We start from the raw sequence: 230686 nt of genomic DNA on the forward strand, positions 1-230686 counted from the left end.
TATCGCTTTGGACATGGTTACCAAAGTGTCCATGGCCTTCTGGGGATCTTCGCTACTAGGGTCGGTGCTCGGTCAAGATTTCACCTCCGGCATCAGTAGCCAGGCTCTGCAACAGGGGGGTATGGGCTTGATTCTGACCACGCTAATCCTGACTGCACCTCCGATGGCTGCGATGTTCTTCCAGGGCACATTAGGTGCGTTCACTCCATATGCTGCCATGGGTGCTGCTACTGGAGCTTCCGGAGCAGCGAGTCGGCCAGGACCGCAGGGTCAGCCGCCGGGTTCATACGGCTATGCTCCTGCAATGCCGTCCGATAATGGCAGGGAGGATTCGACCGGCGGTACTAGGGTTTCTAGTCCAGGGCCGCGCATTTTAAGTAATCAGAATGAAATGGTGGCCGGCGCGAAGGGAGCCCATCAAGATCGCGTTTGAGCCATTTTAATTTCGTTATCGCAATCGAAATTTCAAATTATTTAAGTTGCTTGAGATTTAAATTGTGAGTTCGGCATTCTTGATTGGAGGTGCGTTATGTGCTTTTTTAATAAAATCATTTTTTTTGTGGTTTTGTTTCTTGTCCCGACTATTGGTGCGTTGGCACAAACTGCATGTCCTATAGGTACAGCTGCCGGCGCTGCGACCTGCGGCCCGTCGCAGGGTGGGGGATATGATGCGGTGCAAGAGGCTCCGCCGCCACGAGCAATCCCAACTGGTGAATGGGAGTCCCAATGGGGCTCAATTTGGTTAGATAAAGTTACATCCGCTGTAGGCACTTCTGAAGGCAGTCCGAGTAAATCCGCTGCTATAGCCAAAGCCAAGAAGATTTGCGCATCTGATGGCTCAAAGGCTTGCAAGGAAATAACAACTTACAGTAATCAGTGCGTTTCCTTAGCTTGGCCTTCAGTTCAGGATAGAGCAATTGCAACTGGACTTGGTGCTTCCGAAGAAGTTGCAATTACTAGATCTATTGAAAATTGTGACAGGCACGGTGGTGAGTGCAGAACCGTTTATTCTGCCTGTAGTAAGCCGTTGTTTCATAAATACTAGTTTTTAGGATTTTTTGTGCCGGCCATGCGGTTGTGAGGTTCTTTATGGCGAAAAGGTGGCAGTAACAAATAAATCCATGCTTTTTTTGGTTATTTGAGTTTTGTTATTTGGATTGTGGATATGGCGTAGGAGAATTTCAGGTGCTAGAAAATTTCTTTTCCTTGATTTTAGCGATTTTGGGTTACGGACTCTAAATCAGTGAGGTTTAACAATGAACGTTTCGAAGTCTTTAATTTTATCGCTTTTTTTTGTCGTTGCACCAGCTTATGCCGAGGACTCTTGCGCTACGTTGATGTGCATGTCTGGCAAGTTAGCAAGGGTCAACACTGGTAAGAGTTGCGCTGAGCCGATGGCGGATTACTTTAAAATAGTCCGTTTTGATCGTCACGGTTACAGTGCGAACAAAACAAAAAATGCTCGTCAATCGTATCTAGACTCTTGCAGCTCCGAGACTAGCGGTGAAGGTAACCGAATCAACGAAAAATTTGGCACTGTGCGCTTGGGTTTCTAAAAGGCTTCCATTTAGGCTCGGTTTCAAAAATTGAAGTTTGCGGCGCAATAGTTTGTAAGAGCATACCGATTTTTACGATTGCGGCTTTGATCGGAATTTGGAGTTTATGCGATCACTGGCGAAAACAAGACGCCTGAAGATCAGGTAGACGAGAGCTTGGGATGGATGCAGGTCGCCTTGTCTAGCATTGACGTTCTTGATGTCGTGCAAGATCCGACGCAGGATTCACAGAAGTCCCGAGCGATGTGGATGGTTGGCGTTGGCACTGGCGGCCCTGCAGTTGTTGCAGGCTCTATGATGCTGCTCTACCGCATCGCGATGGCACTGTTCGTTGGCTTTGGGCCTTTGTTCATTCTGTGTCTGCTATTTGAGCAGACGAAATCACTATTTCAACGCTGGCTGTTCTATGGAATCGGTACTTTCTTCTCCATGTCGGTCCTAGCCGTCATGACATCTATCGCTTTGGACATGGGTCTGCAACCCGAGCTCNTGGATTCACAGAAGTCCCGAGCGATGTGGATGGTTGGCGTTGGCACTGGCGGCCCTGCAGTTGTTGCAGGCTCTATGATGCTGCTCTACCGCATCGCGATGGCACTGTTCGTTGGCTTTGGGCCTTTGTTYATTCTGTGTCTGCTATTTGAGCAGACGAAATCACTATTTCAACGCTGGCTGTTCTATGGAATCGGTACTTTCTTCTCCATGTCGGTCCTAGCCGTCATGACATCTATCGCTTTGGACATGGTTACCAAAGTGTCCATGGCCTTCTGGGGATCTTCGCTACTAGGGTCGGTGCTCGGTCAAGATTTCACCTCCGGCATCAGTAGACAGGCTCTGCAACAGGGGGGTANTATCGCTTTGGACATGGTTACCAAAGTGTCCATGGCCTTCTGGGGATCTTCGCTACTAGGGTCGGTGCTCGGTCAAGATTTCACCTCCGGCATCAGTAGYCAGGCTCTGCAACAGGGGGGTATGGGCTTGATTCTGACCACGCTAATCCTGACTGCACCTCCGATGGCTGCGATGTTCTTCCAGGGCACGCTCGGCGCATTTACACCATATGCGGCAATGGGGGCGGCGACTGGGGCTTCTGGTGCTGCGAGCCGTCCGGGCCCGCAGGGGCAGCCGCCAGGATCTTATGCCCCACAGACTTATTCCCCCCCCCAAATTGCCAGAGATGCTAACTCTGATGTTGTCGTAGGAACCGCTTCACCCACGAGGGTGACACGTGGGTCAGCTGATGCCCCTCAGCAGTCGGAAGGGAAATTTGCTAATGCTCCTTTACCAGAGCGACCTGGAGGTAGGAATGCATAACTCAATTTCGGCGAAACTTGCACTTTCGTGCGTTGCGCTCTTATTAATTTTTCCGATCACTGCAGCATTTGGCCAAACTGCATGTCCGATTGGCACTGCGGCTGGTAGTGCTATGTGTGGTCCTGGGCCTTCAGATAGTCAGGGCTCTAGTTCTGACAGCTATATAACGACGCCTGCACCTAAGCCTAATGGTGAATGGCTAAAAACTTGGGGCGCGGTTGCACAGTCTCCTAATGGAGATACTGGCCTAAGTGCTGGTTTTCTTTCCAAAGGAGATGCCTCTAGAGATGCACTATCTAAATGTGCTACTTGGGGTGCAGCTGATTGTCGTGTAATAGTAACGTATAGAAATCAATGTGTTGCTTCTGTTAACCCAGTTGATGGTGGTGCAGGCGGTGCTATCGCCAATGCTTCCTCTGTGGAAAATGCAACAAAGATCGCCGGTAAAAGCTGCGAAAAGTCTGGTAGGGCTTGTAAAATGACATTCTCAGAGTGCTCAGAGCCTAAGTTTAGGAGTTTCTAGTGTGAGTAAGTGATGAAATTCTAGGTTGTGCAGATTTTAGTACTTTCGGGTGCAATATGTCAGATGATTTATTCTGTATGTTATTATTTTCCGTCAAAGGATATTAATTAATTTAGTGTTACGTATAAAGGGAGTTTGAAAATGAAAACTTTGAAGTCTTTGATTTGGGTGTTTTTGGTTGCCGCGTCACCAGTCTATGCAGGGGACTCCTGCACTACGTTGATGTGCATGTCTGGAAAACTAGCGGGCGCAAGCACAGGTAAAAGTTGCGCTGAGCCTATGGGGGATTATTTTAAAATAGTCCGTTTTGATCGCCATGGGTACAGTGAACGCAAAACCAAAAGTGCTCGTCAATCGTATCTAGACTCTTGCAGCTCCGAGACTAGCGGTGAAGGTAAACGAATCAACGAAAAATTTGGCACTGTGCGCTTGGGTTTCTAAAAGGCTTCCATTTAGGCTTGGTTTCAAAAATTGAAGTTTGCGGCGCGATAGTTTGTAAGAGCATACCGATTTTTACGATTGCGGCTTTGATCGCAATTTAGAGTTTATGCGATCACGGGCGAAAACAAGACGCCAGAAGATCAGGTAGACGAGAGCTTGGGATGGATGCAGGTCGCCTTGTCTAGCATTGACGTACTTGATGTCNTATGCGATCACGGGCGAAAACAAGACGCCAGAAGATCAGGTAGACGAGAGCTTGGGATGGATGCAGGTCGCCTTGTCTAGCATTGACGTACTTGATGTCGTGCAAGATCCGACGCTGGATTCACAGAAGTCCCGAGCGATGTGGATGGTTGGCGTTGGCACTGGCGGCCCTGCAGTTGTTGCAGGCTCTATGATGCTGCTCTACCGCATCGCGANGGATTCACAGAAGTCCCGAGCGATGTGGATGGTTGGCGTTGGCACTGGCGGCCCTGCAGTTGTTGCAGGCTCTATGATGCTGCTCTACCGCATCGCGATGGCACTGTTCGTCGGCTTTGGGCCTTTTTTTCATTCTATGTCTACTATTCGAGCAGACCAAATCACTATTCCAACGCTGGCTGTTTTATGGGATCGGTATTCCGGAGCGGCGAGTCGGCCAGGACCGCAGGGGCAGCCGCCGGGATCTTATTGTTACGTCCCGCCGCAGCCTTCAGACGGTGGCAGAGAAGATCGTAGTATTAATAGCGTCAATTCAGGCGTCACTAATCCAGCGATAAGAGATCAACAGTAATCCAATGAACTAGTCGCCGGGTCATAGGGTGTTTACAACAACAGTGACCAAGCGTAATTTCTATTTGGTTCTGTATGAATTTGGAGGTAAGCGGATGAAGATTTTTCTATCAACGTTGTGTGCGCTAATTTTATCTTTTTTTTATTCTGGGGAAGCCGCTGCACAGACTGCCTGCCCAATCGGTGCAACGGCTGGTTCCGCTGTCTGCGGACCTTCTCCGCAGACTTCCTCAAGTGGTCAGGAAGATGTAGAAGCTCCAAGAGCCACGCCGCTTGGTAAGTGGGAATCTCGATGGGGGGCGATCGCTGTTGACGAAGATACGGCTGATGTAGGTACGGCCTCTGATCTGGCAGACAAGTCCAAGGCGAAAGCTCAAGCCTTAGCTACATGTTCCGAGGCGGGAGCAAAAAGATGTAAGGTGGTGACGACGTACCGTAATCAGTGCGTTGCGCTTGCGTGGCCTACCGTCAAATATAAGCCTGCTTCTACTGGACTGGGGCCAAGCATCGATTTCGCATCTAAGCGGTCCGTTTCCAATTGCGATGAAAACGGGGGAGAATGCCGGGTTGTTTACTCGGCATGTAGTAAGCCAGTTTTTTTTAAATTTTAATTCCATTTAAAGCGGTAGAAATATCCTCTAAAACAGAAGCTTAAAGTGAGGTGCTCGACATTTTTTCAAAGAAAGGCGTGAATTCTTATAAGGTTGCGTTCACCTATGGGAACAAGTGCGTCGCATTTTCTGTTCCGGTCTCGGGTTAAGCTAATAAGTCAATAGATATAAAAAAGTATTGGTGTTGCTTCTCGTGGTGCAAAAAAATGTGGAAGTAGGGCGGGTTCGGATGCGAAATGTCAGATGATTCATTTGACCTGTTCTGAGTATTCTTGAAATATACCAGTTTCTGAACTTAATTTTTTTATTGGATTTTCTGATTAGTATTAAAGATGTTGTGGGATTAAATTGGTGATGCAGGGCATATGGTTTTTAACCCGATTCTTTTGAAAAAAAATTTATTCGGGCTGAGGACTTAGGAGTGCTGCAGTCTGAACAAGATTCAAAATTGGCTAGCGCGAGCCATTTAAGGCTGTTTGATTTGGCTACTTTCTGATCGTCGCTTATCGATGAATACGTATGCACGAATGCGTTTGTGCTGTGCGGCGCAGCTACGCTAGTGCGACTAGCTGGGCGCCCTCTCGCGCCCGCATTGGCCCGGGAGGGGCGTACATGTCGCAGACACCATGGTGGCGCGGGGCCGTCATCTATCAGATCTATCCGCGCAGTTTTCTCGATTCCAATGGCGATGGGGTCGGTGATTTGCCCGGCATCATCGCCAAGCTGGACTACATCGCCGGGTTGGGGGTGGATGCGATCTGGATCTCGCCGTTCTTCAAGTCGCCGATGGCCGATTTTGGTTACGACATCGCGGACTATCGCGCGGTGGATCCCTTGTTCGGGACGCTGGACGATTTTGATCGCTTGCTCGACAAGGCACATGGGCTTGGCTTGAAGGTGATGATCGACCAGGTGCTGAGCCATACGTCGATCGCGCATGCGTGGTTCCAGGAGAGCCGTCAGGACAGGACCAATCCGAAGGCCGATTGGTACGTGTGGGCCGACCCGCGCGAGGATGGAACGCCGCCGAATAACTGGTTGTCGTTGTTCGGTGGCGTGGCCTGGCAGTGGGAGCCACGGCGCGAGCAGTACTACTTGCACAACTTCCTGGTGGACCAGCCCGACCTGAATTTCCACAATGCGGAGGTGCAGCAGGCGACCTTGGACAACGTCCGCTTCTGGCTGGATCGGGGCGTGGATGGCTTCCGGCTGGATGCGATCAACTTCTGTTTCCACGATGCGCAGCTGCGCGACAACCCGGCCAAGCCAGCGGACAAGCGAGTAGGGCGCGGCTTCAGTGCGGACAATCCGTACGCGTATCAGTACCACTACTTCAACAATACGCAGCCGGAGAACCTTGTGTTCCTTGAGCGCTTGCGTGCACTGCTGGACCGCTACCCGAACGCGGTGAGCCTGGGCGAGATATCGTCGGAGGATTCGCTGGCGACCACCGCCGAGTACACCGCCCAGGGCCGCCTGCATATGGGCTACAGCTTCGAGCTATTGGTGCAGGACTACAGCGCCGCGTATATCCGCGAGACGGTGAGCCGGCTCGAGGCCACCATGTTGGAGGGGTGGCCGTGCTGGGCGATTTCCAACCACGATGTGGTGCGTGCGGTAACGCGTTGGGGCGGCGAACATGCGTCGCCGGCGTTTGCGCGGATGGTGGTGGCACTGCTGTGCTCGCTGCGTGGGTCGATCTGCCTGTATCAGGGCGAGGAGCTAGGCCTGGGCGAAGCGGACGTGGCATTTGAGGACCTGCAGGACCCGTATGGCATTACATTCTGGCCGACCTTCAAGGGCCGCGATGGCTGCCGTACGCCGATGCCATGGACCGACGCGCCATCTGCTGGATTCACCAGTGGCAAGCCGTGGTTGCCGCTGGCGGAGCCACATCGTGCCGCTGCGGTGAGTGTGCAGCAGGACAATGCGCATTCTGTGTTGAGCGCAGTACGTGCGTTTCTTGCTTGGCGCAAGGAAATACCGGCGTTGCGTGAGGGATCCATCGCTTTCTACGACACGGCCGAGCCTGTGCTGATGTTTCGGCGCGAGCATGCGGGTCAGGTCGTGCTGTTGGCATTCAATCTGTCTGGCGATCCTGCCTCGCTTCGGTTGCCCCCAGGTGAATGGAAGCAGATCGACGTACCTGGCGTAGAGCGCGGCAACGTTGATCTTAGCGAGCTACAGTTGGCGGCCCATGCGGTTATCTGTGTCGTGGCTTGCGAGTAATAGCTGATTTTGCTGTCAAGCTTAGCCAAGGGTTCGATTGACAAGAAGTGAGATATTCCTTCGGGAATGTCTCATGTCATTGAATGATGCCTCTGAGGATAATTGGAGGTATCTAGCGTGGAGCTCAAGGGCAGTATTTAAAATTTTATCGAGAACGAGCTCTGCTTTACGCATGAGTACGAATAAGGCTGAAAATTTATCGCATGGTTGAGCCCTTCAGGTAGGACACCGTCGATCGAGGTCGGATCAAGGTGTTTATGCGGAATTAGTGTAATCGTCCATCCGATTCTCGATCTTCTGAGGGGTATCATCAGATCGAGGGGCATGCGCGTCTTGACGCATTCATGCTGAAAGGTGTTATTCAATCGCTGCATTCTAGGTGGGTAGCCACTCCAGAATTGGTGATGGGCTCTGTGTCATCCTCAGCCTATCGATCTGCCAAGATCGCGATTAACTCGCTAAAGGAGTCATTTGGATGCGTTGCCGCAACGCATGCCGGTTGGTGTAAGGCATCTCATCGCTGCTGAGGCCCGCTTGCCTTTTACTTTATAGTGTGCCTTGATCGCCAGACTTTACTTGCTGAAGCTGTCCGGTACGGTCAAGTTAATAATCAGCGGCCATCGAATCGAGCATTGGCTCTGAATCTGGACTTCAGATCTACTGGGTACTATCTGCAAGAGGCGCACGCGAGGTACTGCTGTGCTCTGACATGTCATGGAGCATGATTTTCTAATTTATCTGTATACTTAATCGCTGTATTGGGTTGGTCGGGAATGGTATTTGGCGCAACTAGATGATCGTATAAACTTTTTTGTTAGTGCCGTCGGTATCGGGGCGCGAATTGTCGCCGGTGGCTGGAAATCTGCGGATCAAAAATTAAGGTGTAGCAGGAAAATTATGTCTTTGCGTTGGCTTAAATTCTGGGCTTTTATTTTTGGGTTGTCATCAATAAGGTTTTTGTTTTACTTTTCGAGTAGAGTTTACTTTGGATATGAAATTGAGTTGGCCGACTATACGATAATTCTATTTGCCATCATTTGTGCTTGTCTTTGCTTTCAGCTTGTAAGGACCATAAAAAAGAGGCGCGTGGCGTTTAGGAAATAGCTGTTCTCCGGAAATGCTTTACTAGAGCTTTTGCGTAGAGAAGTAGCTCAATTAGTCGGTGTGCTTGCGCAATAAATCGTGGTGTGCCCTTTGTGTGGCGCATTTCAAGACTGGTTGCATTGAATAACAGATCTTTGTAGCCAGCTAAGAAGGCTGGCTTAGGTTGGAAAGTTCAGGGCGAGATAAAATAATCCGACATGGAATAATTAATTTATTGTATTGGTCGATATAAATTTTGAAGGTAACGAAGGTTCGTGATCTTCAGTTGCAGACTTCTCCCTGGATGGGCTTAAGCGCTAACATCGGGGCGATGCATGATTCAGAATGCGCAACGCCTGTAACGTACCCTCACCCCAACCCCTCTCCCGGTGGGAGAGGGGCCTATATTGCTGCTCTTGATCGCTGCGGCTTCGAGCGTCTTGTTCGCCTTCCGATGTGGAAGGCGAACTTGGGGTATCACGCGCCCCGACGTTTCGTAAGCGACTCAGTCCCCTTGTCTCCAGAACGTGGTGATACCAGCCACTCAGAACTTGTAGTTCACGCCCAGCACAAAGGTGCGGCCCCATTCGATGTATTCGAGCGGGCGGTCCTTGGTTTCTGCATAGGTGCGGTACGGGGAGTTGCTGAGGTTGCTGGCTTGCAGCAGCAGGGTGAGGCCATCGAGGGTGCTGCCTTCGGCGAAGTTGTAGCTGATCTGCGCGTCGGTGATGTTTTCGCCGACGACGTAGCGCAGGGTGCGGTTGCCGTTGAAGTTGCCGATCTCGCCGATGAAGTCGGAGCGGCGACGCTGGCTGACGCGTGCTTCGAAGCCCTTGTGCTCGTAGTACGCGGTGAGGTTGTAGACGCGCTCGGACAAGCCGGGCAGGCTGATTTCACCATCGCCGACGCTGGAGGCGCTTTCCGGGTCGCGGATCTTGACGTCGCTGTCGTTGAATGTGGCGCTGGCCTGGATGCCGAAGCCCTCCAGCGGGGCGAACAGCAGATCCAGCGGCAGCGATGCAGTGAGCTCGACGCCGCGCAGCGTGCCGCCCTTGCCGTTGAACGGTGCACTGAAGGTGCCGGTGGTGAGCACCGGGGCCGAGCCCGGTGGCGGCACGTAGCCGGCGACCAGTGCGGAGAAATCGTAGTTGTCGCGGCTCTGGGTGTAGATGTAGCTCTTCAGGTCCTTGTAGAAGAAGGCGGCCGCCACATACGCGCGCTCGGCGAAATATTTTTCGTACGAGAGGTCGATGGCATTCGCGCGCCATGGATCGAGCATCGGGTTGCCGCCGCTGGCGCCGGGCCGGCCGGTCGAGGTATCCACGCCAAACTCCAGCGAGGCACGCAGTTGGTCCACGCGTGGGCGCGCCACCTGCTTGGCCATCGCAAAGCGCAGTGTCTGCTCGTACGGGAACTGGAAAGCCAGGTTCAGGCTGGGCAGCCAGTCGCGATACTTCTTGCCATCGTCGATGGGCCGCACTTCGCTGCCAGGCGGCTGCGAGGCATCCCAGTAATTGGCCTGCGAGGATTGATCGGCGCTCTGCAACTGCACGCCGATATTGCCGCGCACACCGACCTCGCCCCATTCGGTATCGATGTTGGCGCGCAGCCAGGCGGTGGTGATCTTCTCTTCGACCGTCCAGGCCTTGGACACCAGGAACGACGCGTCGTCGCTGGGGTTGAACAGCATGTAGCGCGAGACCGCCGCCGGCACATTCCACGCGGGCAGGGAGCCGAGACCGGCAAAGCCGAGGTTGACAGGTGCGTATTGGAGATCCGCGGCCACCGTGGCCTCGCCCTGCGCGCCCAGCGTGATGTTGCCTTCGGGCTGGGTCTTCTGCTTTTCGCGGTTGGCGTAGTTGACGCCGACATCCAGATCCGAGAACCAGCTCAGCGCTTCGGGCATCGGGAAGCTGGCCTGCAGGCGCGCACCCTTGAGCACGTCTTCCACACGCGGCACCTTGCCGTAACCGGAGCCGTAAATGGTATTGGTAAGGAACAGCTCACTCGGATCGGAATAATTCATGCCCGGCGCCAGCTGCGAGAAGCCGTTGCCGACGACCGACACGCCAACGGTGTCCAACTGTGGCATGGGGGCACGCTGGAGATTGTTCTCCAGGTTCAATTCGTCGCGGGTGGCCTTGGAGTAGTTCAGGTCGGCGATGATCTTGACCGCGCCGGCGGTGATTTCGTTGTTCCAGCCGAACGCTTCGATCTTGTCTTCGCGCTTGTTGTACATGCCGCGCACCAGCGGGTAGACGCCGCTGGCGGTGCCGCCGATGAAGCTGTTGTTGTCGTTGACGCGCACGTCGGTGATGTTCAGGCCCGGCGTGTAGCCGCCGTTGTAGTTGCTCAGGTTGAGCTCGAACTGGTTGGCCGTGTCGATCTGCTCGGCCTTGGTGTGGAAGGCGTCGAGCGTGCTGGTCCAGGCGTTGGACGGGCGATATTGCAGCGTGGCCATGACGCCATCGCGCTTCTGATTACCGGTACGGCGCAGCGCCTTGATGCCGTCGGAAAAATACACGCCATCGGCCACGCCGGGGCGTTGACGCTGTGCGTTGACCTGCTGCCACGGCTCGTACAGGCCCACCTGGTTTTCCTGGATCGGCATGTCGGTGTGGGCGTAGCCGATGGTCAGGCCGATGGTGCGGTCGGCGAACTGGTCGATGTAGCTGACGTTGAAGCGGTTGCCGTAAGGGTCGACGTTGGCGGCCTTGCCCAGCGAGTTGCGCTGATAGCGGCCACCGATGGCGATCACCCGCTCGTTGTAGCTCAGCGGGCGTGCGGTCTGCATGTCCACGGTGCCCGACAGGCCCTGGCCAACCAAACCGGCGTCAGGGGTCTTGTAGACGGTGACGCCGCTGACCAGCTCGGACGGATACTGGTCGAATTCCACGCTGCGGTTATCGCCGGTGCTGACCACTTCGCGGCCATTGAGCAGGGTGGTGGAGAAGTCCGGCGACAGGCCGCGTACGCTGATGACTTGCGCGCGACCGGCCACACGCTGCGCGGCCAGGCCAGGCAGGCGCGCGAGCGATTCGGCGATGCTGACGTCGGGCAGGCGGCCGATGTCTTCGGCCGAAATGGCTTCCACGATCGAGGTGGAGTCGCGTTTGACCGAGATGGCACCTTCGATCGCGCGCCGCAGGCCGGTGACCTGGACCTTGTCCAACTCGGTGACTGCGCCGTTCTGTTGATTGGATGCGGTTTGTTCGGTGGCGGTGGCTTGTGCAGGCGTTGCCGACTGCGCAGCAGCCAGCGTCGGTGCCATGGCAACGGCCAGGGCGATACTCAGCGCAGAGCGCTTGTGCTTCAACATTTTCCCCTCCCAGGTACATGTTGTTCTTTGATTTTTTGATCCGGCAGACGCCTGGATGTCATGCGTCGCACGCCCGGACGGACGTCACGACTGCAACGTATGGTAGACACCGCACCCGCATGCAAACGGGTGCTGCATACGTATTCAACCCGCACAACCGCAATGAAATCGATTCCACGCAAGGCATCCAGCGCACAAAGCTGCTGCTGCAGATCACGCATGGGCGCGATGCACGACCTGTGGCGATGGGGCGCGGTGGTGAGATCCACTCACTGGCGTCGGCGGCACCGCAGCGTGCTGCGATGCATCACTCAACGCTTGCCATCCATCGGGACGAAGCGGATCGCCTGCCCGCCACCGGGTGCCAGGCGCAGTTCGAGGGTGTCGCTGCTGCCGACCTGGCGCTCCTCGCGCACAAAGGCGAACGGGTTGCTCAGGTAATCGGCGCCGTCGCCATCGCGGTAGATCTGGGCGGTGTAGCGCACGCCGGGTTCAAGAAAACCCAGCGGCACCTGCAGCAGGCGGCCGTGTTCGTCGGTGATGCTGCCCAGGAACCATTCGCGGCTATGCCGATCCTTGCGCGCGATGGTCACGTAGTCGCCCACTTCGCCATTCAATGCGCGGGTCTGGTCCCAGTCCACCGCCACGTCTTCGATGAAGCGGAACGCGTCGCGATGCTGCAGATAATGCTCGGGCAGATCGGCGGCCATCTGGATCGGGCTATACAGCGTCACATACAGCGCGAGCTGCCGCGCCAACGTGCTGGGAATGGCTTGGCCGTTGCGACCCTTCAGGCTGACGATGCCCGGCGTGTAGTCCATCGGCCCGGCGAGCAGGCGCGTAAACACCAGGTTGACCTCGTGTTCCGGCGGATTGGGTGGCTGGCCCCAGGCGTTGTATTCCATGCCGCGCGCGCCTTCGCGCGAGATCCAGTTGGGATAGGTGCGACGCAGCCCGGTGTCCTTGATCGGCTCGTGCGCATTGACTGCGATATGCCGCTCGGCCGCCTCGCGCACCACACGCAGATGATGGCGCGCCATCCATTGGCCATCGTGCCACTCGCGCAACGGTGCACCGCCCGCAGGGTTGCGTCGCTCCACCTGGCCGTCGTCGCAGACATAGCCGGTCTTCACCGAGTCCACGCCGAAGCGTGCGTACAGATCCATCGCCTCGGCGATCTGGTCTTCGTAATGGTCCACTGCGCATCCCGTTTCGTGATGGCCGATCAAATGCACGCCTTTGGCCGCGGCGTACGTGCTCAGTGCAGGTAGGTCGAAATCCGGCGTGGATTTTGTGAAATCGAAGCTACCGCCGTTGCCGAACCATTCGCCGTCCCAGCCCGGGTTCCAGCCTTCGACCAGCACGCCGCGAAATCCATGTGCGGCGGCGAAGTCGATATAGCGCTTGGTCGTGGCAGTGGTGGCCGCATGTTTGGGTCCGGTGGCCCAGGTCTGTTGGTTGAGATGCATCGACCACCACACACCGACGTATTTGGACGGCTTGACCCAGTCCACCGCGCCCAGCGCATTGGGTTCGTTGAGGTTGAGGATCAGGTTGGATTCCACCAGGCCGGTGGCCTGATCGGCGATCTGCAGCGTGCGCCACGGCGTATCGAACGGCAGGCTGCGGCGCACCTTCCAGCCTCCGGCGGCTGGCGACAACTGCGCGCGCAGGCGCTGGTCGTCGGTGCGACGTAGCCACATGCCGGCGTAGTCCACCAACGCCGCTTCGTGCAGCGCAATGTGCAGCCCGCTGTCGGTACGCAGCGTCAGTGGCGTGTGCGCCAGTGCGACCTGATTCAACGGCGTGCGCCGATACAGATACTCGTAGTGGGTCGGCTCGCCTGCGGGAATCCACCATGCTTCGGCCGGTTGTGCGATGGCGAATTCGGTGACTTCCTCGTCGATGATCGCTTCACGCAATCCGGCTTGCTGCGGGAAGTGGTAGCGAAATCCCACGCCGTCGTCGTAGACGCGAAAGATCACTTCGAAGCTGCGCTGCGCACCATCGCGTTCGCCCAGGCTGACGCGCAGTTCGTTGTAGTGATTGCGCACCAGACGTGTTTCACCCCAGGGTTGCTCCCAGGTGTCGTCATGGCTCTGGCGTGACTGCGAACGCACCACCAACCCGCGGTCCAGGCGGCCGTCGCGCAAGGTAAAGCCCAGCCGTGAGCGCTGTATGACCGGCTGTCCCAGCCGCTGCACACGGTAGTACGGCGTGCCGCCATCCAGGTCCAGACTCACCTGCAAGACCTTGCCGGGCGACGCCACATCGATGGTGGTGACCTCGGCGTGCGCTAGCGAGGCAAGGCTGCCGAAGCAGGTCAGAACCAGCAGCCGCGCGATCCAGGCGGCGCCGAATGTCGAGCGTGCTCGACGTGAAAACAGCGGCATATCCCCTCCCAAGGCGACCGTTGCAGAAGCGGCGACTATGCAGCGGCACACCGTGCAAGCGCCGTGCTGTGCGCTCGTTGCCGCCATGAATACGTATGCAGTGATGCGTCAGGGCAGGGTGCGCGTCTACCATGGCGTACGGCACCTGGGAGGGTCCGCGACCGTGGCACGCCTGTGCCGCGCACCACAACGCGTGCAACGAGGGAGGAAGGCCGACGGCACCAGCCGTCTCGCCGCTTCGATGCTGAAGATGATCTGCATGGCTGCAACGCTCGGCGTTGCGGCAAGCTCGCCGGTATTGGCCGACGACTTGGAATTTCAGGGGCGCCGCGCACATGCGCAGGCGCTGGACGATGGGAGCTTTGTGTTGCGCTGGCCGCAGGGCGAGCGCCGCATTGCCGCACAGCCGATGCGCACGCACACCGCCAGCCCGATGTTCGATGCCTTGTTTGCGTTGGCGCAGCAGGAGATGGCCGACGACCGTGTCGATGCGATCCGCGATCCGGCCTTCAACGCCGGCAAGCCGGTGCCGTGCAACTGCTTCGAGACCGGCGAACGCTGGCCGTATGTGTGGACGCGCGATGTCAGTTTTGCCGCCGATCTGGCGTTGGCGCGGCTGGAACCGGAGCGCACCCGCAATGCTTTGCGCTTCAAGCTATCGGCCGCACGCGATGGGAAGACCCCTGGTGTGTTCGTGGCGCAGGACACCGGCTCCGGTGGCAGCTGGCCGATCAGTAGCGACCGCGTGGTGTGGTTTCTGGCCGCACGTGGATTGCTGGACGACACACAGTTTGCTGAAGACGTCTGGCAGGCGCTGCAGGCGACGATCGCGCAGGATCGCGATGCGGTATTCGATGCGCAGATCGGCCTCTACCGTGGCGAAACCTCGTTTCTGGATTGGCGCGAGCAAACCTATCCGGACTGGACGCGGGAGAACGTGCGCTTCATCGCCGAGTCGTTCGCGCTATCGACCAACGTGTTGCATTACCAGGCATTGCGCTTGGCCGAGCAGCTGGCACGCCAGCATGGCGACGCACGCGCTGCCGACTACGCACAGTGGGCCGATGCATTGCGTCAGACCATCGATGCACGCTTCTGGGATGCGGGCAGCAGCCAGTATGTGAGTTATCTCGGCACGGCGGCGCATCCGGTGCGCTATGCCAAGGTCGATCTGCTGGGCGTCTCGTTGGGCGTGCTGGCCGATGTGTTCCCCGCAGAGCGCGCACGCACCGCGCTGCGCAACTATCCGGTGGTTGCCGGAGGCAGCCCGGTGGTATGGCCGCAGGAAGCGGCGCAGCCGATCTATCACAATCGCGCCATCTGGCCATTCGTCAGTGCCTACGCCTTGCGCGCCGCACGTGCGCTGGACGATGCGCCGCGCATTGCCTTGGAGCTGCAATCGCTGATGCGCGGTAGCGCGCTGGCCGGCTCCAACATGGAAAACTACGAGATGCAGAGCCTGGCCGTGCATGTGGAAGATGGCGTGCGCAGTGGCCCGGTGGTGAATTCGCCGCGTCAGCTGTGGTCGGTTGCCGGCTATCTTTCTGCGGTGCTGGACGGCGTCTTCGGCGTGTCTGCCGATGGCAGCGTTGCCCCGAAATTGCCGCGCAGCCTGCTGCCGCTGCTGTTCGGCGACCGCCAGCGGATCGTGCTGGAGCAGGGCACTCGTCGGTACGTGTTGTTGCGCCCGACAAATGAAGAGGGCGAGTTACTGGTGGCCGGCCGTGTCACCCAGCAGGGCCAGACCACGCAGGTGCAGTTGGTCGGTCGCAAGGCCGATCTGGCCGCGCCGCCGCAGCCGGTGCAGGTGTTTGCACCGCAAACGCCAGCGATGCCGGTTGCGCAACGGCGGGGCGGCGGTCACCGTATCGCCATTCCCGCTGGCGCGACGCTATACATGGATGGCCGTGCGTTGGACGCCAGTGAACATTGGGATCTTGCCGATGACGGGGTGTTGCATGTGCTCAGCCTGACCCGGCGTGTGGCAGGTCTCGAATCGCTGCACAGTCCTTCGTTGACGCTTGGTCCGGCGCAGGAGCTACGCGGCAGCCAAGCCTGGGCATGGCAGCCGTCGCGTAGCGGCCCGCATCGCGTGTCGCTGCGCTATCGCAACGACAATGGCCCGATCAATACCGGCGTCACTGCCGCAGTGAAACAGCTGGTGCTGGAATGCCCAGGAAAAGCTGCGCAATCGCATGTCATCGTGATGCCGCATAGCGTGGGCGAGCAGGTCTCCACGCAGGCGACTTTCGATGTGGTAGCGGGGCAGGCCTGTGCGTTTCGGCTGGACGATGGTTTCAATATGAGCGCGTTGAAGCACTTTGCGCAGTACAACGGCGGCCGTGGCGGTCGCGATGGGGTGGTCAACACGGCGCAGATCAGCGCGTTGATCGTCGGGCCGGCAGCCATCATGGAGACAGCGCAATGACCGCCAAACCACGCCTGAGCTTCTGGCAGATCTGGAACATGTGCTTCGGCTTTCTCGGCATCCAGTTCGGGTTTGCGCTGCAGAACGCCAATGCCAGCCGCATCTTTCAGACCCTGGGCGCGCAGGTCGACGATGTACCGGGATTGTGGATCGCTGCACCGCTCACCGGGCTGATCGTGCAGCCCATCATCGGCTATCTGTCCGATCGCACCTGGACGCCCTGGGGCCGTCGGCGCCCGTATTTCATGGTGGGCGCGGTGTTTACCACGCTGGCGCTGTTGGTGATGCCGAACGCGCCAGTGCTGTGGATTGCTGCCGGCACGCTGTGGGTGCTGGATGCATCGATCAATATTTCGATGGAGCCATTCCGCGCACTGGTGGGCGATCAGCTGCCACCCGCGCAGCGGCCTACCGGCTATGCGATGCAAAGCTTTTTCATCGGTATTGGTGCGATCGTGGCGAGCTTCCTGCCGTGGCTGCTCACGCGCTGGGGCGTTGCCAATACCGCACCGCCGGGGCAACTGCCCGACAGCGTGCGCTACGCGTTCTACCTGGGTGCGGCGGTGTTGTTCCTGTCGATCGCATGGACCGTGCTACGCACCCGCGAATACAGCCCCGCGCAGCTGGCAAGCTTCGACGACGCGCACCCGCCCGCTGCAACGCAAATGGGCAGCGGTGCGCTGCCGTCGCAGGCATCAAGCGCAGCGTGGTGCGTTGCTGGCGTCGTGCTTGCTGCGGCCATCGCCTGGCAGCACGGTGATCGCATGCTGTATGTGCTGGCCGGCCTGTGTATCGCCTATGGCGCGTTGCTCGCGTTGACGCGTGTACTGCCGGGCACCAGCATGCTGGTCGTCATCGTGCAGGACTTGCGCAGCATGCCGATGACCATGCGACGTCTGGCCTGGGTGCAGTTTTTCTCTTGGTTTGCGCTGTTTGCGATGTGGATCTACACCACCGCAGCGGTGACGCAGGTGCACTTCGGCGCGACCGATACGGTCTCGGCAGCCTATAACGATGGTGCGAACTGGGTGGGTGTGCTGTTTGGCGCCTACAACGGATTTGCAGCGCTGGCAGCGTTGATCATTCCTTTGCTGGTGCGTGCGATTGGCCTGCGCTGGAGCCACCTGTGCAACCTGTGGTTGGGTGCTGCGGGCTTGCTGTCGATGTTGGTGATTCGTGACCCGCAGTGGTTGCTGCTGTCCATGCTGGGCATCGGTTTTGCCTGGGCATCGATTCTGTCGCTGCCGTACGCCTTGCTGTCCGACAGCGTGCCCGCCGCCAAGATGGGCGTGTACATGGGCATCTTCAATTTCTTTATCGTGATTCCGCAGTTGGTCGCTGCCAGCGCGCTGGGCTTTGTGCTCCGCGTCTGGTTGGGCGGCCAGCCAATCTATGCGTTGGCCATTGGCGGGCTCAGCCTGTTGATTGCGGGCGTATGCGTGGTGCGGGTCCCCGTCGCCTCGGGAGGGCAGTGATGCGTAGTGCGATCTATCTGGCATTGACGATGTATGCGGGCGTGGCGCCCGCCGCGCCTGCCTCCAGGGAGTATTACGGCACCCTGGAGCCGTTGGCCGCCGATGCGGTGTATTTCGTGGTCACCGATCGCTTCGTCAACGGCGATACCGGCAACGATCAGCGCGAGCAGGGCGGTGCGCAGCGCACCTTCGATGTGCCCACCCCGTGCGCCGATGGCAGCGACGACAACATCGGCTACCTGGGCGGTGATTTCAAAGGCATCGTCGAGCAGGCCGACTACATTCGCGACCTGGGTTTCGGCGCAGTATGGATCACGCCGATCGTCGACAACCCGGACCAGGCATTTACCGGCGGCAAGCCGATCACCTGCGGCAGCACGCTCAGCGACCACGGCAAGACCGGCTATCACGGTTACTGGGGTGTCAACTTCTACAAGCTGGACGAGCATCTCCCCAGCCCGGGACTGGACTTTGCCGGCTTCACCCGCGCCATGCACGCCAACAAGTTGAAGGTGGTGCTGGATATCGTGGGTAATCACGGCTCGCCGGCCTACACCATGCCGGTGGCGCAGCCCGGTTTCGGCAAGCTCTACGATGCCAGTGGTCGCTTGGTTGCCGATCACCAGAATCTGCCGCCGGCACAGCTGGATCCGCAGCACAATCCATTGCACGCCTTCTACAACACCGGTGGCGGTCTGGCGGAATTGTCCGACCTCAACGAGAACAACCCGGCGGTGCTCGATTACCTGGCCGGCGCGTATCTGCAATGGATGGAGCAGGGTGCCGATGCATTCCGGATCGACACCATCGGTTGGATGCCGGACCGCTTCTGGCATGCCTTCGTTGCGCGCATCCGCGAAAAACGGCCGAGATTTTTCATGTTTGGCGAGGCGTTCGATTACAACGCCGACAAGATTGCCGGCCACACCTGGGCACGTAACGCTGGCGTAAGCGTGCTGGATTTCCCGTTGAAGCAGCAGCTTTCGGCAGTCTTCGGCCACACGCAAGAGGGTTTCGAACAGCTCGCCAAACCGTTGTTTCTGCGTCAGGGGCCGTATGCGAACCCGTACGAGCTGATGAGCTTTTACGACAACCACGACATGGTGCGGCTGGATGCCAGCGACACCGGCTTCATCGATGCGCACAACTGGCTGTTCACCGCGCGCGGCATCCCGGTGATCTATTACGGCTCGGAAATCGGCTTCATGCGTGGGCGGGCGGAGCATGCGGGCAATCGTAATTACTTCGGCGTCGAGCGCATTAAAGCAGCACCGCAAAGCCCGATCTTCGGCCCGCTGAAGCAGATCGCCCGCGTGCGCCGTGAGACGCCCGCGCTGCAGCGCGGCGTGCAGGTCGACGTAATGTTGCGCGGCAACCAGGCGGCATTCTTTCGCGTCTATCAGCATGCAGGAACCAGCCAGACTGCCCTGGTGTTGCTCAACAAGGGCGATGCGGCTGCAAACATCGAAGTGACGCGCTTTCTGCAACCGGGCACGTGGCGTGATGCGATGAGTGGCGAGCAGGTGCCGGTGCAGCGGCACCTGCGGCTTCCGGTGCCGGCGCATGGTCTACGCGTGCTGCTGTCGGATGCGCCGATCACCGACCCTGCGTTACGCAAGCAACTCGACGTCCAGATGGCCGATCAAGCCGTCCGCGACGCCCGCAACAGGTAGGAGCGCGCGCGGGCGCGATGGGAGTTGATCGGTAACGCCTCGTCGCGCCCGGGTGCGCTCCTACGAGGCATCAATGGTCTGCCGCCACTATCGCAGCCCGTCGTGCATGCTCTAACGATTCCCGAATCCCGAATCCCGAATCCCGAATCCTCAACGCGTCCCAGGCACATCAGCGGCTCGCCCACGCCCGCCATCGCCGGTTTCCGCCGCCGCGGCCGGCGACCAGCCCAGCGGTGGCTGCAACCCGCTGCTGCGCGAGGAATCGCGTAATGCCAGCCGCACCGGGATCGTGCGGCTCTGCGCCGCTTCGCCACGGATCAGCGCGACCAGGCTTTCCACCAACAACGCGCCGGCCTGCTTGGTGTCCTGTTGCACGGTAGACAGGGCCGGCGCAACCGATGCGGCCAACGCGATATCGTCGAAGCCGCTGATCGCCACGTCCTGCGGCACGCGTAAACCGCGTTCGCGCAACGCGCGCATCGCACCGATCGCAATCAGGTCGCTGGCCGCACACACCGCATCGAAGGCCTTGCCGCTCTCCAGCAGCGCCAGGCATGCCGCATGCCCGGACGATTCGGTGGTGATCGCATCGAACTGCAGCGCGGCATCGGCGACCAGATCCTGCTGCGCCAGCGCCGCCACGTGGCCCCGGTAGCGCTCTTCGAATTCGGGGTAGTGATTGGACGCGTGGCCAAGAAACGCAATGCGTCGACACCCCTGCGCCAGCAGGTGCTCGGTGATGTCCAGCCCGCCCTGATAATTGTCGCTGCCGATGGAAATGCCCGGCTGGCCCGGCAATGCCGCGCCCCAGCGCACGAAGTGCGTGCCTTGCTCCACCAGCAACTGCAGCCGCTGGCGCGATTCCTGATAATCGCCATAGCCCAGCAAAATAATGCCGTCGGCCTTGTTGCTGTCTTCGTAATCGGCCTGCCAGTCCTTGGACAGCTGCTGGAACGACACCAGCAGGTCGTAGCCCTGCAGCGCGCAGGCGCGCGTGATCGAGCCCAGCATCGAGTGGAAGAACGGGTTGATCAGCGAATCGTCGGCGGTGGGGTCTTCGAAGAACAGCAGCGCCAGCGTGCCGGCGTTGCGCAGCCGCAGCGAGGAGGCATTCTTGTCGACCTTGTAGTTCAGCTCATGCGCGATACGCAGAATCCGCTTGCGCGTTTCCTCATTGACCATCGGGCTGCCGCGCAACGCGCGCGAGACGGTCGGCTGCGACACACCGGCCAGGTAGGCGATATCCAGCGAGGTGGCTTTACCCTTGATGGTCATGGTCGGCAACGGACAGGACAAGTGGCCGGCATCATGCCACGCGCCCGGCGGCGGCGTGCCGCACTGCCCAGTGGCCGCCTGATTGGTTTACCATTCACGGCCAAGACCCCTTGCGAGAAGGTGGCCCGCGCTCCGCGCCGGCCCAGCGTGCGACATGAGCACTATCACCGCCCACCGTTGACCGGACCGGCCCCAGCGCAGTCAGCGCCCGCGTGCCGTTGTCCCGCGCAGCACGTCTCGTACGTTATTTCCGAGCCTGTCCAGCAGTGGGCAGATCTCTCATGGCAGCTCACTGCTGCAGCCAGCCCAGACCTCATTCTTGCCCATGATCAATATCACGCTCCCCGACGGCAGCCGCCGCGAATTCGAATCCCCCGTCTCGGTGATGCAGGTCGCCCAGTCGATCGGCGCCGGGCTGGCCAAGGCCACCATCGCCGGCCAGGTCGACGGCCAGCTGGTCGATGCCAGCGACGTCATCGACCATGACGCCAGCCTGCGTATCATCACCGCCAAGGATGCCGAAGGCGTGGAGATCATCCGCCACTCGTGCGCGCATCTGGTCGGGCATGCGGTCAAGCAGCTGTATCCGGACGTCAAGATGGTAATCGGCCCGGTCATCGCCGAAGGCTTCTACTACGACATCTACAGCGAGCGCCCGTTCACGCCAGACGACATGGCGGCGATCGAGCAGCGCATGCAGGAGCTGATCGCGCAGGATTACGAGGTGATCAAGAAGGTCACCCCGCGCGCGGAAGTGATCGAGGTGTTCGCCCAGCGCGGCGAGGAGTACAAGCTGCGCCTGATCGAGGACATGTCCGACGACATCACCGCGATGGGTCTGTACTACCACCAGGAATACGTGGACATGTGCCGCGGCCCGCATGTGCCCAATACGCGCTTCCTCAAGGCCTTCAAGCTGACCCGCATTTCCGGCGCCTACTGGCGCGGCGATGCCAAGAACGAGCAGTTGCAGCGCATCTACGGCACCGCCTGGGCCGACAAGAAGCAGCTCGACGCCTACATCCTGCGCATGGAAGAAGCCGATAAGCGCGACCATCGCCGCATCGGCAAGGCGCAGGACTTGTTCCATCTGCAGGAAGAGGCCCCCGGCCTGGTGTTTTGGCACCCCAAGGGCTGGTCGCTGTGGCAGGTGGTCGAGCAATACATGCGCAAGGTCTACCGCGACAGCGGCTACGGCGAAGTGCGCTGCCCGCAGATCCTGGACGTATCGCTGTGGCAGAAGTCCGGCCACTGGGACAATTACCAGGACGCGATGTTCTTCACCGAGTCGGAGAAACGCACCTACGCGGTCAAGCCGATGAACTGTCCCGGCCACGTGCAGGTGTTCAACCAGGGCCTGCACAGCTACCGCGACCTGCCGATCCGTTACGGTGAATTCGGCGCCTGCCACCGCAACGAGCCCTCCGGCGCGCTGCACGGCATCCTGCGCGTGCGCGGTTTCACCCAGGACGACGGGCATGTGTTCTGCCTGGAATCGCAGATCGAAGCCGAAGTCACCGCCTTCCATCAGCAGGCACTGGCGGTCTACACCGCGTTCGGCTTCGATGACATCGAGATCAAGATCGCGCTGCGCCCGGAAAAGCGCCTGGGCGACGACATCACCTGGGACAAGGCCGAAGCCGCGCTACGCAGCGCGCTGGGCGTGTGCGGAGTGGAGTGGCAGGAGCTGCCGGGCGAGGGCGCCTTCTACGGCCCCAAGATCGAATACCACCTCAAGGACGCCATCGGCCGCACCTGGCAGCTGGGCACGATGCAGGTCGACTTCATGATGCCGGGCCGCCTCGGCGCCGAGTACGTGGACGAGCACAGCCAGAAAAAGCATCCGGTGATGCTGCACCGGGCCATCGTCGGTTCGATGGAGCGTTTTATCGGCATTTTGATCGAGCATCACGCCGGCGCCTTCCCGTCCTGGCTGGCTCCGGTCCAGGTCGTTGTCGCAAATATCACCGACGCTCAGGCCGAATATGTGGACTCGGTTCGGAAAACCCTTGCAAATCAAGGCTTCCGTGTCAACGCAGATTTGCGTAATGAGAAGATCGGTTATAAGATTCGCGAGCATACGCTGCAACGCGTGCCGTACCTGCTCGTCGTCGGTGACCGCGAGAAGGAAAATGGCGCAGTCGCCGTGCGGACGCGTTCGGGGGAGGACCTTGGGACCATGACGGTCTCTGCCTTCATCGAACGCCTGCAGGCAGAGCAGGCAGCGTGAGCCAACCCCGGCCGGTCTGGATGATCCGGATGCGCCGGTTCGATTCCCCTGGGAGATTGCAATATCAGTACCCCTGACAACAAACAGAACCGCAAGAACCAAGAAATCCGTGTGCCGCGCGTCCGCGTGATCGGCAGTGACGGTGAGATGGTCGGCGTGTTGTCGCGCGACGAAGCGCTCGCCAAGGCCGAGGAAGAAGGCCTGGATCTGGTCGAAATCCAGCCGCAGGCCGATCCGCCGGTCTGCAAGATCATGGATTTCGGCAAGTTCAAGTTCGAGCAGCAGAAAAAGGCCAACGAGGCCAAGAAGAAGACCAAGCAGGTCGAGATCAAGGAACTCAAGTTCCGTCCGGTCACGGACGAGGGCGACTACCAGATCAAGCTGCGCAACATGCGTCGCTTCCTGGAAGAGGGTGACAAGGTCAAGGTCAACATCCGTTTCCGTGGCCGCGAAATGAGCCACCAGGAACTGGGTCGCGAGATGGCGGCACGGATCGAGGCAGACTTGGGCGAAGACATCGTCATCGAGTCCCGTCCGCGCCTGGAAGGGCGTCAGATGGTCATGATGATCGCGCCTAAGAAGAAGATCTGATTCCGCGCCGCGACGGGCCGCGACGGGGTTCGTCAAGGCGGCGAATCCGTCGATTTGCAAGAATTCCCGGCAACGGGTAGACTGCGCGGCCCGGTTTTGCCGGGAGCCGCGCAAGCGGCACAGGACCTGTCCCGATCGTGTTCGATCAAGGACTTACAAGCAGGCAAGGGCAAGGATGGAAAGCGTGGTCGCAAGACTGCCGCCCGTGTCAGTGACAAAACACCATCAAGGACATTGCAATGCCCAAGATCAAGACCAACCGGGCGGCGGCCAAGCGTTTCCGCAAGACCGCCTCCGGCAAGTACAAGTGCGGCCACGCAAACCGTAGCCACATCCTCACGAAGAAAGCGACCAAGCGGAAGCGCAACTTGCGGCAGACGAATCACGTCCGTCCCGAGGACGCAGGCCGTCTCGATCGTATGCTTCCCTATCTCTGAGGACTGAACCATGGCACGAGTAAAGCGTGGTGTGCAGGCGCGCCGCCGCCACAAGAAAATTCTGAATCTGGCGAAGGGCTACTACAACGCCCGTCGTAAGGTCTTCCGCGTTGCAAAGCAGGCGGTCATCAAGGCACAGCAATACGCCTACATTGGCCGTAAGCAGAAGAAGCGCGTGTTCCGTGCGCTTTGGATCACCCGCATCAATGCGGCTGCCCGCATCAATGGTCTGAGCTACAGCCGCTTCATGAATGGCATGCTCAAGGCTGGCATCACCCTGGACCGCAAGGTGCTGGCTGATATCGCCGTGCACGACGCCGCCGGCTTTGCCGCGCTGGCCGAGAAGGCAAAGGGCGCGCTGGCGGCATAAGTGCGAGTCCCTCGCAAGAGCTCGCACAGAGTAGGTGCGAGTCCCTCGCAAGAGCCCGCACATCCATGTGCGGACTTCAAAAGGGGTAGTCATCGCGACATCGGCACATGCGTGTGCAGATGTCGGCGAGGGAACGCAGATATGCAGGGGGAAGGGCGCGAGTCCTTCCCCTTTTGCGTTTTGGGCTGCCGGCTTGGAGTGATGCAAGGGCTGGCAGCAAGTGAGTGGTCATGCATTCCGGTGCATCCGGAAACACCGTTCGGCTGAGTAGTTGAGGCGCGAGTGCAATGAGTGAGATTCAATCCCTGACCGAGCGCGCGCTGGCCGATGTCGCCGCCGCGCAGACACCGGACCAACTGGAAGCCTTGCGGGTCGCCTTGCTGGGCAAGAGTGGCAGTATCACCGCCCAGCTCAAGCAGCTCGGCACGCTGCCGGCCGAGCAGCGCAAGGCTGCGGGCGAGGCGATCAACCAAACCCGAGATACGCTGAGCGCAGCGTTGTCGGAGCGCAAAACGACCCTGGAAACCGCTGCGCTGGATGCACGTCTTGCCGGCGAGCGCATCGATGTCACTCTGCCGGGCCGGCGTGGCGAGCGCGGCGGCCTGCATCCGGTGACGCGCACGCTCGAGCGCATTGTCGAGATTTTTGCGCGGCTGGGTTACGAGTTGTCCGATGGCCCGGAAATCGAGGACGACTGGCACAACTTCGAAGCACTGAATTTTCCGCCGCATCATCCTGCGCGCGCCATGCACGACACGTTTTATTTCGGCGACGGTCGCTTGCTGCGCACGCATACCTCCGGTGTGCAGGTGCGCTACATGGATGCGCACAAACCACCGCTGCGCATGATTGCGGCCGGCAAGGTGTATCGCTCCGATTCGGATCAGACCCACTCGCCGATGTTCCATCAGGTCGAAGGCCTGCTGGTGGACGAGCATTCGAATTTCGCCGATCTCAAGGGCACCTTGTCCGAGTTCGTGCGCGCGTTCTTCGAGCGCGATTTCGAAATGCGGTTTCGCCCCAGCTATTTCCCGTTCGTGGAGCCGGGTGCCGAGGTAGACATCGCCTGGCAGCAGCCCGACGGCAGCACCCGTTGGTTGGAAGTGCTGGGTTGCGGCATGGTGCACCCGAATGTGTTGCGCAGCGTCGGCATCGACCCGGAGCGCTACACCGGCTTTGCGTTCGGTCTGGGCGTGGAGCGTTTTGCGATGCTGCGCTACGGCGTCAACGACCTGCGCGCGTTTTTCGAAAACGACGTGCGCTTTCTCAGGCAGTTTGCTTGACGGCCGGGAATCGGGAATCGGGAGTGGAGAATCGGAGCAGCCAAGCGCGCTCCTAGCCCACCTTCCAAATCTCCGAAGACCTCCCGCTGTTGCGATTCCCGATTCCCTATTCTCCATTCCCGGCTCTCCATGAAATTCTCTGAAAATTGGCTGCGTAGCCACGTTCCGATCCAGGCCTCGCGCGAGGAACTGGCCGCCACGCTGACGGCGATCGGTCTGGAAGTCGAAGACGTCACGCCGTTGGGTGAGGCGCTTGGTCAGGTGGTGGTGGCGCGCATCGTCGAGGCCATGCGTCATCCGGAAGCCGATCGCCTGCAGGTGTGCAGTGTCGATGCGGGGCAGGGCGAGTTGCTGCAGATCGTGTGTGGTGCGCCCAATGCGCGTGCCGGCCTGGTGGCGCCGTTGGCGCTGGTCGGCGCGCAGATCGGCGAGCTGACCATCAAGGCTGCGAAGCTGCGTGGCGTACCGTCCAACGGCATGTTGTGCTCGGCCAAAGAGCTGGGCCTGGATAGCGATGCGTCCGGCCTGTTCGAGTTGCCGGACGATGCGCCGGTGGGTCAAGCCCTTGCGGAGTATCTGGGCTTGCCGGATGCCAGCATCGAAATCAAGCTCACCCCCAATCGCGCCGACTGTTTCAGCGTGCGTGGCATCGCGTTCGACGTGGCTGCAGCATGCGCCAGCGAAGTGGTGGCCTTCGACGCCGTTGCGGTGCCGCCGGTGTCCACGCGGACGCTTGCGGTGGAATTGAATGCCGGCAAGGAGGCGCCGCGCTATTGCGGGCGTGTGATCGAAGGCATCGACCCGTTGGCGAAGACGCCGGTGTGGCTGGCCGAGCGTCTGCGTCGCAGCGGCGTGCGTCCGGTTTCGCTGCTGGTGGATATCACCCAGTACGTGATGCTGGAGCTCGGTCAGCCGATGCATGCCTTCGATCTGGATACCTTGCAGGGGCCGATCGGGGTGCGTCGTTCGCGCAGTGGCGAGCAGCTGGCGCTGCTGGATGGGCGTGAGGTCACGCTGGACGACAGTTTCCTGACCATCACCGATGCCGGCCGCCCGGTGGCGCTGGCAGGGTTGATGGGCGGGCTGGACACGCGCGTCACCGACAAAACGCGCAACGTATTCCTGGAGTCGGCGTATTTCGATCCGGCCGCGATCATGGGCCGTGGCCGCAAGTTCGGCCTGCATACCGATGCGGGCCATCGCTTCGAGCGCGGCGTGGATCCGGCGTTGCCGCCGCAGGCGATCGAAGTAGCCACACGCCTGGTGCTGGAACTGGCAGGCGGTACGCCGGGCCCGGTGGTGCATGCGCAACTGCCGGAGCATCTGCCGCAGCCCGCGCGCATTCTGCTGCGTCGCGCACGCATCGCGCGCGTGCTCGGCATCCACATCGACGACGCGGATGTCGTGCGCATTCTGAGTGCGCTCGGCATGCAGCTCGATGCGGTTTCCGAAGGCTGGCAGGTGGTTGCGCCGAGCCGTCGGTTCGATATCGCCATCGAAGAAGACCTGATCGAAGAGCTGGCGCGCATCCACGGCTACGATCGCGTGCCGACCACGCTGCCGGGCGGTGCCAGCCGGATCGCGATGCGCAGCGAAACCCAGCTGGACGAGCTGACGGTGCGCCGCCAGCTGGTGGCGCGCGAGCTGCAGGAGACCATCAATTACGCGTTCGTCGATGCTGCGTTGCTGCAGCGTTGGCAGTTGACCGACGGCCTGGTGCCGCTGGCCAATCCGCTCAGTGCCGAGCTGGCCATCATGCGTCCGCGCTTGCTGCCGGGCCTGGTCGCGACACTGGGCCGCAACGCCGCCCGTCAGGCCGGGCGGGTGCGGCTGTTCGAGCTGGGCAAGGTGTTTGCGGCTTCCGCGCAGGCGGGCGATGCTCCGCAGGAATCTCAGCATGTCGCCGCCGCGGTGTGTGGCGATGCGCTTGCGTTGCAATGGGGCGAGCCCGCGCGCAAGGTGGATTTTCACGATGTGAAGGGCGATCTGATCGCTCTGGCAGCGGCCAGCGGCGCGGTGCTGGAGTTTCAGCCCTCCGCCCAGCCGTTCGGGCATCCGGGTCGGTCGGCTGATATCTATCGCGATGGCGTGTGCATCGGCTGGATCGGCCAGGTGCATCCGCGCCTGACCAAGGCGTTGGAAATCGACGTCGATGTGATCGCGTTCGAACTACAGCTGGCGCCGCTGGTGCAGCGCGCCTTGCCGCGCGCCGGGGAGCTGTCGCGGTTCCCGTCGGTGCGCCGCGATCTGGCCTTCCTGGTGCCGGAAGAGGTGAGTTGGGCGGCGTTGTCGGCCAGCGTGCAGACCACGGTCGGCCCGTTGCTGCGTGAGGTGCAGCTGTTCGACCGGTACGTTGGGCAGGGGGTCGAGCCAGGTTTCAAGAGTCTGGCTATGGGCTTGATTTTGCAGGATAACTCGCGCACTCTCACCGACCGGGACGTGGATGCGGTCGTTACCGATGTGGTGGCCGTGATCGAGCGCGAGCACCGCGCCCGGATCCGGAGTTGAGGCGGTAACCAGGGGATTGGCATGGCATTGACGAAAGCGGAGATGGCCGAACGTCTGTTCGACGAGGTTGGTCTGAACAAGCGCGAGGCGAAGGAATTTGTCGACGCGTTTTTCGACGTGCTACGCGATGCGCTGGAGCAGGGTCGTCAGGTGAAGCTGTCGGGGTTCGGCAACTTCGATTTGCGGCGCAAGAATCAACGGCCCGGTCGCAATCCCAAGACCGGTGAGGAAATTCCGATCTCGGCCAGGACGGTGGTGACCTTCCGCCCTGGCCAAAAGCTCAAAGAACGGGTGGAGGCTTATGCTGGATCCGGGCAGTAATCGCGAGCTACCGCCGATTCCGGCCAAGCGCTATTTCACCATCGGTGAGGTCAGCGAGCTGTGCGACGTCAAGCCGCATGTGTTGCGGTACTGGGAAACGGAATTTCCGAGCCTGGAGCCGGTCAAGCGACGCGGCAACCGCCGTTACTACCAGCGACACGATGTGCTGATGGTCCGGCAGATCCGTGGCCTGCTCTACGAGCAGGGCTACACCATCGGCGGCGCGCGTCTGCGGCTGGAAGGCGACGGCGCCAAAAGCGAGTCGGCGCTGAGCAACCAGATCATCAAGCAGGTGCGTATGGAACTGGAAGAAGTCCTGCAGCTGCTTCGCCGCTAGGAAAACGTGTCGCAAAGCCGCTATAATCGCAGGCCGTCCTCGCGACGGGATGCAGCATCTTCGGGGTATAGCGCAGCCTGGTAGCGCACTAGTCTGGGGGACTAGTGGTCGTCGGTTCAAATCCGGCTACCCCGACCAAACATCGAGCCCATGTCCTTCCGACATGGGCTTTTTTGTTGCGTCGCAACATTGCATTTTTGTGTCCCTGCAGTGGTCGCTCACTATGTAGATCGGCATATCGCAGTGCAGCATGAACCTCGCGCGAGCGCCCGTTTATTTCGGTCCAGTTCGCTATGGACTTGGGTCACGGAACGATGCTAAGTGTCCGGAAACGTTCCAAATCATTAGCTTGAGATTAGAACGTGGATCACGGTTTTTTAACGTGACAACGACGAACTTGAATCAATAGGCCAACGCCGTCAAAAAAATGGCGTGTCATGCCTTGCGATGCGATCGTTCTGTGCCATAGTGCAGTGCAACACGTTGTACCTTTTCGTGATCCCGATGTTTCTGGGATGAATTTCTCTGTCGTACGTTCGTGCTGGCGCATTGGCCGGTTGAATGCTGCGCGAGCTCCTGTCCCACCCAACCGAGGCAGCCAGCCACACGCATGAAGAAACTGATCGGACGATTCTGCCAAGGTCTCAGCCTGGCGTTGATCTGCTCGATGGCCCTGGGTGCTTGCAGCACCGGGAAGAACATGGCGTCGTCATTGCCGCTTCCCGATCCGCTGGCAATGTCCGCGGTGCAGCCCGAGTATCGACTCTCCCCAGGCGACCTGTTGCTGGTCAAGGTGTTTCAGGTCGACGATCTGGAACGGCAGGTCCGCATCGATCAGAACGGGCACATCTCGCTGCCGCTGATCGGAGACGTCAACGCCGCCGGCATGGGTGTCGGCGAGCTGGAAAAGCTGGTTGCCGATCGCTACCGCGGCGGCTATCTGCAGAATCCGCAGGTGTCGGTGTTCGTGCAGGAATCCAATGGCCGTCGCGTGACCGTGACCGGCGCCGTCACCGAGCCCGGCATCTACCCGGTGATCGGTGCCAATCTGACGCTGCAACAGGCCGTGGCGCAGGCCAAGGGCGTCAGCACTGTGGCAAGCCGCGGCAATGTCATCGTGTTCCGCATGGTCAACGGGCAGAAAATGATCGCGCGTTTCGACCTGACCGAGATCGAGAAGGGCGCCAATCCGGACCCTGAAATCTACGGTGGCGACATCGTCGTGGTGTATCGCTCGGATGCGCGCGTCTGGTTGCGCACCATGCTGGAACTGACCCCCTTAGTGATGGTGTGGCGCGCTTACCGATGAGTATGAATTCCGACAATCGTTCCTCGCCGTCGCAGCGTCATGGGCATCTCGAACTGGCCGACGTCAGCTTGCTCGACTACTGGCGTGCCCTAGTGTCGCAGCGCTGGCTGATCATCCTGATCACGATCGCCGCCGTGCTGCTGGCGCTGGTGATCACCTTCCTGATGCCGGAAAAGTATCGCGCCACCAGTACGCTGCAGATCGAGCGCGATTCGCTCAACGTGGTGAACGTCGACAACCTGATGCCGGTCGAGTCGCCGCAGGATCGCGACTTTTACCAGACCCAGTACCAGCTGCTGCAGAGCCGTTCGCTCGCACGTGCGGTGATTCGCGAAGCCAAGCTCGATCAGGAGCCGGCGTTCAAGCAGCAAGTCGAAGATGCGCTGGAAAAGGCAGCCGCCAAGAATCCGGAAGCGGGCAAGTCGGTGGACTCGCGTCAGGCGATCATCGAGCGCAGCCTCACCGACACCTTGCTGGCAGGTCTGGTGGTCGAGCCGATCCTCAATTCGCGCCTGGTCTACGTTAATTACGATTCGCCGGACCCGGTGCTTGCGGCGAAGATTGCCAACACCTATCCGAAGGTGTTCATCGTGAGCACGCAGGAGCGCCGCATGAAGGCGTCTTCGTTTGCGACCAAGTTTCTTGCCGAGCGCCTGGAGCAGTTGCGCGACAAGGTGGAAGACTCGGAAAAAACGCTGGTTGCGTACTCGACCGATGAGCAGATCGTCTCCGTAGGCGACGACAAGCCGTCGTTGCCGGCGCAGAACCTGACCGACCTCAATGCGTTGCTGGCGTCGGCGCAGGATGCGCGCATCAAGGCCGAGGCCGCCTGGCGTCAGGCCGCCACCGGCGATGCGATGTCGTTGCCGCAGGTGTTGAGCAGCCCGCTGATCCAGACCTTGCGCGGCGAGCAGGTGCGCTTGACCAGTGAGTATCAGCAGAAGCTGTCGACCTTCAAGCCGGATTACCCGGAAATGCAGCGCCTGAAAGCGCAGATCGAAGAGTCGCGCCGTCAGATCAATGGTGAGGTCATCAACGTTCGCCAGTCGCTCAAGGCGACCTATGACGCATCCGTGCATCAGGAGCAATTGCTCAACGAACGCATTGCCGGTCTGCGCACCAACGAACTCGACCTGCAGAGCCGCAGCATCCGCTACAACATGCTCAAGCGCGACGTCGATACCAACCGTCAGCTCTACGATGCGCTCCTGCAGCGCTACAAGGAAATCGGTGTGGCGAGCAATGTCGGCGCCAACAACGTGACCATCGTCGACACTGCAGATGTGCCTACGTCGAAGACTTCGCCGAAACTCAAATTGAACCTCGCGTTAGGCTTCATCTTTGGCGTATTCCTTGGGTTGGCTGTGGCGCTTGTGCGTTACTTCCTGCGGGGCACCGGGCCGGAAACGCGATTGAACTGACATCGTGATGTTGCAAAACAGTGGTTAATTAAAGTGACAACCGATTCAGCGTAGAAAAAGTCGGATCCCGTATGTTTCGGGCTCCCTCGTTTTGAAAGTTTGTCTCTGTTGAAACAAAGGGCTGTCGAGTGATCTGGGGTCGGTAGGTATTACCGCGGTGATCGCTCGGCGGAGATGATTGAAAGCTCGCGTGCGATTCGTATGTTCCCCCGCATGCGCCGTATCGAGTTTGGAGGACATCCCCATGCTTTTGGCAGACTTGAGTAGCGCGACGTACACGACATCCTCGCCGCGATTGTTGTCCAAGTACTCGGCGGCAGCCGATTTGGTGCTGCGCGTGTTCGACCTGACCATGGTGGTCGTGTCGGGCCTGATCGCATACCGCATCGTGTTCGGCTCCTGGGTTCCGGCAGCGCCATATCGTGTCGCAATCGCCACCACGCTGTTGTATTCGGTGATCTGCTTTGCGCTGTTTCCGCTGTATCGCAGCTGGCGCGGTCGCGGATTGTTGAGCGAGCTGATGGTGCTGGGCGGTGCCTTCGGCGGCGTGTTTGCGCTGTTTGCGGTGCATGCGCTGATCGTGCAGGTTGGAGAGCAGGTCTCTCGCGGCTGGATCGGCCTGTGGTTCGTTGGCGGCCTGGCGTCGCTGGTGGCGGCACGTACCTTGTTGCGCGGCTTCCTGAACCACCTGCGTGCGCAGGGCGTTGACGTCCAGCGCGTGGTGGTCGTCGGTCTGCGCCATCCGGTGATGAAGATTAATCATTACCTGAGCCGCAATCCGTGGGTCGGTATGAACCTGGTCGGCTACTTCCGTACGCCTTACGACATCGCCGTGACCGAACAGCGCCAGTCGCTGCCGTGCCTGGGCGAACCGGATGCACTGATCGATTACCTGAAAGAAAATCAAGTCGAGCAGGTGTGGATTTCGCTGCCGCTGGGCGAGCGCGACCATATCAAGCAGCTGCTGCAGCGTCTGGACCGTTATCCGATCAACGTGAAGCTGGTGCCAGATCTGTTCGACTTTGGTCTGTTGAACCAGTCCGGTGAGCAGATCGGCAACACGCCGGTGATCAACCTGCGTCAGGGCGGTGTGGATCGCGACAATTACTTCGTGGTTGCCAAGGCGCTGCAGGACAAGATCCTTGCCGTGATCGCGCTGATGGGCCTGTGGCCGCTGATGGCTGCGATTGCCGTCGGCGTCAAGATGAGCTCGCCGGGTCCGGTGTTCTTCCGCCAGCGTCGTCACGGCTTGGGCGGTCGCGAGTTCTACATGTTCAAGTTCCGCTCGATGCGCGTGCATGACGATCATGGCACCACCATCCAGCAGGCGACCAAGAACGACACCCGCATCACCCGTTTCGGTGCGTTCTTGCGGCGCAGCAGCCTGGATGAGTTGCCGCAGATCTTCAATGTGCTGGGTGGCAGCATGTCGATCGTGGGCCCGCGCCCGCACGCCGCGCAGCACAACACGCACTACGAAAAGCTGATCAACCATTACATGCAGCGCCATTACGTCAAGCCGGGCATCACCGGTTGGGCGCAGGTCAATGGCTTCCGTGGCGAAACCCCGGAGCTGCGGACGATGAAGAAGCGTATCCAGTACGACCTGGACTACATCCGTCGTTGGTCGCTGTGGCTGGATATCCGCATCATCGTGCTGACTGCAGTACGCGTGTTCGGACAGAAGACCGCGTACTGATGATGGCGGGGAGCGTGCGACCTGGCGCATCAGGCGTCGCGGGCGGCTGCAGTGCAGCCGCCCCTCTCAGGCAGGCGTGTGCATGCTGATCCGAATGAGCGAGGAAACCCGCGTTCGCTGGCATAACCTGCTGATCGAACTGACGCTGCTGGTCGGCGTGGGCTACAACCTGGTGCTGGCGCTGATCAACGCGAACGTGTTCACCGTGCGTCCGGTGATCACCTACGCGGTCGAGTTCATGATCTACGCGGCCTGCTTCCTGCTGGGCCTGGGCTCGCTGAGCCGTAAACGCATTGCGCTGATCATCAGCGGGCTTGGATTGATCGTCCTGCTGATGTTCGTGCGGTTCCTGGTGAACTGGCAGATCGATCCGAAATTCTTTCGCGATGCCCTGGTGGTGTTCGCGTTTGTGGTGCTGGGGTCTGCCTATACCGGCTCGGTGCCCAAGTTGTTCATCCGCATGACCATCATCGTCTCGCTGGTTGCCGCGTTCGAGCTGGCAATGCCGAGCGCCTACGGCGACCTGGTCAATCCGAAGAGCTTCTTCGTCAACGCGCGTGGCATGAGCGCCGAAGGGTTCTGGAACGAAGACAGCAACTTGTTCGTCAGCGCCACGCGGCCGGGCGAACGCAACTTCCTGCCGGGTTCCAATCTCCCGCGCGCCTCCTCGATGTTCATCGAGCCGGTGACGATGGGTAACTACATCTGCTTCTTTACCGCCATCGTGCTGGTGTTCTGGCGCTGGATGCGGCCGGCGGCGCTGGTCCTGTCGGTGGGATTGATCGGTTTCATGATCGTCGCCTCGGATGGACGATTGGCGGCGGGCACCTGCGTGCTGATGGTGTTGCTGACGCCGCTATTGAAACGCCTGGATCAGCGATTGGCGTTTCTGGTGTTCTTGCTGGTGATCATGAGTGCGTGGCTGCTGGTGTGGATCACCGGGATCACGGCCTACCAGGACACCACCATGGGCCGGATATTTTTCACCGTTTACTCGATGAACAACCTGTCGTTCGAGTCCTGGCTTGGGCTGGATTTTGCGCAGGCCTACCGTTACTTCGACAGCGGCATTTCGTACTTCATCGCGTCGCAGTCGATCGTCGGGGTGCTGGCATTCCTGTTGTCGTATTCGTTCCTGCTGCTGATGCCGAGCAAGGAAGGCCAGCTGTTCAAGAACCTGGCCATCTTCGCGTTTGCGCTGAGTCTGCTGGTGTCTAACGGCTACTTTTCGATCAAGACCTCGGCTCTGTGGTGGTTCGTGTGCGGCTGCTTGTGGCATATGCGTCCGACCTGGTCTGCGTCGGCGGTCTCCGCTGCTTCGATCAAGGATGATCCAACGGTTGATGGCGAGCAGTTGCCATTGCCTGCGGGAGCGGGGCGATGAGTTCGGCGGCGGCAGCGTCGTCGTCGGTCGCGTCTGATTCCGGCGTGCGGATTGCAGCCGGCGGAAAGGCGCGCGATCCGCGGATCGATGCGGCCAAGGCCATCGCGATCTTGTTGGTGGTGTTCTGCCATGCCAAGGGCGTGCCGCATGACATGACCTTGTTTGCCTACAGCTTCCACGTGCCGCTGTTCTTTTTGGTGTCTGGCTGGTTGGCCGCTGGCTATGCGTCGCGTACCACCAGCATGGCGCAGACGATCACCAAGCAAGCGCGCAGTCTGCTGCTGCCGTATGTCACGTTCTATCTGCTGGGCTACGCGTACTGGCTGCTGACCCGCAATATCGGCGAGAAGGCCGCGCGCTGGGGAAGTCACCCGTGGTGGGAGCCGATTGTGTCGCTGTTTACCGGGATCGGTCCGGATCTGTATGTGCAGCCGCCGCTGTGGTTTTTGCCGGTGATGCTGGTCACTGTGGTGAGCTACGTGTTGCTGCGGCGCGTACTGCCGCCGCTGGCGATTGCGGCGGCGGGATTGGTGCTGGCGTGGTTCTGGATGAACTGGTTCCCTGCGCAGGGAGTGCGGCTTTTTTTCGGGCTCGATGTGCTACCGGTGTCGTTGTGCTTCTACGCGCTGGGCGCGCTGTTGATTTACGTGTCGCCGCGTCTGCCGACCTCGTTGCCGGTCAGTGCGCTGGTGACCGTTGCATTGGCGGTTGCGGTGGCGTGGCTGGCGCAACGTAACGGGCGTATCGACGTCAACATGCTCGGCTTCGGCCGCGACCATGCCGTGTTCCTGCTCAGTGCGGTGCTGGGGTCGTTGATGGTGATCTGCGCGGCGCGGCTGGTGCAGAGCTGGGGCTGGATACAGTGGATCGGCCGCAATACCTTGCTGATCCTGTGCACGCATATGCTGGTGTTCTTCGTGCTGTCCGGCGCTGCTGCGGTGGCGGGTGGATTCGGTGCAGGGCGGCCGGGCCTGGGTTGGGCGGTCTTCGTGACGGTGTTCGCGCTGGTCGCGTGCGTACCGATGCGTTGGCTGTTGATGCGTTTTGCTCCCTGGGCTTTGGGTGCGCGCACGGTGGCGGCATGACCGGCGCCGCGGCATGACGACTGCTCCGTATCCCCCGCAAGCCGGACACGACAAAACCGTGGCAACGCCCGGTCGCGCGCCGGCGCTGGCCCGCGATTGGCAGATCGATGCGGCAAAGGCGCTGGCCATCGTGCTGGTGGTGCTGGGGCACGCGAGCGGCATGCCGCCTGCCTACAAACTGTTCGCCTACAGCTTCCATGTTCCGTTGTTTTTTGTGCTCTCCGGCTGGGTCGGCGAACGTTTCGGGCGTCGCGGGTTGAATGTGTCGACGGTGAAAAAGCTGGCGCGGACGTTGTTGATCCCGTACCTGGCGTTCTTCCTGGTGGCATATGGCCTGTGGCTGCTGACGGGCGTGCTCAATCATGCGTTCCAGCAGCCGGGCGCGCGGGCGTGGTGGGACCCTTTCCTTGGCGTGTTCTGGGCCAACGGCACGCGCCTCTACGTGCTGCCGGCGTTGTGGTTTTTGCCGGCGTTGTTTGTCACAACGCTGACCTACATTGCATTGCGTGCACGTTTGAGCACGACGGTGGTAGCGGCGCTCAGCTTGCCGATCGCCCTGGCATGGGCAGGGTGGTTTCCCTCGTTGCAGCTGCGCTTGCCACTCGCGTTGGACGTGTTGCCGATCGCCTTGTTCTTCATCGCGGTGGGTGGGTGGCTGTCGCGTTTTGCCGATGCGCTGCGCGCGCTTCCGGCATGGGTGTGGGCGTTGGCGCTGCCGGTCGTCGCAACGGCATGGTGGCTGCTGGCCGGAGCGAACGGGCAGGTGGACGTAAACAACCTGCTGTTCGGGCAATCGGCTGCGCTGTTCCTGCTGGTGAGTCTGTTGGGGACTGCGATGACGCTATGCGTCGCGTATTTCGTCCGGCACTGGCAATGGGTGCAGTGGATCGGTACCAACACCTTGTTGATTCTGTGCACGCATACGCTGGTGTTCCTGGTGGTCACCAGTGTGGTTGCGCGCACCGGGATCATCGATCGCGGCCTCATTGGTACGCCGACGTGGGCGATGGGGCTCAGCGCATTTGCGATCGCGTGCGCGGTGCCGATGCGCGCGGTGCTGGTGCGTGCTGCGCCATGGATGTTGGGGTTGAAGAGTCAATGACGAATTTCAAGAATCATCAGTTGTCGCGGCACATGCGTGCGCGTCACTGGCACAGGAGATTGGCGTAATGAAAGTGGTGCATGTCGTCCGCCAATTCCACCCCTCGATCGGGGGCATGGAAGAAGTCGTTCTCAATGTTGCCCGCCAGCATCAGGCCAACAGCGCCGACACGGTGGAAGTAGTGACACTGGATCGCGTGTTCACCGACCCGGGTGCGCAGCTTGCGCCACAGGAAACCTATCAAGGTTTGCCGATCCGCCGGATCGGCTATCGCGGTTCGTCGCGCTATCCGTTGGCGCCATCGGTACTTGGTGCGATTGGATCCGCTGATGTGGTGCATCTGCACGGAATCGATTTTTTCTACGACTATCTGGCAGTGACCAAACTGCTGCACGGCAAGCCGATGGTGGTGTCCACACACGGTGGGTTCTTCCATACCGCGTATGCGTCGCGCATGAAGCAGTTGTGGTTCCAGACACTCACGCGCACCTCGGCGTTGGCGTATTCGCGGGTGATCGCAACCAGCGAAAACGATGGCGATCTGTTTGCCAAGGTGGTATCGCCGGCCCGCTTGCGGGTGATCGAAAACGGCGTGGACGTGGAGAAATATGCGGGGCAGGGTGCGGCCACTCCGGGCCGGACGATGCTGTATTTCGGGCGCTGGTCGGTCAACAAGGGGCTGATCGAAACGCTGGAGTTGCTGAAGGCGATGCTTGCGCGCGATCCGCACTGGCAGCTGATCATCGCCGGCCGCGAATACGATCTGAATGAAGCCGACTTGCGCAAGGCGATTGCCGAGCGCGGTTTGCAGGATAAGGTGCAGCTGAGCATGTCGCCGTCGCAGGAACAGCTGCGCGCATTGATGCAGCAGGCGCAGTTCTTCGTCTGCCTGTCGCGCCACGAAGGGTTTGGCATTGCCGCGGTGGAAGCGATGAGCGCGGGCCTGATTCCCATCCTCAGCGATATTCCGCCGTTTGTGCGGCTGGCCAGCGAGTCGGGGCAGGGCGTGATCGTCAACCGCGACAGGATCGAAGCGGCAGCCGACCAAGTGCAGGCGCTCGCACTGACGGCCGATGGCGACTTCGCAACGCGTCGTGCGGCATCGATGGCCTATGTGAGCCGCTACGACTGGAAGCATGTGGTGGGGCGCTACATCGACGAGTACCACAGTGCGCTGGGCACGCCGCGCCCGCAGGAGACGCCGCGATGAGCGCGCTTGCATCTGCATCAATGACACGTGCGGCGGCCAAGCCGCAGGTCACGGTGCTGTTCTCCACCGAAAAACCCAATGCCAGCACCAACCCGTATCTGACCCAGCTCTACGACGCGTTGCCCGATGCAGTGCAGCCGCGCTTCTTTTCGATGCGCGATGCCTTGCTGTCGCACTACGACGTGCTGCATCTGCATTGGCCCGAATATCTGCTGCGCCATCCCAGCGCCGTGGGCACGTTGGCCAAGCAGCTTTGCGCGGCGTTGTTGCTGCTGAAGTTGCAGGTCACCGGTACGCCGGTGGTGCGCACTTTGCACAACCTGGCCCCACACGAAGATCGCGGTTGGCGCGAGCGCAGCCTGTTGCGCTGGACCGATCGTCTGACGCGCCGCTGGATACGCATCAATGCCACCACGCCGGTGCGCCCGCCGTTTACCGACACCATCCTGCATGGCCACTACCGCGACTGGTTTGCGACGATGCCGCAAGGCACCACGGTGCCAGGGCGGTTGCTGCACTTCGGTCTGATTCGTCCGTACAAGGGCGTGGAAACGCTGTTGGAGGTCATGCGCGAGGTCAGCGACCCACGCGTGAATCTACGCATCGTTGGTAACCCGGCCACGCCGCAGATGCGCACGCTGGTGGAAGAAGCCAGTGCGCAGGATCCGCGCATCAGCGCATTACTCGCCTATGTCGAAGAGCCGGTGCTGGCACGCGAGGTCAGCGAGGCCGAGCTGGTGGTGTTGCCGTACCGGCAGATGCATAACTCGGGCACGTTGCTGCTCGCATTGTCGCTGGCACGCCCGGTGCTGGCGCCGTGGAGCGAATCCAATGCGGCGATTGCCGAAGAAGTGGGGCCGGGCTGGGTGTTTCTGTACGAAGGCGAGTTCGATGCGGCGCTGTTGACCGGCATGTTGGATACGGTGCGCGCCGCACCGCGCGGGCCGGCACCGGATCTGTCGCAACGCGATTGGCCGCGCATCGGGCAGCTGCATTACCGCACCTACCTCGAAGCGCTAGGCAAGGATGGAGACGCCGCGCTGTGACCGCAGAAACCCCCACGACGTCCTCTCCCACACCGCCGCCGCAACGCAGCCTGGGCTCGCGCGCTGCCGGCGGCGCGGCGGTGACCATGCTGGGCCAGTCGGCCAAGATGGTCGTGCAGTTCGGCGGCATCATCCTGCTGGCGCGGTTGCTGACACCCTACGACTATGGGTTGATGGCGATGGTCACCGCGATTGTCGGTGCAGCCGAGATCCTGCGCGATTTCGGCTTGTCTGCGGCCGCTGTGCAGGCCAAACATGTCAGCCGCGAACAACGCGACAACCTGTTCTGGATCAATAGCGGTATCGGTCTGGTGCTGTCGGTGGTGGTGTTCGCTTCGGCGCATGTGATCGCCAATTTCTACAAAGAGCCGGCGCTGGTCACGATCTCGCAAGCGCTTGCAGTGACGTTCCTGATCAACGGCATGACCACGCAATACCGCGCGCATCTGAGCCGTGGGTTGCGCTTCGGGCAGGTGGCGCTGAGCGATGTGGGATCGCAAGTGCTGGGGTTGGGCGCGGCCGTTGCCGCTGCGCTGCTGGGCTGGGGCTATTGGGCATTGGTGGTACAGCAGGTGGTGCAGGCGGTGGTCAACCTGGTGATCGCGGGCAGCTGCGCACGTTGGCTGCCCGGTGGCTATCGGCGCGACGCGCCGATGCGCGATTTCATGAATTTCGGCTGGAACCTGATGGCCGCGCAGTTGCTGGGCTACGCCAGCCGCAATGTGGGGCAGGTGATCATCGGCTGGCGCACCGGGCCCGATGCGTTGGGTCTGTACAACCGCGCGTTTCAGCTGCTGATGATGCCGTTGAACCAGATCAATGCACCGGCGACCAGCGTGGCGTTGCCGGTGCTGTCGCAGCTGCAGGACGACCGCGAGCGTTTCAGCGCGTTTCTGCTGCGCGGGCAGACGGTGATGGTGCATCTGATCGTGGCGCTGTTCTCGTTCGCCTGTGCGGTGGCAATGCCGTTGATTGTGCTGGTGCTTGGCGAACAATGGCGCGAGGCAGTGCCGTTGTTCCAGGTGCTCGCACTGGGCGGTATTTTTCAGACCGCGTCCTACGCCACGTATTGGGTGTTTCTGGCGCGCGGTTTGATGCGCGAGCAGTTGCTGTTCTCGCTGGTCAGCCGCGTTGTGCTGATCGCCTGCATCTTCGTCGGTTCGCGTTGGGGCGCGATGGGGGTCGCGGTCGGCTACTCGTTCGGGCTGCTGGTGACCTGGCCGATGTCGCTGATCTGGGTCGGCAAGATTTCCGATACGCCGGTGGGCGTGCTGTTCACCAACGCGGTACGCGCGATGGTGGCGTATGGCGTTGCCGGCGGCTGCGCGTATTACGCATCGATCACCGTTGGCGGCCCGCTATGGCAGCAATTGGCCGCAGGCGCAGCGGCGATGGCTGCAGTGTGCCTGCTGATGCTGGGCATCTGGCCGTCGTTCCGTCGCGATGTGATCTCCATCGTCAACATCCGCAAGTTGCTGACTCAAGCCAAGGCGCGTCGATGAGATCGACATCGTCTTCGCCTGCATTCGGGCATGCTTTCTTCCACTCATTCATAGGACACGGCCCATGAGCGACACACCCGCCGCCGCTGCTTCCGGCATTCGCCGGCCTTGCTATCTGGTCTTGTCCGCACACGATTACCGCACACCGCGCCGCGCCAACATCCACTTCATTACCGATCAGCTTGCGCTACGCGGGACGACGCGATTTTTCTCGCTGCGTTACAGCCGCCTGTCGCGGATGAAGGGCGATATGCGGCTGCCGCTGGATGACACTGCCAATACCGTGGTGTCGCACAAGGGTGTGGAGTGCTATCTCTGGCGCACCACGGTGCATCCGTTCAATACGCGCCGGGCTTGGCTGCAGTCTGTGGAAGATGCGATGTTTCGCTGGTATGCCGCACATCCGCCGAAGCAGTTGCTGGACTGGATGCGTGAGGCAGATGTCATCGTGTTCGAAAGCGGCATTGCCGTGGCCTTTATCGAGCTCGCCAAGCGCATCAATCCGACCGCCAAGCTGGTGTATCGCGCCTCCGATGGATTGAGCACGATCAACGTCGCCTCCTATATCGAACGCGAGTTCGACCGGGTTGCGCCCACCCTGGACGTCATCGCGCTGGTGTCGCCGGCCATGGCCGAAGAAGTTGCAAGCCGCGATAATGTCTATCACGTCGGGCATGGCGTGGATCACAACCTGGATCAGCTGGGTGACCCGTCGCCGTATGGCGAAGGTATCCATGCGGTGGCGGTGGGGTCGATGTTGTTCGATCCGGAATTCTTCGTCGTTGCCAGCAAGGCGTTTCCGCAGGTCACGTTTCATGTGATCGGGTCTGGCATGGGCCGCCACCCGGGCTATGGCGATAACGTCGTCGTTTATGGTGAAATGAAGCACGTCGAGACGATCGGCTACATCAAGCACGCGCGGTTCGGCATCGCGCCGTACGCCTCGGAACAGGTGCCGGTGTATCTGGCCGATAGCTCGATGAAGCTGTTGCAGTACGACTTTTTCGGCTTGCCTGCGGTGTGTCCGAATGCGGTGGTCGGGCCGTACCAGCAGTCGCGCTTTGGTTACACGCCCGGCAATGCCGATTCGATCGTCGCCGCGATCGGGCAGGCGCTGGACGCGCCGCATGTACGTTACCGCCAATGTTTGAACTGGTCCGACACCACCGACCGTGTGCTGGATCCAGCCGCGTATCCGGAAACCCGTTTGTATCCGCAGCACACCGGCGCCGCCGCGCGTGCTTCCTCGGAGGCCGCGCTCTCGCATTGATGCAGCGCACCTCACCCGTTTGAGACAGGAGACCCCTCTTTATGGCCAACGCTTTGCTGCAGAAGTGGATAGAACACGCAGAACGTCGCGCATTGTTCTGGTGGCAGCCGAAAAACGCTGGCGTCAACATGGGGGATCACTTGTCCAAGGTGATCGTGTCCTGCGCGCTCTCCTTGCAGGACAAGACCCTGATCGAGAAGCGCGATCTCAGCAAGAAGCTCATCGCGATCGGCTCGGTGCTGCATTTTGCCAAAGACGGCGACACCGTCTGGGGCAGCGGCATCAACGGCAAGATTCCGGCCGAGCGCAATACCTTCAGCACGCTCGACGTGCGTGCGGTGCGCGGTCCCAAGACCCGTCAATTCCTGCTGGACCGTGGCATCGCGGTGCCGGAGGTCTATGGCGACCCGGGTTTGCTGACGCCGATGTTCTTCCCGGCCGAGGCATTGGGCGCGGTGGAAAAGCGTCCGTTCGCGATCGTTCCGCATTTCAACGAGCCGGTCGAAAAGTACAGCGCTTACGCAGACCACCTGGTGTTCCCCAACGTCAAGCCGGCAACGTTCATGAGCCAGCTGCTGGGTGCCGAACTGGTGGTCAGCAGTTCGCTGCACGGCCTGATTCTTGCCGAGGCCTATGGCATTCCAGCGGTGTATCTGGACTGGGGCAATGGCGAAGACCGCTTCAAGTACGACGATTACTACTACGGCACCGGACGCACGCAGTGGCACTCGGGCAACAACGTCGAAGAGTGTCTGAAACTGGGCGGCAACGGCGCGTTCGATCTGGAAAAACTGCAGGCCGGTTTGCTGGCTGCATTCCCCTACGACCTTTGGTGATTCGATGATGCAGGGCCAGCGGGTGGACAGTGACACAACGACCGTTGCCGCCGTCGCCACGCCGCCAGGCGTGGTGATTCCACTGGGCGGGTTTCCGGTGTTGTCCACCACGCAGGAGGCATTTGCGCTGGATCTGTTCCATGCAGTGGCCGCGCAACAGCCACGCCGTGTGTTTTTCGCCAACACCAATTTTGTGGTGCAGTGCCAGGCGTTACGGATGCGCATGCGTGAGCCCAGTGTGCGGATCGTCAACGACGGTATCGGGATGGATCTGGCGGCGCGGCTGATTCATGGCCGCCGCTTTGCCGGCAACCTCAATGGCACCGATCTGATTCCGTATCTGTGTCGCGAGGCTGCGCACCCGCTCAAGTTTTTCCTGTTGGGTGGACGCCCTGGCGTGGGCAAGACTGCGGCGGCGACCTTGACCGATAGGTTGGGTCAGCAGGTGGTCGGCATGTGCGATGGCTACGGCGAATTTGCCGCTGCGGGCGAAGGTCTGGCCGAGCGCATCAACCGTTCCGGCGCCGATGTGCTGCTGGTCGCGTTCGGAAATCCGCTGCAGGAGCGCTGGATTCTCGATCACAGCCAGGCGCTGCGCGTGCCACTGGTGTTCGGCGTCGGTGCGCTGCTCGACTTTTTATCCGGCAACGCCAAGCGTGCGCCCCATTGGGTGCAGCGTCTGCATCTGGAATGGATGTACCGGTTGCTCCACGAGCCGCGCCGTCTGCTCAAGCGCTATAGCTGGGACCTGCTGGTGTTCTTCCGCACCTGTCTGCGCGCGGGCAAGCACCTGCCCTGATGCATGGCGGCGGTGTCTGGGCTTAGCATGCACGCATGCATCCGACCGCCGCCGCCCTGATCCGCTCGCTCGACCTGTCGCCGCATCCGGAAGGCGGGCACTTTCGCCGCGTGTATGCCTCCGAGCGTCAGGTCAGCGACAACGGCCGGTCCCGCCCTGCGCTGACCGCGATCCGTTTTTTGCTCGCTGCCGGCGAATGCAGTGCCTGGCACCGTGTCGATGCCGAGGAAAGCTGGCATTGGCAACAAGGCGATGCGCTGGAATTGCTGATTTACGACGAAGCCAGCGGGCAGCTGCAGCGCTTGATTCTGGACGCCGCCGACCGTGGCGAACCGATGCAGGTGGTTCCCGCAGGGCAGTGGCAGGCGGCACGTTCGCTGGGCGACTTCACCCTGGTGGGTTGCACGGTGTCGCCGGGATTCGTGTGGGAGGGATTTGCGCTGCTCGACGCCACTTCGCCATTGGCCACCCACCTGGCCACACTCACCCCACGCTGATCGATCACGGTGCCGCGTGCGGCCGAACGCTTCCCTAACGCGGCGCGCTCGGGCTTGGCGTACTGTCCGCCTCAAACAGGGGCGACATGTGATGCGATACAGGGCAACGTTATGGGGCGCCGGCGTGATGCTGGCATCGATGCTGGCGACGGCCAGCGAGACCGCGGCGCAAACAGCGGCCGCGCCACCGCCGGTGGTCGACCTGGAGGCGATGGTGGTGCGCGGCGTGCAGCCCGGCCCGGGCTTGTGGAAGGTCAGCAAGGGCGATCACGTGTTGTGGATCCTGGGCACCTTGTCGCCATTGCCGAAACGGCTGCAATGGCAGTCGGCCGAGGTGGAAACCATCATCGGCCAGTCCCAGCAGGTACTGATGGCGCCAACCGTGCAGGTCGATGCGGACATGGGCTTCTTCGGCAAGCTGACCTTGCTGCCATCGGCGATGAAGGCGATGAAGAACGAAGACGACCGCGAACTGCGCGATGTGTTGCCTGCCGATCTCTATGCGCGGTGGACTGTGGCCAAGGCGCGCTACATCGGCAGCGATCGTGGCGTGGAGCGCAAACGCCCGATGCTGGCGGCCGGCGAGTTGTATCAGGCGGCGATCAAGCGCTCCGGCCTGGCCCGTTCGCCGGTGATCTGGTCGGTGGTGGAACGTGCGGCCAAGCGCGCAGGCATCAAGCCCACGCCAACCGCGCTGGACTACAAGATCAAGGACCCGCGTCAGGCGCTCAAGGAGTTCCGTGCCGGCGGCATGGACGACACCGCCTGTTTTCGCAGCATCCTGGTGACGGTGGAGCGCGATCTGCCGACCATGGTCGAGCGCGCCAACGCCTGGTCGGTGGGCGATATCGAGGCCTTGCGTCAATTGCCGCGCGAAGATCCGCAAGCGGCCTGCATGAGCGCGATGGCCAGCTCCGGCGCCGCCAGAAAACGCGGCATCGACGATCTGGAGCGGCGCATGCGCGAACATTGGCTCGGCATCGCCACCACCGCGCTGCAACGCAATCGCAGCACCTTCGCGGTACTGCCGATCAGCCGCATGACCACGCCGGATGGTTATCTGGCGCGCTTGCAGGCGCTGGGGTACGAGGTGGAAGCGCCTTGAGCGACCGCCATCGCGCATGAGCTCGTCGTAGAGCTGCCGGCGGGGCGAGGGGGCAATCAGGATTGCGACGTGCGGCGCTGGTCGCAGTGCACCGGCTCGTCAGCTGCAGCCGGGCGGCAGTTGAGTGGCCGCTGTTTCGGTCATCGTTCGTTCGTGCGCACCGCCACGTTGTCGCTGTCACCTCGGGTTAGGCCAGCCTAGCCAGCCACGGTATGCTGCGCGCCTTGTTCACTGAGAGCTCCGCGTTGAACGCACTGCCGCTGCGCATCCTCGGTACCGGGCGCCACCTCCCGGCCAGGGAAGTCACTTCGCACGCGCTGGACGCGCGCTGGCAGTTGCCGGCCGGTACCACCTTTGCGCGCCTGGGAGTTGCCACGCGCCATTACGTCGGCGAGGGCGAGACCGCATCGTCGATGGGGGCCGCCGCCGCGCAGCAGGCATTGGCCAACGCGGGCATCGACAGCAGCCAGATCGATTGCCTGATCTCTGCCTGCAGCGTGATGGAGCAGCCCATCCCCTGCCAGGCGGTGTTGATCCAGCGCGCACTGGGGCTGGGCGATTCCGGCATCCCTGCCTTCGACGTCAATGCAACCTGCCTGAGCTTTGTGGTTGCGCTGGACATGGCCGCCAATGCGCTGGCGCTGGGCCGCTACCAACGCGTGCTGATCGTCTCCAGTGAAGTGGCATCGGCCGGTCTGGACGAGGCAGTACCTGCCACCGCCGGTCTGTTCGGCGATGGTGCTGCGGCCGTGGTGGTCGGGCGTAGCAGCGCTGACGATGGCTCTGCCTTGCTGTCCAGTCGCCTGTCCAGTTACGGCAGCGGCGCAGATGTGTGCCGCATTCGCGGTGGCGGTACCCGCGCACCGCATGACCAAGACAGCGCGCCGGATACGTCGCGCGCGTTCTGGATGGATGGGCGTAGCGCCTACCGCTTTGCGGCGCGGCATCTGCCGGCGTTCTGGGAACAGTTGTTGCACGATGCCGGCATCACCGCGGCGCAGCTGCGCTATCTGGTGCCGCATCAGGCCTCCGGTGGCGGCCTGGATCACGTGGTGCGCGCGCTGGGGCTACGCAGCGATCAGGTCGTGCGCATCCTGCACGCCACCGGCAACCAGGTGGCCGCTTCGCTCCCGCATGCCTTGCATCACGCCTGCGTCGATGGGCAACTGCAGCGCGGCGACGTGTTCGCGCTACTCGGTACCGGCGCCGGTCTGGCGATCGGCGGCATGGTGTTGCGCTACTGATGCGCGTGCGCGTTTCTCTCGAACTCTTGCGCGTCGGCCACTGCCGGCATTGCGAGCGCATGGTGCGTGCAGACGGCCATTGGCATGCGGTGGAATTTCCCGCGTTGAGTGTGTTGATCCGGCACCCGCAGCGTGGAGCGATGCTCTACGACACCGGCTACGCCACGCATTTTTTCCAGGCCACCGATCCCTGGCCGGAGCGCCTGTATCGCTTGACCACCCCGGTGACCCTGCCCACGCACGAAACCCTGCGCGCGCAGCTGGCACGTCGCGACGTGCAGCTGGACGATATTGCCTGGTGCCTGATTTCGCATTTTCATGCCGACCACGTAGGCGGTTTGCGCGATCTGCCGAACGCGCGCTTCCTCTGTCTGCGTGCGGACTACCAGCAACTGCGCAGTTGCTCGCGCCTGGGAGGATTGCGCCGTGCTTTGCTGCCGCAGCTACTGCCGTCGGATTTCGATCAACGCTTGCAGTTTGCCGAGCAGGCGCCGCAGCGCGAGCTGAGCGGCGCCTGGAAGGGCCTGGGCACCGCATACGATCTGTTCGAAGACGGCAGCGTGCTTGCCGTGCCGCTGCCCGGCCACGTACCCGGGCAAATGGGCCTGTGGCTACGCGACCAGCATGATCGCGAGGTGCTGCTCTGCGCAGATGCGGTGTGGTCGTCGGCCACCTGGGCAACATTGCAGTGGCCGGCGTGGCCCACGCGTTTGCTGATGCACGATTGGAACGCGTTCCGGCGTACCGTGCAGCACTTGCATGGGTTGTCGCAGGTGCATCCGGAGCTGGCGATCCTGCCCTCGCACTGCCAACCCAGTCTTGACCGTTACCAACCGGAGTGGCGATGAGCCTGCGTATTCTCGTGACCGGCGCATCCGGTTTTGTCGGCGGCTCCTTCATGCGCCGTTTCCAGGGACAACCCGGTGTGGAGATTCACGGCATCGGGCGTCGTGCCAGCGAATTACCCAACTATCACCGCATCGATCTGAGCCAACCGTTCTCGCTGGACTGGCAGCCGGATGTGGTGATCCACGCCGCGGCACTGGCATCCCCGTGGGGGACTCGCGCGCAGTTCCAACTGCACAACGTGCAGGCCACCGCCAATGTCGTCGATTTCTGCATGCGCAACGGCTGTCCACGCTTGCTGTACGTGTCCTCCAGCTCGGTGTTTTACCGCGAGGCGCATCAATACGATCTGGATGAAAACAGCCCCATCGGCCCGCACTTCGTCAACACCTACGCCCACACCAAATACCTCGGCGAAACCTTGCTGGAGCGCTATCCGGGGCAGGCATCGGTGTTGCGCCCGCGCGCGGTATTCGGACCGGGCGACACGGTGTTGTTCCCGCGTGTGATCGCCGCTGCGCGCAAAGGTGCGTTGCTGCGCTTTGTCGGCCAGACCCAACCGGTGATCGGCGATCTGATCTATATCGATACGCTCTGCGACTACCTCTACCGCGCGGCCACGGCACCGCAGCTGCAGAGCGCCTACAACCTTACCAACGCACAGCCGGTGGATCTGCAGCAAACGGTGCTGGATGTGCTGGCGCGCCTGCAACTGCCGTTGCCGCACCGCGAAGTGCGCATCGGCACCGCGCTGCGCATGGCCAGCGTGGTGGAAGGTCTTTATCGCGTGCTGCGGTTGCGCGGCGAGCCGCCGATCACGCGGTTTGGCGTCGGTGCGTTTGCCTACTCCAAGACCTTCAATCCGCAACGCACGCTTGCCGATCTGGGGGCGCCCAGCGTGGGCGTGGAAGAGGGCATCGAGGCGTTCGTGCGTTGGCAGGCGGCGCAGTGGGTGTAGCCGTGCTCGCATTGGCCGCGCTGTATCTGAGCCTGCTGGTGGTGAAGACGGGCGCGGCGCTGTGGGTCATGCGTGACGCGCGCGCACGGCCAGCACGCGGTCTTGCCGGTACCCAGGCAGAGGTGGCGATCCTGCAGCCGATTCTGGGCGGTGACGCGCATTTGCAGAGTGTGCTGGCGGCCAATCTGCAGGCGCTGCCAGCCGCGCATTTTTTTTGGCTGATGGACGCGGACGATGCGGCCGGAAACACGGTCGCAGATGCGCTGATCATGCAGTACCCGAAGGTGCGCATTACCCGGATGCTGGTGCCCGCGGCGCCAGCCAGCATCAATCCCAAGGCGTGGAAGCTCGAATACGTGCTTGCCCAGGTGCAGGCGCCGATCTGCCTGATCCTGGACGACGATGCGCAGCTGAGCGAAGCCGCACTGGTGCAGCTATTGCAGGATCTAAGCAACGCCGACGTGGTGACTGCGTTGCCGTATTACTGCGATAGCGAGACGTTGGCAGGCCGCCTGCTGTCGCAGTTCGTCAACAACAATGCCGTGCTTACCTATCTGGGCTGGCTGCCATTCGCGGCGCCGTTGACCATCAACGGCATGTGCTACGCCGCGCGCACGGCGCAACTGCGTGCCTGGGGCGGTTTTGCCACGTTGCTGGAGCAACTGACCGACGATCTGGCGGTTGCCACGCTGGTCCGCGCACGCGGTGGGCGGCTGTGGCAATCCACTGCGCCGGTGGCGATGCGCACCGCGATGCCGGATCTGCACAGCTACGCGCGGCAGATGCATCGCTGGATGTTGTTCGCCTTGATCCTGCTTCGGCAACAACGTGCGCGCACGCGTAGCGCCATCGGCATCTTGCAGGGCTTGCCGCCGTTGTTGCTGGTTGCCATGTCGATCGGCGCCTGCGTGTGGCCTTCGTGGCCGGTGGGGGCAGGCGTGGTCGTCACGTTATTGCTGCGCGCAGTGCTGCTCTGCGCTGTGCAACGGCGTGCAACCGGTGCGGTGCGCCATCGCCCGCTGTTATCGCTCTGCGCCGAGTGTCTGCAACCGCTGCATCTGCTGCATGCCGCGTTGGTGCGCACCATTCGCTGGCGCACCCGCCGATACCGTGTGTTGTCGAACGGGTGCTTCCGTGCGCAGTGACGCCGCGCTGCTGCAGATCGCCTTCCTGACCGGGCAAAGCGACCCGGCACGTTGCGCCTTGAGTGCAGAACAACACGAATTTCTGCACGCGCTGCAGGGCGCGCGCCGACGACTGATCGCGTGCAATTACCCGTACTGGCCGGACAGTGCTCCACACCGGCGCACGCCGCTATGGCGTGCGAGTCTGTCCAATGCGCGCCACTATCTGCAGGCGCGTGCCGGTCGCGTTGTAGAGGCTGATCGCGCGCGGGTCAGTGCACTACTGCAGCAGACGCCGATGACGGTGCTGCTAGCCGGAAGTTGCGGGCTGCAGTTGCTGACCGCACTGCAGTTGCCGCAGGCACTACGCGCGCGGCTGGCCGTGTTTGCGTACGGCCCGGTCTGTCGGACGCCTGCTGCATTCGGTCACGTGCGCGTAGTGCAAGGGCAGGGCGATCGGATCTCGCGTGCGCTGTTCGATGGTGCGGTTGAGCTGACGCCGGCCTGCGGTCATATGGAGTATTTGCGCGATGCAGCGGTGCTTGCCAGCTGCCAGGCCTTTGTTGCCGAGGTCGAGCAGCATGTGCAGAGCGGTGCAGATGCGGATTGATCTGATCGCGCCGCCGTACAGCGGCCATCTGCATCCGATTCTGGCCATTGCGCGTCAGCTCGCGGCCCGGCATGACGTCCACGTCATCAGCACGCCGGCGGCGCAGGCACGTATCGCTGCCTGCGGGGTGTACGCGGCAAGCGTGCTGGACGCGCAGGCCGATCGCGTCTTGACGCAGATCGCCAACCCGCCACACGCCGTGGGCCATCACCCGTTGCGTCTACGCCGACAGCTGCACGATGCGCTCGGCCTGATGGCACGTGTGGGCACTGCATTGCAGCAGCGCTGGAGCGAGCGACGGCCGGATCTGGTCATCGTCGATTTCACCCTGCCCAGCGCCGGGCTGACAGCGCAGGCCATGGGAATTGCGTGGTGGACCAGCATGCCGTCGCCCTGCGTGATCGAAACCCATGATGGCCCGCCCGCCTATTTCGGTGGGTTGCTGCCTGCAACCAGCATGCGGCAGCGTGTCTGGCATGGGTTGGCACGGCGGCTCACGCGCGGATTCAAGCGCAGCTTGCATGCCTGCTATCGTCACCAGATGCGTGCCTGCGGCTTGCCGGCGCTCTACCGCAGCGATCGCAGCGAGGCGGTGTATTCGCCGCAGTGCATTCTGGCGTTGGGGCTGCCGTCGTTCGAATTCGCGCAGCGCTGGCCGGCGGCGCTGCGCTTCGTCGGGCCGCAGTTGTGCACGCCGCCATCGACCGTGGCGGCTCCCGAATTCGTCCCTGGTCATCGCCATGTGCTGATCACGTTGGGCACGCATCTGCAATGGGTCAAGCAGCGCATGGATGGCGTGCTGCGCGCGCTGGCGCCGCAGTTTCCCGAGGTGATCTTTCACTTCAGCGACGGCGATGCGACCGCGCCGCACCAGCATGCGCAGGGCAATTATCGGCGCCTGCCGTATGTGGATTACGCGCAGCATCTGCATCGCTATGATCTGGTCGTGCACCACGGTGGTGCCGGCATTCTGTATGCCTGCCTGGCCGCGGGATTGCCGTCGATCGTGTATCCGCTGGACTACGACCAGTTCGATCACGCTGCGCGTCTGCAGGTGGCAGGTGCCGCAACGTGGCTGCGCGAGCTGAGTGCATTGCCGCAGGTGCTGGGCGCGGCGCTGGCGGCTGCTGGTCCACGCTCCGGCGTGCTGCGTTTGCAGACGGAGTTGCAGCAGATCGCGGCGCAAGCGCGCATCGTGCGGCTGGTGGAGGCCTTCGCGCAGACGGGAACTGTGCCGAGCGACGACGGCATCGACGGCATTGCAGCCCAGGTGTAATGCATCGCGTGCGTTGATCTTGCAGGTGCACTGCGCAGTGGTGCAGCTGCTGATGAAAGCGATGCTTCCCTTCAATGCGTAAGCCTCAGCGCTGTCGCTGCGGATGCCGGTGACCGAGTCGCGCAGGGTCTGCAAGCGGCCTTGCGCCTGCATAGCGAACCGGGGCGATATATCCGTTGTCGCGCAGGCGTCGCATCGAGATCATCCATCGCACGCTGGACACAGCACAGACAGAACGCATCGCGCGCCTTGGCGTGGCTAACACACTGATGCGAGCAATCGTCGTTTGGCCAAAATCAGCGCGAGCAGGTCGCGCACAAACCAAGTCGCGCACAAACGGGTCACCTGAAATCGCAACTATCAACGTATCCACACGACCGGCGAATCCAGTCGTGTGGATAGCGCAGCGCAGTGCTTAACCCGCCGCGGCGTTTCGCGGTGGTGTGCTGCTGGCCATCAGCTGCGGCCAACGCTTGAGCACCGCGGCGCGGATGCCGGCCTGGTCGATGCAGGCTTCGGCCAGCAGGTCTTCGCGGCTGGCGTGGTGCTGGAAGCTGTCCGGCAGGCCCAGGTGCAGCATGGGCATGGTGATGGCTTCGGCATTGAGCAGCTCGGCTACGCCCGAGCCGGCGCCACCGGCGACGACGTTGTCTTCGATGGTGACGAAGCCGTCGTGGGTCTTGGCCAGCTCCAGCAGCATCGCCTTGTCGAGCGGTTTGACGAAGCGCATGTTGACCACGGTCAGCCCCAGTTCGCGGCCGACTGCTTCGGCTGCTTCCACGGTCACGCCGAAGCCCAGCAGCGCGATGCGCGTGCCGCTGTGTCGCAACTGCGCCTTGCCGATCGGCAAAGTAGCCAGCGATGCATCAAGCGCCACGCCGGGGCCGGTGCCGCGCGGGTAGCGCACCGCCGCCGGGCCTTCGTAACGCACACCGGTACTCAGCATCTGGCGGCACTCGGCTTCGTCGGCCGGTGCCATCACCACCATGTACGGCACGCAGCGCAGGAAGCTCAGATCCAGGTTTCCGGCATGGGTGGCGCCATCGGGGCCGACCACGCCGCCGCGGTCGATTGCGAACAGCACATCCAGCTGCTGGACCGCCACGTCGTGCACCAATTGGTCGTAACCGCGTTGCAGGAAGGTGGAGTAGATCGCCACCACGGGCTTGGCGCCCTGAGTCGCCATGCCTGCGGCTAACGTCACTGCGTGCTGCTCGGCAATCGCGACATCGAAGTAGCGCTGCGGATACTCCTTGCTGAAACGCACCAGGCCCGAGCCTTCGCGCATCGCCGGGGTGATCACCAGCAGCTTCGGCTCGGCCGCAGCCATGTCGCAGACCCAGTCGCTGAAGACATCGGTATAGGTCGGCTTCTTGGCACCGGTCTTGGCCACCAGACCCTTGCTTGGATCGAACGGGCCGACCGCGTGATAGCCGATCTGGTCGCCTTCGGCCAGCTCGTAGCCCTTGCCCTTGGTGGTGATGACATGCAGCAGCTGCGGGCCCTTGAGCGTCTTCAGGGTCTTCAGCGCGCCGACCAGGCTGGGCAGGTCGTGGCCATCGATCGGGCCGGTGTAATGGAAGCCCATTTCTTCGAACAGCGTGGACGGCACGAACATACCTTTCCAGTGTTCTTCCCAGCGCCGCACGAAGCGCGCAGTCGGGTTGTTCTTCTTGTCGCCGAGGATCTTCTTGCCGCCTTCGCGGATGGCGTTGAGCGTGCGGCTGCCGCTGGCGCGGCCCAGCATCTTGGTCAGCCCGCCCACCGCTTCGGAGATCGACATGCGGTTGTCGTTGAGGATCACCAGCAGGTTCGGTTCCGGGTTCATGCCACCGGCGTGGTTGAGCGCCTCGTAGACCATGCCGGCGGTCATCGCGCCATCGCCGATCACCGCCACGACCTTGCGGTCGTCGCCATTGCGCTGCGCCGCAATCGCCATGCCGAGCGCGGCCGAGATCGAGGTGGACGAATGGCCCACACCGAAGGTGTCGTAGATGCTCTCTTCGCGCTTGGGAAACGGCGCCACGCCGTCCTTCTGTTTGACCGTATGGATCTGGTCGCGACGGCCGGTGAGGATCTTGTGCGGGTAGGTCTGATGCCCCACGTCCCACACCAGCTGATCGACCGGGGTCTGATACAGGTAGTGCAGGGCGACGGTGAGTTCGATCACGCCCAGGCCGGCCGCGAAGTGCCCGCCGCTCTTGCCCACCGACTCGATGAGGTAGGAACGCAGTTCTTCCGCGATCGCCGTGAGCTCGGTCTCGTCGAAGCTACGCAGATCGTCGGGGGTCTGGATGCGCGACAGGCGCGGATAGCGGGTTGAATCGATCATCGTCGTGTCAATGTTCTGAAGCCATATTGTCCTCCCCATGCGAAGGCCCGGCAAGCAAACCGGTTCAGCTGTCAGCGGGCGGTGATGGTCCGGCGCGCCGTTGCTACTGGTGTGTGCGGTCCTTGCTGGCGCCTGCGGCAATCTGCCGCACCCGGGAGGCGGGGCGTCGTGGTGTTTATCGCACCTCGCACCAATCACTAAGCAGGCGGCGCATCGCGGCCTTTGTGGGTGCCGCTGTTGGTGTGTCGCGCGCTGTTTGGGTGGGCAGTTGCGGGCGCGTGCTGTCGGTCGGAGCTGCGGCTCCAGCCGTGTGCCGTAATCCGCGAAGGCAACGCAGCGTGGACTGAAAAGCAAGCCGGGTCAGGCGAGTCTTTGCTGGATGACCACCGTCGTTACCGGCACGCAAGCCGCTTTCTCGATCACGCTGCCATCAGCTGCCGCGGTTGGCATTGCGGGCGTCGTTCAGCGCGTTGTTGCGGGTGCTCGCACCCAGCAGCCTTACAGCGACAGCTTCGAACGCTTGGGCAGCTGCGCGCGCAGGAAGGCCATCTGATCGGACAGGATGTTGCGGTTGGACAGGATCAGATGCTCGATCCAACTCGGCCGATACGGCACCGCCAGCAGCGGCATGTGCGCCTGCTGTGGCGTGCGGTTGGCCTTGCGCGAGTTGCACTGGAAGCAAGCGGTGACCACGTTCTCCCAGCTGTCGCGCCCGCCCTTGGAGACCGGCATGACGTGATCGCGGGTCAGATGCGGGCGGCTGAAGTGCTGGCCGCAGTACATGCACAGCTGCGAATCGCGTGCGAACAGCGCGGTGTTGCTCAAGGTCGGGGTGGGGTCCAGCGCACGCGAGCGGGCATGGCCGCGCGCAGCGATGATCGGGTGCAGCTCCAGCGTACTGCGCTCGCCGGTCAGCCGCGAAATGCCGCCGTGGATCTGCATGCAGGGCTCGCCCAGCGTCCAGGACACCGCACCGCGGGCGTACAGGCAGGCGGCGTCTTGCCAGTTGATCCAGTCCAGCACGCGGCCGTGCGCATCGAGGGAAAGCAGGCGCAAGGTGGGAAGTTGCCGGATCGCAGCGACAGCGCTGCCCGCGACCGGGGCAAGGATGCCTCCGGGGACGATCACATCACGAACGTGCGTGTCTGTCTCCATCGGGAAAACAGCTTATACCCGATCGTTGACAGTTTGTGTATCGCAGCGAACGGCCTTGGCGCGTGTCTTGCAACGAATGGCGCAGGGTGTGCCGGCGTGTCTGCAACGCTCTCTCGCGGCGGAGCCGACCTGAAATCAATCGGTACTACCTCGTCGCGGCCAGGTCCGCTCCTACGACAGCGACAGAATCCTGCGATGTTTACCTGTAGGAGCGCACCTGGGCGCGACGTCTTTGTCGATCGGTACCGCCTCATCGCGGCCAGGTCCGCTCCTACGACAGCAGCGGAATCCCGCGCTGTTTACCCGTAGGAGCGCACCCGGGTGCGACGTCTTTTCGATCGGTACCGCCTCATCGCGGCCAGGTCCGTTCCTACGACAGCAGCGGAATCCCGCGCTGTTTACTCGTAGGAGCGCGCCCGGGCGCGACGTCTTGTCGATCGGTACCGCCTCATCGCGGCCAGGTCCGCTCCTACGACAGCATCAAAATCCCGCGCTGTTTACCTGTAGGAGCGCACCCGGGCGCGACGCCTTGTCGATCGGTACCGCCTCGTCGCGGCCAGGTCCGCTCCTACGACAGCGGCAGAATCCCGTGATGTTTACTCGTAGGAGCGCACCTGGGCGCGACGTCTTGTCGATCGGTACCGCCTCGTCGCGGCCAGGTCCGCTCCTACGACAGCGGCAGCTCGCGATGCGGCGTGGCTGCTCAGGCTTCGCCGAACAGCTCCGCTTCCAGCGTCATCAGCGGGGCGGCACCGCTGCGAATGGTGGCGGCATGGGTCAATGTGCGCGGCAGGATGCGGGCGAAGTAGAACCGCGCTGTCTCGCGCTTGGCACGCTTGAAAGCGTCGCTGTGTGCGGACGCATCGGCCGCCGCAACGCTGCGGGTCCACCAGTACGCCAGCACCACGTAGCCGGAATAGAACAGATAGTCGTAGCTGGCGGCGCCCAGTTCGTCCGGATCACGTGCGGCGCGGTCCAGCACATCGCGGGTCAGCATGGCCCACTCGCTGCACTTGTCGCGCAAGGGCTTGATGAACTCGGCCAGTGCGGCATTGCCTTCCTGCGCATTGGCGAAGGTTTCCACATCGGCCAGGAACAGCTTGAGCCCGGCGGCCTGGCTGGTGGCGGTCTTGCGGCCGATCAGATCCAGCGCCTGGATGCCGGTAGTGCCTTCGTAGATGGTGGTGATGCGCGCGTCGCGGGCCAGCTGCTCCATGCCGTATTCGCGGATATAGCCGTGGCCGCCGAAGCACTGCAGCGCGTGGTATGTATTTTCGATCGACCATTCGGTCTGGCAGGCCTTGGAGATCGGGGTGAGGAAGCTCACCAGGGTCTCGGCATCGGCGCGTTCCTGGTCGCTGCCGCCGCGGTGCGACACATCGACCAGGCTGGCCGCATGCAGCGCCAGCAGGCGGCTGCCTTCGGTCAGCGACTTGATGGTCAGCAGCATGCGCCGCACGTCCGGGTGCACGATGATCGGGTCGGCCGGCTTGTCGGGAAATTTGGCGCCACTGAGCGCGCGCGACTGCAGGCGCTCGCGGGTGTAGCGCAGGGCGTTCTGATAGGCGCGCTCGGACAGGCCGATGCCTTGCAGGCCCACGCTCAGGCGCGCAGTGTTCATCATCGTAAACATGGCCTGCAGGCCCTTGTGCGGCTGGCCGACGAGATATCCCTGCGCCCCTTCGAAGTTCATCACGCAGGTCACCGACCCCTTGATGCCCATCTTGTGTTCGATCGAGCCGCAATGCAGCGCATTACGCTCGCCCACGGTGCCGTCGCGGTCCACCTTGAACTTGGGGGTGACGAACAGCGAGATGCCCTTGGCACCGGGCGGGGCGTCGGGCAGTTTGGCCAGCACCAAGTGCACGATGTTGTCGGTGAGGTCGTGCTCGCCGGCGGTGATGAAGATCTTGGTGCCGGTGATGGCGTAGCTGCCATCGGCATTGGGCTCGGCGCGGGTCTTGAGCAGGCCCAGGTCGGTGCCGCAATGCGGCTCGGTCAGGCACATGGTGCCGGTCCAGCGGCCATCGATCAGCGGCTTGAGGAACACCTCCTGCTGCCAGGCTTCGCCATGCTGGCGCAGCGCCTCGGTAGCGCCGTGCGAGAGCAGCGGGAAGTTGCCCCAGGCCAGGTTGGCAGCGTTGATCATTTCGCTCAGCGGCACGCCCAGGGTGTGCGGCATGCCCTGGCCACCGAACTCCGGCTCGGCAGTCAGGCCGTTCCAGCCGCCTGCCACGAACTGGTCGTAGGCCGCGCGGAAGCCGGGCGGGGTGGTGACGGCGTGGGTACTCTTGTCGAACGCGCAGCCGATTTCATCGCCCACGCTGTTGAGCGGCGCCAGCACTTGGGTGGTGAAGCGGCCGGCTTCTTCGAGCACCGCGTCGATGATGTCGGCGCTGGCGTCGCCATAGCCAAGCCGGGCGAACAAGGCTTCCGCACCGAGCACGTCGTGCAGGGCGAAGCGGAAATCGGTCAGTGGGGCGTTGTAGCTGCTCATGCGGGATCCTTCGAAGCGGATGCGGGAGGCGTGCGCGTCAGCGCAGCACGCCGTTGAGGCCGGGGGCCGGGCTGAGCGTGTTGCGCGATTCGACCGCGAACTCGCGTTGTTTCTTGTCCTGCGGGGTGGCCCACACAGTGCCCTTGAGCGAGTACGGCAGCGAGCGGCCGCCGGCGAGCACATCGGCCACGGTGATGCGGCCCAGGGAGGTGGGCTGCAGGGTGACGGTCACCACGTCGGCGGTCTCCGGACCGATCGAGATCCCCACGGTCTGGTCGAGCTTGCCTGCGACCTGGTCGCTGGCGGAAATTTCCAGCGCCACGCGCTCAAACTGCATCGGGATGCTGCTGTAGTTCTGCAGGCGCAGATCCACCGACCAGGAGCCGTCGGCACGCACGGTCAGCTGCTGGATGCTGGCCGCCGGCTCGGACACGCGGCGGACCGCGCCACCGCAGGCGCTCAGCAGCAGGCCGCAGGCCAGCGACACGATCAGAAGGCGATAGGCACGCATGTAAGTGGGTCCTTGGCGGGTGTAAGGCGGCGCCAAGAATACTACGCAGTACGGACGCTGCCTTGCGGCAGGCGTGGACGCTGCGCCGTCGGTCAGCCGGCGCGCCAGCTCACAGCAAGCCAGCTCATAGCAAGCCAGCTCATAGCAAGCCAGCTCACAGCAATGGCGCGGCAACGATCAGTGGCGACAGGTCGTAGCCCATCTGCGTGGCCTGCACCTTGAGCTGCTCGAATTGCGCGCGCGGCATCTGTGGCGAGCGCGACAGGATCCACAGGTATTTGCGATCCGGCTCGCCGACCACCGCCCATTGATAGTCCGGGTCGAGCGCGATCACCCAATAGTCCGCCCATACCAGCGGCAACCAGCTCAACCATTCGGGCGCAAAGCGCACCTGCAATTGTCCGGCGTGGCCGTCGACCGGCTTGGCTACGCCGTCGGCCTGGGTCAGGCTGCCATCGGAGGTACGGCAGCCATTGCGCACGCCGATCAGGCCGTCGTCGCGCAAGGTGTAGCTGGCGGTGATGTCGCTGCGGCACTTCTTCTGGAACGACACCGGCAGGTGCGCGATTTCATGCCATTGCCCGGCATAGCGCGAGATATCCAGCTGCGCCACTGCACGCACCGGTTGTTGCGCAACCGCAGTCAGTGGCAGCAGGACGAGCAACGACAACAGCAGGCGGGGCAGGCGCATGACGATCTCCGGTTGACGCGCGCAGGCTAGGCCATCGCCCCCGCCGCGCGGCGTGAACCGGCGCAAGAAACGTAGCGCCCCACGCAGCGCTGCAACAAAGTTCGTCACAACGCTTGCCCAAACTGCGGCTGCTCGCTATGATGCGCGTCCTCGCAACGCTGGCAGCAGCGTTGGGTTAGTGGCCGAGTAGCTCAGTTGGTAGAGCAGGGGATTGAAAATCCCCGTGTCGGCGGTTCGATTCCGTCCTCGGCCACCATTTCTTCAGTCTCGCAGCGCAAGTGGGTTGTTCCTTCGCGCTGCTGGCGACTCAAACGCCTTCCCTTCGATGTGATCCTGTTTGCGCCGCGTGCCAACGGTCTGCCGTGTTGCTGTGTCGGTCGCCAACTGCTCCGGCGCTTTGCGAGCGAATATCGACATGGGTTGTTGACGTCTTTTTGTGCCTAGTACAGCGGTGTTGCGTTGGGCCCTTATCCAGCTGGCAGCGAATTTTTTCCACGTCATCTTCAACTCTGTGTGGCGATACTGCGCGCATGACGCACAAGACACTTCGACGCACCTTGATCCATGGGTATTGCGGTGAATTCCGCGTGGAGACGATGGAAAGCCAGGCGCCCGGCGAGACGCTGTGGCGGTCGACCGCATTCGTCTATCACCGCGACCGTGCGGCACCGATCGCCACCATCGAAGCGGCGGGCGAGGGCGACTATCGCGGCGATGCGCGCGAGCAGGCGTTGCGGGTGGGGTCCTGTCTGGCGGATTTTCTCGATCCGAAGGAGTACCGCGCCTGCGATGTGGAGCTCACCAACGCGCCTTCAACCGGAGCAGGTTGATCCTGCCCAGTACCTGCAGCGCCCCGTCGCGTGACTGCCAGCTAGAGCAGTGCCACGCAACGCAACGAATATGCGTTCTCAGCCCTTTGCGCAGAACCAGGGGCAGCTATCGTGGTCAAATTCGCCGGGCGCCGCCTTACAGGTTCGTGCGGCCTCCAGTGAGGCGGTGCTGCTCGGGTAGTGCCACTGCCGCAGCACATGAAACTGGGTCAGGTGCGCGGCGTGTTGCTTCAGTGCAACCGTCTCTGGAGTGGCCACGCCGCCTGTTCGAGATACTGAAGCGCCGCGCGCTGACGTTCTGTGTGATGGCGACGGCATGCATTCGGGTGCAAGTCATGTGGCCGCCGATTGATGGGTGCGTGCGCTTATGCCTGTCTCCCGTGCAACACGCCCGTTTGCTTGTACGCGATCCCAGTGTCGCCAGGACGTCGTCAAGAACGCAGGCAGCGAAGCGTTGGCAGTGGTTGGGCATCGTAGCCGCCGGTGGAGCATCCGCGGTTGCGTTGCTGCAGCCAGTTCACTGGCAGCCTACCGCGATCGATTCAACGCTGCATCATCGTTATCAGCGGTTATGTGCTTACCGGCGTGTATGAAAGAGGCAGGAAATCACTTGGTGACTCCGGCGGCCACCAGGCCGCGCCGTAATAGACCATGGCCGCCATCGCTCAAGTCTGCCGCATCGATCGCAAGCGGCACATCTGGCACCACGCCGATGGACTGGGTTGCGAAGGGATGTGTTCGGCTTGGGTGAAAACCGTCTGCCGCCACGCGATCGACGAGCGTGGCTTCGTCCATCTCGCCAGCGCGCAGGGTTTCCGTCGGATCGAAGATGTAGAAATTTTCGCTGACAAGCGCGCGATATCCGGAATCGCCCAACGCAACACCCTCACTCTGCGAATCCCGGCCACCGCCGGCGCCGATGGTGCGCTCGCCCATGATCCTGGCGCCGCTGGCCCACATGTATGTGGCCAGCAATTCGCCGGCCGATCGGGTGCCTGCATCCACCAGTACAAGGAGCGGCTTGTGCGACGCGACGCTGCCGCAGCTGGCATCGTCCTGCAGCGCTTCAAGACGCACGATTTCCGGCGTTCCCGACGCGCTCATCTCGTAGGTCTTCACTGGCTTGCGTCCGGTGAGTGCCCAGGCGAATCCGCGCACTTCGCGTGCGAATCCGCCCATGTTGCCGCGCAAGTCGATGAGCATGACATCCGAGCGCGCTGCAATGGCATCGTAGCGACCGATCAACTCCCGGGTCACCGCACAAAACCCCGCCAACATGGGCGCGTCCGGGTCGTTTGTCTCTGCAGTTGCAGCCTCCCTGGCTTCTGCCGCCGCAGTGAACGTAGCGTTGTACTGCGGCGCAAACGCACCCAGACGAATGCTTCCCACCCGGGTGCTTCCGACCTGCGCAACCTCGGGCAGATCAGGCGCATCGACTGCGGATGCCAGCGTGCGCGCCAGCTCCTGGGTCATGGGCTGATAGGGCAGTGCGACCTGGCGCGGCGCCTGCGCGGACCTCTGCACGCGCAGGGTAACTGTCTTGCCGGCACCGGCCACCTGATGCGCCGCCGGTGTGCCGAGTGCGAGCGACAGCGCAGCTTCCGCTTGTCGCGCGCGCGCGTTGCCGCCGAACGTCAGCTCTGCTGCGTTTTTCAGCCATGCCGACGTGGGTGTTCCGTCGATTTGCAGCACCTTGTCGCCTTGCGCAAGGCCGGTGATGCGCGCATCCAGGATGCGCCACACGATCATGTGACCATCGCTTGAGGTTCTGAACAGAACGCCCAAGGTCTCTGTCTTACCGGCCTTCGCCCCGGTGAGCGCGACGTGCTGATCCGCGAGGCCGACAAGCCGTCGCGAAACATCGCTGGCTGTCGTTTCCGGCGCAAGTCTGGCGCTTGCCGCCCATGCGTCAGCGCTGCCCTGCACATCTTCGGGATACGTGGCGCGGTAGCGCTCGACGTACTTCAACGACGGGTAGTGGGCACGCAGATACGCATCGAGTTCTTCGGCCGACGCTGCGGCGCAAAGCAAGCAGGTCGAGAGTGCGAGACAGGCGATGAGTCGTTTCATGGAGTTCCTGAAGTGCGGTGCACGGCTGCTGCCGGTGGAGGTGAAACCCGCTTTGCACGCCTGCAGCCCGGCTTCGCCTGCGTCGATGATAAGGCGCTGATGCGTGGTGGAGGGGTGCTGTCCGGCACTGTGACGTCTGACGCGCGATGTCGGAGGCATCCACGCAGCAAAGCCTTGCAATAATGCGGCTGAGCGCTGTCGTGCGGGAGTTGTGGCTCTCGGTGGCGTGGTAGGTCGGCGTGACTGTCGGTCCTGCGCGGTATCGAGGTCGGCATCGTCATTGAGCGTGTGCTCGCACCGTATGCCATCGCGCGGCTGCAAGGATTGCCGGCTATGCTTGCGCGCTCGATGCAGACCAGAGGAGGGAACGGCCATGACAACCCGATGCTGGTGGTGGATGGCGGCAATGGCAATGACAATAGCGATGCCAGCTGGCGCCGCCACGCTGCCCGCAGGTGCTGCCAAATTGGTGCCTGCCGGGCAGGTGGTCATTGCTGTGGCCAGTGCGGATCTGACTGGCGATGGGCAACAGGACTACGTGGTTGCCTTACGCGCCGCGACCGAAGATGCAACGCGCTCTGGCGATCGCGCCGCGCCGTCGCGCACGTTGCTGGTGCTGGTGGCGACCGCTAGCGGCTTTGTGGAGGCCGGGCGCAACACGCGTGTGATTTTCAAGGCCGACGAGGGCGGGCAGTGCGATCCCTTCCTGGATGCGGAAGATGGGTTGGTGGCGACCGGCAGATTTTTCACCGTGCAGAACGGCGTGTCGTGCGGGCAGCATTGGACCGACTACATCACCTTCCGCTACGACCGCACACGCCGTGCATTTCTGTTTCACAAGCGCGTGATCGAAGCCTGGGAATTGAATACCGACGACGCGCCCGACGCCGATGCGCTGCGCCTGAGCGAGCACAAGGAGATCAAAGCCGATCCGCGCAAGCCGGTGCTGTTGTCCGACTACACACCTGCGCCGTGACGGTGCGCTGCCCTCACGCGTCTGCCGGCCACCAGTTGTCCATATTGCGGCGATAGACGAACAGACGCGGCGCCTTGGCTACCTGCGCCGACGCTTGGCGTTCGCCGGCGATCAGCGAGAACCCGATATCTGCCAGCATGCGCGAGAGCGCGTTGGCATTGCCGCGGCCAGGGTCGCTGATCACGATCTCGCAGGACGGCTTGGCCAGCCCCGGGATCAATTTGGCCAGCATGGTGGCGTGGCGGGTTTCGTAGAGCACGTCGCTGGCGATGATCATGTCGAATTGGCCCATGTTCGCTGCGCCCGCGTCCCAATCTAGCCGGCGATAGGGCACCGATTCCAGCGCGTTGAGCGCTGCGTTGTACGCCAGAAATACTTCTGCCAGTGGGTGGTGATCGCTGGCCACCACGTCTGCGCCGCGTTTGCGCAACACCAGGCTCGCCAGGCCCAGGCCGCAGCCGAGTTCCAGAATGCGCTTGCCTTCCACCGGGCGCGTGGCCATCGCTTCGGCCAGCAACTGTCCTGCTGGCCACACCTGGCCGAACAGGCTCCACTGCGCCGAAGAAATGCCGGCGTCGGCGGCAGCGTCGTCGGGGTCGGCAAATTGTTGCTTGTCCGCCAATGCGCGGATGACGTATGTCTGCTGCCCGAAGGTCAACTCGTGAATCTGGGTCTGATAGCCCGGCATGGTGGCGTCGCATGATCGCCAGGCGTGCGCACCGGCGTGGGAGTAGGCGCGCGCGACGCAACCGACACGGCGGGACGACGGCGCAAGAGCTGCAAACTGCCCGGGCATGCTACGGCAAAACAGCGCGGGCGCGTGCCCGTCTTGGCCGACACCGGCGTGCTGCGTTAAGCGGCTGCGTTGCCCGTGATGCCCGCCTACGCAGGGCCACTGCATTTGGTTGCATCGACGAGCGCAGCCGTACCGGAAAGGCTCATCGATGTGAGGGATTAGCTCACTGCGCCCAACTAAACTGTGCGCCGGGAATGGCCCCGCGGAGACCATCACTTGAACGATACCCGTCACGGAGAGCTACGGGCGCCTCATATCAGCGAATCTCGCAGCCTGCCTGTAGAGAAGCATCGCTCGGATATCTTTTTTGCCGCCGTGGAAACCACGCGGATGCCGATGACGGTCACCGACCCGCATTTGCCTGACAATCCGATCGTGTTCGCCAACCGGGCGTTCCTGGAAATGACCGGGTATTCGGCCGAGGAGATCATCGGCAGCAACTGCCGCTTTCTGCAGGGCCCGGAGACCGATCCGGCCAGCGTGCAGGACGTGCGCGAGTCCATCCAGCACCGCCGCGAACTCGCCACCGAGGTGCTGAATTACCGCAAGGATGGTTCGTCGTTCTGGAACGCGTTGTTCGTCTCGCCGGTGTTCGACGACAAGGGCAACCTGGTGTATTTCTTCGGCTCGCAGCTGGACGTGAGCCGTCGCCGCGACGCCGAGGACGCCTTGCGCCAGGCGCAGAAGATGGAAGCGCTGGGGCAGTTGACCGGCGGCATCGCGCACGATTTCAACAACCTGCTGCAGGTGATGTCCGGACATCTGGAAGTGATCCAGATGATGGCATCCAAAGCGGGCGCCAACGCCGAGCGCATCGCCTTCAGTGCCGAACATGCCGCGATCGCAGCGTCCAAGGCAGCCACGTTGACCCAGCAATTGCTGGCGTTTTCGCGCAAGCAGAAACTGCGTGGCCGGGTGGTCAATCTCAATGGGCTGGTGTCGGGCATGAACAACATGGCGGAGCGCGCGCTGGGTGGCGGCATCAGCCTGCGGCAGTCGCTCGAAGACGGGCTGTGGAATTGCCAGATCGACACCACGCAGGCCGAAGTGGCTTTGTTGAACGTGTTGATCAATGCGCGCGATGCGATGGCGCAGTCCGAGCGCAAAGAAGTGACCGTGCAGACCCAGAACGTGGAGGTCACCAGCCACGATCTGGCCATGCATCACCAGTTGGCGCCGGGCCGCTATGTGAGCATCGCCGTCAGCGACACCGGTGCGGGCATGCCGCCTGACGTGGCCAGCCGCGTCATGGAACCATTTTTCACCACCAAGGACGAGGGGCAGGGCACGGGGCTGGGGTTGTCGACGGTGTACGGCTTCGTCAAACAGTCCGGCGGCACGGTGCGCATCTACAGCGAAGTCGGCGAAGGCACCACGGTGCGGCTGTATTTCCCGGCATCCAGCGAGTTCGAGAACGACCTGCAGTCAGTCAAGAGCCGTGCCATCGACAAAGGCGGCAACGAGACCATCCTGGTGGTGGAAGACAAGCAGGACGTGGCGGTGGTGGCCAAAATGTTTCTGGAAAATGCCGGTTATCGCATTCTGTCCGCCTCGAGCGGGCGCGAGGCGATCGAGTTGCTGGAACAGCACCCGGATGTGGATGCGCTGTTTACCGACCTGATCATGCCCGGTGGCATGAACGGTGTAGTGCTCGCACGCGAAGCGCGCCGCATGCTGCCCAAGGTCAAGGTGCTGCTCACTACGGGCTATGCCGATGCCAGCATTCAGCGCACCGATGTCGGCGGCGCAGAATTCGACGTGGTCAACAAGCCGTACACCCAGAAGGAATTGCTTAAGCGCATCCGCATGTTGCTGGATGGGCCGACTGGCGTGGGCTGAGCGCGTTGTCGTATCGGGTGGCGCTGCCGTTCCGCGGTGGCCTCACCGATGCGCGATTGGGATTGCCGATTGGCTGCTGCTGGAAGGCCGCGATGCTCTGGCAGCGTCACCGTGAAAACTTTGCGGACGCCAATAAGAGCGGCTAACAAAACGTAGCGAGCAGTCGTCAGGTGGGTGTGGACGGCGCGGAGGAACCGGAGTGTACGGGTGGTACATGCCGATTCCGAGCACCACAGTAGTTTTGTTAGCTGCTCTAAGCGTGCCTTGAATCGCGGGCGCCAATGCACGCAAGCGTGGGCAGTGGTTTGCACCGCGGATGGCCGGCGATACAGCCGCAGCGGCGAGCGGTGCGATCAGCGATGCAGATCAGGCTCGGCGTGCCGTCGATAGAGCAGGTGCATGCGCATGCCGATCAGCATCGCCAGCACGAACACTAGGCTGGACGGCTGTAATGCAGCCGCGCCGAGCAGTGCGGGCGCCGGGCAGAGCCCGACCAGCCCCCAGCCGATGCCAAACAGCGCGCTGCCCCACAGTAGTGGGGCGTCGATCTGCCGCTGGGCGGGCAACTGCAGCGATGCCCCGCGCAGTGTTCGACCACGCCGACGCGCCCACCAGAACGCAGGTGCCGCGACACCGATGGCGCCGAGCATCACCAGCGCAAGCGATGGGTCCCAACGACCGGCGACATCGAGAAAGCCCAGCACCTTGTCCGGATTGGCCATGCCTGAGAGCAACAGACCGATCCCGAAGATCAACCCGGCGATCGCGCTGCTGACAACCCGATTCACCAAACGCCCCGCAACGTGGCGAGCAAGGCATGCGTGGCGATCGCCACGCCCATGAACACGGAGGTGGCGACCAGCGAGCGGCGGGCGCCACGGGCGATGCCGCACACCCCGTGCCCGCTGGTACAGCCGCCGCCAAGACGCGCACCGAACCCCACCAACAAACCTGCGCCGAGCAACAGCCACCATGCCGCCTGCGGCTGCATGGAAGGCAGCGGCCGCACGATGGCCCACAGCGGCACAGCACTCAGCAACCCGAGCACGAAGGCGCCGCGCCAGCTGCGTTCGCTGCGGTTCTGGCGTTGCAGCAGGCCGCCGACAATGCCGCTGACCCCGGCGATGCGTCCTTCGAATAGCATCAGCCACGCAGCAGCCAGGCCGATCAAGCCGCCGCCGGCCAATGCACTCAACGGGGTGAAGTTGCTCCAATCGACGACCATGTCAGTTTGGCTCCGCGGCGCCGCAGACGCTGGCATACAGGGCCTGCATCACCGCCAGCACGTCGGTGCTGGCGAGGTGGTAGTAGATGTATTTGCCGGCGCGACGGGTACTGACCAGGCCTTCATCGCGCAACACGCCCAATTGCTGCGAAAGCGTGGGCTGCACGATGGCAGTGGCCGCGTGCAGCTCGCCGACATTGCGTTCGCCCTGGGCCAGTTGGCAGAGCAACAGCAGGCGATCTTCGTTGGCCATGGCCTTGAGCAAGGTGCAGGCGCGCCCGGCCGACGCGCGCAGGCGCTGCATGCTGGCGGGATCGGCGCGGAAGCGTGGTAGTGCGGGCGTGGCGTGATTCGGCATGTCTGACAATCTATGTAAAAATAGAATGTCTGGCAATAGAGTGTGAGGGTCTAACGGCGTCGCAGGCCGCGTTCCAGAGTCCCGAAACCCAGTGGTACCGGACCAGCAGCGGTCGGCAATGCACGCAGGCCGCGCCTACACCGCCAGTTGGCACGCGCGCGGCGCAACGGGCGAACGACCTTTGCGGCACCTCGTCTTGGGGACTTGGAGCGGCTCACAAAACGTCGCGGGCAGTCGTCAGGTGGGTGTGGACGACGCGCAAGAGCTGCGGTGGACGCGTGGGACATGACGCATCGTGCACTGGGTGCGCCCGCTTGGCGGTGAGCGCAGGCGTGCTGCTAGCTACTCTTGGATACCTGAAACAGCGCACTACACGACGCATTGCCTAACGCGGACGCCTCAGCGTACGTGCGGCGAATGCGCGGCAAGGCGCACCTCGCTATGTCGCCAGTCTGTGATATCGCCCGCAGCCTCAAGCCGACCGCTGCGAACAAGGCGGGCAATGCGCTGCGCAACGTGGTCGGCCGCGTCCTCGACATCGGCCAGCTTCAACTGCGCGTCTGTGAGCGCTCTGGCAATGATCATCGCGACCTTCTGCCACTGCGTGTCGACAGCGTCGGTGACAAAGGCATCGATTGCGTGCAGCTCAATGCCGGATGGGCCAGTGCGTGTCATCGCGAATCACCGCTGTAGATGTCCGGAGCATCGCCGCAGGATGCGTGATCACGCATTCCTGTGATCGACTCCCGACATCAGTGCCAGTCTCCAATCCCAAATTCCCAATCTCGGAACCAACTACTCCTCGCCAAGCGGCGCCACATACCCTTCGGGCTTGTCGGCATTGCGCTCGAACAGGAACTTCTGCAGCTCGGTTTCGAGAAAGGCGCGATGCTTTGGATCGCGCGGCGATAGCCGGTTTTCGTTGATCAGCATGGTCTGGTGCGCCAGCCATGCCTGCCACGCGGTCTTGCCGATCTGCGCGAAGATGCGCTGGCCGAGTTCGCCGGGATACGGCACAAAATCCAGGCCGTCGGTGTCGCATTGCTGGTACTGGCAGAACACGGTGCGGGACATGCGAATTCCTTTGAGGCGTGCTTAAAGCGTGTCGAGCAACTTGCGGATCGGCGCCGGCAAGCCCAGCGAGCCGAGATCGGTGCGGGCGACCCAACGCAGATCGTCATTGTCGCGCACCGCCGCGCGCAGTGCGACCTTGCGCAAGCGCAACGGCTGCAGATGCAGGCGGTAATGGCTGAAGGTGTGCACGATTGGCGCCATCTCGTTGGCGCGTTCGTAGTCGCCATCCAGATGCGTGGCGAACCAGGCGCGCATGCCGCTGTCGGTCTCGGCCTGCGGCAGCGTCCACAGCGAGGCCCAGATGCCGGTGGGCGGGCGACGCTGCAGCAGGATCTCGCCGTGCGCGTTTTCCAGCAGCAGGGCGGTCGCTTCGCGCTCGGGCAGCAGCTTGCCCGGTTTGGGCGTGGGCAGCGCCTCCACCAGACCCTCGCGGCGGGCAACGCAGGCATCCTGCAACGGGCACAACACGCAGGCCGGTTTGGCACGCGTGCACAGCGTGGCGCCGAAGTCCATCTGCGCCTGCGTGTAGTCGGCCAGGCGGCCGTCGGGGACCTGCGCAACATGCGTTGTCGCCAGCTGCCACAGCTGCTTTTCGACCGCCGGCAGGCCGGGGTAGCCGGCAATGCCATGGAAGCGCGTCATGACGCGTTTGACGTTGCCATCCATGATGGGAAAGCGGTCGTTCCACGCCTGACTCAGGATCGCACCGGCGGTGCTGCGGCCGATGCCGGGCAGCGCAAGCAGTGCATCGAAGTCGCGCGGCAGCTCGCCAGCGTGCAAGGCGACGCACTGTTTGGCGGCGGCATGCAGATTGCGCGCCCGTGCGTAGTAGCCCAGCCCGGCCCAGTGCGCCATGACCGTGTCGTTGTCGGCTGCGGCCAGATCGGCAAGGGTTGGAAAACGTGCAACGAACTTCTGGAAATACGGAATGACCACCGCAACCTGGGTCTGCTGCAACATGATTTCCGACAACCACACGCGATACGGCGCGCGTGGATGTTGCCAGGGCAGATCGTGGCGCCCGTGGCCGTCGAACCAGTGCAGCAACGGGGCGACGAAAGCGTCAGCGGATGAAGCGGCAAGGTCTGCGGGCATGAGGTCTGCTGGCAAAGGGAGGCGATGAACGGCAATGGTGTCAGCACGGACACCGGGACGACCGTACGCTGTGGTGGGGCCCGATCACTGCAGCGGGAATGCAAGTCCGACCAGGCATTGCTCGCAGAAGAAGCCTTCATCGCCAGGCCAGTGCGGTTCTGCTGGTGCATGGTAAGCAACCACTGGTGCATCGACGCGGCCCTGTGCGCGTAACGTCGCAGGCAAGGGCTGGGCGAACTCCAGCACCTGTTTGGCGCGCGACCAGCCGTGCGACACCTGCTGCACCGTGCAACCTGCCTGCAGTGCCTGTGCGCACAGTGCTTGCAGATGCGGGCAGGGGTCTTCCAACTCAGCTGCCCAGCGCTTCCGGCAGTAAGGCATCGACGAAGGCGACCGGGTCGAACACGCGCAGATCTTCCGGGCGTTCGCCGATGCCGGCAAAACGGATCGGAATATTGAACTCGCGCGCCAGCGCGAACACCACGCCACCCTTGGCGGTGCCATCGAGCTTGGTCACCACCAGGCCGGTGACGCCGACTGCCGCATGGAACTGACGCAGCTGCGAGATGGCGTTCTGGCCGGTGGTGCCGTCGATCACCATCAGCACTTCGTGCGGCGCGGCGGCGTCGATCTTGCCGAGGACGCGGCGGATCTTGCCCAGCTCGTTCATCAGGCCGGTCTGGGTGTGCAGGCGGCCGGCGGTGTCGGCGATCAAGACATCGGTGCCGCGTGCCTTGGCGGCCTGCAGGGCGTCGAACGCCACCGAGGCGGCATCGGCGTTTTGCCCCTGCGCAATCACTGCCACGCCATTGCGATCGCCCCAGGCCTGCAACTGCGCCACGGCGGCGGCGCGGAAGGTGTCGCCGGCGGCCAGCATCAGGCTGTTGCCTTCGTCCTTGAAACGCTTGGCCAGCTTGCCGATGGTGGTGGTCTTGCCAACGCCGTTGACGCCGACGGTGAGCACCACGAACGGTTTGACCGAACGGTCGATCACCAGCGGTTTGGACACCGGCTGCAGCAACGCGATGAGGTCGGCGCGCAGGGCCTTGAACATGGCCTGGGCATCGGCAAATTCGCGCGACTTCATGCGCTTGCGCAGGCCTTCGATCAAGGCGGTGGTGGCGCCGATGCCGACATCGGCGGTGATCAGCGCGGTTTCGATCTCGTCGAGCAGATCGTCATCGAGCTTGGGATTGCGCGAAAACAGGCCGCCGAAGCTGCGTGCGAAGGTGCTGTTGCGCAGCCGCTCGCGCCAACCCGGCTTGCCAGCCGGTGCGGCAGGCAGTGCGTCGTGCTGGCCGACGATGCTGTCGCTGTCCTGCGTCGCTGGCGCCGGGCTGCTGACGATGACTGGTGCGGTCACCAGCGGTGTGGCGCTTGCAGCAGGAGTTGCGGCGGGCGGCGTGGACGCAGTGGGTGTTGCGGCGGGCGGCACGACCACGGGCGGCGCCGCGACCGGCGGGGCGGCAGCGGGTATCGCAACAACAGGAGCCGCAACAACCGGTGCTGAGACCGAGGGTGTGGCACTCGGCGACAGCGTCGCAGGTTGCGCCGGGGCAGCGACAGGCGGCGTTGGTGCAGACTGCGGTGGCACAACGACAGGCACCACTACCACCGGGGTCGGCGCGGCGGGCGCGGTAGCCGGTGCCGGGTCTGGCAACGCCTGCAGGGCGGACGGCACAGGAGGCGTGGGCGCGGCGGGCGCGCTCGGCACAGCGGCAATGCTCTGCGCCTGGCCGGTGCGGGCGGCGATATCGCGTGCGAGCGCCTCAGCCGGTGTCGCTGGCGCGGTGGTTTCGGCTATCGGTGCAGGCGCGACAGGCGCGGCGGCGGTAGGCACTGTGCCGGACTGCGCAGGCGGCATGGCCTCGACCGGCGATGCAGGCGTGGCGGCCGATGGTGCAGTGGGGAATGCGGCTGCCAGTTCTTCCAGGCTATAGCGCGAGGTCCGCGAGCTGTCGGGCGTGGTGGGCTTGTTGCGGCGGAAAAAGCTGGCCATTGGCAACGCAGTAGGGGAAACCCGGAATTCTATCATCCGGGTCCCGGCTCACCTTGACGCGCCCTTCAGCGCCGCCCTGTTTCAAGGAAGCCAAAATGCGCTGCGGCGGGGCGCTCAATCCTGCCGAATTCTGCATTTGTGCCAGCTGTGTGTCAGCACCCGATTGCAGCCTGCAACCGGCGCTCTTACAACTGGCCCTTTAACGCGCGGTAATCGCGCGGGGTCATGCCGACGGTGGCCTTGAACTGGCGGGCGAATGCGCTCTGGTCGGCAAATCCGCAGCGCTGGCCGATGCTGGCGATGCTGTCGTCGCCGTACAGCAGGCGCATGGCCGATTCGATGCGCAGCTTGGTCAGCAGTTGCTGCGGGGTGACCTGGAACACGCGACGGAAGTGCCGTTCCAGCTGCGCCACCGAGAGCCCGGCCAGATCGGCCAGCGCCTGCACGCGCAGGTTGTCGCCGAAGTTGGCCTGCATGTGTTCCATCACCTGGCTCAGGCGCTCGTAGGCCGAATGCCGGCTATCGGGCTGGCCCAGATCGCGCGAAATCCCCACCACGCCAATCACTTCGTTGGCCTCGCACAGCGGGCGTTTGAAGGTCAGGCACCAGCCGGGCAAGCGGTTGGGATACAGATGCACTTCGAGCTGGTTGTCGATCAGCTCGCCCAGCAGCACGCGACGGTCCTGCATCATGTAACTGCCGCCCAGCGGCAACGGAAACACTTCCAGCGGCGAACGGCCGATGATCTCGCTGCGCAGCTTGCGCCCGAGCCGGCGCACCAGGGTGAGGTTGCAATGGGTGTAGCGGCCCTCGCTGTCCTTGATGAAGAACACCACGTCCGGCAGTGCATCGAACAGCGTCTGCATTTCCAGCGCGGGAAGGTTGAGGTCCATCAGGGTCATGATAGCGGTCACGATTTGACGGCTGCACGGTGGTGCAACCCATGCTTGATCCTAGCGTAAACGCATGGCTGTGAATCAGGTTGGCGATTGTGCAGATTTCCGCATTTTCACTTCGCATTGAACGCTAGTCGTCGAAGGGCCGGCAATGGGAGCATGAGCCATGCACACCATCGACGTCATCGACTCCCATACCGCCGGCGAACCCACCCGCGTGGTCCTGGCCGGCTTCCCCGATCTGGGCGATGGCGACCTGGCGCAGTGCCGCGAGCGCTTCCGCCACGACTTCGACCACTGGCGCAGCGCGATCGCCTGCGAGCCGCGCGGTTCGGACACCATGGTGGGCGCGTTGCTGCTGCCGGCGCGCGACCCTGCCGCCTGCACCGGAGTGATCTTCTTCAACAACGTTGGCTATCTGGGCATGTGCGGCCACGGCACCATCGGGGTGGTACGCACGCTGGCCGAGCTGGGGCGTATTGCGCCGGGCCAGCACCGCATCGAAACACCGGTGGGCACCGTGGGCGTGGAACTGGCCGAAGACGGCACGGTGTCGGTGGACAACGTCGAGAGTTATCGCGCCGCCGCCGGTGTGGAAGTGGACGTGCCGGGCCATGGCCGGGTGCGTGGCGATGTGGCCTGGGGCGGTAACTGGTTTTTCATCACCGAGCAGGCGCCGTGCGCGCTCGATCTGGCGCACCAGCGCGAGCTCACCGCCTACACCGAGGCGATCCGGCTGGCGCTGGAAGCGGCCGGGATTACTGGTGAGGCGGGTGGTGACATCGACCATATCGAAGTCAATGGCGCCGCCCCCGATGGCAGCGGCGTGGCGCGCAACTTCGTGCTGTGCCCCGGGCTGGCCTATGACCGCTCGCCTTGCGGCACCGGCACCAGCGCCAAGCTGGCCTGCCTGGCCGCAGACGGCAAGCTGGGCGAAGGCGAGCGCTGGGTGCAGCAAGGCATTCTGGGCAGCGCGTTCGAGGGCAGTTATCGCCTGAGCGGGCGCGGCATTGCGCCGCGCATCAGCGGGCAGGCGTTCATCACCGCGCGGTCGCAGTTGATCATCGATCCGGCCGATCCGTTCGCCTGGGGCATCGTGGCCTGATGCAGGTGTCGCCGCCCGCGCCGGATGCTGCGTTGGCTGCGCCGTCGAGCGGTTCGGCTGCAGCGTTGCTGCATGGCGAAGCCAATGGGGATGTCAGCCCATCTGCCGCCTCCACGCGGCGTAGCTACGACCTGATCGTGATCGGTGCCGGCATCGTTGGTGCCGCCTGTGCGGAAGCTGCGGCAGCCGAGGGCTTGCGGGTGGCGATCATCGAGCCAGGGCCGATCGGCGGTGGTTCGACCGCAGCGGCGATGGGGCACCTGGTGGCGATGGACGACGACCCGGCCGAGCTGGCGTTATCGGCGTATTCGCTGCGCTTGTGGGAGCGCTTCGCGCAATTGAGTGAGGCCGAGTTCAGTCGCTGCGGCACGCTGTGGGTGGCACGCGATGCGCGCGAACTGGCGGCGGTGCCGGCCAAGATCGCGCGGCTGGCGGCGGCCGATCTGCACGCAGACGCCATCGATGCGCAACAGTTGTATGCCCTGGAACCGCAGCTGGTGCCCGGGCTGGCCGGTGGCATGCGGGTGCCTAATGAAGCGGTGGTGTATCCGCCGCGGGTGGCGCGGCACCTGGTGAGCCTGGCCTGCAAGGCCGGTGCGCAGCTGTTTGCCGGCCGTCAGGTAACCCAATTGCAAACGCAGGGCGTGCGTCTGGACGATGGCCAGCTGCTGTCCGGGCCGGTGCTGGTCGCCAGTGGTGTTGCCCTGCCGCAGTTGCTGCCCGAGCTGGCGCTGCGTCCGCGCAAGGGCCATCTGGTCATCACCGACCGACACCCTGGTTTGATTCGGCATCAACTGCTGGAGTTGGGTTATGCCGATTCGGCGCATGGCGCCGACGACATCAGCGTGGCCTTCAATGTGCAGCCGCGGCCGACCGGGCAGATTCTGATCGGCTCGTCGCGGCAGTTCGGCGAAAACGACCGCGCGCTGTCGATGCCGGTGCTGCAGCGGATGTTGCAACGTGCATTTGCGTATCTGCCGGTGTTGCGCGAGCTGCAGGCGATCCGGGTATGGACCGGCCTGCGTCCGGCCACCCCGGACGGGCGCCCGTATCTTGGGGCGGTGCCCGGCCGGGCCGATGTGTGGGTGGCGGCGGGGCATGAAGGGCTGGGGGTCACCACGGCGCTGGGGAGCGCACGGGTGATCGTGGACAGCCTGCTCGGGCGCACGCCGGCCATCGACCCGGCGCCGTACGCACCGGCGCGCGCAGTGCAGGGCGCCGCGGCATGAGCGCCACGGTTCGCCTGTATGTGGATGCGCAACCGGTGGACGTGCCGGCCGGCGCCAGCGTGGCGGCAGCGGTGGCGCAGGCCACGCTGCAGTTTCGCCAGTCCAGCAGTGGCCAGCCGCGGGCACCGTTATGCGGCATGGGCGTGTGTTTCGAATGCCGCGTGCGCATCGACGGCATTGCGCAGCAACGCGCATGCCTGGTGGATGCGCAAGAAGGCATGCAGGTGCGCACCGATGGCTGAGCGCGTGCTGCATTTCGATGTGCTGGTGATCGGTGCCGGCCCGGCCGGATTGGCTGCCGCGCAGGCGGCCGCTGGCCATGGCGCACGCGTGGGCGTGGTGGACATGCAGCCGCGTGCGGGCGGGCAAGTGTGGCGCAGCGACGTGCACCACGGTGCGCCGGCCGATGCACGCGCGCTGTTGCGGCAGGTGCAGGGCAATGCCGCAATCAGCCTGCTGACGCGCACGCAGATCGTGCTGGCCCAGCCGGGCTGGTTGTTGGCCGATGGTCCGGACGGCACGCTGCAACTGCATTACGCCGCGCTGGTACTGGCCACTGGCGCGCGCGAATTGCTATTGCCGTTTCCGGGCTGGACCTTGCCCGGCGTCACCGGCGCAGGCGCGGCGCAGGCGCTGGCCAAACAAGGCTGGCCGGTGCGCGGCAAGCGCGTACTGGTGGCCGGCAGCGGGCCGTTGCTGCTGGCCAGTGCGGCCACCTTGCAGCGCCATGGCGCGCAGGTGCTCGGCATCCACGAACAAACCAGTGCTGCGGCGTTGCGCACCTTCGCCGCGCAGTTATGGCGCTGGCCGGGCAAGGCCTCGCAGGCGGTGGCGCTGCGGCTGCAATTGCATCGCGTCGCCTATCGCGCCGGCAGCGTGGTGGTGGCCGCGTATGGCGATACGCAGCTGCGCGAAGTGGAACTCGATGGCCCGCGTGGCCGCACCCGCGTGGCTTGCGACCAACTCGCCGTGGGCTACGGCCTGGTGCCCAATACCGAGCTGGCGCAGTTGCTGGGTTGCCAACTGGAACCCTGTGGCGCGCATCGACAGATTCAGGTCGATGCCTTGCTGCGCACCAGCGTCGTGCAGATCTTCGCGGCTGGCGAAGCCTGCGGCATCGGCGGGCGCGATTGCGCGTTGGTCGAAGGTGCGATGGCCGGGCATATGGCTGCCGGCGCACCCGATCACGCACTGCAGCTGCAGCCGCTTCGGCGGGCCGCACGCGCGTTTGCGCAGCTGTTGCAACAGCAATTCGCACTACATCCGCGCATCCGCACGCTGGCGCAACCAGACACGTTGGTCTGCCGCTGCGAAGACGTGCCACTGGGCGCGCTGGACGACTTCGACGATGCACGCGACGCCAAGCTGGCCTCGCGCTGCGGCATGGGCGCCTGCCAGGGCCGCATCTGCGGCAGCGCACTGGCCGAACTGGGCCGTTGCCCGCCCGATCTTTCCACCGACGCCGGCCGCCGGCCGCCGTTGTTCCCGGTCCGCCTCGCGGCGCTGGCCGACTCGTTCACTTCCGACTCGCAAGGGAATCATCCATGAGCATTGCTGCGTTCTGGCACGGCGTGTTGCCGGCCATCACCACCCCGTTCACCGCCTCCGGTGAGATCGACCACGACTTCCTCGGCAAGCACGCCAACCAGCTGGTGGATGCCGGCTGCACCGCGATCGTGCCGCTGGGCTCGTTGGGCGAAGCGGCCACCTTGAGCGTGGACGACAAGCTGGCGGTTCTGCGCACCCTGGTCACTGCCTTGAACGGCCGCGTGCCGGTGGTGCCGGGCATCGCCAGCCTGGCGACCGGCGAAGCGGTGGCGCTGGCCAAGGCGGCCAAGGAGATCGGATGTGGTGGCCTGATGGTGCTGCCACCGTATGTCTATTCCACCGACTGGCGCGAGATGGGCGCGCATGTGCGCGCGGTGATTGGTGCGACCGATCTGCCGGTGATCCTGTACAACAATCCGGTGGCCTACAAGACCGATTTCGGCCCGGCGCAGATCGCCGAGCTGGCTGCCGAATTCCCCAACCTGCAGGCAGTGAAGGAATCTTCCGGCGATGTGCGCCGCTTCGCCGCGCTGCAGGAATTGCTGGGCGATCGCCTGGCGCTGCTGGTGGGTATGGACGATGCAATCGTCGAAGGCTTGAGCATGGGCGCCAAGGGCTGGATCGCCGGCCTGGTCAATGCCTATCCGAAGGAATCGGTGCGCCTGTTCGAACTGGCGCGCGATGGCGGTTATCCGGCTGCCAAGGAGTTGTACAACTGGTTCCTGCCGCTGCTGCGCCTGGATACCGTGCCCACCTTCGTGCAGCTGATCAAACTGGTGCAGGCAAAGGTTGGCCTGGGCAGCGAGCATGTGCGTGCGCCACGGCTGGTCGTGGCCGGCGCCGAGCGCGAAGCGGCGCTGAAGGTGATCGATCATGCGATTGCCACCGCACCTAAGCTGTCCTGATGACGCAGGCACCGTGACGCTGCGCAACACGCCGATCTGTCAGCGTGTTGCGCAATCACGTCGCCGTGTGCGCAGCGACGTGTGCTGATCGATGCGGATGTCGCGTTTGATACGGCATCCGCATCGGCCCCTTGGTCGGCCGCTGCCGCACGCTGCGCACAGGTCGATTCCATGCAATTGAAGGTGCCGCAATGAACGAGACGATCCAACCCATCCTGCTGGCCGGCCAATGGCAGCCCAGTCACGCGGCGACGGGCAGTTTCCGCGCCGCCAACCCCGCCACGGGCGAGGCGATCGGGCCGCTGTTTCCGGTCAGCAGTGCCGACGATATCGAAACCGCGCTTAGCGCCGCGCACGCGGTCGCCGCCGAGCTGGCCGCCGCGCCGGCTGAGCGGATTGCCGCATTTCTGGACGCATACGCCGCTGCGCTGGATGCCGACGCCGACACCCTGGTCGCACTCGCGCATGCAGAAACCGCATTGCCGGCGCCCACGCGTTTACGTGGCAATGAGCTGCCGCGCACCAGCGGCCAGTTGCGCCAAGCCGCAAACGCGGTGCGCAGCTACAGCTGGACCAACCCCATCATCGATAGCGCCGCCGATCTGCGCTCGCATCTGGCGCCCCTGGGCAAGCCGGTGCTGGTGTTTGGCCCCAACAATTTCCCGTTTGCGTTCAATGCGATTGCCGGCAGCGATTTCGCCTCTGCCATTGCTGCGCGCAACCCGGTGATCGCCAAGGCGCACCCGCTGCATCCGGCCACCAGCCAGCGCATGGCGCAACTCGCGCATCAGGCACTGGTGGGCGCGGGTCTGCCGGCGGCGGCGGTGCAGTTGCTGTATCACTTCGACAACACCGTCGGTGTGCGGTTGGCCGGCGATACGCGCCTGGGCGCGATCGGGTTTACCGGTAGCCGCGCGGGCGGGCTGGCGTTGAAGGCCGCGGCCGATGCGGCCGGCGTGCCGTTCTATGCCGAGCTGTCCAGCGTCAACCCGGTGTTTCTGTTGCCGGGCGCGCTGGCCGAGCGCGGCGATGCGCTGGCGCAGGAATTCTTTGCCTCGTGCACCTTGGGCAGCGGCCAGTTCTGTACCAATCCCGGTGTGGTGGTGGTGCCGCACGGCGCGGCGGGCGATGCATTCGTTGCGGCCACCAAGGCGCATTTCGACGCGGCCATGCCGATGGTGCTGTTCTCGGCTGCAGGGGTCGATGGCGTGCAACGTGGGGTGGCGAGCCTGCGCGCCGCCGGCGCCGCGGTGCTGGCGGGCGGCCACACCGGTGAGGACGGCTACCGTTATGCGCCGACCCTGTTGAGCGTGGAGGCATCGGCATTTCTCGCCAACCCGCATGCGCTGCAGACCGAGGCATTCGGCCCGGTGAGTCTGCTGGTGCGTGCGCAGGACAGTGCGCAGATGGCGCAGCTGGCCGCCGCATTCGAAGGCAACCTGACCGGCACGCTGTATCGCGCTGTCGATGGCAGCGACGATGCGGCATGGCAGGAAATCGCACCGGTGCTGCGTGCGCGGGTTGGCCGGTTGATCAACAGCAAGATGCCGACCGGCGTGGCGGTCAGCGCCGCGCAAAACCACGGTGGCCCGTTCCCGAGTACCGGACATCCGGGCTTCACTGCGGTGGGCATGCCTGGCGCGATTCGCCGCTTTGCCGCCTTGCACAGTTACGACGCTGTGCCCGATGCCTTGCTGCCGCCGGAACTGCGCCAGCACAATCCGGGCGGTGTCGCGCGGCTGGTCGATGGGCAGTGGAGCACCGCCGATCTGGGGGCAGGCACATGAGCACGCAGATCGGCGGCTTGTCGCTGGAACAGGCGCGCGCACAACTGGCGCCCTGGGCGCAGCGTGCCGCGCCGATCGCCGTAGACGAGTACGCGCAGCGCATCGAACGCGCACGCGGGCTGATGCGCGCACATGGTGTGGACGCCTTGTTGATCGGTGCCGGCACGTCCTTGCGCTATTTCACCGGCGTGCCGTGGGGCGCCAGCGAACGGCTGGTCGCCGCGTTGCTGACCCTGGACGGCGATCCGGTGTTGCTCTGTCCGGCGTTCGAGGAGGGCTCGCTGGACGCGGTGCTGCAGGTTCCGGTCGCCAGATATCTGTGGGAAGAACACGAAGACCCGTACGCGCTGGCGGTGCAGGCGATGGACGACCGCCATGCGCACGCGCTGGCGCTGGACCCGGGCATCGCCTTCGCCGTGCACACCGGCTTGCGCGCGCACTTGGGCACGGCCATCCGCGATGCCAGCGCCATCATCGACGGCTGCCGCATGTGCAAGTCGCCGGCCGAGCTGGCGCTGATGCAGCAGGCCTGCGACATGACGCTGCTGGTGCAGCGGCTGGCCGCGGGCATCGCGCACGAGGGCATCGGTACCGATCAGCTGGTGCGCTTCATCGACGAGGCGCATCGGGCGCTGGGCGCGGACAACGGCTCGACCTTCTGCATCGTGCAGTTCGGGCATGCCACGGCGTTTCCGCACGGCATTCCCGGCGTGCAGCACTTACGCGAAGGCGAACTGGCGCTGATCGACACCGGTTGCACCGTGCAGGGCTACCACTCCGATATCACCCGCACCTGGAGTTACGGCACGCCCAGCGATGCGCAACGGCGCATCTGGGACCTAGAGCAGGCTGCGCAGGCGGCGGCATTTGTGGCGATCCGCCCGGGCGTTGCCTGCGAGGCGGTGGATCAGGCTGCGCGCACCGTGCTGGAAGCGGCCGGGCTGGGACCGGATTACCGGCTGCCGGGGTTGCCGCATCGCACCGGCCATGGCTGCGGTCTGGCAATTCACGAGGCGCCGTATCTGGTGCGCGGCAACGCGCTGCCGCTACAGCCGGGCATGTGCGCCAGCAACGAACCGATGATTGTGGTGCCTGGCCAATTCGGCGTGCGGCTGGAAGACCATTTCTACGTCACCGATGCCGGCGCGCAGTGGTTTACGCCGCCCTCGATCGCAATCGACCAACCGTTTGCCTGAGCCCGTACGTGCTCACGCACTCGTAGGAGCGCACCCGGGCGCGACGGGTATTCCCGAGACAGCCAGTCGCGCCCGGGTGCGCTCCTACCGCCGTTCCTGCATCTTGGAGTCACTGCATGAAGCACCTGCGTCCTGTCGCCATCGGCCTGCTTGCAGCCGCGTTGTTTACCGCCTGCAAACCGGCGCCTTCCACGCCGGATCGTCCGGCCGCCACTGCGGCAGCCGTACCTGGCGAACAGGCAGCCAAGGTCTTCGATGCGCTGCTGGACAAACAGTGGCAATACCAGCTGCAGCACAGCCCCGAGTTCGCCAGCATCATCGGCGACAAACGCTATAACGACCGCTGGAGCGACTACTCGCTGGAGGCCGTACAGGCCGACCGCAGCGCCACCGCCGCGCTGCTCACGCAATTCGAAGCGGTGGATGCCAAGGCGCTGGATGAGCAACGTCAGCTCAGCCTGCAGATGATGCTCGGCCAGTTGCGCGACAAGCTCGAAGGCATCGACCTGAAGACCTATGCGATGCCGCTGGAGCCGATCGGCGGCATCCAGCTGGCGCTGGCCGGCTATGGCGATGCGTTTTCGTTCGAAAACGCCAAGGATTACCAGGATTACATCACCCGGCTGCAGGCGATCCCGACCGTGGTCGATCAGGTCATCGCGGTATCGCGGCAGGGCGCCAAAGAGGGCCTGGTGCAGCCGAAATATCTGCTGGAGCGCCTGCCCGAGCAGATCGACAAGATCGCGGCGCTGACCGGCGAGCAGAGCCCGTTCGCCTCGCCGCTGAAAAAGCTCGACGCCGCGGTGCCGGGCGATCAGCGCGCTGCGCTGCGCACGCAACTGCTTGCGGCGATCGATCAACAGGTGCGTCCGGCCTACGGCAAGCTGGCAGCATTCGTGCGCGACGAATACGCCGCACAGGGCCGCAGCTCCGAAGGCATCTGGTCGCTGCCCGATGGCGAGCGCCGTTATCGCTACGCCATCCATACCCAGACCACCACCGACATGGCGCCGGAGGAGATCCATCAGATCGGCTTGAAGGAAGTGGCGCGCATCGAAGGCGACATGGCGGTGATCGCCAAGGCGCAGGGTTTTGCCGATCTGGCCAGCTTCCGCAAGGCGGTGGAGACCGACAAGCGCCACTTCGCCACCTCCGGCGAGCAGATCCTGCAGCAGTACCGCCAGTACATCGCCGCGATGGAGCCGGAGCTGCCCAAGTTGTTTGGGCACCTGCCAAAGACCGCGCTGGAGGTGCAGGCGATGCCAGCCTTCCGCCGCGCTGCGCCGGGCGCCGAATATTGGCAAAGCAATCCGGAAGGCACCAAGCCGGCCATCGTGAAGGTCAACACCAGCGACTTCGCCAGCCGCACGTTGATCAACATCGAAACCACCGCCTATCACGAAGGCGTGCCCGGCCATCACCTGCAGATTTCGCTTGCGCAGACGCTGCCATTGCCGCCGTTCCGTCAGCAGGCCGGCTACAACGCCTATATCGAAGGCTGGGCGCTGTATGCCGAGCGCCTGGGCAAGGAGATCGGTTTCTTCAAGGACCCGTACAACGACTACGGCCGCCTTTCCGGCGAGTTGCTGCGCGCCAACCGCCTGGTGCTGGATACCGGGGTGCATTACAAGCGCTGGAATCGCCAGCAGATGGTGGATTTTTTCCACGCCCATCCGTCCGATGACGAGCCCAGCATTCAGTCCGAAACCGACCGCTACATCGTGTGGCCGGGGCAGGCGCTGGGCTACAAACTCGGGCAGCTGCAGATCCTGGCGCTGCGTGCCGAAGCGGAAAAAACACTCGGCGACCGCTTCGATGTGCGCGCCTTCCACGATGCGGTGCTCGGTGGCGGCGCAATGCCGTTGGCGATGTTGCAGCAACGCGTGCGGCAGTGGATTGCGCAGGCCAAGGCAGCGCCGGAGGCACGCCGATGACGACCAGCACCGTGTGGCGCGCCAGCGCATTGAGTGTCTTGATTGCAGCCAGTGTGGGTGGCACCGCATTGCAGGCGCAGGCCGCAGCACCCGCAGCACCCGCAGCGCCCGCATCAACCGCATCAACCACGCAAGACAGTGCAGCAGCGCGCTTCAAAGCGCTGTACACGCGCGAATGGCGCTGGCGCCAGGCGCAGCTGTCCGGCGCGGTGGATGAAGATAACCAGGCCACGCAAGACAAGCAGTCCGATCATCTGCCCAAGGTCGATGTGGCCACGCAAAACCTGCGCACGGCGTACTGGCAACAGGCGTTGAAAGAGCTGGATGCGATTCCGCAGGCGCAGCTGTCTGCTGAAGATCAGGTGAGCTACCAGGTGTATCGGCAGCAGCTGCAGGTGCTGCTGGACCAGCAACGGTTTCGCGCCTGGGAAATGCCGTTCAACAGCGACTCGGCGTTCTGGAGCGACCTGGGCTTCAGCGCGCAGGCCACGCTGCGCACGCGCGAGGACTATCAGCGTTATCTGAAAATGCTTGCCGATATCCCGCGCTATTTCGCCGAGCACACCGACAATATGCGCGCCGGCCTTGCGCGGGGCTTCAGCCAGCCCAAGGTCACGTTGACCGGGCGCGATCAGTCCATCGCCGATGTGGTGCAGGCCAGGAGCGAGGCCAATCCGTTCTACGCACCGTTCAAAACGATGCCGGCCACGCTGTCGGCAGACGTGCAGGCGCAACTGCGTGCGCAGGCAGTGGCAACCATCAACGCACAGGTGGTGCCGGCGTATGCAACGTTGCTGGATTTCATCCGCACCGAGTACCAGCCGCGTGCGCGCACGACGCTGGCCGGGGAAGCCTTGCCGGATGGCCAGGCCTACTACCGCGCGCAGATTCGCGAGTTCACCACGCTGGAGCTAAGCCCGGACCAGATCCATCAGATCGGTTTGCAGGAAGTCGCCAAGTTGCGCAAGCAGATGGATGCCACCATTGCCGAGAGCGGCTTCAAGCCACCGGCCGGGCAGGCGGTGTTCCCGGCGTTTCTGCACTTTCTGCGTACCGACCCGCAGTTTTATGCCAAGACGCCGGAAGAACTGCTCAAGCAGGCGGCATGGATCGCCAAGCGCGTGGATGCCAAGGTGGGCGATTACGTCGGCCGGCTGCCGCGCCGCCGCTTCGCGATCGAACCGGTACCGCCGGAGTTGGCGCCGTTCTACACCGGTGGCCGCGGCGGTCCCGGCATTTACCTGGTCAATACCTACAACCTGCCATCGCGGCCGCTGTACAACCTGACCGCATTGACGCTGCACGAGTCCTCGCCCGGCCATGCCTTGCAGATGCCGCTGGCCGCAGAAGCGCAGGGGCTGCCGGCGTTTCGCCGCTATAGCTATATCTCGGCGTATGGCGAAGGCTGGGCACTGTATTCGGAGTACCTGGGCCAGGAAATGGGCATGTACGACACGCCCTATGATCGCTTCGGCTATCTCACCTATCAAATGTGGCGCGCCTGCCGGCTGGTGATCGACACCGGGATCCACCACAAGGGCTGGACGCGGCAACAGGCGCAGGCCTACCTGCGCGACAACACCGCGCTGAGCGAGCACGAAGTCACCACCGAGGTGGATCGCTACATCGCCTGGCCCGGGCAGGCGCTGTCGTATTACCTGGGCGAGCTGAAGATCCTGGAGCTGCGCCGCAAGGCCGAAGCCGCACTGGGCGAAAAATTCGACCTGCGCCATTTCCACGATGCGGTGCTGCAGACCGGCTCGGTGCCGCTGCCGGTACTGGAAGCGCGCGTCGCGCGTTTCATTGCCGACGGTGGCGTGTCGCCGTATCCGGACGACAGCGCCGCCGAGGCCTCGGCAAGCGATGCGTCGGCGGCAGCCGATAATTGATGTATGACCACCACGCGTGCGGCATTGCCGCAGTAACTGCGCTTTCCACTCTTCGGGGCGACGTATGACAACACACGGTGCGACCACGCAAGGCAAGTTCCACAAGCGACTGAGCCTGACCGACCTGACCTTTATCGGCCTGGGTTCCATCTTCGGCTCGGGGTGGTTGTTTTCCGCAAGCCATGTGTCTTCGATCGCCGGGCCGGCCGGCATCCTGTCATGGATTCTCGGCGGCATTGCGGTGTTGCTGCTGGGGCTGGTGTATTGCGAGCTCGGCGCCGCACTGCCGCGCGCCGGCGGGGTGGTGCGTTACCCGGAGTATTCGCACGGCGCCTTGCTGGGCTCGTTGACCGGCTTCATCACCTTGATTGCGTTTTCCAGCCTGATTGCGATCGAGGTGGAAGCCGCGCGGCAATATGCGGCAGCGTGGTTTCCGTGGCTGAGTCAGCCAGGCAGCAGCCATCCCAGCGTGTGGGGCTGGTTGGTGCAGCTGGCATTGCTGCTGCTGTTCTTCGTGCTCAACTACTTCAGCGTCAAGACCTTTGCGCTGGCCAACAATATCGTCAGCATCTTCAAGTTTCTGGTGCCGATCCTGGTGATCGTGCTGCTGATGAAGCACTTCAACGCAGACAACCTGAGCGTGCATGGATTCGCCCCGTCGGGCATGGCCGGGGTGGAGGCGGCGATCTCGGCCGGCGGCATCATCTTTGCGTATCTGGGGCTCACCCCCATCGTGTCGGTGGCCAGCGAAGTGCGCGACCCGCAGCGCAATATTCCCATTGCCTTGATCCTGTCGGTGGCGCTGTCCACGGTGATCTATGTGCTGTTGCAACTCGCCTTTCTCGGCAGTATTCCGGCGGCACAACTGGCGCAGGGCTGGAGCGGCATCGACAAGGCATTTTCGTTGCCGTATCACGACATCGCGCTGGCCTTGGGCATGGCATGGCTGGCGGCGCTGGTGATTTGCGATGCGATGGTCTCGCCCAGCGGCACCGGCAATATCTACATGAATGCCACGCCGCGCGTGGTGTATGGCTGGGCACGCAGCGGTGGATTTCTGCCGGTGCTGACGCGGATCGACCCGGCGTCGGGGATCCCGCGTCCGGCGTTGTGGTTGAGCCTGGGCCTGTCGATCTTCTGGACGCTGCCGTTTCCGTCGTGGGAGACGCTGATCGGCGTGGTGTCGGCGGCCTTGGTGCTGAGCTATGCGGTGGCGCCGGTGACGGTGGCCGCATTGCGGCGCAGTGCGCCGGACTTGCCGCGGCCGTTCTACGTGCGCGGTTTGACGGTGTTGGGGCCGGTGTCGTTCATGGTGGCGGCGTTGATCGTGTACTGGTCCACCTGGCCCACCTTGTCATGGCTGCTTGGCCTGCAAGTGCTCGCCTTTGTCCTGTACGTGCTGTACCGGTTGCCATCGCGCGAGGGCAGGGCGCGCTTGCTGCGTCAGGTGCGTGCGTCGCTGTGGTTGATCGTGTTTTTCGTGCTGGTGATGGCGGTGTCGTGGGCCGGCACGTTTGGCGGCCACGGCTGGATCGCGCATCCGTTCGATACGCTGAGCGTGGCGGTGATCGCGTTCTTCATCTATCACTGGGGCGCACGCAGCGGCTTGCGCAGCGACGAACTGGCATTGGAAGAAGACGATGGCGAATGACGCCTGGCGTCATGCATGGATAACGCGGACCTCGCGCGTCATCGCCGCCTGCATGCTGTTGCTTGCGGCCACTGCGCAGGCCGCGCCAAGTGTGGCCGATTACCAACGCTCGCTCGGCCTGCGCGCGCGCTGGAGCACGTTGACCGAGAACGTTGCCTGGCCAGCGCAATGGCAGGACGACGGCACGTTCTACTACCGTAAGACCGTGCCTGGCGGGTTCGCTTTCATCCGCGTGGACGTTGCCACCTTGCACAAGCAGCCGGCCTTCGACCAGGCGCGCGTGGCGCAGGCGCTGCAAGCTGCCACTGGCGTCGCCTATACGGCGTTGGCGCTGCCGTTCGAGCAGTTTGTGTACTCGCAGGAAGGCACGCGTGCAGACGGCGCGATCGTGTTCGCCATTGAGGACGCTGCGTGGCGCTGCACCTTGACCACCTATCAGTGCGCGCCCGACGCCCCCAGCCTGCAGCCGCAGTTGCAGCAGCGGCCGCGCGGCTTTGGCGTGGTGCGCGACCCGGACGTAGCGGCCGATACCACGCCGCGCCGCTCGCCCGACGGGCAGTGGGAGGCGCTGGCCGATGGCTGGAATCTGGTCGTGCGTCGGGTGGCCGATGGTCACCTCGTGCAGCGTACCGACGATGGTCGCGCCGAGGATTACTTCGATCCGGAAAGTATTGCCTGGTCGCCCGATTCGCAGCAGCTGGCGGTGTATCGGGTGCGGCCGGGTACTGCACGCCGGGTCACCCGTGTGGAGGCCGCGCCGGCCGGACGTCTTGAGCCGGTGGTGCACACCCAGCTGTATCCCAAGCCGGGCGATGCGGTGGATGTGGAACGGCCGGTGCTGCTGGCGGTGGATGGCACACGGCGCGTGGTGGACAACGCGTTGTTCCCCACACCGTATTCGTTGTCGCCGCTGCAGTGGCGGGCGGATGGGCGCAGTGTGAGCTTTGAGTACGTGCAACGCGGGTTTCAGCGTATGCGCGTGATTGCGATCGATGCCGCCACAGGGCAGGCGCATGTGGCAGTGGGCGAGGACGCACGCACGTTCGTCTATGCCGACCGCAGCTTTCGCCATGAGGTGGATGCGCATGGCGACCAGATTCTGTGGATCTCCGAGCGCGACGGTTGGCGACATCTGTATCTGTACGACGGCCACAACAGCACCATCATCGAGCAGGTCACCCAGGGGCCCTGGGTGGTGCGCGATGTACTGAAGGTCGACGATGCGCAGCGCCGCATCTGGTTCACTGCCAGCGGTATGGATGCCGGCAAGGACCCGTATGACCGCCAGCTCTACAGCGTGGATTTCGATGGGCGCAACTTGACGCGATTGACCACCGCCGATGCCGATCACGACGTGGCGATTGCAGACGATGGCCGGCACTACGTCGATGTCTACTCGCGCCCGGATCTGCCGCCGGTGATGGAGCTGCATGCCATCGATGGCCGGCTGTTGCAGCAAGTGGAACACGGCAACATCGATCGGTTGCTTGCCGCAGGCTGGCGTGCGCCGGAAACTTTCGTCGCCAAGGGCCGCGATGGTCGCACCGACATCTGGGGCATGGTGGTGCGGCCGCGCGATTACGACCCGCACAAAAAATACCCGGTGATCGAAAACATCTACGCCGGCCCGCACGACTCGTTCGTGCCCAAGACGTTCTGGCCGTTCGGCTATCACTCCGGCGGCGACAAGCAGATCGGCATGCAGGCGCAGGCGGATCTGGGCTTCATCGTGGTGATGATCGACGGCATGGGCACCGCCAACCGCTCCAAGGCATTTCATGATGTGGCGTGGAAGAATCTGGGCGATTCCGGATTCCCAGATCGCATCGCCTGGCATCGTGCACTGGCGGCCAAAGATCCTTCTTACGACATCAGTCGCGTCGGTATTTACGGCGCTTCTGCCGGTGGGCAGAGTACCTTGGGCGCTCTTGAACGTCACCCGGATTTCTACAAGGTGGGCGTGGCGTTCGCCGGTTGCTACGACAACCGCATGGACAAGATCAGCTGGAACGAGCAGTGGATGGGGTGGCCGGTGGATGCCAGCTATGCCGCTGCCTCGGGCGTGGCCAATGCGGCCAAGTTGCAGGGCGACCTGCTGCTGATCGTGGGCGAGCAGGACAGCAATGTAGATCCTGCCTCCACCGCACAGGTGGTGGATGCCTTGATCAAGGCCGGCAAGGACTTCGACCTGCTCAACGTGCCGGGCGGCGAGCATTCGGTGGGCCGCTCCAGCGGGCCGATCGACTATGTGCAACGTCGCCAGTACGACTTCTTCGTGCGCCACCTGCTCGGGCAGCCCACGCCGCACTGGAATTCATCCACCCCGGAGGCTCGCTGATGCTGTTTGCCCGTCTATCCGCCATGCGCCGGCGTGGCCGCGCGGTTGTCTGCCTGTGTGTGCTGTCGTTGCTGGCAGGTGCGACGACACCGGCAGCGTGCGCTGAAGAAATGCCACGTTTTGTCAGCCAGAACGGCCGTCATGCGGTCTTTGTCGATGGTGCGCCGTATACGATGTTGGCTGCGCAATTGCACAATTCCAGCGCGTGGCTGGCGGTGTTGCCGCAGGCACTGGACGACGTGGTCGCGCTGCACGCCAACACCGTGGAAGCGCCAGTGTACTGGGAACAGTTCGAGCCGGCGCCGGGCCGCTTCGACACCACCAATGTGGATGCGTTGATCGCCGGCGCGCGCAAGCGCGGCCTGCGCGTTGCACTGCTGTGGTTCGGCAGCTGGAAGAACGGCCAGATGCATTACGTGCCGGAGTGGATCAAGCGCGACGAGACCACGTATCCGCGCATGCGCGATGCCAATGGCACGCCGGTGGATGTACTGTCGCCGCATGTGGATGCCAATGTGCAGGCCGATGCGCGTGCGTTCACTGCGTTGATGCAGCATCTGCGCAAGGTCGATGGCGACCGCCACACGGTGATTCTGGTGCAGGTGGAAAACGAACCCGGTGCCATCGGCACGGTGCGCGACCACGGCCCGGCCGGCGAGGCGGCGTTTGCGCAGCCGGTGCCGGCGGCAATCGCACAGGCGTTGGGCAAGCCGCAGGGCAGCTGGCAACAACTGTTTGGTGCCGATGCAGCGGAAGCCTTCAATGCGCATGCCACTGCCGCGTACATCGAGCAAGTGGCCGCTGCCGGCAAGCGTGCGTATCCGCTGCCGCTCTACGTCAACACCTGGCTGCGCTACAAGGGCAAGCGCTACCCAGGCATGGATTACCCGTCCGGCGGCGCCACGGTGAATGTGTTCGCACTCTGGCGCGCGGCCACGCCGTCGATCGACTTCATCGGTACCGACATCTACACCAGCGATTACAACGAATACACCAAGGTCATCGGCCAGTACGCGCGGCCGGATAATCCGGCCTGGGTGTCGGAGACCGGCTTCGAAGCGGCGACGGCGCCGTACCTGTTTCATGTGCTGGGGCAGGGCGGGATCGGGTTTTCGGTGTTCGGCATGGACGGCAACCCGGATAGCGACGCCAATCGCGCTGCCGTCGCTGCGCATGCGGCCAATTTCAAGTTGTTGGCGCCGCTGCAACGCGTGCTGGCGCAGGCCGCCTTCGACGGACGGCTGCAAGGGATTGCCGAGCAGCCCGGTATGCCGCAACGCACCCTGCGTTTTGGCGATTGGCAGGCCAAGGTGTCGTTCGGCGCGCCGTTGTGGGGCGATGCGCCGGCGATCCTGCCGGGTAACGACGATCACGGCGGGCGGCTGCTGGTGGCACAGCTGGGGCCGGAAGAGTTCTTGGTCACCGGCATGGCCGCGCGCATTGAATTTTTCCGCGAAGCGGCCGATAACCGTCATGGACAACTGTTGCGGGTAGAGCAGGGGCGGTATGTCGACGGGCGCTGGCAGGTGGAAAAGCAGCTCAACGGCGACCAGACCGACTACGGGCTCAACTTCGGCCGCGGGGGTCCAACCAGCCAGGAACCGGTCGTGCTGCGGGTGCGCGTCGGTTCTTACTGAGCCTTGCTGATCGTGTCGTTGCCGCCCTTCGCATGCTGTCTGCAACGCGTGGGGCCTTGTTTGCATCCACTCACCGCCACACCGGAGCCACCATGAGCATCAGCAGCATCGCCAGTTCCGGAATGCAGGTCGCCGCGCTGCGTCAGCAGGTGGCCGCCAGCAATGTGGCCCGCCAGCCGGTAGAGGGCAGCCCGCGTCAGTCGGTTGCGGCCAGCACGCAGGCCGGTGGCGGCGTGTCGGCCAGCGTGGTCGATGCGTCGTCCGATCCGTCGGCTCCGGTCACTGATCTGGTCGACGGGCTATCGGCACGCAACGACTTCCAGGCCAATGCCGCTGCGCTACGTCGCTCCGACGAGATGTTGGGTAGCTTGTTGGACGTATTGAGCTGAGAGCTCGGAGTGAACGACGGCCGTTGTCGATCTAATGCACGGCTGCCCGTTTGATTCCGTGCTTGGTGACACTTGCCTGCCACTTCGCTGCAGGGCCCTTGCCCRCCCACCATCACRGGACACGCCGCAAGTACGYCCCTGTAGGCKCTTACGCGGCATCCATGCCGCGTAAGGTCCCGCGACGGTGGGCGGGCAAGGACCAATCAAGAGTGTCGGTGTGCATGGTGCAAGCAAGGCATGACGCCTGCGTTCGGATAACGGCGCGTTTTGTCATCCTTCCAACGCAAGCAGATCAACGGCCAAGTTTGTAAGAACGCAACCTGTTAACTCTGCTTGCAAGAAAGCAACCGATTCACTCTCTGGTGCGGTGTTCTCACCGATTGCGGGACCGTGTGGCGGCATGGATGCGGCCACCAAGCCTACATGGAGGTACTTGCGGCGTGTCCCGCGAGCGGTGAGGGCACCGCGCCCTCGACTGACTAGGCTCCTGACCTGGAGCTTCATGTTGAAGTCGTTTTACTCACTTCTCGTCACCGCCCGTCAGTGCCCAACACCTGCGCTGCATCGACGATCTCCACGCCCTGTAGCTGTCCCAGGAAATTATCGAACCAGGGCTTGTGCGTGGCGCCCACCACCGCCAGCACACGTGCACCTGGTTGGTCGGCAAAGCTGGCGCGCACATTGGACACCATGCGCAGGTTGCGGATTTCCCAACCGGACACGTAGCGATAGCCGTAGTGTTGCGGCGACTTCTCGCTCAACGCCGCGCGGAAGTCCACATCGATCGACAACTGCTGGTTGGCCGGCAGGTTGATCGCGCGGTATAGCTCCAACAGCTTGCCTCGCTGCGCCAGCTGTTTTTTCTGCGCGAGCATGGTGCTGGCGCGCGGGGCGGCTTTTTCCCAGGCCCCTTGGACGGCAGTGCCGTAAGCCTCCGGGTTGTCCACCTGCACGTTGTCGCCGGTGTGATCGTCGACCGGATAGACGCGCTGCAGTCCCAGCCGTACCGCCAGCGGCACGGAGATCAGGCTACTCTCGTCCTGGCGCTGTTCCGCAGCGCGCAGCCGCGCGACGAGCGCTGTATCCAACCCATCGCCAGCGCGCTGCTCGGCCTGCGCAAGCTGCAACCACTGCACCAAGGCAGACGACGGGTCACCCGATGCCAGAAACACTGCAGCCAGCTGCCGTCGCTGCGCCGGCGTCGGTGCGTTGGGCCAGCTCTTAAGCGTTGCACGCACCTTGCCGATGGCGGCCGGCACATCCAGGCCGGTCGCACGTGCTGCGTCGTCGACCTTGGGACAATAGGCCGCACTGTCTTCCGGCAGATACACCGTGGGATGCCGCCGCATCAGATCGCAGGTTTCGCCTGACAGATCCTCCGTCGTGATGATGGTCGGCTTATAGGCCGCCAACCGGTCCAGCAATGGTTGCAGCCGTGCTGCACTGATGTCGCTGCCTTCGGGCAACTGCGACAGGTGCACGCTGCCAAGCACCAGCACCTGGGTGCGTGGCGCGGCCATGTCCGCATCCAGTTGCGACAGGTCCACTTGTGCCTGCGCGATGCCCGGTGCGATGAGCGTCAGCAACGCGATGCACAGCCGGCGGGGGTGGAGCAGGGTGGTCAAGACGGGTGCTGCGACGGAACGCGACGCTACTGCGTCGACGCCGTTCGAGGTGCAAGGTACTGGTGGCTGCATGACGGTCCTTGTACGTAATCGCATCCGCGCTGCGGCAAGCGCACCCTGCGGCAGTAGACGTGCCGCGAGTATGGCCGATACCGCAGGCATCCAGCCCGGCCGGAAAGTCACGCCGCCAAATGGCAGGGTTCCTGCGGGCATGCACTGCGTCATGCTTGCTCGATGCCGGAGCATCGACCGCAGGTCGCTTCAAACGCCGCGTGCAAAACTCGATGGTCACGTCTGGCAAGTCTTGACGACATGCGCTGAGAGTGGCTACCAAAACGTCGCGAGCAGTCGTCAGGTGGGTGTGGACGGCGCGCTCAGAGCCGGAAGGTACGGAGTGGTACATGCCGCACCGAGCACCGGTTGCGCCCGCCTGGCGGTGAGCACAGTCGTTTTGTTAGCTGCCCTAAGCTGCGTGTCGACTGCTAGCGCTTCGTGCACATCGCCTGCGCAAGAACCGCACCGCGACACCGGCAGTTTGCGGTGATCGATGTGGTTTATCCATCGTCGGCATACATGATCGATTGCGATGTAACGCAGCCGGAACGCATCGGCTATGCGGCATGCAAGATGCCAGGGAGCCAAGCAACGCAGCCAGTCCGCCGGCGCCAATGCATGCCTCAGATCCTGCAAGGGCCCAGTGTTGCGCGCATGCCGTAAGGCCGCAGCAGGCACCACCGCGCACATGCCAGTGAATCGGTCTGTATGCAGATTTCCGCACCCGCGTCGGACCACTGCCACAAGACGTGGCGGGTGCATGCGCGCAGGATGCGGTTACGACCACCCAAGGGCACGACGATGGACCGGAGAACCTTTCTGCGGCAAGGCATGGCAGCGACCGCGGCCGTGGGGGCCGGCGCTGCGCTGGCGGGTCACGCGGTGTCGACCAGCGCGGCGGCGCCGCCTGCAGCATTACGGCCGCGCCTGGAGGCGCTGCCTTCAGCCGCGCAGGTGGGCAGCAAGCTGTGCAGTTTTGAGCACCTGCAGCAACAGTGGACCGTCTACGAGCAGCTCGACGACCCGCAGGGCCAGCTCACGCTGTGGACCGACAGCGGCATGCTGCGCCTGGACAAACGCACCGAAGCTGCCTACCCGGCGGCAGGGGCGCCGTACTTCGGCATGCCGCTGGCGCAGGTCGCCATGGCCGACGCCGACCTGCTTGCCGATCGCTTGCTGCGTGAGGGCGACCCGGACGAGGCGCAGGTGCGCGATGTCGCGCCACCGCCGGCGTCGTTGCTGGACCCCAAGGACAACGGTGGGCGCTGGCCGTGGACCACGTTTGTTGGCACGCGCGAAGCGCTGGACACCATGCCGATCTTGCCCAACGGCCGCAGCCGGACCTCGCGGCCGGAACATGCCTTCACCGAACTGGGCGAGGAGGCGCTGATCAAACGGCGGGAAGAAGGCATGCTCGGTGGCTGGATGCCGGCGGTGCGCAAGGTGATGCGCCGCGAGGGCGAGGCCGACGCCTGGTACGACGTGCTGGTATTCGCCGATGTATGCGCGCCCGACCGCTTTGTGGTGCAGACCTGGCACCGCACCATGCAGGTCCGCGGCGGGCAGATCGTGGCGGTGCACTACACGCACAGCTATCCCGAATTCGGCACGCTGCGCACGCCGGCCACCGCGGAGCAGTTTTATGCGGCGCTGATCGATTTCGCGGCGTACTGGCAACAGGCATTGGACGGCACGGTGCAGGCGCAACTGCCCGATGCCAGCTGGAATGACATGGCGCAATTCGCGTTCGCGCGCGAGCTGGTGGTGCGCCCGGGTGGCGACTACCCGAAGTACGGCGCGGTGGAGCGCGACTACTACGGTAACGAGTACGACGGCTTTCAGGACACCTTTACCAGTTCGCTCTACGCCAATCTGGAATGGGGCCGCTTTGCTCAGGCTGCTGCGGTACTCGACAATTACTTCGATGCGTTCGTGCAGGACGATGGCCTGCCGAACATGCGCGGGCCGGAGGTGGGGCAGTTCGGTCTGACCTTGTCGTTGCTGGCGCGCTATCTGCGCTATACCGGCGATGCGCTGCGCTTGCGCCGATTGCTTCCCAAGATTGCGGCCACCGCGCAGGTGTTGTGCGCGTTGCACGATCAGGCATTGGCATTACCGCGCAACGCGTCCGGGCACGGCCTGCTGCATGGCTGGAACGAATCGGATGCGTGCCTGTTTCCCGATCCATCGCTGTGGTGGAAGCCGTATTACGCCAACAGCGCGCTGACCGTTCGCGGGTGGGAGGACATCGCGCAGGTCTGGAGCACGCTCGGTGGCGATGCGGCACAGGCAAGCCAATGGCAGCGCCGCGCGAAGCAGTTGCGCACACGGCTGGAAGCCAGCCTGCGTGCCAATGTGCGCCGCGATTTGTCGCCGCCGTATGTCGGCCCGCTGCCGGGCACCACGCTGACCTTTCGGCAATCGCTGCTGCAGGAAAAACCCAGCGAGCAGCAGTGGCCGCATCGCGCCTACGCCGAGTTGCTGCAGGCCGATGTGTTGCCGGACGACCTCGCCCATCTGGTGATCGACTGCCTGCGCGGCCACGGCGGCACCAGCATCGGCGTGGTGGCCAACATCGCGCCACCGGAGCCGGGTAGCCGCGATCTGCTGGGGTTTATTTCCTACGGGTATGCGCAACAGCTGCTGCGGCTGGATCGCATCGAAGAGTATCTGTTGTTCGTCTACGCGCACCGCTATCAGGTGCACACGCGTGGCAGCTGGACGGCGGGCGAAGTCAGTGGCATTACCGGCGGCATGCCGTTGTTCTGCATGCCGGCGCAGATGACCATCCCGCTGTTGTTGCGCTGGATGCTGGTCAGCGACGACAGCGCGGGCGAGCAGTTGTTTCTGGCGCGTGCAGTGCCGCGTGCATGGTTGGCCAGCGGCGAGGCGGTCGGTATTGCTGCGGCGCCGACACGTTGGGGCACGGTCACACTGACCTTGCGGACCGACACCGCTGCACGCCGTATCGATGCACAGGTGCAACTGCCCGAGCGCGCTCCCAAGCGCACCTGGCTCACGCTGCGTGCGCCAACCGGCACGCGATTGCAACGCGTACTGGTCGATGGACAACCGGCGCGTCTGCAAGGCCCGCATGCGGATCGGGTGGCGGTGTCGCACGGCGTCGCAGCGGTGCAGGTACAGGCCTGGTACGTGTGACGCACGTCGCTGCAATGCCGTCATCGACACGCGGCGCGATCTGAGCGCGGCGATCGGCACCGATCGCCGTCTACAACGCTAGCGGCAACAAGGTTACTTTTGAGGGCGTGTGCAGTGGTCTTGCCATCACGCTGGGCGTGAAGCGAGCAATCCCGCGACCGCGTAGCCATCAGGCGCGTGCATGCGATCCGGCATGTATCAGGTGTACGCGATAACCGCTTGCCATGTGTCACCGTGCTTTGTGTCGAAATTATGGCAAAAGCATGTGAATTTCCGCACGAGTGCCGGATAAATTCGTCAAGACGCGAGCGCGGCATTGTCGCAAGCTTTTTTTGCGTGGCCTGCAATTCTTGGTCGCGTGCTCTCAGGGGGAGAGCAGCAACGTCGCCGTCCTGTCTGGCCAGTGCCGTTTCGTACGGCAGTTCGCTGGTGTCGTCTTTGTCGTGATCGATCTCTCATCTTGCGCTGTTGCAGTGCGGCTTGGCCGTGCGCGCAGGTTGGCCGTTGTCCCCATGAAAGCACAAGGAATTCCGATGTCGCCCAGCTGCTCCGCCATGCTGTCGCAGTGCCTCGTTTCCAGACGTCACCCGCTGGTCAAGGCGATCGTCCTGGGTTTGTCCATCGTCGCCGTGCCGGCGCTCGCACAGCAGCGTAGTGCCGACGACGATGTCACCCAGACCCTGGGTCAGATCAACGTCACCGGCACCCATCTGCGCCGCGTGGATGCCGAGACTGCCAGCCCGGTCATTGTGGTCGATCGGCAGCGCATCGAAGATAGCGGCAAGAGCACGCTCGGCCAGTTGCTGCAACAACTCCCGGCCATGTCCGGCTTCATGCCGGGCCCTGCGCTCAACTCCGGTTTCAGTCATGGCCGTGCGCTGGTGTCGCTGCGCAATCTGGGACCCGAGCGCACGCTGGTGCTCGTCAACGGCCACCGCGTGGCCGGACCGGCCAGCAGCGTGGCGTCGGCACCGGGCGTGGACGTCAACGCCATTCCGGCCTCGATGGTGGAGCGGGTGGAAGTGCTCACCGACGGTGCCTCGTCGGTGTATGGCTCCGATGCGATCGGCGGGGTGGTCAACATCATCCTCAAGGACAAGTACGACGGCTTTGCCGCCACGGTCGATTACGCCCAGAGCACGCATGGCGATGCCAATAGCCGCACGCTGGGCCTGGAGTGGGGCAAGACCTGGGACCGCGGTGGGGTGATCCTTGGGCTCAGCCGCAATTCGATGAATCCGGTGTTCAACCGCGATCGCAGCTATGCCGCCAGGGCGGTGGAGTTTCTCGACGGGCAGGTCAGTGAGATCCGTGGCGGCAACACGCGCGCATTCCTGAGCGATGGACGCAGGCTGACCCCGGCCGACGGTGTGCCGCCCGGACCGGTCGACGCTACTGCATTCCGTCCTTACCAGCCTGCGACAGACAGCTACAACGTTTACGACGCGCAATACCTGATCACCCCGATAGAACGCACCAACGCATCGCTGCACGGCAGTTTCGAATTCACTCCGAACGTGCAGGGGTATATGGACGTGTTCTGGACGCGCAGCAAGACCACCTCGCGGCTGGATGCGTTCGGCATGGAGATGCAGGATGCGGCCAGCAATTACTACAACCCGTTCGGCGATCAGCTGGACCGTTATCTGTTGCGCTCCACCCAGGCCAATACGCGCGTCTATACCGCGACGATGTTCCAGACCAATATCGTGGCCGGCCTGCGCGGGCGCGTGGAAGGCACCAGTTGGCAATGGGATGCGGCGGCAGGCTACGCACGCTACAAGGACACGTTGGTACGCACGGGCTTCTCCATCACCTCGGCGCTGAACAACGCCACCGGCGCCTCGTTTCTGGACAGCGACGGTGTGGTCAAGTGCGGGGCGCCCGGTGCGGTGATCGCCGGCTGTACGCCGATCAATATCTTCAACCCCAGCGATCCGGCCACCATCGCGGCGCTACGCGGCACCCAGCGGCCGGTGGATCTGATCGACGAGAGCCGGATGCGTTTTGTCGACATCAGCGCCAACGGCGATCTGTTCAAACTCCCCGCCGGTGCTGTGCAGGCAGCGGTGGGTCTGGTCTATCGCACCAATAAATTCGCGCAGGGCACCACCAGCGAGGTGGCCGCCGCCGATGCCGACGGCAATTGCGATTACAACGATGGCTGCATCCTCCGGCAGGGCCGCGACGAATCGGTGCGCGAGGCCTATGCCGAGTTGCTGGTGCCGTTGCTCAAGGACGTGCCGTTTGCCAGCAGCCTGAATCTCAATCTGGGCTCGCGTTATTCCAAATACGATGCCTGGGGCAACACGACCAACAGCAAGGTTGCCATCGAATGGCGGCCGATCGCCAATTTGCTGGTGCGCGCCACCGGCTCCCAGGTGTTCCGCGCGCCCGCGCTGGGCGATCTGTATGGCTCGCCCTATAACGCGGTAATCGACACCACCGGCGATTTCGAGGACCCATGCAATGGCTATGCCGGCGCCGCGCCCAATCCGGCCTGCGCCAATGTGCCCAACGATGGCAGCTTCACCAATACCGCGCAGTTCAACGTGGTGACCTCCGGCGCCAACAATCTCGGTTTCCAGCTGAAGCCGGAGCGTGGCCGCTCCTACAACATCGGCGTGGTGTACGACCCCGACCAGTTGCGCGGCCTGTCGCTCAACGTGGACAGCTGGCGCGTGGTGCTCGACGACATGCTCTCTGGCGTTGGCCAGCAGCAAGTGGTCAACGATTGCTTCGATGGAAGCGAAGCAGCGTTCTGCCCGCTGATCCAGCGCGACGCAGCCGGGCAGCTGACGCGCGTGTCGGTACCGTTCGCCTACAACAGCGGCAAGGTGGATATCCGCGGCTACGATGCGGGCATCCACTACACGCTGGCCGATACCGCGTGGGGTAATTTTTCTGCCGGTCTGGATGCGACCTTCTTTTCCGATTTTCGCTTCGCTGGCGAAACGCACAACTACGTCGGCGAAAATTCCAGCTGGGGCAATATGCCGCGCTGGCGCGCCGTGGCCAATCTGGCCTGGGACAAGGGCCCATGGCATGCGAGCTGGAACACCCGTTACCTGGGCCGCACCGTCAACGGCAGCCAGTACGACAACTTCTGTGCCGACACCAACGCCGATGGCAGCTGCCTCTATTTCCCGATCGGCTCGGTGGTCTATCACGACGTTTCGCTGAGCCGCAAGCTGGCGTCCTTGCATAGCACGCTCGCCTTGGGCGTGGACAATCTGGGCAATCGCACACCACCGCAGTTTTACAGCTACTCCAACGCAGCCAATACAGATGCGACCACCTACGACACCCTGGGTCGCTTCTTCTGGAGCCGGTTGCGTGTGGAATTTTGAGCGCGACACGCGGCGCCAGTATCACGGTGGAGCATTCCCGCCGCCGATGGCGGGCGCCGTGCAGCACGCCTGCACTAATCACGCGAGGTTCGTATGGCCGCGCCACGCTTCGCATTCTTGCGACATGTTCTGTCGCAGGCGCCTATGCTGATCGGCTGCCAACACGTCGAGAGAGCTGCCGCGCAGTGGAGGCGCTGCCGAGGCGTGCAGCGGTGAACGAGATGTGGCGAGCGGTCTTCAGCAAAGCGTGCACAGTGCGGAGGAGCCGGCGTTTTCTGGTGGTCCATCTGCACCGAGCATCGTGCGCGCTTACCTGGCGGTGAGCGCAGTCGCTGGGGTGGTCGCTCTTCTTTCAGCGCATGGTGGTCGCAGCAGCAGCGGTGTGGTGCGTGCCGCTGGTCGCAGACAGACCATTCCGATGCCCCGCACCTTGCAGAGAGCTGCTCCATGCGTCGTTCCTTTTTGATGACATTTGTGTGCCGGCATAGACGCTGGTTGCGCGCCGCTCTGCGAACCGGTGCGGCCGCCGCGTTCTGCGCGGGTGCAGTCGTGGGCATGCCCGTGGGCATCGCCAAGGACATACAGGAGGCGCCGGTGGCCTTGGCCAATGCGGCGATTGGCGATCCGCGTTTTCATGGGCTGGAGCATCCGCTGCCCGACAGCGGCGTGGCCTTCGCACCTGGTGGGCAGCTGGCGCGGATTTACGCGGCCGATCGCGCGCGCGGAGCAGGGCAGGTTGCGGGCAACGATTTCTGGATCGATCGCATGCTGGTGCGCGAAGGCACCGGTGGCGGCTTCGATGACGAGAACGATTGGCTGTTTACGCGTGGGCGCGCGGCGTTTTTGGCCACGCATCACCCTGAAATTCCAGGCTTCGTCGGCCAGGTGGCGTACTGGCATACCACCGACTACGACGCGTTGTTGCGCATCCTTTCCACGCAAGGCGAGCGTGCGGTGCAGTGGACCGAGCGCTCGCAACAGCGTCGCCAGACGCCCAGCTATTTCAGTACCGTGTTCGAGGATGCCAACGCGGGCGTGCGGATGCGCCTGGTCAAGTACATCACCGAGCAGAATGTGGCGGTGGCCAGCATCGTGCTGTCCAGCCTGGACGGTGCGGCGCATACGTTGTCGGTGCAGGCGCTGTCGCCGTTGGCGCAGCATGCCGATGGCGCTGCGTTGACCGGCGCCTTCGAAGCCTACAACGCGATCACCACGGTATTTCCGCGCCTGTGCGGCGATGGCTTTCGGGTGGACGGCAACCAGCTGGTGCGCGAGGTGGCGGTGCCGGCCAGCGGCGAGACACCAGCGCTGAAACTGCAACTGGGCCTGCTCACGCACGAGCTGCCGCAGGCGCAGGCCGAGTACGCCCGCATCGTTACGCAGTCGCCGCAACAGGCCTACCAGGAGCACGTTGCCAGCTATAACCGCTGGTGGGTGGATAACGTGCCGTATCTGGATACACCGGACGAGAACATCACCAAGAGCCTGTTCTATCGCTGGTGGACGCTGCGCTTCAATTTTCTCGACGCCAACGTGCCGGGCAACGATTACCAGTTTCCGGTCGCCATTGAGGGCGTGCTGGGCTACAACAACGCCATCGTGCTGACCACCGGCATGTTCCTGGACGATCTGAAATATCTGCGCGACCCGAGCTACGCGTACGGCAGCTGGCTCAGCGCAGGCGAGACCGCGGGCGGTGGCAAGTACACCGACAATCCCGGCTCGCCGGAAAACTGGTCCAACTCGTACGCGCAATACATCACCGCCGCCGCATGGCGCGCGATGCAGCTGCATGGCGGCCCGCCGGCACTGGCCGCAAAGCTGGCCCGCTACGGCAGCGGCGATGTGGACGGCGTGCTGGCTGCCTACGATCTCAACCACAATGGCCTGATCGAATACGACTGGGCGGCGATGACCGGTAACGATGCCGATGCGGTGTCGTTCGACTGGGCGGCCAAGCACGGCGAAATCCGCATGGATCGCACCGAGAGCGCTTACGTCTATGCCAACGCGCAGGCAGCGGCGCAGGCGGCGCAACTGGCCGGCGACAGCGCAACCGCGCAACGCATGCAGGCCACCGCGCAACGCATTCGCAAGGCGGTGCTGGAGGTGTTGTGGCAGGACCATAGCGACAGCGCCGATTCGGTGGGCCTGCACGGAGAGCTGCTCAAACATCGCCAGGCCAAGGGGCCGCGCCTGCCGGTGGACTGGAAGGAAACCAACAATTACTACCCCTTCAGCGTGGGGCTGATGCCCAAGCAGGGCGATGCCGATCACGACCCCAAATATGCGCGCGCCTTGCGCTTGTTTGCCGATGCAGCGCAATACCCGCTGTTTCCCTTCTACACCGCCAATCAGGTCGATCTGCAGGCGCGCAGCAGTGGCGCCGATGCGGGCAGCAATAATTTTTCCACCATCAACGCGACGGTTGCATTCCGCCTGCTCGGCGAGGCGCTGCGCGATTACCCCAGCCTGTTTTTGAGCGCGCAGAGCTACCGCACGCTGCTGTACTGGAACGCATGGGCGTCCTACATCGACGGCGACAACCGCTATCCGGATCAGAACGAATTCTGGGCCAAGGGCAGTGCCAGCAATGGCGGCAAGATCGCGTACCGCTCGTGGATTCACCACACCCAGCTGGGTGCGACCAATTTCACCATGATCGAAGATGCGATGGGCCTGCGTCCGCGCAACGACGACAAGATCGAGCTGTATCCCATCGACATCGGCTGGGACCGTTTTGCCGCCGACAACCTGCGCTACCGCGATCGCAATCTGAGCATCGTCTGGGACCGCGATGGGCGCCATTACGCGGGCAGGGCACCGCAGGGCTACAGCGTGTATCTGGATGGCACGCTGGCGTTTCGCGTGGACCGGCTTGCGCATGTGATCTACGACCCGGCCAGCGGGCAGGTCAGTGCGGCGCCCGATGCGGTCAATGGCAACGGCACGGTGCAGGTGCTGGAGGCGCACCCGGCGCAGCTGGCGTCGATGGCGCAGGTGCCGATCGCTGCGGATGCGCACATCGCCGAACTGCTGAGCAAGGCCGGCGTGGATGTGACGCTGCCGGCCACTGCCAACCACAATCTTGCACAAGGCGCACAGGTCACTGCCAGTTTTGCTGCGCCAGGGTTTGCCGCCGCTGCGGCGGTGGACGGCAGCACGGCGAGTACGCCGTTTTGGGGCACTGCCGGCTCGCCGTCTGCCAGTGACTGGATCGCCCTGGATCTGGGCCGGCCCCGGCAAGTGGATCAGGTGGTGCTGTATTTCTATCGAAGCTCCTCGCCTGGCGGCCAGCAGCATGGCTTTGCGTCCGGCACCTATCCCGGCTATGCCGCGCCGTGGATCTACGTCGTGCAGTACCAGGATGGTGCCGGCAACTGGAAGACCGTTCCCGGGCAGGTGCGCGATGCGGCGATCGCCGTAGGCAACCGCAACCGGGTGCGCTTTCCGGCGCTGCGTACGCAGGCGCTGCGCGTGCTGGTGACCCATGCCGGCAGCGTCCGCACCGGCATCAAGGAGGTCCAGGTCTTCGACAGCGGACTGGCAGCGCCTGCGTTTGCCGGCAACGCGCCGCCGCAGGTGCAAGCGTGGCAGCTGGACGATGCCGGTGCGGGTGCCGACGGCGCGGCGATGGTGAACGGCCGGGTCGGCGATGACGGCTTGCCCAACGTAGCGTTGCAGGTGCGCTGGCAGATGCTGCAAGGCCCGGAAGGGGGCGATGCGGTATTCGCCGATCCTGCCGCGCTGCAGACCGCAGTGCGCTTTACGCGCCCGGGTGCGTACACGGTGCGGTTGGCGGCCAACGACGGCGCGTTGGACGGTCATGCCGATGTGCAGCTGCTCGCGGTCGCCGCGCCGGTGCTGCAGCGCGTGCCATTGCACGAACTGGCCACGGTCAGCGCGCAACTTACCGGCGCGCAGTACCGTGTGCAGGCGCTCAACGACGGCGTCATTCCCGCGGCGGGCAGCAGGCCGAAGGGCAGCCGGCGCTGGGGCAGTTACGGCAGCGAGCAACCGGCCACGCTCTGGCTGCAGTACCAGTGGCCGCGGCCGGTGCGCCTGTCGTCCAGCACGCTCTACTTCTGGAACGACCAGCCCCGTGGCGGGGTGGCCGCACCTGCCAGCTGGACGCTGCAGGCATTGCAGGACGGCCACTGGCACGACATCGTCGCCGACGGCGGCTACCCGATTGCCACCGCTGCGATTGGCGCGGCCAGCACGGCCCGCTTTGCGCCGGTCATCACCACCGCCGTGCGTGCGGTGCTCAGCACTCAGTCCGGCGCCGACGGGCGCATGCCCATCGGCGTGGACGAATGGCAGGTGCACGCAGAGGTGCCCACGCGCGTGGAGGCAATCGATCTGCGCACCGCACCCGGCCAGCTGCCGGTGTTGCCGCAGCAGGTCGACGCTTTCTTTGCCGATGGCAGCGTTCTGCCGGTGGCGGTGCAGTGGCCGGATTTGCCGCTGCAGCGGCTGGGCAGCGAAGGTGCGGTGGAGCTGCAGGGGCTGGTGGAGGGCGTGCTTCCGATCAAGGCCACGGTCTGGGTGCGCGCCACGCCGCCAGCGCAGATCAACACCGTGCAGGCTTTGCCCGAAGTAAGTGCTGTGGTGGGGCAGGCGCCCACGCTTCCGAGCGTTGTGAGCGTGCAATACAACGACGGCTCGCGCGAGCGCTTGCCGGTGCAATGGCCGGCGCTGGCGCCCGCGCGTTACGCGCAACCTGGGCAGATCGGCCTGACCGGCACCGCGCAGGGGAGTGCGCCCACCGGGGTGGTGTCGGTTCCGCTCAGCGTGCAGATCAAGGCGGCCAGTACGCCGGCCCAGCGCCAGGAATCGACCCCATGACCGGTAGTGTCGCCCGCATCTTGGCGCTGGCCGCTGTGTTGTCGCTTGCTACGGTTGCCGCGCTGGCGGCCGACGCCGTGCCACCGCAGGGCGTGCAGCTGCATGCACCGGGCAACCCGATCCTCGCCGACGGCAGTACCTATTCGGCCGACCCGGCACCGCTGGTGGCCGACGGCAAGCTGTACATCCTGGCCGGGCGCGACACCGCGCCACCCAACCGCAACGATTTTGTCATGCCTGGTTGGCAGATGTTCGTCAGCAGCGACCCGGCCAGCGGGCAGTGGACGCATTACCGCGACCTGCTACGTCCGCAACAGGTGTTCGCCTGGGCCGACAAGCGCTATGCCTACGCCGCGCAGATCGTGCAGGGGCCCGATGGCCGTTACTACCTGTATGCGCCGGTACAGCAGCGCAACGCGCCCAATCCGGATCCGTTCGCGATCGGCGTGGCGGTTGCCGACAGTCCGCTTGGTCCGTGGACCGATGCCCATCCACAAGGGCCGGTGGTGTCGCAGTCGGTGCCCAACCGCAACGCCATCCAGAACATCGACCCCACCGTGCTGGTCGACGACGATGGCCGGGTGTATCTGTACTGGGGCACGTTCGGCGCGCTGTTCGGGGTGGAGCTGGAGCGTGATATGGTGACCTTCAAGGGCACGCCGGTCGCAGTCGACACGCTCGACGGTTACTTCGAAGCGCCCTGGCTGTTCAAGCGCAACGGCAGCTACTACCTGGCGTATGCGGCCAACAACGCCGGCCGCGATTCGGCATGTACGCCCACGCTGTATCACGCGTGCATCGCCTATGCGAGCGCGCCGACGCCGCTGGGGCCGTGGACCTCTCGCGGCATCGTGCTACCGCCGGTGTCCTCGACCACCTCGCATCCGGGCATCGTCGCCTTCAAGGGGCAGTGGTATCTGATCTATCACACCGCCGATGCGCAGGGCGGCGGGCATTTCCGTCGCAGCGTGGCGATCGATCGGCTGCAGTGGGACGACAGCACCCAGCCGGCCAGCATCCGCACCGTTGTCCCGACCCGGCGCCCGCAGCCGGCGCTGCCGCCACAGCGCAATCAGGCGCCGTCCGCCGTGGCCACCGCGTCCAATGGGCCGCAGATTCCGCTGCAGTACTGGATGGCCGCGCTCAACGATGGTGTGGTCAAGGCTAATCCGCTGCCGCCGCAACTGTGGGGCAGCTGGACGCCAGACAATCCGCCGCAGCAATGGATTCAATACAGCTGGGCGCAGCCGGTCACCCTGGACCGCACCCGCGTGGTGTTTTGGGCCGATCAGCCGCCCGCCGCGCAGATCGGTGTGGCGCCGCCAGCGCGCTGGCACCTGGAATACCGCCAGGGCGGGCAATGGCATCCGGTGCGCACGCGCGACCGCTATGGCACCCACACCGATCGTTTCGAGGCGGTGTCGTTTGCAGCAGTCACCACGCGCTGCGTGCGTCTGGTGATGGAGGCCTCCGGCGGCCCGGACAGTTACGCCGCGCTTGCCGTGCAGGAGTGGGAAGTGCTGGCACCGAAGCCGCAACGTCTGCCGGTCGCCGGCGATGCCGATAGCACCCAGTGCGATACGCAATGAGCACCACCACGCATGATCACTGCACACCGATGAGGCCACCGTTGCATTCCTTATTGCACGTCCGTTTACGCAGCATCGCCGCGCTTTGCCTGGGCATGCTCCTCTGGTCGACGCAGCCAAGCGCAGCGGCCGCATCGATCGCACCCACGCCTGCGCAGTACACGCAGGCGCTCGGCCTGGCCGAACGCTACGCCGCGCTGGTCGACCATCAACCCACCGAACCGATCTGGATCGATGACGGGAGATTCCTGTACCGGCGCGGGGTCGCGCGTGCCGACCAACGGCGGGCCATCGAATACCGCATGGTGGATGCCGCCAGCGGCCGCAACACGCTGGCGTTCGACCATGCACGCCTGGCGGCGGCATTGACCAAGGCCGGCGCGGTCGCTGTGGATGCAGCGGCGCTGACGCTGCAGGCGCCCACCCTGCAGCAGGACCGTCTGGCCTTCCAGCTCGCCGGCGTCGGCTGGCAATGCACGCTGCCGCGCTATGCCTGCGTGCATCTGCACGACCGCGATGCGTCGCCGGAATCGATGGACATGCGGCTTCCGCTCGTGCAGGGCGAACGCAACGTCAAGCTGTCGCCCGATGGACGCTGGCGCGCCTGGATCGAACAGGCCAATGTGGTGATCGCGCCTGTGAGCGGCGGTGAGCGCAGCGTGCTCAGTCGCGATGGCAGTGCCGACGATTACTACGCGCTGGACAGCCTGGCGTGGTCGCCGGATTCGCAGCATCTGGCGGCGTATCGGGTCAAGGCACCGCCACCGCGCATCGTCTATTACATCGAATCGGCGCCCGCCGACCGCGTGCAGCCCAAACTGCACCAGCAGATCTATCCCAAGCCGGGCGATGTGTTGCCGGTGATGCAGCCGGTGCTGTTCGACATCGCCACGCGCGCGGCGCATCCGGTGGCGATGACGCTGCTGCCCAACGCCTTCACCTTGAGCGAGATGGTGTGGTGGAAGGACAGCCGCGGTTTCACCTTCGAGTACAACGCACGCGGGCATCAGCTGTATCGCGTCATCGAGGTGGATGCACGCAGCGCCGCCGCGCGCACGCTGATCGAAGAAACCTCGCCCACCTTCATCGAATACTCCGAGCTCAGCGGCGAGCACGAAGACGGCGGCAAGCATGCGCGCCACGATCTGGCCGATGGCGCGCAGATCGTGTGGGCCTCCGAGCGCGATGGCTGGGAGCATCTGTATCTCTACGATGGCCGCACCGGCGCGGTGATCCGTCAGCTCACCCACGGTGAGTGGGTGGTGCGCAAGCTCGATCGCATCGACGAGGCAGCGGGGCAGCTGTATTTCAGCGCCTCCGGCATGCAACCCGGCGAAGATCCGTATTACCGCCACGCTTATCGTATCGGCCTGGATGGCAGCGGGCTGACCGCGTTGACGCCGCAGCAGGCCGACCATGCCGTGCAGTATTCGCCGGATGGAACGTGGTTGCTGGATCTTTACTCGCGCGTGGATCTGGGACCGGTGCTGGAGCTACGGCGCAGCACCGACGGCAGCGTGGCACGTACCATCGAGCGCACCGATCTGAGCCGCCTGCAGGCGGCCGGCTGGCAGGCGCCGTTGCCGTTCCATACCACCGGGCGCGATGGCAAGACCGAAATCTGGGGCGTGATCCATCGCCCGCAACAGCTGGATCCGCAGCAGCGTTACCGCGTGGTCGAAGACATCTATGCGGGCCCGCAAGGCTCCTTCGTGCCGAAAAGCTTCACCACCCGGGTGCCGCCGCTGACCGCGCTGGGGTTTGCGGTGGCGCAGATCGATGGGATGGGCACCAATAATCGCGCGCGCGCCTTCCACGACGTGGCCTGGCGCAATCTCAAGGACGCCGGTCTGCCGGATCGCATCGCCTGGCACACCGCCGCGGCCGCGCAGTACCCGTGGTACGACATCCGCGGCGGCGTCGGCGTGTACGGCACCTCGGCCGGTGGTCAGAACGCGTTGGGCGCGTTGTTGTTCCATCCCGAGTTCTATGTGGCGGGCGTGGCCAATTCCGGCTGCCACGACAACCGTATGGACAAGATCTGGTGGAACGAGCAATGGATGGGCTGGCCGGTGGGGCCGTGGTATGCCGAATCGTCCAACGTGGAAAACGCCGCGCGCCTGCAAGGACATCTGCTGCTGGTCACCGGCGACATGGATAGGAATGTCGATCCCGCCAGCACCTTCCAGGTGGCCGACCGCCTGATCAAGGCCGGCAAGGATTTCGACCTACTGGTGGTGCCGGGTGGCGACCATGGCGCCGGTGGCAGTTACGGCCGCCGTCGGCTGCTGGATTTTTTCGTGCGCTGGATGCAGCAGGCACCAACGCCTGAGTGGAATCGCACATCGCCCGACACAGCCGTCGCGCCGCCACCCGCGTGATTGCACGCGCATGCCGCGGTCTGCGGAATCGTGTGCATGCGTCGAGCACGCCTATTACCTCAAAGCCAGCCATTCCGGCGTGGCTTGTTGGAGAATGTCATGCAACATCGAACACGCGTCATCGCCAACGCGATCCTGGCAACCGCCTTATCGGCAACGCTACCTGGCATCGCCGCAGCGGCGGAAACAGGGGGGTGTCAATCGCGTTCCAGCGATGCGCCGTGGGGCGCCGCCCAGCCGTTACGCACATGGACGCCGAGCGGCGGTTCGGCCGCATTGAACGCGGTCGGCGCTGCCGAGGGGCCGCCGTTCCAGGCCAGGTTGGTCACTGCGTTCGGCGAAGATTCGGCGGTATCGGTGCGATCGGTGGTACTGGAATATCCCGATGGTTGCCGACGGCGTTATCAGCTGCCGTCCTTCGCAGCGTCGGACCGGCAGTACGTCGCCACCGTTGCCAAGGCGCATCCGGTGCGCGTGGATCGGCGCACCTATGTCACCGCCGCCGAGCCGGACACGATCACCGCCGCGATGCTGGCGAATGGATCTGCGAAAAAATACGAAACCCAACACTTCGCCTTCTGGTACGGGGTGAAGACGGCTGTGGAGAGTTACCGCGATGTGGCCAAGCGCGGCGTCGCGTGGACGACCTTCGTCAACCAGAGCGCTGCCTGGTTCGAAAAGGTCTGGCAAATGAATGCCGATCTGCTGGGCGCACCGATGCCCTATGCCGGAGTAACGACGCCCAAACGCATCAATGTCTACCTGTGCGGCACCGGGCTGCCCTATGCGCAGGGCGGCGATCTCACCGAATGCGGCGCCAGTGCCGGGCAGGCGATCGGGGTCTCGTCGTGGGCGCTTGGATACGGTTCGCACTCGGTAGCGCATGAGTTCGTGCACACCTTGCAGTACTACAGCGGCGGTTACCGCGATCTGCAGGCCGCTGGTTGGTTCTGGGAAACCCACGCCAACTGGAGCGCGTTCCAGACCGGGCGGATGGACGATTCTGCAGTGGCGTACTACCAGTCCAATCTTGAGAACGGGCCGCTGTTTCCGGAGAGCCGCTATGGCGCACATCCGTTGTTGATGTTTCTGGCCGAAACCGATGCAACTCGCTCGCTGGTCTGGGACATGTGGCTGAAAAATCAGCGTAATGCCGCTGGCGATACGTTGGAAATGCCGATGCAGACCGTGGTCCGCCTTGGTCAGCAACAGGGCGTGTTTCCGCAGGGCTTTCGTTCGTTTGCCGATTACATCGGGCGCTACGGTGCGCGGCTTGCCGCATTCGACTTCCTCAGCCAGAAGGCCTTGCTCGACATCAGCAAGGACCGCGCCGCCGCCAAACGCTATGTGCCGTTAAAGGCATTGGCCGCGCGCGGCCGGTATGCATCCTCACCGGAGCGGCCGTTGAACATCTATGGCACCCATGTCATTCCGCTGACACCGCAGACCGGAGCAAAAACGATCAGCGTGAGCTTGCAGGGCAAGACCGCTGCCGACCAGGCGGCGTGGCGTTTTACCCTGGTCAGTGTGGATGCGCAGTCCCGCCCGACCTATGCAGCACTGGCGGCAGTGGAGGCGACGGCAAGCAGCACAGTGAGCTTGGCGCTGCCGGCGGACGCCAAACAGACCTATCTGGTCGTCACGGCCACGCCGTATCGCTACAGCATCGTGCCGACCATCGTCGAACAGTTGGCAGGCAAGAAGCCGGTGCAGTTTCCGTACGAAGTCAGCATCGCCGGTGCCACGCCGCTGTCGGGTTCGGCCAGCACCTGCTCGGCCTATACAGGAACCGATGGGCTGGATCAGAACTGGAACACTAACGGCCATCGTATTGATGAGACGGCATGCAGATGAGGCGCTGATGTTGCAGCGATAAGCGTCCCCGACGGCAGGTCCACGCTCTGGACCTGCCGTCGGAGTATGCCAACACAGCTACTGTCGCGAGCGCGCGTCAGCTGGGTGCGGGCGGCACTACGAAGCTGCCCTGGACGCACGCTATGCAGCACTGCGCATCGTCGCGCTGGTCTGGCGGACGCAGGCGTTGTGGTGGTCGCTCTCGATGTGCGGCAGGCGACACCAGCACGCCGAGGTGGCACAGCGCTGCCTGCACGCACACCAGTGCGCATGGCAACCATGCTGTTTTCCGCATGCACGGTCGACAAATGCGACAAGACGTAGCGCCTGCGCACAGGCACATTGTGACCAGCTGATGAAACTGGAGCGCATGGGCGACTCCATGAACGAACCAACCTCCATCGGATACCACGCGTGGTTGCGCGATCGAACCTGATCGCGCGCGTTGATGGATGTCTGCGTCTGCGGTACGGCCATGGCGAAGGATTTCGTCGCGGTGCCTGTCTTCCATCTGTTCTGACCCGCACTGGCGCATACCGGTACGGGCGTGTGTTGCCCGTCGTTTAGCCGCTTTTCAACTCAGGAGACTTGCATGTCGATGTCGTCGCTGCCCATTCCTCGTCGCACCGTGACCAGGCCGCGCCCGCTGCCCAGCATGCTCGCTACCGCGTTGGTGCTGGCGCTTGCCGCAGGCACGGCGGTTCCTGCACATGCGCAACAGGCCGGCAACGGCGACGCGACGCAGACGCTGGACAGCGTGGTCGTCACCGGGTCGCGGCTGCGCCGTGTGGACACCGAAACCGCAAACCCGGTGGTCACGGTGAGCCAGGAACAGATTGCCGCAACCGGCAAGGCCACAGTGGGCGACCTGCTGCAGGAACTGCCATCGATCGCGGGCAACGCCACCAACCCGTACACCAATAACGGCGGCGGCACCGGTGCGTCGGCGATTTCGCTACGCGGCCTGGGCGATAAGCGCACCTTGGTGTTGGTCAACGGTATCCGGCTTGCGTACAACGACGTCAACGCCATTCCGACCAGCATGATCGAGCGCATCGAGGTGCTCAGCGATGGTGCTTCTGCGGTGTACGGTTCCGACGCCATCGGTGGCGTGGTCAACTTCATTCTGCGCACGCACTTCGACGGCGTGCAGTTCAGCAGCGACTTCGGTACCAGCAGCGAGCGCGATGGCAACCGGCGCAACTTCGCACTCACCGCCGGCAAGACCTGGGAGCGCGGCAGCCTGATCGGCGGGCTGTCGTACCACAACATCGACCCGGTCTCGGCCGGTGCGCGCGACTACTCCAAGGACGCGCTGGCACTGACCGATGGCGTGCCGGTGAAGCAGGGGTCTTCTGCCACACCCACCGGCACGGTCAACTTCAACGATGGCTCCGATCAGTCCAATCAGCTTCGGCAGGCCAATGGCTGCGCGCGGGTCACGCTCAATGGCGGCGTCAGCGGTCGCGCCGGTCCAGGCGATTTCCACTGCTATAACCCCAGTGCCGATTCCTACAACTATCAGCCGTTCAATTTGTTGCAGACCCCGCAAAAGCGCACCAATGCCTTCCTGCTGGGCACATTCCGCTTCAGCGACAGCGTGGAGGGGTACGTCAACACCTGGTTCAGTAAAACCGAATCGGCCTCGATCATTGCGCCGATTCCGATCTTCTCCAACGGCGACAACATCCTGGTGTCGTCGCAGAGTTACTACAACCCGTTCGGCGTCAACTTCGGTACCGACCGCACCACCGGTACCTCGTACAACGACCTCAATACCCGCGCAACGGTACTGGGCAACCGCAGTTATCAATACAACACCTACAACTTCCAGATCAGCCCCGGCGTGCGTGGCCGCTTCGGCGACAGTTCCTGGCAGTGGGATGCAAACTTCAACTATGGCAAGGTCAAGCAGAAGTCGATCAACAATGGCTTTCTCGACTATGCCGCGTTCAATCAAGCCATCGGGCCGTCGTTTCTGGACAGCGACGGCGCAGTCAAATGCGGCAGTGCAGGCGCGGCGATCGCTGGCTGCACACCGCTGAATTTCTTCAACCTCAACGACAGCTCCAACCTGGCCACCTTGCAGGGCATGGTGGTCAACCCGATCGTGACCAGCGTCTACACGGTCAAACAATTCGAAGCCAATGCCAACGGCACGCTGTTCGACCTACCGGCCGGCGCGGCCAGCCTGGCGGCCGGGCTTTCGTATCGCAAGGAGCGCTCCACGACGGCATCCGATGCGCTGTGGACCGGCGACGAAAACGGGTTGTGCGGGGTGATCGAATACTGTTCGTCCACATTGAGCGGCAGCTTCGACGTCAAGGAAGCCTATGCCGAAGCGTTGTTCCCGCTACTCAAGGATCTGCCCGGCATCAACGCGCTCAATATCACCCTGGGCACGCGGTTTTCCGATTACAGCTCGGTGGGTAGCAAGACCAATAGCAAGGTGTCGCTGGAGTATCGCCCGATCGAAAATCTGCTGGTGCGCGGCACCGTCTCGCAGGTGTTTCGTGCGCCCAACATCAACGAGCTGTATGCCGGCGTGGCAGGCGATGCGGCTACCGTCAACGACCCCTGCAACGGCTACACCGGCGGCAATACCGTGGCCTGCGCCAATGTGCCCACCGACGGCAGCTACCAGCAATCGGACGGGCAGGTGTCGGGCAAGGTATCCGGTGCGGCAGTGGCCGGCTATCAACTCAAGCCGGAAACCGGCAAGTCGTACGACGTGGGCCTGGTCTACGACCCGCAGTGGATCGATGGCCTGTCGATCAGCGCCGACTGGTGGCGCATTGATCTGGAAGACACCATCACCACCGTCTCCGCGCAAACGGTGCTCAACCAGTGCTACGCCAACTCGGCAAGCGCGTTCTGCGCGTTGATTCATCGCAATGGCAACGGCACCATCAATTACATCGCCGAGCCCACCGTCAACCTGGGCAAGCTGTGGGCCAAGGGCATGGACTTCAATCTGACCTATCGGCTGCCATCCACGCCGTGGGGCAACCTCACCGCCGGCCTCAACGGCACCTATCTCACCCGCTACGATGTGTTGCCCGATACCACCGACCCCAGCTCGGTCACCATCCATAATGTGGGCCGCTACACCCAGGCATACGGCAATTTCCCACGCTGGCGCGCGCTGGGCACGGTGAGTTGGGCGTTGGACGACTGGAGCGCTACCTGGCGCATCCGCTATGTCGGCAACACCGCCATCGGTAATTCGGATCCGGACCAGAGCCTGTCGGCCGATTCCAGCCAGCCGACGGTGGTGCGCAACATCGGCGCCTACGTCTACAACAACCTGCAGCTCGGCTATAACGTGCAGCCCTGGCATACGCGCTTTGAAGTGGGCGTGGACAATATCGCCAACAAACAGCCGCCGCTGTATTACTCCAACAATGTCGGCAATGCGAACACCGATGTGGCCACCTACGATCTGCTTGGCCGTTTTTATTGGGCGCGTGCGACGGTGAAGTTTTGAGTGCGGCCCCTATCGACTGCGCTGTCTGATCGCACTGCCGCTGCCCGATCCGATCGGGTAGCGGCAGATCATGTTGCCCATATGCTCTACATCGCGATTGCCGCTCTGGCCTGTAACGGCGCGCGCAGTCTGCAAGCAGCGGCAGGAGCTAAGCTGACCTCATGACCAAGCCATCCAACACCGAGCGCACCACCGACCACGCCTTGACCTTGTCGCGGCGGCGTTTTCTGGCCTGGAGCAGCCTGGCAGTGGCTGCGGGCTTCCTGCGCTTCCCTGCCGACGCCAGCGCCGCGCAGCCGGGAAGCATGCGCGCGGTGCCGCTTGCTCAGGTCCGCCTGACGCCCTCGCTGTTTCTGGATGCGCTCAACACCAATCGCCGCTATCTGATGCGGCTGCAGCCGGACCGGCTATTGCACAACTTCGTGCTGTATGCCGGCCTCGACCCCAAGGCGCCTGCCTACGGCGGTTGGGAAGCGGACACCATCGCCGGCCATACGCTCGGCCACTATCTCAGCGCGTTGGCGTTGATGCATGCGCAAACCGGCGATGCGCAATGCGCCACACGCGCGGCGTATCTGGTGAGCGAACTTGCGCGTTGCCAGGCGCATGCAGGCGATGGCTATGTGGCTGGCTTCACCCGCAAGAACGCGGCAGGAAAGATCGAAAGCGGGCGCGCGGTGTTCGAGGAACTCAAGCGCGGCAAGATCGACCCCGCACCGTTTTATCTCAACGGCAGTTGGGCGCCGCTGTATACCTGGCACAAGCTGTTCGCTGGCCTGCTCGATGTGCATGCGCACTGCGGCAATGCAAAGGCGCTGCAGGTGGCGGTGGGGCTCGCCGGTTACCTGCAAGGCATCTTCACCGCGTTGGACGATGCGCAGCTGCAGAAAGTGTTGTCCTGCGAATTCGGCGGCCTCAACGAATCGTTCGTCGAGTTGCATGTGCAAACCGGCGATGCGCAGTGGCTGGCACTGGCGCAGCGGCTGCATCATCACGCCGTACTCGACCCGCTGGTCGCCCAACGCGATGAGCTGGTCCACCAGCATTCCAATACCAATATCCCCAAGCTGATTGGCCTGGCCCGCGAGTACGAGGTCACCGGCGACGCCGCCTCCGGCGCGGCGGCGCGTTTCTTCTGGCACACGGTCACCGACCACCACACCTACGTGATCGGTGGTAACGGCGATCGCGAATACTTCCAGCAGCCGGACAGCATCTCCAAATTTCTCACCGAGCAGACCTGCGAGCACTGCGCCAGCTACAACATGCTCAAGCTCACCCGGCATCTGTATCAATGGGGGCCGCAGGCGGCGTATTTCGATTACTACGAGCGCACGCTGCTCAACCACGTGATGGCGCAGCAACACCCGCGCACCGGCATGTTCACCTACATGACACCGCTGCTGGCTGGTGAAGCGCGTGGTTGGTCCAAACCGTTCGACGATTTCTGGTGTTGCGTCGGCAGCGGCATGGAGGCGCACGCGCAGTTTGGCGACTCGATTTATTGGGAAGACGGGCAGGGCGTCTACGTCAATCTGTATGTGCCCTCCAGCGTGCGCGACGCAGCGGGCTTCGCACTGAGCTTGCGCAGCACGCTTCCCGAGCAAGGCCAGGTGACGCTGCGCATCGACGCCGCGCCGGCAGATGCACGCATGCTCGCCTTGCGCGTGCCCGGTTGGGCCGGCGCGCACACGCTGCAGGTCAACGGCCAGCTGCAAACACTGCAGCCAGTGGAGGGCTACCTGCGTATCGAACGGCTGTGGAAGGCCGGCGACAGCATCTCCCTGCAGCTGGAGATGCCGTTACGCCTGGAACCCACACCCGACGACCCGGCATGGGTGGCCGTCATGCGCGGCCCGCTGGTGTTGGCCGCCGACCTCGGCGATGCCGCAACACCATGGAACAACAAAACGCCGGCGCTGGTCGGTGGAGATGACGTCCTGCAACGTCTGCAGCCGCTGCCGACCCATGGCCACTACGCCTATGCCGATGGCGCCCAGCAATGGCGTTTTTCCCCGTTCTACGCCCAGTTCGATCGCCGCAGCGCCGTCTACCTGGAACATCGCGATACCGCTGCCTGGCAACAACGCCTGGCCGAGCAGACGGCAGCGGACGCAACGCAACGCGCACTCGACGCGCGCGCACTGGATCGTGTCGCCCTGGGCGACGAGGCATCGGAAAAGGCACACGCCCTCACCAGCGACAGCTCCTACGCCCTCAGCTACCGCCGCCGCGCCGGCCGCGACGCCCGCACCGGCGGCTTTATCGCCTTCACCCTGCGCAACACCGCCCAGGCCCGCATCCTGCGCCTACGCTACTGGGGCGACGAAACCCGCCGCCGCTTCCGCATCCTCGCCGACGGCGAACTCATCGCCAACGAACGCCTGGACGGCAATCGCGGCCTGGACTTCATCGATGTGGATTACGCCTTGCCCACCGCAGTGGCCGGCCGCGCCACGTTGCAGATCCGTATCGAACCTGAGACTGGATACTCGGCCGGGCCTGCGTTTGGGTGTTGGGTGTTGGAGTCGGCGTGAGCGCGTACATAGCAGCGACCACGACTTCACTCTATGGTCGATGTCGTCGCCTGCAGCTGATGATAGGTGCCTCTGCCTAAGGGCGACGATGCTAAAAACGAAATGAATCACGTTCTGTAACGGGAGATAACGCTATTGCGCCCAGTCATGGTTGTGTCTGCGATTCGTTATGTAGTCCGCAACATCTGACTCCAAAGTGCTACTGGCATAACTTGATAAATTCGCAATGCTTCCGCGCAAATGATGGGAGCTTCAATGTTGCCAGCTGTTATCCAACTAAAGCCCTTCCTACTGTTTGACTTCGGCTCTTCAAGTGAGGAGACTCTGAACCTATGCATTTAGGAGATGGTGGAGGAGCTAATTGGACAGCGAAACGATTTCTTTAGCGGCGAGGATCCGTGCTGCCAGGATTGGGGCTGGAATGTCCCAGGCCGAGCTGGCGCAAAAATTGGGCGTCAATAGGGCAACCGTTGGGCACTGGGAACGTAATGGATTTTCGCCCAGCCTCGATCACCTCTATGCGATGAGCAGCGTTGTGCAAGGTAGTCTAAATTGAGTGTTTCACGCCTTTACTAACCTTCGCCGCGTTGCTCAGAACAACGGAAGCCTATGACTCCATCGAGCAACTCGCCTTTGGCAGCGGTCATTGGCGCGTACGCAATGCTGCACTAGAAGTCGCTAGCTTGCTCGCACCAGGAGAGAGGGGCGGGCTGTGGCGCAGCGCCGAACACGATGCCGATCCGGCAATCCGTCGTTCGGCGAGGATCTGGCTGGAACGGGAGCAGCGCGAAGTCGAATGATGGGTTTCTTTCGAGATAAGTTAAATACCCGGTTCGTTCGCCGATGGGGTGGGGGTATCCTGTTTGCAACTGCGATCTTGCTCCTGTCAAATCCCGAGTTGCTGTCGGCTGTGCTGTTGGTAAATATGATTGGTGTGGATGTGCTGGTGTTGTTTATCGGAATTCAACTGCGGCAAAATTGGTCGATTATTAGTGCCTTCATTATTGCTCCCTGCTATATTAGGATAAAAAGGCTGTTTAAGTCGAATTGAATTCTGGTCAAGAATTTTGGGTCATAGTTAGATGCCAGTCGTATGAGGTCTTCATGGCGGTCTAAAATTACTGCTGGATAGTAGTCGCTACGGACTGCGTTGAGACTGAATCGATGAATATTCTATGTCAGTAGCGTGGTAAATATCTTCTAGGGCTCATTATCTAGATCTAAATAGATGGCCGGTCTCGTCTGCAGCTACTCCTCTGTGAAGGAATGTAGCCAAAAAAGTGCCGAGGAAGAAAATTGGTCAAGCATTTGCCGGTTTAAATACAACGGCCAGAGTATGCTCCGGCCGTTGTATTTTCAGCTGCTACATCGCAGCTGTTAGGCCGACAACTCCAACAACAACTTATTCAACCGCCGCACATAACCGGCCGGGTCTTTGAGGCTATCGCCCGCCGCCAACGCAGCCTGGTCGAACAACACGCGGCTCAAATCGCCGAAGCGGTCCATGTCCTGTTCCGCATCCAGCTTTTCGATCAGCGGGTGGGCGGGGTTGAACTCGAATACCGGCTTGCTCTCCGGTACGGCCTGGCCGCTGGCTTCCAGCAACTGACGCATCTGCAGGCCCAGGTCGCCCTGGCCGATGGCGAGGATGGCGGGGGAGTCGGTCAGGCGGTGGGAGACGCGTACTTCGGCTACATCGTCGCCCAGCGCTGCCTTGATGCGCGATGCCAGGCCTTCCTTGGACTTGGCGACTTCTTCCTGCGCCTTCTTGTCTTCTTCCGAATCCAATTTGCCCAGATCCAGGTCGCCGCGTGCCACGTCAACGAACGACTTGCCGTCGAATTCGGTGAGGTAGCTCATCAGCCATTCGTCGATGCGGTCGGTGAGCAGCAGCACTTCGATGCCTTTCTTGCGGAAGACTTCCAGGTGCGGGCTGTCCTTGATCTGCGCGTAGCTTTCGCCGGTGAGGTAGTACAGCTTGTCCTGGCCCTCGGCCAAGCGGCTCACATAATCGGCCAGGCCCACGCTCTGAGCGCCGGTGGTGTCATGCGTGGACGAGAAACGTAGCAGGCCGGCGACCTTTTCGCGGTTTGCATAATCCTCGGCCGGGCCTTCCTTCAATGCCTGGCCGAAGTTACGCCAGAAGGTGGCGTAGTCGTCCGGCTTGTCCTTGGCGAGTTTTTCCAGCATGTCCAGCGAGCGCTTGGTCAGCGCGGACTTCATCGAGTCCACCACCGGGCCGGATTGCAGGATTTCGCGCGAGACGTTGAGCGACAGATCCGACGAATCCACCACGCCCTTGATGAAACGCAGGTACAGCGGCAGGAACTGCTCGGCCTGGTCCATGATGAAAACGCGTTGCACGTACAGTTTCAGGCCCTTGGCCGAATCGCGGTGATACAGATCGAACGGGGCGCGGCCGGGCACGAACAGCAGCGAGGTGTATTCCAGCTTGCCTTCGACCTTGTTATGGCTCCACGCCAGCGGGTTGCCCGCATCGTGCGCGACGTGCTTGTAGAACTCCTGATATTCCTCGTCCTTGATCTCGGACTTGGGGCGCGTCCACAACGCGCTGGCGCGGTTGACCGCTTCCCACTCCGGCTCGGCGGGCTTGTCGGCCTCTTCGCCGTAATGCTCCTTGCGCATTTCGATCGGCAGCCCGATGTGGTCGGAATACTTCTTGAGGATGTTGCGCAGGGTCCAGCCATCGGCGAAAGAATCTTCGCCTTCCTTCAGTTGCAGCACGATGCGGGTGCCGCGCTCGGGCTTGTCGATGCTGGCGATTTCGAATTCGCCTTCGCCACGCGAGGACCAATGCACGCCTTCGTCGGCGGGCAGGCCGGCGCGGCGCGAGTACACGTCCACCTGGTCGGCGACGATGAAGGCGCTGTAGAAACCGACGCCGAACTGGCCGATCAGGTTGGCGTCCTTCTTCTGGTCGTCGCTCAGATGCTTGAGGAAGTCGGCGGTGCCGGACTTGGCGATGGTGCCCAGATGCGAGACCGCATCCTCGCGGCTCATGCCGATGCCGTTGTCATCGATGGTGACGGTGCGCGCGTCCTTGTCGTAGTCGACGCGGATGCGCAGCTCGCTGCCGCCTTCCAGCAGCTCGGGCTTGACCAAGGCTTCGAAGCGCAGCTTGTCGGCGGCGTCGGCAGCGTTGGAAACCAGCTCGCGCAGGAAGATTTCCTTGTTCGAGTACAACGAATGGATCATCAGCTGCAGCAGCTGCTTGACCTCGGTCTGGAAGCCCAGCGTCTGCTTGTCGGTGTCAACGGTCATTGGGGTCGTGCTCCATGGTGGTCCGGGCCGCACTGCGGCCGATGGCCTGGGGGATGAGGCCGTCGGCGGTTTTTTTCAAGGCGTGCCTGCGCGAAGGTGTGGCGCATTGGTGGCCCGGGCGGGCGGGGCGGGCATGCCGGCGGCAGCGTTATCATGGACGGCCATCGCCTGCATTCCGACCCATGCCGCCACTTGCGCCACCTGTGTTACGCCGTCGTCCGCCTGCCACAGGCGCGTTGCGATGAGCCGCCCGGCACGGCCGGCGCCGCGTGGCGCCGAAGGCCAGGTGCGCATCGTGGGCGGGCGCTGGCGCAACACGCGGTTGGCGGTGCCGGACCTGCCGGGCCTGCGCCCCAGCAGCGACCGCGTGCGCGAGACCGTGTTCAACTGGCTGATGCCGCGGCTGCGCGGTGCGCGTGTGCTGGATCTGTTTGCCGGCTCCGGCGCGCTGGGGCTGGAGTCGGTCTCGCGCGGGGCCGCGCATGCCACGCTGATCGAGCGCGACCCCGGCCTGGCGCAGCGGCTGCGCGAGCACGTGACCAAGCTGGAGGCGGCCGACCAGGTGCAGGTGCTGCAGGAAGACGCGCTGCGCTGGCTGGAGCGCACGCCTGCGGCCCCGGTCGACATCGTCTTCGTCGACCCGCCGTTCGCGGCCGGTCTGTGGCCGAGTGTGTTCGAACGCCTGCCCGCGCATCTGGCCGCCGAGGCCTGGCTGTATCTGGAAGCACCGGCCGACCTGGCGCTGCAACTGCCGGCCGGCTGGCACCTGCATCGCGAGGGCGGTACCCGGCAAGTGCGCTATGCGCTGTATCGCCGGGCCGCTGCTACACTGAACGGCGATCCGACCCCGGTAGTTTCCGTATGAGCGTGGCCAACAGCCGCACCGCCGTCTATCCCGGTACCTTCGACCCGATCACCAATGGCCATATCGACCTGGTGAACCGTGCCGCTCCGTTGTTCGAGCGCGTGGTGGTGGGCGTGGCGTACAGCCCGTCCAAAGGCCCGGCATTGCCGCTGGAAAAACGCGTCGCGCTGGCACAGGAAGCGCTGGCGGCGCACAAGAATGTGGAAGTGCGCGGTTTCGATACGCTGCTGGCGCACTTTGTGCGCGACATGCATGCCGGGGTGCTGCTGCGCGGCCTGCGTGCGGTGTCCGACTTCGAATACGAATTTCAGATGGCCAGCATGAATCGCCATCTGATCCCGGAAGTGGAAACGCTGTTCCTCACTCCGGCCGAGCAATACAGCTTCATTTCGTCGTCGCTGGTGCGCGAGATCGCGCGGCTGGGCGGCGACGTTTCCGGCTTCGTGCCGGCCTCGGTGGTCGAAGCCTTGCGGCAAGTGCGCGAGTCCCGCGCGCAGGCCTGATCTCATCTGTTGTTCCATCACCACGCTTTTCAAAGGGAGGAGTTTCATGAAACACACCATGCGCGCTCTGGCGCTCGCTTCGATCGCCGCTCTGGCGGTCACCGCCTGCAAGAAAGAAGAGCCGGCGCCGACCGCCGCTGCCGCTCCGGCAGCGCTGAAGGCCCCGGCCAAGGACGACAACGCCGGCTGGAAGAAGTACCTGCAGGAAGTGGTCGGCCAGAACCTGGGCGCCACCACCAACAGCCCGTTCCTGTACTACTTGCCGCCGGAATCCGATGCCGAGTTCGCCGGCAGCTACGAGCGTCAGCTGGAAAGCGTCAAGACCGCGCTGGCGCGTGGCGTGCAGCCGGGCAACATGCTGGCCTTCGGTTCGTCCGCCTCCACCAAGATGGCCGACCTGATCGACGCCGCGTTCAAGGACGTGCAGCCGGATTCGATGAAGGGCGTGCGCGTGCTGTTCATTGGCGACGCCGCCGAGAATGCGCGCGTGCAGACCATCGTCCAGCCCAAGGGCGCGGAATACACCTTCGTTGAAGCCAAGTAATGCCGTATCAGGCCGGATGCGCGGGAGGGCGCACCCGGCCGCGGCGTGGAAACGCACCATGCTGCTGAAGTTGCACTCCCTCGGAGCCGGCCTGTCTGGGCCGGCTTTCGGCAACGCCCCCGGCGTTGTCGTCCGGCTCGCCCGCGCGGTTTGCGCCTGCCTGCTGCAGCGCGCTGCGCCCCGATCTGCGGAGCTGCCATGTCGCTGAAGATCAATGCGCTGTGCGTCAATTGCGACGTCTGCGAACCGGCATGCCCGAATCAGGCGATCTCGATGGGCGAAACCATCTACGTGATCGATCCGGCACGCTGTACCGAATGCGTGGGCCATTTCGACGAAGCGCAATGCGTGGTGGTGTGCCCGGTCGAGTGCATCGACCCGGATCCGGACATTCCGGAAACCCATGATCAATTGCTGGCCAAGCTCATGCAGCTGCAGCGCGATCACCCCGAACTGTACGAACAGGAGCCTCCCGTCCCGTGAGCACTTTCTCCCAACGTTTTTCGACACGCGGCCTGCTGTTGCTGGCCTTGGTGCTGGCACCGCCGGCCTGGTCTGCGGATGGCGCCAAGCCTTCCGCCGGCGCGCCCGCTGCGGTCGCCGCGCATCCGCCCGGTGCGGCGGTGGCCAGCGGCCATGCATTGGCCACCGATGCCGGGCTGCAGATCCTGCGCGAGGGCGGCAACGCGTTCGATGCGGCCATTGCGGTGTCGTCCACGCTGGCGGTGGTCGAGCCGATCAGCTCGGGCCTGGGCGGCGGCGGATTCTTTTTGCTGCACGATGCCAAGACCGGCAAGGACGTGATGCTGGACGCGCGCGAATACGCGCCGGAATCGGCCACGCCGGAAAAGTTCCTCAATAAACAGGGCGAACTGGACCGTGACCGCTCGGTCAACGGGCCGTGGTCGGCCGGCATTCCCGGTCTGCCCGCCGCGCTGGTGGAGCTGGCGTCCAAGCACGGCCGGCTGCCGCTCAAACAATCGCTGGCGCCGGCGATCCGCATCGCCACCGACGGCTTCCCGGTGTATGCGCGCATGGCCAAGGGCTACGCCTCGCGGCGCGAAGTGATGGAGCGCTATCCCGGGACGCGTGAGGTGTATTTGCGCGGCGGGAAACCCATTGCCGAAGGCGACACCTTCAAGCAACCCGAGTTGGCGCACACCTTGAAGCTAATCGGCGACAAGGGCTTTGACGGGTTCTACAAGGGCGAGACCGCCAAGAAGCTGATCGCCGGCGTCAAGCAGGCGGGCGGGCATTGGAATGCGGCGGAGCTGGCCGGTTACACGGTGAAAGAGCGCACGCCGATCCAGTTCGATTATCGCGGCTGGAAGATCACCACCGCGCCGCCGCCGTCCTCGGGCGGTATTGCGCTGGCAGCCATGCTGCAGATTCTGGAAGGCTGGGACTTGAACAAGCTCGATGACGTGCATCGCACGCATCTGGTGGTGGAATCGATGCGTCGTGCCTACCGCGATCGCACGTTCTTTCTGGGCGACCCGGACTTTGTCGACGTGCCGCAGCGCGTGCTGACCAGCAAGGATTATGCGCAAGGCCTGCGTGCCACCATCAATCCGGAAAAAGCCACGCCCAGCGATCTGTTGTCTGGCAACCCCACGCCGCTGGAAGACGACGAGACCACGCACTTTTCCATCATCGATGGCGAAGGCAATCGCGTTGGCGGCACTCAGACCGTCAACCTGCTGTATGGCTCGGGCCTGATCCCCAAGGGCACCGGCGTACTGCTCAACGACGAAATGGACGACTTTGCGCTCAAGCCGGGCACGCCGAACGCCTTTGGCGTGATGGGTTACGCGGCCAACGCGCCCAAGCCGGGCAAGCGCATGCTCAGCTCGATGACGCCCACCTTCATGGAATCGGCCGACAAGGCGATCGTGCTGGGTACTCCGGGCGGCAGCCGCATCATCACCATGGTGCTGCTCGGCATCCTGGGTTACGACGCGGGGCTGGATGCGCAGGCGGTCAGCGCGTTGCCGCGCTATCACCATCAGTGGTTGCCGGACGTCATCGACGCCGAAACCGACGCGTTCTCACCGCAGACCGCCAAGGGCCTGCAGGCGATGGGTCACGCGCTCAAACTGCCCGGCGATACGGCAGAAGGCGGGCGTGGTTCCAGTCACGTGTGGGGCAACCTGCAGACCGTGGAATGGGACAAGCGCAGCAATGTGCTCAGTGGCGGCAGCGACCCGCGTAACCCGGTGGGCAAGGCGGAAGTGCAGTTGGATGCGGCAGCGCGATAACCCGTCAGGTCCCTTGACCAAGCTGCGATGAAGTAGGTTGGGCTGATGTGGCGAGTGCGCTTGTTCGTGCCCCTGACCAGGACTGGCGGCATGCGGTCGTTAGTCACACTTCTGCGAGGTGTTCTGGTCTCCACTTGATGCAATCACCGCATGGTGATTGCAGCAAGCGCGGCCACGGCACTCTTGAACCCAGCAGCAACGCGTAGGCAGGCAGCACCTGACAGCATGTGCCAACGGTTCCTACGCAGCACCTACGCTCAACCGACAACAGCATTTCCTGTGTTGTCGGCTTGCAAGCGCCCACCTGCGGATGAGCAACTCAATTGAGTTTGATGTAGGTCCCTCTGTGCTGCGGGTCGTAGCACAGGGCTCCAGTCAGCGCTTTGCTTGTGGTGTTGCCTGGATCCTGTGGGTAGATGTGACAGGCAGTGTAGGGTGCTTGGGCTCCAGTGAACCTCAAGGTGAAATGCTGGTTGTCATCGGCGGGGCTGGTATGCACCCCGCCATTGGCCAAAATGATGACCTCGCAGACTGCTGCCTGCGCAAGTTCGCATCGACGCAATGTTGCCTGCAACGGCGCTCCGATGGCGGCGTACATGCCAGAGATCCAGTTGTTCTGCACTTGATTGGGGCTGGCATTCCACTGTTTGGATGCCAAGGCGGTCTGGCTTGAGGCTAGTAGCCCGAGCAACAGCGCGATCGGAAGGCGTTTCCAGCGCTGCGGATGCTGCGAGCACTGCGGCCCCGGCACGTTCGGGCTGCGAGGAGTCGACGAAATGGTTGGGTGGCTGGTCATCTGTGGTCCTTGGCAAAGAGAGCCCATGCCATAGCACTCGCAATCACAAGCGTCGGGCAGGGCAGTGCGATGGGAGGTGCGGCATTGCCGCAACGCCAATCTAGGCGCGTGGCAAGATGAAAAATTGGGGGAGATGACGAGGCTTGCGGTTGTTTCTATTGAAATTCGCGTGGGACGCGGCGCAGTTGTTTTTCCGCTACGCCAACTGGGTGCGAACGCCGACAGACTGCGATGCAGGCAGCAGAAAATTCGGGTGAATCGCGAGGGTGTCAGCGCGCAGTCGCGATTGCTGTCATCCGGCGATGTTGGCGATCCGTGCTTTGGAGCGACGACACGCCGGCGATGTCGGTGCGTCGCAAGATCTGTGCAGCTGCCCGCATCTCGCGCGCTCGCCCGGGCTTGTGGCAGCACCGACATCCGGCCACCATTGGGCGATGAACAATCTCAATCTGCTGATGATCACGGCCGCCGTCCTGCTTTCCCCCACTGCCTGTTCGGCACAGATCGCTACGGAAAAGACCGGCGGTTCGATCCACGTCAATCAACTCGGTTATCTGCCGGGCTCGGCCAAGTTGGCGGTGGTCGGCTTACCGCAGGGCGTGGCGCCGGGGGCGGACCGTTTCACGGTCGAAGATGCGCAGGGCCGCACGGTGTTGAAAGGCACGTTGCAACCGCCAGCGCTGTGGTCGCCGGCCGGGCAGCAGGCGCGGGTGGCGGATTTCTCCAGCGTGCGTGCGCCGGGCACCTACCGGTTGAAGATCGATGGGTTGCCGACCTCGGACGCATTTCCGATCAACGCGCATGCGTATCAGCCGGTGGTCGATGCCTCGCTGAAGGCGTTTTATTTCAATCGCGCCAGCACCGCGTTGCCGGCGCAGTTCGCCGGGCGCTATGCGCGTGCGTCTGGGCATCCGGACACGCAGGTACGCATCCATCCATCGGCGGCATCGGCCACGCGTCCGGCCGACAGCGTGATCAGTGCACCCAAGGGCTGGTACGATGCCGGCGATTACAACAAGTACATCGTGAACTCTGGCATCAGCACCTACACCTTGCTGGCGGCCTACGAGCACTACCCGGCGCTGTTCAAGGCGCAGGCCCTGACCATCCCCAACGACTCGCCCGGCGTACCCGGCATCCTGCAGGAAACCTGGTGGAATCTGGAATGGATGCTGGCCATGCAAGACCCGGCCGATGGTGGCGTGTACCACAAGCTCACCGACAAGCAGTTCGACGGTCTGGTAATGCCCGATCAGGCCAAGCAGCAACGCTACGTGGTGATGAAGACCACGGCGGCCACGCTGGATTTTGCAGCGGTAATGGCCGCGGCCAGCCGTGTGTATGCGCCGTTCGAAAAGCAGTATCCGGGTGTATCGGCGCGCATGTTGAAGGCGGCGCGTGATGCCTGGGCGTGGGCGCAGCAGCATCCGGATGTGATCTATCGCCAGCCCGATGACGTGCGGACCGGCGGCTATGACGATGCGCAGGTCGACGACGAATTCGCGTGGGCGGCGGCGGAGTTGTATGTCACCACCCGCGAGGATGGTTTCTACGATGCGATGCTGGCGCGCAATGTGCCGGCCAGCGTTCCGGGCTGGAGCAATGTAGGCGGCTTGGCCTGGATGTCGCTGGCCGCGCACCGCGACACGCTGACCGCGCATGCGGATCGTGCGCGCATCACGGGTGAGATCACCGGTCTGGCGCAGCACTTGACCGATCAATGGCAGGCATCGCCGTGGCGCCTGGCCATGACCGACAAGGATTTCGTCTGGGGCAGTAATTCCGCCGTACTCAACCGCGCGATGATGCTGTTGCAGGGCTATCGCCTGACCAAACAACGGACGACGCTGGATGCCGCGCAATCGCATCTGGATTACATCCTGGGGCGCAATCCGCTGGGGTTGTCGTTTGTCACCGGGGTAGGCCAGCGCACGCCGATGCATATCCATCATCGCCCCTCGGAGGCCGACGGCATTGACGCGCCGGTGCCGGGTTGGTTGGCCGGCGGCCCGCAGCCGGGCCAGCAGGACGCCAAGGACTGCAAGGTGCCGTATCCGTCCACGTTGCCGGCGCTGTCGTATCTGGATAACACCTGCAGTTACGCGAGCAATGAAGTCGCCATCAACTGGAATGCGCCGCTGGTGTATGTGAGTGCGGCCATCGAGGCCTCGACGCGCTGATGGCTGCCTGAGGTGTCTAGCAAGCTGCACGATCAGGCCGCAGCTCTACACTGTATTTAGTGGCTATCTCATGCGCGTGCGCAGGGGGGCTGTCCCTTCTCCCCTCGGGAGAAGGTGGCGCGTAGCGCCGGATGAGCGTACGGCGTCGGCAAGAACACTGGCATACCGTACCCTCACCCCAACCCCTCTCCCAATGGGAGAGGGGCTTGCCAAGCTGGTCTTTGACCAATCAGTCACCCCAACCCCTGCCCCATTGGGAGAGGGGCTTGCCAAGCGGGTCTTTGACCAATCAGTCACCCTAGCGAGTGACTCGTCGTCCCATTTCAGACTCGGTCGATCCTGAGGCTCCCGCTGCGACTCACTCCACCCGCGTTCCGAAAATTCGGTCGCCCGCATCGCCCAGGCCAGGCAGGATGTAGCCCTTTTCGTTGAGGTGGTCATCGATGGCGGCGGTGTAGACCTCCACATCCGGGTGCACGGCTTCCAGCGCTTTCAGACCTTCCGGCGCGGCGACCAGGAAGATGCCCTTGATGCGGCGGGCGCCGGCGCGCTTGAGCATGTCGATGGTGGCGATCAAGGTGCCGCCGGTGGCCAGCATGGGGTCCAGGATCAGCGCGTCGCGTTCTTCCAGGCGGCCGGTCAGGCGTTCGAAGTAGGGCACCGGTTGCAGGGTTTCTTCATCGCGTTGCAGGCCGACCACGCTGACGCGCGCGGCGGGGATCAGTGCCAGCACGCCTGGCAGCATGCCAAGGCCTGCGCGCAGGATCGGCACCAGGGTGATCTTGGCGCCGGCGATGCGCTGCACATCGACCGGGCCAGCCCAGCCCTGCTGCACGTGCGATTCGGTGTCCAGGTTGGCCGTGGCCTCGTAGGCCAGCAGGGTGCCGAGTTCGGTCACGAGTTCACGAAAGCCCTTGGTGCTCAAGGCGGCATCGCGCAGCAGGCCGATTTTGTGCTGGACGAGAGGGTGGCGGACTTCGACGATTTTCATGGGCAGCGACAGACGGGAGAGGCGCACAGTGTGCCGCAGCCATGCGTGGCGCTGCCACACATCGGGTGTGATCGCGCTTGCATATGTCATGTCGGTGAAACGTCGCAGACATAGTGTGTGCACCCATTCTTAACCGATTGGGGAAGCACTCGTGTTGAACAAGACTCCGCTCTGCCTGGCGATCACGCTGACGCTGGCAACCGCCGGCTGGGGCCCGCAGGCACAGGCGGCAGAGGCTGCTGCTGCCTCCGGCGCAGCCAGCGGTGCGGCGGCCATCGATCTGGAGCGGCTGGAAGTGCGCCCGCAGCTGGAAGCGCAGGAGCGCGCAGTCGATCTCAAGCGCGCGTCCGATGCGATCCAGGATGCAGTGGCCTCCGATGCGATGGGCCGTTACCCCGACAAGAATGTTGCAGAATCCTTGCAGCGCCTGCCCGGCGTCAGCGTTACCCGCGATCAGGGCGAAGGCCGCTTTGTGGTGATCCGCGGCCTGGATTCGTCGCTCAACAGCGTGACCATCGACGGCATGAGCATGGGCACGCCCGAAGACGGCACGCGCTCGGCGCCGCTGGACGTGATTCCGTCCGATTCCACCGAGCGCTTGAAAGTGGTGAAGTCGCCCACGCCGGACATGCCGGGCGATTCGATCGGCGGCGCGATCCAGGTGGAATCCACCTCCGCGTTCGATCGCGACGGGCGCACCCTGCGCGGTTCGATCGAAGGCAGCCATCAGTCGCTGTCGGGCAAGACCAGCCCCAAGGGCGCGTTCAATTACAGCGACATCTACAACGGCACCTTCGGTGTGGCGGTGGGTGTGAACTATCAGGACCGCGAGTTCGAATCGGACAACACCGAAGTGGCCTACGACGCCTTCGCCGGTGGCGCTGCCGATGACCTGTTCGCCGGCGAAGTGCAACGCCGCAAGTACTTCATCGAGCGCACCCGCATGGGTGCCAACCTCAATCTGGACTGGCGCCCGGATGCCGACAACCGCTACTACCTGCGCTCGCTGTACAGCCGTTTCGACGATGCCGAAACGCGCCAGCGCACCATCTTTGGCCTGGCCGATGGGCAGGTAAGCGCCAACGGCGATGGCACCTACAACGTGGCCGATCTGCCGGCAGACAGCATTGCCAAGCGTGTGCGCTACCGCACCAAGAAGGAAGACAACACGGCGATCAGTTTCGGCGGCGAAAACCGCCTGAGCAGCGCCACGCTCGATTACAAGGTGGGCTACACCAAGACCACCGAGCGGGTGAACGATGAGATGGAAGCGCGCTTCGACTACGACGGCGACGACCTGTCGGCCACCGTGGATCAGCGCAGTGGCATCCCGCGGCTGGGTTTCTCCGATAACGGATGGCAGAGCAACCAGGACTTCGTGTTCGACCGCTTCGTGCTGGCGCCCAAAACGGTGGACGACAGCGAGCACAGTGCGCAGGTCAATGTGCGCTTCGACGGCGAACATTCCAGCCTGAAGATGGGGGTGCTCGGTCGCTGGCGCGAACGCGATGTGGACGTCAACGAACAGGAACTGCGGCGTGGCCCGGCGATCGATCTGAGCAGCTGGACTACCGCCGCGCCGGAGCACCGTGGCGGCACCTTGGGCGAAAGCATCGGTTCGGACGGCATGCGCCGCTACTGGCGTGCGTCGGGTGGTCTGTACAGCGCACGTCCGCAGGAAGTGGGCGGCAATGTGCAGACCTCTCTGCAGGACGACTACACCGCAACCGAAGACGTGTTCGCCACGTATGCGATGGGCACCTGGGATATTGGGGCGTTGCGCATGATTGCCGGCGTCCGCGTGGAGAATACCCAGTTCAACGCCACCGGTAACCAGGTGGACGTTGCCGAAAACGGCCGCACCGCCACGGTAACGCCGCGCCAAGCCTCCAGCAGCTACACCAATGTGTTGCCGGGCCTGCATCTGCGTTACGACAGCGGCAACGATTGGGTGTTGCGGTTTGCAGCCAACAAGACCTTGTCGCGCCCGTCGTTCGGCGATGTGTCGCCACGCGTTAGCATCAACCGCGGCGATGAAGAAGTGAGCATCGGCAACCCGGACCTCAACCCGTATCGTTCCACCAATCTGGATCTGTCGTTCGAAAAATACATCGGCAGCACCGGGCTGGTGTCGCTGGGCGTGTTCAACAAGTCGATCGACGATTACATCGTGCAGACCCTCAGCACCACCGATGCCGAATTTCCTGGCCTGCAGGTGACGCGCTCGATCAATGGCGACACCGCCAAGGTGCGCGGCGCCGAGTTCAATTGGCAGCAGACGCTGGACTTCCTGCCCGAAGGCTGGAACGGCGTGTTGGTCGGTGCCAGCGCCACCGCCCTGGACAGCGACTTCGACCCGGGCCTGAGCAATCGCGCCGGCGACGATTTCATGCTGCCGCGCTCGTCCAAGCGCATCTACAGCGGCCATCTGGGCTATGAAAAATACGGCTTCAGCGCACGTGTGGCGGCGGTGTATCGCAGCGAATATCTGGACACCATCGGCCAGAGCCGCGCGTACGATATCTATGTCGCCCCGCACACCCAGCTGGATGTCAGCATGAGTTATCAGTTCAACAGCCACGTCAGCCTGTATCTGGAAGCGCAGAACCTGCTGGATGAGCCATTGGAGCTGTATCAGGGCGTGCCCTCGCGCACGCTGCAGAACGAAGAGTACGGCCGCACCTATGCGCTGGGCCTGAAGGTGGCGCTGTGATGCGGGCTGGCGTATTGCTGCACTCCACACTGCTTGCGAGCGCGTTGCTATTGGCAGGCTGTGCGACCAAGCCGGTCGACCGCGAAGCCGACGAAGCGTTGCTCACCGACCCCATGCTCAGCGAAGCGAAGGTGGCGCATGAAGTGGTGCCGGAAGCCTTCATCACCGCATTGACGCCGTCCGACAATCTGGATTCGCCGGCCAGCTGGATCGCGCCCGATGGCCGCCGCTGGGTGATCGCCACGTCCAAGGCCACGCATGCGCTGGTGGTATTCGATGGCGACAGCGGCAAGCGGCTGCGCGTGGTCGGCGGCAAGGGCAAGGCGCTGGGCAAGCTGGATCGGCCCAATGGGATTTCGGTGGTCGATGATCTGGTATTCGTGGTCGAGCGCGACAACCGCCGCGTGCAGGTGTTTTCGCTGCCGGAGTTCAAGCCGCTGACCACGTTCGGCCAGGACGACTTGCGCGAGCCTTACGGATTGTGGGTGCGCAAGCATGACGGCGGCTACGAGGTGGTGGTCAGCGACAACTACATGTCGCCGGCCAACAAGGACCAACCGCCGCTGCTGGCCGAGCTGGGCCAACGCTTCCGTCGTTATCAGTTGAATGCGGCAGGGCAGGGCTGGCAGTCACGTCTGACGCAGAGTTTTGGCGACACCACCGAAGCCGGTGCGGTGCGCATCGCCGAGTCGGTATTCGGCGATGAGGCCAATGCGCGGCTGCTGATTGCCGAAGAAGATGTGGCGGTGGGCACGCAGTTGCGCGAGTACGGCATGGACGGGCGCTATCGCGGGCGCGACGTGGGCGCCGGGCTGTTCAAGGCGCAGGCCGAGGGGTTGACCTTGCTGCAGTGCGCTGATGGCAGCGGCTACTGGATCGCCACCGATCAGTTCAAGGATCGCAGTGTGTTCCAGGTGTTCGATCGCAAAACACTGGCGCATGTGGGAGCCTTCGCCGGTCGTGTGACCGCCAATACCGATGGCGTGTGGCTGGATCAACGCGGCGATGCGCGCTTCCCAGGCGGCGTGTTCTACGCGCTGCACGACGACCAGGCGGTGGCCGCGTTCGATTGGCGCGACATCGCACGCACCCTGCGCCTGAAGGACTGCGCACCATGAGTGCCGCGCGTACCGCGTGCTACGCAGCGCTTTCGTTGATGGCGTTTGCTGCCAGCCACGCGCTGGCTGGCGAGCGCACCGCCGAGCCGAATACGCAGGTGCCGGCCGGGTCCACCCATTACGTGGCCGACGGCTTCCCGGACCGCATCGTCGCCACGCCCGCACAGGACGCGGCCACCGGCTTCGCGGTCGCCTGGCGCACCGATGCCAGCGTCGATCAGCCGTGGCTGGAACTGGTGATTGCCGGCGATTCGCCGGACGTCGGCACGCCGCGGCGTCTACGTGCCAGCACCGCCAAGCTGAGCAGCGAAAATGGCCGCTCGCACCATCATCGCGCCGACGTCGATGGACTCAAGCCCGACACGCTGTACGCCTACCGCGTGCAGGGCCATGGCACCTGGGGCGCGTGGAATCACTTCCGCACCGCGGCCACGGCGCAGACCCCGCTGACGTTGCTGTATTTCGGCGATACCCAGAACAAGAATCTCAGCCTGGTCTCGCGGGTGATCCGCCAGGCCTGGCGCTCGGCGCCGGATGCGCGGCTGGCGCTGTTTGCCGGCGATCTGGTCAGCGGCAAGGACGGCCAGGGCGACAACGAATGGGCTGAGTGGTTCGAAGCCGGGCGCTGGTTGCTGGAAGGCACCGCAGTGGCGCCGGCACCGGGCAATCACGAGTACCACGAAGAGGGCGACGAGACCCCGCAGGCCACCCGCACCCTGGGCAGCCATTGGCCGGTAACCTTCGCGTTGCCGCGTAACGGGCCGTCGGCCACGGCGCGCACCAGCTATTGGTTCGACTACCAGGGCGTGCGCATTGCCGTGCTCGATGGCACCTCGGTGCTGGACCTGGGCACCGGGCCGGTGCAGGCGCAATGGCTGGACAAGGTGCTCGCCGACAATCCGCACCCGTGGTCGATCGTGCTGATCCATCAGCCGTTCTTTTCGCCGCGCGCCGATCGCGAGAACGAAAAACTGGTCGAGCAGGTCTTGCCGGTGATCCGCCGGCACAAGGTGGATCTGGTGCTGCAAGGGCATGACCACACCTACGGCCGGCGCGGCGACCAGGCCGGGCAGGCCACGCCGGTGTTCGTGGTGTCGGTCGCCGGGCCCAAGCAGTACCGGCTCTCGGACATGGCGCGCAAGACCATGCGCCCGGTGGGCGAAGACACCCAGCTGTATCAGGTACTGCGCATCGACAACCAGCAGTTGGTCTACGAATCGCGCACCGCTACCGGCCGCCTGTACGACGCGTTCGAACTGCGGCGCGACGCAAGCGGTGGCAAGCGGCTTGTCGAGCACGAGCAAGGGCGTATCGCACCGCGCGATTGCCCGCGCACCGCCACGCTCAAGGGCCGCGCGGATCGCTGCTGGGAGTGAGTTGAGCAGGCGCGTAAGCGTGAGCGAGCGTGTGCCCCATGGCGGTGACGCCATCCCGAAGATGGCGACGTGTGCCCTGGCGCGTAAAGCGCCTGCACCGCGCAGCGGCGCACTGCATATTCAACTGAGCGCGACTGCTGCGAGGTCGAGCGGCTAACATCACCACCGCGTTCACCACCAGGCGGGCGCAGTCGGTGCTCGATGTGGCCTATACCAAGTGCATAATCTGCATCGGAGCGCGCCATCCATGCGCATCTGACGACTGCGCGTTGCGTTTTATTGGCCGCTTTAAATATGACAAAACGGCGAAGGTTTCATCGGGCATTCGATGGAGTTTATGCATCGTTTCAAAACTTCGCGGATGCATCGATTCTATCGATGAAAAATGCGATTGTTCATCAGGTAATGTGAATTACATCACATCATTAGTGCGACTACGGTTGGCGCAGCTGAGTCGCCAACCGAGTAGCCGATTCGATGCGGTGCTGCGGTGACGGCTCTGGCTCCCCCAGCCCACCGAGTCGCCCCCCATGATTCCCCAATTGATTCACCTGACCGCACCCACCAAGCACTTGCTGTGGGAGGAGCGCCGAGTTTGCGATCGTTTGCAGCGTTTGTTGCCCGGATGGACCTGTCACGTCTGGGACGATGCCGATAACTCTGAACTGATGCGACGTGCGTTTCCCGAGTTTGCCCAGCGCTACGAGCGCATCCGTTTTGGCGTGATGAAAGCGGACATCGCGCGCTGTGCGTACATGCATGCGCACGGCGGTTTCTACTTCGATACCGACTACAAGCTGCTGCGTCCGCTCGGTGCGGAGGTCCTGTCGCAGCAATGCGTGCTTCCCATTGAAGAAGGCACGCCCGACAACGACGACTTCAAGATCGGTAACGCCGTCTTCGGCTCCGAAGCGGGGCATCCGTTCTGGGGCGCGTTCATCGAGCACATTTTCAATGTGCATGCGCCGGAAACGCTGGAAGACCACCGCGAGATTCCAATGATCTCCGGCCCGCGCGGGCTCACCCGCTTCTACAACGCGCATGCCGGGCAGTTCGCCGGCATCGTGTTCCCGCCGCGCAACGCCTTCCACCCGGATCGCACCTGGTTCGGGCTTGGCCATCGTGGTGGCCAGATCGCCGTTGGCTCGCACTTGTGCTGGGCGTCGTGGCGCGGCAAATCGCCACACCGTGCCGTGACCAATTATCTGCGCCGCAAGTTGAGCGCTGTGCCGATCTGATTGGTGCGTTTGTTGTTGCGACACGGCCATCGGCCTGGGCGAAGGCGGCGCAGGTCGAAGGTGTTTAGCCGATTCGCGAAGCACGTTGCTGGCGATTCATGCAAGCGAAAGCTTGCACGCCAGATTGGCTTCGCATTGCACCTTGCAGTTGTTGTGCGAGGGGCGATGGGCGAGGTGAGAGGCGGGCTTCGCAACAGCCTGGCGTCTGCTTGAACACGGTCGATGCCTTGCGCAACGACCGCCGGTGCCGACCACGCTGCCAAACCAAACAACGCGGCGCAGATGGCAACTCCAACACCCAATCGGGCAACGCACCGGCTGCAGTTGCGCAGCCGATGCATCGCCCGGCGCGGATCAGGCGGCCTCGGCCTGCACCTGGCGCGGGCCTTCCTTCAATGCGCGTGCGATCAGGCCGACCAGCAGATCCAGTTCGTCTTCGTCCATCGCAAAGTGCGGGGTGAAGCGCAGCGAGTTCTCGCCGCCGTGGATCACGTTGACGCCGCGATGGCGCAGCCACTCTTCTGTGGAGCCAGCGCCATAGCACTTGAACTGCGGCGCCAGTTCGCAGGAAAACAGCAGCCCGGTGCCTTGCACCTTGGTGATCAGGCCGCCCAGTTCGGACTGCAGCGCCTGCAGCTTGGCAATCGCCTGTGCGCCGCGGGTGCGGATGTTGTCGCGCACTGCTGGGGTGAACAACGCCAGCGTGGCGCAGGCCACATCGAGCGCGCGCGGGTTGGTGGTCATGGTGTTGCCGTAGGTGCCCTTGCGGTACACCTGCGCGGCGTGCTCGGTCACCGCCAGCACCGACAACGGGTACTGCGCGGCGTTGAGCGCCTTGGAATAGGTTTCTAGATCCGGCGGGTCGAGCTGCTCGAAGCCGGGGTAGTCCACCACCGACAGCACGCCGTGCGCACGCAGGCCGGCCTGGATGGAATCCACCAGCAGCAGGCTGCCGTGCGAGCGGGTGAGCGCGCGTGCGGCGGCGTAGAACTCGGCCGGCAGCGCACGCCCCGGGTCGCCTTCGCCCATCACCGGTTCCAGGAACACCGCTTCGATAAACCAGTGGTTGCGCACGGCTTCTTCGAAGGCGCGCTCCAGGGCGGCCACGTCATAGGGCGCGATCGCAATCACCGAATCTTCGTCGCGGTAGCTGGCCAGATACTTGTTGTAGGTCTTGCGGCTGGAATCCGAATACAGCCCCGGTCGGTCGGTGCGGCCATGGAAGCTGCCCTTGACCACCAGGCGCTTGATGGTGGCCCCGGCATGCCGCGCGCCCGGGTCGGTGTGCAGCTTGGCGTTGGTATCGACGATGCGCGCGGCCAGGCCCACCGCTTCGGAGCCGGAGTTGAGACACATGAAACGGGCGAACGGGCAGCCCCCGCGGGTGTGACCGATCTCGGCGCGCAGGGCGCGGTCCAGCCGGCGCTGCGCCAGGCTGGGGGTCATCACATTGGCCATTACCTGCGGGCGCGCCATCGCCTCCAGCACCGGCTCCGGGGTGTGGCCGAAGCCCAGCATGCCGTAGCCGCCGGCGTCGTAGAGCACCGCGCCCTTGAGCGTGATCACCCAAGGCCCACGCGCAGCCAGCGCCACGTAGGGCGTCACCGCATCGTCGGCGTAGAAGTTGATGAAGCCGTCCTGCACGGCGGCGATCTGGTCGCCTTCGTCCAGATCGAGCAGGTCGGCAGCGTCATCGCGCACCTGCGCGTATTCGGCGCCAGCGGCGTCGATGGCGTGGGCCAGGTCCGGATGGTTGGCGGCCAGACGCACGATGGCGGCATCGTCCAGGCCATCGGTCAGGCGGCGGCCGGCGTGGGCACGCAGCGGGGCGAGCGGGGCGAGGACGGACATGGCGCATCTCCTGCATTGACGTTGTCCTTCCTATTATCGGCAGACGATCGGCGTTTGGCAGCGTGAATTTAGGCGTGATGTACGGTATTTTCGTCGATTCGCCGAACCGGATGCGCATTGTGAAAATCACCCCGTCCGACGAACGCCTGTTGTCGCTGCTGCGCGAGGACGCGCGTGCGTCCACTGCACAGATCGCGCGCCGGCTCGGCTTGTCGCGCACCACGGTGCAAAGCCGCATCGAAAAGCTCGAACGCGATGGCGTGATCAGCGGCTACACCGTGCGCACCCACGACGACTACGAACAGGGCCGCATCCGCGCGCACATCCTGATCACCGTGCTGCCCAAGAAGATGCCGGCCGTGGTCAAGGCCTTGCGCGACATCGCCGAGGTGCGCCTGCTGCACTCGGTCAGCGGCGCCTACGACCTGATCGCGCTGGGCGTGGTCGGCGGCGTCAACGAGATGGACGTGCTCACCGACGCGATCGGCGCGATCGACGGGGTGGAGCGCACTACGACCTCAATCATCCTGTCGACCAAGTTCGAGCGGTGAGGGGCGGGGAGTCGGGAATCCTGAGGGTCATGATTCGCGAGCTAGCAAGCCCCTCTCCCCCCGGGAGAGGGGTTGGGGTGAGGGTACGGGGCGAAGCCTCTGCACTATTTGAGCGCATCAGGCTTCGCTCGCACCCTCATCCGGCGCTGCGCGCCACCTTCTCCCGCCCGGCGGGAGAAGGACAAGCAGTCGAGCTGCCGCTCAAGCCSCTCTCCCCTCGGGAGAGGGGTTGGGGWGAGGGTACGGGGCGAAGCCCATGTGGCATTTCAACTCCATGAGGCTTCGCTCGYACCCTCATCCGRCGCTGCGCGCCACCTTCTCCCGACGGGAAAAGGATCTGCGACCTCCGCGACCTCCGCGGGTCTTGTTTGCTTGGAGGAAAAGGCTGCCAAACCTGCCTGTGCATGTCCCGCTAAACTAGTGCCCCCAAACCGCTGCACCGCCACGCCTTGAAGAAGTCCGATTTCAACTATTCGCTCCCCGACGAGCTGATCGCCCAGGCGCCGCTGGCCGAGCGTGCGGCCAGCCGTCTGCTGGTGGTGCCCAAAGCGCCTGCAGACTTCAGCGACCGCCAGGTGCGCGATCTGCCCGAGCTGTTGCAGCCGGGCGATCTGCTGATCTTCAACGACACCCGCGTCATCCCGGCGCGGCTGTTCGGGCAGAAGGCCAGCGGTGGGCGGGTGGAAATCCTGATCGAGCGCCTGCTGGGCGAACGCGAGGCGCGGGTGCAGATCGGCGCGAGCAAGTCGCCCAAGGCCGGCAGCCTGATCGCGCTCGACGCGGGTGGCCAGGCCGAGGTGCTGGGGCGCGATGGCGAGTTTTATCTGCTGCGCTTCGAGATCCCGTTGCCGCTGGAGCAGTGGCTGCCCGAGGCCGGCCGCCTGCCGCTGCCGCCCTACATCCGCCGTGAGCCGGGGCTGGAAGACCGCGAGCGCTACCAAACCGTGTTTGCGCGCGAGGTCGGTGCGGTCGCCGCGCCCACCGCCGGCCTGCATTTCGACGAGCAGCTACTGGCGCGCTTGCGCGAGCGCGGGGTCGAGTTCGGCCACGTCACGCTGCATGTCGGCGCCGGCACGTTTCAGCCGGTGCGGGTGGATGCGCTCGACCAGCACGTGATGCATAAAGAGTGGCTCAACGTCGGTGCCGCGCTGGTGGAGCAGGTGCGTCGCACGCGTGCCCGTGGCGGCCGCGTCATTGCCGTGGGCACCACGGTGGTGCGCTCGCTGGAAAGCGCCTGGCGCAAGACCGATGCCGCACCCGATGGCGAATTGCTGCCGTTCGCCGGCGAAACCCAGATTTTCATCCTGCCCGGCTACCGCATCCGCAGCGTCGATGCGATGGTCACCAACTTCCATCTGCCCGAAAGCACGCTGCTGATGATGGTCTCCGCCTTCGCCGGCCGCGAGCGCATCTTCGCCGCCTACGCGCACGCCATCGCACAGCGCTATCGCTTTTTTTCTTACGGCGATGCGATGTTGTTGTGGGGTAGGGACTGGGGAATCGGGAATGGGGAATCGTAAGGCGCGTCCGCCGAACGATCAGCCACCTGCCAACCGCTCTTCCCATTCCCGATTCCCGACTCCCCATTCCCGGCCTTTCAATGTCCCGACTTCAGTTCCAGCTCCAGACCACCGACGGCCACGCGCGCCGTGGCCGCCTGACCTTTCCGCGCGGCACGGTGGAAACCCCGGCGTTCATGCCGGTGGGCACCTATGGCTCGGTCAAGGGCATCCTGCCCGAGCAGATCCGCGCGCTGGGGGCGGAGATCATCCTGGGCAACACCTTTCATCTGTATCTGCGCCCGGGACTGGATGTGATCGGCGACCACGGTGGCTTGCACGGGTTTGCGCGCTGGGATGGGCCGATCCTCACCGATTCCGGCGGGTTTCAGGTGTTCTCGCTGGCCCATCGCCGCAAGATCACGGAGCAGGGCGTGACCTTTTCCTCGCCCACCGATGGCGCGCGGGTGTTCCTGGGCCCGGAAGAGAGCATGCAGATTCAGAAGGTGCTCGATTCGGACATCGTGATGATCTTCGACGAGTGCACGCCGTACCCGGCCACCGAGGACGTCGCGCGGCGCTCGATGGAGCTGAGCCTGCGCTGGGCGCAGCGCTCGCGCGATGCGCATGACGGATTGGGCAACGACGCGGCGCTGTTCGGCATCGTGCAGGGCGGGGTGCACCCGGACCTGCGCAGCCGCTCGCTGGAGGGCCTGCACGCCATCGGCTTCGATGGCTACGCCATCGGCGGTTTGGCGGTGGGCGAGCCCGAGCACGAGCGCAACGCCATGCTCGAACACCTGCATCCGCAGCTGCCGGCCGACCGCCCGCGCTATCTGATGGGCGTGGGCCGGCCAGAAGACCTGGTGGAAGGCGTGGCGCGCGGCGTGGACATGTTCGACTGCGTCATGCCCACCCGCAACGCGCGCAACGGCCACTATTTCACCTCGTTCGGCACGGTGCGCATCCGCAACGCCAAATACGAACGCGACCTGGACACCATCGAGCCGGGCTGCGGTTGCCATGCCTGCAGCAGCGGCTACACGCGCTCCTACCTGCGTCACCTGGACCGCTGCAACGAGATGCTGGCCCCGATGCTGGGCACCATGCACAACCTCTGGTACTACGAAAAACTGATGGCAGACATGCGTGCGGCGATCGCGGCGGGAACCTTTGTGCAGTTCCGGCGGTCCTTCTATGCGGCACGCGGCGCCACCACGCCGCCGTTGCCGGGGGAAACCAGCTGAGCCCTTCCGTCCGTGCCCTCGGCGCGGACGGGGTGGAACCCGCGTGGCATAATTCCCGGCTGTTCCGCTCTGGCGGTACCTGAATAGCGAGTGGGCCCGTGGGGCGCGCTGGCACCAAACTAGGATGCACTGAATGAATTTGCTCGATTTCCTGATCCCGGTCGCCCAGGCGCAAGCCACAGGTGGCGCGCCGGCCGCCGGCCCGATGGGGAGCCTGTCCACCTTCGCGCTGCCGATCATCCTGATTGCGGTCATGTATTTTTTGATGATTCGTCCGCAGATGAAGCGTCAGAAGGAGCACAAGTCGCTGCTGGACAAGCTGGCACGCGGCGATGAAGTCATCACCTCCGGCGGCGTCGCTGGCGTGATTGCCGACATCGGCGACAACTTCATCACCGTGGAAGTGGCCGACAACGTCCGCATCCGCGTGCAGAAGAGCGCGGTGGGCCATGTGCTGCCGAAGGGCACGCTGAAGTCCGCCAGCTGAGTCGGGCTATCGGCCTCGGGTACCGTCTGGCGCTGCCGGCCGGTGCTCGAAAACGCCAGGGGCCGCTCGTACACTCCGCTGTCGTCGCGCTGCCGATGCCTGCGTTGGGTTGCTCAAGACGTCGCTGCAATTGAAGGCCTGCAATACCACCGCTGCGCGCACCGTCAGGCGGGCGCAGTCGGTGCACGGAGTCGGAATGCGCCACTCGGCGTTTTCGCTCCGCGCACTGCCCGTATCCACCGGATGACCGCTCGCGACGTTGTATTGGCCGCTTGAAGTCGTTCTCACTGCTAGGCGCGGCGCCGGGATGGTGCTGTGCGGGACTGTCGCAATGCTCGAATTTCCTCGCTGGAAGTATTTCCTGATCCTGCTGGTGCTGGCGGTCAGCGCGTTGTATGCGCTGCCCAACATCTATCAGAAAGACCCGTCCGTGCAGATCACCGCCAGCCGCGGTGCACAGCTCGACGACGCATTGCGCAGCCGCATCGACGGCGAGCTCAAGGGCGCGGGCATCACGCCCAAAGCCGTCACCAAGGAAGGCGACAGCCTGATGGTGCGCCTGTCCTCGTTGCAGGCGCAGACCCGCGCCAACGATGTGCTGCGTCAGCAGCTGGGCGAGAACTACACGGTGGCGCTGAATCTGGCCTCCACCGTGCCGGAGTGGCTGGCCAAGCTGGGCGGCAAGCCGATGGTGCTGGGCCTGGACCTGGTCGGCGGCGTGCACTTCGCCATGCAGGTCGATCAGAAGGCTGCAGTGGAAAAGCGGATCGAAGGCTTTGCCGAAGACATCCGCACCACCTTGCGTGACGGCCGCATCGCGTATCGGGCGGTCGAGCGTCGCGGCGACAACAGCATCCAGATCAGCCTGGGCGAGGGCGCCAGCGCCGATGCGGCGCGCACCGCGCTGGCCAAGGCGCAGCCGTTGCTGACCTACGACGTCAGCGGCCAGAACATCGCAGTGAAGGTGCCGGAGGCCGAGCTCAAGCAGATCGCCAGCGGCGCGATCGAGCAGAACCTCACCACCTTGCGCAATCGCGTCAATGCGCTGGGCGTGTCCGAGCCGACCATCCAGCGCCAGGGCGAAGACCGCATCGTGGTCGAATTGCCCGGTTTGCAGGACACCGCCGAGGCCAAGCGCCTGATCGGCGCCACCGCCTCGCTGGAATTCCGCGCGGTGGTCGACGGCAATGCCGAAGACGCAGTGCGCAGCGGCAGCATCCCGCCGGAAGCCAAGGTTTACCGCGTGCGCGATACCGGCGCGCCGGTGTTGCTCAACAAGCGCGCGCTGGTGACCGGCGACCAGATGGTCAGTGCCAGCGTCAGCAACGACCAGAACGGCATGCCCGCCGTATCGGTGACGCTCAACAACGTCGCCGGCCAGCGCATGCTCGACTACACCAGCGCCAACGTCGGCAAGCTGATGTCGGTGGTGTACATCGAGCGCATCCCCACCGTGACCATGGTCGACGGCAAGGAAGTGCGTAGCGTTCGGGTCAAGGAAGAAGCCTTGTCGCCGACCCGCATTGCCGGCGTGTTCGGCAAGAACTTCCAGACCACCGGTCTGGAGAAGGTGGAAGCCGAGAACCTGGCCAAGCTGCTGAAGTCCGGCTCGCTGGCTGCGCCGATGGATTTTGTCGAGGAATACGTGATCGGCCCGAGTCTGGGTGCGGAAAACGTGGAGCGCGGCGTCACTGCGGTGGTGTACTCGTTCCTGTTCACGCTGGTGTTCTTCACCATCTACTACCGCGTGTTCGGCGCGATCACCTCGGTGGCGCTGCTGTTCAATCTGCTGATCGTGGTGGCGGTGATGTCGCTGTTCGGCGCCACCATGACGCTGCCGGGTTTTGCTGGCCTTGCCCTGTCGGTCGGTCTGTCGGTGGACGCCAACGTGCTGATCAACGAGCGTATCCGCGAAGAGTTGCGGCTGGGCGTGCCGGCCAAGTCGGCGATTGCCGCGGGTTATGAAAAGGCCGGCGGCACCATCCTGGACGCCAACCTCACCGGTTTGATCGTGGCGGTGGCCCTGTATGCGTTCGGCACCGGCCCGTTGAAGGGCTTCGCGCTGACCATGATGATCGGTATTTTCGCCTCGATGTTCACCGCGATCACCGTGTCGCGTGCGCTGGCGGTGCTGATCTACGGCAGCCGCAAGAAGCTGAAGACCGTCGCTATTTGAGATGCGAGTCCGGCCTCGACCCTGCAGCAGAGCTGTAGCGGTCGAGGGATGAATCCCTTCGCAAGCGTTGCGCATCCCGAGGGTGCGTAACGTCTAAACGGAAGATCTTTTCCATGAAATTGTTCCCGCTCCATCTCATTCCCAACGACACCAAGATCGATTTCATGCGCCCGCGCAAGCCGGTGCTGATCCTGATGCTGATCCTGGCAGTCGCTTCGGTCGGCATCATCGTCGGCAAGGGCTTCAATTACGCGCTGGAATTCACCGGCGGCACGCTGGTGCAAACCAGCTTCCAGAAAACGGTGGATGTGGACCAGGTGCGCGAGCAGCTGTCCAAGGCCGGCTTCGAAAACGCACAGGTGCAAAACGCCCGCGGCGGCAACGAGGTGATGATCCGTCTGCAGGCGCGTGAGCAGCACAACAACCGGGACGATGCTGCGCGCACCGTTGCCGAAGAAGTGCGCAAAGCGGTCAGCACCGAGCAGAATCCGGCCACCGTGCAGCCAGGCGAGTTCGTCGGCCCGCAGGTCGGCAAGGACCTGGCCTTGAACGGCGTGTACGCCACGGTGTTCATGCTGGTGGGCTTTTTGATCTACATCGCCTTCCGTTTCGAGTGGAAGTTCGCGGTGGTGGCCAGCGTGACGGCGTTGTTCGACTTGCTGGTGACGGTGGCCTTCGTGTCGCTGACCGGTCGCGAGTTCGATCTGACCGTGCTGGCCGGTCTGTTGTCGGTGATGGGCTTTGCGATCAACGACATCATCGTGGTGTTCGACCGTGTGCGCGAAAACTTCCGCGGGTTGCGTGTGGAACCGCTGGAAGTGTTGAACCGTTCGATCAACCAGACGCTGTCGCGCACGATCATCACCGCGGTGATGTTCTTCCTGTCGGCATTGGCGCTGTACATCTACGGCGGCGAATCGATGGAAGGTCTGGCCGAGACGCACATGATCGGTGCGGTGATCGTGGTGATCTCCTCGGTGATCGTGGCGGTGCCGATGCTGAGCATCGGGCCGTTTGCGGTGACCAAGCAGGATCTGCTGCCCAAGGCCAAGGATGTGGAGGCGCTGGCGCGTCGCCCCTGATTGGTTGAGTGGCAGAGCTTCACGAAAAAACCGCGCATTGCGCGGTTTTTTCGTTTCTGGCGGTGGACGTCGTGACTGCATGGTGTGCACTGTGACGCCACTACTCAAGATTGTGATCACTAGGGATTTCGTCGGACACGTGATGCCGATCGATACGCGGTACGTCGCGGGAGAGAAACAACAGCACCGCCAACGCCCGCTTCTGTGTGCCCCAGACACCTGTGCCTGGATCGCCAAGCAGGTGAGGAACGTCTCGACCTCCACTTGGCCCATCTGCACCAAATAACGCTTGCCGCTGGTCAGGGTGAAGCGCCGTATCCAACTCAGATAGGCCTGCTCGGTGTGCAGGCTGCAGTGCCGTACCCGCGGGCGGTCGCGCACCTGATCCAGCAGCTTCGGCCCCGACCGCGCTGTTACGCCTCCATCTCCCGGGATGTAATTCATACGCCTGCTCAACAGTTGGGTGACATCACCAGCATCGACGTCGGGCTTGGCCCCAGCTATCAGGTAAGCGATTGATATTCATTGGGAAGAGCCTATTCCCTCGCGTCCGCGGATTACGGATACTAGGTGCAGCACCGCGTTTAGGCGGTCCAATAGTAGTTAGTCCCAATGGAAGAGTTGGCGAGCTGAAAATGGAAAGATTTCTTAGAGGGCTTTTCGCAACCATCCTATTTGCTGCTTTGGCTTACCTTCCCTGGTACTACTGGGAAGCCTCACGTCTCGTCATGCGCGGCGAGGCGCCTGCAGGTACGCTGGGGATTGGTTCTCAAAGTGCAGCAGAATCTATCTGGTGGCTCATGGGACTGGGAATGCTCTTATGGATACCGTTGTCTCTGGCGATAGCGGGCATGGCTTCGTTGGCCTTTCTTGCGCTTACTCACACCAAAAACTGAATGGTTGCGCCGCAAGGTTGAAGGCCGCGCGCAAACTGCAAGCCTAACAATTCATTCAAGCCGAACTGGCTTCGCAAGTCGGCTTAATTCAGGCGTTAGGCGGATGATCAGAGATAATCGTAACTGAGACTTTTCATGGACAACTATCAGCTTGTTACATCGCCCCTATGCCGCTCCGTCACGACCGATGGCCGCACTGTTCGCCTAGAGATCTATCGCGGGCCCGACACCGACTGGACTCTTGAGGCTCTTGATGAGTTCAACAACTCCACCGTCTGGGATGCCCTATTCGCAACGGACCAGGCCGCACTCGACGAGGCTTTGCGCACTATTCGGGATGAGTGCATTGACTCCCTCATTGGTCCGCCCAGCGGCGTCCATTAATGGATCAGCCGTCTCACAATTCATTCAATTCGAAATTGCTTCGCAACTCGGCTTAATTCAGGCGTTAGGCCGTGGCGGAGCAAATGCGTTGTTGGTTGCCGCTTCGGTGAGTTCGCAGGCGTGCATGCGGTTGGCTCCGGACAGCAGTCATCACCGTTGCTGGTTGCGGTAAGTTCGGTGCTCGCCTTGGCACGTCGTTCCCGCGCTGCGCTCGGTGCAGTTGGCTTCGGTGGCATCACGCGCCACTGCATCGCCGGGCAAGCTCCCTCCCGCAAGCTGTGGCACACTCGGTCCAGGCGGCAGTGCTGGGGAGCATGGTTGCACCATCCAACCTTTGCGGCCACTCACTGCCTAACAACTCATTCAAGCCGAAGTTGCTTCGCAACTCGGCTTAATTCAAGCGTTAGGTTTCACAACACATGCGCACATCTCCTCTTTACCGTTCCGTCAACACTCGGACTCATGGCGTGAAACACGGCATAGGTGGAGAGTTTCGGCACAGTCGGAACTCGCAGAAGTCGACTAGCAGCGAAGTGGCGCGCGAATCGATGAACGGTCGGCTAAAGCACGGCCGTGACTACACGCCACTCTTTCGCTTTCTACTGTCAAAGGTTGGTGAGCCTTGGGATCAAATATACGCAGAGGCCAAGTCACGGCTAGACACAACTGATCCGATATTTTGGCTTGTCGCACGATGTGAAGAACAGCGGGAGGAGTTCGTGCGCGTCGACGAGAGTAGCTATTTCAGCGGACTATACATTGATGAAGACGGCGTTCTACAACTGGTAAACTCAAACCTGAGATCCAAAGACATGACACCATTCTGCGTGTGTTGCACGCACACACTGAACGGCCTTCGGTTCGGTACGCCAGATTAGAGAAGCACTTAGGCGCAGCCGTTCCAGGAGCAGCCTAACAATTCATTCGAGCCGACGCCGCTTAGCGACGCGGCTTAACTCAGGCGTTAGGCCACATGAGAAAGTTTGCAGCGATCATAGTTCTAGGCCTCGTAGCAGGAGTAGCGTCCGCTCACCAAGATCGCATTCTGCCAATTGGTGCAGATGGCGCTCTGGGTGCTATTCCTGACAGGTATGGGCCCGTTAAAGTGCGTATCTCGCGCGCTGCGGAGAACTCTGGGGCGCTAACGGGAGTTGCTATAACTTCACCGCATTTCAACATCGTCCTTAGTCAATGCATCCTCAGCAAGCTAAAGGGCGTTACTCACATTCAAGCCAGCGGTTCTTGGTACCACACTCGTGGCAGCTTACCGCCTTACGCTTCATTGACCTTCTATAGCGGCGAGTACGATCCACGCAGTCCAGCCAACGAGTACTACTCGGTTACCTTCTCTCTTCTCGATGGACACATTCTGATGGGGCAACGAGCCTGGTACCCCATTATTGGCGACTGGCGTGCGCAAGTCATAGACCCTGCCGACAAATGCTCTTATTGGCAAAAGATCGGCATGTGGCCTAACAATTCATTCAAGCCGAACCTGCTTCGCGGGTCGGCTTAATTCAGGTGTTAGGCCGTGGTGGAGCAAATGCGTTGGTGGTTGCCGCTTCGGTGAGTTCGCAGGCATGCATACGGTTAGCTGCGGACAGTAGTCATCACCGTTGCTGGTTGCGGTAAGTTTGGTACTTCGCCTTGGCAAGTCGTTCCCACGCTGCGTTCGGTGCACTTGGCTTCGATGGCATCACGCGCCGCTGCATCGCTTGGCAAGCTCCCTCCCGCAAGCTGTGGCACACTCGGTCCAGGCGGCAGTGCTGGGGGAGCAGGATTGCACCATCCAACCTTTGCGGCCACTCACTGCCTAACAATTCATTCAAGCCGACGCCGCTTCGCGGCGCGGCTTAATTCAGGCGTTAGGCCGCTCAGGCACATCTATGCAAACGTTCAAGTCTTGGCGTCCGATCGAACACGTCCCTGAATATCTTTCGGGTGTGTTTATCCTCCAGCACTTCGCCGGCTCCATGACTGTTGTGTGTGATGGAGACTTTGGCAATGGTCAGTTGCTTGTCTTGCGCTTCGAGGGTTTCGAGGCCGTGGCAACGCACGAGGAGTTCGCCCATCAGTGGCCTGGCGAATCGGGAGTTCTGAAGCTACCAAAGTCACCCGGCGGCAACTGGACGTTCCCTTTCTTGCAAGTCGAAAACTCGGAGTGGGCGGCGGACTCTGTGCAGGCGGTTACCTTCGGACGGACGCCTTGCCACTACTCCATAGTCTCAGGAAGCGACATCGTCGATATCCTTTCTTTGGAACCACCTGACGTGGCCTGGACTTCTGTTGAGGCAGTAGAATTGGTCATGCAGGCCACAGCCAACCTAGCTGCGGCCTAACAATTCGTCCAAGCCGAAGCCGCTTCGCGGCTCGGCTTAACTCAGGCGTTAGCGCTCAAAGCAATGTCCCTGGCACTCATAAACAAACTGTTGGGGCGCCCTGCGGCAAACGCCAGCACTGCCGCATCTGACGACTACAAAGAACGCATCAAGGCGTTCGAGAGCGTCCTTAGTGACTGCCTCAATGTCTCTCGCAACTGCGCCGGCATCCCACTTCTATGCCAGCGTTCTGTTCACAACGCTATGCGCTCGCGGCGTCAGTTTAGCGATCTTGGCTCCAGGCACGTCATGGTCAAAGAAGGTCACTGACCACTGGGACTACGCCTCACTAGCCGTACTTGTCAGATCCCTGCTCGAGGTAAGGGAGTGTCGCTGGAACATCTTCAATCTCCATGACTGCACGGCAAGGATTCACCTGTTTGAGGAGATGGATCCAAACTCAGCCGACATTCCGGGGTTTCAGACGCAGGCCGCTGAGCTTAGAGATCGACTCAATAGCAATGCATTCTTCTTGGCTCTCCGTGCGTCAGATCAGCGCAAACTCCTTCATGGCAAGAGTGCATATCTCGCGCCGCTGGAGACAATTGCTGCCGCAGCTGGCGTGGAAGTTCAGCAGTTTCGTTGGCTATACAAGTTCCTTTCCAGCCATGTACATGGCCTTCCCTTGTCGTTCTACCGCACCGGCCAGTTCGACGAGCGTGGCCGCGGGGTGCATTGCGAGGTCGAGGATAACTATAGTTGCTTGTGCGTTTCCTTCGCCCTTACGCTACTGGTGTCCGCGCGAGACGAAATGGAGGCACTGTTTGTTCCCCACGTTGAGCGCTAACAATTCATTCAAGCAGAAGCCGCTTCGCGGCTCGGCTTAATTCAGGCGTTCGGCGTCTCAATCATGATCCCCATCTTCGAACAAAGTAGTGGAAACGGTATCGGCCACGGACTTCAGTCCTTCCTTCGGCGCTTCGATGAAATCTGCGTCGCGCATCTCGCTAAAGGCCGTGCCAAGTCGTTCGCATTCATCTTCTACGACTTCACCGATCAAGCCATCCGCGAGGTTCTGAAGAATCAAGGCGTCTTCGCACAGCTTGACCGTCTATCCGGTAAAGAACTGAGCGTCTTCTACTTGCATGCCGGAACAAAGACCGCCGTTGATGCATTTAACGCTCATTTCTTTGACGCACTCGGCATCAAGGACCAAGCGACGCTACCGTGTGTGGTCTTCTTTCGATTGCAAGAAGGAGCAGTTGAGGACGTCGAGATTGCGCAACTTGAAAACGCTGATCTTGTTCATGGGTTTCATGAACTGTATGGCGCAATTCAACAGTATCTTTCGGCAAGCCCCGCAGCTTCAATTGAGCCGTCGCGGGCAATTCGGTGGCTCAAAGGCGGTGCGAAGTTTTTATCAATCGAGGTATTTCGTGCCGCACTCAAGAAGGGCTTCGAGCTTTTCTTTTAGGGCTACGCAAGGACGCCGAACCCATCATTCCAGCGGACCGCCTCCGGCGGCCGCTGAATTCAAACGTTAGGTAGTGATGGGTCATTACGCAGATGCAACGCACCCGCCACTCACTTCAGGCGGTGGTGCCCGCCAAGCATGCGCGCAATGCGCGCAGCTTCTCCACGGGTCACAGATTCCAGTCGATCCGCATGCCCGCAATCAGCGCGTTCTTCAGATCGTTGGTGCGTGTCGGCTCGTTGAACTGGTCCGGGTTGATCACGTAATGCAGGTTCGGCGCGATGCGCAGGCGCTTGGTGACCTGGATGCCGTAGCTGAGCTCCATCATGATCTGGTTGTCGGCCGGGGTGCCGGTGCCGCCGGCCGAGGCGCGGGCCAAACGCAGGTTTTCCAGCGCTTCGTCGCTGTATTTTTGTTGGGTGATCACGAAGGCGATGTTGTCCTGCGGGCGGCTGGCGAAGGTGCCTTTTTGCACCAGGCCCAGTTGCACGAAGTGATCTTCGATGGCCTGGCCGCCGGTGCTTTGCAGAATCGCGCCGAAGACGGTGAGGCCGCGGGTGCCGGACGGGTCGGGATTGGTAACCTGCTGCTCGAAGCGACCGAACAGGCCCGAGCGGCCCTGCTTGTTTTCATAGCCCAGCCCACTGAGCACGGCCGGGTTGCCGTTGCGGTCGCGCAGCGGGTCGGTGTAGTCGGAGTTGTCCTGCCAGCCGCCGAGTTCGTACATCGCGGCCATGCTGCCGTCGCCGCCCCTGTTCTTGTAGCCCACCGCATAGGGCACCACCACGCCGGTGGTGTCGTCGGTGCTCCACTTCAAGCCGTGCTGGCCGTCCTGCGCCTGCACCGGGTTCACTTCATACGCGCCGACATGCACATAGACCTTGGGCGTGACCCAGGCGGTGGCGTGCGCGGCCCAGCTGGAGACCGGCCAATAGGTGAAGTTGCTGGTGCGGAATACGAAGGTGGGGTTGCCGCAGGCCGAGTTGCCCTGGAAGTACTGGCACAGGTCAGAGCCGAGGAAATGGATGTTGGCGACGCTGCGGCCGGCTTCCAGTTCCAGGCGGTCGTTGAAGAGTTTTTGCAGCAGGGTGAAGTTGGCCAGACGCGTGCCCTGGCCGCCGTAGATTTCCTGCACCGAGGTGCTGTTGCCGATGCTGCTGTTGGACAGATTGGTGCCGTGACGATTGGAGACGTAGAGCTTGATTGTGGCGCCGTTCCAGCCGAACAGGCGGTCCATGTCGACATCGGTGCCGACCATCAGCTGGCCGGCGTAGGCATCGCCACTCTTACGGCCGCCGTCGATCATCGAGGCGGCTTCGCCGGTGTAGCCCAGCTTGAGCTTGAAGACATCGGCGGCGTCCTGCGCCTGGGCGAGTGGGGCGATCGCCAGCGCGAGCGACAGGCACAGCAGGCGGGGATGGGCGCGGCGGGAGGGCAGGGCAGTCATGGCAGGACTCCGAACAAAGAGGGCGTGGCCAAGGTGGCGAACGCGACAGCACGTGGGTGGGCAAGCCGCTGGCGGCGCACATCGGTGCGCGGCGCAGCGGTGATCGATCAGGGGTGACGCGCATCCGGCGCGTCGGATGCGGCGGCCATCGGCCGCCGCAGGGGGCTGACGTCAGGCGACGACGTCGGCGACCGGCTTCTTGAGCACACGCAGGGCAATCGCGGTGACTGCCACGCCGGCCAGCAATGCCAGCACATACATCGCCAGATGGGTGACGGCATTGGGAATCAGCAGCACGAAGATGCCGCCATGCGGAGCCTTGAGCTCGGCGCCGACCGACATCGAAATCGCGCCGGCCACGGCCGAGCCGATCATCAGTGCCGGAATGGTGCGCAACGGGTCGCGCGCGGCATACGGGATGGCGCCTTCGGTGACGAAGGCCAGCCCGAGCACGCCGGCGGCGGTGGCCGAGCCGCGTTCTTCGACGGTGAAGCGGTTGCGGAACAGCCAGGTGGCCAGCGCGATGCCCAGCGGCGGTGTCATGCCGGCCACCATGGCGGCGGCCATCGGGGTGTAGACCTGGCTGGCGATCAGGCCGGTGGAAAACGCGTAGGCGGCCTTGTTGACCGGCCCGCCCATGTCGAAGGCCATCATGCCGCCCAGCAACAGGCCCAGCAGCAGCGCGCTGCTGCCTTGCATGCCGCGCAACCAGGCGGTGAGCCAGGCCAGCAGGTCGGCGACCGGTTGGCCGAACACGTACATCATCGCCAGGCCAACCAGCAGGGTGCCCAGCACCGGCAGGATCAATACCGGCTTGAGTCCTTCCAGGTTGCGCGGCAGCTTGATGTAGCGGTTGAGCGCGGCCACGCCGTAGCCGGCGATGAAGCCGGCGATGATGCCGCCGAGAAAACCGGCATTGAGATTGGCCGCGACCAGCCCGCCGATCATGCCGGGCGCGATGCCGGGGCGGTCGGCGATGGAGTAGGCGATGTAACCGGCCAGCGCGGGCACCATCAAGGTAAAGCCGGCCTTGGCGCCGATCTGGAACAGCGACCAGGCCAGCGTGCCCTGGTGCGCGTCGTCGCCGGCATAGATGCCGCCCAGCGCGAACGCCAGCGCGATCAACAGGCCGCCGGCAGTGACGAACGGCAGCATGAACGACACGCCGGTCATCAGGTGTTTGTAGGCGCCAGTGCGACCGTTGCCTTTGTTGTCCGATGTGGCGCTGGCGCCTGCGACCGTGGCTGCGCCGCCCTGCACGCCGGCCTCGGCCAGCGCCTTCTGGATGAGTGCGGGGCCATCGTTGATCGCCGGCTTGGTGCCGCTCTTGAACAGCCGCTTGCCACCGAAACGGGCCAGGTCCACTTCGCGGTCGGCGGCGATGATGACAACGTCGGCCGCGCGGATTTCCTCGTCGGTCAATGCGTCCTGCGCGCCGACCGAGCCCTGCGTTTCCACGCGCATCTGATAGCCGAGCTTCTTTGCGGCCTGCTGCAGGCCTTCGGCGGCCATGAAGGTGTGCGCGATGCCGGTGGGGCAGGAGGTGATCGCAACGATGCGTTTGCCGCCTGCGCCGGATGCGTCGGTCGCTGCCGATGTGCTGGTCGTTGCGGTGGGCACTGCGAGCTGGCTGACGGCGGCGGCCGGGTCGTCCAGCACGGCGCCCAGGCTCAGCCGCAGCAGTTGTGCGTCGCCGAAGCGTGCGGTGTCGGCATCGGCATCGCCGACGATCAGGACCTGCGTGGCACTGCTGGCCAGTTCGGTCGGTAGCGCACCGAGCACGCCCTGGTCGCTGCGGATTTCGATCGTCACGCTGCGCCCGGCGGCGGTGGCCGCGCGGCGCAGCGCCTCGGCCGCCAGAACGGCTTCGGTACTGCGCTCGCCGGCGGCGATGACCACGATGGAAGAGGACATGGCAAAACTCCTGCTGTATTGCGGTCGCCGGTGTGGCCGGCGGGGGGAATTGGGGGCGTTACGCGTGCGGGTGGCGCGTGCCGGGACGACTGCGGTCGGAATAAGCCGCGGACACCTGCGTGCCGGTCGCCGTCTTGTGGAAGGCAGCGTTCACGACAGCGTCTCGATCACGACGTCGGCCGCAGCACGGCGCACGCCGTCGGCGCTGAGCCTGCGCGCGTCGCCGCTTTCCAGCCGACACATCGAAAACGCCGTGGCCAGCCGTGCGCACTGCTCCAGATCGGTGCTCGCATCCAGCAGCGCAGCGGCCAGGCCGGCCACCATCGCATCGCCTGCGCCAACGCTGCTGCCGTGCGCCAGGCGTGGCGGACGCGCGATCAGTCGCTGGTCGCGCTGCACGAACAACGCACCGTCGGTGCCCATCGAAATCACCACCAGCTGGATGCCGCGTGCCAGCAGTTCGTGCGCAGCGGCGCTGAGTGCGGCGCGATCGGTGAGCGGGCGGCCGGTCCAGGCTTCCAGTTCGTGGCGATTCGGCTTGACTGCGTAAGGCAGCGCATCGCGTGCTGCGCTCAGTGCGGCCACCAGCGGTGCGCCGCTGGTATCGAGCAGCACGCGGGCACCGGCGGCGCCGGCCTGCGCCTGCAGCTGCGCCCAGCTGTCGTCGGGCAGGCCGGCAGGCAGGCTGCCGGACAACACCACCGGCAGGCCGGGGCGCAGCAGCGGCGCGAGTTGATCGGCCACGCTTTGCAGATGCGCACTGGTCAGTTGCAGGCCCGGCAGATTGATGTCGGTGGTGTCGTTGCTGCGCGCTTCCACCAGTTTGAGATTGGTGCGGGTTTCGCCGGCCACGCGCTGGCAGTGGTCGACGATGCCGCGCTCGCGGAACAGCGCTTCGAACACGCCGGCATTGCCGCCGCCGAGCACGCCAAGTGCGGCCACATCGGTGCCCCAATCGGCCAGGCACGCAGCCACGTTGATGCCCTTGCCGCCGGCATCGTTGCGCACGCTGCTGGCACGATGCACTGCGCCGGGCTGCAGGCTGTCGAGCCGGATGGTCTGGTCGATCGCCGGATTCAGCGTGACAGTGAGGGCCTGCAAGCTCATGCCATGCCCTCGCGCTTGGCTTCCAAAGCGCGCACTTGCTCGGCGGTTTCGCAATTGAGCGCCTGCTCGGCCAACTGCTGCAATTGGCCGAGCGAAGATGCCCGCAGGCGCGCCTTTACCGCGGGGATGTCGTTAGGCGTCATCGACAGTTCCTGCACGCCCAGGCCGGCCAGCAGGCTGGCGCCGAACGCATCGCCGGCCAGGCCGCCGCACACGCCAACCCAGCGCTCGTACTTGCGCGCGCCTTCGATGGTGCTGCGGATCATGCGCAGCACCGCCGGATGCAGGCTGTCGGCTTCGGCGGCCAGTTCCGGGTTCTGGCGGTCGATCGCCAGCACGTACTGGGTGAGGTCGTTGGTGCCGATCGAGAAGAAATCCGCATGCCGCGCCAGCACGTCGGCCTGCGCGGCGGCGGCGGGCACTTCGATCATGATGCCGATCGGAACCTCTGGCGCATCCAGCTCGGCGCGGATGCGTGCGCAGATTTCGCGCAAGGCGATCAACTCCGGTACCGAGGTGATCATCGGGAACATGATCGACAGCCGCGCCCCGTCCTTGGCCGCGCGGTATAGCGCCCGCAGCTGCGGCTCCAGCAGGTCGGGGCGACGCAGCAGCAGGCGCGCGCCACGCACGCCCAGGAACGGGTTTTCTTCGTGCGGCAGTTCCAGATGCGCCACCTGCTTGTCGCCGCCGATGTCCAGCGCACGCACGATCAGCGGGCGGCCGTCCAAGGCCTGTGCCATGGCGCGATAAGTCGCGTACTGCTCGTCTTCGGTAGGCGTGCTGCCGCTTTCCAGGAACAGGAACTCGGTGCGCATCAGGCCGACGCCTTCGGCACCTTGGGTGAGTGCCATCGCCACCTGGTCGGGCAGGTTGACGTTGGCGCCGATGTCGATGTGGTGGCCGTCGGTGGTTTCGGCCGGCAAGGCGCGCTGTGCGGCTTCGCGCTCGCGGATGGCCTGTTGTTCGGCGATGTGGGTGCGTGCCGCGTCCAGATCCTGCGCGGACGGGTTGATGTACAGGCGCCCGCTGCTGCCGTCGATGATGGCGGTGGCGCCGTCTTCGATCTCCAGCAACTGGCCGCCGGCCGCGACCAGCGCCGGCAGGCCCAGGGTGCGCGACAGGATCGCGGTGTGCGAGGTCGGGCCGCCCTGTGCGGTGGCCAGGCCGAACACGCGTGCGGTGTCCAGGTTGGCGGTGTCCGACGGCGACAGGTCGCTGGCCAGCAGGATGCAGGGCTGGTCGGGTAGGTCGGTGAGGCCGGCGCCCGCTGCAGACGGGTCGAGCTGGGCCAGCACGCGGCGACCGACATCGCGCAGATCGGCCGCGCGGCCGGCCAGCACCGGGTTGCCCAGCGCGGCCAGGCCGGAGGCGATCTGTTCCACTGCCTGGTGCCAGGACCATGCCACGCCATGGCCTTCGACCATCAGCTGGCAGGTGCGGGTGATCAGGTCGGTATCGTTGAGCAGCTCGGCCTGGGCCTTGAAGATGGCCGCGTCCGAGGCGCCGAGACGGCGCTGGGTGTCGTCCTGGATCGCCGCCAGCTGCTGGCGGGTGCGGGTCAGCGCATCGTGCAGCTGTGCGCCGCCATCGCCCAGGCCGACCGGCTGATCGGCCACCTCGGTCTGCGCCGCACGCAGGCGGTACACGATGCCGATCGCCACGCCCGGGCTGGCGCCGATGCCGACGATGGCCGGCTGCGCCTGCGGCGGGGTCCAGCCGACCACCGGTGCGGCGCGGCGTTGCGCGGCACGTTCGGCATCGGCCTTCTCTTGTGCGGTCAGGCTGTCCATCACCGCGCGCAGGCGCTTGAGCAGCGCCGCCGCATCGGTGCCTTCGGCCGAGACGGTGATGCTGTCGCCGGCACGCAGGCCCAGCTGCAGCAGGCCGACCAGGCTCTTGGCATCGGCGGCCTGGTCGCCGGCACGCACCTGCGCACGCGCAGAGAAGCCGCGCGCGGTTTCGGCCCAGCGCGTGGCCGGGCGCGCGTGTAGGCCGCTGGGGTAAGCGATGGTCCACTCGAAGCGTTCGGCCAGATCGGTGGCCGGCGCGGCGCTGGTGTCGGGCGCGCGGTCGCCGGTGAGCGCGGCCACGATCACGCCGGGGTCGTCGGTGGTGAACAGCGCTTCCAGCTGCGCCGGGTCCTGGATCAACCGGGTCAGTCGGCGCAGCAGGGTGATATGGGTGTCGGACTGGGCGGCGATGCCCACCACCAGCCGGGTGATCTGGCCGGGGTTCCATTCCACGCCCTCGGGCAGCTGCAGCACCGCAATCCCGTCGCGGTGCACCAGGTGACGGTCTTCGCCCACCCCGTGCGGGATGGCCAGACCATGGCCCAGGAAGGTATTCGCCAGGCCTTCGCGGCGTCGCATGCTGGCGTCGTAACCGGGTGCCACGCAGCCGGCGGCGACCAGCAGTTGCGCAGCCTGGGCGATGGCATCGTCCTTGTCGCGGGCGTGGGCACGCAGGCGGATGAGCTCGGGAGTGACGGGGGCTGGCGACGGAGAAGACAAGGCGGGCTCCGATGGGGGGATCAGGCTGGGAAGTATAGTGGGAACGTTCCCACGATCCAGGTCAATGTGCAGTGCACAAAATCCTTGTAGTGCTTTCGGGTTAGCATCGAAACTGACATCGCGCCTGGGTCAGGTGCGCAAATGGAGCGGGAACGGTCCCAGTGAGTATCAGCATCAATGACGTGGCCCGGGTGGCCGGTGTGTCCAAGTCCACGGTCTCGCGCGCGCTGGGCACCGGCCCGGTGAGCGAGGAGGTGCGTGCCAAGGTTGAGGCGGCCGTCCGTCAGACCGGTTACCGCCCCAATCTGATGGCGCGGCGATTGCGATCCCAGCAGTCCGGCATCCTCGGCGTGATCGTGGCCGATATCCGCAACCCGTACTTCACGTCCCTCATCCGTGCGGTGGAAGAGGTCGCTTACCGTGCCGGTATGCGCGTCACCCTGTGCAATACCGATGAAGATCCCGAGCGCGAGGCGCTGTATCTGGAGCTGATGCAGGAAGAGCGCATCACCGGGCTGATCTTCGCCCCGACCCGGGTGACGGTGGGGCGCATGCACGAACTGGCCCTGGATTACCCCACGGTGCTGGTGGACCGTGCCGGCGCCGGCAGCCGCTACGACAGCGTGGTACTGGATAACGCCGCGGCGATGGGCGAGTTGGTCACGCATCTACAGGCGCAGGGATACCGACGCATCGGCGGGTTGTTCGGCAGCACCAGCACCACCGCGGCTGAGCGGCGCGACGGCTATCTGGCGGCGATGCGGATGCAAGGACTGATCCCGGACTACCGCGAAGTGGCGCCGACCGCCGAAGCGGCGATTGTCGAATTGGAACAATGGTTGGCGAGCGACAGCCGGCCCGAAGCCATCGTCACCAGTAATAGCCTGCTGCTGATGGGCGCATTGAAAGCCGCGCGCACCGCCGGCCTGCGGCTGCCGCAGGACCTGGCCCTGGCCGGCTTCGACAACGAGCGCTGGACCGACCTGGTCGAGCCGGGCATCACCGTGGTCGAACAGCCGGTCGAAGACATGGGCCGCGCCGCGATGTCGTTGCTGCTGGAACGCCTGAGCAACCCGCAGCTGCCGATCCGCCGCATGGTCATGACCGGGCGTTGCGTGGTGCGCGGTTCGACCGCTGCCCGCGCACCCGATCAGACGTAGCGAGCGATACACCACCGAGCGATACACCACCGTAGGAGCGCACCCGGGCGCGACTCAGCGTTACCGCCAGCCCTGATCGCGATCGATCAAGCCCCATCGCGCCCAGGTGCGCTCCTACAGTGCAGTGCCAGTGCGGATCGCAACAATGCCGTGAGGATCGCAACGCATGTGAGAGTAATGATCTGCACATGACGTGCGCTGGCGTTTCCGAGCATCGCCATCTCGTAGGAGCGCACCTGGGCGCGACGGGCGTTACCGGTAGAGCGTTCGCGCCCGGGTGCGCTCCTACAGTGCAATGCCAGTGCGGGTCGTAACAATGCCAGTGCGGATCGCAGTGCATGTGCGAGTAATGACCTGCGCGTGACGAGCGCTGGCGTTTCCGAGCATCGCCATCTCGTAGGAGCGCACCTGGGCGCGACGAGCGTTACCGATAGAGCGTTCGCGCCCAGGTACGCTCCTACAGTGCAGTGCCAGTGCGGATCGCAACAATGCCAGTGCGGATCGCACTGCATGTGGGAGTAACGACCTGCGCATGACGAGCGCTGCCGTTTCCGATCATCGCCATCTCGTAGGAGCGCACCTGGGCGCGACGGGCGTTACCGGTAGAGCGTTCGCGTCCGGGTGCGCTCCTGCAGTGCAGTGCCAGTGCAGATCGCAACAATGCCAGCGCCGGTCGCACTGCATGTGGGGGGTAACGACCTGCGCGGCAGGTTGCTAGTGCGGGTGCCTGCCGTGTGCTGCCCCATGCCGAGTACAGCACAACAAAAAAGCCCCGGCATTGCCGGGGCTTTTCGTCTTGCGATCAACCGATCGATCAACGATCCGGACGGTGCGTGCCGGAGTCGTTCTGTGCGACCAGATACTCCTTGGACTGCTCGTCCAGCTTGTCGCCCAGCATGCGGCGCACCACCACGAAGAACAGCGGGATGAAGATCACGCCAAGCACGGTGGCGAACACCATGCCGCCGATCACGCCGGTGCCGATGGAGTGACGCGAGTTGGCGCCGGCACCGGTGGAGATCGCCAGCGGCAACACACCCAGGATGAAGGCGAACGAGGTCATCAGGATCGGGCGGAAACGCAGGTGCGCCGCTTCCAGGGTCGCCTCGCGCAGGGTCTTGCCCGCCGCGCGCTGCTCCACCGCAAATTCCACGATCAGGATCGCGTTCTTTGCCGCCAGACCAATCACCGTGATCATGCCGATCTTGAAGTACAGATCGTTCGGCAGACCGCGCAACATCGAGAACACGATCGCACCCAGCACGCCGATCGGCACCACCATCAGCACCGCCACCGGAATCGACCAGCTCTCGTAGAGTGCGGCCAGGCACAGGAACACCACCACCACCGACAATGCCAGCAGCAGCGTCGCCGCGTTACCGGCAATGATTTCCTGATACGACATGCCGCTCCAGTCGAAACCGAAGCCCGGCGGCAGGTCGTTGTTGACGATCTCTTCCATCGCCGTCATCGCCTGACCGGAGCTACCGCCCGGGGCAGGGTTACCCACGATGTTCACCGCCGAATAGCCGTTGTAGCGATTCAGCGCCGGCGAGGCGTACGTCCATTCGGCCTTGACCACGTTGCTCAGCGGAATCATGCCGGGCTGGCCATCGGCACCCACCGCCGTCGTGCTCGGGCTGAAGAAGTTGCGCAGCGACTCGGGGCCGGTACGGAACTGATCGTCGGCACGGATGTTGACGCGCTTGATGCGGCCTTCGGAGAAATAGTCGTTGACGTACACCGGTGCCAGCATCAGCTGGATCGAGCTGTAGATGTCGCTGACTTCCAGGCCCATCGACTGCGCCTGCACGCGGTCCACATGCAACTGCAACTGCGGCGAATTTTCCAGGCCGTTCGGGCGCACGCCCACCATGGTGTCGGCCTTTTGCGCCGCCTTGCCCAGCACGATATTGCGCGCCTGGGTCAAGGCTTCCTGGCCTGCGCCGGAGCGGTCCTGCAGCCACATGTCGAAGCCGCCGAACTGGCCAAGGCCCTGCACGGTCGGCAGGTTGACCACGAAGATCTGCGCGCCCTTGATGCCGTAGAAGGCACCGTTGAGTTGCTGGATCAACTGCTCGGCAGTGACGTCACGCTCGTCCCACGGCTTGAGCCGGATGAAGCCCATGCCGACGTTTTCGCCCGAGCCCAGGAAGCTGAACCCGGCAATCTGCAGCATGCCTTCCACGGCCGGCTGCTTTTCCAGCACCGCACGCATTTGCGCAAACGCTTCGTTGGTGCGGATCTTGGTGGCGCCCGGCGGCAACTGCACGATGGCCACCGCAAAACCCTGGTCTTCTTCCGGCAGGAAGCTGCCCGGCATGCGGGTGAACAGGAAGCCGCACAGCACCACCAGCACCACGAACACGATCATCCACGGCGGCGAGCGCTTCAGCGTGTGACCCACCACGCCGACATAGCGATGCGCTAGCTTGTCGTAGTACTTGTCGAAGGTGCGGTAGACCCAGTTCTTCTTGTCCGAATGGGTGGGCTTGAGGAAGCTGGCGCACAAGGCCGGCGTAAAGGTCAGCGCCAGGAACGCGGAGAAACCCATCGACATGGCGATGGTCAGCGCGAACTGCTTGTAGATCGCGCCGGAGGCGCCGGGCTGCAGCGAGGAGGGGATGAACACCGCCGCCAGCACCACGGTGATGGCCACCACCGCGCCGGTGATCTGGGTCATCGCCTTCTGCGTGGCCGCCTTCGGCTCCAGATGCTCCTCGCTCATGATGCGTTCGACGTTCTCGATCACCACGATCGCATCGTCCACCACGATGCCGATCGCCAGCACCATCGCAAACAGGGTGAGCTGGTTGATGGTGAAGCCGATGGCGTACATGCCGAAGAAGGTGCCCAGCAGTGCCACCGGAATCACCAGGGTCGGGATGACCGTGGCGCGGAAGTTCTGCAGGAACAGCAGCATCACCAGGAACACCAGCACGATGGCTTCCACCAGCGTGTGCACCACTTCCTCGATGGAGATGCGCACGAAGGTGGTCGATTCGTACGGCGCAAACCAGGTCACGCCCTGCGGGAAGGTGGGCTGCAGTTCGTCGAGCTTGGCACCGACCGCCTCGGACACGTTCAGTGCGTTGGCGCCCGGCAGCAACTGGATGCCGAAGGCACCGGTGGGCTTGCCGTTGTACTGGGTATCGAAGCCGTAGTTGCTCGGCCCCACGGTGACCCGCGCGACATCCTTCAGGCGCACCGTTGCACCGTTGTTGTCGGTGCGCAGGATGATGTTCTCGAACTCTTCCGGCGAGCTGAAACGCCCTTCCGCCGACACCGTGGCAGTGAAGCTGATGCCTTGCGGCGTGGGGTCGGCACCGACCGAACCGGCCGCGAACTGCACGTTCTGGTTACGTACCGCGGTCAGCACCTGGGTGGCCGACAGGTTGTAGCCCTGCAGCTTCTCCGGGTTCAACCAGATGTTCATCGCGTACTCGGCGCCAAACTGGTTGGTGCTGCCAACGCCGGGAACGCGCGAAATCTGCTCAAGCACGCGCGAGCCGACGATGTCGTTGAGCGCATCGCGGTTGATCGACGGATTGTCCGACCGCAGCGCCGCCACCATCAGGAAGCCGGCGTTGGCCTTGGCCACCACCACACCCTGCTGGGTGACTTCGGACGGCAGGCGCGGCGTGGCCAACGACACCTTGTTCTGCACCTGCACCTGCGCGATATCCGCGTCGGTGCCGGTTTCGAAGGTCAGGGTGATGGTCACGCGGCCGTTGGAGGCCGACGAGGAGTTGAAGTACAGCAGGTGGTCGATACCGGTGAGCTGCTGCTCGATGACCTGCGTCACCGCTTTTTCGGCGGTATCGGCGCTGGCACCGGGGAAGTTGGCGGTGACGGTGACCTGCGGCGGGGCGATCGTGGGGTACGACTCGATACCCAGATTCAGGATCGAGATCACGCCCGCAAGCGAGATCAGGATCGCCACCACCCAGGCAAAGATCGGGTGTTCGATAAAAAACTTAGGCATGTCCGGGTTCCGTCACTGCTGCTTGGACTGGGAGTCGGCCGGTTGCGCGGCCGCATCCTGCTTGGGCTGTTCCTGCGCTGCCGGTGCCGCGGCATCGGCTGCGTTTGCAGCTGGTGCGGCCTTCGCATCGTCAGCCTGGCCTGCGGCCGGAGCCGCGCCAGGTGCACCGGGCTGCCCCGGCTGGCCACCGGCGGCCGGCTTGTTCGGATCCCACGGCACGCCCTTGGCCGGCTGACCTTCCTTGGCCTTCTGCACGCCATCGACAATGATCTGGTCGCCCGGGGTCACGCCGCCGGTCACGATCCACTGGCCTTTCTGCTGGCCGTCGACAGTGAGGTTCTTGCGCACCACCTTGCCGTCCTTGCCCAGCACCAATGCATAGGCGCCCATCGCATCGCGCTGCAGCGCCTGCTGCGGCAGCAGGTAGGCATTGTTGCGCTGCCCCAGGCTGGCCTTGAAGGTGACGAATGCGCCCGGCAGCAGCGCCAGTTCCGGGTTGGGCAGGGTCGCGCGCAGCGACACCGCACCGGTGCTCGGGTCCACCGTCACTGCCGACACGTCCAGCGTGCCGGGGTGCGGGTACAGGGTGCCGTTGCCCAGCTCCACGTTAATGGTGGACTTGCCGTCGCCGCTGAGCTGCACGTTGCCGCTGCTCTGCGCCTGGCGCAGTGCGGCGAGTTCTTCGCTGCTCATTGCAAAGTTCACGTACAGCGGGTCGATCTGGTCGACCGTGGTCAGCAGGGTGGCTTCACCCGAGCCGACCAGCGCGCCTTCGGTGACCCGCTGAATGCCGGCACGGCCGGTGATCGGCGAGGTGACGCTGGCGAAGCTGAGCTGGATGCGGGCGGACTCGACCAGGCCACGCGCCTGCTGCACGTTGGCCCCGGAGGAGCGCTCGGTGGCTTCGGCGTTGTCGATATCGGCGCGCGAGACGTATTGCTGCGGCGCCAGGCTACGCGCGCGCTTGGCGGCGACCTGGGCGTTGGCGTAGGTCGCCTGCGCGGCTGCCAGCTGGCCCTGCGCCTGCAACAACGTGGCACGCAGCGGCATCGGATCGATCTCGAACAGCGGCTGGCCTTCCTTGACGTCAGTGCCTTCGGTGTACAAGCGCTTGAGCAGCACGCCGTCCACGCGGGCGCGCACGTCGGCCGAGCGGAACGCCGATAGGCGACCCACCAGGTCGCGCTCCAGGGGCAGCGTCTGCGGCTTCATTTCCAGCACCGACACTTCCGGCGGCGGCGGCGCCTGCTGTTGTTCGGGCTTGCTGCATGCAGCGAGCGCCACGGTGATGGCCAAGGCCAGGCCGAAGGTGCGGAGCGGGGCAATCATCAGGAGGAACTCCGTTAGGGTCTTGAAGTGAGAAGAGCAAGCGGGGCCAGCGCAGGCGCGGCGTTGGCCGCGGCAAACGCCCGCAAAAAGGTATCGACGGCGAACTGCGCCCACTGCTGCCTGGCGGCAAGGCCGGCGCGATGGGGAACCTGAAACCGTTGGCGATCGAAATCCAGCCCGACGATCATGCTGAGCAGCAGCTCGGCCATGAAGTGCGGATCGTCATGGCGCAGCTGGCCGGCGGCCATCGCTTGCTCGAAGCGATGCGCCAGGCGTTGCTGCATACCGACGACGCCCTCCTGGAAGATCTGCTGGGATTGATCGGGGAACCGGTGCGACTCGGCTTCCACCAAACGACAGGTCTGTAACACATCCGGGCTGTTCAGACGGTCAAGATGGGCCAGCGCGAAGGCCAGCAGATCTTCGCGCAGATCGCCGGACACCGCGTCCAGCGGTACCGTGGCCAGGTGCACGTGGTCCTGCAGGACATCGCGCAGCAGATTCTCTTTACAACCGTAATAGCTGTAGAGCGTTTGCTTGGAACAGCCGGCGCGCTCGGCCACCGCGTCCATGCTCAGCCGCATGCCGCGCTCGGCAAGCAACGTATGCACGGCAGCATGGATGCGGCGATCGCAGTCCGAACGCCGGGCAGCACGGGGGGAACGAGGAGTCATGGCGGTAGACTATACCGTCCAGTTTAGTTTTTAAACAGCCTTGACGATCGCAGTTTGGTCTGCGCAACGCCTTGTGTGCCAAGCATTCGACCTGACTTTGCCGGATCTGGCGATCCGGCGACCCTCCGGCCGGCCAGGGGTGGAGAAACTACAGAGCCATACGGCTTTTGCGCCACTGCCGCGCCTGCTACGTGCCGCGCATTTGCGCTATGCAGCAAGGCGTTGTCACGGCGCATCGGTACAATTCAGGTTTTCCACCGAGCATCCCAGCTCTCTCATGACAGCCAAGAAAGCCGCTTCGAAATCGTCCACGACGTCGGTCAAACCGGTCGCCGAACGTGCCGTCCCCGTGCTTGCCACCGAACCGCAGGCGGTCACCCTAGAGCCGGTGTTTGCCGCGTTGCGCAAGCGCTACCCGGCGGCCCGACAGTCCGAGGTCCAGTTGTTCGCGGCCGATTTCTATCGGCGCATGGAAGAGGACGAGTTCCCGAACCATCCGCCCGAACAGTGGGCGGCGTTGGCGGCCGACATGCTGGAATTTGCGCGCGTGCGCAAAGCCGGCACGGTCAATGTGCGGGTGTTCAACCCGGCCCTGAAGAGCCACGGCTACGAGTCGCCGCACACGCTGCTGCAGATCGTCAACGACGACATGCCGTTCTTGGTGGACTCGGTCAGCATGACCTTGTCGGACCTGGGCATCGGCGTGCATGTGCTCGGCCACCCGGTGCTGCGCATCGCGCGCGACAAGGCCGGCAAGCTGACCGCGGTGGGCGAGGGCAAGAGCGAATCGTTGATGGTGCTGGAGATCGACCGCCAGCCTGCCGATGAGATGGCCAAGGTGGAAGCGGCGGTGCGCAAGGTGCTGGGCGAAGTGCGCGCCATCGTGCACGACTGGGCCTCGATGCGCGAAAAGATGGTGATGCTGGCCGACGATCTGGCCACCCGCCGCCTGCCGATCGACGACATCAGCCGCCACGAAGCGCAGGAGTTCTTGCGCTGGGCTGCTGCCGACCATTTCACCTTCTTCGGCTACCGCGAGTACCGCGTGGAGAAGCAGGACGGCCAGGAGGTGTTGGCACCGGTGGAGGAAACCGGCCTGGGCCTGATGCGCGGCCACGACACCTCGCCGGCGCGCCCGGTGACCACGCTGGCGGCGCATGGCTTGAATGCATCGTCCAAGCGCAAGGACGCGTTGATCCTGACCAAGACCAATGCACGTTCGCGCGTGCATCGCGTTGGCTACATGGATTACATCGGCATCCTGGAATTCGATGGCAAGGGCCGTATCGTCGGCGAGCAGCGCTTCCTGGGCCTGTTTACCTCCAGCGCCTACAACCGCCGTCCGTGGGAAATTCCGCTGGTGCGTCAGCGCCACGAATACGTGATGAGCAAGTCGGGGCTGACCCCGAGCAGCCATAGCGGCAAGGCGTTGCGGCATATTCTTGAGACGCTGCCGCGCGAAGAGTTGTTCCAGTCCAACGAAGAAGAGCTGTACCGCACTGCGATCGGCATCCTAGGCTTGCAGGAGCGCGTGCGTAGCCGCATGTTCCTGCGCCGCGACAAGTACAGCCGCTTCATTTCTGCACTGGTGTACATCCCGCGCGAGCGCTTCAACACCGATGTGCGGTTGCGTATCGAAGGGCTGTTGAAAGACGCGTTGCACGGCGAATACATCGATTCGTCGGTGGTGCTGGGCGAGTCGCCGCTGGCGCAGCTGCATCTGATCGTGCGGCCCAAAAGCGGCGAAGCGCTGGAGTTCAACACCACCGAACTCGAATCGCGGCTGGCGCATCTGCTGCGCAACTGGCGCGATGCCCTGCGCGAAGCGCTGGTGGCACGTCACGGCGAGGCCAATGGCCTGCGCATGGCGGCCAACTTCGGCCGCGCGCTGCCTGCCGGCTACATCGAAGAGTCGTCGATCGAATCGGCGGTTTCCGATGTCGAACATCTGGCAACCCTGGATGGCCCGGACGATCTGCATCTGAGCCTGCAGGAAATCCGTCGCGACGACGGGGTGCGGCTGGATGCCGGCGAAGGCCTGCGTTTGAAGTTGTACCGTCAGCTCGACGACATCCCGTTGTCGGATGCGATGCCGATGATGGAAAACATGGGCCTGCGCGTGATCTCCGAGCGGCCGTATCGGCTGCAGGTGGGCGAGACGCCGGTCTATATCCAGGATTTCGAAGTCGAATCGACCGCGGGCAAGATCGACGCCGCCCATGCCGATGCCGGTTTCGGCGAAGCCTTCGAGCGTATCTGGAATGGCGATGCCGAAAACGACGGCTTCAACCGGCTGATCCTGGCCGCCGGTCTGCACTGGCGCCAGGTCGCGTTGCTGCGTGGTTACTGCAAGTATCTGCTGCAGACCGCGGTGCCGTTCTCGCAGACCTATGTCGAAGCCACGTTCACCCGCTATCCGCTGCTGGCGCGCCTGTTGGTGGAACTGTTCGAAGCGCGCTTCGACCCGTCCACCGGCAGCGAAACCAAGGCGCAGATCTTTGCCGGCCAGGAACGTCTGCGCGAAGAACTCTCCGCGCTGGCAGGTGGTGATGAGGCCACGCTCAAGGCCCTGGAACCGGTGCTCGCGGCACGCGGCGGCGACCGCGCTGCGCAGCAGGAGGCTACCCGCGCCACCTTGCTCAAGCTGATGGACCGTGTGTCCAGCCTGGACGAAGACCGCATCCTGCGCAGCTTCATCGACGTGATCGATGCCACGCTGCGCACCAACTACTACCAGACCGACAAGCACGGCAAGTACGGCCATTGCATCAGCTTCAAACTGGATTCGGCGATCGTGCCGGATCTGCCCAAGCCGCGTCCGTATCGCGAAATCTTCGTCTACGGCCCGCGCGTGGAAGGCGTGCATCTGCGCTTTGGCGCAGTGGCGCGTGGCGGCCTGCGCTGGTCGGACCGTCGCGAGGATTTCCGCACCGAGGTGCTGGGTCTGGTCAAGGCGCAGATGGTCAAGAACACGGTCATCGTGCCGGTCGGCGCCAAGGGCGGTTTCTACGTCAAGCGCTCGCCGGTCGGTGGCGATCGTGACGCGATCCAGGCCGAAGGCATCGCCTGCTACAAACTGTTCATCCAGGGCCTGCTCGACATCACCGACAACATCGTCGGTGGCAAGATCGTGCCGCCGCCGCAGGTGGTGCGCCACGATCAGGACGACCCGTATCTGGTGGTCGCCGCCGACAAGGGCACGGCGACGTTCTCCGACATCGCCAATGGCCTGGCGCTGGATCACGGCTTCTGGCTGGGCGATGCGTTCGCCTCTGGTGGTTCGGTCGGTTACGACCACAAGGGCATGGGCATCACCGCGCGTGGCGCGTGGGAGTCGGTCAAGCGCCACTTCCGTGCGATGGGCCGCGATTGCCAGAGCCAGGACTTCAGCGTTGCCGGCATCGGCGACATGTCCGGCGACGTGTTCGGCAACGGCATGCTGCTCTCAACGCATATCCGCCTGCTGGCCGCGTTCGATCACCGGCATATCTTCCTCGACCCGTCGCCGGATGCGGCTGCCTCGTTCGCCGAACGCGAGCGCCTGTTCAAGCTGCCGCGTTCCAGCTGGGCCGATTACGACGCCAAGCTGATCAGTGCCGGCGGCGGTATTTATCCGCGCACGTTGAAGTCGATCGACATCAGCGCGCCGGTGCGCGAGGCGCTGGGGCTTGAGGCCAACGTCAAGCAGCTCTCGCCCAACGCGCTAATGAACGCCATCCTCAAGGCGCCGGTGGACCTGTTCTGGAACGGCGGTATCGGCACCTACGTCAAGGCCTCCAGCGAATCGCATGCCGATGTGGGCGATCGCGCCAACAACGGCTTGCGCGTCAATGGCGGCGAGCTGCGCTGCAAGGTGGTGGGCGAGGGCGGCAATCTGGGCCTGACCCAGCTGGGCCGCATCGAAGCGGCGCAGACCGGCGTGTTGCTCAACACCGACTTCATCGACAACTCGGCCGGCGTGGACACCTCCGATCACGAGGTGAACATCAAGATCTTGCTCAACGACATGGTGCAGGCCAAGAAGCTCACCTACGACGCACGCAACAAGCTGCTGGCGTCGATGACCGATGAAGTGGCCGACCTGGTGCTGTGGGATAACTATCGCCAGAATCAGGCGATCAGCTTGATGGAGCGCATGAGCGTCAAGCGCCTGGGCTCCAAGCAGCACTTCATCCGCACGCTGGAATTGCAGGGTCTGCTCGATCGCCAGATCGAATTCCTGCCATCCGATGCAGAACTGTCGGCACGCAAGGCGCGCGGTCAAGGCTTGTCGCGGCCGGAACTGTCGGTGCTGCTGTCGTACTCCAAGCTGGTGGCGTTCCAGCAGCTGCTGGAATCGGATATTCCGGAAGACCCGTATCTGTCCAAGGAATTGCAGCGCTACTTCCCGCAGCCGCTGCAGAAGAAGTACGCCGATGCGATGGAGCGCCATCGCCTCAAGCGCGAAATCATCGCCACTGCGGTCACCAACACCACCATCAACCGCATGGGCGCGACCTTCCTGATGCGCATGCAGGAAGACACCGGCCGCAGCATCGGTGAGGTCGCCAAGGCCTATACCATCAGCCGCGAAACATTGGATGCGCGCGCGCTGTGGACGCAGATCGACGCGCTGGACGGCAAGGTGCCCGAGTCGGTGCAGATCGATGCACTGGAAGTGATCTGGCGCCTGCAGCGCTCGTTCGTGCGTTGGCTGTTGCTGCGTCCGGGCCAGATGCCGGGCATCACCGCAGCGGTGGAGCGTTACCACGGCCCGTTCAACGATATCCGTGTGGCCTCGGGCGTGTTGTCCGACACCCAGCGACCGCTGTACGAAGCCAGCGTGCAGGAATGGCAGGACAAGGGCCTGCCGCCGGCACTGGCACAGCAGCTGTCCGAGTTGCGCTATCTGGAACCGGCGTTCGACATCATCGAAACTGCGCGCACCCGCAAGCTCAAGCCGGTGGAAGTGTCCAAGGTGCATTTCCGTCTGGGCGATGCGTTGCGGCTGCCGTGGTTGTTCGAGCAGATCGACGCGCTGGAGGTCAACGGCCGCTGGCATGCGGTGGCACGTGGCGTGCTGCGCGACGAACTGGCCGCGCATCAGCGTGCGCTGGTGGGTCAGGTGCTGACCATGCCCGGCAGCAGTGCCGAGGACAAGGTGGCCAACTGGATGGCACGTGATGATTCCAGCCTGCGCTTCACCCTGGCGATGTTGAGCGATGTGGCCGAACAGAAGACGCTGGACTACCCGACCGTGTCGGTGGCCGTGCAGCGGCTTGGCCAGTTGGCGGCGCACGGGCTGTAACTAGCGTGCGCGGCATGACGGCAGAGCGATTGCTCCGCCGTCACGCTGCCTGTCATCAGTGGATGAGCTGGTGTTGCCAATGAATAACGCAGAAGGCCGCCCCAGGGCGGCCTTCTGCGTTATTGGATGCGTGCTGGTGACGTAGTGAAGCTGTGCGCGCTTGCGCAGGCACGACACAGCATCGCAGGCCCGCACCGTTCGCCATGCGAGCCATGCGGGCAGAAATGCAGCTCAGCTCGTCAGGTCGTCGGCTGATAGCGCTCGGCAGCGGTCGCCTGTCGGATGTCCGACAGCAAGCCCTGGCGCGCGCCATCCAGTGCGTCCCAGCGTTCGGCCACGTGCAGCGGCGGAATGGTGACCAGTTCGCGGCGATCGAAGCCGACCAGCGCGGCATCGACCAGTTCGTTAACATCCATCAAGTCGCTCAGCGTGTTGATGTCGATACCGGCGCGTTCCCAGATCTCGGTGCGCGTGCCGGCCGGCAAGACGGCCTGCACGTACACGCCCTTGGCGCCAAGCTCCACGTGCAGGCCCTGCGACAGGAATAGCACGAAGGCCTTGGTGGCGCCATAGACGCTCATGGCGAATTCGGGCGCAAACCCCACGACCGATCCAATGTTGACGATCGCACCGCTGCCGGACTGCGCAAAGCGCGGCGCAACGGCGGCGGACAGGCGCGTCAACGCGGTGACATTGAGCGCAATCAGGCGGTCGATCGCCTCGGCGTTTTGCTGCACGATGCCGCCCGATTGCGCCATGCCGGCGTTGTTGACCAGGATGCCGATCTGCGCGTCGTCGCGCAGGCGGGTTTCCACGGCGGTCAGGTCGGTTGGCTGGGTCAGGTCGGCCTGCAGCACATCGACGCTGACGCGATGGGTGTCGCACAGGTGCGCGGCCAGGGCGTCCAGGCGTTCCTTGTCGCGTGCGACCAGCACCAGGTTGTGGCCGCGTTGGGCGAAGCGCTCGGCGTAAACAGCACCGATACCGGTGGAGGCGCCAGTGATGAGGACAGCGGGAAGTGCGGTCATGGAAATTCCTTGAGTGAGAGAGGTGGAAAGGCGCACGACGTGGCCGCAAGCGCCCCGGGCGCCGGCCGACGCCTGCACGGTGACGTGTCACCGGTACCATCGCGATGCGACTGGTTGGCGTCAGGTTGCCCAGGGCAGAGGGAGCGGGCAGCGACGCGTGGGCATTGAGGATGCTCAGAAAGACGGCGGATGCAAAGATTACGAATAAAATCTAAGGTGTCAATACTTTGATGACGCGCAACATCAAAGTATGCTGTCGCTGTCCCCATTCCCCCACGGAGCGTCGCAACGATGAAAGTGACCAAAGCACAGGCACAGGCGAACCGGGCGCATGTCGTCGAGACCGCTTCGGTGCTGTTTCGCGAGCACGGTTATGCAGGGATCGGTATTGCCGATCTGATGGCCGCTGCAGGGTTCACCCACGGTGGTTTCTACAAGCAGTTCGGCTCCAAGGCAGATTTGATGGCCGAATCGGCAGCCTGCGGCTTGGCCAACATCGCGGCACAGTCCGAGCGCGTGGACAAGACCGATTTCGTGAACTTCTATCTGTCGCGCGGACATCGCGACAGCCCGGCCACCGGTTGCACGATGGCTGCGCTGGGCGCCGAGGCCGCGCGTCAGCCGGAGCAAGTGCGCGAAGCGTTTGCGGCCGGGGTCGAAAACCTGTTGGCCGCGCTCGACCGCAGCGGGGCTGCGCCGGGTACTGCCGAGGCAGCAGATGAGCGTGCCAACACGCTGAACATGATGGCGCACGCCATCGGTGCCATCGTGCTGTCGCGGTCGTGTCCCAACGATTCGCCACTGGCCGACGAAGTCATTGCGGTATGTCGTGAGCAGATCCTGTCGTCGTTGCAACCCTCCAACTGACCGAAAGAGCTGCACCTGCGGCCGGCGTGGTCGAGGGATTGGCGGTAGCGCCGCGTGCCAAGAACGGCTAACAAACCGTAGCGAGCAGTTGTCAGGTGCGTGTGGATGGCGCGCTCAGAACCGGAATGTACGCGTGGTGCATGCCGTACCGAGCACCGGCCGCGCCCGCCTGGCGATGAGCAAAGTCGTTTTGTTAGCTGCTTTTAGCGAAATGTTTTAGCGAAATGCGCTTTTACTGACACGCCAGCTCACGCGTGGCCACTACTTGCAGAGGTGCCATGTGCTTGGCGCGACGCCGCTCACCCGCTGTACGACGAGCCGCTGAAGCGACACGCCCACCGAGCAAGCGTTGCAGGCGATCAACGCCGTCCACGTCAGCCCGACTCAAGCGACTTCGTTGCCGCAGCGGAAAGCGTCTTGTGCCGCACGGTGGCAACGCATCACCGGAGATCCCGTACCGTACCGCCATCGCAGTCCCGTAGCGGCGTGATCGTCAACTGGCCGCAGCGTTGTCATTGACTGCAATCAAGGACGCGCTCACCCGCGGCCTCAATCCATCCAATCAGGAGAAGACAATGACCTTCAATGCATTGCTCGCCACGCAAACCGACGAGACGGTGACCACCGAACTCGTGCAGTTCAACGAAGACGACCTCATGCCGGGCGAGGTGACGATTGCTGTCGACTACTCGACCGTCAACTACAAGGATGCGTTGGCGGTCACCGGACGCGGCCCGATCATTCGCCATTTTCCGCTGATTCCCGGCATCGATCTTGCCGGTGTGGTCGAAGCGTCCAGCGATCCCGGCATTGCGGTCGGAGACCGCGTGCTGGCCAATGGCTGGGGCCTGAGCCAGACCCATCATGGCGGCTACGCGCAGAAGGCGCGGGTGCCTGGCGACTGGTTGATCAAGATTCCGGCGGCATTTTCCATCCACGATGCGATGGCGATCGGCACGGCCGGCTACACCGCCATGCTGGCGGTGATGGCACTGGAGCACGGCGGGCTGACCCCCGAACGCGGCGACATCCTGGTGACCGGCGCAAATGGCGGCGCCGGTTCGGTTGCCATCGCCTTGCTGGCAGGTTTGGGGTATCGCGTGGTCGCCTCCACCGGCCGGCTGGAGCAGGCCGCGTATCTGCACAGCCTGGGCGCTGCCGAGGTCATCGACCGCAGCACTCTGTCCGAACCCGGCGCGCCGATCAGCAAGGAGCGCTGGGCAGGCGTGGTGGATGGGGTGGGCAGCCACACGCTGGCAAACGCGCTTGCGCAGACCCAGTATCGCGGCGTGGTGACCTCGTTCGGCATGGCGCAGGGCGTTCAATTGCCGGCCTCGGTGCTGCCCTTCATTTTGCGCAACGTTACGTTGGCCGGTATCGATTCGGTCAACGCGCCGCAGGCGGTCCGCATGCAGGCGTGGTCGCGTCTGGCGCGCGATCTGGAGTTGGGTAAGCTGGCATTGACCACGACGACAGTCGGGCTGGCGGAGGTGCCGCAGATTGCCGCCCAGCTGCTGGATGGCAAGGTGCAGGGGCGTACTGTCGTGGATGTGAACGCATGAGCGCGCCCACTGCATCGCGGGCATTCCGCTACCTGGCCACGCTGTCGGCCCTATTGTTTTTCGCGCTGGGCGCTGTCTGGTTGCTGGCGCCTGCGACCATGCTGGCCAACTGGGGCGTCGCCTTCGACAGCAACGCTTTAGGCGTTGTCGGTCGCCGCGCCGCGCCGATGTATGCGGCCATCGGCGTGATGCTGCTGCTGGTACGCGCGGCACCGCCATCGCCGGGGCGCCGCGCGGTGATTGCCGGCTTTGCCACCGCGTGCCTATCGCTAGCGGTGTTGGGCGTGTCGGAATGGGCTGCCGGGCATGTCAACGCCGGTATTTTCCCGGCGGTCGCCATCGAAATCGGGCTTCCGCTGGCGTTCCTTTTGGTCACGCGTGCAGAGGCGACGCAGCGACGCGCTAACCGCGCGCGTTAATCGATACATGACGGCAGCCTGTTGCGTGCCGTCATGCAACTGAAAGGCTTGGACATGCGGCAAGAGGGCCAACACACTTTCTCGGCCCGGTGCTCCACCGGAATGGCGCGCTCAATAGCCACATTGGACAGCGCCGGCAGGACCAAGGCGACGGTGTCCCGCACTGCATGGGCGCTGATGGTGAAGTGCAGGGGATCCAGCAGTTCAGCGCCTTTGACAAGCCCCAGACCAGTAACGTGGACCCAACACAGGCGCAGGGCTTGTCGATGCAGCAATACGCGGAAAAGATGAAAGTGACCCTTTCATCCCATCGGGTCAGCCACGCGCTGGGAGCAGAGCGCAGCGCCGAGCAGCAACAGGGGATATGCTTCCGCCTTAATCATGATCCAGCTTGAATTACAGCCCTATGCGTATCACTGCAGCCGCCAGTTTGCTTGTCGTGTTACTGACCATGGCGCCTACCGTCTCAGTCTCTGCGGCGGAAACTGACATATTCGGCATCAAATTAGGGGCGCCATTAACGCTGCCCATTTGCCAACTCTCCTTACCCGCTCCAGCTGCACGCCGCAGCAGCACAGGATTAGGGAGTAGGGCGTTCAACAAGCTGACGGCCCCGCCGCCGGAGCCGCTGAAGGCCACTCCACCGGCAACAGGGTTGTGCGTCGCGCCCGGCACGACAAACATGGCCGTGGGCAATACCGAGTTCGGGCCAGGCGAATACGCTTACCTGGTCTTCGCCACGGCTGAGTTCCCGGCGTGGGTCGCGCCCATCGGCATGTCGATCGGCGCGGGCGCAGGTGACGCTTTTTCTCTGGAAGGTGCGGGCGGCCTGGTTTTACTGCAGAACGGGCGTGTGATCGCCTTGCGCTTCAACACCACGGGGTTCGAGGCGCAGCAGCGCGTGATGGAGCTGCTCAAGCGCAAGTTCGGTTCGCCCGGTTCGCAGAAAGCCGTGACCTGGAACAACGATCTGGGTGGCAGCCGCGAATCGATTTCCGCGCAATGGCGCACGCCCGATTTCTTTGCGGATTATTCTTCGGTCGTGCAAACGCAGGCCATGCAAGCACAAGGGCTGTCGGGCGGGATCGGGTTCCTCAACATCGGCAACAATCTGGGGCAGCAAGTGCTTCAACCTGCTAGCAAGGAAGCGGAATTCTAGAGAACTGACGACGTTCTCGCGGCGCCTAGAGCATGTTATGGACGTTGGAGCAGGTTGGCAGCATTCCCCCTGCATCAGGATGCTGAAGACCACGAAGTGGAGCCCTGCCAATGTCTCAGGTAGGCGCTCGTAGTCCCGGGCCAACCGCCTGAAGCGGTTGACCCAGCCGAAGCTGCGTTCGGCCACCCAGCGACGTGGCAGAAGCACGAAACCTTTCTTCGCTTCCTGCAACGTCACCACATGCAGTTCGATGCCCTTTTCGAGCGCAGCAGCAGGATATCTGCCGTATGCCCTTAGAGCAGCTAACAAAACTACTGTGCAGCCGCCAGGCGGGCGCGGCCGGTGCTCGGAATCCTCATGTACCACCCGTACACTCCGGTTCCTCCGCGCTGCTCGCTACGTTTTGTTAGCCGCTCTTAGTCGACAAAGGCCAGTTTCACGGGCTCGCCGTTCACATGCTGGATCTCTTGTGCCAGAGCGCCAACCTGGGCGCGCTGCACGCCCGCCGTTTAAGCAACAGGGGTTTCAGCCGCGCGAAGCCCGATGTCCGCTCATTTCCTGCCCGGCGTTCTTGTCGAAGCGCACATGCCACCAGGTGGCGCTGAGCGAAATCAGGCTGACCACGCAGAACGCCAGCGAAAAATCGCGTTGCGCCGGTTGGGTGTGATCGCCGGCCAGCATCGCCAGTTTGAGAATCATCGCGCCGGCACAGACACCCACCGACAGCATTAGCTGCTGCAAGGTGGTGTAAAGGCTGCTGGCGCGGCTCATACGCACGCTGGGCACGTTTTCGTAGGCGATGGTGTTGTAGGCGGCGAACTGGAACGACATGAAGGCGCCGCAGCACAGCAGCAGGCCGAATATCAGCGCCGGCGGCCAGTCGGGCCGGAACAGCGCGCACACCATGTAGCCCAGGCTGGCCAGTACGCCGTTGCCGATCAGGCTGTTGCGGTAGCCGAAGCGGCGCAGCAATTGCGGGGTGATGGTGCGCATCAGCAACGCACCGAGTGCGGTGGCCAGAATCAGCCGCCCGCTGTGCGCAGCGCAGAAACCGAAGCTGATCTGGAACAGCAGCGGCAACAGGAACGGCTGCGCGCCCTGGGTGATGCGCATCAGCGCACCGCCGATCACCGACAGCCGGAACGAGTCGATGCGCAGCAGGGTCAGGTCCAGCAGCGGTGCCGGGTGGTGGCGCGCATGCCACAGATATCCCACCGACGCGGCCGTGCCGATGGCCAGCAACCAACTGGCCAAGCCGATGCCGTCCTGCTGGCTGACCATTTCCAGGCCGAACAACAAGCAACCCAGCGCCATGCCGCACAACACGAAGCCGCGCAGATCGAAGCGTGCCGGTGCGGTGTCGGTAGGAATTTCCGGGATGAAACGGCGCACCAGCAAAAAGCCGGCAATGCCGATCGGTACGTTGATGTAGAAGATCCAGCGCCAATCCAGATACGACACGAAAAAGCCGCCCAGCGGCGGGCCCAGCATCGGGCCGATGAAGGCGGGGACAAGCGTCCAGGCCATTGCCGACACCAGATGGCGGCGCTCCACGGTGCGCAGCAGGATCAAGCGCCCGAGCGGGGCCATCATCGCGCCGCCGGCGCCTTGCAGTACGCGTGCGGCCACCATGGTGGGCAGGCTGTCGGCTAGCGAACACAGGATCGAGCCGCCCACGAATACCCAGATCGAAGCGCCGAACACGCGGCGCAGGCCGAAGCGGTCGGCGATGGCACCGCTGGCCGGGATCAGTACCGCCAGCGCCAGCAGATAGCTGGTCATGGCGATGCTCATGGCTGGCGCGGCAACGCCGAAGTCGCGCGCCAGCGTCGGCAGTGCGGTCGCCAGCACCGTGGCGTCCATCTGCTCCATGAAGATGGCGCAGGCCAGGATCAGCGAAATGATGCGGTAGTCGGGATAACGCGGCGGCGTGACGCCGGCCTCGGACACGCTGGAAGACATCGGACTCTCGGTTGCCGGGCCGTGTCCACGACGCCTGGAGGCGCCGGATCGGCCCGCGTCGCACGGTGTTGTGCGGCGCAGCATGGGCATTGTCCGCCTGCGTGGCGCACGGTTCAAGCGCGTGGCGGCAACGCTGCGTGCGGTTGGGAGTGTGGCCGGCGTTGGCTGTGCTGGGGGCGAGCTGCTGGGGCAGGGCGCGTGCGGTCGTCTTCAGTGGATGGAGGATGCTCGCCGGAGCGCTGCTTCCTCTCTCGCAGATTGGCCGCGTTCTCGGTCGGAAAGGATGCACCAATGTTCGAGCCGGTCGTGTGGTGGCGCGCGGGATAGCAACGGCACTGCGTGGAGGCGACAGCTGGGGGCGTGGTGGTGATGGCTGCGTCGTACCCTCATCCGGCGCTTTGCGCCACCTTCTCCCGGTGGGAAAAGGGAATGCAGGTTTCCGTGCGGGTGGCGGTGGTTGCTAGGCAGCGACAAAGCGACTGGCATAGCGCGCAAAGCAACGCCCAGGTTCATTGGGTGGCGATGGCTGCGTCGTACCCTCATCCGGCGCTGTGCGCCACCTTCTCCCGGTGGGAGAAGGGAACGTAGGTTTCCGTGCGGGGCGAGGCGGTTGCTAGGCAGCGAGAAAGTGACTGGCATAGCGTGCAAAGCAACGCCCAGGTTCATTGGATGGCGATGGCTCCGTCGTACCCTCATCCGGCGCTGCGCGCCACCTTCTCCCGGTGGGAGAAGGGAAGGTAGATTTCCGTGTGGGGCGGGGCGGTTGCTAGGCAGCGACAAAGCAAATGGCATAGCGCGCAAAGCAACGCCTAGGTTCATTGGATGGCGATGGCTGCGTCGTACCCTCATTCGGCGCTGCGCGCCACCTTCTCCCGGTGGGAGAAGGGAAGTGATATGCATGCCGACCATGCTGCGATGGCCGGCACCAAGCACCAAGCACCAAGTAACAAGCAACAAGCAACAAGCACCAAGTAACAAGTAACAAGTAACAAGCACCAACTAACAAGCACTGTGCAGCCCGCAGCGCTTCCTAAAGTGTGGGATCAGCGCTGTGCGGTCGGGCTGTCCCAGGCCTCCTTGACCTGCAGGATCCGCGCCAGGGACTCGCGAAAATGCTGCACCAGGCGCGGTTCCAGTTGCTTGCCCGACATGCTTTCCAACTTGCGCATCGCGTCTTCCACCGTCCACGGCGCTTTGTAGGCGCGCCGTCCGCACAGCGCGTCGAACACATCGGCTACTGCGACGATGCGTGCCGATTCCGGAATGGCCTCGCCGGCCAGGCCGGTGGGATAGCCGCTGCCGTCCCAGCATTCGTGGTGATGCAATGCGATTTCGGCGGCCATCTGGAAGACCGGTCCGCGGCCGTGCCGTAGCAGGTCGTGTCCGGCCTGCGGGTGCTGCCGCACTACCGAGCGCTCGTGCTCGTCCAGCGTGTCGGGCTTGTGCAGGATGCTGCCGGGCACGGCGATCTTGCCGGCGTCGTGCAGTGGCGCGGCATCCTGCAGCATCTGCGCCTGCTGCGGCGACCAGCCGGCGGTTTCGGCCAGCACCCGGGCATACACCGCCATGCGCCAGATATGCGCGCCGGTGTCCGCGTCCTGGGCTTGGCCGGCGGTGCCCAGCAGATGGATCGCATCGCGGTATTGCTGCGCCAGGCGCGCGCTTTCGGCCAGCCTGAGCTGGGTGTTGATGCGCACCTTGAGCAAGGCCGGCGAGTACGGTTTGCTGACGTAATCGGCCGCGCCCGCTTCCAACCCGGCGCGCTCGTCGTGCTCGCTGTTACGTGAGGTCACGAACAGGATCGGGATGGCATTGCTGGAGGGTTGCTGCTTGAGCGTGCGCGCCACCGCATAGCCATCCATGTCGGGGAGTTCGACATCCAGCAGGATCAACGCAGGCGCGTGGCGCGCCACCGCGTCCAGCGCTTCGCCCCCGGTTTTGGCGAACACCAGCGCAAAGTCCTCACGCAGCAGCTGGCGCAGGGTCGCCAGGTTGCTGGACTCGTCGTCGACACACAGCAGGGGACGGGACGGCATGGGGGAATCCTTGCAGACGGCACGGGAGATCGCCGTCAGCGTGGGTGGGTGGCTTGCCAGTCGTGCAGGGTGGCCTGCGCGCGGCGGAAGTCGAAGTCCTCCACGGCGCGTTGCAGTTCTTCCTGCAACGCAGGCGGCAGGTGCGGTGCGCAGATCAGCAGCGCGTGGTCGATCTTGTCGGCGTCGTCGGTGGAAAGAGCCACCTCCAGGATCTGCAGGCTGCCGGCGTCCAGCGCGACTGCGTCGTCGTTGGCCGCTGCAGTGGTTTCGTCGTCTTGCAAAAAGACGCCAATCGCCTCGGCGGTACGCTGCATCACATCCTTGAGCGAAATCAACGAGGCGGTGATGTCTTGACCATCTTCGATACGCGTTTCCAGATCGCTTGCAGCACCGGCCAGTGCCGGCAGCGCCAGCGAGCCCGCCGCACCACGCAACTTGTGCGCCATTGCGCCGATGGCAGGCAGTTCGTTGCGGCGCAGGTGTTCGGCCGCGACTTCGGCCGGGTCCGGGTTGTCGCGCAGCAGCTTGCTCAGGTAACGCGCGTACGGCTCGCGGTCGCGCCACAGGCTGCGCGCGCGCGCGGCGTCCAGTAGCTCGGGATCGTCGTGCTGCCACTCGGGGCCGGCCGCCAGTTCGGTTTCGTGCGGCAGCGATGGAATGCGCTTCATCCCGGGATGCATGAAGTGACGAATGGCGGTGACCAGTTCCTCGACATTGAAGGGCTTGGCGATAAAACCGTTCATGCCCGCTTCCAGCGCTTTTTCCTGTTGCGGGCGGAATGCGCCAGCGGTCAGCGCGATCACCGGCAGGCTGGCCAGGGCAGGGATCTGCCGCAGCCGGCGAGTAGCTTCGTAGCCGTCCACCACCGGCATCTGCACATCCATCAACACCAGATGAAACAGATCCGGCGCGCGCTTGAGGGTGTTGACCGCCTGCTCGCCATCGTGGGCGACGGTGACCATGGCGCCTTCGCCCTCAAGAATGCGCTGCGCCACCTCGCAGTTGATCTCGCTGTCGTCGACCAGCAACAGGTGCGTGCCCTCCAGCCGCCGTGCCACGAAGGTGGGCGTGACCGGACGTGCACCGGGGCGCTCGTCGACCAGCTGTTCCACCAGACGATGCAATGCCGCGCTGGTCACCGGCTTGGTCATCACCGCGTCCAGATCCTGTTGCTCGGGATGCTGTTCCAGCAGACGTCGCTCGTAGGCGGTGACCATGACGATCACCGGATGCGGACCAGGGGCGGCACGTGCGCGGATTTCGCGCGCGATCGCCACGCCATCGATGTCGGGCATGCGCCAGTCGAGCAGGAAAATGTCGTAGGGCTCGCTGGCCTGTTCGATCGCCTGCAGCGCGGCCTGGCCGCTGGCCACTGCATCCACGCGCCAGCCCAGGTCGGTGGTGATCCGCACCAGATTGCTGAGCGCGGCATCGTGGTCGTCGGCGATCAGCACGCGCGGCATCGCTTCCGGCGGTAGCGCCGGCAGGTCTTGCTGCGCCTTGGGTGGCGCGGCCTTCTCCAGGGTCACCACGAAATAGAACTCGCTGCCGCGGCCGGGCACGCTTTCCACTTCCAGCTCGCCGCCCATCAGTTCGATCAGCCGTCGGCTGATGGTCAGGCCCAGACCGCTGCCGCCATAGCGTCGGCTGGTCGAGGTGTCGGCCTGCAGAAACGGCGAGAAGATCAGGCTCTGCTTTTCCTTGGAAATGCCGATGCCGGTGTCGCGCACGGAGAACAGCAGCTTGACCTTGTTGGGATCGCCGCTGGGGAAGCGCCGCACCGACAGCACCACTTCGCCCTGCTCGGTGAACTTGATCGCGTTGCCGACCAGATTGACCAGCACCTGGTTGATGCGCAGCGCATCGCCCAGCAGCCAGCGGCTGTCGCGCGGCAACGGCTCGACAATCATCTCCACCGGTTTGGCGCTGAGCGAGGAGCGCATCAGGTCGGCGATATTGTCGAACAACTGGTTGAGATCGAACGGCGCGCGTTCCAGGTCGATGCGCCCGGCCTCGATCTTGGAGAAGTCCAGGATGTCGTTGATGATTTCCAGCAAGGTACGTGCGGAGCGATCGATCTTGGTGACCATGTCCTGCGCCGCGCCAGGAAGCTCGCTGCGCTGAAGCAGATACAACATGCCCAGGATGGCATTCATCGGGGTGCGGATTTCGTGGCTCATGTTGGCCAGGAAATCGGACTTGGACTGATTGGCGCTCTTGGCGGCATCCATTGCCAGACGCAGCTGTTTTTCGTGCAGTTTTTGCTCGGTGAGATCCACCGCAACGCCGAGGTAACCGATCACCTGGTCATTGTCGTCGCGCAATGTGCTCAGGGTCAGCAGCACCGGCAGGCGGCGGCCGTCGTAACCGACATAGGTCCACTCGCTGGTATCGCTGCGGCCGAGGCTGGTGAGCGCAGCCACCGCTTCCAGCGTGTGCGCCACCGGCACCCCGGTCTGCTCGGAGAGCAGATGCGCACGGTCCTGCAGTTCTTCCGGTTCGACGAACTGGCTGGCCTTGCGCCGGCCGATCACATCCTCTGCGTTATAGCCGAGCAGCTTTTCTGCGGCGCGATTGAACAGCGTGACAAATCCACTGGAGTCGGTGGCGATGATGGCGTAACCGGCATGCGCCAGAATCGCGCGCTGCAAGACCGAGAACTTCACCAGCTCGCTGGTGCGCTCGGCCACCTGATGTTCGAGCGAGGCATTGAGGTCGACGATGCGTTGATGCGACCGTACCCGCTCTGAGATATCGCGGAAAAAATGCGAGTGACCGCTAAGCGTGCCATCCGGTTCGATGATGGGTGCCTTGCTCGCCAGCACATGCACGTGATGGCCATCGCGGTGGCGCATGCTCTGTGCGGCCGAGGCATTGGTCGGGTACGCTTCATCGGCGTGCTCGATCTGCGGCATCGCATACGGTTGCGGCGACAGCAGCAGCGTCAGGTCCTGGTCGATCGCCTCCTCGGCGGTGTAACCGAACATCGCTTCTGCGGCCGGGTTCCAGTGGGTGATGCGGCCATCCGGAGTTTCGGCCACGATGGCTTCGCTGGAATGGCTGACCAGCGCGGCCAGCTCCATCTGTTTGCGCAACACCTCTTCGCGGCGCAGCCCGTTGCTGAAGTACAGCCCCAGCAGTGCGGCAAACAGGGAGGACGCTGCCATGACCAGGCCGCCCACCAGCCAAGGCGAGGTCTGGTTGAGCGACGCCACAAAGCTGGCCGTGGGGTGGGCGGTGACGATCCAGGTGCGCCCGTAGATGGGCAACAGCTGCACCACCGGCCGCCAGCGCGCGCTGTCGCCGGCCGGAGTGCCGCTGCGATAAAAGTTATGGGTCGGCTCGTTGCGATCGGACAGATCCAGCGCCACATCGTCGCGTTCGCCCAATGCGCTTTTCACCATCTGCTCGACGCTGAAAGGCGCATACACCCAGCCGTTGGTGGCAGCCATGCGTTGCTGTGGCGTTTGCAGCGGCATGCCTTCGCGATACACCGGCAGCAAGACCAGAAAGCCGCTCTCGTTGGGCACGCGATAGCCCGACAGCGAGACCGGTGAGGTCATGATCGGCTCGCCGCTGCGTGCGGCCTGCAATGCGGCGGCGCGACGGCGCGGTTCGGATGCGATATCCAGACCGATGGGGCGATTGCCCGACGACTCGGGTTCGAAGTACAGCACGATGTAACGTTCGCCATCCCACGGCGCCAGCAAGCGGCGGTGGATATCCGGTGCTCCGTCGGCGCGCGCGGTCTGCAAGAACGCGTCCTCGTCGGCAGGCGCGACCCGATGGATGTAGCCGTAGCCCAGCACGCCGGGAAACTCGCGCGCGTAATCGCGCGAGCGGCTGTACAGGGTGAAGCGATCTCGACTGATGACCTCGCTGCCGGCACCAATCACCGCACCGCGCGCGCCGCGCAAGCCGTGCTCGAAGGTGTACATACGTTCGCTGATATTGCGGGCGAGGCTGCGCACGACATACTGAAAGCGTTGCTCGCGCTCGAGCTCGTTATGCCGCTGCAGCCAGACCCCCGTGACGATGGCGGCGATCAAACCTGCGGTAAGGATCAGCAGTGCGCTGATAAAGACGCGGCGCCCGTATTTCCTGCGCAGATCCCAGCGGCCATTCGGCATTTTCGTTCCTTCGCCTTGCCTGTTGCGTGCCCAGTGTCCTGGCCGACGGCAACGTCGACCTCGCGGTACCGCCTGACGATTATCCGGCTGCGTGCAGTCTCCCCAGTTGCTGCACGCTAGCCTGTTGGGCGATCAACGTCATCTCAGTGCATCAGAACGATAGCCAAATCGATAATGCATGAAGCGCAAGGCCGATCAATCCACCGACCAACGTGCCGTTGAAGCGAATGTATTGCAGATCGCGTCCGACACCCAATTCCAATTGTTCGACGAGGTGACGTTCGTCCCAACTTTTCACTGTCGATGCAATGTGCTCGGTGACCGATGCGCGCAGGCGCGTGGTGAGTTTGTCGGCTGCCTGCAGCATATGCTGGTTGAGTGCGTCGCGCAGTGACGGATCTTGCGACAACGCCTGGCCGAGCGATTGCATGGAGCGCTCCATGTGCGCAGCCATCGACGACTCTTCACGCGCCAGATCGTTGCGCAGCGCATCGCGGATCTCGCCCCACAGGCCTTGCACGTATTCCTGCAGCGCGGGATGTTGGATGGCACGTTGCTTGAGTTCTTCTACACGCGCAGCCATTTCCGGTTCGTCACGCAGGCGCGCGATGTAGCCTTGCAGCCACGCTTCATAGTCGAGCCTGATTGGATGCTCGGGCGTCTTGAGAATGTCCTGGAGTTCTTCGATGGCCGCACGCGCCATGCGGTCGGCCAGACTGTCGCCGATCTCTTCGATCGGCTTGATCCAGTTCACTGTGCCGACCAGCTTGGGCCATTCGCGGCGCGCATACCGCACGATCAATGCAGACGCGCGCGTCTTGACCTGTTCCTGGTCCAGCCATTCGCCCAACCGCAGCAGCACTTCGTCGAGCAATTTCTGATGGCGCCCGTCGGTGGTGAGCAGCGCCATCACATCGCCGACGGTCGCGGCAGCATTCCACTTGCGCAGGCGGTCCACCACGAAGCGCTGGATGGCGCTGCGCACGGCAGCTTCGTCTAATAGCTCAAGCGCCTGCAACATCCAGCCGCGTGCCATCTGCGCGAGCATGCGCGACTGCTCGGGTTTGGCCAGCCATTCGCCGAGGCGGCTGGCGGGGTCGAACACGCGCAGCTTTTCCATCAACGCAGCGGGCGCAAGGAACTGATCGCGCACGAATACCGCCAGCCCATCCGCCAGCCGCTCCTTGCCGCGCGGCAGGATGGCGGTGTGCGGGATCGGCAAGCCCATCGGACGGCGAAACAGCGCCACCACCGCAAACCAGTCGGCCAGTGCGCCCACGGTCGCCGCCTCGCAGAAGGCCGACACCCACGCCCAGATGCCTTGCTCGCCCATCAGGTGACTGACGATAAAGCCGGCAAACATCGCCAGCAGCAAGGCCACCGCCAACAGCTTCATGCGCTGTAGCTGGGCACGACGGGGATCGATGGGGCGGGGAGCGCTGAGACTGGGTTCCATCCGCGAAGTGTACCCAGTCGTTTGACCAGGGCATGTCCACGGCAGGTGGGCGACGTCGCGGGCGGCTGCCGGTGGCCGCGCCTTCGGTGCCCGTGCTCCAGCTGCGCTTGCAACTGTGCGACCAAGCGTCTGTTGCCGTCGTAGGAGCGCACCCGGGCGCGACGGGCTTTATCGGGACTGCCCGTCGCGCCCAGGTGCGCTCCTACGGGATGGCTGTTAGTTAGCGGGTGCGTGCTCTCGGCCGCACAGATGCTATGGCTGCTCTTGCAACGGTGCGACCAAGCGTCTGTTGCCGTCGTAGGAGCGCACCCGGGCGCGACAGGCTTTCCTGGGAACGCCCATTGCGCCCAGGTGCGCTCCTACGTGATGGCTGTTGGCGAGTGGATGCGCGGACTCAGCCGCGCAGGCGCTCCAGCTGCGCTTGCAATGCGGTCACCTTGGACTGCAGTGCGACGTTTTCGTTTTCCAGTTCGGTGACGCGGCGCTGCAAGGCCTTGACGTCGCGGCGCTCGGCTTCGCCGCCTTCGGCCTCGTCGGCCTTGGGTTTGCGCTTGGCGTCGCGCACGCGCTTGGCGGCCTGTTTGAGTTCGGCCTTACCGGCCTGCGCGGCGGCGCGTTGTTCGTCTTCCGACAGCGTGGCCACGGCGGCTGCGGCGCTGATCGAGATCTCGCCGGCCTTCACTGCCTGCACCACTTCCGGCGCGGCCTGTTTGTGGATGCGCTCGATCATCACCACCTGATTGCTGCTCAGGCGTGCTTCGCGTGCCAGCTCGGCGCGGCTCACCGGGGTGGAGGTTTCCTCCCACGGCGGGCTGTCGGTGTCGTCGCTCGCGCGGGCTGCGCTGTCGTCGAGGCCGGTATCGGCCTGTGCGTCATCCACCACCGGCGCCTCGGCGGCGGCATCGGCCTCGCGCTGGGTGCGCTGGCGGGCGGCGAGGATCTCGCGCTTGCGCAGCGCCAGCACGCCACGCTGGAAGTCGGACACGCTGCGCCGGCCAAGGTGCTGCTCGATCATCCACAGGTGCACGTCCTGCATCGACTGGAAGCGCGGGTTCTGCACGGTCTGGAACGGCAGGCCGTGCTTCTGGCAGAGGCCGTAGCGGTTGTGGCCGTCCACCAGCACATCGCCCCACAACACCAAGGCATCGCGACAGCCTTCGGCCAGCAGGCTGCGCTCCAGCGCCTCGTGCTCGTCGGGTGTCAGCGGGTCGATGTAGGCCTTGAGTTCTTCTTTGACAACGATGTTCATGGGGCAACTGCGGGGGGAGTGCGGGGCCGGCATTGTAGAGAGCCTGCTCCGGCTTTGCGCGCTTGACGTGGTGCCCGCGCCCGTGACACGCGAGCGCCGTCGTGGAACGGCCACGCGCGCCGTCACCGGCTTTCTTCAGGCGAGCGGCGCGTACGGCGGGAGCCGACGCGATGAAGCCCATGCAGCGCGCGGCCAGGGCCCGCGTGCCTCTGCCTGCAACGCACCCATGCCGCCGGCCGCGCTCAGTCCACCAGGCGCAGGATGCCGGCCAGCGTCTCGACCATCTGCCCGATCTGCTCGGGGGTGACGATCAACGGTGGCGACAGCGCGATGACATCGCCGGTGACGCGCACCAGCAGTCCGCCGTCGTGGAAGCAGCGCTCGAACACCTCGTAGCCGCGTGCACCGGGGGCGCCATCGCGCGGCGCCAGTTCGATGGCACCGATCAGGCCGACGTTGCGGATGTCGATCACGTGCGGCAGCCCACGCAGGCTGTGCAGCGCGTCTTCCCACTGCGGGCCGAGCGTGATCGCACGCGAAAACAGCCCGTCCTCGGCATAGGTGTCCAGGGTCGCAATCGCGGCCGCACAGGCCAGCGGGTGACCGGAGTAGGTATAGCCATGGAACAGTTCGATGGCGTTTTGCGGCCCGTGCATGAACGCGTCATGGATCGCATCGGCCACCAGCACCGCACCCATCGGCACGGTGCCGCTGGTCAGCCCCTTGGCGGCGGTGATGATGTCGGGCGTGACGCCGAAGCGCTGCGCGGCGAACGCGTCGCCGACGCGGCCGAAGCCGGTGATCACCTCGTCGAACACCAGAAGGATGCCGTGGCGGTCGCAGATGGCGCGCAGCCGTTGCAGGTAGCCTTCCGGCGGCAGGATCACCCCGGCCGAGCCGGACACCGGTTCGACGAACACCGCGGCGATGGTGGAGGCGTCGTGCAGGGTGATCAGCCGTTCCAGGTCGTCGGCCAGCTCCGCGCCGTGCGTCGGCAGCCCGCGCGAGTAGGCGTTGCGCTGCAGATCCAGGGTGTGGCGCAGATGATCGGTGCCGGCCAGCAGCGGGCCGAACCACTTGCGGTTGTTGGGCAGCCCGCCGATCGACATGCCGCCGAAGCCGACCCCGTGATACGCCTTCTCGCGGCCGATAAAGCGGGTGCGATGGCCCTCGCCGCGCAGGCGGTGGTAGGCCAGGACGATCTTCATCGCGCTATCCACCGCTTCCGAGCCGGAGTTGGTGAAGAACACATGGCCCAGGCTGGGCGGCGCGATGGCGGCCAGGCGCTGCGCCAGCACGAACGGGAGCGGTGAGCCCATCTGAAAGGTCGGGGCGAAATCCAGCGTGCCGGCCTGCGCGCGGATCGCCGCCACGATGCGTTCGCGCGCGTGTCCTGCATTGCAGCACCACAAGCCTGCGGTGCCATCCAGGATCTGCCGGCCGTCGACATCGCGGTAGTACATGCCGGCGGCCGAGGCGAGCAGGCGAGGGCGCGCCTTGAATTGCCGGTTGGCGGTGAACGGCATCCAGAACGCATCCAGCTGCGCCGGTGTCTGCAGCGCAGGCGCATCGTCGCGCGGAAGTGGGTCGTGCATGGCCGGCTCCGTCACGGGGGTCGCCCGACTGTACCCAGCCATCGCCTCGGGCGTCACCCCGCCGCGGGCAGGAATGGGCGATATGCCCGCGCAGGCCTGGCGGATGCCCATCGATCTAATGCATAAGAACTAGTCAATTAGTCGCAGCGCCGGCCGCTAATCTCAAGGAACGCTTGCGTGGCGTGTGTGTGGCAATGCGTTGGAACGCTGCGAGGCGTCGCCAAGCATTGCAAAGCTGCAAGGATTGCCGATGATGCGCCAGACAACCGCTGGTTGGGCCTGGTCGTCGCCGCTGCTTATATCGCAACACGCTAAACGATCGCAGCCGTCAATCGTCTTTATCGCAGTTCATCGCACTTTATTTTTGGGGAATGGGAATGACGCAAGGGTCCACCGTGGCGACAGCCAGTGGCGCAGACGCCGGTCTGCTATCCAAGGAGCGCATCATTGCGCGTCCGGGGTTCAATCGTTGGCTGGTCCCGCCGGCTGCGCTGGCGATCCATCTGTGCATCGGCATGGCCTACGGCTTCAGCGTGTTCTGGCTGCCGCTGTCCAAGGCGCTGGGGATCACCGAAGCGATTGCCTGCCCGGCCGACATGGGTCTGTTCGCGCGCATGGTGGCGACCACCTGCGACTGGAAGATCAGCGAGCTGCAGTGGATGTACACCCTGTTCTTCGTGCTGCTGGGCTGCTCGGCGGCGATCTGGGGCGGTTGGCTGGAACGTGCCGGCCCGCGCAAGGCCGGTGTGGTTTCGGCGCTGTGCTGGTGTGGCGGCCTGGTGATTTCGGCGGCCGGTATCCACTTCCATCAGATCTGGATGTTGTGGCTGGGTTCGGGCGTGATCGGTGGTATCGGTCTGGGGCTGGGCTACATCTCGCCGGTGTCGACCCTGATCAAATGGTTCCCGGACCGTCGCGGCATGGCGACCGGCATGGCGATCATGGGCTTTGGCGGCGGCGCGATGATCGGCAGCCCGCTGGCCGATGCGCTGATGCGCCACTTCGCCACACCCACCTCGGTGGGCGTGATGGAAACCTTCCTGGTCATGGCCGCGCTGTACTTCGTCTTCATGATGGCCGGCGCCTTCGGGTATCGCGTGCCGCCGAGCGGTTGGACCCCGGCCGGCTGGACCGCGCCGGTGGCCAGCACCAACGCCATGATCACCGCCAACCACGTGCACGTCAGCAAGGTCTGGGGCATTCCGCAGTTCTGGCTGCTGTGGGGCGTGTTGTGCCTGAACGTCTCAGCGGGGATCGGCGTGATCGGCATGTCCTCGCCGATGCTGCAGGAAGTGTTCGGCGGCCGGTTGATCGGCGTGGACATCGGCTTCGGCAGCCTGGATACGGCTCAGCTGGCCAGCATCGCGGCGATCGCGGCAGGCTTCACCGGTCTGCTCAGCCTGTTCAACATCGGTGGCCGCTTCTTCTGGGCCAGCATGTCCGACAAGCTCGGCCGCAAAAACACCTACACGCTGTTCTTCCTGCTGGGCATCTGCCTGTACGCAGCGGCGCCGTCGGCCGGTGGCGTGGGCGGCATCGCGCTGTTCGTGGGCATCTTCTGCATCATCCTGTCGATGTACGGCGGCGGCTTCGCCACCATTCCGGCCTATCTGGCCGACCTGTTCGGTACCCAGATGGTCGGCGCCATCCACGGCCGTCTGCTGACCGCCTGGGCCACCGCCGGCATCCTCGGCCCGGTGGTGGTGGGTTACATGCGCGAGTACCAATTGGCGCACGGCAGCCCGCCGTCACAGGTCTACAACACCACCATGTACATCCTCGCCGGCATGCTCGTGCTCGGCCTGATCTGCAATCTGTTGGTGCGCCCGGTGGCTGCGCGTCACTTCATGACGCCCGACGAACTGGCACGCGAAAAGCAGCTGGCGCACGAGAAGGTCGACCGCAGCGGGCATGCGGTGCTGCCGCCGGAACAGATGGCGCGGATCGGGCATGGCGGCAACCCCGCAGTGGTCGCGTTCGCTTGGTTGGCGGTTGGCATCCCGATGGCGTTCGGTATCTGGGTGACGCTGCAGAAAGCCTTTGTGCTGTTTCATTGAGGTGAGATGACCAGTCCGTCTTCCCGCACAGTGCGCCCCGGTAGTGTGGTGCGCACGGTTGTCCGCCATCGCGGCGGTCGCGGTGCCACGGTGCAAGACATGGTGGCGGCCGAAATGCCGGTTGCCCTGATCTACAACCAGGTGCCGTTCGCGGTGATGATGGCGACGCCGGAGGACCTGGAGGATTTCGCGCTCGGGTTCTCGTTGAGCGAAGGCATCGTCGATCACGCGCAGGACTTGCGCGTGGTTGCGGTGGAGACCTTTCTGGAAGGCGCTTCGCTGCAGATCGAGATCCCGCCCGAGCGCGCGGCCGCGTTGGACCAGCGGCGGCGCAATCTGGATGGACGCAGCGGTTGCGGCGTGTGCGGCAATGAATCGATCGAGGCGGTGCTGCGTGTGCCGCCGCGCGTGCAGTCGACGCTGCAGATCGACGCCGATGCGTTGGCGCGTGCGCTGGATGCGTTGCACGCGCAGCAGCCGATCGCCGCGCAGACCGGCGCGGTGCACGCCGCCGGTTGGGCCGATGCGAACGGAGTGGTGCAGTTGGTTCGCGAAGACGTCGGGCGCCATAACGCGTTGGACAAATTGATCGGTGCATTGGCGCGCGCGCGCATCGATGCATCGCAAGGGTTTGCGGTGGTCACCAGCCGCGCCAGTTATGAAATGGCCATGAAAGCCGCGCAGGCCCGAATTCCGCTGCTGGCAGCGATTTCGGCACCTACCGCGCTGGCGATCAGCCTGGCCGACAGCGCGGGACTGACCCTGATCGGGTTTGCCCGCAATCACGATTGTGTTGTTTACAGCCATCCACAACGCCTGGATCTGGGCGTTGCCGTGGGAGAGCCCGCATGAGCAAGAAAACCATCAAGCAGTACGACAATCCCGCGGGCGGCTGGGGCGCATTGCGCTCGGTGGCCAAGCACCTGATGGAGCAGGACATCGCAGTGCAGGGCGCCAAGACGCTGCTGCATGCGAACCAGCCGGACGGATTTGATTGCCCGGGCTGCGCCTGGCCGGATCGCGACCATACCTCCACCTTCGAATTCTGCGAAAACGGCGCCAAGGCCGTGGCCGCCGAATCCACCGCGCGCCGCGCCGGGCTGGAAGTGTTCGCCTCGCACAGCGTCAGCCTGTTGTCGCAGTACAGCGACTATTGGCTGGAAGGGCAGGGCCGGTTGACCCACCCGATGCGCTACGACGCCGCCACCGACCACTATGTGCCGGTGAGCTGGGACGATGCGTTTGCGCAGATCGCGGGCCATCTCAATGGCCTGGCGACCCCGGATGAGGCGATCTTCTATACCTCAGGGCGCACCAGCAACGAAGCGGCGTTTTTGTATCAGTTGTTCGTCCGCGAGTTCGGCACCAATAACTTCCCGGACTGCTCCAACATGTGTCACGAGCCATCCGGCACCGCGCTGCGTTCGCAGATCGGTGTGGGCAAGGGCACGGTGTCGTTGCACGATTTCGAGCTGGCCGATGCGATCTTCATCTTCGGCCAGAACCCGGGCACCAATCACCCGCGCATGCTGGGCGAGTTACGCCAGGCCTCCAAGCGCGGCGCGGCGATTGCCGCGTTCAATCCGCTGCGCGAGCGCGGGCTGGAAAAGTTCGCCGACCCGCAAGACAAGCTGGAGATGCTGCACAACGGCTCCACGCGCATTGCCTCGGATTATTTCCAACTCAAGATCGGCGGCGACCTGGCGGCGTTGAAGGGCATCATCAAGCATGTGCTGGAGCGCGATGCGCAGGCCCAGCGCGATGGCACGCCGCGCTTGCTGGATCTGGAGTTCATTGCCGAGCACACCGCTAATTTCGACGCATTCGCTGCCGATGTGCATGCGGAAGCCTGGGACACCATTGTCGAAGAATCCGGCCTGGACGAAGCGCAGTTGCGCAAGGCCGGCGAGATCTACCTGAAGGCCGAGCGCGTGATCGCGTGCTGGGGCATGGGCATTACCCAGCACAAGCACTCGGTGGCCACCATCCACATGATCACCAACCTGCTGCTACTGCGCGGCCACCTGGGCCGTCCCGGCGCAGGCGTGTGCCCGGTGCGCGGGCATAGCAACGTGCAGGGCGACCGCACGATGATGATCTACGAAAAACCGCCGGCCGCGTTTCTGGACAAGCTGCAGTCGGTGTTCGGGTTTGCGCCGCCGCGCGAAGACGGCTTCGACACCGTCGGTGCGATCGAGGCGATGCTGGATGGGCGCGGCAAGGTGTTCTTCGCGATGGGCGGCAACTTCGCCGCCGCCACGCCGGATACCGATGCCACGCACCGCGCGCTGCGCAACTGCGAACTCACCGTGCACGTCACCACCAAGCTCAATCGCAGCCACCTGGTGCATGGGCGCGATGCGTTGATCCTGCCATGCCTGGGGCGTACCGAAATCGATATCCAGGACGCCGGCTCGCAAGGCGTGACGGTGGAGGATTCGATGAGCATGGTGCACCTGTCGGCCGGCATCAATCCGCCGGCCTCGCCGGATCTGCTGTCCGAGCCGGCGATCGTGGCGCGCATGGCCGAAGCCACGTTGGGCGCGCGCAGCGCGATCCGCTGGCGTTGGCTGGTGGGCGATTACGACCGCGTGCGCGAGCTGATTGCGCAGGTGTTTCCGGACTTTGCCGACTTCAATCAGCGCGTGCGCACGCCGGGCGGCTTCCGCCTGTCCAACACCGCGCGCGACCGTAACTGGGTCACGCCCGAGCAGCGTGCGGTGTTCAAAGCGCACGCGGTGCCCACCGACAACCCGATCCATCGCGCGCGGCGTTCGCGGGGCGATCAGATGGTGTTTACGCTCGCCACCACGCGCTCGCACGATCAGTACAACACCACTATTTACGGGCTGGACGATCGCTACCGTGGCGTGTTCGGCGAGCGCCGCGTGCTGTTCATCAACGGCGCCGATATTGCCGCGTTGAACATGAAGGCTGGCGATTGGGTGGATCTGGAAAGCCTGTGCGAAGACGGCGTGCATCGCGAGGCGCGGCGCTTCTTGTTGGTGGACTACAATATTCCGCGCGGCTGTCTGGCCGCGTATTACCCGGAAACCAATGCGCTGGTGCCGCTGTCGAGTTTTGCCGACGAAGCACGCACACCGACCTCCAAGTCGATTCCGGTGATCGTGCTGCCGCATCGCGCCGAAACCGCCGACGCGGCACCGCGCGATATCGGAGCGGTGCTTGTCCGCTGATCCGCAGCTCACCGCGCAGCTGCTGCAGGCGCTTGCCGACACGCCCGAGGGCGTGTCGCTGTCGAGGCTGTGCAAGCAGCTGGGCGTGCGCATGAGCGTGTTGTTGCGCACGCTCGCGTGGCTGGGCAGTGCCAACCTGGATGGCCAGCCAGGCCCGGGCTGGATTAACGTGGAAGAGCGCGGCGATCGACAATTTGCGGTGTTGACGCCGGCCGGGTTGGCAGAGCACGCACAGCGCAAAACGGCGCAAGCGCCGCAAGCGCCGCAAGGCGGCTGAATAACTTGCTGGTTGTTTGTTGAAAACCATGCACGCCGATATGCCTGACTGCTCCTTGCCCAGCCACCATCGCGGGACTTTTGGCTGCCAGGTTGAAAGCTTAGGCAATCGAGTGCGCGGTGCCCTCACCGCTCGCGGGACACGCCGTGAACCCGTCCCTGGGGGCTCGATGGCGGCATCCATGCCGCCAACGGTCCCGCAATCGGCGAGGGCACCGCACCAGATAGTTGGCTGGTGACGTTATCGAAGAACGAAGACACTGCAGCAGACAGTTAACGGTTGCTCTGTTGAAACATCCGCACACCGGCGCTCTCGACTGGTCCTTGCCCGCTCACCGTCGCGGGACCTTACGCGGCATGGATGCCGCGTAAGAGCCTACAGGGACGTACTTGCGGCGTGTCCCGTGATGGTGGGCGGGCAAGGACCCTGCAGCCAAGCTGAAGATCATCAGCTCTACAAGTGATCTATCTTCGTTGTCCGACCAGTCCGTACTTGCGGCGTTTCCCGCGATCGTTGGCGAGTGAGGGCCCGGCAGCCAAGTCGCAGATCATCCGCCTTTCAATCAACGCATTCTTAGCACGCCATCCTTCCTCATCTGACGACTGCTCACTACGTTTTGTCGGCCACCCTTTAGGGATGAGGATGGCATGGCCCACGCGCCAGGCGGTCACGCCTGTAACTTTTTGCAGGCCGGTTGGTCCGCGCAAACCACTGCCGCGATCTGCCAGAATCGGCCGTCTTGTCTGATGGATGCCGACTCACGATGACTGCCGCCGTGCCACTCGCCACGCCCGTCAATTCGCCTGCGCGCGTGCTGTTTGCCAGCCTGATCGGCACCACCATCGAGTTCTTCGATTTCTACATCTATGCCACCGCTGCGGTGCTGGTGTTCCCGACGTTGTTTTTTCCGGCGGGCGATGGCAGTGCGGCGATGCTGCAGTCGCTGGCGACTTTTGCGGTCGCCTTCATCGCGCGGCCGGTGGGCTCGGCGGTCTTCGGCCACTTCGGCGATCGGGTCGGCCGCAAGGCCACGCTGGTGGCGGCATTGCTGACGATGGGTCTGTCCACGGTTGCCATTGGTCTATTGCCCGGCTATGCGCAGATCGGAGTGTGGGCCCCGTTGCTGCTGGCGCTGTGCCGGTTCGGTCAAGGGCTGGGCCTGGGCGGCGAGTGGGGCGGCGCGGTGCTGCTGGCCACCGAGAACGCACCGCCGGGCAAGCGCGTGTGGTACGGCATGTTTCCGCAGCTGGGTGCGCCGCTGGGCTTTTTGCTGTCCACCGGCACCTTCCTTGGCATGGGCGCATTGCTGGACGATGCGGCCTTCATGCAGTGGGGCTGGCGGGTGCCGTTTCTGGCCAGCGCCTTGTTGGTGCTGACCGGGCTGTGGGTACGCCTGAGCATTACCGAAACACCGGACTTTCAGAAAACCCTGGATCGTCAGACGCGCGTACGGCTGCCGCTGGGCACCGTGATCTCGCAGCATTGGCCGGCGTTGATCATCGGCACGCTGGGTGCGTTTGCCACCTTCGTGTTGTTCTATCTGATGACCGTGTTCGCATTGGGCTATGGCACCAAGACGCTGGGCTACGACAAGGAACAATTCCTGCTGCTGCAGATGGCCGGGATCGTGTTCTTTGCGCTGGGCATTCCGTTGTCGGCCAAGTTCGGAGATCGGCATGGCGCACCGTTGGCGATGATGCTGGCCAGCATCGCCATCGTTGCGTTCGGGCTGGCGTTTGCGCCGTTGTTCCAGGCCGATCACCCATTGCAGGTGCTCATTTTTCTCGGGCTGGGCTTCTTCTTCATGGGGCTGACCTACGGCCCTTGCGGCACCTTGCTGGCGGAGTTGTATCCCACCGAGGTGCGCTATACCGGCGCGTCGCTGTCGTTCAATCTGGCCAGCATCCTGGGTGCGGCCCCGGCGCCGTATGTGGCCACGCAACTGGCAGCGCGTTACGGGCTGCAGGCGGTGGGTTACTACCTGGGCGGTGCCGCGGTGTTGAGCTTGCTCGCGCTGACGATGGTGCGGCGATCGCGTCGATAGATGCTGTTGGATACGCGCCTGCCGTAGGCGCGGGCTGGTGCGCGCAGAGGTGCTATCGGTAAGGCGCTGTCGCGCCCGGGTGCGCTCCTACGGGAGCTAGAGAAATACGCGCTTTGAGGTGCGTTCTCTCAGGCCGCCGTGTTGGTGCAAGCGTGCGGCGTTCAGCCCGCCAAGCGTACCTGGTTGCGGCCGCCGGCCTTGGCCAGGTACAGATATTTGTCGGCTTCGTTCAACAGGTAATGCAGCGATTGGTCGCCTTCGGTCGCGATGCACACGCCGATGCTTACCGTCATGCTCAGCGTGTCGTCGCCGACGCGCACGCGTAGTGCGCTGATGCGTTCGCGCAGGGTTTCGAAGTAGCTGGTGGCGTTGGCTGCATCCAGCCCCGGCACCAGCAGGCAGAATTCTTCGCCACCGAAACGTGCCACCAGATCCTGCGGACGTGCATGCCCGGAGACCGATGCGGCCACCGCGCGGAGCGCCTGGTCACCGGCTTCGTGGCCCCAGGTGTCGTTGATGTGTTTAAAGTGATCGATATCCAGCATGGCCGCGGTCACCGTCTGGTCCTGCGACAGCAACTGCGGGATCACGCGCTGGCTTTGTTCCAGGAAGTAACGCCGATTGGGCAGGCCGGTGAGGAAATCGCGTGTGGCCAGATCCTGCAGCGTACCGATCAATTCCAGCTGGTCCACGTTCTGCGAGACGCGGCAGAAGAATTCTTCGCGCGAGAAGGGCTTGCGCAGGAAGTCGTTGGCGCCGTTCTTCAAGAAGCGCGGGATCAGCGACGAGTCGCTGTTGCCGGAGATGCCGATCACCGCGACCTTGTCGCGCGAGCGCAACGCACGCAGCCGGCGGGTGAATTCCACGCCTTCCATGCCGGGCATTTCCTGATCGACGATGGTCAGGCGGATGTCGGGGTCGCGTTCGATTGCTTCCAGTCCGGCGGCGCCGTCGGCGGCCAGCACCACACGGTAGCCGTACATCGACAGCAGTGCGGCGGCGTAGGTGCGAGCAGACAACGAATCGTCCACCACCAACGCGCCGATGCGACGATTGCGCTCCAGACGCTGCACCAGCCATGCCAGATATTCGATGCTGCCCGGTGCGTTCTTGAGTACGTAATCGATGATCTGCTGCTGCAGCACGCGCTGGCGCAGATCCTCGTCGTACACGCCGCTGACCACCACGGTCGGCAGGTTGCGCGAGAGGAAGAACTCCACGACCTTGTCGCGGTCGCCGTCGACCAGCACCAGGCCGGTCAGGACCAGGAACCAGCCATCTTCTTCGTCGAGCACGCGCGCCGCTTCGGCCAGGGTCGAAACGACCGTGACCGGCAGTTCCACGCGTTGCTCGATGGCTGCGCGCAGCATGCTGGTGAACGTGCGCGAGTTCTCCACCAGCAACACGCGTTGCGGCAGGACTGCGCTTTCACTATTGCGATGTAGGGTACCTGGGGACATCGGCTGGCCGTGTGGATCGAACCGTCAGATCAGCTAACGGCTCTGCTCGCCAAAACTTGAGCGCTGCGTTGCAGCTTGCGCGATGGACCTGGGGGCGCGGTCACCGCAGCGCGTCGCGCAGCCGGTACCAGCTCATGGCCGCCACCAGCAGTGGGGTGCGCAGCCGCTGCCCGCCGGGAAACGGGCGGTGCGGAATACGCGCGAACACATCCAGCCGCTGGCTCTGGCCAGCGATGGCCTCGGCGATCACCTGGCCGGCCAGACCGGTGGCTGCCACACCGTGGCCGGAGAAGCCCTGCGCGAAATACACAGTCGGCGCGAGCCGGCCCCAGTGCGGCGCGCGGTTGCGGGAGATGTCCACATAGCCGCCCCAGACGGTCTCCAGCGGCACGTCGCGCAACTGCGGAAACACCGTGTGCATACGCTGCGTCATCAAGCGATTCAGGCCTGGCGGCGGGCGCGACGAATAACTGGCGCGCCCGCCGAACAGCAGCCGGTGATCGGCGCTGAGCCGGTAATAATCCAGCGCCCAATTGGTGTCGGCCACCGCCATGTCGTTGCCGATCAGCGCGCGTGCGCGCGCCTCGCCCAGTGGCGGGGTGGCACCCACGTAGGTGCCGACCGGCATGATGCGCTGCTCCAGCGGCGCGGCGATGCCGTGCAGCAAGGCATTGCCGGCAATCACGCCGAAGTCTGCGGTCACGCTGCCATCGGCCGTGTGCATCGCAACCTGCGCGCCAGGGTCCAGGCGGGTCACCGCCGAGTCTTCGAAGATGCGCACGCCGGCCGCCACTGCCGCCCGCGCCAGGCCGAATGCATAGGCCAGCGGATGCAGATGGCCGCTGGCGGGGTCGAACATCGCACCCAGATACAGTGGGCTGTCGAGCACCTGGCGGGTGCGGGCGCGGTCCCACCACTCCAGCGGATAGTCGTAGCGCTCGGCCATGCGCACGATGCCATGCTGCAGCGCCCGCACCTGGCGCGGCTTGAGCGGGACATGGGCATGACCATCGCGCCAGTCGCAGGCAATGGCATGGCGTTCGATCCGCTGGCGTAGCAGGCGCATGCCGTCGCGCGAGAAGTCGAACAGCAGGCGCGCATCTTTATCGCCGACCAATGCTTCCAGCGTCTCCTGTTCGCAGCCGTAGCCCACGATGGCCTGGCCGCCGTTGCGACCGGATGCACCCCAGCCGATGCGCCGGGCCTCCAGCACGATGACCCGGTAGCCTGCTTCGGCCAGCGCGAGCGCCGCAGTCAGTCCGGTGTAACCGGCGCCGAGAATGCAGACATCGGCGCGTTCGGCGCCGCGCAGGCGCGGTTGCACGGGCAGGGCAGGCGCGCTGCGCGTGTACCAGCTGTCCGGATAGCCGCCCTCCGCGGTGTCGGCGTGCGGCAGCGCGGTGGCCGGGCTGCCCATCACACCGTCCGCAGGTACCGGGCGTAATCGATGTCCGGCACCAGCGCCTGGTAATCGAGCAGCTCGCGTTGTTTCTGTTGCCCGAACACATGCTGAAACTGCGTGCCTAGCTGGGCGCCGATAAAGTCGCTGGACACAAACGCATCGATCGCGCCCTGCCAGGTGCGTGGTTGGAAGATTCCTTGCGCATAGGCGTTGCCGGTGATCGGTGGCGTGGGTTCGGCGGGCTGCTGCAGGCCGTCGAGCATCGCCGCCAGCACCGCGGCCGCGGCCAGATACGGGTTGGCATCGGCGCCGGCAATGCGATGTTCAATGCGCGTGTTGCGGGCATCGCTATGCGGGATGCGCAGCGCCACGGTGCGGTTGTTGAAACCCCAGCTGGCATCCAGCGGCACGAAGGCGTTGCTGACGAAGCGTCGGTAACTGTTGGCGTGCGGCGCGAACAACAGCAGCGATGCGTCCGCATGCCGCTGCAGCCCGGCGATGGCGTGGCGCAGGCGGTCGGTGGGCATCTCGGCCTCGCCGGCCAGCACGTTGTGCCCGTCGGCATCGAGCAGGCTCACATGCAGATGCAAGCCGCTGCCCGCCTGGCCGGGGAACGGCTTGGCCATGAAGCTGGCCAGCATGCGCTGCTGCTGCGCGATGGCCTTGATGGTGCGTTTGAGCAGGATCGCCTCGTCGCAGGCGGCAACCGCATCGGCGCGATGTTGCAGGTTGATCTCGAACTGGCCCGGTGCGTACTCGGCCACGGCGGTGTCGGCCGGGATGCCTTGCTGGTGGCATGCAGCGGTGACCGCATCGGTAAAACCACGGTGATCGTCCAGGTCCTGCAACGCGTACACCTGGGTGCTGTCGCTGCGGATGCCGGTGACCGGGTCGCGCGGGGTCTGCGGGCGCCCCTGCGCATCGGGCACCGCATCGAACAGGTAGAACTCCAGCTCCACCGCCACCACCGGGGTCAGCCCGAGTGCGGCAAAGCCGTGCAACACCCGCTGCAACACCGCGCGTGGCGCGACCTCGAACAGGCTGCCGTCCGGGGTGTGCATCGCCAGCAGCAGCTGCGCCATCGGTTGCGGCGCCCACGGTACCGGGCGTAGTGAGCCTTCGATCGGCCGGCAGATGCGGTCGGCATCGCCGATGGCATAGCCAAGCCCGGTTTCTTCCACGGTGTTACCGGTGATGTCGGTGGCGATCAGCGACATCGGCAGGCACACGCCATCGCGGTAGACCTTGTGCAGCGCATCGGCAGTGACGCGCTTGCCGCGCAGCACGCCGTTGGTGTCGGGCAATAACAGGTCGACGGAGTGGCAGCCGGCGATACGCGCCAGGGTGGCGGCATCGGCAGCGGGCAGCGATGCGACGGAGTTCTCGGAAGCCATGGGCACCACCTGCGAAGTCGCCGCCCAGCCTAGCAAAGCACGCGTGATCGTTTGCGACCAGACAACGGTGCGGCGGTGGCAATGGCGGCGGTGGCGCGGTAAGTTCGAGCGCATCTGCCGTTCAACGCACCGCATCGGGATGTCTGTATGGCTGTCGTACCGTTGGTTGGATTGCCCACCGATCGCATCGCGCAAGGGCCGCATCCGTTTCTGGCGGCCGGCGAAAAATACATCCGTGCGGTCGTGGACGCGGCCGGTGCCATGCCGGTGCTGCTGCCGAGTCTGCAGCCCAGCCTGGAGGCCGGCGTGTGGCTGGATCGGTTGGACGGCGTGTTGCTCACCGGGGCGGTCAGCAATATCGAGCCGCACCACTACAGCGACGAATCGAGTTGGGAGGGCAACCCGCACGATGCCGCGCGCGATGCCACCAGCCTGGGGTTGATCCCGCAGGCGCTTGCGCGCGGTCTGCCGGTGCTGGCGATCTGTCGTGGCCTGCAGGAGGTCAATGTCGCGCTCGGTGGACGCCTGCATCAACGCGTGCATGCGGTGCCCGGCCTGGCCGATCATCGCGAAGACCGTAGCGCGCCGCTGGACGTGCAATACGGCCCCGCGCATCCGCTGCAGTTGCAGCCGGGCGGCTGGCTGGCTGGCATGAGCGACTCGGCCGAGGTGTGGGTCAACTCATTGCACGGGCAGGGCATCGCCACGCTGGCTGACGGCCTGCTGGTCGAAGCGACCGCTCCCGATGGCTTGATCGAAGCTTTTCGCGGCCCGGGACCGGGCTTTTTACTCGCCGTGCAATGGCATCCGGAATGGCGTGTCACACAGCATCCGTTCTACCGTGCCATCTTTCAGTCCTTCGGCGAGGCCTGTCGCCGTTACGCCGCTCAGCGCGGTCAGTGAGGTTGTATGTCGATCCGCACACGTTCGCGTAAATCCACGCCCAAGCAGCCGGAGAGCGCATTGCGCCGCTGGCTCAAGGACCGCCACATCACCGAGGTCGAATGCCTGGTGCCGGACATCACCGGCAATGCGCGCGGCAAGATCATTCCGGCCGACAAGTTTTCGCACGATTACGGCACGCGGTTGCCGGAAGGCATCTTCGCCACCACGGTCACCGGCGACTTTCCGGACGACTATTACGCACTGACCTCGCCGTCGGACTCGGACATGCATCTGCGCCCGGACGCGTCCACCGTGCGCATGGTGCCGTGGGCCGCCGACCCCACCGCGCAGGTCATCCACGATTGCTACACCAAGGACGGCCAGCCGCACGAACTGGCGCCACGCAATGTGCTGCGTCGCGTGCTGGAGGCCTACGCCGAGGTCAAATTGCAGCCGGTGGTGGCGCCGGAGCTGGAGTTCTTTCTGGTGCAGAAGAACACCGATCCCGACTTCCCGTTGCTGCCGCCGGCCGGGCGCTCCGGTCGCCCGGAAACCGCGCGGCAGTCGTATTCGATCGATGCGGTGAACGAGTTCGACCCGATCCTGGATCTGATGTACGACTATTGCGATGCGATGGAGCTGGACGTGGATACCTTGATCCACGAATCCGGCGCCGCGCAGCTGGAAGTCAACTTTACCCACGCCGATGCCTTGTCGCGCGCCGACCAGGTATTCCTGTTCAAGCGCACCATGCGCGAGGCGGCGTTGCGGCACGGGGTGTATGCGACGTTTCTGGCCAAGCCGATGGAAACCGAGCCCGGCAGTGCGATGCATATCCACCAGAGCCTGTTGCATGCCGGCACCGGCAAGAACGTGTTCAGCGGCAAGCGCGAGGGCGGGTTCAGCGACACCTTTGCGCATTATCTGGGCGGGCTGCAAAAATACATTCCGATGGCGATGGGGCTGCTGGCGCCCAACGTCAATTCGTACCGGCGGCTGATGTTCGGCGAGGTGTCGCCAAGCAATGTGCTGTGGGGCTTCGACAACCGCACCTGCGGGTTGCGGGTGCCGATCGATGCGCCGCAAAACATGCGGGTGGAAAGCCGGTTTGCCGGCTCCGATGCCAATCCATATCTGGCGATGGCGGCGACATTGGCGTGCGGGTTATTGGGCATCCGCGAAAAGCTGGAGCCGACCGCGCCGATCAGCAGCAATGGCAAGGAGCAGGGCTACGATTTGCCGCGTTCGTTGGGTGAGGCGCTGGATGGGTTGGAAAAATGCGAGGCGTTGCAGGAGATGTTGGGGCGTCGGTTTGTGCGGGCCTATATCTCGGTGAAGCGGAAGGAGTATGAGACGTTCTTTCGGGTGATCAGTTCTTGGGAGCGGGAGTTTTTGTTGTTGAATGTGTGATGGGGTCGGATGAGTGTTGCCGCGCTCTCCCTTCTCCCGTCGGGAGAAGGTGCCCGAAGGGCGGATGAGGGTGCGGTGTCGGGTGGTGTTGAAGCTGGCAGTGGTTAGTGTGCTTCCGGGTTTCGGGAGGATTCAAATTCAGAGCAGGGCTTTCACGCCCTCCGGGCGCGAGTCACTTTTTCTTTGCTTGTGCAAAGAAAAAGTAACCAAAAAGAAAGCACACCCCGTCCTCGCGCCCTCCGCGCCATAGGCGCTACGGGTGCGCAAGTCCGGCAGAAATTTTTGTAAGGGACATCCATGTCCCTTACAAAAACGTCGCGCATCCATGCGCGCCGCCCTACGGGTTTTATCTGCCGGCCTTGCCGCTGCGGTATGGGGCCCCGTAAGGGCGCAAGCAAGGCAAAGCAAGGCAAGGCAAGGCAAGGCTAAACAAAGCGAAGCAAGGCAAAGCGCTGCGCAGATCAGCGCTGCACAGGTCAGCGCTGCACAGGTCAGCGCATCAAGGTGTAGCGATGTCATGCGGGAGCCGGCCGGTGCTGGGCAGGAGGCCGGCGCCGCGCCGGAAATGCTTAGATCGCGGACGCAGCAAGGACACCGGCGATTCGGTGGTGGTGCGCGTCAACGACCGCGGCCCGTTTCACGATGGCCGCGTGATCGACCTCAGCTACGTTCCCTTCTCCCATCGGGAGAAGGTGCCCGAAGGGCGGATGAGGGTGCGGTGTTGGCGGCAGCGCTAGTTCTCGCGACCAACCTGTCTGTCGGGCATGCAGGGGATTCGCAGGGCAATCTGCAATGCCGTCCACGGTGCGGCAACAGGGCGTGGGTATGCTCGTGGTTCCTCATGCGTGGAGCAGGTCGTGGATCCTTCTGTGCTCAGGTCGTTGCAGCAGCTCGATGCCGCGCATCATCTGCATCCGTTCAACGACAACGCGGTGTTGGCGGGCAAGGGCACGCGCATTCTAACGCGCGGTGAGGGCGTGTACGTTTGGGACGCCGATGGCAACAAGCTGCTGGATGCGTTCGGTGGGTTGTGGTGCGTCAATGTGGGCTATGGACGTACCGAGCTGGCGCAGGCGGCGGCGCGGCAGATGGAGCAGCTGGCGTACTACAACAGCTTTTTTCAGTGCACCACCGAGCCCACCATCCACCTGGCCGCCAAGCTGGCCGAACTGACGCCCGGCGATTTGAATCATGCGTTCTTCGCCAATTCCGGGTCGGAGGCTAACGACACCATCCTGCGCCTGGTGCGGCATTTCTGGGCGGTGCAGGGGCAGCCGCAAAAATACGTCTTCATCGGTCGCCACAATGGCTATCACGGCACCACCATGGCCGGTGCCAGCCTGGGTGGCATGCAGGGCATGCACAAGCAGGGTGGGTTGCCGATACCGGGCATCGTGCATATCGAGCCGCCCAATCATTTCGGCGATGGCGGGGACATGGCGCCGGACGAATACGGGCTGCTTGCCGCGCGCCGTCTGGAAGCCAGGATTCTCGAACTCGGGCCGGAAAACGTGGCGGCCTTCATCGGCGAACCCATCATGGGGGCGATCGGTGTCTATATCCCGCCGCGCAGTTATTGGCCGGAAATCCAGCGCATCTGCCGGCACTACGACGTGCTGCTGGTGGCTGACGAGGTGATTTGCGGATTCGGGCGTACCGGGGAATGGTTCGGGGCGGATTACTTCGGCTTTCAGCCCGATGTGATGACGCTGGCCAAGGGCATCACCTCCGGCTACATCCCGCTGGCGGCGGCGATGTTCAACGATCGCGTGGCCGGGGTGCTCAAGCAGCAGGGCGGCGAGCTGGCGCATGGCGGTACCTATGCCGGGCATCCGGTGTGCGCGGCGGTGGCGCTGGAGAATCTGCGTCTGCTGCAGGACGAAGGCATCGTGGATACAGCACGCACGCAGATTGCGCCGTATCTGGCGCAGCGCTGGGCCGAGTTGGGTGTGCATCGGCTGGTCGGCGAGGCGCGGATCGCGGGCCTGGTCGGCGCGCTGGAGCTGGTGCCGGACAAGCGCCAGCGCGGCCGATATTTCCCCGGGCGCGGACGGGTTGGTGCGATGTGCCGCGACTTCGCGCTAAAGCGCGGGCTGATCCTGCGCGCCACTTACGATGCAATGCTGCTGTCGCCGCCGTTGATCATCACCTGCGAGCAGGTCGACGAGCTGTTCGACAAGGCCTGGGCGGCGTTGGACGACACCGCGCAGGCGTTGGGCAAGTAAGCGCGGCGGCAGGCCTCCCGCCGCAGAGCAGCGCAACCACAGCGCAGCAAGCGCCACCGCCGCGGCCGGCCTTCGCCAATCCCGACGCTTCAGCGCGTCAAACCGCGAACCCCGGTCCACGCACCTCCCGCTGTGCAAACCCGGACGCGGTGGGTAGGCTGGGCGCAGACCGGCCGCGATGCCGGGCCGCTCCCACCGCGCTGCCCTGGAGACCCACATGACGCTGCGACTGCTCGCCCTGACCCTGTCCATCACCCTGTTGTCCGGCTGTGGCGGCGGTGGCGCGCCGGGCAAGGCCGATGCGCAGGCCAAGGTGCTGAACGTCTACAACTACTCCGATTACATCGCTGAAGACACGATTCCTGCGTTCGAAAAGAGCACCGGTATCAAGGTCACCTACGACGTGTTCGACAGCGACGAGATGGTGGAAACCAAGTTGTTGGCCGGTGGCAGCGATTACGACGTGGTGGTGCCCACGCTCAACTTCTTCGGCCGGCAGATCCAGGCTGGTGTGTTCCTGCCGTTGGACAAGAGCAAGATCCCGAATCTGGTCAATCTGGATCCGGACGTCATGCGCCGCATCGCTGCGCAGGACCCGAACAACGCCTATGGCGTGCCGTACATGATCGGCACCACCGGCATCGGCTACAACGTCGACAAGCTCAAGGCGATCTTCGGCAGTACCGATGTCGCCAACAGCTGGGATCTGGTGTTCAAGCCGGAGAATCTGTCCAAGCTCAAGGACTGCGGCGTCACCATTCTGGACACGCCCTCGGACATGATCCCGATCGCGCTGAATTATCTGGGCCTGGATCCGCACAGCAGCGTGCCGGCCGAGATCGAGAAGGCTGCCGCGCTGATCAAGACCATCCGCCCGTACGTGCAGAACTTCCACTCCAGCCAGTACGTCACCTCGCTGGCCAATGGCAATACCTGCCTGGCGGTGGGCTGGTCGGGCGACATCATCCAGGCGCGCGACCGTGCCAAGGAGGCCGGCAACAACGTCAACGTGGCCTACGCCATTCCGAAGGAAGGCGCGCCGCAATGGTTCGACATGCTGGCCATCCCCAAGGACGCCAAGCATGCTGACAACGCTTACGCCTTCATCAATTACCTGTTGAAGCCGGAGGTGGCCGCGGCCAACAGCAACTTCATTCACTACGCCAACCCGGTGCGCACCGCCACGCCGCTGGTGGATGCGGCGATCCGCAACGACCCCACCATCTACCCGCCGCCGGAAGTGACCGCCAAGATGTTCACCTACGCGATCAACTCGCCGGACGTCGATCGCCTGTACACGCGTCTGTGGACCGAGATCAAGACCGGCCGCTGAGCCGGGGCGTCAGGCGCTGATGCGGCGCAGGCCGCCGCATCCTTATCAAACGCCAATCATTGGCTGAGACACTGCAGACCTGGTCGCGGCAGCGTGCAGCTGGCGCACCGGTATCGCATCGCGAGCGCACGCTTGGGTGCGGCACGTGGCTGCCCGACACGCGTCAACCGAGCTGTACCGCGCGTCCGGCCAGCCTCAGCCCCAGCTGACTGGCCTCATCACGCAACCTGTACTGACGAGTTCAAATAATTGTATGGTTCCGCCGCTTTCGCCGTGCCGCTGATGCGGCATGCCGCTGCGCGCATCGCCCACGACCTACAGGACGCTTCCTTTGAGCAACCAAGCAGACCACCCGTCCAACGATGGCCGCAGCCAGACCGCGGATGCGCAGGGCGCCGACGCGCATGACGACCAGGAGCAGAAGCCTTCGCCGTTGAAGAACCCCAAGGTCAAGTGGACGCTGATCCTGGTGGGCGTGCTGGTGCTGGTCTTGCTGGTGGTCTGGCTGGCCTATTACCTGATCAAGGGCCGCTACATGCAGGACACCAATAACGCCTATCTGCAGGCCGATTCGGTGGCAGTGGCCCCGCGCGTCAGCGGCTATGTGACCAAGGTGATGGTGGGCGACAACCAGATCGTGGACGCCGGCCAGCCGCTGCTGCAGATCGACGACCGCACTTACCAGGCAACCCTGCAGCAGGCCGAGGCCGCGATTGCCGCGCGCCAGGCCGATATCGCTGCGGCCACGGCCAATGTCTCTGCGCAGGAATCGGCGCTGGTGCAGGCACGTACCCAGGTCACTGCTGCCGCTGCCAGCCTCACCTTCGCCCAGGCCGAAGTGAAGCGCTTCGCGCCGCTTGCGGCGTCCGGCGCCGACACCCACGAGCACCAGGAAAGCCTGCAGCACGAGCTGGCGCGCGCCCGCGCCCAGTACGACGCTGCCCAGGCGCAGGCCAAAGGGGCGCAGAGCCAGATCCAGGCCAGCACGGCGCAACTGGAGCAGGCCCAGGCCGGGGTGAAGCAGGCCACCGCCGACGCCGATCAGGCCCGCATCGCGGTGGAAGACACGCGCCTGACCAGCCGGATCCACGGCCGCGTCGGCGACAAGACCGTACAGGTGGGGCAGTTCCTGGCCGCCGGCACCCGCACCATGACCATCGTGCCGCAGGAATCGCTGTACCTAATCGCCAACTTCAAGGAAACCCAGGTCGGCCTGATGCGTCCCGGCCAGCCGGCCGAGATCGAGGTCGACGCGCTGTCCGGGGTGAAGCTGCACGGCAAGGTCGAAAGCCTGTCGCCCGGGACCGGCTCGCAGTTCGCGCTGTTGCCACCGGAAAACGCCACCGGCAACTTCACCAAGGTGGTGCAGCGCTTGCCCGTGCGTATCCGCGTGTTGGCCGGCGAAGAGGCGCGCAAGGTGCTGGTGCCAGGTATGTCGGTGGAAGTGACGGTGGACACGCGCTCGGCCAAGGACGCCAAGGAGCGTGCCGAAAAAGAATCCGACCGCGTGCAGGAGCAGGAGCGCGCGCAGTGAGTGCAGCGGCAGCCACTGGCCCGAGTGCCGGCGGCAGCGCGACTCGCGAGAAGGCCGAGCCGGGCGCCTGGCTGGCGGTGCTGGCTGGCACCATCGGCTCGTTCATGGCGACGCTGGATATCTCCATCGTCAATGCTGCACTGCCCACCATCCAGGGCGAGGTCGGCGCTAGCGGCACCGAAGGCACCTGGATTTCCACCGCGTATCTGGTCGCCGAGATCATCATGATCCCGCTGACCGGCTGGTTCGTGCGCACCTTGGGGCTGCGCAACTTCCTGCTGATCTGCGCGGTGATGTTCACCGCGTTTTCGGTGGTGTGCGGATTGTCGACCTCGTTGACGATGATGATCATCGGCCGGGTCGGGCAGGGGCTGGCCGGTGGTGCGCTGATTCCCACCGCGCTGACCATCGTTGCGACCCGGCTGCCGCCCAGCCAGCAGACCATGGGCACCGCTTTGTTCGGCATGACTGTGATCATGGGCCCGGTGATCGGCCCGCTGCTCGGTGGCTGGCTGACCGAAAACGTCAGCTGGCACTACGCGTTTTTCATCAACGTGCCGATCTGCGTCGGCCTGGTGGCGCTGCTGCTGCTGGGGCTCAAGCATGAAAAGGCCGATTGGGCGGGCCTGCTCAATGCCGATTGGCTGGGCATCTACGGCCTGACTGCGGGCTTGGGCGGGCTCACCGTCGTGCTTGAAGAAGGCCAGCGCGAACGCTGGTTCGAGTCCAGCGAAATCAACACGCTGAGCCTGATCGCCTTGAGCGGATTCATTGCCCTGGTGGTCGGCCAGTTCCGCAAGCGCGCGCCGGTGATCCGTCTATCGCTGCTGCTGCATCGCAGTTTCGGCGCGGTGTTCATCATGATCATGGCGGTGGGCATGATCCTGTTCGGCGTGATGTACATGATTCCGCAGTTTCTGGCGGTGATCTCCGGCTACAACACCGAGCAGGCCGGTTACGTGCTGCTGCTGTCCGGCCTGCCCACCGTGCTGCTGATGCCGATGATGCCCAAGCTGCTGGACATCGTGGACGTGCGCATCCTGGTGATCGCCGGGCTGATCTGTTTTGCCGCGGCGTGTTTCGTCAACCTGTCGCTGACCGCCGACACCGTCGGCACGCATTTCGTCGCCGGGCAGTTGCTGCAAGGCTGCGGGTTGGCGTTGGCGATGATGTCGCTCAATCAGGCGGCCATCTCTTCGGTGCCGCCGGAGCTGGCCGGCGATGCATCGGGCCTGTTCAATGCCGGCCGCAACCTGGGCGGATCGGTCGGGTTGGCGCTGATCTCCACCTTCCAGGAGCGCCGCATGACCTTCCACACCGAAACCATCGGTAGCGCGATCACCGCCAATGCGACGCGCGCGCAGGACTTTCTGGCTGGCCTGAGCGCGCAGATGCAGGGCAGCGCCGGTGGCGAGGCGGCCATCCGCTCGATCGCGCAGTTGGCGCGACTGGTGCAACAGCAGGCGTTGGTGATGACCTACAGCGATCTGTTCTGGATCTTCGGCGTGATCGTGGTCTGCACGATTCCGCTGGCTTTTTTGCTCAAACCGTTACCCAAGGGGGCGCACCTTGCAATGCACTGATTCCCTGCGCCCGATGCGCATGCCACTGGCGGCGGCGCTGAGCGCCGTGTTGCTGGGCGGCTGCATGGTCGGCCCCAACTACACCAAGGCACCGCCGGTGGCCGATGCGGCCATGCAGGCGCCCGCGCTGCATCGCGCCAGCGGCGCGCAGGTGGTTGCCGCCGCGCCGTTGAACCACTGGTGGGAGCAATTGAACGACCCGCAGCTCACCCAGCTGGTGACCCGGGCGTTGGCCGACAGCCCCAACCTGCGCGCAGCCCAAGCGCGTCTGCGCGCCAACCGCGCACTGGCCCGGCAACGCCGCGCCGAGCGTTTGCCCAAGCTCAATGCCAGTGCGATCTACGCCTATGCCGAGCCGCCGCAGACCATTGTGGACACGCTGGGCGGGCTGCAGGAGGGCCAGCCCGGTCAACAGCCAGCCGCAGGCGATCAGGCACTGGATCTGGACAAGACCCAGATCTACAGCGCCGGTTTCGATGCCAGTTGGGAGCTGGATTTTTTCGGCCGCCGTCGTCGCGCCGCCGAGGGCGCGCTGGCGCAAGCGCAGGCCTCCGAAGCGGAGCTGGCCGATGCGCAGGTGCAGCTCGCCGCCGAAGTGGGGCAGGTGTATCTCAACTATCGCGGGCTGCAGGCACGGCTGGCCATTGCCGATGCCAACCTGGACAAGATCGGCCAATCGCTGGCGTTGACCCGTCAGCGCCGCGAGCGCGGTGCGTCTTCGGACCTGCAGGTTGAGCAGATCGCCACCCAGGTGCAGCAGCAGCAAGCGCAGCGTTTACCGCTGGAAATGCAGTTGCAGGAAGCGCTGGACCAGCTCGCCTTGATGGTCGGACGCGAGCCCGGCGCGTTGGATGCACAACTGGCGGCGGTGCAGCCACTGCCGATGCTGCCAACCGACGTGCGCGTGGACGATGCCGGCGCGTTGATCCGTCGTCGCCCCGATGTGCGCAAGGCCGAGCGCGAGCTGGCCGCGTCCAGCGCGCAGATCGGCGAGGCGTTGAATGGCTACTTCCCGCAGGTGACCCTGCTGGGTGGGCTGAGCTGGGTAGCCGGTTCGCCCAGCGACTTCAACTCCGATGCGCTGACCACCCTGGCAGTGCCGATGCTGCGCTGGTCGATCTTCGATTTCGGCAAGACCCGTGCGCAGGTGGAACAGGCGCGTGCCGGCAATGCCGGCCGCGAGGCGGCTTATGAGGGCGCGGTACTGGCGGCATTGCAGGACGCCAACTCCGCGTTGTCGCGCTTCGGTTCGGCGCGCAAGCAGCTGGTGGTCGCGCGCCAGGCCGAAGCCTCGGCCACGCGCTCGGCCGGACTGATGCAGCAACGCCGCGATGCCGGCGCAACCTCGTCGATCGATCTGCTCGACGTGCAACGCCAGCAATTGTCCGCGCAGGATGCCGCCGCGCAGGCTCAGGTGCAGCTATTGGTCAACTACGTCGCGCTGCAAAAGAGTCTGGGTCTGGGCTGGAGCGAGGCGCCGCAGGAGACGCGTTGACTGTTGTCGATGGTCGATGGTGCATTCAAGCAAGCTTGCCTTCGCTGCCATTGCCATTGCCGCGCGTCGGTGATGGTTGCGCATGCGGTCTGCATCGGGAGTATTGGTGGCACGGACGTCATCGGGTTGATGGGGTTTGCACAAGCCCGGTCATTGAGTGTGGAGACCAGGACTTTGCTGGACTGAACCACGCACCGACGAGGACGGCTTGCATACCGATCTACGCATCGTCTTACACGTTTTGGACGGCGTGCGTTTTGCATCCGGACATCCGGTTGATCAGACCAGCTTGGAGCTGCTAACAAAACGGAGCCAGCAATCGTCAGGTGGGTGCGGACGGCCCGGAGGAACCGGAATGTACGAGTGGTAGATGCCGCAACGAACACTGAGCACTGAGCACCGGCCGCCTGGCGTTGAGCACAGTCGTTTTGTTAGCTGCTCTTCTAGCGTTGGCCCCGCTTGATTGGCTGGTATTGCCCGGCGATGTCTCCTCCAATCGAAGCAAGTCGCCACTGGTGCAGTCACGGGCACTTGCCGCAATGCCGCTTGATCGTCACTCTCAGCCGCAGACGCGCAGACGCGCAGACGCGCAGACGCGCAGACGCGCCGACGCGCCCGACAGCCGATACATGCTTTTGCCATCATGGCGCGCAGGCTCTACCCCCGGCGCCTGCGTTCGCCGCCATCGAGAGGAACCATGTCACTGACCGACGCCTTGCTGCCCCTGTCCACCCCTGCGGATGCCGGCTACCTGTCCATCAGCGAGGTCCGTAAGGAATTCGATGGTTTTGTCGCGGTCGACGATGTCAGCCTGCAGATCCGCAAGGGCGAAATCTTTGCGCTGCTGGGCGGGTCGGGCAGCGGCAAATCCACCTTGCTGCGCTGTCTGGCCGGCTTCGAGCGACCCACCAAGGGGCGCATCACACTCGATGGCCAGCCGATCGACGCGCTGCCGCCGTACGAGCGCCCCATCAACATGATGTTTCAGTCCTACGCGCTGTTTCCGCATATGAGCGTGGAGCAGAACATCGCCTTCGGGCTGAAGCAGGAAGGCCTGTCGAAGGCCGCCATCGCCACCCGCGTCGGCGAGATGCTGGAGCTGGTGCAGCTGGGCGCGTTGGCCAGGCGCAAGCCGCATCAGCTCTCCGGCGGCCAGCAGCAGCGTGTCGCGCTGGCGCGCTCGCTGGCCAAGCGACCCAAACTGCTGCTGCTGGACGAACCGATGGGCGCGCTGGACAAGAAGCTGCGCTCGCAGATGCAGCTGGAACTGGTCAACATCATCGAAACCTCCGGGGTCACCTGCGTGATGGTCACCCACGACCAGGAGGAGGCGATGACCATGGCCACGCGCATCGCGCTGATGGATCAGGGCTGGATCCAGCAGGTCGGCACGCCCGATGAAATCTACGAACAACCGGCCAACCGTTTCGCCGCCGAATTCATCGGCTCGGTCAATCTGATCGATGCCGTCATCGCCGAAGACGCGCCCGATTACGTCACGCTGAAAACGCCGGCGTTCGACGCCCCTATCCGTATCGGCCACGGCATCACCGGCTTCGAAGGCCAAGCGGTGGCGTTTGCGCTGCGTCCGGAAAAACTCGCCATCGGCAAGGACGAACCCACGCAGGCCTGCAACAAGGCGCAGGGCGTGATCGAAGACATCGCCTATTTCGGCAGCCATTCGGTCTACCACGTGCGGCTGCCCAGCGGGGTCAAGCTGATGGCCAACTTCGCCAATCGCCAGCGCTGGGCCAGCGAAGCGCTGACCTGGGGCGATGCGGTGTGGGTGGGGTGGGGCGAGGACGACGGCGTGGTGCTCACCGCATGAGGCCGCGTCTTTTCCGTCGCGGCTTGCCGGGTGCGCGTTGGGGCGTGATCGCCGCACCGTACCTGTGGTTGCTGGTGTTCTTCGCGATCCCGTTCCTGATCGTGCTGAAGATTTCGTTTGCCGAGCGCGCCATTGCGATGCCGCCATACACGCCGCTGTTCGCCTCTGCGGCCGATGGCGCCGTCAGCGTCAAGCTGCATCTGAGCAATTACCTCGCGCTGCTGCGCGACAGCCAGTACGTGGCCGCGTACCTGAGCTCGATCAAGATCGCGGCGATCTCCACCGTACTGGCGTTGTTGATCGGCTACCCGATGGCGTATGTGATCGCACGCTTGCCGTTGGCTACCCGCAACGTGGCGATGATGCTGGTGGTGCTGCCATCGTGGACCTCGTTCTTGATTCGTGTCTACGCATGGATCGGCATTCTCGACGGCAACGGCCTGCTCAATCAGGCGCTGCTGGCGCTGGGCCTGATCAAGCAGCCGTTGCAGTTGCTGTACACGCCCATCGCCGCCTATATCGGCATCGTCTACTGCTATCTGCCCTTCATGGTGTTGCCGCTGTACGCCAATCTGGTCAAGCACGATAACCGCTTGCTGGAAGCGGCCTACGATCTGGGCGCGCGTCCGTGGCAGGCGTTTGTGCGCATCACCTTGCCGCTGTCGCGTAACGGCATCGTGGCCGGCTGCATGCTGGTGATGATCCCGGCGGTGGGCGAGTTTGTGATTCCGGAAATGCTGGGCGGCCCCAACACCTTGATGATCGGCCGCGTGCTGTGGGGCGAGTTCTTCAATAATCGCGATTGGCCGGTCGCTGCTGCGGTGGCCACGGTCATGCTGGTGTTGTTGCTGGTGCCGATCGTGATCTTCCACCGTTACCAGCAGCGCGAGCTGGAAGGGCGGCTGACATGATGCGCGCCTCGCGCGGTGGGCGCGTGCTGGGCGGCAGTGTGCTCGCGCTGGGGTTCGGGTTTTTGTATCTACCGATCCTGTTGCTGATGGTGTACTCGTTCAACGCCTCGCGCCTGGCCACGGTGTGGGGCGGGTTTTCGACGCGCTGGTATGGCGAATTGCTGCGCGACCGGCAATTGCTGGAGGCAGCCTGGGTCAGTCTGGAAGTTGCGTTCTGGACCGCCTGCGCGTCGATGGTGCTGGGCACGATGGCCGCGATGGCGATGGTGCGCATGCGGCGGTTTCCCGGCAAAACGCTGTTCGGTGCGCTGATCACCGCACCGTTGGTGATGCCGGAGGTGATCATCGGCTTGTCGATCCTGCTGTTGCTGGTCTCGATGGGCGGCGTGCTCGGCATCGCACCGCGAGGGGCAGTGGCGATCTGGGTCGCGCATGTCACCTTCACCGTATCGTTTGTCACCGTGGTGATTTCTTCGCGCCTGCAGGAGCTCGACCGCTCGCTGGAAGAAGCCGCGATGGATCTGGGGGCCACGCCGCTGAAGGTGTTCTTCCTGATCACATTGCCGATCATCGCCCCGGCACTCGCATCGGGTTGGCTGCTCGCCTTTACGCTGTCGCTGGACGATGTAGTGATTGCCAGCTTCCTGGCCGGGCCGAGTTCGACCACCCTGCCGATCAAGGTGTTCGCATCGGTGCGGCTGGGCATCAGCCCCAAGATCAACGCACTGGCCACAGTAATGGTGCTGGCGGTGTCGGTCGCCGCGGTGATCGGTTGGTGGCTGCTGGCACGCAGCGAAAAACGCCGTCTGCGCGATCAGCAACTGGCGCTGCAAGCGGCTCCCTGAGCAGGTGCCCGCGTTGGTGTGGCCAATGAACTGCAGCAAGCGGCCATCAGACAGGTGCGAACGCTCAAGCCACCGACGTGTACGACGGATACGACGGCCGCCGGACGCTGGGCACACCAGTGCGAGCGGCGGCTACCTGGCCGGAGGCGTGTACCCGTTGTCCCAGGGCTGCGGCTTGGTCAGGTAGCACTGATACTCGGCCCTGATGTCGTAGCCGTGTTGCTCGACTCTAGGTTGTTCATCGGCGCGGTCCTTGCGGTTGTCCTTGCTGTCGTCCTTGGACTTTCGCTTATCGGGAAAGATCGTGACCATGTTCGGCGACGACTGCGCGGTGATCAGTTGGCGGATGGCAGTGTCCGAGCACGCACGCAGTGCCTCGTCCTCGCAGGGTTGCGCGGGATCGGGCATCAGGCTGTTGCAGCGTACGGTGACAAACCCGGCCGGGCCGGGCCGCGGGCCACGCAAGAGGTCCTGGAGAACGGAACATCCCGGCAGGCATGCACTGGTGCCAAGTACAACGAGAGCAATGAGATTCCGGCGCATCGTGGTGGTCTTCCATGCATGGATGAATCTGCCGCCGCGCAATGCTAGAGCAATGCGCGGTTGGACCGTCTGAACAGGGCGAGGCTGCTTTCGTTACCTCGTCTGGGAGCGTGATCCCAGCTGCAATTGATCCGCCAGCTGTGCGGTGAAGGTGCGGCATTGCGTCGCGGTGCGGGTAAACACAGCGTTGCAGCAATTTGCAGTGGTTGTGACGCGGCTGCAACTTCCCGGCGACTAGCATTGGGCGTCTTGCAACTGGAGACCGTCATGTCCTACGACACCGTCAACCCTGCCAACGGCCAGGTCGAACATACCCAGCAGACGCTGGACGCTGCCGCCATCGAGGCGCGTCTGGCTGCTTCCGCCAAGGCCTTTGCGCAGTGGGCAGCACTGCCCTTGGCCGAACGCGGCGCCTTGCTGCGCCGGGTTGGCGAAGAGTTGACCAAACGGCGCGACGACCTGCAGCGCATCATGACCGCCGAGATGGGCAAGCTGCGCCGCGAAGCACTGGCCGAGGTCGACAAGTGCGCGCAGGTCTGCGCGTATTACGCCGACCATGCTGCCGAGTACCTGGCGCCGCGCGAGATTCCAACCGAGGCGCAGTCCAGCTATGTGCGCTATGAACCGCTGGGCTGCGTGTTTGCGGTGATGCCGTGGAATTTCCCGCTGTGGCAGGCGTTTCGCTTTCTTGCGCCGGGCCTGATGGCCGGCAATGTGGCCTTGCTCAAGCACGCCAGCAACGTGCCGCGTTGCGCCGATGCGATGAAAGACGTGCTCGATGCCGCCGGCATTCCGCCGGGCGTTTTCGACGTGCTGCATATCGACAACGACCAGGCCGCCGATGTACTGCGCGATGACCGCATTGTTGCAGTGACGTTGACCGGCAGCGAACGTGCCGGCCGCTCGCTGGCCGCCAATGCCGGCGATCAACTGAAGAAGTGCGTGATGGAGTTGGGCGGCAGCGACGCCTTCGTGGTGCTGGAAGACGCCGACCTTGAACACACCGTGCAATCGGCAGTGCAGTCGCGTTTCGACAATAGCGGGCAGACCTGCATTGCGGCCAAGCGCTTCATTGTGGTCGATGCCATCGCCGACCAATTCATCGAACGCTTTGTCGCCGCCGCCGCCGAGCGCGTGGTCGGCGACCCGCAACAGGAAAGCACCACGCTCGCACCGATGGCACGCGCCGATTTGCGCGACGAATTGCACAAGCAGGTGCAGGCCAGCGTGGAGAAGGGCGCGAAGGTATTGTTAGGCGGCGCACCGGTGCCGGGCTCGCATGCCGGCTACCCGGCCACCATCCTCGACCAGGTCGCACCCGGCATGCCGGCCTACGACGAAGAATTCTTCGGCCCGGTAGCCTCGATCATTCGTGTGGCCGATGAGGCCGAAGCGGTACGTGTGGCCAACGACACTACGTTCGGCTTAGGCGGCAGTGTGTGGACCGCAGACGCCAAGCGCGGTGAGCGCGTGGCGCAGCAACTGCAGTGCGGCGCCGCCTTCGTCAATTCGGTGGTCAAGAGCGATGTGCGGCTGCCATTCGGTGGCATCAAGCGCTCAGGATTTGGCCGCGAACTCGCCGATCACGGCATCCACGAGTTCATGAATATCAAGACGATCTATGTGGCTTGAGAGCGGGGATTGGGGATTCGGGAGGTGGGATTCGTAAAGCCAAGGCGCTTCCTTCTCCCATCGGGAGAAGGTGCCCGAAGGGCGGATGAGGGTACGCATCAGGTGCTGTTTGGCTAGCGCGTTCGCCAACGGAAACCACCAGCCATCAAACAGTCTTGATCAAACGATCAAACGCAACAGCGATCAAACGCAACCATCACTCAAGCTGGATCAGCAACCAGCAAAGCCGCTCCAACCGATCCCAAATTCCCGCTCCCTAATCCCAGCCCTACAGCCACCGCGCGCGCTTGAACAGGCGATACAGCACCAGGCACGAGGCCACCACACCGCCCACCAGCAAGGGGTAAGCGTAGGATTTGTCGAGTTCGGGCATGTGGGTGAAGTTCATGCCGTACCAGCTGGTGATCAGGGTCGGTGCGGCGAGCAGGGCGGCCCAGGCGCCCAGGCGCTTGACGGTTTCGCCCTGTGCCAGCGTCACCATCGACAGGTTGACGCTCAAGGCGGTGCCCAGCATCTCGCGCAAGGTGTCGATGGCGTCGTTGATGCGCACGGCGTGATCGAGCACGTCGCGTAGGTAGATGCCGACCTCGTCATGGATCAACGCGCCCGGATTGCGCTTGAGGTGCGACAGCACGTCCTGTAACGGGGCGACCACCAGACGCATCTTGTTGAGTTCGCGCTTGAGCTCATACAGGCGCACCACGGTTTCGCGCTTGTAATTGTCGGCAAAGATGTCTTTTTCCAGGCCTTCCAGCGTGTCGCGAAACTCGTCCATGATCGGCAGATAGTTGTCGACCACAAAGTCCAGCACGCCATACAGACAGAACGACGCGCCCTTGCGCAGCATCGCTGGCTCGCGTTCCACCCGATGGCGGACCGGGGTGTAGGACAGCGACGCGCCGTGGCGCACGGTCAGCAGAAAACGTGCGCCGAGGAACGCATGCGTCTCGCCGTAGCGGATGCGTTCGTTGACCAGTTGCGCGGTATTGACCACCACAAACAACGAATTGCCGTAGCTCTCGGCCTTGGGGCGTTGGTGCGCCTTGAGCGCGTCCTCGATAGCCAGATCGTGCAAACCGAACTCGTCCCGCAACTTGTGCAGCACCGATTCCTGCGGCTCGTACAAGCCGACCCAGACGAAGCCATCCGGGCGCTCCAGCACATCGCTGATCTGCTCCAGGCTGATGTCGTGCCGCTTGCCGTCACCGTCGTAGTACGCGCAGGTGATGACGCAGGACGGGTTGTCCGGATGGCGACCGTGGTTGTTCATGGGCGCATCCTGGATCAGCGCTGACGCAGCGGCAAGTCGCGCGGTTGCAGAGCGATCGCGAGCGCGGCGTGGACCGGCAACAGCAGCATCACCCATTGCAAGTTGTATTGCGCCTGGAACGAGAGCCAGTGAATCACCATGGCTAACAAGGCCCCTGCGGCCACCACCCAGCGCAGTCCATCGAACCAGCGTCCGGGCCGGCGACCACGCAGCAACTGTATGCCGCCAATCAACAGCAGCACGCACAGCGGATTGACCAGCAGCAGATTGCGGTTAGCCCAGGCGGACTGGTGCGCAGTAAAGCCCCACAGGTACACCAGCAGGCCGCCGCCGATGGCGCACAGCAACCAGAATGGCAGCGCAAGGCCGGCCAGTAAGCGCGGTTTGCGGCGCAGTGCCAGCACGCCGGCTGCAAGCGCCAGGCCGACCAGCGACCACGGCCACCAATGGCGTTGCTGGTCAGCAGGTTCCGGGGCGATGCGGTGCGGCAGCAGTACCTGCGTGGCTTGCACCAACGGACGGCCGGCGCTGTTGTGTACCTGGGTCAGGCTGTCGGCCAGCCGCATCGGCACGAACGCTTCTTCCCAGCGCGACAGCGAGCGGTCTGCGTACGGCCCCAGCCCCAGGTCGAAGCCCAGCCACATCCACGGGGCAGGGGAGGCCAGGCGCACCGCTTCGCTGCGAAAGGTATTGCCACGCGAGCGGCCAGCCAGCTGCGATTTCAAACCGCCGCCCATGGCACGGTCCAGGGTGTCGCGCACCATGGTGGCGCAGTTGGCTTCGAAGTAATCGTAGTGATAGCGGGCGTTTTCCGGCCGGCTGCGGACCGCCAGGCCATCGGCAAGCGCGCGCGCCTGTTCCGGCGGCAGGTCCAGCCACTGCACGCTGACGCCGCGGCCAACGTCGCGGTACTGCGACAGGTCTTCTTCCAGCGGCAACGCCACCAGGTAGTACATCATTTCGCCGCGGGTGAAGCGCGGCACGAAGTCCGGCTCGCTCGGGTCGAAGAAGCCGAAGTTGTAAGACGTTGCCCGCTGAGTGAGCGGGTCGACCACCACGATGGCGTCATGCCCGAAGCGCTCGAAGAACACTTCGCCCGGCTGCATGGTGACCACGCCGACGCGCGGTGGCGGTGTGCTAGCCGGGGCAGCAGCCTGCGTCACCTGGGCCGACGCAAGTGGCGCCACCAGCAGCGTCAGCAGGAGCAGCGCCCAGGACGCGACCCATTGCCAGCCGCCACGGCCGCATCGCACCGTGGCGTGACGGCGCGCGAGGTTCAAGCGTCGTCCTGCGGGTCGGGCGGCAGGATGGTGACGTGGAAGGCGTGCACACGGCGCGTGTCGGCCTTGGCCACGCGGAACGCAAACCTGCCCAAGGTCAACTCTTCGCCGGTCTCCGGCAGGTGCCCGATCGCATCGGTGACCAGCCCACCCACGGTGTCGTACTCGTCATCCGGGAATTCGGCGCCGAAGCGTTCGTTGAAGTCCTCGATCGGCGTCAGCGCATCGACCACGTAGCGGCCGTCTGCCTGGATCGCGATCAGCGAATTTTCTTCTTCGGCATCGTCGTGCTCGTCGTCGATCTGGCCAACGATCTGCTCCAGCACGTCTTCGATGGTGACCACGCCAGCGACGCCGCCGTACTCGTCCACCACAATCGCCATGTGGTTGCGCGACAGGCGGAATTCCTTGAGCAGCACGTTGAGCTTCTTGGACTCGGGGATCAGCACCGCCGGGCGCAACAGCTCGCGCACATTGCCGGGCCCGTTATCGGCGACTACGCCGCGCAACAGGTCCTTGGCCAGCAGGATGCCGAGCACTTCGTCCTTGTTTTCGCCGTGCACAGGGAAGCGCGAATGGCCGGATTCGACCACCTGCTTCATCAGGTCGATGAAGCGCGCTTCCACCGGCAGCGACACCATTTGCGAGCGCGAAATCATCACGTCGCCCACGGTGAGCTCGGACACGGAGATCGCGCCTTCCATCATGCGCAGGGTGTCTGCGGCGATGAGACCGTCTTGTTCGGCGGTCCGCAGCAAGGCGACCAGTTCGTCGCGGGTATGGGGTTCGCCAGAGAAGGCCGCGCTCAGGCGTTCGAGCCAGCTGCGGCGTTTTTCGGGGTTTTCTGAGGTGTGGCTACTGTCGTCTTCGGACATCATGACGGGGAAGGGCACCCGGCAGACCAGGCGATAAGTCGCAGTCTAGCAGGAAGCCGGCAAGCCGCTGTGGATGCGCTGCCGGGTGCCGGGTTTCAGGGCAGGTCCAGGCTGTAGCCGCAGCCGACCACGGTCTTGCCCGGATGCGATTTGACGTTGGTCACGCTGAGCACGACCGACTCGATCATCGCCTCGCCGGTCTTCGGGCTGGTGGTGTCTTCGCTGACCAGCTCGCGGCCGTACATGACCTTTTCGGCGTTATCCACGCCCAGTTCCAGGTCCAGCCGCTTGGCCAGCGGGCGCGGGTCGGGCAGGTCCAGGATCGCCATGACGCTGGCGCCGGAAAACGCGATATGCGTAGTGCTGTGGCCGAACACATTGATTGGCGTGTTGAGCGTGTATTCGGTCATGAACAGGTTGGATTGCTCCAGCGGCGTCCAGCCCAGCGCGACCGCCTTGAGCGGGTCGGCCAGTACCGGCGTCAGGGCATTGAAGTCGCCAATACGCTGCCGGCATTCGATCAACGCCGGCAGGTCCGGGCGCACCGGCGCGGTCTGTGCCAGCACCGCTGACGGGCTCAGCAGCACGCAGGTCAGGGCGAACCACGCGCGCATCAGCGCTCCCCCGCATACGGGTCGTCGATGCCCAGGTCGGCCAGGATTTCTCGCTCCAGTTGCTCCATGGCGTCGGCTTCCTTGTCGTCTTCGTGGTCCCAGCCCAGCAGATGCAAGGTGCCATGCACGGTGAGATGCGCGTAATGCGACGCCAGCGATTTGCCCTGTTCGGCCGCCTCGCGTGCCACCACCGGCGCGCAGATCACCAGATCGCCGAGCAGCGGCATCTTGATGCCCTTGGGCAGGCCTTCGGGCAGTTCGGCCGGAAAGCTCAGCACGTTGGTGGCGTAGTCCTTGCCGCGGTAATGATGGTTGAGCGAGCAGCCTTCCTTCTCGTCGACCACGCGCACCGCCAGGTCGGCCTCGCGGATGCGGCCCTTCAGCGCCGCGGCCACCCACTTGCGAAAACTTACCGCCGACGGCAGGCCGGCGCGCGGAAGCGCGTAACTGACGGCAACGTCGAGGCGGACGGGTCCTTTGGTCATGGGAGCACCAGCAAGTCAGATCAGACAGAGGTGACAGTATCGCGCGAGTGCTGCCTCACTGCGACTTCCAGTCACCGGCGCTGTAGGCGATTTCGATCACCTCGGCGGCTTTTACCAAATCTTCGATGCCAGCCTGCTTGGTCGACGTGTAGCAATTGAAGCCTAGATGCGCCTTGAGCTGGCGCGTCATGTCCACGGCGCCTTGCTCGGGCTTGGCCTTGGCGTCGAGGTGGATGGTCAGGTCCGCGCATCCGCCTATGTTGGTCACCTTCACTGCCGGTACGAGCGCACGTGCGGCCTGGTCGGCGAGCGCGTCAAAGTCGGGTTGCGCGATGGCTCGCTGCGCTGCCGATACCCGTACCTTGACGTAGTAGAGCTGCTTGTAGAACAGATAGCCTGTGGAAAGCAGCGGCATGCCGGACGACGACAAGTCCATGCTGAGTCTCAACTTTTCTCCAACGATTCGCTCGGCATCGGCAATGGCCGCAATCACCTGGGCATCTACCGCGTCGGCCGGGGTATGAGTCGGGGCATCGTCGCTTGTCAAGATGAACCTGGTCTGGTCCAGCTCGTCCAGCCGTGAATAGGTGCCTTGCGTACGCGCTGCGGCAAGATCCTGGCGGAAGGCGGCCATGCCGTGCTTGATGGCTTCGGCTTGATCACGTTGCCCGGCCGGATACACGAAGACATCGATGTTCAATTCCGAATGGTCGGCCATCGTGTAATGAAACCCGGCGCCCGAAACCTTGGCGGCCGGGTTGTAGGAACTGCGGGCAAGCCTGAATGGGCCAATATTCCTCGGTGCGGCCAGATAACTGGTTTCGATGTAAGCGCGGGAGGATGCACCGGCATTCTCCGCTGCGGCTGGCAACGCAGCCGGCGCAAGACCCAATAGGCAGACAGAGAACAAGACGCGATAGCCGACCATGCGCACTTCCTGTGCAGAGCGTTGTCCCAAGTGTAACGCTGTAGCGCTGCGGATTGGCGCGGGCAGATCCGCGCTACGGCGGCACGATGACCACGCCGAGAATTTCCGCAGTTTCTGGCTTGTCCTGAATTTGCACCAAGCCCCGCTTAGCAGGGCGCCATCGTTACACCGTCATGCCGCAGGTTCGGCAGGCTTTTCGACTAGGTCGCGCTTTTCATAAGCCTTGACAATACGTGCCACCAACGGGTGCCGCACCACGTCGCGTGCTTCGAAGAACGTGAAGCTGGCGCCTTCCACATCGTGCAGCACCTCGATCGCATCGCGCAGGCCGGATTTGACGTGCTTGGGCAGATCGATCTGGGTCAGGTCGCCAGTGACCACGGCAGTAGAGCCGAAGCCCAGGCGGGTCAGGAACATCTTCATCTGTTCGATGGTGGTGTTCTGCGCCTCGTCCAGGATCACGTAGGCATCGTTGAGCGTGCGGCCGCGCATATAGGCCAGCGGGGCGATTTCGATGACGTTCTTTTCCAGCAGCTTGACCACCTTTTCTACACCCAGCATCTCGTACAGCGCGTCGTACAGCGGGCGCAGATACGGGTCCACCTTCTGGCTGAGGTCGCCTGGCAGAAAGCCGAGCTTTTCGCCGGCCTCCACCGCTGGGCGCACCAGGATCAGCCGCTGCACGCGCGATTCGTTCAAGGCTTCCACCGCGCTGGCCACTGCCAGGAAGGTCTTGCCGGTGCCGGCCGGGCCGATGCCGAAATTGATGTCGTGCGTGGCGATCGCATGCAGGTACTTGGCCTGGTTGGCGCCGCGGCCGCGCACGGTACCGCGCTTGACCTTGATCGCCACGTCCTGCGCCTGGTACGCACGGTCTGCCACATGCTCGACATTGGCATCGGTCAAGCGCAAGTGGATCGCATGGTTATCGAAGGTGGTCGAGGCGGCTTCGTCATACAACGCAGTCAACAGCGTCTGCGCGGCGGTGACTGCCGGTTCCGGGCCGGTGATACGGAAGATGTTGCCGCGGTTGGCGATCTCGACGCCAAGTTTGAGTTCGATCTGGCGCAGGTGCGCGTCGAACGGGCCGGCCAGATTGGCCAGGCGCTCGGTGTCGTCGGGTTCCAGGGTGAAATCGCGGTAGGCAGGTGAGTTCATGGTGGGGTCGGACAGCGCGCGTACGGCGTCGGTAGGGCGGCAGATGAGGGTAGCGCGCAGCATGTGATCCCACCAACAAACCCGGTGGCGCCTGCGATGGCCGCTGCGCGCGCCGGCAGTTTTCCACAAGCGCTGTGGAGTCACGCATCACTAACCTGTGGATAGATTGCGTCAGCCTTACTGGCACAAGGTCTGAGAGCTATGTGGTGAAAAAATCACCAGTGCCTGCGAGGTTGTCCACATGCGGTGTGGATCGAATTCGGCAAAGCCTGTGGGTAAGTGTCACCACGCCTTGTGCTGCAAGGTGTTGTAGCGGTGTGGTGAATTTTTGACCACTGCAGCGGATGCGGTGGAATGCTGCGTGCAGCGATGTGGCCGCTCTGCGGCGCATCGCCGGATGCGCGAGCAGGTGGCGACATCGTCTCCGGCAACGCGACTATGCATCTCGCGCATCACCCATGAGCACGCTAAGCAGCGAGTCCACTGCATGGAGGCGAGGCAGGAGTCACGCGCGACAGCACGTGCGCCGCCTAATCCAGCACACGCGCCAGCACGCAATGCGGCTGGCAGCTTGCATCGATCTTTCAGGTGTGCCGACACGGCATCACGCGTGCAGCGCACGTGCGATGTATGTGCGCTGCAAAGACTGTCTCGGCGCAGCGCCGCACAACTGCGGCGCGTGTGTCAGCTGGTGCTGTCGTCCAGTTGGATGCGACCACGCAGCGAATTGCTCATCGCCTCGGTGATCAACACATCCACAAACTGCCCGATCAGGCGCGGATTGCCGGGGAAATTCACCGGTCGCATGTTCTCGCTCTTGCCGGTCAGCTCGTTCGGATCGCGGCGCGATGGGCCTTCCACCAGCACCCGCTGCACGCTGCCGACCATGGACTGCGAGATGGTCGCCGCATGCGCGCTGATGTGTGCCTGCAAGCGCGCCAAACGCGCCTGCTTGACCGCATCGGGCGTGTCGTCTTCCAGGTCCGCAGCCGGTGTGCCGGGGCGACGCGAATACACGAACGAAAAGCTCTGATCGAAGCCGACGTCTTCGATTAACTTCATGGTCTTTTCAAAATCCGCTTCGGTCTCGCCGGGAAAGCCGACGATGAAATCCGAGCTGATCGAAATATCCGGGCGCACCGCGCGCAACTTGCGGATCTTGGATTTGAATTCCAGTGCGGTGTAACCGCGCTTCATCGCCGACAGAATGCGGTCGCTGCCTGCCTGCACTGGCAGATGCAGATAGTTGGCCAGCTGCGGCACGTCGCGATACGCATCCACCAGCGAATCGGAAAACTCCAGCGGATGCGAGGTGGTGAAGCGAATGCGGCCAATGCCCTCGATCTGCGCGATGGTGCGGATCAACAGACCCAGATCGGCGTACTGCGCTGCCTCGCCGGCATCGGCGCCATACGCACCGTGATACGCGTTGACGTTCTGGCCTAGCAGGTTGATCTCGCGCACGCCTTGCGCCGCCAGTTGCGCCACTTCCACCAGCACGTCTTCAAACGGGCGGCTGACTTCTTCGCCGCGTGTGTAAGGCACCACGCAGAACGAGCAGTACTTGGAGCAGCCTTCCATGATCGATACGAACGCCGATGGACCATCGGCGCGCGGTTCGGGTAGGCGATCGAACTTCTCGATTTCCGGGAAGCTGATGTCCACTTGCGACTTGCCGGATTGGCGCCGTGCACGGATCAGTTCCGGCAAGCGATGCAAGGTCTGCGGCCCGAACACCAGATCCACGTACGGCGCGCGCTTGACGATGGCTTCGCCTTCCTGCGAGGCCACGCAACCGCCCACGCCGATGATCACTGGCGTACCGCCGGCCTTGGCGCGGTTTTCCTTGAGCAAGCGCCAGCGTCCCAATTGGCTGAACACCTTTTCCTGCGCCTTTTCGCGGATGGAGCAGGTGTTGACCAGCACCACGTCGGCGTCTTCGGGGTTGTCGGTCAGCTCCAGCCCTTCGGATGCGGCAAGCACGTCGGCCATCTTGGCCGAGTCGTACTCGTTCATCTGGCAACCGTGAGTCTTGATGTACAGCTTGCCACGCACCACGGCGGGTGCCGCAGGGCGGGCGACCGGCAACGGCAGCAGGGCAGGTGCGTCCACGGCGGTGGCCGCGGACAAATCGGAAACGGATGTCCCGGGCATGGCGCTTATTCCAGGCGGGTGAGATAGCCGGACAGTTTACCCGCTCACGGCAGCGCTTGCGCTGCTAGCTTGCTGCCTACGCGTCGACGCCGGTTGCGCGCGCGAATGCCGGGCGCTCGGCCATCCGTGCGATGTAGGCGCGGGTCGGGGCCGGCGGGTCGATCATGCCGAATTGCACCATCCATGCCAATGCGCCGCCCCATAGCACGTCGGCTGCGCTGCAGCGCGTGCCCAGCAGGTAGTCGCCTTGCGCCAGCTGTGCGTAGACCACGTTCAGTACGGTGTCGGAGTCGGCATAGGGCGAGAGCGAGCGCGGTGGGGGCGAGCGCTTGAGCGCAAGGTCGACGATTGCCGGTTCGAATGCCGCGCCATAGAACGCCAACCAGCGCAGGTAGGCTCCGCGGTCGGCGTCGCCCGGCGCAGGCGACAGGCCGGCTTCCGGGTAGAGCTCGGCCAGGTACTGATAGATGGCGCCTTGTTCGGTGACCACGCTGTCGCCGTGCACGATCGTCGGGATCTTGCCCATCGGGTTGATCGCGAGGAACTCCGGCGCAAGCTGCTGCTCCTTTTCCAGATCGATGATCTGCAGGCTGTAGCTGGCGCCCAGCTCTTCCAGCAGCACCAGGACACCACGTGAGCGTGAGCGGGGATTGTGGAACAGGGTGATGTGGCGGTCGGCGGACATGGTGGGTTCCTTGAGAGCAGGTGGTGGTGAGGTGGGTTCGAGGTCATTGCTGATATGACGATCCTAAGGGGGCCTTGCGGACAGTTTCTGTCCGCAATACCGTCTCGCCATGGCTTCGACCGCTGCCCGTCTGTTGCGACTGCTTTCCTTGCTGCAAGGTGGCCGCAGCTGGCCGGGCGCTGCACTGGCCGAGCGCCTGGAGGTGCACCCGCGCAGCCTGCGGCGCGATATCGAGCGACTGCGCGAGCTTGGCTATCCGGTGCATGCGGCGCCGGGATCCGGTGGCGGTTACCGGCTGGGGCAGGGTGCGGCGGCCTTGCCGCTGCTGTTCGAAGAAGAAGAGGCCCTGACCGTGGCGATCGCCCTACGCGCGGCTGCCCCGGCCATCGCCGGCATGGATGCGGCGGCGGCCCGCGTGCTGGCGAAGCTGGACCCGCTGCTGCCACGGCGGAGCGGTCAACGCGCCAGCGCAGCACACGCTGCCATGGCGAGCATGCCGATTGCCGAGGCGGGCACCCTGGTAGATGCGGCCTTGCTGGCGCAGCTTGCCGGTGCCTGCCGCGACCGCACCACGCTGCGGCTGGACTATCGACGTCACTCCGGCGTGGCCACCACCCGCTGTGTCGAGCCAGCGTTGTTGGTCAACTACGGTCGGCGCTGGTACCTGCTGGCCTGGGATTGCGAACGCCAGGATTGGCGCACGCTGCGCGCAGATCGCATCGATCTGGCGGTCCTTACCGGGGCCCGGTTCGGCGCACGTGCGCTGCCGGAGGAGCCGCTGCAGTTGCTGCGCAACGCCATCGGCGAAGCGCCGTTCCCCTGTCGGGTGAGGGTGCGCCTGCCGGGGACGCTGGAGGCGTTGGCCGCGCAGGTTCCACCCTGGCTGGGCGCGCTGGAGGCAGACGGGGCAGGCCATTGCTGGCTTGGGTTGGGCGCGCCGAGCATGCCGGCGCTTGCGGCCAATCTGCTGTTGCTGGAGCTGCCGTTCGAGGCGATTGCGCCGGACGCCCTGCGGCAACCGCTGGTCGATGCGCTGGATGCATTGCGGACACGACTGCACCGGCCGTCGGCCTGAGCATTGCCGCCTCTTGGCAAGCCCGGGGCAAGCTGGGACACTCCGCCGCATGAAGGGGATGTCAAGATTGCTGGGGTTATTGCTTGTCACGTTGTCGGCTGCGCCGGTCAGCGCCGGCACGCTATACAAGTGCGTCAGCGGCGACGGCATCACCAGCTACCTGAGCAAGCGCCAGAGTGGCGCCACCTGTAGCGTCATCAGCAGCTATACCCCCGACCGCTCGGCCCGTCGTCCGCCATCTTCGCCTTCGCCTGTGTACCCGGCGTCGGCAGGGTCCAGCGGTTTGGCTCGTCCCATCGCCAGTATCGACAGTGGCGCGCCCGCCACGATCATCAGCCCGCCACCAAGGCGCGCGGCCGAGGCCGCTGTGGCCGCGCCGCGTGCGCTGCCGGTGGCAGAGCGTGCGACATCGATCATGCCGGCCGCCGCGGTCAACCCGCGCCGCGTGGTCAGCGGGCAGGTCTATTCGTATATGAAGGACGGCGTGCGTCATTACACCAGCGCACGTCCGCGCCAGGTTGCCAGCATCGAAGGGCTGCGCACCATCCACTACAGCTTCATCGAGACCTGTTACGCCTGCGGCGCCAAGCCGGGCGTCAACTTCGGCGCAATCCGGCTCAACACTGCGGCCTACCAGCAGGAGATCGCGTCGGCGGCGCGCGAGTTCGGGGTCGAAGAAGCCATCGTGCGGGCCATCATCCATGCCGAGTCGGCCTATAACCCGTTGGCGCTCAGTCGCGCCGGTGCACAGGGACTGATGCAATTGATGCCGGGTACCGCACGCCGCTTCGGCGTCAACGATGCCTATGACGCATCGCAAAACATTCGCGGTGGCGTGCAATACCTTTCGTGGTTGCTGAAGCGCTTCAATGGCGACCTCACCTTGGCAGCCGCGGGTTACAACGCCGGCGAAGGTGCCGTGGACCGCTACGGTGGCGTGCCGCCCTACAGCGAGACCCAGCGCTACGTGCAACGCGTCGGCCTGCTGGCCGGCCGCTATCGCGGTCAGAGCGCAACTGCCAACTGAGCAACGCGCTGCGCCCCGGCACTTGCAGATGCAGGCAGCGCTGAGGTGGTGACTCCATGAGGCCTTGCCGTTCGCATGGTCGCCAGTGCTGCACACGCGCAGCGATGCCTCCGCTGCCTCATCGCGCCCTCGCACCGATGCGCCGTCTGCGCGCACTGCGTCACAACCATCGCATGGGTTATCGCGGTTCGCAGGCACCACGACAGGCGACCGCGCACATCGGCCATTGCATCGCACATGCCCGACTGCGTACATTGCATTGTCTGTGCATTAAGCGTTCCGCTACACTGCGGTCGATTCATCGCGGCTGGACCCCCCGCCAGCCGTTGGCAGCCTCACGCTACCTAATTAAGATCGGAGAGCCGGATGGCCAACGATGGGGTTAACGCACCTGCTGATATCGGGCGTCGTCGGTTTTTGACCGCGACGACGGCCGTGGTCGGTGCGGTCGGAGCAGGATTTGTTGCAGTTCCATTCGTGAAGTCGTGGAATCCAAGTGCACGTGCCAAATTGGCAGGTGCACCGGTGACCGCCGACATCAGCGCCTTGCAGGAAGGGCAACGGCTGGTCCTGGAATGGCGCGGTCAGCCGATCTGGATCGTCAAGCGCTCCAAGGCGATGCTCGATGCATTGCCGTCGTTGGACGACCGGCTCAAGGACCCCAAGTCCGAGAACAAGGACCAACAGCCCGAGTACGTGCTGAAGAACCCCGAGTACCGCTCGATCAAGTCCGATATCTCGGTGCTGGTCGGGTTGTGCACGCATCTGGGGTGCTCACCGGAAATGGTGGCCGAAATCCGGCCCGAGCCCTACGATCCGCAGTGGAAGGGTGGCTACTTCTGCCCCTGCCACAAATCGCGTTTCGACATGTCCGGCCGCGTTTTCGACGGCGTGCCCGCACCAATCAATCTGCTGGTGCCCCCGCATCACTATGTGGACGACAACACCCTGGTGATCGGCGTCGATCCGGATGGTGCAGGTCCGTCGACCAAAAGCACGGGGGCTGCCTGATGAGCAATATCCTGGTTCGTACCGCCAACGGTGTGTTCGAGTGGGTCAACGAACGCGCGCCCGGGCTGATGCCCACGTACCGCAAGCACATCAGCGAGTACTACGCGCCGAAGAACTTCAACCTCTGGTACTACTTCGGCTCGCTGGCCATCGTGGTGCTGGTGAATCAGATCGTCACCGGCATCTTCCTGACGATGCACTACAAGACCAGCGCCGCCGAAGCATTCGCGTCGGTCGAATACATCATGCGCGACGTGGAGTGGGGCTGGCTGATCCGCTACATGCACAGCACCGGTGCCTCGCTGTTCTTCATCGTGGTGTATCTGCACATGTTCCGCGGGTTGATGTACGGCAGTTACCAGAAGCCGCGCGAGCTGGTGTGGATTCTGGGCATGCTGATCTACCTGGTGCTGATGGCCGAAGCCTTCATGGGCTACGTGCTGCCATGGGGCCAGATGTCGTTCTGGGGCGCCAAGGTCATCATCTCGTTGTTCGGCGCCATCCCGGTGATCGGCAACGGGCTGACGGAGTGGATCATGGGCGATTACCTGCCCGGCGATGCCACCCTCAACCGCTTCTTCGCGCTGCACGTGATCGCACTGCCGCTGGTGCTGTTGCTGCTGATCGTGCTGCACATCGGCGCGCTGCACGAAGTGGGCTCCAACAATCCCGACGGCGTGGATATCAAGAAGGGGCCGAAGGGCAATCGCTGGGATGCGCACAAGCCCGCCGATGGCATCCCGTTCCACCCGTATTACACGGTGAAAGATCTGGTTGGCGTCGGCTTTTTGCTGCTAATTGCTGCCTTCATCATTTTCTTCGCGCCAGCGTTCGGCGGCCTGTTTCTGGAGCACGACAACTTTACCGAGGCCAATCGGCTGGTAACGCCGGAGCACATCAAGCCGGTCTGGTACTACACGCCGTACTACGCGATGTTGCGCGTGATACCGAACAAGCTCGGCGGTGTGCTGGTGATGTTCTCGGCGATCGCCATCCTGTTCCTGGTGCCGTGGCTGGATCGCGCCAAGGTGCGCTCTGTGCGCTATCGCGGCTGGATCTCGAAGGTGGCGCTGGGCGTGCTGGTGGTGTGCTTCGTGTGGTTGGGTGTGATCGGCTCCGGCCCCGGCACCGATGCGCACGAAACCTATGTGGGGCGTGTGCTTACCTTCCTGTACTTCGCCTTCTTCATCACCATGCCGGTGTGGACGCGGCTGGACAAGACCAAGCCGGTACCGGAGCGGGTGACGACCCATGACTAAGCGCATCGTGATGTCATGGAAGTCGCGCGTGGCGGCACTGCTGTGTGGCCTGACCCTGGCCGCAGGCGCAATGGCTGCCGAAGGCGGGAAGGTGCAGCAGGCGGGCAACGATCTGGGCGACCGCGCATCGCTGCAACGCGGCGCGCAGTTGTTCATGAACTACTGCTCCGGCTGCCACTCGTTGAAGTACCTGCGCTACTCGCGCATGGCCAGCGATCTGGGATTGAGCGAAGCCGAGGTCATGGCCAATCTCAACTTCACCGGGGCCAAGGTCGGTGAGCATATCGAAGGCACCATGCCGCACGATGCGGCGACCAAGTGGTTCGGCAAGGCACCGCCGGATCTGACCTTGATCGCGCGCGTACGCGGTACCGACTGGGTGTACACCTACCTCAAGTCGTTTTATCTGGATCAGACCCGTCCGCTGGGCTGGAACAACCAATTGTTCCCCAACGCGTCCATGCCCAATCCGCTGTGGGAGCTGCAAGGCCTGCAGCAGGCGCAATTCGGCCCGCCCGACAAGGCCACCGGCGACAAACCGGTTGAGGCGCTGAAGCTTGGGCAGCCGGGACGTCAGACCCCGGTGGAGTTCGACCAGACGGTGCGCGATATCGCCAACTTCCTCGAGTACGCCGGCGAACCGGCCGCATTGAAGCGGCAGAGCATGGGTGTGTGGGTGATCCTGTTCCTGGCGCTCCTCACCTTCATCGCGTACTTGCTGAAGACGGAATACTGGAAGGATGTGCATTGAGACTTGAGGGACGTGCATTGATCGGGGCGTGATCTCCGATTAATGCCTGCACCAAGCGCATGCCTCAAGCACGTACCAAGTAAAAGGCACCAAGCTGCGGACGCCAAGCGCGGACACTGACCTATATGCTCAAGCCCCTCTCCCCACAGGAGAGGGGTTGGGGTGAGGGTAGGCTGTCAAGTGATGCATGCACGACCGGCCAATCGTTGCTGGCACGACGATGTTGATCTCGATCACTCGCGCAGATCTGCGCGGATACAGCACGCACTGCAGGCATTCCGCAATGCGTCGGTCCGCTCACGACAGCGAAAGCACACCCCGGCAATAGCAAGCCGCATGTACCACGCGATCTGCGCAACCTGCGCAATGCTGCAGTGGCGTCAGCCAGTGGTCACACCAAGCCATACAACTCAGCGGTTCTGCCAGTGCAACGTTGGCCGCTGTGGCGCGATGTCCTGCGGGGCGCAGGCTTCACGAAGTGGCATCCAGGTGGGGGCATCGACTGCAATGCCACGCATCGGCTGGTGTCGGCGCCTGAACCTCATCGCCGCAAAGCGATATCTCCGCCAAAACGGCGCAAATCGTCTGCCATGCCTGACAAGTCGACAACGTCATCGGCTACCCGTGCATTAATAAGCCCTATCACTCTTGGCTTTTGCGTGACGTGATTGCACACTCGAAGGACCGTGGTGACGGTCGGCGTTGGGCCGACCGCGCCGATGCGGCCGGCGGATTCCGGTCGTCGGAGAGCCTTGAATGGCGACGAGTGTGCGTATGCGGAATACCTTGACTTTGTTTTCGTCCAACGACGACGTGTTGTGCCACCGGGTCCGTCTGGTCCTGGCAGCGAAAGGGGTGACCTACGACCTAGTGCCGGTCGACCCGCAAAATCCTCCCGAAGATCTGATCGATCTCAATCCCTATCATTCGGTGCCGACGCTGGTCGAACGCGACCTGGTGCTGTATGCCGCATCGGTGGTCAGCGAATATCTGGACGAGCGCTATCCGCATCCGCCGCTGATGCCGGTCGACCCGCTATCGCGTGCGCGCCTGCGTCTTGCGATGCTGCGCATCGAACACGACTGGGTGCCGCAGGTGCAGGCGATCCAGCTCGGCAACAAGACCCAGGCTGAAGCCGGCCGCAAGCGGCTGAAAGAACTGCTCACCGCATCGGTGCCGCTGTTCAAGGCCAGCAAGTTCTTCCTCAATCCGGAAATGAGTCTGGCCGATTGCGCGATGGCGCCGATCATCTGGCGACTGGATGCATTGGAGATCGGTCTGCCCAAGGATGGCAAGGCGATCGAGGACTACGGCAACCGGATCTTCCGCAATCCCGGTTTCATTCGCAGCCTCACTGATCAGGAAAAAAAGCTGCGTGATTTGCCGGGCTGATGTGACGGCTGTATGCCAACAGACCGACTTGCGAGCGCGTCGCCGCCGTTGCGGGCCATGTCCGGGTAAAATGACGTCATGAGCGAAGATTTCCCCCGCATGACCAGCCATCGTCCGTACCTGTTGCGGGCCTTGGTTGAATGGATCAACGATAACGGCATGACGCCGCACGTTTTGGTGGATGCAGGACTGCCCGGCGTGCAAGTGCCGGCCAGTGCTGTCAAAGATGGCCGCGTTGTGTTGAACATCGCCGAGCGCGCCGTGGTCGGGCTGCAGGTCGACAACGAGAGCGTGAGTTTTACTGCGCGCTTCGGCGGCGTCAGCTACCCGGTGATGGTGCCGATGGCTGCCGTGCTGGCGGTCTACGCGCGCGAAACCGGGCAGGGCATGGCGTTGCCGGACGACATTCCCGGCACCAGCAGCGAGCCGCCGGATCCCGGTGCACCGCCGCCGAGCACGCCTGCGCCGGATGAGCCGCCAAGCGGTGGCAAGCGCCCGCATCTGCGCGTGGTCAAGTAACAGCGCGCAAGATGGCTGACCGCAGCGTTCCCATGCTGGTGGAACGCGCGCGTCATGTCGATTGCAGTGAGCCGGATGCGTCCGGCGCGGTCGATTACCACTACGAGTACGACCTCTATCGCTTCACGCAGGGTGCGCGCTGTCTTGTGGCGCGCAGCTATGTCGATACGCCCGATGAAGCGCACTTTCTCAGCATCGAAGTGGCTGGCAAGTCGCGGCTGTTGAAGCGGGCGGACATGCAGCATCCGCTTTGCCTGTTCGCACAAGCACAGCTGCGCCGCGAGGGTAAGCAGCAGCTACGCTGGTTGAGCGGCAGGGGCGACGGTTACGAGTCGGTGCCGGATGGCGCGGCAGCTCCGATGGCCGGATCTGGCTGGAGGTCTGCCATTCGTCGCCTGATGGACTGAGCCACGGACAACGCACGACGACAGTCGCGGCTAACAGCGGCTAACAAAGTGCTGCGCTCATCGCCAAGCGGGCGCGGCCGGCGCTAGGGCAGGGACCAACCGTCCACTCCGGTTCTGAGCGCGCCTTCCGCACCCACCTGGCGACTGCTCGCGACGCTGTGTAAGCCGCCATACGCTGCCATCAGGCATCAGGTAGCTGCAAGACGAAGGCGCCAGGGCAGGTGCCAACGCAGCCTGCTCATTCCAGCCGTTCTTGCTCCGGGTGCAGCGCACGCACCGTCGCAACCTGCGGCCCGGTGAAGGCAATCAATTGATCGCCACGCAGCACCAGTTTGCCGCTGTGGCGATCTGCGCCATCGTAGGAATACTCGAAGCGGAATGTGCGCTCGAAGCCCAGCCATCCATTGGGCATCCTGCAGATGCGCAGATTGGTGGAGTGCACGCTCTGGTCCAGCCACTGCACATCTGCAGCACGGCAGGCATTGCGGCCGAGGATATCGGCGCGTTCGGCCGCCGCCCGCGACGAGTTCCAGAACGCGAACAGCGCAGCGCCGGCAATCATGAAGAGGATGAGGCTAGGCATGCCGCCAATGTGCCACGGCTTGCGGCCGATCGACAATCGTCCGCTCGGCCCGCAGCGTTGCGTCAGCGACGCCATCATCGCCAAGCAATCGGCGGTGCTCGCAATCCCGCACCCCGCAGTCCGGCCCCAGCCATGCCGCAACAGGGGCTGCTATCAGAACGTAGCGACCCGCTGCGAAGCGGGCGCGGACGGTACACGGGCACCAGGGTGCAAGCGCGATACATAAAAGCCCGAGCAACGGCCGCGCCCGTCGGGTGTTCCCGCTTTAGCCTTGCTTGCTCGCACCAAGAGCGGCCAGCACAACGTAGCGAGCCACCGCGAAGCGGACGTGGACGGTACACGGGCACCAGAGTGCAAGCGCGATACACAAGAGTCCGGGCACCGGCCGCGCCCGTCGGGTGCTCGCGCTTTAGCCTTGCTTGCTCGCATCAAGAGCGGCCAGCACAACGTAGCGAGTCACCGCGAAGCGGACGTGGACGGTACACGGGCACCAGAGTGCAAGCGTGGTAAACAGGATTCAGGGCACCGAGCGTGCCCGCCTGGCGGCTGCACCGGTTTGATGGTCGCGGCGTAGTCTTGTCTAGTTGCTCTAAATCGTTCACTGCCAACGCCGCATCCGGCTTGTGTGGGCTGCTGCCGACCCCCATCCATTGCTCTCTCGCCGAGTTGAATCCGATTGCCGGGCGGCCGGTTGGCGTCGTGGTGTCGGGCATCGCCCATGCATCCTGTTCTGCAGCACTTCCATCCTGTGGTCGCCGCGTGGTTCGCGCGGACCTTTGCTGCGCCCACGCCGGCGCAGATCGCTGCGTGGCCGGCGATCCAGGCAGGGCGGCATACGCTGGTGGCGGCGCCGACCGGGTCGGGCAAGACGCTGACCGCGTTCTTTGCGGCGATCGATGCGCTGATCCGCGACGGCCTGGACAACGGCGGTGCGCTGCCTGACCAAACGCGGGTGGTGTATGTGTCGCCCCTGAAGGCGCTCTCCAACGACATCCATCTCAATCTGGACGCGCCGTTGCAAGGCATCCGCGTGGCCCTGGCCGCCGAAGGCCTGCCGGACGTGGCGGTGCGCACGGCGGTCCGCACTGGCGACACGCCACAACGCGAGCGGGCTCAGGCACGGCGCGTGCCGCCGCATATTCTGGTGACCACGCCGGAGTCGCTGTACGTGCTGCTGGGCTCGGCATCCGGGCGCAGTGCCTTACGGCATGTGCGCACAGTGATCGTCGATGAAATCCATGCGGTGGCGGCGGACAAACGTGGCAGTCATCTGAGCCTGACCTTGGAGCGGCTGCAGCGACTGGCCGATCAACCGATCACGCGGGTCGGGTTGTCGGCAACACAGAAGCCGATCGATACCGTCGCGCAGTTTCTGGTCGGCGTGGGCGAAGACGGCGTGCCGCCGCCCTGCGAGATCGTCGATATCGGCTACACGCGTGAGCGCGATCTGGCGTTGGCGCTGCCGCCCACATCGTTGAGCGTGGTGATGTCCAACGACCAATGGCTGCAGGTCTATGCCGACGTGGCCACGCTTGCGCAGCAACATCGCACCACGCTGGTGTTCGTCAACACGCGGCGCATGGCCGAGCGTGCGGCGCGGCATCTGGGCGATTTGTTGGGCAAGCAACGCGTTGCCGCGCATCACGGCAGTCTGTCGCGCGAGACGCGTCTACTGGCCGAACAACGGCTCAAGGCGGGCGAACTCACCGTGCTGGTGGCCACCGCATCGCTGGAGCTTGGCCTGGATATCGGCGATGTGGATCTGGTGTGCCAGCTCGGCTCGCCGCGCTCGATCGCCACCTTCCTGCAACGCGCGGGCCGCTCCGGTCACAAGGTCGGCGGCACGCCGAAGGCGCGGCTGTTTCCACAGACCCGCGACGAGTTGGTCGAATGCGCGGCGTTGCTGGACAGCATCCGACGTGGCGAACTGGATGCGCTGCGCATCCCCTTGGCGCCAGTGGATGTGCTTGCACAGCAGATCGTGGCCGAAGCGGCCTGCGAGGACTGGGACGAAGATGCGCTGTTTGCGCTGATGCGGCGCGCGTGGCCGTTCGCCCAGCTGAGCCGTGCCACCTTCGATAGCGTGGTGCGCATGCTGTGCGAGGGCTTCAGCACCCGGCTTGGCC

At 63.8% G+C, this 230686-nt stretch carries 164 protein-coding genes, 2 tRNA genes, 8 other RNA genes and 6 pseudogenes (1 of these 180 cut by a window edge); 120 read left to right on the top strand and 60 right to left on the bottom strand.

Annotation, left to right across the window (positions count from 1 at the left end):
- The 6 genes and pseudogenes from ASF90_RS24280 to ASF90_RS14365 form a co-directional block, all read left to right on the top strand.
- Positions 1-433, top strand: a pseudogene (locus ASF90_RS24280) (hypothetical protein); the annotation flags it as partial.
- Between the two features lie 1300 nt (positions 434-1733).
- Positions 1734-2045 (top strand): type IV secretion system protein (locus ASF90_RS23490; protein WP_236699276.1); only part of this gene is annotated, 312 nt, incomplete at its 3' end.
- 1 nt (position 2046) lies between these two features.
- Positions 2047-2403 (top strand): annotated as a pseudogene (locus ASF90_RS24005) (type IV secretion system protein); the annotation flags it as partial.
- 456 nt (positions 2404-2859) lie between these two features.
- Complete coding sequence (locus ASF90_RS22465; protein WP_082473574.1) at positions 2860-3390, top strand: DUF4189 domain-containing protein; 531 nt, start codon at positions 2860-2862, stop codon at positions 3388-3390.
- Positions 3391-4251: 861 nt separating this feature from the next.
- Positions 4252-4448, top strand: a pseudogene (locus ASF90_RS24290) (type IV secretion system protein); the annotation flags it as partial.
- Between the two features lie 1377 nt (positions 4449-5825).
- On the top strand, positions 5826-7442 hold the full coding sequence (locus ASF90_RS14365) for an alpha-glucosidase (protein WP_055851482.1): 1617 nt from the start codon (positions 5826-5828) through the stop codon (positions 7440-7442).
- 1627 nt (positions 7443-9069) lie between these two features.
- On the opposite strand, the gene ASF90_RS14370 is transcribed toward ASF90_RS14365, so the two are convergent.
- Both ASF90_RS14370 and ASF90_RS14375 read right to left on the bottom strand, forming a co-directional pair.
- The gene (locus tag ASF90_RS14370; RefSeq protein WP_055851484.1) at positions 9070-11844 is read right to left on the bottom strand and encodes a TonB-dependent receptor; all 2775 of its coding nucleotides are present in this window, start codon (positions 11842-11844) and stop codon (positions 9070-9072) included.
- 311 nt (positions 11845-12155) lie between these two features.
- Positions 12156-14237, bottom strand: a complete 2082-nt coding sequence (locus ASF90_RS14375) for a glycoside hydrolase family 97 protein (protein WP_055851487.1) — start codon at positions 14235-14237, stop codon at positions 12156-12158.
- A 241-nt stretch (positions 14238-14478) separates the two neighbouring features.
- On the opposite strand from ASF90_RS14375, the gene ASF90_RS14380 reads away from it, so the two are divergent.
- The 3 genes from ASF90_RS14380 to ASF90_RS14390 are packed head-to-tail and all read left to right on the top strand — an operon-like array spanning position 14479 to position 19813.
- A complete protein-coding gene (locus tag ASF90_RS14380; protein ID WP_055851490.1) occupies positions 14479-16665 on the top strand; it encodes a Six-hairpin glycosidase-like protein in 2187 nt (728 codons plus the stop codon).
- Positions 16662-18140 carry an MFS transporter gene (locus ASF90_RS14385; protein WP_055851492.1) on the top strand — a complete coding sequence of 493 codons (1479 nt, stop codon included), beginning with the start codon at positions 16662-16664 and terminating at the stop codon, positions 18138-18140. Before ASF90_RS14380 ends, ASF90_RS14385 begins: the two co-directional genes overlap by 4 nt.
- Positions 18140-19813, top strand: coding sequence for an alpha-amylase family glycosyl hydrolase (locus ASF90_RS14390; RefSeq protein ID WP_055851495.1), 1674 nt, complete (start codon positions 18140-18142; stop codon positions 19811-19813). Before ASF90_RS14385 ends, ASF90_RS14390 begins: the two co-directional genes overlap by 1 nt.
- 150 nt (positions 19814-19963) lie before the next feature.
- Here the strand turns inward: ASF90_RS14390 and ASF90_RS14395 are convergent, their stop codons facing one another.
- Positions 19964-21088 carry a LacI family DNA-binding transcriptional regulator gene (locus ASF90_RS14395; protein ID WP_055851496.1) on the bottom strand — a complete coding sequence of 375 codons (1125 nt, stop codon included), beginning with the start codon at positions 21086-21088 and terminating at the stop codon, positions 19964-19966.
- A 325-nt stretch (positions 21089-21413) separates the two neighbouring features.
- Between ASF90_RS14395 and thrS the strand changes: the two genes are divergently transcribed.
- From thrS to ASF90_RS14535, 29 genes are all read left to right on the top strand, one after another.
- A complete protein-coding gene (gene thrS, locus ASF90_RS14400) occupies positions 21414-23318 on the top strand; it encodes a threonine--tRNA ligase (protein ID WP_055851497.1) in 1905 nt (634 codons plus the stop codon).
- Between the two features lie 63 nt (positions 23319-23381).
- Positions 23382-23909 carry a translation initiation factor IF-3 gene (gene infC / locus ASF90_RS14405; protein ID WP_074052463.1) on the top strand — a complete coding sequence of 176 codons (528 nt, stop codon included), beginning with the start codon at positions 23382-23384 and terminating at the stop codon, positions 23907-23909.
- A gap of 239 nt (positions 23910-24148) precedes the next feature.
- Positions 24149-24346 (top strand): 50S ribosomal protein L35, encoded by a 198-nt coding sequence (gene rpmI, locus ASF90_RS22480; protein ID WP_006449141.1) that lies wholly within the window; start codon positions 24149-24151, stop codon positions 24344-24346.
- Positions 24347-24356: 10 nt separating this feature from the next.
- Positions 24357-24716, top strand: a complete 360-nt coding sequence (rplT, locus tag ASF90_RS14410; RefSeq protein WP_006449140.1) for a 50S ribosomal protein L20 — start codon at positions 24357-24359, stop codon at positions 24714-24716.
- A 287-nt stretch (positions 24717-25003) separates the two neighbouring features.
- Positions 25004-25999 (top strand): phenylalanine--tRNA ligase subunit alpha, encoded by a 996-nt coding sequence (gene pheS / locus ASF90_RS14415; protein WP_055851500.1) that lies wholly within the window; start codon positions 25004-25006, stop codon positions 25997-25999.
- Positions 26000-26128: 129 nt separating this feature from the next.
- On the top strand, positions 26129-28507 hold the full coding sequence (gene pheT, locus ASF90_RS14420) for a phenylalanine--tRNA ligase subunit beta (RefSeq protein WP_055851502.1): 2379 nt from the start codon (positions 26129-26131) through the stop codon (positions 28505-28507).
- A 21-nt stretch (positions 28508-28528) separates the two neighbouring features.
- Entirely contained in the window at positions 28529-28828 is a 300-nt protein-coding gene (locus tag ASF90_RS14425) for an integration host factor subunit alpha (RefSeq protein ID WP_002811076.1), read from the top strand.
- The gene (locus tag ASF90_RS14430; RefSeq protein ID WP_005995911.1) at positions 28809-29165 is read left to right on the top strand and encodes a MerR family transcriptional regulator; all 357 of its coding nucleotides are present in this window, start codon (positions 28809-28811) and stop codon (positions 29163-29165) included. The genes ASF90_RS14425 and ASF90_RS14430 overlap by 20 nt, the downstream gene beginning before the upstream one ends.
- A 61-nt stretch (positions 29166-29226) precedes the next feature.
- Positions 29227-29303, top strand: a tRNA-Pro gene (locus ASF90_RS14435).
- A 472-nt stretch (positions 29304-29775) separates the two neighbouring features.
- The gene (locus ASF90_RS14440; RefSeq protein ID WP_055851503.1) at positions 29776-30474 is read left to right on the top strand and encodes a polysaccharide biosynthesis/export family protein; all 699 of its coding nucleotides are present in this window, start codon (positions 29776-29778) and stop codon (positions 30472-30474) included.
- Positions 30456-31895, top strand: coding sequence for a GumC family protein (locus ASF90_RS14445; protein WP_082473561.1), 1440 nt, complete (start codon positions 30456-30458; stop codon positions 31893-31895). The genes ASF90_RS14440 and ASF90_RS14445 overlap by 19 nt, the downstream gene beginning before the upstream one ends.
- A 244-nt stretch (positions 31896-32139) precedes the next feature.
- A complete protein-coding gene (locus ASF90_RS14450) occupies positions 32140-33594 on the top strand; it encodes an undecaprenyl-phosphate glucose phosphotransferase (RefSeq protein ID WP_055851505.1) in 1455 nt (484 codons plus the stop codon).
- Between the two features lie 94 nt (positions 33595-33688).
- The gene (locus ASF90_RS14455) at positions 33689-34978 is read left to right on the top strand and encodes a polysaccharide biosynthesis protein GumE (RefSeq protein ID WP_082473562.1); all 1290 of its coding nucleotides are present in this window, start codon (positions 33689-33691) and stop codon (positions 34976-34978) included.
- Complete coding sequence (locus tag ASF90_RS14460; RefSeq protein WP_055851511.1) at positions 34975-36063, top strand: acyltransferase family protein; 1089 nt, start codon at positions 34975-34977, stop codon at positions 36061-36063. Before ASF90_RS14455 ends, ASF90_RS14460 begins: the two co-directional genes overlap by 4 nt.
- The gene (locus ASF90_RS14465; RefSeq protein WP_236699277.1) at positions 36041-37165 is read left to right on the top strand and encodes an acyltransferase family protein; all 1125 of its coding nucleotides are present in this window, start codon (positions 36041-36043) and stop codon (positions 37163-37165) included. Before ASF90_RS14460 ends, ASF90_RS14465 begins: the two co-directional genes overlap by 23 nt.
- A 67-nt stretch (positions 37166-37232) precedes the next feature.
- Entirely contained in the window at positions 37233-38375 is a 1143-nt protein-coding gene (locus ASF90_RS14470; protein WP_055851516.1) for a glycosyltransferase family 4 protein, read from the top strand.
- Complete coding sequence (locus tag ASF90_RS14475; RefSeq protein ID WP_055851519.1) at positions 38372-39421, top strand: glycosyltransferase; 1050 nt, start codon at positions 38372-38374, stop codon at positions 39419-39421. The genes ASF90_RS14470 and ASF90_RS14475 overlap by 4 nt, the downstream gene beginning before the upstream one ends.
- Positions 39418-40923: a lipopolysaccharide biosynthesis protein gene (locus ASF90_RS14480; RefSeq protein ID WP_055851521.1), complete on the top strand. Its 1506-nt coding sequence runs from the start codon at positions 39418-39420 to the stop codon at positions 40921-40923. The genes ASF90_RS14475 and ASF90_RS14480 overlap by 4 nt, the downstream gene beginning before the upstream one ends.
- Positions 40924-40987: 64 nt before the next feature.
- Positions 40988-42193, top strand: coding sequence for a glycosyltransferase (locus ASF90_RS14485; protein WP_055851524.1), 1206 nt, complete (start codon positions 40988-40990; stop codon positions 42191-42193).
- A 41-nt stretch (positions 42194-42234) separates the two neighbouring features.
- On the top strand, positions 42235-43029 hold the full coding sequence (locus ASF90_RS14490) for a polysaccharide pyruvyl transferase family protein (RefSeq protein ID WP_055851527.1): 795 nt from the start codon (positions 42235-42237) through the stop codon (positions 43027-43029).
- 4 nt (positions 43030-43033) lie between these two features.
- The gene (locus tag ASF90_RS14495) at positions 43034-43828 is read left to right on the top strand and encodes a WecB/TagA/CpsF family glycosyltransferase (RefSeq protein ID WP_055851531.1); all 795 of its coding nucleotides are present in this window, start codon (positions 43034-43036) and stop codon (positions 43826-43828) included.
- A gap of 35 nt (positions 43829-43863) precedes the next feature.
- Positions 43864-44325, top strand: coding sequence for a cupin domain-containing protein (locus tag ASF90_RS14500; protein ID WP_055851534.1), 462 nt, complete (start codon positions 43864-43866; stop codon positions 44323-44325).
- Between the two features lie 91 nt (positions 44326-44416).
- Positions 44417-45430, top strand: coding sequence for a TraB/GumN family protein (locus ASF90_RS14505; RefSeq protein ID WP_055851538.1), 1014 nt, complete (start codon positions 44417-44419; stop codon positions 45428-45430).
- Between the two features lie 212 nt (positions 45431-45642).
- Positions 45643-46674, top strand: a complete 1032-nt coding sequence (locus ASF90_RS14510; protein ID WP_055851542.1) for a 3-oxoacyl-[acyl-carrier-protein] synthase III C-terminal domain-containing protein — start codon at positions 45643-45645, stop codon at positions 46672-46674.
- Positions 46674-47522 carry an MBL fold metallo-hydrolase gene (locus tag ASF90_RS14515; protein WP_055851545.1) on the top strand — a complete coding sequence of 283 codons (849 nt, stop codon included), beginning with the start codon at positions 46674-46676 and terminating at the stop codon, positions 47520-47522. Before ASF90_RS14510 ends, ASF90_RS14515 begins: the two co-directional genes overlap by 1 nt.
- Positions 47519-48478, top strand: a complete 960-nt coding sequence (locus tag ASF90_RS14520; protein WP_055851547.1) for an NAD(P)-dependent oxidoreductase — start codon at positions 47519-47521, stop codon at positions 48476-48478. The genes ASF90_RS14515 and ASF90_RS14520 overlap by 4 nt, the downstream gene beginning before the upstream one ends.
- Complete coding sequence (locus tag ASF90_RS14525; RefSeq protein ID WP_055852259.1) at positions 48469-49623, top strand: glycosyltransferase; 1155 nt, start codon at positions 48469-48471, stop codon at positions 49621-49623. The genes ASF90_RS14520 and ASF90_RS14525 overlap by 10 nt, the downstream gene beginning before the upstream one ends.
- A complete protein-coding gene (locus tag ASF90_RS14530; RefSeq protein WP_193552599.1) occupies positions 49544-50212 on the top strand; it encodes a hypothetical protein in 669 nt (222 codons plus the stop codon). The genes ASF90_RS14525 and ASF90_RS14530 overlap by 80 nt, the downstream gene beginning before the upstream one ends.
- Entirely contained in the window at positions 50202-51488 is a 1287-nt protein-coding gene (locus ASF90_RS14535; RefSeq protein WP_055851553.1) for a glycosyltransferase, read from the top strand. Before ASF90_RS14530 ends, ASF90_RS14535 begins: the two co-directional genes overlap by 11 nt.
- A 415-nt stretch (positions 51489-51903) precedes the next feature.
- Here the strand turns inward: ASF90_RS14535 and dxs are convergent, their stop codons facing one another.
- From dxs to ASF90_RS14560, 5 genes are all read right to left on the bottom strand, one after another.
- Positions 51904-53820: a 1-deoxy-D-xylulose-5-phosphate synthase gene (dxs, locus tag ASF90_RS14540; protein WP_055851556.1), complete on the bottom strand. Its 1917-nt coding sequence runs from the start codon at positions 53818-53820 to the stop codon at positions 51904-51906.
- A 498-nt stretch (positions 53821-54318) separates the two neighbouring features.
- Positions 54319-54975: an HNH endonuclease gene (locus ASF90_RS14545; RefSeq protein WP_055851559.1), complete on the bottom strand. Its 657-nt coding sequence runs from the start codon at positions 54973-54975 to the stop codon at positions 54319-54321.
- Positions 54976-55678: 703 nt separating this feature from the next.
- A complete protein-coding gene (locus ASF90_RS14550; RefSeq protein WP_055851563.1) occupies positions 55679-57472 on the bottom strand; it encodes an acyl-CoA dehydrogenase C-terminal domain-containing protein in 1794 nt (597 codons plus the stop codon).
- Positions 57473-57509: 37 nt separating this feature from the next.
- Positions 57510-57983 (bottom strand): LEA type 2 family protein, encoded by a 474-nt coding sequence (locus ASF90_RS14555; protein ID WP_055851566.1) that lies wholly within the window; start codon positions 57981-57983, stop codon positions 57510-57512.
- Positions 57984-58137: 154 nt separating this feature from the next.
- Positions 58138-58674 (bottom strand): lipocalin family protein, encoded by a 537-nt coding sequence (locus ASF90_RS14560; RefSeq protein WP_055852262.1) that lies wholly within the window; start codon positions 58672-58674, stop codon positions 58138-58140.
- A gap of 180 nt (positions 58675-58854) precedes the next feature.
- On the opposite strand from ASF90_RS14560, the gene ASF90_RS14565 reads away from it, so the two are divergent.
- Positions 58855-58930: transfer RNA gene (locus ASF90_RS14565), tRNA-Phe, on the top strand.
- 274 nt (positions 58931-59204) lie between these two features.
- Positions 59205-59504 (top strand): hypothetical protein, encoded by a 300-nt coding sequence (locus ASF90_RS14570; protein ID WP_055851569.1) that lies wholly within the window; start codon positions 59205-59207, stop codon positions 59502-59504.
- A 606-nt stretch (positions 59505-60110) separates the two neighbouring features.
- On the opposite strand, the gene ASF90_RS14575 is transcribed toward ASF90_RS14570, so the two are convergent.
- Positions 60111-61949, bottom strand: a complete 1839-nt coding sequence (locus ASF90_RS14575; RefSeq protein WP_082473563.1) for a S41 family peptidase — start codon at positions 61947-61949, stop codon at positions 60111-60113.
- Between the two features lie 31 nt (positions 61950-61980).
- On the opposite strand from ASF90_RS14575, the gene ASF90_RS14580 reads away from it, so the two are divergent.
- The gene (locus tag ASF90_RS14580) at positions 61981-62550 is read left to right on the top strand and encodes a hypothetical protein (RefSeq protein WP_055851575.1); all 570 of its coding nucleotides are present in this window, start codon (positions 61981-61983) and stop codon (positions 62548-62550) included.
- A gap of 13 nt (positions 62551-62563) precedes the next feature.
- Here ASF90_RS14580 and ASF90_RS14585 read toward each other — a convergent pair whose 3' ends face one another.
- Positions 62564-63238 (bottom strand): methyltransferase domain-containing protein, encoded by a 675-nt coding sequence (locus ASF90_RS14585; protein WP_055851577.1) that lies wholly within the window; start codon positions 63236-63238, stop codon positions 62564-62566.
- Positions 63239-63562: 324 nt separating this feature from the next.
- Here ASF90_RS14585 and ASF90_RS14590 point away from each other — a divergent pair, with 324 nt between their 5' ends.
- Positions 63563-65185, top strand: coding sequence for a hybrid sensor histidine kinase/response regulator (locus ASF90_RS14590; protein WP_055851579.1), 1623 nt, complete (start codon positions 63563-63565; stop codon positions 65183-65185).
- A 140-nt stretch (positions 65186-65325) separates the two neighbouring features.
- On the opposite strand, the gene ASF90_RS15835 is transcribed toward ASF90_RS14590, so the two are convergent.
- From ASF90_RS15835 to ASF90_RS14635, 10 genes are all read right to left on the bottom strand, one after another.
- Positions 65326-65401: non-coding RNA, sX9 sRNA (locus tag ASF90_RS15835), on the bottom strand.
- A gap of 137 nt (positions 65402-65538) precedes the next feature.
- Entirely contained in the window at positions 65539-65973 is a 435-nt protein-coding gene (locus ASF90_RS14595) for a DUF6691 family protein (RefSeq protein WP_055851581.1), read from the bottom strand.
- Positions 65970-66410 carry a YeeE/YedE gene (locus ASF90_RS14600; RefSeq protein ID WP_055851583.1) on the bottom strand — a complete coding sequence of 147 codons (441 nt, stop codon included), beginning with the start codon at positions 66408-66410 and terminating at the stop codon, positions 65970-65972. The genes ASF90_RS14595 and ASF90_RS14600 overlap by 4 nt, the downstream gene beginning before the upstream one ends.
- Position 66411: 1 nt before the next feature.
- A complete protein-coding gene (locus ASF90_RS14605; RefSeq protein WP_168371664.1) occupies positions 66412-66768 on the bottom strand; it encodes a metalloregulator ArsR/SmtB family transcription factor in 357 nt (118 codons plus the stop codon).
- A gap of 211 nt (positions 66769-66979) precedes the next feature.
- Positions 66980-67055: non-coding RNA, sX9 sRNA (locus ASF90_RS22485), on the bottom strand.
- A gap of 112 nt (positions 67056-67167) precedes the next feature.
- Positions 67168-67443: a DUF3658 domain-containing protein gene (locus ASF90_RS14610; protein ID WP_055851588.1), complete on the bottom strand. Its 276-nt coding sequence runs from the start codon at positions 67441-67443 to the stop codon at positions 67168-67170.
- Between the two features lie 120 nt (positions 67444-67563).
- Entirely contained in the window at positions 67564-67842 is a 279-nt protein-coding gene (locus ASF90_RS14615) for an oxidative damage protection protein (RefSeq protein ID WP_055851591.1), read from the bottom strand.
- Positions 67843-67863: 21 nt separating this feature from the next.
- The gene (mutY, locus tag ASF90_RS14620; RefSeq protein WP_055851595.1) at positions 67864-68937 is read right to left on the bottom strand and encodes an A/G-specific adenine glycosylase; all 1074 of its coding nucleotides are present in this window, start codon (positions 68935-68937) and stop codon (positions 67864-67866) included.
- A gap of 349 nt (positions 68938-69286) precedes the next feature.
- On the bottom strand, positions 69287-70936 hold the full coding sequence (gene ftsY / locus ASF90_RS14630) for a signal recognition particle-docking protein FtsY (protein ID WP_055851602.1): 1650 nt from the start codon (positions 70934-70936) through the stop codon (positions 69287-69289).
- 185 nt (positions 70937-71121) lie between these two features.
- Positions 71122-71838, bottom strand: a complete 717-nt coding sequence (locus tag ASF90_RS14635; RefSeq protein ID WP_082473564.1) for an AraC family transcriptional regulator — start codon at positions 71836-71838, stop codon at positions 71122-71124.
- A gap of 160 nt (positions 71839-71998) precedes the next feature.
- Between ASF90_RS14635 and ASF90_RS14640 the strand changes: the two genes are divergently transcribed.
- The 13 genes from ASF90_RS14640 (at position 71999) to ASF90_RS14700 (ending at position 89440) form a co-directional block, all read left to right on the top strand.
- Positions 71999-72937 (top strand): proline racemase family protein, encoded by a 939-nt coding sequence (locus tag ASF90_RS14640; RefSeq protein ID WP_055851604.1) that lies wholly within the window; start codon positions 71999-72001, stop codon positions 72935-72937.
- Positions 72937-74166, top strand: coding sequence for an FAD-dependent oxidoreductase (locus tag ASF90_RS14645; RefSeq protein ID WP_055851607.1), 1230 nt, complete (start codon positions 72937-72939; stop codon positions 74164-74166). Before ASF90_RS14640 ends, ASF90_RS14645 begins: the two co-directional genes overlap by 1 nt.
- Positions 74163-74408 (top strand): 2Fe-2S iron-sulfur cluster-binding protein, encoded by a 246-nt coding sequence (locus ASF90_RS14650; protein ID WP_055851609.1) that lies wholly within the window; start codon positions 74163-74165, stop codon positions 74406-74408. Before ASF90_RS14645 ends, ASF90_RS14650 begins: the two co-directional genes overlap by 4 nt.
- Positions 74401-75714: an FAD/NAD(P)-binding oxidoreductase gene (locus ASF90_RS14655; RefSeq protein ID WP_055851611.1), complete on the top strand. Its 1314-nt coding sequence runs from the start codon at positions 74401-74403 to the stop codon at positions 75712-75714. The genes ASF90_RS14650 and ASF90_RS14655 overlap by 8 nt, the downstream gene beginning before the upstream one ends.
- Complete coding sequence (locus tag ASF90_RS14660; RefSeq protein ID WP_055851614.1) at positions 75711-76619, top strand: dihydrodipicolinate synthase family protein; 909 nt, start codon at positions 75711-75713, stop codon at positions 76617-76619. The genes ASF90_RS14655 and ASF90_RS14660 overlap by 4 nt, the downstream gene beginning before the upstream one ends.
- A gap of 191 nt (positions 76620-76810) precedes the next feature.
- Entirely contained in the window at positions 76811-78406 is a 1596-nt protein-coding gene (locus tag ASF90_RS14665; protein ID WP_055851617.1) for an aldehyde dehydrogenase family protein, read from the top strand.
- On the top strand, positions 78403-79602 hold the full coding sequence (locus ASF90_RS14670; RefSeq protein ID WP_055851621.1) for a Xaa-Pro peptidase family protein: 1200 nt from the start codon (positions 78403-78405) through the stop codon (positions 79600-79602). The genes ASF90_RS14665 and ASF90_RS14670 overlap by 4 nt, the downstream gene beginning before the upstream one ends.
- 116 nt (positions 79603-79718) lie before the next feature.
- The gene (locus ASF90_RS14675) at positions 79719-81536 is read left to right on the top strand and encodes a DUF885 family protein (protein WP_055851624.1); all 1818 of its coding nucleotides are present in this window, start codon (positions 79719-79721) and stop codon (positions 81534-81536) included.
- Positions 81533-83425: a DUF885 family protein gene (locus ASF90_RS14680; RefSeq protein WP_055851628.1), complete on the top strand. Its 1893-nt coding sequence runs from the start codon at positions 81533-81535 to the stop codon at positions 83423-83425. Before ASF90_RS14675 ends, ASF90_RS14680 begins: the two co-directional genes overlap by 4 nt.
- A gap of 64 nt (positions 83426-83489) precedes the next feature.
- Complete coding sequence (locus tag ASF90_RS14685) at positions 83490-85076, top strand: APC family permease (protein WP_055851632.1); 1587 nt, start codon at positions 83490-83492, stop codon at positions 85074-85076.
- Positions 85066-87414, top strand: coding sequence for a S9 family peptidase (locus ASF90_RS14690; RefSeq protein ID WP_055851635.1), 2349 nt, complete (start codon positions 85066-85068; stop codon positions 87412-87414). The genes ASF90_RS14685 and ASF90_RS14690 overlap by 11 nt, the downstream gene beginning before the upstream one ends.
- A gap of 110 nt (positions 87415-87524) precedes the next feature.
- Complete coding sequence (locus ASF90_RS14695; protein ID WP_236699284.1) at positions 87525-89051, top strand: DUF5597 domain-containing protein; 1527 nt, start codon at positions 87525-87527, stop codon at positions 89049-89051.
- Positions 89052-89143: 92 nt separating this feature from the next.
- Positions 89144-89440, top strand: coding sequence for a hypothetical protein (locus ASF90_RS14700; protein ID WP_055851642.1), 297 nt, complete (start codon positions 89144-89146; stop codon positions 89438-89440).
- Between the two features lie 530 nt (positions 89441-89970).
- Here the strand turns inward: ASF90_RS14700 and ASF90_RS14705 are convergent.
- Entirely contained in the window at positions 89971-91065 is a 1095-nt protein-coding gene (locus ASF90_RS14705) for a DUF5694 domain-containing protein (protein ID WP_236699278.1), read from the bottom strand.
- A gap of 325 nt (positions 91066-91390) precedes the next feature.
- A non-coding RNA gene (locus ASF90_RS22490) (sX9 sRNA) lies at positions 91391-91468 on the bottom strand.
- 452 nt (positions 91469-91920) lie between these two features.
- Between ASF90_RS22490 and ASF90_RS14710 the strand changes: the two genes are divergently transcribed.
- The 10 genes and pseudogenes from ASF90_RS14710 to ASF90_RS24515 form a co-directional block, all read left to right on the top strand.
- Positions 91921-94278, top strand: coding sequence for a hypothetical protein (locus ASF90_RS14710; protein ID WP_055851644.1), 2358 nt, complete (start codon positions 91921-91923; stop codon positions 94276-94278).
- A 533-nt stretch (positions 94279-94811) separates the two neighbouring features.
- On the top strand, positions 94812-97628 hold the full coding sequence (locus ASF90_RS14715) for a TonB-dependent receptor (protein WP_055851647.1): 2817 nt from the start codon (positions 94812-94814) through the stop codon (positions 97626-97628).
- Between the two features lie 447 nt (positions 97629-98075).
- Entirely contained in the window at positions 98076-102476 is a 4401-nt protein-coding gene (locus tag ASF90_RS14720) for an Ig-like domain-containing protein (protein WP_055851648.1), read from the top strand.
- A complete protein-coding gene (locus tag ASF90_RS14725; protein ID WP_055851651.1) occupies positions 102473-104065 on the top strand; it encodes a family 43 glycosylhydrolase in 1593 nt (530 codons plus the stop codon). Before ASF90_RS14720 ends, ASF90_RS14725 begins: the two co-directional genes overlap by 4 nt.
- A gap of 29 nt (positions 104066-104094) precedes the next feature.
- Positions 104095-106446 (top strand): S9 family peptidase, encoded by a 2352-nt coding sequence (locus ASF90_RS14730; RefSeq protein ID WP_055852272.1) that lies wholly within the window; start codon positions 104095-104097, stop codon positions 106444-106446.
- Positions 106447-106545: 99 nt separating this feature from the next.
- Positions 106546-108300, top strand: coding sequence for a DUF6055 domain-containing protein (locus tag ASF90_RS14735; protein ID WP_193552598.1), 1755 nt, complete (start codon positions 106546-106548; stop codon positions 108298-108300).
- Between the two features lie 598 nt (positions 108301-108898).
- Positions 108899-111787 (top strand): TonB-dependent receptor, encoded by a 2889-nt coding sequence (locus ASF90_RS14740; protein WP_115560273.1) that lies wholly within the window; start codon positions 108899-108901, stop codon positions 111785-111787.
- 161 nt (positions 111788-111948) lie between these two features.
- A complete protein-coding gene (locus tag ASF90_RS14745; RefSeq protein ID WP_055851658.1) occupies positions 111949-114324 on the top strand; it encodes a glycoside hydrolase family 127 protein in 2376 nt (791 codons plus the stop codon).
- 361 nt (positions 114325-114685) lie between these two features.
- On the top strand, positions 114686-114880 hold the full coding sequence (locus tag ASF90_RS22495; RefSeq protein ID WP_082473565.1) for a helix-turn-helix transcriptional regulator: 195 nt from the start codon (positions 114686-114688) through the stop codon (positions 114878-114880).
- A gap of 13 nt (positions 114881-114893) precedes the next feature.
- Positions 114894-115124: pseudogene (locus ASF90_RS24515) on the top strand (transposase); the annotation flags it as partial.
- A 577-nt stretch (positions 115125-115701) separates the two neighbouring features.
- Here ASF90_RS24515 and htpG read toward each other — a convergent pair.
- Entirely contained in the window at positions 115702-117606 is a 1905-nt protein-coding gene (gene htpG / locus ASF90_RS14755; protein WP_055851665.1) for a molecular chaperone HtpG, read from the bottom strand.
- Between the two features lie 241 nt (positions 117607-117847).
- Here htpG and rsmD point away from each other — a divergent pair, with 241 nt between their 5' ends.
- The 5 genes from rsmD (at position 117848) to ggt (ending at position 121776) form a co-directional block, all read left to right on the top strand.
- Positions 117848-118471, top strand: coding sequence for a 16S rRNA (guanine(966)-N(2))-methyltransferase RsmD (rsmD, locus tag ASF90_RS14760; protein ID WP_055851668.1), 624 nt, complete (start codon positions 117848-117850; stop codon positions 118469-118471).
- Entirely contained in the window at positions 118468-118974 is a 507-nt protein-coding gene (gene coaD, locus ASF90_RS14765; RefSeq protein ID WP_055851671.1) for a pantetheine-phosphate adenylyltransferase, read from the top strand. Before rsmD ends, coaD begins: the two co-directional genes overlap by 4 nt.
- 46 nt (positions 118975-119020) lie before the next feature.
- A complete protein-coding gene (locus ASF90_RS14770) occupies positions 119021-119518 on the top strand; it encodes a hypothetical protein (protein ID WP_055851674.1) in 498 nt (165 codons plus the stop codon).
- Between the two features lie 198 nt (positions 119519-119716).
- Positions 119717-120001 (top strand): YfhL family 4Fe-4S dicluster ferredoxin, encoded by a 285-nt coding sequence (locus ASF90_RS14775; protein ID WP_055851675.1) that lies wholly within the window; start codon positions 119717-119719, stop codon positions 119999-120001.
- Positions 119998-121776: a gamma-glutamyltransferase gene (gene ggt / locus ASF90_RS14780; RefSeq protein ID WP_055851676.1), complete on the top strand. Its 1779-nt coding sequence runs from the start codon at positions 119998-120000 to the stop codon at positions 121774-121776. The genes ASF90_RS14775 and ggt overlap by 4 nt, the downstream gene beginning before the upstream one ends.
- Positions 121777-122095: 319 nt before the next feature.
- On the opposite strand, the gene ASF90_RS14785 is transcribed toward ggt, so the two are convergent.
- Complete coding sequence (locus ASF90_RS14785) at positions 122096-122572, bottom strand: hypothetical protein (RefSeq protein ID WP_153066641.1); 477 nt, start codon at positions 122570-122572, stop codon at positions 122096-122098.
- Positions 122573-123006: 434 nt separating this feature from the next.
- Between ASF90_RS14785 and ASF90_RS14790 the strand changes: the two genes are divergently transcribed.
- Positions 123007-124752 carry a glycoside hydrolase family 9 protein gene (locus ASF90_RS14790; protein ID WP_055851682.1) on the top strand — a complete coding sequence of 582 codons (1746 nt, stop codon included), beginning with the start codon at positions 123007-123009 and terminating at the stop codon, positions 124750-124752.
- 358 nt (positions 124753-125110) lie between these two features.
- On the opposite strand, the gene upp is transcribed toward ASF90_RS14790, so the two are convergent.
- Positions 125111-125743, bottom strand: a complete 633-nt coding sequence (gene upp, locus ASF90_RS14795) for a uracil phosphoribosyltransferase (RefSeq protein WP_055852279.1) — start codon at positions 125741-125743, stop codon at positions 125111-125113.
- 151 nt (positions 125744-125894) lie between these two features.
- On the opposite strand from upp, the gene ASF90_RS14800 reads away from it, so the two are divergent.
- The 4 genes from ASF90_RS14800 to ASF90_RS14815 all read left to right on the top strand — a co-directional run bounded on the left by ASF90_RS14800 (position 125895) and on the right by ASF90_RS14815 (position 132188).
- Positions 125895-128456: a TonB-dependent receptor gene (locus ASF90_RS14800; RefSeq protein ID WP_055851684.1), complete on the top strand. Its 2562-nt coding sequence runs from the start codon at positions 125895-125897 to the stop codon at positions 128454-128456.
- On the top strand, positions 128456-129574 hold the full coding sequence (locus tag ASF90_RS14805) for a phytase (RefSeq protein WP_055851688.1): 1119 nt from the start codon (positions 128456-128458) through the stop codon (positions 129572-129574). The genes ASF90_RS14800 and ASF90_RS14805 overlap by 1 nt, the downstream gene beginning before the upstream one ends.
- A complete protein-coding gene (locus tag ASF90_RS14810) occupies positions 129571-130950 on the top strand; it encodes a metallophosphoesterase family protein (protein WP_055851691.1) in 1380 nt (459 codons plus the stop codon). The genes ASF90_RS14805 and ASF90_RS14810 overlap by 4 nt, the downstream gene beginning before the upstream one ends.
- A gap of 530 nt (positions 130951-131480) precedes the next feature.
- Complete coding sequence (locus ASF90_RS14815) at positions 131481-132188, top strand: glycosyltransferase (RefSeq protein WP_055851694.1); 708 nt, start codon at positions 131481-131483, stop codon at positions 132186-132188.
- A 354-nt stretch (positions 132189-132542) separates the two neighbouring features.
- Here ASF90_RS14815 and ASF90_RS14820 read toward each other — a convergent pair whose 3' ends face one another.
- Entirely contained in the window at positions 132543-134039 is a 1497-nt protein-coding gene (locus tag ASF90_RS14820; protein WP_055851697.1) for an aminotransferase class III-fold pyridoxal phosphate-dependent enzyme, read from the bottom strand.
- Positions 134040-134158: 119 nt separating this feature from the next.
- Between ASF90_RS14820 and ASF90_RS14825 the strand changes: the two genes are divergently transcribed.
- From ASF90_RS14825 to secF, 6 genes are all read left to right on the top strand, one after another.
- Positions 134159-134590, top strand: coding sequence for an Lrp/AsnC family transcriptional regulator (locus tag ASF90_RS14825; RefSeq protein ID WP_055852282.1), 432 nt, complete (start codon positions 134159-134161; stop codon positions 134588-134590).
- Positions 134591-135039: 449 nt separating this feature from the next.
- Positions 135040-136110: a tRNA preQ1(34) S-adenosylmethionine ribosyltransferase-isomerase QueA gene (queA, locus tag ASF90_RS14830; RefSeq protein ID WP_055851700.1), complete on the top strand. Its 1071-nt coding sequence runs from the start codon at positions 135040-135042 to the stop codon at positions 136108-136110.
- 80 nt (positions 136111-136190) lie between these two features.
- Positions 136191-137336: a tRNA guanosine(34) transglycosylase Tgt gene (gene tgt / locus ASF90_RS14835; RefSeq protein ID WP_055851704.1), complete on the top strand. Its 1146-nt coding sequence runs from the start codon at positions 136191-136193 to the stop codon at positions 137334-137336.
- 133 nt (positions 137337-137469) lie between these two features.
- Entirely contained in the window at positions 137470-137823 is a 354-nt protein-coding gene (gene yajC / locus ASF90_RS14840; protein ID WP_055851709.1) for a preprotein translocase subunit YajC, read from the top strand.
- Between the two features lie 331 nt (positions 137824-138154).
- Positions 138155-139999 carry a protein translocase subunit SecD gene (gene secD / locus ASF90_RS14845; protein ID WP_055851713.1) on the top strand — a complete coding sequence of 615 codons (1845 nt, stop codon included), beginning with the start codon at positions 138155-138157 and terminating at the stop codon, positions 139997-139999.
- 113 nt (positions 140000-140112) lie between these two features.
- Entirely contained in the window at positions 140113-141081 is a 969-nt protein-coding gene (gene secF, locus ASF90_RS14850; RefSeq protein ID WP_055851716.1) for a protein translocase subunit SecF, read from the top strand.
- Positions 141082-141241: 160 nt separating this feature from the next.
- On the opposite strand, the pseudogene ASF90_RS22510 reads toward secF, so the two are convergent.
- Positions 141242-141525: pseudogene (locus ASF90_RS22510) on the bottom strand (site-specific integrase); the annotation flags it as partial.
- A gap of 191 nt (positions 141526-141716) precedes the next feature.
- Here ASF90_RS22510 and ASF90_RS23505 point away from each other — a divergent pair.
- From ASF90_RS23505 to ASF90_RS14875, 5 genes are all read left to right on the top strand, one after another.
- Positions 141717-141977 (top strand): hypothetical protein, encoded by a 261-nt coding sequence (locus ASF90_RS23505; protein ID WP_153066567.1) that lies wholly within the window; start codon positions 141717-141719, stop codon positions 141975-141977.
- A 135-nt stretch (positions 141978-142112) separates the two neighbouring features.
- On the top strand, positions 142113-142361 hold the full coding sequence (locus ASF90_RS14860) for a hypothetical protein (RefSeq protein WP_055851720.1): 249 nt from the start codon (positions 142113-142115) through the stop codon (positions 142359-142361).
- Positions 142362-144247: 1886 nt separating this feature from the next.
- Complete coding sequence (locus tag ASF90_RS14865) at positions 144248-144700, top strand: hypothetical protein (protein ID WP_055851723.1); 453 nt, start codon at positions 144248-144250, stop codon at positions 144698-144700.
- Positions 144701-144884: 184 nt separating this feature from the next.
- Positions 144885-145526 carry a hypothetical protein gene (locus tag ASF90_RS14870; RefSeq protein WP_055851726.1) on the top strand — a complete coding sequence of 214 codons (642 nt, stop codon included), beginning with the start codon at positions 144885-144887 and terminating at the stop codon, positions 145524-145526.
- A 63-nt stretch (positions 145527-145589) separates the two neighbouring features.
- Positions 145590-146153: a hypothetical protein gene (locus ASF90_RS14875; RefSeq protein WP_055851729.1), complete on the top strand. Its 564-nt coding sequence runs from the start codon at positions 145590-145592 to the stop codon at positions 146151-146153.
- Positions 146154-146322: 169 nt separating this feature from the next.
- Here ASF90_RS14875 and ASF90_RS14880 read toward each other — a convergent pair whose 3' ends face one another.
- The 4 genes from ASF90_RS14880 to ptsP form a co-directional block, all read right to left on the bottom strand.
- Positions 146323-147600, bottom strand: a complete 1278-nt coding sequence (locus tag ASF90_RS14880; protein WP_055851732.1) for a carbohydrate porin — start codon at positions 147598-147600, stop codon at positions 146323-146325.
- Between the two features lie 171 nt (positions 147601-147771).
- Positions 147772-149514: a fructose-specific PTS transporter subunit EIIC gene (locus tag ASF90_RS14885; protein WP_055851735.1), complete on the bottom strand. Its 1743-nt coding sequence runs from the start codon at positions 149512-149514 to the stop codon at positions 147772-147774.
- 150 nt (positions 149515-149664) lie between these two features.
- Positions 149665-150621: a 1-phosphofructokinase gene (gene pfkB, locus ASF90_RS14890; protein ID WP_055851739.1), complete on the bottom strand. Its 957-nt coding sequence runs from the start codon at positions 150619-150621 to the stop codon at positions 149665-149667.
- A complete protein-coding gene (gene ptsP, locus ASF90_RS14895) occupies positions 150618-153134 on the bottom strand; it encodes a phosphoenolpyruvate--protein phosphotransferase (RefSeq protein ID WP_055851743.1) in 2517 nt (838 codons plus the stop codon). Before ptsP ends, pfkB begins: the two co-directional genes overlap by 4 nt.
- 161 nt (positions 153135-153295) lie before the next feature.
- Here ptsP and ASF90_RS14900 point away from each other — a divergent pair, with 161 nt between their 5' ends.
- Positions 153296-154294 carry a LacI family DNA-binding transcriptional regulator gene (locus tag ASF90_RS14900; protein ID WP_055851744.1) on the top strand — a complete coding sequence of 333 codons (999 nt, stop codon included), beginning with the start codon at positions 153296-153298 and terminating at the stop codon, positions 154292-154294.
- Between the two features lie 814 nt (positions 154295-155108).
- Here the strand turns inward: ASF90_RS14900 and ASF90_RS14905 are convergent.
- Genes ASF90_RS14905 through ASF90_RS14915 form a run of 3 tightly spaced genes read right to left on the bottom strand, consistent with a single transcriptional unit; the run spans position 155109 to position 160282 of the window.
- Positions 155109-158279, bottom strand: a complete 3171-nt coding sequence (locus ASF90_RS14905) for a multidrug efflux RND transporter permease subunit (RefSeq protein WP_055851747.1) — start codon at positions 158277-158279, stop codon at positions 155109-155111.
- Between the two features lie 12 nt (positions 158280-158291).
- Positions 158292-159608 (bottom strand): efflux RND transporter periplasmic adaptor subunit, encoded by a 1317-nt coding sequence (locus ASF90_RS14910; protein ID WP_055851751.1) that lies wholly within the window; start codon positions 159606-159608, stop codon positions 158292-158294.
- Between the two features lie 14 nt (positions 159609-159622).
- A complete protein-coding gene (locus ASF90_RS14915) occupies positions 159623-160282 on the bottom strand; it encodes a TetR/AcrR family transcriptional regulator (RefSeq protein ID WP_055851754.1) in 660 nt (219 codons plus the stop codon).
- A gap of 277 nt (positions 160283-160559) precedes the next feature.
- Between ASF90_RS14915 and ASF90_RS14920 the strand changes: the two genes are divergently transcribed.
- Entirely contained in the window at positions 160560-165569 is a 5010-nt protein-coding gene (locus tag ASF90_RS14920; protein WP_055851756.1) for an NAD-glutamate dehydrogenase domain-containing protein, read from the top strand.
- A gap of 239 nt (positions 165570-165808) precedes the next feature.
- Here ASF90_RS14920 and ASF90_RS14925 read toward each other — a convergent pair whose 3' ends face one another.
- Entirely contained in the window at positions 165809-166597 is a 789-nt protein-coding gene (locus ASF90_RS14925) for an SDR family oxidoreductase (RefSeq protein ID WP_055851759.1), read from the bottom strand.
- Between the two features lie 291 nt (positions 166598-166888).
- Between ASF90_RS14925 and ASF90_RS14930 the strand changes: the two genes are divergently transcribed.
- A complete protein-coding gene (locus tag ASF90_RS14930) occupies positions 166889-167464 on the top strand; it encodes a TetR family transcriptional regulator (RefSeq protein WP_055851761.1) in 576 nt (191 codons plus the stop codon).
- A gap of 65 nt (positions 167465-167529) precedes the next feature.
- On the opposite strand, the gene ASF90_RS22530 is transcribed toward ASF90_RS14930, so the two are convergent.
- Positions 167530-167606, bottom strand: a non-coding RNA gene (locus ASF90_RS22530) — sX9 sRNA.
- 433 nt (positions 167607-168039) lie between these two features.
- Here ASF90_RS22530 and ASF90_RS14935 point away from each other — a divergent pair.
- The 4 genes from ASF90_RS14935 (at position 168040) to ASF90_RS23890 (ending at position 170604) form a co-directional block, all read left to right on the top strand.
- Positions 168040-169026 carry an MDR family oxidoreductase gene (locus ASF90_RS14935; protein ID WP_055851763.1) on the top strand — a complete coding sequence of 329 codons (987 nt, stop codon included), beginning with the start codon at positions 168040-168042 and terminating at the stop codon, positions 169024-169026.
- Positions 169023-169445, top strand: coding sequence for a hypothetical protein (locus tag ASF90_RS14940; RefSeq protein ID WP_055851766.1), 423 nt, complete (start codon positions 169023-169025; stop codon positions 169443-169445). Before ASF90_RS14935 ends, ASF90_RS14940 begins: the two co-directional genes overlap by 4 nt.
- 167 nt (positions 169446-169612) lie before the next feature.
- A complete protein-coding gene (locus ASF90_RS14945) occupies positions 169613-169840 on the top strand; it encodes a hypothetical protein (protein ID WP_153066566.1) in 228 nt (75 codons plus the stop codon).
- An 11-nt stretch (positions 169841-169851) separates the two neighbouring features.
- Positions 169852-170604 (top strand): hypothetical protein, encoded by a 753-nt coding sequence (locus ASF90_RS23890; protein WP_162498445.1) that lies wholly within the window; start codon positions 169852-169854, stop codon positions 170602-170604.
- A gap of 84 nt (positions 170605-170688) precedes the next feature.
- Here the strand turns inward: ASF90_RS23890 and ASF90_RS23510 are convergent.
- From ASF90_RS23510 to ASF90_RS14985, 7 genes and pseudogenes are all read right to left on the bottom strand, one after another.
- Positions 170689-170859 (bottom strand): annotated as a pseudogene (locus ASF90_RS23510) (transposase); the annotation flags it as partial.
- A gap of 270 nt (positions 170860-171129) precedes the next feature.
- A complete protein-coding gene (locus ASF90_RS14960) occupies positions 171130-172566 on the bottom strand; it encodes a DHA2 family efflux MFS transporter permease subunit (protein ID WP_055851777.1) in 1437 nt (478 codons plus the stop codon).
- 1043 nt (positions 172567-173609) lie between these two features.
- A complete protein-coding gene (locus ASF90_RS14965) occupies positions 173610-174602 on the bottom strand; it encodes an HD domain-containing phosphohydrolase (RefSeq protein ID WP_055851781.1) in 993 nt (330 codons plus the stop codon).
- 35 nt (positions 174603-174637) lie between these two features.
- Positions 174638-178732, bottom strand: coding sequence for a CHASE domain-containing protein (locus ASF90_RS14970; RefSeq protein ID WP_055851784.1), 4095 nt, complete (start codon positions 178730-178732; stop codon positions 174638-174640).
- 151 nt (positions 178733-178883) lie between these two features.
- The gene (locus ASF90_RS14975; RefSeq protein ID WP_055851787.1) at positions 178884-180188 is read right to left on the bottom strand and encodes a DUF445 family protein; all 1305 of its coding nucleotides are present in this window, start codon (positions 180186-180188) and stop codon (positions 178884-178886) included.
- A gap of 394 nt (positions 180189-180582) precedes the next feature.
- Entirely contained in the window at positions 180583-181437 is an 855-nt protein-coding gene (locus tag ASF90_RS14980; protein ID WP_055851790.1) for a hypothetical protein, read from the bottom strand.
- 242 nt (positions 181438-181679) lie between these two features.
- A complete protein-coding gene (locus ASF90_RS14985; RefSeq protein WP_055851792.1) occupies positions 181680-183032 on the bottom strand; it encodes an aspartate aminotransferase family protein in 1353 nt (450 codons plus the stop codon).
- Between the two features lie 377 nt (positions 183033-183409).
- Between ASF90_RS14985 and ASF90_RS14990 the strand changes: the two genes are divergently transcribed.
- The 5 genes from ASF90_RS14990 (at position 183410) to ASF90_RS15010 (ending at position 190607) form a co-directional block, all read left to right on the top strand.
- Positions 183410-185089, top strand: coding sequence for an OFA family MFS transporter (locus ASF90_RS14990; protein WP_055851795.1), 1680 nt, complete (start codon positions 183410-183412; stop codon positions 185087-185089).
- 6 nt (positions 185090-185095) lie between these two features.
- Positions 185096-185941: a formate dehydrogenase accessory sulfurtransferase FdhD gene (gene fdhD, locus ASF90_RS14995; RefSeq protein ID WP_055851798.1), complete on the top strand. Its 846-nt coding sequence runs from the start codon at positions 185096-185098 to the stop codon at positions 185939-185941.
- Positions 185938-188286 (top strand): FdhF/YdeP family oxidoreductase, encoded by a 2349-nt coding sequence (locus tag ASF90_RS15000; protein ID WP_055851801.1) that lies wholly within the window; start codon positions 185938-185940, stop codon positions 188284-188286. The genes fdhD and ASF90_RS15000 overlap by 4 nt, the downstream gene beginning before the upstream one ends.
- A complete protein-coding gene (locus ASF90_RS15005; RefSeq protein WP_055851804.1) occupies positions 188276-188563 on the top strand; it encodes a hypothetical protein in 288 nt (95 codons plus the stop codon). Before ASF90_RS15000 ends, ASF90_RS15005 begins: the two co-directional genes overlap by 11 nt.
- A gap of 763 nt (positions 188564-189326) precedes the next feature.
- Positions 189327-190607, top strand: coding sequence for an MFS transporter (locus tag ASF90_RS15010; protein ID WP_055851807.1), 1281 nt, complete (start codon positions 189327-189329; stop codon positions 190605-190607).
- A gap of 161 nt (positions 190608-190768) precedes the next feature.
- On the opposite strand, the gene ASF90_RS15015 is transcribed toward ASF90_RS15010, so the two are convergent.
- From ASF90_RS15015 to ASF90_RS15025, 3 genes are all read right to left on the bottom strand, one after another.
- The gene (locus ASF90_RS15015) at positions 190769-192067 is read right to left on the bottom strand and encodes a diguanylate cyclase (RefSeq protein WP_055851809.1); all 1299 of its coding nucleotides are present in this window, start codon (positions 192065-192067) and stop codon (positions 190769-190771) included.
- A 100-nt stretch (positions 192068-192167) separates the two neighbouring features.
- Entirely contained in the window at positions 192168-193484 is a 1317-nt protein-coding gene (locus ASF90_RS15020; RefSeq protein ID WP_055851812.1) for an FAD-binding oxidoreductase, read from the bottom strand.
- Positions 193484-194863 (bottom strand): glutamine synthetase family protein, encoded by a 1380-nt coding sequence (locus ASF90_RS15025; protein ID WP_055851815.1) that lies wholly within the window; start codon positions 194861-194863, stop codon positions 193484-193486. Before ASF90_RS15025 ends, ASF90_RS15020 begins: the two co-directional genes overlap by 1 nt.
- Positions 194864-195010: 147 nt before the next feature.
- On the opposite strand from ASF90_RS15025, the gene ASF90_RS15030 reads away from it, so the two are divergent.
- The 8 genes from ASF90_RS15030 to ASF90_RS15060 all read left to right on the top strand — a co-directional run bounded on the left by ASF90_RS15030 (position 195011) and on the right by ASF90_RS15060 (position 205328).
- Entirely contained in the window at positions 195011-195766 is a 756-nt protein-coding gene (locus tag ASF90_RS15030) for a gamma-glutamyl-gamma-aminobutyrate hydrolase family protein (RefSeq protein ID WP_055851818.1), read from the top strand.
- Positions 195767-195772: 6 nt separating this feature from the next.
- Complete coding sequence (locus ASF90_RS15035; protein ID WP_055851821.1) at positions 195773-197158, top strand: glutamine synthetase family protein; 1386 nt, start codon at positions 195773-195775, stop codon at positions 197156-197158.
- Positions 197159-197670: 512 nt separating this feature from the next.
- Positions 197671-197895 carry an RlpA-like double-psi beta-barrel domain-containing protein gene (locus ASF90_RS24445; protein WP_269079391.1) on the top strand — a complete coding sequence of 75 codons (225 nt, stop codon included), beginning with the start codon at positions 197671-197673 and terminating at the stop codon, positions 197893-197895.
- Between the two features lie 120 nt (positions 197896-198015).
- Entirely contained in the window at positions 198016-199383 is a 1368-nt protein-coding gene (locus ASF90_RS15040; RefSeq protein WP_055852286.1) for an aspartate aminotransferase family protein, read from the top strand.
- A 217-nt stretch (positions 199384-199600) separates the two neighbouring features.
- Positions 199601-200716 carry a polyamine ABC transporter substrate-binding protein gene (locus ASF90_RS15045; protein ID WP_055851825.1) on the top strand — a complete coding sequence of 372 codons (1116 nt, stop codon included), beginning with the start codon at positions 199601-199603 and terminating at the stop codon, positions 200714-200716.
- A 331-nt stretch (positions 200717-201047) separates the two neighbouring features.
- Positions 201048-202250 carry an HlyD family secretion protein gene (locus ASF90_RS15050; protein ID WP_055851830.1) on the top strand — a complete coding sequence of 401 codons (1203 nt, stop codon included), beginning with the start codon at positions 201048-201050 and terminating at the stop codon, positions 202248-202250.
- On the top strand, positions 202247-203833 hold the full coding sequence (locus tag ASF90_RS15055; protein WP_055851832.1) for an MDR family MFS transporter: 1587 nt from the start codon (positions 202247-202249) through the stop codon (positions 203831-203833). Before ASF90_RS15050 ends, ASF90_RS15055 begins: the two co-directional genes overlap by 4 nt.
- 4 nt (positions 203834-203837) lie before the next feature.
- Positions 203838-205328 (top strand): efflux transporter outer membrane subunit, encoded by a 1491-nt coding sequence (locus tag ASF90_RS15060; RefSeq protein WP_055852292.1) that lies wholly within the window; start codon positions 203838-203840, stop codon positions 205326-205328.
- Between the two features lie 296 nt (positions 205329-205624).
- Here ASF90_RS15060 and ASF90_RS22555 read toward each other — a convergent pair.
- Positions 205625-205700, bottom strand: a non-coding RNA gene (locus ASF90_RS22555) — sX9 sRNA.
- A gap of 325 nt (positions 205701-206025) precedes the next feature.
- Here ASF90_RS22555 and potA point away from each other — a divergent pair.
- Genes potA through ASF90_RS15075 form a run of 3 tightly spaced genes read left to right on the top strand, consistent with a single transcriptional unit; the run spans position 206026 to position 208912 of the window.
- Positions 206026-207156 carry a polyamine ABC transporter ATP-binding protein gene (potA, locus tag ASF90_RS15065; protein WP_055851836.1) on the top strand — a complete coding sequence of 377 codons (1131 nt, stop codon included), beginning with the start codon at positions 206026-206028 and terminating at the stop codon, positions 207154-207156.
- On the top strand, positions 207153-208067 hold the full coding sequence (locus ASF90_RS15070; RefSeq protein WP_055851840.1) for an ABC transporter permease subunit: 915 nt from the start codon (positions 207153-207155) through the stop codon (positions 208065-208067). The genes potA and ASF90_RS15070 overlap by 4 nt, the downstream gene beginning before the upstream one ends.
- Positions 208064-208912, top strand: coding sequence for an ABC transporter permease subunit (locus ASF90_RS15075; RefSeq protein ID WP_055851842.1), 849 nt, complete (start codon positions 208064-208066; stop codon positions 208910-208912). Before ASF90_RS15070 ends, ASF90_RS15075 begins: the two co-directional genes overlap by 4 nt.
- A gap of 132 nt (positions 208913-209044) precedes the next feature.
- Here ASF90_RS15075 and ASF90_RS15080 read toward each other — a convergent pair whose 3' ends face one another.
- A complete protein-coding gene (locus ASF90_RS15080) occupies positions 209045-209320 on the bottom strand; it encodes a hypothetical protein (RefSeq protein ID WP_115560074.1) in 276 nt (91 codons plus the stop codon).
- 402 nt (positions 209321-209722) lie between these two features.
- On the opposite strand from ASF90_RS15080, the gene ASF90_RS15085 reads away from it, so the two are divergent.
- The gene (locus ASF90_RS15085) at positions 209723-211087 is read left to right on the top strand and encodes an NAD-dependent succinate-semialdehyde dehydrogenase (RefSeq protein WP_055852295.1); all 1365 of its coding nucleotides are present in this window, start codon (positions 209723-209725) and stop codon (positions 211085-211087) included.
- 268 nt (positions 211088-211355) lie between these two features.
- Here ASF90_RS15085 and ASF90_RS15090 read toward each other — a convergent pair whose 3' ends face one another.
- From ASF90_RS15090 to ASF90_RS15130, 9 genes are all read right to left on the bottom strand, one after another.
- Entirely contained in the window at positions 211356-212357 is a 1002-nt protein-coding gene (locus ASF90_RS15090; protein WP_055851850.1) for a magnesium and cobalt transport protein CorA, read from the bottom strand.
- A gap of 14 nt (positions 212358-212371) precedes the next feature.
- A complete protein-coding gene (locus tag ASF90_RS15095) occupies positions 212372-213637 on the bottom strand; it encodes a DUF4105 domain-containing protein (RefSeq protein WP_055851852.1) in 1266 nt (421 codons plus the stop codon).
- Positions 213634-214512, bottom strand: a complete 879-nt coding sequence (locus tag ASF90_RS15100; RefSeq protein ID WP_055852298.1) for a transporter associated domain-containing protein — start codon at positions 214510-214512, stop codon at positions 213634-213636. Before ASF90_RS15100 ends, ASF90_RS15095 begins: the two co-directional genes overlap by 4 nt.
- 95 nt (positions 214513-214607) lie before the next feature.
- Positions 214608-215126: a hypothetical protein gene (locus ASF90_RS15105; RefSeq protein WP_055851857.1), complete on the bottom strand. Its 519-nt coding sequence runs from the start codon at positions 215124-215126 to the stop codon at positions 214608-214610.
- On the bottom strand, positions 215126-215611 hold the full coding sequence (gene ybeY, locus ASF90_RS15110) for an rRNA maturation RNase YbeY (RefSeq protein WP_055851860.1): 486 nt from the start codon (positions 215609-215611) through the stop codon (positions 215126-215128). Before ybeY ends, ASF90_RS15105 begins: the two co-directional genes overlap by 1 nt.
- Before the next feature lie 55 nt (positions 215612-215666).
- Positions 215667-216539, bottom strand: a complete 873-nt coding sequence (locus ASF90_RS15115; protein WP_236699280.1) for a hypothetical protein — start codon at positions 216537-216539, stop codon at positions 215667-215669.
- 171 nt (positions 216540-216710) lie between these two features.
- Positions 216711-217697 (bottom strand): PhoH family protein, encoded by a 987-nt coding sequence (locus ASF90_RS15120; protein WP_055852306.1) that lies wholly within the window; start codon positions 217695-217697, stop codon positions 216711-216713.
- Between the two features lie 684 nt (positions 217698-218381).
- Positions 218382-219851 carry a tRNA (N6-isopentenyl adenosine(37)-C2)-methylthiotransferase MiaB gene (gene miaB / locus ASF90_RS15125; RefSeq protein ID WP_055851863.1) on the bottom strand — a complete coding sequence of 490 codons (1470 nt, stop codon included), beginning with the start codon at positions 219849-219851 and terminating at the stop codon, positions 218382-218384.
- Between the two features lie 76 nt (positions 219852-219927).
- Positions 219928-220536, bottom strand: a complete 609-nt coding sequence (locus tag ASF90_RS15130; RefSeq protein WP_055851868.1) for a glutathione S-transferase family protein — start codon at positions 220534-220536, stop codon at positions 219928-219930.
- A gap of 109 nt (positions 220537-220645) precedes the next feature.
- Here ASF90_RS15130 and ASF90_RS15135 point away from each other — a divergent pair, with 109 nt between their 5' ends.
- The 9 genes from ASF90_RS15135 (at position 220646) to ASF90_RS22560 (ending at position 228144) form a co-directional block, all read left to right on the top strand.
- Positions 220646-221611, top strand: coding sequence for a WYL domain-containing protein (locus ASF90_RS15135; protein ID WP_055851870.1), 966 nt, complete (start codon positions 220646-220648; stop codon positions 221609-221611).
- A gap of 49 nt (positions 221612-221660) precedes the next feature.
- The gene (locus tag ASF90_RS15140; protein ID WP_055851874.1) at positions 221661-222638 is read left to right on the top strand and encodes a lytic transglycosylase domain-containing protein; all 978 of its coding nucleotides are present in this window, start codon (positions 221661-221663) and stop codon (positions 222636-222638) included.
- A 366-nt stretch (positions 222639-223004) separates the two neighbouring features.
- On the top strand, positions 223005-223649 hold the full coding sequence (gene petA, locus ASF90_RS15145; RefSeq protein ID WP_055851876.1) for a ubiquinol-cytochrome c reductase iron-sulfur subunit: 645 nt from the start codon (positions 223005-223007) through the stop codon (positions 223647-223649).
- On the top strand, positions 223649-224908 hold the full coding sequence (locus tag ASF90_RS15150) for a cytochrome bc complex cytochrome b subunit (protein WP_055851880.1): 1260 nt from the start codon (positions 223649-223651) through the stop codon (positions 224906-224908). Before petA ends, ASF90_RS15150 begins: the two co-directional genes overlap by 1 nt.
- Positions 224901-225659, top strand: a complete 759-nt coding sequence (locus ASF90_RS15155; RefSeq protein ID WP_055851883.1) for a cytochrome c1 — start codon at positions 224901-224903, stop codon at positions 225657-225659. Before ASF90_RS15150 ends, ASF90_RS15155 begins: the two co-directional genes overlap by 8 nt.
- Before the next feature lie 756 nt (positions 225660-226415).
- The gene (locus tag ASF90_RS15160; protein ID WP_024939278.1) at positions 226416-227051 is read left to right on the top strand and encodes a glutathione S-transferase N-terminal domain-containing protein; all 636 of its coding nucleotides are present in this window, start codon (positions 226416-226418) and stop codon (positions 227049-227051) included.
- 78 nt (positions 227052-227129) lie between these two features.
- Positions 227130-227570, top strand: a complete 441-nt coding sequence (locus ASF90_RS15165) for a ClpXP protease specificity-enhancing factor (protein ID WP_055851886.1) — start codon at positions 227130-227132, stop codon at positions 227568-227570.
- A 32-nt stretch (positions 227571-227602) separates the two neighbouring features.
- Positions 227603-227977 carry a hypothetical protein gene (locus ASF90_RS15170; RefSeq protein ID WP_055851889.1) on the top strand — a complete coding sequence of 125 codons (375 nt, stop codon included), beginning with the start codon at positions 227603-227605 and terminating at the stop codon, positions 227975-227977.
- A gap of 90 nt (positions 227978-228067) precedes the next feature.
- Positions 228068-228144: non-coding RNA, sX9 sRNA (locus ASF90_RS22560), on the top strand.
- A 71-nt stretch (positions 228145-228215) separates the two neighbouring features.
- Here the strand turns inward: ASF90_RS22560 and ASF90_RS15175 are convergent.
- The 3 genes from ASF90_RS15175 to ASF90_RS22570 form a co-directional block, all read right to left on the bottom strand.
- Positions 228216-228596: a DUF3301 domain-containing protein gene (locus ASF90_RS15175; protein ID WP_055852311.1), complete on the bottom strand. Its 381-nt coding sequence runs from the start codon at positions 228594-228596 to the stop codon at positions 228216-228218.
- Between the two features lie 112 nt (positions 228597-228708).
- A non-coding RNA gene (locus ASF90_RS22565) (sX9 sRNA) lies at positions 228709-228784 on the bottom strand.
- Positions 228785-228852: 68 nt separating this feature from the next.
- A non-coding RNA gene (locus tag ASF90_RS22570) (sX9 sRNA) lies at positions 228853-228928 on the bottom strand.
- A gap of 350 nt (positions 228929-229278) precedes the next feature.
- On the opposite strand from ASF90_RS22570, the gene ASF90_RS15180 reads away from it, so the two are divergent.
- Positions 229279-230686, top strand: partial view of a DEAD/DEAH box helicase gene (locus ASF90_RS15180; RefSeq protein ID WP_055851892.1) — the 5' portion only. Its footprint extends 2987 nt past the window's final position; only the first 1408 of its 4395 coding nucleotides appear in the window; it begins with the start codon at positions 229279-229281; its stop codon lies beyond the right edge, outside the window.

The organism is Xanthomonas sp. Leaf148, from assembly GCF_001423585.1.
Taxonomy (GTDB): Bacteria; Pseudomonadota; Gammaproteobacteria; order Xanthomonadales; family Xanthomonadaceae; genus Xanthomonas.

What these genes read in the sequence shown, in the direction of transcription:
- ASF90_RS14555 (WP_055851566.1), bottom strand. Translation starts at nt 57,983, where the DNA reads ATGCGTGCCTATCGCCTTCTGATCGTGTCGCTGGCCTGCGGCCTGCTG.
- ASF90_RS15100 (WP_055852298.1), bottom strand. Translation starts at nt 214,512, where the DNA reads ATGTCCGAAGACGACAGTAGCCACACCTCAGAAAACCCCGAAAAACGC.
- ASF90_RS14920 (WP_055851756.1), top strand. Translation starts at nt 160,560, where the DNA reads ATGACAGCCAAGAAAGCCGCTTCGAAATCGTCCACGACGTCGGTCAAA.
- ASF90_RS15170 (WP_055851889.1), top strand. Translation starts at nt 227,603, where the DNA reads ATGCTGGTGGAACGCGCGCGTCATGTCGATTGCAGTGAGCCGGATGCG.
- rpmI (WP_006449141.1), top strand. Translation starts at nt 24,149, where the DNA reads ATGCCCAAGATCAAGACCAACCGGGCGGCGGCCAAGCGTTTCCGCAAG.
- ASF90_RS15105 (WP_055851857.1), bottom strand. Translation starts at nt 215,126, where the DNA reads ATGCGCGCGTGGTTCGCCCTGACCTGCGTGCTGCTGAGCCCGTCAGCG.
- ASF90_RS15080 (WP_115560074.1), bottom strand. Translation starts at nt 209,320, where the DNA reads ATGCCCGATCCCGCGCAACCCTGCGAGGACGAGGCACTGCGTGCGTGC.
- secD (WP_055851713.1), top strand. Translation starts at nt 138,155, where the DNA reads ATGCTCGAATTTCCTCGCTGGAAGTATTTCCTGATCCTGCTGGTGCTG.
- ASF90_RS14700 (WP_055851642.1), top strand. Translation starts at nt 89,144, where the DNA reads ATGAGCATCAGCAGCATCGCCAGTTCCGGAATGCAGGTCGCCGCGCTG.
- ASF90_RS14715 (WP_055851647.1), top strand. Translation starts at nt 94,812, where the DNA reads ATGTCGCCCAGCTGCTCCGCCATGCTGTCGCAGTGCCTCGTTTCCAGA.
- ASF90_RS14665 (WP_055851617.1), top strand. Translation starts at nt 76,811, where the DNA reads ATGAACGAGACGATCCAACCCATCCTGCTGGCCGGCCAATGGCAGCCC.
- ASF90_RS14945 (WP_153066566.1), top strand. Translation starts at nt 169,613, where the DNA reads ATGGGCGCTGATGGTGAAGTGCAGGGGATCCAGCAGTTCAGCGCCTTT.
- ASF90_RS14575 (WP_082473563.1), bottom strand. Translation starts at nt 61,949, where the DNA reads ATGGCCGTTCCCTCCTCTGGTCTGCATCGAGCGCGCAAGCATAGCCGG.
- ASF90_RS14670 (WP_055851621.1), top strand. Translation starts at nt 78,403, where the DNA reads ATGAGCACGCAGATCGGCGGCTTGTCGCTGGAACAGGCGCGCGCACAA.
- ASF90_RS14695 (WP_236699284.1), top strand. Translation starts at nt 87,525, where the DNA reads ATGCCACGTTTTGTCAGCCAGAACGGCCGTCATGCGGTCTTTGTCGAT.
- thrS (WP_055851497.1), top strand. Translation starts at nt 21,414, where the DNA reads ATGATCAATATCACGCTCCCCGACGGCAGCCGCCGCGAATTCGAATCC.
- ASF90_RS14485 (WP_055851524.1), top strand. Translation starts at nt 40,988, where the DNA reads ATGAGCGACACACCCGCCGCCGCTGCTTCCGGCATTCGCCGGCCTTGC.
- ASF90_RS14580 (WP_055851575.1), top strand. Translation starts at nt 61,981, where the DNA reads ATGGCAATGACAATAGCGATGCCAGCTGGCGCCGCCACGCTGCCCGCA.
- ASF90_RS14655 (WP_055851611.1), top strand. Translation starts at nt 74,401, where the DNA reads ATGGCTGAGCGCGTGCTGCATTTCGATGTGCTGGTGATCGGTGCCGGC.
- ASF90_RS14610 (WP_055851588.1), bottom strand. Translation starts at nt 67,443, where the DNA reads ATGACACGCACTGGCCCATCCGGCATTGAGCTGCACGCAATCGATGCC.
- yajC (WP_055851709.1), top strand. Translation starts at nt 137,470, where the DNA reads ATGAATTTGCTCGATTTCCTGATCCCGGTCGCCCAGGCGCAAGCCACA.
- ASF90_RS14930 (WP_055851761.1), top strand. Translation starts at nt 166,889, where the DNA reads ATGAAAGTGACCAAAGCACAGGCACAGGCGAACCGGGCGCATGTCGTC.
- ASF90_RS14615 (WP_055851591.1), bottom strand. Translation starts at nt 67,842, where the DNA reads ATGTCCCGCACCGTGTTCTGCCAGTACCAGCAATGCGACACCGACGGC.
- ASF90_RS14430 (WP_005995911.1), top strand. Translation starts at nt 28,809, where the DNA reads ATGCTGGATCCGGGCAGTAATCGCGAGCTACCGCCGATTCCGGCCAAG.
- ASF90_RS14790 (WP_055851682.1), top strand. Translation starts at nt 123,007, where the DNA reads ATGAACAATCTCAATCTGCTGATGATCACGGCCGCCGTCCTGCTTTCC.
- ASF90_RS14915 (WP_055851754.1), bottom strand. Translation starts at nt 160,282, where the DNA reads ATGACTCCTCGTTCCCCCCGTGCTGCCCGGCGTTCGGACTGCGATCGC.
- miaB (WP_055851863.1), bottom strand. Translation starts at nt 219,851, where the DNA reads ATGCCCGGGACATCCGTTTCCGATTTGTCCGCGGCCACCGCCGTGGAC.
- ASF90_RS14875 (WP_055851729.1), top strand. Translation starts at nt 145,590, where the DNA reads ATGATCCCCATCTTCGAACAAAGTAGTGGAAACGGTATCGGCCACGGA.
- ASF90_RS14940 (WP_055851766.1), top strand. Translation starts at nt 169,023, where the DNA reads ATGAGCGCGCCCACTGCATCGCGGGCATTCCGCTACCTGGCCACGCTG.
- ASF90_RS14885 (WP_055851735.1), bottom strand. Translation starts at nt 149,514, where the DNA reads ATGTCCTCTTCCATCGTGGTCATCGCCGCCGGCGAGCGCAGTACCGAA.
- ASF90_RS15010 (WP_055851807.1), top strand. Translation starts at nt 189,327, where the DNA reads ATGACTGCCGCCGTGCCACTCGCCACGCCCGTCAATTCGCCTGCGCGC.
- pfkB (WP_055851739.1), bottom strand. Translation starts at nt 150,621, where the DNA reads ATGAGCTTGCAGGCCCTCACTGTCACGCTGAATCCGGCGATCGACCAG.
- ASF90_RS14805 (WP_055851688.1), top strand. Translation starts at nt 128,456, where the DNA reads ATGCGGGCTGGCGTATTGCTGCACTCCACACTGCTTGCGAGCGCGTTG.
- ASF90_RS14460 (WP_055851511.1), top strand. Translation starts at nt 34,975, where the DNA reads ATGAGTTCGGCGGCGGCAGCGTCGTCGTCGGTCGCGTCTGATTCCGGC.
- ASF90_RS14600 (WP_055851583.1), bottom strand. Translation starts at nt 66,410, where the DNA reads ATGGTCGTCGATTGGAGCAACTTCACCCCGTTGAGTGCATTGGCCGGC.
- ASF90_RS14675 (WP_055851624.1), top strand. Translation starts at nt 79,719, where the DNA reads ATGAAGCACCTGCGTCCTGTCGCCATCGGCCTGCTTGCAGCCGCGTTG.
- ASF90_RS14380 (WP_055851490.1), top strand. Translation starts at nt 14,479, where the DNA reads ATGCTGAAGATGATCTGCATGGCTGCAACGCTCGGCGTTGCGGCAAGC.
- ybeY (WP_055851860.1), bottom strand. Translation starts at nt 215,611, where the DNA reads ATGACCAAAGGACCCGTCCGCCTCGACGTTGCCGTCAGTTACGCGCTT.
- ASF90_RS15115 (WP_236699280.1), bottom strand. Translation starts at nt 216,539, where the DNA reads ATGGTCGGCTATCGCGTCTTGTTCTCTGTCTGCCTATTGGGTCTTGCG.
- ASF90_RS14775 (WP_055851675.1), top strand. Translation starts at nt 119,717, where the DNA reads ATGTCGCTGAAGATCAATGCGCTGTGCGTCAATTGCGACGTCTGCGAA.
- ASF90_RS14500 (WP_055851534.1), top strand. Translation starts at nt 43,864, where the DNA reads ATGCATCCGACCGCCGCCGCCCTGATCCGCTCGCTCGACCTGTCGCCG.
- petA (WP_055851876.1), top strand. Translation starts at nt 223,005, where the DNA reads ATGGCCAACGATGGGGTTAACGCACCTGCTGATATCGGGCGTCGTCGG.
- ASF90_RS14425 (WP_002811076.1), top strand. Translation starts at nt 28,529, where the DNA reads ATGGCATTGACGAAAGCGGAGATGGCCGAACGTCTGTTCGACGAGGTT.
- ASF90_RS15085 (WP_055852295.1), top strand. Translation starts at nt 209,723, where the DNA reads ATGTCCTACGACACCGTCAACCCTGCCAACGGCCAGGTCGAACATACC.
- ASF90_RS14585 (WP_055851577.1), bottom strand. Translation starts at nt 63,238, where the DNA reads ATGCCGGGCTATCAGACCCAGATTCACGAGTTGACCTTCGGGCAGCAG.
- ASF90_RS14455 (WP_082473562.1), top strand. Translation starts at nt 33,689, where the DNA reads ATGAGCGAGGAAACCCGCGTTCGCTGGCATAACCTGCTGATCGAACTG.
- dxs (WP_055851556.1), bottom strand. Translation starts at nt 53,820, where the DNA reads ATGATCGATTCAACCCGCTATCCGCGCCTGTCGCGCATCCAGACCCCC.
- ASF90_RS15045 (WP_055851825.1), top strand. Translation starts at nt 199,601, where the DNA reads ATGACGCTGCGACTGCTCGCCCTGACCCTGTCCATCACCCTGTTGTCC.
- ASF90_RS14980 (WP_055851790.1), bottom strand. Translation starts at nt 181,437, where the DNA reads ATGAACATCGTTGTCAAAGAAGAACTCAAGGCCTACATCGACCCGCTG.
- ASF90_RS14905 (WP_055851747.1), bottom strand. Translation starts at nt 158,279, where the DNA reads ATGCCTAAGTTTTTTATCGAACACCCGATCTTTGCCTGGGTGGTGGCG.
- ASF90_RS14730 (WP_055852272.1), top strand. Translation starts at nt 104,095, where the DNA reads ATGAGGCCACCGTTGCATTCCTTATTGCACGTCCGTTTACGCAGCATC.
- ASF90_RS15035 (WP_055851821.1), top strand. Translation starts at nt 195,773, where the DNA reads ATGTCGATCCGCACACGTTCGCGTAAATCCACGCCCAAGCAGCCGGAG.
- ASF90_RS14605 (WP_168371664.1), bottom strand. Translation starts at nt 66,768, where the DNA reads ATGCCGAATCACGCCACGCCCGCACTACCACGCTTCCGCGCCGATCCC.
- ASF90_RS14925 (WP_055851759.1), bottom strand. Translation starts at nt 166,597, where the DNA reads ATGACCGCACTTCCCGCTGTCCTCATCACTGGCGCCTCCACCGGTATC.
- ASF90_RS14745 (WP_055851658.1), top strand. Translation starts at nt 111,949, where the DNA reads ATGACCAAGCCATCCAACACCGAGCGCACCACCGACCACGCCTTGACC.
- ASF90_RS15160 (WP_024939278.1), top strand. Translation starts at nt 226,416, where the DNA reads ATGGCGACGAGTGTGCGTATGCGGAATACCTTGACTTTGTTTTCGTCC.
- ASF90_RS15120 (WP_055852306.1), bottom strand. Translation starts at nt 217,697, where the DNA reads ATGAACTCACCTGCCTACCGCGATTTCACCCTGGAACCCGACGACACC.
- ASF90_RS15020 (WP_055851812.1), bottom strand. Translation starts at nt 193,484, where the DNA reads ATGGGCAGCCCGGCCACCGCGCTGCCGCACGCCGACACCGCGGAGGGC.
- ASF90_RS14985 (WP_055851792.1), bottom strand. Translation starts at nt 183,032, where the DNA reads ATGCACGACCCACTTCCGCGCGACGATGCGCCTGCGCTGCAGACACCG.
- ASF90_RS14785 (WP_153066641.1), bottom strand. Translation starts at nt 122,572, where the DNA reads ATGACCAGCCACCCAACCATTTCGTCGACTCCTCGCAGCCCGAACGTG.
- ASF90_RS14910 (WP_055851751.1), bottom strand. Translation starts at nt 159,608, where the DNA reads ATGATTGCCCCGCTCCGCACCTTCGGCCTGGCCTTGGCCATCACCGTG.
- ASF90_RS14820 (WP_055851697.1), bottom strand. Translation starts at nt 134,039, where the DNA reads ATGTCCGTCCTCGCCCCGCTCGCCCCGCTGCGTGCCCACGCCGGCCGC.
- ASF90_RS14550 (WP_055851563.1), bottom strand. Translation starts at nt 57,472, where the DNA reads ATGAGCAGCTACAACGCCCCACTGACCGATTTCCGCTTCGCCCTGCAC.
- ASF90_RS15070 (WP_055851840.1), top strand. Translation starts at nt 207,153, where the DNA reads ATGAGGCCGCGTCTTTTCCGTCGCGGCTTGCCGGGTGCGCGTTGGGGC.
- ASF90_RS15075 (WP_055851842.1), top strand. Translation starts at nt 208,064, where the DNA reads ATGATGCGCGCCTCGCGCGGTGGGCGCGTGCTGGGCGGCAGTGTGCTC.
- ASF90_RS14975 (WP_055851787.1), bottom strand. Translation starts at nt 180,188, where the DNA reads ATGGAACCCAGTCTCAGCGCTCCCCGCCCCATCGATCCCCGTCGTGCC.
- ASF90_RS14660 (WP_055851614.1), top strand. Translation starts at nt 75,711, where the DNA reads ATGAGCATTGCTGCGTTCTGGCACGGCGTGTTGCCGGCCATCACCACC.
- ASF90_RS22465 (WP_082473574.1), top strand. Translation starts at nt 2,860, where the DNA reads ATGCATAACTCAATTTCGGCGAAACTTGCACTTTCGTGCGTTGCGCTC.
- ASF90_RS23890 (WP_162498445.1), top strand. Translation starts at nt 169,852, where the DNA reads ATGCGTATCACTGCAGCCGCCAGTTTGCTTGTCGTGTTACTGACCATG.
- ASF90_RS14440 (WP_055851503.1), top strand. Translation starts at nt 29,776, where the DNA reads ATGAAGAAACTGATCGGACGATTCTGCCAAGGTCTCAGCCTGGCGTTG.
- ASF90_RS14490 (WP_055851527.1), top strand. Translation starts at nt 42,235, where the DNA reads ATGGCCAACGCTTTGCTGCAGAAGTGGATAGAACACGCAGAACGTCGC.
- ASF90_RS14505 (WP_055851538.1), top strand. Translation starts at nt 44,417, where the DNA reads ATGCGATACAGGGCAACGTTATGGGGCGCCGGCGTGATGCTGGCATCG.
- ASF90_RS14390 (WP_055851495.1), top strand. Translation starts at nt 18,140, where the DNA reads ATGCGTAGTGCGATCTATCTGGCATTGACGATGTATGCGGGCGTGGCG.
- ASF90_RS14735 (WP_193552598.1), top strand. Translation starts at nt 106,546, where the DNA reads ATGCAACATCGAACACGCGTCATCGCCAACGCGATCCTGGCAACCGCC.
- ASF90_RS14685 (WP_055851632.1), top strand. Translation starts at nt 83,490, where the DNA reads ATGACAACACACGGTGCGACCACGCAAGGCAAGTTCCACAAGCGACTG.
- ASF90_RS14865 (WP_055851723.1), top strand. Translation starts at nt 144,248, where the DNA reads ATGCAAACGTTCAAGTCTTGGCGTCCGATCGAACACGTCCCTGAATAT.
- ASF90_RS14990 (WP_055851795.1), top strand. Translation starts at nt 183,410, where the DNA reads ATGACGCAAGGGTCCACCGTGGCGACAGCCAGTGGCGCAGACGCCGGT.
- ftsY (WP_055851602.1), bottom strand. Translation starts at nt 70,936, where the DNA reads ATGGCCAGCTTTTTCCGCCGCAACAAGCCCACCACGCCCGACAGCTCG.
- ASF90_RS14635 (WP_082473564.1), bottom strand. Translation starts at nt 71,838, where the DNA reads ATGACCCTGATGGACCTCAACCTTCCCGCGCTGGAAATGCAGACGCTG.
- ASF90_RS14365 (WP_055851482.1), top strand. Translation starts at nt 5,826, where the DNA reads ATGTCGCAGACACCATGGTGGCGCGGGGCCGTCATCTATCAGATCTAT.
- pheS (WP_055851500.1), top strand. Translation starts at nt 25,004, where the DNA reads ATGAGTGAGATTCAATCCCTGACCGAGCGCGCGCTGGCCGATGTCGCC.
- ASF90_RS14815 (WP_055851694.1), top strand. Translation starts at nt 131,481, where the DNA reads ATGATTCCCCAATTGATTCACCTGACCGCACCCACCAAGCACTTGCTG.
- ASF90_RS15025 (WP_055851815.1), bottom strand. Translation starts at nt 194,863, where the DNA reads ATGGCTTCCGAGAACTCCGTCGCATCGCTGCCCGCTGCCGATGCCGCC.
- ASF90_RS14680 (WP_055851628.1), top strand. Translation starts at nt 81,533, where the DNA reads ATGACGACCAGCACCGTGTGGCGCGCCAGCGCATTGAGTGTCTTGATT.
- ASF90_RS14860 (WP_055851720.1), top strand. Translation starts at nt 142,113, where the DNA reads ATGGACAACTATCAGCTTGTTACATCGCCCCTATGCCGCTCCGTCACG.
- ASF90_RS14960 (WP_055851777.1), bottom strand. Translation starts at nt 172,566, where the DNA reads ATGTCTTCCAGCGTGTCCGAGGCCGGCGTCACGCCGCCGCGTTATCCC.
- ASF90_RS14515 (WP_055851545.1), top strand. Translation starts at nt 46,674, where the DNA reads ATGCGCGTGCGCGTTTCTCTCGAACTCTTGCGCGTCGGCCACTGCCGG.
- pheT (WP_055851502.1), top strand. Translation starts at nt 26,129, where the DNA reads ATGAAATTCTCTGAAAATTGGCTGCGTAGCCACGTTCCGATCCAGGCC.
- ASF90_RS15135 (WP_055851870.1), top strand. Translation starts at nt 220,646, where the DNA reads ATGGCTTCGACCGCTGCCCGTCTGTTGCGACTGCTTTCCTTGCTGCAA.
- htpG (WP_055851665.1), bottom strand. Translation starts at nt 117,606, where the DNA reads ATGACCGTTGACACCGACAAGCAGACGCTGGGCTTCCAGACCGAGGTC.
- ASF90_RS15000 (WP_055851801.1), top strand. Translation starts at nt 185,938, where the DNA reads ATGAGCAAGAAAACCATCAAGCAGTACGACAATCCCGCGGGCGGCTGG.
- ASF90_RS14510 (WP_055851542.1), top strand. Translation starts at nt 45,643, where the DNA reads ATGCTGCGCGCCTTGTTCACTGAGAGCTCCGCGTTGAACGCACTGCCG.
- ASF90_RS15155 (WP_055851883.1), top strand. Translation starts at nt 224,901, where the DNA reads ATGACTAAGCGCATCGTGATGTCATGGAAGTCGCGCGTGGCGGCACTG.
- ASF90_RS14640 (WP_055851604.1), top strand. Translation starts at nt 71,999, where the DNA reads ATGCACACCATCGACGTCATCGACTCCCATACCGCCGGCGAACCCACC.
- upp (WP_055852279.1), bottom strand. Translation starts at nt 125,743, where the DNA reads ATGAAAATCGTCGAAGTCCGCCACCCTCTCGTCCAGCACAAAATCGGC.
- ASF90_RS14710 (WP_055851644.1), top strand. Translation starts at nt 91,921, where the DNA reads ATGGACCGGAGAACCTTTCTGCGGCAAGGCATGGCAGCGACCGCGGCC.
- ASF90_RS14370 (WP_055851484.1), bottom strand. Translation starts at nt 11,844, where the DNA reads ATGTTGAAGCACAAGCGCTCTGCGCTGAGTATCGCCCTGGCCGTTGCC.
- ASF90_RS14690 (WP_055851635.1), top strand. Translation starts at nt 85,066, where the DNA reads ATGGCGAATGACGCCTGGCGTCATGCATGGATAACGCGGACCTCGCGC.
- ASF90_RS14970 (WP_055851784.1), bottom strand. Translation starts at nt 178,732, where the DNA reads ATGCCGAATGGCCGCTGGGATCTGCGCAGGAAATACGGGCGCCGCGTC.
- ASF90_RS14475 (WP_055851519.1), top strand. Translation starts at nt 38,372, where the DNA reads ATGAGCGCGCTTGCATCTGCATCAATGACACGTGCGGCGGCCAAGCCG.
- ASF90_RS15140 (WP_055851874.1), top strand. Translation starts at nt 221,661, where the DNA reads ATGAAGGGGATGTCAAGATTGCTGGGGTTATTGCTTGTCACGTTGTCG.
- rsmD (WP_055851668.1), top strand. Translation starts at nt 117,848, where the DNA reads ATGAGCCGCCCGGCACGGCCGGCGCCGCGTGGCGCCGAAGGCCAGGTG.
- ASF90_RS14395 (WP_055851496.1), bottom strand. Translation starts at nt 21,088, where the DNA reads ATGACCATCAAGGGTAAAGCCACCTCGCTGGATATCGCCTACCTGGCC.
- ASF90_RS15130 (WP_055851868.1), bottom strand. Translation starts at nt 220,536, where the DNA reads ATGTCCGCCGACCGCCACATCACCCTGTTCCACAATCCCCGCTCACGC.
- ASF90_RS14450 (WP_055851505.1), top strand. Translation starts at nt 32,140, where the DNA reads ATGCTTTTGGCAGACTTGAGTAGCGCGACGTACACGACATCCTCGCCG.
- mutY (WP_055851595.1), bottom strand. Translation starts at nt 68,937, where the DNA reads ATGCCCGCAGACCTTGCCGCTTCATCCGCTGACGCTTTCGTCGCCCCG.
- ASF90_RS14520 (WP_055851547.1), top strand. Translation starts at nt 47,519, where the DNA reads ATGAGCCTGCGTATTCTCGTGACCGGCGCATCCGGTTTTGTCGGCGGC.
- ASF90_RS14935 (WP_055851763.1), top strand. Translation starts at nt 168,040, where the DNA reads ATGACCTTCAATGCATTGCTCGCCACGCAAACCGACGAGACGGTGACC.
- ASF90_RS14770 (WP_055851674.1), top strand. Translation starts at nt 119,021, where the DNA reads ATGAAACACACCATGCGCGCTCTGGCGCTCGCTTCGATCGCCGCTCTG.
- ASF90_RS23505 (WP_153066567.1), top strand. Translation starts at nt 141,717, where the DNA reads ATGGAAAGATTTCTTAGAGGGCTTTTCGCAACCATCCTATTTGCTGCT.
- ASF90_RS14530 (WP_193552599.1), top strand. Translation starts at nt 49,544, where the DNA reads ATGCCGCGTTGGTGCGCACCATTCGCTGGCGCACCCGCCGATACCGTG.
- ASF90_RS14385 (WP_055851492.1), top strand. Translation starts at nt 16,662, where the DNA reads ATGACCGCCAAACCACGCCTGAGCTTCTGGCAGATCTGGAACATGTGC.
- ASF90_RS14720 (WP_055851648.1), top strand. Translation starts at nt 98,076, where the DNA reads ATGCGTCGTTCCTTTTTGATGACATTTGTGTGCCGGCATAGACGCTGG.
- ASF90_RS14560 (WP_055852262.1), bottom strand. Translation starts at nt 58,674, where the DNA reads ATGCGCCTGCCCCGCCTGCTGTTGTCGTTGCTCGTCCTGCTGCCACTG.
- ASF90_RS15165 (WP_055851886.1), top strand. Translation starts at nt 227,130, where the DNA reads ATGAGCGAAGATTTCCCCCGCATGACCAGCCATCGTCCGTACCTGTTG.
- ASF90_RS14645 (WP_055851607.1), top strand. Translation starts at nt 72,937, where the DNA reads ATGCAGGTGTCGCCGCCCGCGCCGGATGCTGCGTTGGCTGCGCCGTCG.
- ASF90_RS15030 (WP_055851818.1), top strand. Translation starts at nt 195,011, where the DNA reads ATGGCTGTCGTACCGTTGGTTGGATTGCCCACCGATCGCATCGCGCAA.
- ASF90_RS24445 (WP_269079391.1), top strand. Translation starts at nt 197,671, where the DNA reads ATGTCATGCGGGAGCCGGCCGGTGCTGGGCAGGAGGCCGGCGCCGCGC.
- ASF90_RS14810 (WP_055851691.1), top strand. Translation starts at nt 129,571, where the DNA reads ATGAGTGCCGCGCGTACCGCGTGCTACGCAGCGCTTTCGTTGATGGCG.
- ASF90_RS14725 (WP_055851651.1), top strand. Translation starts at nt 102,473, where the DNA reads ATGACCGGTAGTGTCGCCCGCATCTTGGCGCTGGCCGCTGTGTTGTCG.
- ASF90_RS14570 (WP_055851569.1), top strand. Translation starts at nt 59,205, where the DNA reads ATGACGCACAAGACACTTCGACGCACCTTGATCCATGGGTATTGCGGT.
- ASF90_RS14535 (WP_055851553.1), top strand. Translation starts at nt 50,202, where the DNA reads ATGCGGATTGATCTGATCGCGCCGCCGTACAGCGGCCATCTGCATCCG.
- ASF90_RS14545 (WP_055851559.1), bottom strand. Translation starts at nt 54,975, where the DNA reads ATGGAGACAGACACGCACGTTCGTGATGTGATCGTCCCCGGAGGCATC.
- ASF90_RS15015 (WP_055851809.1), bottom strand. Translation starts at nt 192,067, where the DNA reads ATGTCCCCAGGTACCCTACATCGCAATAGTGAAAGCGCAGTCCTGCCG.
- ASF90_RS14740 (WP_115560273.1), top strand. Translation starts at nt 108,899, where the DNA reads ATGTCGTCGCTGCCCATTCCTCGTCGCACCGTGACCAGGCCGCGCCCG.
- tgt (WP_055851704.1), top strand. Translation starts at nt 136,191, where the DNA reads ATGTCCCGACTTCAGTTCCAGCTCCAGACCACCGACGGCCACGCGCGC.
- ASF90_RS14650 (WP_055851609.1), top strand. Translation starts at nt 74,163, where the DNA reads ATGAGCGCCACGGTTCGCCTGTATGTGGATGCGCAACCGGTGGACGTG.
- ASF90_RS14965 (WP_055851781.1), bottom strand. Translation starts at nt 174,602, where the DNA reads ATGCCGTCCCGTCCCCTGCTGTGTGTCGACGACGAGTCCAGCAACCTG.
- ASF90_RS14880 (WP_055851732.1), bottom strand. Translation starts at nt 147,600, where the DNA reads ATGACTGCCCTGCCCTCCCGCCGCGCCCATCCCCGCCTGCTGTGCCTG.
- potA (WP_055851836.1), top strand. Translation starts at nt 206,026, where the DNA reads ATGTCACTGACCGACGCCTTGCTGCCCCTGTCCACCCCTGCGGATGCC.
- ASF90_RS14375 (WP_055851487.1), bottom strand. Translation starts at nt 14,237, where the DNA reads ATGCCGCTGTTTTCACGTCGAGCACGCTCGACATTCGGCGCCGCCTGG.
- ASF90_RS14870 (WP_055851726.1), top strand. Translation starts at nt 144,885, where the DNA reads ATGTCTCTCGCAACTGCGCCGGCATCCCACTTCTATGCCAGCGTTCTG.
- ASF90_RS14470 (WP_055851516.1), top strand. Translation starts at nt 37,233, where the DNA reads ATGAAAGTGGTGCATGTCGTCCGCCAATTCCACCCCTCGATCGGGGGC.
- rplT (WP_006449140.1), top strand. Translation starts at nt 24,357, where the DNA reads ATGGCACGAGTAAAGCGTGGTGTGCAGGCGCGCCGCCGCCACAAGAAA.
- secF (WP_055851716.1), top strand. Translation starts at nt 140,113, where the DNA reads ATGAAATTGTTCCCGCTCCATCTCATTCCCAACGACACCAAGATCGAT.
- ASF90_RS14495 (WP_055851531.1), top strand. Translation starts at nt 43,034, where the DNA reads ATGATGCAGGGCCAGCGGGTGGACAGTGACACAACGACCGTTGCCGCC.
- coaD (WP_055851671.1), top strand. Translation starts at nt 118,468, where the DNA reads ATGAGCGTGGCCAACAGCCGCACCGCCGTCTATCCCGGTACCTTCGAC.
- ASF90_RS15090 (WP_055851850.1), bottom strand. Translation starts at nt 212,357, where the DNA reads ATGAACAACCACGGTCGCCATCCGGACAACCCGTCCTGCGTCATCACC.
- fdhD (WP_055851798.1), top strand. Translation starts at nt 185,096, where the DNA reads ATGACCAGTCCGTCTTCCCGCACAGTGCGCCCCGGTAGTGTGGTGCGC.
- ASF90_RS15150 (WP_055851880.1), top strand. Translation starts at nt 223,649, where the DNA reads ATGAGCAATATCCTGGTTCGTACCGCCAACGGTGTGTTCGAGTGGGTC.